The 230,686-nt window shown below is 36.2% G+C and carries 251 protein-coding genes, 1 other RNA gene, 3 pseudogenes and 3 riboswitches (1 of these 258 cut by a window edge); of the genes and pseudogenes, 81 read left to right on the plus strand and 174 right to left on the minus strand.

Features of this window, described 5'->3' with window-relative positions; genetic code table 11:
• From BC6307_RS18195 to BC6307_RS18210, 4 genes are all read left to right on the plus strand, one after another.
• Window positions 1-185: the 3' end of an ImmA/IrrE family metallo-endopeptidase gene (locus tag BC6307_RS18195; protein ID WP_066412349.1), read on the plus strand. It extends 397 nt beyond the left edge of the window; only the last 185 of its 582 coding nucleotides appear in the window; its start codon lies beyond the left edge, outside the window; the stop codon is at window positions 183-185.
• 67 nt (window positions 186-252) lie between these two features.
• On the plus strand, window positions 253-1,251 hold the full coding sequence (locus BC6307_RS18200) for a hypothetical protein (protein WP_066412346.1): 999 nt from the start codon (window positions 253-255) through the stop codon (window positions 1,249-1,251).
• On the plus strand, window positions 1,221-2,093 hold the full coding sequence (locus BC6307_RS18205) for a DUF3037 domain-containing protein (protein ID WP_066412344.1): 873 nt from the start codon (window positions 1,221-1,223) through the stop codon (window positions 2,091-2,093). The genes BC6307_RS18200 and BC6307_RS18205 overlap by 31 nt, the downstream gene beginning before the upstream one ends.
• A 113-nt stretch (window positions 2,094-2,206) precedes the next feature.
• Window positions 2,207-3,403, plus strand: coding sequence for a tyrosine-type recombinase/integrase (locus BC6307_RS18210; protein ID WP_066412342.1), 1,197 nt, complete (start codon window positions 2,207-2,209; stop codon window positions 3,401-3,403).
• Window positions 3,404-3,659: 256 nt separating this feature from the next.
• Here the strand turns inward: BC6307_RS18210 and BC6307_RS18215 are convergent, their stop codons facing one another.
• Entirely contained in the window at window positions 3,660-5,435 is a 1,776-nt protein-coding gene (locus tag BC6307_RS18215; protein WP_066412340.1) for an extracellular catalytic domain type 1 short-chain-length polyhydroxyalkanoate depolymerase, read from the minus strand.
• A gap of 84 nt (window positions 5,436-5,519) precedes the next feature.
• Entirely contained in the window at window positions 5,520-6,824 is a 1,305-nt protein-coding gene (locus BC6307_RS18220; RefSeq protein ID WP_066412338.1) for an MFS transporter, read from the minus strand.
• A 184-nt stretch (window positions 6,825-7,008) separates the two neighbouring features.
• Here BC6307_RS18220 and BC6307_RS18225 point away from each other — a divergent pair, with 184 nt between their 5' ends.
• The 6 genes from BC6307_RS18225 to BC6307_RS18250 are packed head-to-tail and all read left to right on the plus strand — an operon-like array spanning window position 7,009 to window position 11,876.
• The gene (locus BC6307_RS18225; protein ID WP_066412336.1) at window positions 7,009-8,097 is read left to right on the plus strand and encodes a hypothetical protein; all 1,089 of its coding nucleotides are present in this window, start codon (window positions 7,009-7,011) and stop codon (window positions 8,095-8,097) included.
• 1 nt (window position 8,098) lies between these two features.
• The gene (fdhF, locus tag BC6307_RS18230; protein ID WP_084380182.1) at window positions 8,099-10,258 is read left to right on the plus strand and encodes a formate dehydrogenase subunit alpha; all 2,160 of its coding nucleotides are present in this window, start codon (window positions 8,099-8,101) and stop codon (window positions 10,256-10,258) included.
• On the plus strand, window positions 10,251-10,823 hold the full coding sequence (locus tag BC6307_RS18235; protein WP_066412334.1) for a 4Fe-4S dicluster domain-containing protein: 573 nt from the start codon (window positions 10,251-10,253) through the stop codon (window positions 10,821-10,823). Before fdhF ends, BC6307_RS18235 begins: the two co-directional genes overlap by 8 nt.
• Window positions 10,820-11,329, plus strand: coding sequence for a QcrA and Rieske domain-containing protein (locus BC6307_RS18240; RefSeq protein WP_066412326.1), 510 nt, complete (start codon window positions 10,820-10,822; stop codon window positions 11,327-11,329). Before BC6307_RS18235 ends, BC6307_RS18240 begins: the two co-directional genes overlap by 4 nt.
• A 13-nt stretch (window positions 11,330-11,342) precedes the next feature.
• Complete coding sequence (locus BC6307_RS18245; protein WP_066412322.1) at window positions 11,343-11,534, plus strand: hypothetical protein; 192 nt, start codon at window positions 11,343-11,345, stop codon at window positions 11,532-11,534.
• 24 nt (window positions 11,535-11,558) lie between these two features.
• Window positions 11,559-11,876 carry a globin family protein gene (locus BC6307_RS18250; RefSeq protein WP_066412321.1) on the plus strand — a complete coding sequence of 106 codons (318 nt, stop codon included), beginning with the start codon at window positions 11,559-11,561 and terminating at the stop codon, window positions 11,874-11,876.
• Window positions 11,877-11,973: 97 nt separating this feature from the next.
• Here the strand turns inward: BC6307_RS18250 and BC6307_RS18255 are convergent, their stop codons facing one another.
• The 3 genes from BC6307_RS18255 to BC6307_RS18265 form a co-directional block, all read right to left on the minus strand.
• A complete protein-coding gene (locus BC6307_RS18255) occupies window positions 11,974-12,711 on the minus strand; it encodes an Mrp/NBP35 family ATP-binding protein (RefSeq protein ID WP_066412319.1) in 738 nt (245 codons plus the stop codon).
• A 15-nt stretch (window positions 12,712-12,726) separates the two neighbouring features.
• A complete protein-coding gene (locus BC6307_RS18260) occupies window positions 12,727-13,089 on the minus strand; it encodes a hypothetical protein (protein WP_066412316.1) in 363 nt (120 codons plus the stop codon).
• 122 nt (window positions 13,090-13,211) lie between these two features.
• Window positions 13,212-14,039 (minus strand): STAS domain-containing protein, encoded by an 828-nt coding sequence (locus BC6307_RS18265; protein WP_066412314.1) that lies wholly within the window; start codon window positions 14,037-14,039, stop codon window positions 13,212-13,214.
• 322 nt (window positions 14,040-14,361) lie between these two features.
• On the opposite strand from BC6307_RS18265, the gene BC6307_RS18270 reads away from it, so the two are divergent.
• Together BC6307_RS18270 and BC6307_RS18275 are read left to right on the plus strand one after the other, a co-directional pair.
• Window positions 14,362-14,877: a DUF6241 domain-containing protein gene (locus BC6307_RS18270; RefSeq protein ID WP_066412304.1), complete on the plus strand. Its 516-nt coding sequence runs from the start codon at window positions 14,362-14,364 to the stop codon at window positions 14,875-14,877.
• 71 nt (window positions 14,878-14,948) lie between these two features.
• The gene (locus BC6307_RS18275; protein ID WP_066412302.1) at window positions 14,949-15,203 is read left to right on the plus strand and encodes a hypothetical protein; all 255 of its coding nucleotides are present in this window, start codon (window positions 14,949-14,951) and stop codon (window positions 15,201-15,203) included.
• 88 nt (window positions 15,204-15,291) lie between these two features.
• On the opposite strand, the gene BC6307_RS18280 is transcribed toward BC6307_RS18275, so the two are convergent.
• A complete protein-coding gene (locus tag BC6307_RS18280; protein WP_066412298.1) occupies window positions 15,292-15,924 on the minus strand; it encodes a LysE family transporter in 633 nt (210 codons plus the stop codon).
• 171 nt (window positions 15,925-16,095) lie between these two features.
• Here BC6307_RS18280 and BC6307_RS18285 point away from each other — a divergent pair, with 171 nt between their 5' ends.
• Together BC6307_RS18285 and BC6307_RS18290 are read left to right on the plus strand one after the other, a co-directional pair.
• Window positions 16,096-16,380 carry a hypothetical protein gene (locus BC6307_RS18285; RefSeq protein ID WP_066412295.1) on the plus strand — a complete coding sequence of 95 codons (285 nt, stop codon included), beginning with the start codon at window positions 16,096-16,098 and terminating at the stop codon, window positions 16,378-16,380.
• Between the two features lie 110 nt (window positions 16,381-16,490).
• Window positions 16,491-16,862, plus strand: coding sequence for a hypothetical protein (locus tag BC6307_RS18290; protein ID WP_066412292.1), 372 nt, complete (start codon window positions 16,491-16,493; stop codon window positions 16,860-16,862).
• A 61-nt stretch (window positions 16,863-16,923) separates the two neighbouring features.
• On the opposite strand, the gene BC6307_RS18295 is transcribed toward BC6307_RS18290, so the two are convergent.
• The gene (locus tag BC6307_RS18295; protein ID WP_235858053.1) at window positions 16,924-18,315 is read right to left on the minus strand and encodes an amino acid permease; all 1,392 of its coding nucleotides are present in this window, start codon (window positions 18,313-18,315) and stop codon (window positions 16,924-16,926) included.
• Window positions 18,316-18,518: 203 nt separating this feature from the next.
• On the opposite strand from BC6307_RS18295, the gene BC6307_RS18300 reads away from it, so the two are divergent.
• Window positions 18,519-19,148 carry a LysE family transporter gene (locus BC6307_RS18300; RefSeq protein WP_066412288.1) on the plus strand — a complete coding sequence of 210 codons (630 nt, stop codon included), beginning with the start codon at window positions 18,519-18,521 and terminating at the stop codon, window positions 19,146-19,148.
• A gap of 38 nt (window positions 19,149-19,186) precedes the next feature.
• Here BC6307_RS18300 and BC6307_RS18305 read toward each other — a convergent pair whose 3' ends face one another.
• Window positions 19,187-19,456, minus strand: coding sequence for a DUF1292 domain-containing protein (locus BC6307_RS18305; protein ID WP_066412285.1), 270 nt, complete (start codon window positions 19,454-19,456; stop codon window positions 19,187-19,189).
• 164 nt (window positions 19,457-19,620) lie between these two features.
• Here BC6307_RS18305 and BC6307_RS18310 point away from each other — a divergent pair, with 164 nt between their 5' ends.
• Both BC6307_RS18310 and BC6307_RS18315 read left to right on the plus strand, forming a co-directional pair.
• Window positions 19,621-21,006 carry a YjiH family protein gene (locus BC6307_RS18310; RefSeq protein ID WP_066412282.1) on the plus strand — a complete coding sequence of 462 codons (1,386 nt, stop codon included), beginning with the start codon at window positions 19,621-19,623 and terminating at the stop codon, window positions 21,004-21,006.
• Window positions 21,007-21,025: 19 nt separating this feature from the next.
• A complete protein-coding gene (locus BC6307_RS18315) occupies window positions 21,026-22,333 on the plus strand; it encodes an aspartate aminotransferase family protein (protein ID WP_066412279.1) in 1,308 nt (435 codons plus the stop codon).
• Window positions 22,334-22,401: 68 nt separating this feature from the next.
• On the opposite strand, the gene BC6307_RS18320 is transcribed toward BC6307_RS18315, so the two are convergent.
• The 4 genes from BC6307_RS18320 to BC6307_RS18335 all read right to left on the minus strand — a co-directional run bounded on the left by BC6307_RS18320 (window position 22,402) and on the right by BC6307_RS18335 (window position 27,264).
• On the minus strand, window positions 22,402-23,658 hold the full coding sequence (locus BC6307_RS18320) for a glutamate-5-semialdehyde dehydrogenase (protein WP_066412277.1): 1,257 nt from the start codon (window positions 23,656-23,658) through the stop codon (window positions 22,402-22,404).
• A gap of 18 nt (window positions 23,659-23,676) precedes the next feature.
• A complete protein-coding gene (gene proB, locus BC6307_RS18325; RefSeq protein WP_066412273.1) occupies window positions 23,677-24,804 on the minus strand; it encodes a glutamate 5-kinase in 1,128 nt (375 codons plus the stop codon).
• A 31-nt stretch (window positions 24,805-24,835) separates the two neighbouring features.
• On the minus strand, window positions 24,836-25,687 hold the full coding sequence (proC, locus tag BC6307_RS18330) for a pyrroline-5-carboxylate reductase (RefSeq protein WP_084380180.1): 852 nt from the start codon (window positions 25,685-25,687) through the stop codon (window positions 24,836-24,838).
• A 389-nt stretch (window positions 25,688-26,076) separates the two neighbouring features.
• A complete protein-coding gene (locus BC6307_RS18335) occupies window positions 26,077-27,264 on the minus strand; it encodes a LysM peptidoglycan-binding domain-containing protein (RefSeq protein ID WP_084380178.1) in 1,188 nt (395 codons plus the stop codon).
• Window positions 27,265-27,506: 242 nt separating this feature from the next.
• On the opposite strand from BC6307_RS18335, the gene BC6307_RS18340 reads away from it, so the two are divergent.
• Window positions 27,507-28,667, plus strand: coding sequence for a dicarboxylate/amino acid:cation symporter (locus BC6307_RS18340; RefSeq protein ID WP_066412266.1), 1,161 nt, complete (start codon window positions 27,507-27,509; stop codon window positions 28,665-28,667).
• A gap of 101 nt (window positions 28,668-28,768) precedes the next feature.
• Window positions 28,769-29,755, plus strand: a complete 987-nt coding sequence (locus BC6307_RS18345; protein ID WP_066412264.1) for a Gfo/Idh/MocA family protein — start codon at window positions 28,769-28,771, stop codon at window positions 29,753-29,755.
• A 184-nt stretch (window positions 29,756-29,939) separates the two neighbouring features.
• Here BC6307_RS18345 and BC6307_RS18350 read toward each other — a convergent pair whose 3' ends face one another.
• The 4 genes from BC6307_RS18350 to BC6307_RS18365 form a co-directional block, all read right to left on the minus strand.
• Window positions 29,940-30,959: an alpha/beta fold hydrolase gene (locus BC6307_RS18350; protein ID WP_066412256.1), complete on the minus strand. Its 1,020-nt coding sequence runs from the start codon at window positions 30,957-30,959 to the stop codon at window positions 29,940-29,942.
• Window positions 30,959-31,423: a hypothetical protein gene (locus BC6307_RS18355; protein ID WP_066412253.1), complete on the minus strand. Its 465-nt coding sequence runs from the start codon at window positions 31,421-31,423 to the stop codon at window positions 30,959-30,961. The genes BC6307_RS18350 and BC6307_RS18355 overlap by 1 nt, the downstream gene beginning before the upstream one ends.
• A 48-nt stretch (window positions 31,424-31,471) precedes the next feature.
• Entirely contained in the window at window positions 31,472-32,251 is a 780-nt protein-coding gene (locus tag BC6307_RS18360) for an SDR family oxidoreductase (RefSeq protein ID WP_066412252.1), read from the minus strand.
• Between the two features lie 635 nt (window positions 32,252-32,886).
• Entirely contained in the window at window positions 32,887-33,069 is a 183-nt protein-coding gene (locus tag BC6307_RS18365; protein WP_066420826.1) for an H-type small acid-soluble spore protein, read from the minus strand.
• Window positions 33,070-33,188: 119 nt separating this feature from the next.
• Here BC6307_RS18365 and BC6307_RS18370 point away from each other — a divergent pair, with 119 nt between their 5' ends.
• Window positions 33,189-33,431 (plus strand): atypical membrane-integrating protein (Mistic protein), encoded by a 243-nt coding sequence (locus BC6307_RS18370; protein WP_066420827.1) that lies wholly within the window; start codon window positions 33,189-33,191, stop codon window positions 33,429-33,431.
• A gap of 5 nt (window positions 33,432-33,436) precedes the next feature.
• Complete coding sequence (locus tag BC6307_RS18375; RefSeq protein ID WP_066420828.1) at window positions 33,437-34,447, plus strand: potassium channel family protein; 1,011 nt, start codon at window positions 33,437-33,439, stop codon at window positions 34,445-34,447.
• 2 nt (window positions 34,448-34,449) lie between these two features.
• Here BC6307_RS18375 and BC6307_RS18380 read toward each other — a convergent pair whose 3' ends face one another.
• The 3 genes from BC6307_RS18380 to BC6307_RS18390 form a co-directional block, all read right to left on the minus strand.
• Entirely contained in the window at window positions 34,450-34,863 is a 414-nt protein-coding gene (locus BC6307_RS18380) for a YugN-like family protein (protein ID WP_066420830.1), read from the minus strand.
• A gap of 155 nt (window positions 34,864-35,018) precedes the next feature.
• Window positions 35,019-36,368, minus strand: a complete 1,350-nt coding sequence (locus BC6307_RS18385) for a glucose-6-phosphate isomerase (RefSeq protein WP_066420831.1) — start codon at window positions 36,366-36,368, stop codon at window positions 35,019-35,021.
• A 315-nt stretch (window positions 36,369-36,683) separates the two neighbouring features.
• Entirely contained in the window at window positions 36,684-36,932 is a 249-nt protein-coding gene (locus tag BC6307_RS18390; RefSeq protein ID WP_066420833.1) for a hypothetical protein, read from the minus strand.
• Window positions 36,933-37,190: 258 nt separating this feature from the next.
• Between BC6307_RS18390 and BC6307_RS18395 the strand changes: the two genes are divergently transcribed.
• Genes BC6307_RS18395 through mnhG form a run of 7 tightly spaced genes read left to right on the plus strand, consistent with a single transcriptional unit; the run spans window position 37,191 to window position 42,964 of the window.
• Complete coding sequence (locus BC6307_RS18395) at window positions 37,191-39,605, plus strand: Na+/H+ antiporter subunit A (protein ID WP_066420834.1); 2,415 nt, start codon at window positions 37,191-37,193, stop codon at window positions 39,603-39,605.
• Window positions 39,592-40,014: a Na(+)/H(+) antiporter subunit B gene (locus BC6307_RS18400; RefSeq protein WP_066420836.1), complete on the plus strand. Its 423-nt coding sequence runs from the start codon at window positions 39,592-39,594 to the stop codon at window positions 40,012-40,014. Before BC6307_RS18395 ends, BC6307_RS18400 begins: the two co-directional genes overlap by 14 nt.
• Complete coding sequence (locus BC6307_RS18405; RefSeq protein ID WP_066420838.1) at window positions 40,014-40,352, plus strand: Na(+)/H(+) antiporter subunit C; 339 nt, start codon at window positions 40,014-40,016, stop codon at window positions 40,350-40,352. Before BC6307_RS18400 ends, BC6307_RS18405 begins: the two co-directional genes overlap by 1 nt.
• Window positions 40,345-41,826, plus strand: coding sequence for a Na+/H+ antiporter subunit D (locus BC6307_RS18410; protein WP_066420839.1), 1,482 nt, complete (start codon window positions 40,345-40,347; stop codon window positions 41,824-41,826). Before BC6307_RS18405 ends, BC6307_RS18410 begins: the two co-directional genes overlap by 8 nt.
• 5 nt (window positions 41,827-41,831) lie before the next feature.
• Window positions 41,832-42,308 (plus strand): Na+/H+ antiporter subunit E, encoded by a 477-nt coding sequence (locus BC6307_RS18415; RefSeq protein ID WP_066420841.1) that lies wholly within the window; start codon window positions 41,832-41,834, stop codon window positions 42,306-42,308.
• 1 nt (window position 42,309) lies between these two features.
• On the plus strand, window positions 42,310-42,606 hold the full coding sequence (locus BC6307_RS18420; protein WP_066420843.1) for a Na(+)/H(+) antiporter subunit F1: 297 nt from the start codon (window positions 42,310-42,312) through the stop codon (window positions 42,604-42,606).
• A complete protein-coding gene (mnhG, locus tag BC6307_RS18425; RefSeq protein WP_066420844.1) occupies window positions 42,590-42,964 on the plus strand; it encodes a monovalent cation/H(+) antiporter subunit G in 375 nt (124 codons plus the stop codon). Before BC6307_RS18420 ends, mnhG begins: the two co-directional genes overlap by 17 nt.
• A 44-nt stretch (window positions 42,965-43,008) precedes the next feature.
• Here the strand turns inward: mnhG and BC6307_RS18430 are convergent, their stop codons facing one another.
• On the minus strand, window positions 43,009-44,172 hold the full coding sequence (locus BC6307_RS18430) for an iron-containing alcohol dehydrogenase (RefSeq protein ID WP_066420846.1): 1,164 nt from the start codon (window positions 44,170-44,172) through the stop codon (window positions 43,009-43,011).
• Between the two features lie 160 nt (window positions 44,173-44,332).
• Between BC6307_RS18430 and BC6307_RS18435 the strand changes: the two genes are divergently transcribed.
• Window positions 44,333-44,566: a DUF378 domain-containing protein gene (locus tag BC6307_RS18435; protein ID WP_066420847.1), complete on the plus strand. Its 234-nt coding sequence runs from the start codon at window positions 44,333-44,335 to the stop codon at window positions 44,564-44,566.
• A 154-nt stretch (window positions 44,567-44,720) separates the two neighbouring features.
• Here the strand turns inward: BC6307_RS18435 and yugI are convergent, their stop codons facing one another.
• Window positions 44,721-45,125, minus strand: a complete 405-nt coding sequence (gene yugI, locus BC6307_RS18440) for a S1 domain-containing post-transcriptional regulator GSP13 (protein WP_066420848.1) — start codon at window positions 45,123-45,125, stop codon at window positions 44,721-44,723.
• A 765-nt stretch (window positions 45,126-45,890) separates the two neighbouring features.
• Between yugI and BC6307_RS18445 the strand changes: the two genes are divergently transcribed.
• Complete coding sequence (locus BC6307_RS18445) at window positions 45,891-46,724, plus strand: alpha/beta fold hydrolase (RefSeq protein ID WP_066422051.1); 834 nt, start codon at window positions 45,891-45,893, stop codon at window positions 46,722-46,724.
• 75 nt (window positions 46,725-46,799) lie between these two features.
• Here the strand turns inward: BC6307_RS18445 and BC6307_RS18450 are convergent, their stop codons facing one another.
• Window positions 46,800-47,060, minus strand: coding sequence for a DUF1871 family protein (locus BC6307_RS18450; protein ID WP_270064881.1), 261 nt, complete (start codon window positions 47,058-47,060; stop codon window positions 46,800-46,802).
• A gap of 346 nt (window positions 47,061-47,406) precedes the next feature.
• A complete protein-coding gene (locus tag BC6307_RS18455) occupies window positions 47,407-48,840 on the minus strand; it encodes a DDE-type integrase/transposase/recombinase (RefSeq protein ID WP_094366019.1) in 1,434 nt (477 codons plus the stop codon).
• A 164-nt stretch (window positions 48,841-49,004) separates the two neighbouring features.
• Between BC6307_RS18455 and BC6307_RS18460 the strand changes: the two genes are divergently transcribed.
• The gene (locus tag BC6307_RS18460; protein ID WP_066418980.1) at window positions 49,005-50,171 is read left to right on the plus strand and encodes a MalY/PatB family protein; all 1,167 of its coding nucleotides are present in this window, start codon (window positions 49,005-49,007) and stop codon (window positions 50,169-50,171) included.
• A gap of 45 nt (window positions 50,172-50,216) precedes the next feature.
• Here the strand turns inward: BC6307_RS18460 and BC6307_RS18465 are convergent, their stop codons facing one another.
• The 4 genes from BC6307_RS18465 to BC6307_RS18480 form a co-directional block, all read right to left on the minus strand.
• Entirely contained in the window at window positions 50,217-50,822 is a 606-nt protein-coding gene (locus BC6307_RS18465) for a histidine phosphatase family protein (RefSeq protein WP_066418916.1), read from the minus strand.
• Window positions 50,823-51,135: 313 nt separating this feature from the next.
• Window positions 51,136-51,711: a superoxide dismutase family protein gene (locus tag BC6307_RS18470; protein ID WP_066418919.1), complete on the minus strand. Its 576-nt coding sequence runs from the start codon at window positions 51,709-51,711 to the stop codon at window positions 51,136-51,138.
• Between the two features lie 199 nt (window positions 51,712-51,910).
• A complete protein-coding gene (locus tag BC6307_RS18475; RefSeq protein WP_066418922.1) occupies window positions 51,911-52,114 on the minus strand; it encodes a hypothetical protein in 204 nt (67 codons plus the stop codon).
• A gap of 92 nt (window positions 52,115-52,206) precedes the next feature.
• On the minus strand, window positions 52,207-52,974 hold the full coding sequence (locus tag BC6307_RS18480) for a peptidylprolyl isomerase (protein WP_066418925.1): 768 nt from the start codon (window positions 52,972-52,974) through the stop codon (window positions 52,207-52,209).
• Window positions 52,975-53,062: 88 nt separating this feature from the next.
• Here BC6307_RS18480 and kapB point away from each other — a divergent pair, with 88 nt between their 5' ends.
• Complete coding sequence (gene kapB / locus BC6307_RS18485) at window positions 53,063-53,440, plus strand: kinase-associated lipoprotein KapB (protein ID WP_066418930.1); 378 nt, start codon at window positions 53,063-53,065, stop codon at window positions 53,438-53,440.
• A gap of 72 nt (window positions 53,441-53,512) precedes the next feature.
• Here the strand turns inward: kapB and kapD are convergent, their stop codons facing one another.
• On the minus strand, window positions 53,513-54,136 hold the full coding sequence (gene kapD, locus BC6307_RS18490; RefSeq protein ID WP_084380580.1) for a 3'-5' exonuclease KapD: 624 nt from the start codon (window positions 54,134-54,136) through the stop codon (window positions 53,513-53,515).
• 234 nt (window positions 54,137-54,370) lie between these two features.
• On the opposite strand from kapD, the gene BC6307_RS18495 reads away from it, so the two are divergent.
• Both BC6307_RS18495 and BC6307_RS18500 read left to right on the plus strand, forming a co-directional pair.
• Window positions 54,371-55,552: an MFS transporter gene (locus tag BC6307_RS18495; protein ID WP_084380590.1), complete on the plus strand. Its 1,182-nt coding sequence runs from the start codon at window positions 54,371-54,373 to the stop codon at window positions 55,550-55,552.
• Between the two features lie 80 nt (window positions 55,553-55,632).
• The gene (locus tag BC6307_RS18500) at window positions 55,633-56,334 is read left to right on the plus strand and encodes a DNA alkylation repair protein (RefSeq protein WP_066418936.1); all 702 of its coding nucleotides are present in this window, start codon (window positions 55,633-55,635) and stop codon (window positions 56,332-56,334) included.
• Between the two features lie 126 nt (window positions 56,335-56,460).
• Here the strand turns inward: BC6307_RS18500 and BC6307_RS18505 are convergent, their stop codons facing one another.
• Both BC6307_RS18505 and BC6307_RS18510 read right to left on the minus strand, forming a co-directional pair.
• Window positions 56,461-56,841, minus strand: a complete 381-nt coding sequence (locus BC6307_RS18505; RefSeq protein ID WP_066418987.1) for a hotdog fold thioesterase — start codon at window positions 56,839-56,841, stop codon at window positions 56,461-56,463.
• Between the two features lie 198 nt (window positions 56,842-57,039).
• On the minus strand, window positions 57,040-57,663 hold the full coding sequence (locus BC6307_RS18510; protein ID WP_066418938.1) for an SIMPL domain-containing protein: 624 nt from the start codon (window positions 57,661-57,663) through the stop codon (window positions 57,040-57,042).
• A 139-nt stretch (window positions 57,664-57,802) separates the two neighbouring features.
• On the opposite strand from BC6307_RS18510, the gene BC6307_RS18515 reads away from it, so the two are divergent.
• From BC6307_RS18515 to rodA, 8 genes are all read left to right on the plus strand, one after another.
• Window positions 57,803-58,180, plus strand: coding sequence for a YuzC family spore coat inner layer protein (locus tag BC6307_RS18515; RefSeq protein ID WP_084380584.1), 378 nt, complete (start codon window positions 57,803-57,805; stop codon window positions 58,178-58,180).
• Between the two features lie 127 nt (window positions 58,181-58,307).
• Complete coding sequence (locus BC6307_RS18520; protein ID WP_066418940.1) at window positions 58,308-59,177, plus strand: ABC transporter ATP-binding protein; 870 nt, start codon at window positions 58,308-58,310, stop codon at window positions 59,175-59,177.
• On the plus strand, window positions 59,170-61,422 hold the full coding sequence (locus tag BC6307_RS18525) for a M1 aminopeptidase family protein (RefSeq protein ID WP_066418942.1): 2,253 nt from the start codon (window positions 59,170-59,172) through the stop codon (window positions 61,420-61,422). Before BC6307_RS18520 ends, BC6307_RS18525 begins: the two co-directional genes overlap by 8 nt.
• A complete protein-coding gene (locus BC6307_RS18530) occupies window positions 61,409-62,002 on the plus strand; it encodes an RNA polymerase sigma factor (RefSeq protein WP_066418944.1) in 594 nt (197 codons plus the stop codon). Before BC6307_RS18525 ends, BC6307_RS18530 begins: the two co-directional genes overlap by 14 nt.
• Window positions 61,962-62,762 (plus strand): hypothetical protein, encoded by an 801-nt coding sequence (locus BC6307_RS18535; RefSeq protein ID WP_066418947.1) that lies wholly within the window; start codon window positions 61,962-61,964, stop codon window positions 62,760-62,762. The genes BC6307_RS18530 and BC6307_RS18535 overlap by 41 nt, the downstream gene beginning before the upstream one ends.
• 19 nt (window positions 62,763-62,781) lie before the next feature.
• Window positions 62,782-63,648 carry an ABC transporter ATP-binding protein gene (locus tag BC6307_RS18540; RefSeq protein WP_066418948.1) on the plus strand — a complete coding sequence of 289 codons (867 nt, stop codon included), beginning with the start codon at window positions 62,782-62,784 and terminating at the stop codon, window positions 63,646-63,648.
• 303 nt (window positions 63,649-63,951) lie between these two features.
• Entirely contained in the window at window positions 63,952-65,106 is a 1,155-nt protein-coding gene (gene ftsW / locus BC6307_RS18545) for a putative lipid II flippase FtsW (protein WP_066418949.1), read from the plus strand.
• Complete coding sequence (rodA, locus tag BC6307_RS18550) at window positions 65,082-66,248, plus strand: rod shape-determining protein RodA (RefSeq protein WP_066418953.1); 1,167 nt, start codon at window positions 65,082-65,084, stop codon at window positions 66,246-66,248. Before ftsW ends, rodA begins: the two co-directional genes overlap by 25 nt.
• 50 nt (window positions 66,249-66,298) lie before the next feature.
• Here the strand turns inward: rodA and BC6307_RS18555 are convergent, their stop codons facing one another.
• Complete coding sequence (locus BC6307_RS18555; protein WP_066418956.1) at window positions 66,299-66,538, minus strand: YueH family protein; 240 nt, start codon at window positions 66,536-66,538, stop codon at window positions 66,299-66,301.
• Between the two features lie 159 nt (window positions 66,539-66,697).
• Between BC6307_RS18555 and BC6307_RS18560 the strand changes: the two genes are divergently transcribed.
• Entirely contained in the window at window positions 66,698-67,294 is a 597-nt protein-coding gene (locus BC6307_RS18560; protein WP_066418958.1) for a biotin transporter BioY, read from the plus strand.
• A 77-nt stretch (window positions 67,295-67,371) separates the two neighbouring features.
• Here BC6307_RS18560 and BC6307_RS18565 read toward each other — a convergent pair whose 3' ends face one another.
• From BC6307_RS18565 to BC6307_RS18590, 7 genes are all read right to left on the minus strand, one after another.
• Window positions 67,372-68,703, minus strand: coding sequence for a Na+/H+ antiporter family protein (locus BC6307_RS18565; protein WP_066418961.1), 1,332 nt, complete (start codon window positions 68,701-68,703; stop codon window positions 67,372-67,374).
• A gap of 267 nt (window positions 68,704-68,970) precedes the next feature.
• Complete coding sequence (locus tag BC6307_RS24875; protein WP_157076681.1) at window positions 68,971-69,129, minus strand: hypothetical protein; 159 nt, start codon at window positions 69,127-69,129, stop codon at window positions 68,971-68,973.
• A gap of 2 nt (window positions 69,130-69,131) precedes the next feature.
• Window positions 69,132-70,358 (minus strand): Ger(x)C family spore germination protein, encoded by a 1,227-nt coding sequence (locus BC6307_RS18570; protein ID WP_066418963.1) that lies wholly within the window; start codon window positions 70,356-70,358, stop codon window positions 69,132-69,134.
• The gene (locus tag BC6307_RS18575; RefSeq protein ID WP_066418965.1) at window positions 70,355-71,455 is read right to left on the minus strand and encodes a GerAB/ArcD/ProY family transporter; all 1,101 of its coding nucleotides are present in this window, start codon (window positions 71,453-71,455) and stop codon (window positions 70,355-70,357) included. Before BC6307_RS18575 ends, BC6307_RS18570 begins: the two co-directional genes overlap by 4 nt.
• On the minus strand, window positions 71,452-72,939 hold the full coding sequence (locus BC6307_RS18580; protein WP_084380588.1) for a spore germination protein: 1,488 nt from the start codon (window positions 72,937-72,939) through the stop codon (window positions 71,452-71,454). The genes BC6307_RS18575 and BC6307_RS18580 overlap by 4 nt, the downstream gene beginning before the upstream one ends.
• 112 nt (window positions 72,940-73,051) lie before the next feature.
• The gene (locus BC6307_RS18585) at window positions 73,052-74,551 is read right to left on the minus strand and encodes a leucyl aminopeptidase (protein WP_066418971.1); all 1,500 of its coding nucleotides are present in this window, start codon (window positions 74,549-74,551) and stop codon (window positions 73,052-73,054) included.
• Window positions 74,552-74,616: 65 nt separating this feature from the next.
• On the minus strand, window positions 74,617-74,997 hold the full coding sequence (locus tag BC6307_RS18590) for a DUF309 domain-containing protein (RefSeq protein WP_066418973.1): 381 nt from the start codon (window positions 74,995-74,997) through the stop codon (window positions 74,617-74,619).
• Window positions 74,998-75,152: 155 nt separating this feature from the next.
• On the opposite strand from BC6307_RS18590, the gene BC6307_RS18595 reads away from it, so the two are divergent.
• Together BC6307_RS18595 and BC6307_RS18600 are read left to right on the plus strand one after the other, a co-directional pair.
• On the plus strand, window positions 75,153-75,635 hold the full coding sequence (locus tag BC6307_RS18595) for a divergent PAP2 family protein (protein ID WP_066418975.1): 483 nt from the start codon (window positions 75,153-75,155) through the stop codon (window positions 75,633-75,635).
• A 12-nt stretch (window positions 75,636-75,647) separates the two neighbouring features.
• Entirely contained in the window at window positions 75,648-76,472 is an 825-nt protein-coding gene (locus BC6307_RS18600) for a cobalamin-binding protein (RefSeq protein WP_066418977.1), read from the plus strand.
• 36 nt (window positions 76,473-76,508) lie between these two features.
• Here BC6307_RS18600 and BC6307_RS18605 read toward each other — a convergent pair whose 3' ends face one another.
• The 5 genes from BC6307_RS18605 to BC6307_RS18620 all read right to left on the minus strand — a co-directional run bounded on the left by BC6307_RS18605 (window position 76,509) and on the right by BC6307_RS18620 (window position 80,314).
• Window positions 76,509-77,222 (minus strand): 3D domain-containing protein, encoded by a 714-nt coding sequence (locus tag BC6307_RS18605; protein ID WP_066418978.1) that lies wholly within the window; start codon window positions 77,220-77,222, stop codon window positions 76,509-76,511.
• Window positions 77,223-77,771: 549 nt separating this feature from the next.
• Complete coding sequence (locus tag BC6307_RS18610) at window positions 77,772-78,095, minus strand: YuiB family protein (RefSeq protein ID WP_066421220.1); 324 nt, start codon at window positions 78,093-78,095, stop codon at window positions 77,772-77,774.
• Between the two features lie 117 nt (window positions 78,096-78,212).
• On the minus strand, window positions 78,213-78,335 hold the full coding sequence (locus BC6307_RS25125) for a YuiA family protein (protein ID WP_169714891.1): 123 nt from the start codon (window positions 78,333-78,335) through the stop codon (window positions 78,213-78,215).
• 170 nt (window positions 78,336-78,505) lie between these two features.
• A complete protein-coding gene (locus BC6307_RS18615) occupies window positions 78,506-78,982 on the minus strand; it encodes an NUDIX domain-containing protein (protein ID WP_066421223.1) in 477 nt (158 codons plus the stop codon).
• A gap of 114 nt (window positions 78,983-79,096) precedes the next feature.
• On the minus strand, window positions 79,097-80,314 hold the full coding sequence (locus BC6307_RS18620; protein WP_066421226.1) for an NAD(P)/FAD-dependent oxidoreductase: 1,218 nt from the start codon (window positions 80,312-80,314) through the stop codon (window positions 79,097-79,099).
• Between the two features lie 362 nt (window positions 80,315-80,676).
• Here BC6307_RS18620 and BC6307_RS18625 point away from each other — a divergent pair, with 362 nt between their 5' ends.
• Both BC6307_RS18625 and BC6307_RS18630 read left to right on the plus strand, forming a co-directional pair.
• Window positions 80,677-81,669 carry an NAD(P)/FAD-dependent oxidoreductase gene (locus BC6307_RS18625; protein WP_066421229.1) on the plus strand — a complete coding sequence of 331 codons (993 nt, stop codon included), beginning with the start codon at window positions 80,677-80,679 and terminating at the stop codon, window positions 81,667-81,669.
• A gap of 167 nt (window positions 81,670-81,836) precedes the next feature.
• Complete coding sequence (locus BC6307_RS18630; protein WP_066421239.1) at window positions 81,837-82,364, plus strand: hypothetical protein; 528 nt, start codon at window positions 81,837-81,839, stop codon at window positions 82,362-82,364.
• A gap of 50 nt (window positions 82,365-82,414) precedes the next feature.
• On the opposite strand, the gene BC6307_RS18635 is transcribed toward BC6307_RS18630, so the two are convergent.
• The 4 genes from BC6307_RS18635 to BC6307_RS18650 form a co-directional block, all read right to left on the minus strand.
• Entirely contained in the window at window positions 82,415-82,777 is a 363-nt protein-coding gene (locus BC6307_RS18635; protein WP_066421241.1) for a HesB/IscA family protein, read from the minus strand.
• Between the two features lie 221 nt (window positions 82,778-82,998).
• Window positions 82,999-83,862, minus strand: a complete 864-nt coding sequence (gene dapF, locus BC6307_RS18640; RefSeq protein ID WP_066421243.1) for a diaminopimelate epimerase — start codon at window positions 83,860-83,862, stop codon at window positions 82,999-83,001.
• Between the two features lie 164 nt (window positions 83,863-84,026).
• The gene (locus BC6307_RS18645) at window positions 84,027-85,259 is read right to left on the minus strand and encodes a NupC/NupG family nucleoside CNT transporter (protein WP_066421245.1); all 1,233 of its coding nucleotides are present in this window, start codon (window positions 85,257-85,259) and stop codon (window positions 84,027-84,029) included.
• A 401-nt stretch (window positions 85,260-85,660) separates the two neighbouring features.
• Window positions 85,661-85,897, minus strand: coding sequence for a YuzB family protein (locus BC6307_RS18650; protein WP_066421247.1), 237 nt, complete (start codon window positions 85,895-85,897; stop codon window positions 85,661-85,663).
• Between the two features lie 265 nt (window positions 85,898-86,162).
• Here BC6307_RS18650 and BC6307_RS18655 point away from each other — a divergent pair, with 265 nt between their 5' ends.
• Window positions 86,163-87,233: an NAD(P)/FAD-dependent oxidoreductase gene (locus BC6307_RS18655; protein ID WP_066421249.1), complete on the plus strand. Its 1,071-nt coding sequence runs from the start codon at window positions 86,163-86,165 to the stop codon at window positions 87,231-87,233.
• Between the two features lie 279 nt (window positions 87,234-87,512).
• Here the strand turns inward: BC6307_RS18655 and BC6307_RS18660 are convergent, their stop codons facing one another.
• On the minus strand, window positions 87,513-87,833 hold the full coding sequence (locus BC6307_RS18660; protein ID WP_066420952.1) for a YuzD family protein: 321 nt from the start codon (window positions 87,831-87,833) through the stop codon (window positions 87,513-87,515).
• A gap of 163 nt (window positions 87,834-87,996) precedes the next feature.
• Here BC6307_RS18660 and BC6307_RS18665 point away from each other — a divergent pair, with 163 nt between their 5' ends.
• A complete protein-coding gene (locus BC6307_RS18665; RefSeq protein WP_412766307.1) occupies window positions 87,997-88,299 on the plus strand; it encodes a NifU family protein in 303 nt (100 codons plus the stop codon).
• Window positions 88,300-88,349: 50 nt separating this feature from the next.
• Here the strand turns inward: BC6307_RS18665 and BC6307_RS18670 are convergent, their stop codons facing one another.
• The gene (locus tag BC6307_RS18670; RefSeq protein WP_066420948.1) at window positions 88,350-89,318 is read right to left on the minus strand and encodes a 2-hydroxyacid dehydrogenase; all 969 of its coding nucleotides are present in this window, start codon (window positions 89,316-89,318) and stop codon (window positions 88,350-88,352) included.
• Between the two features lie 201 nt (window positions 89,319-89,519).
• Entirely contained in the window at window positions 89,520-90,524 is a 1,005-nt protein-coding gene (yutH, locus tag BC6307_RS18675) for a spore coat putative kinase YutH (protein ID WP_066420947.1), read from the minus strand.
• Between the two features lie 231 nt (window positions 90,525-90,755).
• On the opposite strand from yutH, the gene BC6307_RS18680 reads away from it, so the two are divergent.
• Window positions 90,756-91,238 carry a phosphatidylglycerophosphatase A family protein gene (locus BC6307_RS18680; RefSeq protein WP_066420955.1) on the plus strand — a complete coding sequence of 161 codons (483 nt, stop codon included), beginning with the start codon at window positions 90,756-90,758 and terminating at the stop codon, window positions 91,236-91,238.
• A 54-nt stretch (window positions 91,239-91,292) separates the two neighbouring features.
• Here the strand turns inward: BC6307_RS18680 and BC6307_RS18685 are convergent, their stop codons facing one another.
• Window positions 91,293-92,063 carry a TIGR01457 family HAD-type hydrolase gene (locus BC6307_RS18685; RefSeq protein WP_066420945.1) on the minus strand — a complete coding sequence of 257 codons (771 nt, stop codon included), beginning with the start codon at window positions 92,061-92,063 and terminating at the stop codon, window positions 91,293-91,295.
• A gap of 138 nt (window positions 92,064-92,201) precedes the next feature.
• On the minus strand, window positions 92,202-92,639 hold the full coding sequence (locus BC6307_RS18690; RefSeq protein ID WP_066420943.1) for a DUF86 domain-containing protein: 438 nt from the start codon (window positions 92,637-92,639) through the stop codon (window positions 92,202-92,204).
• 183 nt (window positions 92,640-92,822) lie between these two features.
• On the opposite strand from BC6307_RS18690, the gene BC6307_RS18695 reads away from it, so the two are divergent.
• Both BC6307_RS18695 and BC6307_RS18700 read left to right on the plus strand, forming a co-directional pair.
• Window positions 92,823-93,089, plus strand: a complete 267-nt coding sequence (locus tag BC6307_RS18695; RefSeq protein WP_066420941.1) for a DUF3055 domain-containing protein — start codon at window positions 92,823-92,825, stop codon at window positions 93,087-93,089.
• Window positions 93,090-93,165: 76 nt separating this feature from the next.
• The gene (locus tag BC6307_RS18700; protein ID WP_066420940.1) at window positions 93,166-93,453 is read left to right on the plus strand and encodes a cytosolic protein; all 288 of its coding nucleotides are present in this window, start codon (window positions 93,166-93,168) and stop codon (window positions 93,451-93,453) included.
• Window positions 93,454-93,501: 48 nt separating this feature from the next.
• Here the strand turns inward: BC6307_RS18700 and BC6307_RS18705 are convergent, their stop codons facing one another.
• Entirely contained in the window at window positions 93,502-93,783 is a 282-nt protein-coding gene (locus tag BC6307_RS18705; RefSeq protein WP_066420938.1) for a YutD family protein, read from the minus strand.
• A 120-nt stretch (window positions 93,784-93,903) separates the two neighbouring features.
• On the opposite strand from BC6307_RS18705, the gene BC6307_RS18710 reads away from it, so the two are divergent.
• The 3 genes from BC6307_RS18710 to BC6307_RS18720 all read left to right on the plus strand — a co-directional run bounded on the left by BC6307_RS18710 (window position 93,904) and on the right by BC6307_RS18720 (window position 97,036).
• Window positions 93,904-94,575, plus strand: coding sequence for a YhcN/YlaJ family sporulation lipoprotein (locus BC6307_RS18710; RefSeq protein ID WP_235858307.1), 672 nt, complete (start codon window positions 93,904-93,906; stop codon window positions 94,573-94,575).
• A 108-nt stretch (window positions 94,576-94,683) separates the two neighbouring features.
• Window positions 94,684-95,466, plus strand: coding sequence for an HAD family hydrolase (locus BC6307_RS18715; protein ID WP_066420934.1), 783 nt, complete (start codon window positions 94,684-94,686; stop codon window positions 95,464-95,466).
• Window positions 95,467-95,668: 202 nt separating this feature from the next.
• Complete coding sequence (locus BC6307_RS18720) at window positions 95,669-97,036, plus strand: aspartate kinase (RefSeq protein ID WP_066420932.1); 1,368 nt, start codon at window positions 95,669-95,671, stop codon at window positions 97,034-97,036.
• A 57-nt stretch (window positions 97,037-97,093) separates the two neighbouring features.
• Here BC6307_RS18720 and lipA read toward each other — a convergent pair whose 3' ends face one another.
• Window positions 97,094-97,990, minus strand: coding sequence for a lipoyl synthase (gene lipA, locus BC6307_RS18725; protein WP_066420931.1), 897 nt, complete (start codon window positions 97,988-97,990; stop codon window positions 97,094-97,096).
• A gap of 243 nt (window positions 97,991-98,233) precedes the next feature.
• On the opposite strand from lipA, the gene BC6307_RS18730 reads away from it, so the two are divergent.
• Entirely contained in the window at window positions 98,234-99,190 is a 957-nt protein-coding gene (locus BC6307_RS18730; RefSeq protein WP_066420954.1) for a M23 family metallopeptidase, read from the plus strand.
• Between the two features lie 871 nt (window positions 99,191-100,061).
• Here the strand turns inward: BC6307_RS18730 and BC6307_RS18735 are convergent.
• The 24 genes from BC6307_RS18735 to BC6307_RS18850 form a co-directional block, all read right to left on the minus strand.
• Window positions 100,062-100,175, minus strand: coding sequence for a methionine/alanine import family NSS transporter small subunit (locus tag BC6307_RS18735; protein ID WP_084380619.1), 114 nt, complete (start codon window positions 100,173-100,175; stop codon window positions 100,062-100,064).
• Entirely contained in the window at window positions 100,175-101,710 is a 1,536-nt protein-coding gene (locus BC6307_RS18740; RefSeq protein WP_066419595.1) for a sodium-dependent transporter, read from the minus strand. Before BC6307_RS18740 ends, BC6307_RS18735 begins: the two co-directional genes overlap by 1 nt.
• 368 nt (window positions 101,711-102,078) lie before the next feature.
• Window positions 102,079-103,614, minus strand: coding sequence for a Na+/H+ antiporter NhaC family protein (locus BC6307_RS18745; RefSeq protein WP_066419593.1), 1,536 nt, complete (start codon window positions 103,612-103,614; stop codon window positions 102,079-102,081).
• A 128-nt stretch (window positions 103,615-103,742) separates the two neighbouring features.
• A riboswitch (Lysine riboswitch) is annotated at window positions 103,743-103,932 on the minus strand.
• A gap of 69 nt (window positions 103,933-104,001) precedes the next feature.
• A complete protein-coding gene (yunB, locus tag BC6307_RS18750; protein ID WP_066419591.1) occupies window positions 104,002-104,772 on the minus strand; it encodes a sporulation protein YunB in 771 nt (256 codons plus the stop codon).
• Between the two features lie 68 nt (window positions 104,773-104,840).
• Window positions 104,841-105,944: an HD-GYP domain-containing protein gene (locus tag BC6307_RS18755; RefSeq protein WP_066419590.1), complete on the minus strand. Its 1,104-nt coding sequence runs from the start codon at window positions 105,942-105,944 to the stop codon at window positions 104,841-104,843.
• A 249-nt stretch (window positions 105,945-106,193) separates the two neighbouring features.
• Complete coding sequence (locus BC6307_RS18760; protein ID WP_066419589.1) at window positions 106,194-106,496, minus strand: YunC family protein; 303 nt, start codon at window positions 106,494-106,496, stop codon at window positions 106,194-106,196.
• A 58-nt stretch (window positions 106,497-106,554) separates the two neighbouring features.
• On the minus strand, window positions 106,555-107,919 hold the full coding sequence (locus BC6307_RS18765) for a bifunctional metallophosphatase/5'-nucleotidase (RefSeq protein WP_066419588.1): 1,365 nt from the start codon (window positions 107,917-107,919) through the stop codon (window positions 106,555-106,557).
• A 15-nt stretch (window positions 107,920-107,934) separates the two neighbouring features.
• On the minus strand, window positions 107,935-108,753 hold the full coding sequence (locus BC6307_RS18770) for a sulfite exporter TauE/SafE family protein (RefSeq protein ID WP_066419580.1): 819 nt from the start codon (window positions 108,751-108,753) through the stop codon (window positions 107,935-107,937).
• An 11-nt stretch (window positions 108,754-108,764) separates the two neighbouring features.
• Window positions 108,765-109,619, minus strand: coding sequence for a DUF72 domain-containing protein (locus tag BC6307_RS18775; protein ID WP_066419578.1), 855 nt, complete (start codon window positions 109,617-109,619; stop codon window positions 108,765-108,767).
• Between the two features lie 1,200 nt (window positions 109,620-110,819).
• Window positions 110,820-111,098: a hypothetical protein gene (locus tag BC6307_RS18785; protein WP_066419574.1), complete on the minus strand. Its 279-nt coding sequence runs from the start codon at window positions 111,096-111,098 to the stop codon at window positions 110,820-110,822.
• 392 nt (window positions 111,099-111,490) lie between these two features.
• Window positions 111,491-112,888 carry a Fe-S cluster assembly protein SufB gene (gene sufB / locus BC6307_RS18790; RefSeq protein WP_066419570.1) on the minus strand — a complete coding sequence of 466 codons (1,398 nt, stop codon included), beginning with the start codon at window positions 112,886-112,888 and terminating at the stop codon, window positions 111,491-111,493.
• A 73-nt stretch (window positions 112,889-112,961) separates the two neighbouring features.
• On the minus strand, window positions 112,962-113,399 hold the full coding sequence (gene sufU, locus BC6307_RS18795) for a Fe-S cluster assembly sulfur transfer protein SufU (protein ID WP_066419565.1): 438 nt from the start codon (window positions 113,397-113,399) through the stop codon (window positions 112,962-112,964).
• Window positions 113,389-114,609, minus strand: coding sequence for a cysteine desulfurase (locus tag BC6307_RS18800; RefSeq protein WP_066419563.1), 1,221 nt, complete (start codon window positions 114,607-114,609; stop codon window positions 113,389-113,391). Before BC6307_RS18800 ends, sufU begins: the two co-directional genes overlap by 11 nt.
• Window positions 114,609-115,913, minus strand: a complete 1,305-nt coding sequence (sufD, locus tag BC6307_RS18805; protein ID WP_066419561.1) for a Fe-S cluster assembly protein SufD — start codon at window positions 115,911-115,913, stop codon at window positions 114,609-114,611. Before sufD ends, BC6307_RS18800 begins: the two co-directional genes overlap by 1 nt.
• Window positions 115,914-115,928: 15 nt before the next feature.
• Window positions 115,929-116,711: a Fe-S cluster assembly ATPase SufC gene (sufC, locus tag BC6307_RS18810; protein WP_066419560.1), complete on the minus strand. Its 783-nt coding sequence runs from the start codon at window positions 116,709-116,711 to the stop codon at window positions 115,929-115,931.
• Between the two features lie 346 nt (window positions 116,712-117,057).
• Window positions 117,058-117,210, minus strand: coding sequence for a YuzK family famiily protein (locus BC6307_RS24880; RefSeq protein ID WP_157076692.1), 153 nt, complete (start codon window positions 117,208-117,210; stop codon window positions 117,058-117,060).
• A gap of 268 nt (window positions 117,211-117,478) precedes the next feature.
• The gene (locus BC6307_RS18815; protein ID WP_066419559.1) at window positions 117,479-117,838 is read right to left on the minus strand and encodes a carboxymuconolactone decarboxylase family protein; all 360 of its coding nucleotides are present in this window, start codon (window positions 117,836-117,838) and stop codon (window positions 117,479-117,481) included.
• Window positions 117,839-117,961: 123 nt separating this feature from the next.
• On the minus strand, window positions 117,962-118,810 hold the full coding sequence (locus BC6307_RS18820; protein WP_066419558.1) for a MetQ/NlpA family ABC transporter substrate-binding protein: 849 nt from the start codon (window positions 118,808-118,810) through the stop codon (window positions 117,962-117,964).
• A gap of 13 nt (window positions 118,811-118,823) precedes the next feature.
• Window positions 118,824-119,480: a methionine ABC transporter permease gene (locus tag BC6307_RS18825; RefSeq protein ID WP_066419556.1), complete on the minus strand. Its 657-nt coding sequence runs from the start codon at window positions 119,478-119,480 to the stop codon at window positions 118,824-118,826.
• Window positions 119,473-120,498, minus strand: a complete 1,026-nt coding sequence (locus BC6307_RS18830; RefSeq protein ID WP_066419553.1) for a methionine ABC transporter ATP-binding protein — start codon at window positions 120,496-120,498, stop codon at window positions 119,473-119,475. Before BC6307_RS18830 ends, BC6307_RS18825 begins: the two co-directional genes overlap by 8 nt.
• Before the next feature lie 146 nt (window positions 120,499-120,644).
• Window positions 120,645-120,753, minus strand: a riboswitch (SAM riboswitch).
• A 119-nt stretch (window positions 120,754-120,872) separates the two neighbouring features.
• Complete coding sequence (locus BC6307_RS18835) at window positions 120,873-121,220, minus strand: hypothetical protein (RefSeq protein WP_066419551.1); 348 nt, start codon at window positions 121,218-121,220, stop codon at window positions 120,873-120,875.
• A gap of 132 nt (window positions 121,221-121,352) precedes the next feature.
• The gene (locus BC6307_RS18840; RefSeq protein ID WP_066419550.1) at window positions 121,353-122,624 is read right to left on the minus strand and encodes an MFS transporter; all 1,272 of its coding nucleotides are present in this window, start codon (window positions 122,622-122,624) and stop codon (window positions 121,353-121,355) included.
• Window positions 122,625-122,830: 206 nt separating this feature from the next.
• Window positions 122,831-123,154 (minus strand): thioredoxin family protein, encoded by a 324-nt coding sequence (locus BC6307_RS18845; RefSeq protein ID WP_066419548.1) that lies wholly within the window; start codon window positions 123,152-123,154, stop codon window positions 122,831-122,833.
• An 18-nt stretch (window positions 123,155-123,172) separates the two neighbouring features.
• On the minus strand, window positions 123,173-123,523 hold the full coding sequence (locus tag BC6307_RS18850) for a toprim domain-containing protein (protein WP_066419547.1): 351 nt from the start codon (window positions 123,521-123,523) through the stop codon (window positions 123,173-123,175).
• Window positions 123,524-123,860: 337 nt separating this feature from the next.
• On the opposite strand from BC6307_RS18850, the gene BC6307_RS25130 reads away from it, so the two are divergent.
• On the plus strand, window positions 123,861-124,304 hold the full coding sequence (locus BC6307_RS25130; protein WP_169714892.1) for a hypothetical protein: 444 nt from the start codon (window positions 123,861-123,863) through the stop codon (window positions 124,302-124,304).
• 24 nt (window positions 124,305-124,328) lie between these two features.
• Window positions 124,329-125,009: a hypothetical protein gene (locus tag BC6307_RS25135; protein WP_169714893.1), complete on the plus strand. Its 681-nt coding sequence runs from the start codon at window positions 124,329-124,331 to the stop codon at window positions 125,007-125,009.
• Here BC6307_RS25135 and BC6307_RS18865 read toward each other — a convergent pair.
• From BC6307_RS18865 to BC6307_RS18890, 6 genes are all read right to left on the minus strand, one after another.
• Window positions 125,006-125,251 (minus strand): YusG family protein, encoded by a 246-nt coding sequence (locus BC6307_RS18865; RefSeq protein WP_066420640.1) that lies wholly within the window; start codon window positions 125,249-125,251, stop codon window positions 125,006-125,008. The two genes, BC6307_RS25135 and BC6307_RS18865, sit on opposite strands and share 4 nt — an antisense overlap.
• Window positions 125,252-125,332: 81 nt before the next feature.
• Window positions 125,333-125,716 (minus strand): glycine cleavage system protein GcvH, encoded by a 384-nt coding sequence (gcvH, locus tag BC6307_RS18870; RefSeq protein WP_066420639.1) that lies wholly within the window; start codon window positions 125,714-125,716, stop codon window positions 125,333-125,335.
• A gap of 78 nt (window positions 125,717-125,794) precedes the next feature.
• On the minus strand, window positions 125,795-126,151 hold the full coding sequence (locus tag BC6307_RS18875; RefSeq protein ID WP_066420638.1) for an arsenate reductase family protein: 357 nt from the start codon (window positions 126,149-126,151) through the stop codon (window positions 125,795-125,797).
• Window positions 126,152-126,493: 342 nt separating this feature from the next.
• Entirely contained in the window at window positions 126,494-128,278 is a 1,785-nt protein-coding gene (locus BC6307_RS18880; protein ID WP_066420637.1) for an acyl-CoA dehydrogenase FadE, read from the minus strand.
• A 53-nt stretch (window positions 128,279-128,331) separates the two neighbouring features.
• Window positions 128,332-129,510 (minus strand): acetyl-CoA C-acetyltransferase, encoded by a 1,179-nt coding sequence (locus BC6307_RS18885; RefSeq protein ID WP_066420642.1) that lies wholly within the window; start codon window positions 129,508-129,510, stop codon window positions 128,332-128,334.
• A gap of 48 nt (window positions 129,511-129,558) precedes the next feature.
• Complete coding sequence (locus BC6307_RS18890; protein ID WP_066420636.1) at window positions 129,559-131,943, minus strand: 3-hydroxyacyl-CoA dehydrogenase/enoyl-CoA hydratase family protein; 2,385 nt, start codon at window positions 131,941-131,943, stop codon at window positions 129,559-129,561.
• Window positions 131,944-132,310: 367 nt separating this feature from the next.
• Here BC6307_RS18890 and BC6307_RS18895 point away from each other — a divergent pair, with 367 nt between their 5' ends.
• Window positions 132,311-132,448: a YuzL family protein gene (locus tag BC6307_RS18895; protein ID WP_084380700.1), complete on the plus strand. Its 138-nt coding sequence runs from the start codon at window positions 132,311-132,313 to the stop codon at window positions 132,446-132,448.
• A 386-nt stretch (window positions 132,449-132,834) separates the two neighbouring features.
• Here the strand turns inward: BC6307_RS18895 and BC6307_RS18900 are convergent, their stop codons facing one another.
• Window positions 132,835-133,752, minus strand: a complete 918-nt coding sequence (locus BC6307_RS18900) for a proline dehydrogenase family protein (protein ID WP_066420634.1) — start codon at window positions 133,750-133,752, stop codon at window positions 132,835-132,837.
• 252 nt (window positions 133,753-134,004) lie between these two features.
• Here BC6307_RS18900 and BC6307_RS18905 point away from each other — a divergent pair, with 252 nt between their 5' ends.
• Window positions 134,005-134,271, plus strand: a complete 267-nt coding sequence (locus BC6307_RS18905) for a hypothetical protein (RefSeq protein WP_066420633.1) — start codon at window positions 134,005-134,007, stop codon at window positions 134,269-134,271.
• A gap of 11 nt (window positions 134,272-134,282) precedes the next feature.
• Window positions 134,283-134,615, plus strand: coding sequence for a spore coat protein (locus tag BC6307_RS18910; protein WP_066420631.1), 333 nt, complete (start codon window positions 134,283-134,285; stop codon window positions 134,613-134,615).
• A 97-nt stretch (window positions 134,616-134,712) separates the two neighbouring features.
• Here the strand turns inward: BC6307_RS18910 and BC6307_RS18915 are convergent, their stop codons facing one another.
• The 5 genes from BC6307_RS18915 to BC6307_RS18935 are packed head-to-tail and all read right to left on the minus strand — an operon-like array spanning window position 134,713 to window position 138,592.
• Complete coding sequence (locus BC6307_RS18915) at window positions 134,713-134,964, minus strand: YusU family protein (RefSeq protein WP_066420630.1); 252 nt, start codon at window positions 134,962-134,964, stop codon at window positions 134,713-134,715.
• Between the two features lie 15 nt (window positions 134,965-134,979).
• On the minus strand, window positions 134,980-135,714 hold the full coding sequence (locus BC6307_RS18920; RefSeq protein ID WP_066420628.1) for an IucA/IucC family C-terminal-domain containing protein: 735 nt from the start codon (window positions 135,712-135,714) through the stop codon (window positions 134,980-134,982).
• Window positions 135,711-136,520, minus strand: a complete 810-nt coding sequence (locus tag BC6307_RS18925) for an ABC transporter ATP-binding protein (RefSeq protein ID WP_066420626.1) — start codon at window positions 136,518-136,520, stop codon at window positions 135,711-135,713. The genes BC6307_RS18920 and BC6307_RS18925 overlap by 4 nt, the downstream gene beginning before the upstream one ends.
• Before the next feature lie 18 nt (window positions 136,521-136,538).
• The gene (locus BC6307_RS18930) at window positions 136,539-137,591 is read right to left on the minus strand and encodes a FecCD family ABC transporter permease (protein WP_066420624.1); all 1,053 of its coding nucleotides are present in this window, start codon (window positions 137,589-137,591) and stop codon (window positions 136,539-136,541) included.
• Window positions 137,588-138,592 carry a FecCD family ABC transporter permease gene (locus BC6307_RS18935; RefSeq protein ID WP_066420623.1) on the minus strand — a complete coding sequence of 335 codons (1,005 nt, stop codon included), beginning with the start codon at window positions 138,590-138,592 and terminating at the stop codon, window positions 137,588-137,590. The genes BC6307_RS18930 and BC6307_RS18935 overlap by 4 nt, the downstream gene beginning before the upstream one ends.
• 165 nt (window positions 138,593-138,757) lie before the next feature.
• Here BC6307_RS18935 and BC6307_RS18940 point away from each other — a divergent pair, with 165 nt between their 5' ends.
• Window positions 138,758-139,717 carry an ABC transporter substrate-binding protein gene (locus BC6307_RS18940; protein ID WP_066420622.1) on the plus strand — a complete coding sequence of 320 codons (960 nt, stop codon included), beginning with the start codon at window positions 138,758-138,760 and terminating at the stop codon, window positions 139,715-139,717.
• Between the two features lie 640 nt (window positions 139,718-140,357).
• Window positions 140,358-141,302 carry a glycerophosphodiester phosphodiesterase family protein gene (locus BC6307_RS18945; protein ID WP_084380775.1) on the plus strand — a complete coding sequence of 315 codons (945 nt, stop codon included), beginning with the start codon at window positions 140,358-140,360 and terminating at the stop codon, window positions 141,300-141,302.
• Window positions 141,303-141,343: 41 nt separating this feature from the next.
• Here the strand turns inward: BC6307_RS18945 and BC6307_RS18950 are convergent, their stop codons facing one another.
• Window positions 141,344-144,724, minus strand: a complete 3,381-nt coding sequence (locus BC6307_RS18950; protein ID WP_066421875.1) for a 5'-nucleotidase C-terminal domain-containing protein — start codon at window positions 144,722-144,724, stop codon at window positions 141,344-141,346.
• Between the two features lie 248 nt (window positions 144,725-144,972).
• Here BC6307_RS18950 and BC6307_RS18955 point away from each other — a divergent pair, with 248 nt between their 5' ends.
• Complete coding sequence (locus BC6307_RS18955; protein WP_066421872.1) at window positions 144,973-145,170, plus strand: hypothetical protein; 198 nt, start codon at window positions 144,973-144,975, stop codon at window positions 145,168-145,170.
• A gap of 248 nt (window positions 145,171-145,418) precedes the next feature.
• Here the strand turns inward: BC6307_RS18955 and BC6307_RS18960 are convergent, their stop codons facing one another.
• The 16 genes from BC6307_RS18960 to BC6307_RS19035 all read right to left on the minus strand — a co-directional run bounded on the left by BC6307_RS18960 (window position 145,419) and on the right by BC6307_RS19035 (window position 158,112).
• Window positions 145,419-146,174, minus strand: a complete 756-nt coding sequence (locus BC6307_RS18960; protein ID WP_066417822.1) for a (S)-benzoin forming benzil reductase — start codon at window positions 146,172-146,174, stop codon at window positions 145,419-145,421.
• The gene (locus BC6307_RS18965) at window positions 146,171-146,647 is read right to left on the minus strand and encodes a site-2 protease family protein (protein WP_066417825.1); all 477 of its coding nucleotides are present in this window, start codon (window positions 146,645-146,647) and stop codon (window positions 146,171-146,173) included. Before BC6307_RS18965 ends, BC6307_RS18960 begins: the two co-directional genes overlap by 4 nt.
• A gap of 400 nt (window positions 146,648-147,047) precedes the next feature.
• Window positions 147,048-148,331 carry a DEAD/DEAH box helicase gene (locus tag BC6307_RS18970; protein ID WP_425319477.1) on the minus strand — a complete coding sequence of 428 codons (1,284 nt, stop codon included), beginning with the start codon at window positions 148,329-148,331 and terminating at the stop codon, window positions 147,048-147,050.
• A gap of 114 nt (window positions 148,332-148,445) precedes the next feature.
• A complete protein-coding gene (locus BC6307_RS18975; RefSeq protein WP_066417832.1) occupies window positions 148,446-149,156 on the minus strand; it encodes a YfjL-like protein in 711 nt (236 codons plus the stop codon).
• A gap of 7 nt (window positions 149,157-149,163) precedes the next feature.
• Window positions 149,164-149,736, minus strand: coding sequence for a hypothetical protein (locus BC6307_RS18980; protein ID WP_066417835.1), 573 nt, complete (start codon window positions 149,734-149,736; stop codon window positions 149,164-149,166).
• On the minus strand, window positions 149,726-150,220 hold the full coding sequence (locus BC6307_RS18985; protein ID WP_066417838.1) for an RNA polymerase sigma factor: 495 nt from the start codon (window positions 150,218-150,220) through the stop codon (window positions 149,726-149,728). Before BC6307_RS18985 ends, BC6307_RS18980 begins: the two co-directional genes overlap by 11 nt.
• 130 nt (window positions 150,221-150,350) lie before the next feature.
• On the minus strand, window positions 150,351-150,902 hold the full coding sequence (locus BC6307_RS18990; protein WP_066417841.1) for a sulfurtransferase TusA family protein: 552 nt from the start codon (window positions 150,900-150,902) through the stop codon (window positions 150,351-150,353).
• Between the two features lie 18 nt (window positions 150,903-150,920).
• Window positions 150,921-151,256 (minus strand): rhodanese-like domain-containing protein, encoded by a 336-nt coding sequence (locus BC6307_RS18995; RefSeq protein ID WP_425319502.1) that lies wholly within the window; start codon window positions 151,254-151,256, stop codon window positions 150,921-150,923.
• Window positions 151,257-151,299: 43 nt separating this feature from the next.
• Window positions 151,300-151,779 (minus strand): DsrE/DsrF/DrsH-like family protein, encoded by a 480-nt coding sequence (locus BC6307_RS19000; protein WP_066417845.1) that lies wholly within the window; start codon window positions 151,777-151,779, stop codon window positions 151,300-151,302.
• 16 nt (window positions 151,780-151,795) lie between these two features.
• Complete coding sequence (locus BC6307_RS19005) at window positions 151,796-152,023, minus strand: sulfurtransferase TusA family protein (RefSeq protein ID WP_066417848.1); 228 nt, start codon at window positions 152,021-152,023, stop codon at window positions 151,796-151,798.
• Window positions 152,024-152,146: 123 nt separating this feature from the next.
• A complete protein-coding gene (locus tag BC6307_RS19010) occupies window positions 152,147-152,407 on the minus strand; it encodes a metal-sensitive transcriptional regulator (RefSeq protein ID WP_066417849.1) in 261 nt (86 codons plus the stop codon).
• A 137-nt stretch (window positions 152,408-152,544) separates the two neighbouring features.
• Window positions 152,545-153,336: a polysaccharide deacetylase family protein gene (locus BC6307_RS19015; protein WP_157729288.1), complete on the minus strand. Its 792-nt coding sequence runs from the start codon at window positions 153,334-153,336 to the stop codon at window positions 152,545-152,547.
• A gap of 210 nt (window positions 153,337-153,546) precedes the next feature.
• The gene (locus tag BC6307_RS19020; protein WP_084380512.1) at window positions 153,547-154,716 is read right to left on the minus strand and encodes an MGDG synthase family glycosyltransferase; all 1,170 of its coding nucleotides are present in this window, start codon (window positions 154,714-154,716) and stop codon (window positions 153,547-153,549) included.
• A gap of 126 nt (window positions 154,717-154,842) precedes the next feature.
• Window positions 154,843-155,670, minus strand: a complete 828-nt coding sequence (lgt, locus tag BC6307_RS19025) for a prolipoprotein diacylglyceryl transferase (protein WP_066417851.1) — start codon at window positions 155,668-155,670, stop codon at window positions 154,843-154,845.
• A gap of 31 nt (window positions 155,671-155,701) precedes the next feature.
• Window positions 155,702-156,793, minus strand: coding sequence for a class II aldolase/adducin family protein (locus tag BC6307_RS19030; RefSeq protein ID WP_066417852.1), 1,092 nt, complete (start codon window positions 156,791-156,793; stop codon window positions 155,702-155,704).
• Window positions 156,794-156,867: 74 nt separating this feature from the next.
• The gene (locus BC6307_RS19035; protein ID WP_066417855.1) at window positions 156,868-158,112 is read right to left on the minus strand and encodes a zinc-dependent alcohol dehydrogenase; all 1,245 of its coding nucleotides are present in this window, start codon (window positions 158,110-158,112) and stop codon (window positions 156,868-156,870) included.
• Between the two features lie 229 nt (window positions 158,113-158,341).
• Here BC6307_RS19035 and BC6307_RS19040 point away from each other — a divergent pair, with 229 nt between their 5' ends.
• Together BC6307_RS19040 and BC6307_RS19045 are read left to right on the plus strand one after the other, a co-directional pair.
• A complete protein-coding gene (locus BC6307_RS19040) occupies window positions 158,342-159,232 on the plus strand; it encodes a diacylglycerol/lipid kinase family protein (protein ID WP_066417857.1) in 891 nt (296 codons plus the stop codon).
• 360 nt (window positions 159,233-159,592) lie between these two features.
• Window positions 159,593-159,958 carry a PilZ domain-containing protein gene (locus BC6307_RS19045; protein ID WP_066417859.1) on the plus strand — a complete coding sequence of 122 codons (366 nt, stop codon included), beginning with the start codon at window positions 159,593-159,595 and terminating at the stop codon, window positions 159,956-159,958.
• 49 nt (window positions 159,959-160,007) lie between these two features.
• Here the strand turns inward: BC6307_RS19045 and BC6307_RS19050 are convergent, their stop codons facing one another.
• Window positions 160,008-160,757 (minus strand): GTP cyclohydrolase II, encoded by a 750-nt coding sequence (locus BC6307_RS19050; protein WP_066417861.1) that lies wholly within the window; start codon window positions 160,755-160,757, stop codon window positions 160,008-160,010.
• A 97-nt stretch (window positions 160,758-160,854) separates the two neighbouring features.
• Entirely contained in the window at window positions 160,855-161,457 is a 603-nt protein-coding gene (locus BC6307_RS19055) for a TetR/AcrR family transcriptional regulator (RefSeq protein WP_066417863.1), read from the minus strand.
• Window positions 161,458-161,644: 187 nt separating this feature from the next.
• Here BC6307_RS19055 and BC6307_RS19060 point away from each other — a divergent pair, with 187 nt between their 5' ends.
• The gene (locus tag BC6307_RS19060) at window positions 161,645-162,382 is read left to right on the plus strand and encodes an SDR family NAD(P)-dependent oxidoreductase (RefSeq protein ID WP_066417866.1); all 738 of its coding nucleotides are present in this window, start codon (window positions 161,645-161,647) and stop codon (window positions 162,380-162,382) included.
• Between the two features lie 697 nt (window positions 162,383-163,079).
• Here the strand turns inward: BC6307_RS19060 and BC6307_RS19065 are convergent.
• From BC6307_RS19065 to ltrA, 4 genes are all read right to left on the minus strand, one after another.
• Entirely contained in the window at window positions 163,080-163,466 is a 387-nt protein-coding gene (locus BC6307_RS19065) for a hypothetical protein (RefSeq protein ID WP_235858177.1), read from the minus strand.
• Between the two features lie 150 nt (window positions 163,467-163,616).
• Entirely contained in the window at window positions 163,617-164,165 is a 549-nt protein-coding gene (locus BC6307_RS19070) for a helicase (RefSeq protein WP_066417869.1), read from the minus strand.
• A gap of 130 nt (window positions 164,166-164,295) precedes the next feature.
• Window positions 164,296-166,020: a hypothetical protein gene (locus BC6307_RS19075; RefSeq protein WP_244905120.1), complete on the minus strand. Its 1,725-nt coding sequence runs from the start codon at window positions 166,018-166,020 to the stop codon at window positions 164,296-164,298.
• A 479-nt stretch (window positions 166,021-166,499) separates the two neighbouring features.
• Window positions 166,500-168,296, minus strand: coding sequence for a group II intron reverse transcriptase/maturase (gene ltrA / locus BC6307_RS19080; protein ID WP_174522379.1), 1,797 nt, complete (start codon window positions 168,294-168,296; stop codon window positions 166,500-166,502).
• Window positions 168,297-169,316: 1,020 nt separating this feature from the next.
• On the opposite strand from ltrA, the gene BC6307_RS19085 reads away from it, so the two are divergent.
• Window positions 169,317-170,165, plus strand: coding sequence for an MBL fold metallo-hydrolase (locus BC6307_RS19085; protein WP_066417874.1), 849 nt, complete (start codon window positions 169,317-169,319; stop codon window positions 170,163-170,165).
• A 330-nt stretch (window positions 170,166-170,495) separates the two neighbouring features.
• Here BC6307_RS19085 and BC6307_RS19090 read toward each other — a convergent pair whose 3' ends face one another.
• The 3 genes and pseudogenes from BC6307_RS19090 to BC6307_RS19100 form a co-directional block, all read right to left on the minus strand.
• Window positions 170,496-170,819, minus strand: a complete 324-nt coding sequence (locus tag BC6307_RS19090) for a UvrD-helicase domain-containing protein (protein ID WP_066417876.1) — start codon at window positions 170,817-170,819, stop codon at window positions 170,496-170,498.
• 64 nt (window positions 170,820-170,883) lie between these two features.
• Window positions 170,884-171,664, minus strand: a pseudogene (istB, locus tag BC6307_RS19095) (IS21-like element helper ATPase IstB).
• On the minus strand, window positions 171,664-172,005 hold the full coding sequence (locus BC6307_RS19100) for a hypothetical protein (protein ID WP_066417878.1): 342 nt from the start codon (window positions 172,003-172,005) through the stop codon (window positions 171,664-171,666). The pseudogene istB (BC6307_RS19095) and the gene BC6307_RS19100 overlap by 1 nt, the downstream one beginning before the upstream one ends.
• A gap of 170 nt (window positions 172,006-172,175) precedes the next feature.
• Here BC6307_RS19100 and BC6307_RS24885 point away from each other — a divergent pair, with 170 nt between their 5' ends.
• Genes BC6307_RS24885 through BC6307_RS19115 form a run of 4 tightly spaced genes read left to right on the plus strand, consistent with a single transcriptional unit; the run spans window position 172,176 to window position 174,695 of the window.
• Window positions 172,176-172,349, plus strand: a complete 174-nt coding sequence (locus tag BC6307_RS24885) for a hypothetical protein (protein ID WP_157729289.1) — start codon at window positions 172,176-172,178, stop codon at window positions 172,347-172,349.
• Window positions 172,327-173,616 (plus strand): IS21 family transposase, encoded by a 1,290-nt coding sequence (gene istA / locus BC6307_RS19105; RefSeq protein WP_066417881.1) that lies wholly within the window; start codon window positions 172,327-172,329, stop codon window positions 173,614-173,616. The genes BC6307_RS24885 and istA (BC6307_RS19105) overlap by 23 nt, the downstream gene beginning before the upstream one ends.
• Window positions 173,609-174,376 (plus strand): IS21-like element helper ATPase IstB, encoded by a 768-nt coding sequence (gene istB, locus BC6307_RS19110; protein WP_066417888.1) that lies wholly within the window; start codon window positions 173,609-173,611, stop codon window positions 174,374-174,376. Before istA (BC6307_RS19105) ends, istB (BC6307_RS19110) begins: the two co-directional genes overlap by 8 nt.
• A gap of 1 nt (window position 174,377) precedes the next feature.
• Window positions 174,378-174,695 (plus strand): hypothetical protein, encoded by a 318-nt coding sequence (locus BC6307_RS19115; protein WP_066417896.1) that lies wholly within the window; start codon window positions 174,378-174,380, stop codon window positions 174,693-174,695.
• Here the strand turns inward: BC6307_RS19115 and istA (BC6307_RS19120) are convergent.
• The 10 genes and pseudogenes from istA (BC6307_RS19120) to BC6307_RS19165 all read right to left on the minus strand — a co-directional run bounded on the left by istA (BC6307_RS19120) (window position 174,622) and on the right by BC6307_RS19165 (window position 184,361).
• Window positions 174,622-175,773: an IS21 family transposase gene (gene istA, locus BC6307_RS19120; RefSeq protein WP_235858180.1), complete on the minus strand. Its 1,152-nt coding sequence runs from the start codon at window positions 175,771-175,773 to the stop codon at window positions 174,622-174,624. The genes BC6307_RS19115 and istA (BC6307_RS19120) overlap by 74 nt on opposite strands.
• A 469-nt stretch (window positions 175,774-176,242) precedes the next feature.
• The gene (locus tag BC6307_RS19125; RefSeq protein WP_066417899.1) at window positions 176,243-176,470 is read right to left on the minus strand and encodes a hypothetical protein; all 228 of its coding nucleotides are present in this window, start codon (window positions 176,468-176,470) and stop codon (window positions 176,243-176,245) included.
• Between the two features lie 1,013 nt (window positions 176,471-177,483).
• Window positions 177,484-177,762: a hypothetical protein gene (locus tag BC6307_RS19130; protein ID WP_094366177.1), complete on the minus strand. Its 279-nt coding sequence runs from the start codon at window positions 177,760-177,762 to the stop codon at window positions 177,484-177,486.
• A 186-nt stretch (window positions 177,763-177,948) separates the two neighbouring features.
• On the minus strand, window positions 177,949-178,227 hold the full coding sequence (locus tag BC6307_RS19135; protein ID WP_094366179.1) for a hypothetical protein: 279 nt from the start codon (window positions 178,225-178,227) through the stop codon (window positions 177,949-177,951).
• A gap of 357 nt (window positions 178,228-178,584) precedes the next feature.
• The gene (locus BC6307_RS25650; protein WP_342351671.1) at window positions 178,585-178,689 is read right to left on the minus strand and encodes a hypothetical protein; all 105 of its coding nucleotides are present in this window, start codon (window positions 178,687-178,689) and stop codon (window positions 178,585-178,587) included.
• Between the two features lie 227 nt (window positions 178,690-178,916).
• Window positions 178,917-179,099, minus strand: a pseudogene (locus BC6307_RS19145) (IS1595 family transposase); the annotation flags it as partial.
• Window positions 179,100-179,587: 488 nt separating this feature from the next.
• Window positions 179,588-180,025 carry a hypothetical protein gene (locus BC6307_RS19150; protein WP_157076672.1) on the minus strand — a complete coding sequence of 146 codons (438 nt, stop codon included), beginning with the start codon at window positions 180,023-180,025 and terminating at the stop codon, window positions 179,588-179,590.
• Window positions 180,026-180,291: 266 nt separating this feature from the next.
• A complete protein-coding gene (locus BC6307_RS19155) occupies window positions 180,292-182,841 on the minus strand; it encodes an ABC-2 transporter permease (protein ID WP_066418058.1) in 2,550 nt (849 codons plus the stop codon).
• Entirely contained in the window at window positions 182,822-183,724 is a 903-nt protein-coding gene (locus BC6307_RS19160) for an ABC transporter ATP-binding protein (RefSeq protein WP_066418061.1), read from the minus strand. Before BC6307_RS19160 ends, BC6307_RS19155 begins: the two co-directional genes overlap by 20 nt.
• A gap of 331 nt (window positions 183,725-184,055) precedes the next feature.
• Complete coding sequence (locus BC6307_RS19165; protein WP_066418063.1) at window positions 184,056-184,361, minus strand: hypothetical protein; 306 nt, start codon at window positions 184,359-184,361, stop codon at window positions 184,056-184,058.
• A 774-nt stretch (window positions 184,362-185,135) separates the two neighbouring features.
• Between BC6307_RS19165 and BC6307_RS25750 the strand changes: the two are divergent.
• Together BC6307_RS25750 and BC6307_RS19175 are read left to right on the plus strand one after the other, a co-directional pair.
• Window positions 185,136-185,303 (plus strand): annotated as a pseudogene (locus BC6307_RS25750) (PD-(D/E)XK nuclease family transposase); the annotation flags it as partial.
• 57 nt (window positions 185,304-185,360) lie between these two features.
• Entirely contained in the window at window positions 185,361-185,621 is a 261-nt protein-coding gene (locus BC6307_RS19175) for a beta/alpha barrel domain-containing protein (RefSeq protein ID WP_066418065.1), read from the plus strand.
• 363 nt (window positions 185,622-185,984) lie between these two features.
• On the opposite strand, the gene BC6307_RS19180 is transcribed toward BC6307_RS19175, so the two are convergent.
• From BC6307_RS19180 to BC6307_RS19240, 13 genes are all read right to left on the minus strand, one after another.
• Window positions 185,985-186,626, minus strand: a complete 642-nt coding sequence (locus tag BC6307_RS19180) for an HD domain-containing protein (RefSeq protein WP_066418066.1) — start codon at window positions 186,624-186,626, stop codon at window positions 185,985-185,987.
• 88 nt (window positions 186,627-186,714) lie between these two features.
• Entirely contained in the window at window positions 186,715-187,476 is a 762-nt protein-coding gene (locus BC6307_RS19185; RefSeq protein WP_066418067.1) for a hypothetical protein, read from the minus strand.
• A gap of 114 nt (window positions 187,477-187,590) precedes the next feature.
• A complete protein-coding gene (locus BC6307_RS19190; protein WP_066418068.1) occupies window positions 187,591-187,818 on the minus strand; it encodes a hypothetical protein in 228 nt (75 codons plus the stop codon).
• Between the two features lie 381 nt (window positions 187,819-188,199).
• Window positions 188,200-188,679 carry a hypothetical protein gene (locus BC6307_RS19195; protein ID WP_066418070.1) on the minus strand — a complete coding sequence of 160 codons (480 nt, stop codon included), beginning with the start codon at window positions 188,677-188,679 and terminating at the stop codon, window positions 188,200-188,202.
• Complete coding sequence (locus tag BC6307_RS19200) at window positions 188,672-191,305, minus strand: Mu transposase C-terminal domain-containing protein (RefSeq protein WP_066418078.1); 2,634 nt, start codon at window positions 191,303-191,305, stop codon at window positions 188,672-188,674. Before BC6307_RS19200 ends, BC6307_RS19195 begins: the two co-directional genes overlap by 8 nt.
• A gap of 191 nt (window positions 191,306-191,496) precedes the next feature.
• A complete protein-coding gene (locus BC6307_RS25755) occupies window positions 191,497-191,586 on the minus strand; it encodes a Mu transposase C-terminal domain-containing protein (RefSeq protein WP_084380536.1) in 90 nt (29 codons plus the stop codon).
• Between the two features lie 352 nt (window positions 191,587-191,938).
• On the minus strand, window positions 191,939-193,264 hold the full coding sequence (locus BC6307_RS19210; protein ID WP_066418080.1) for a TniQ family protein: 1,326 nt from the start codon (window positions 193,262-193,264) through the stop codon (window positions 191,939-191,941).
• Between the two features lie 545 nt (window positions 193,265-193,809).
• Window positions 193,810-195,579, minus strand: a complete 1,770-nt coding sequence (locus BC6307_RS19215; RefSeq protein ID WP_066418081.1) for a UvrD-helicase domain-containing protein — start codon at window positions 195,577-195,579, stop codon at window positions 193,810-193,812.
• Window positions 195,572-197,299: an ATP-dependent nuclease gene (locus tag BC6307_RS19220; RefSeq protein WP_066418083.1), complete on the minus strand. Its 1,728-nt coding sequence runs from the start codon at window positions 197,297-197,299 to the stop codon at window positions 195,572-195,574. The genes BC6307_RS19215 and BC6307_RS19220 overlap by 8 nt, the downstream gene beginning before the upstream one ends.
• Before the next feature lie 1,369 nt (window positions 197,300-198,668).
• Window positions 198,669-199,011: a transfer-messenger RNA gene (gene ssrA / locus BC6307_RS19225) on the minus strand.
• A 192-nt stretch (window positions 199,012-199,203) separates the two neighbouring features.
• Window positions 199,204-199,671, minus strand: a complete 468-nt coding sequence (smpB, locus tag BC6307_RS19230; RefSeq protein WP_066418092.1) for an SsrA-binding protein SmpB — start codon at window positions 199,669-199,671, stop codon at window positions 199,204-199,206.
• A 449-nt stretch (window positions 199,672-200,120) separates the two neighbouring features.
• A complete protein-coding gene (rnr, locus tag BC6307_RS19235) occupies window positions 200,121-202,487 on the minus strand; it encodes a ribonuclease R (protein ID WP_066418094.1) in 2,367 nt (788 codons plus the stop codon).
• A 33-nt stretch (window positions 202,488-202,520) separates the two neighbouring features.
• Window positions 202,521-203,255, minus strand: coding sequence for an alpha/beta hydrolase (locus BC6307_RS19240; protein WP_066418097.1), 735 nt, complete (start codon window positions 203,253-203,255; stop codon window positions 202,521-202,523).
• Between the two features lie 406 nt (window positions 203,256-203,661).
• A riboswitch (cyclic di-GMP riboswitch) is annotated at window positions 203,662-203,769 on the plus strand.
• Between the two features lie 31 nt (window positions 203,770-203,800).
• Between BC6307_RS19240 and BC6307_RS19245 the strand changes: the two genes are divergently transcribed.
• The gene (locus BC6307_RS19245; protein WP_084380532.1) at window positions 203,801-203,938 is read left to right on the plus strand and encodes an anti-repressor SinI family protein; all 138 of its coding nucleotides are present in this window, start codon (window positions 203,801-203,803) and stop codon (window positions 203,936-203,938) included.
• Between the two features lie 95 nt (window positions 203,939-204,033).
• Window positions 204,034-204,354 (plus strand): helix-turn-helix domain-containing protein, encoded by a 321-nt coding sequence (locus BC6307_RS19250; protein ID WP_066418107.1) that lies wholly within the window; start codon window positions 204,034-204,036, stop codon window positions 204,352-204,354.
• Window positions 204,355-204,625: 271 nt separating this feature from the next.
• On the opposite strand, the gene BC6307_RS19255 is transcribed toward BC6307_RS19250, so the two are convergent.
• From BC6307_RS19255 to BC6307_RS19270, 4 genes are all read right to left on the minus strand, one after another.
• On the minus strand, window positions 204,626-205,240 hold the full coding sequence (locus BC6307_RS19255; protein WP_066418109.1) for an LPXTG cell wall anchor domain-containing protein: 615 nt from the start codon (window positions 205,238-205,240) through the stop codon (window positions 204,626-204,628).
• Window positions 205,241-205,269: 29 nt separating this feature from the next.
• Window positions 205,270-205,893 carry a signal peptidase I SipW gene (gene sipW, locus BC6307_RS19260; protein WP_066418113.1) on the minus strand — a complete coding sequence of 208 codons (624 nt, stop codon included), beginning with the start codon at window positions 205,891-205,893 and terminating at the stop codon, window positions 205,270-205,272.
• Complete coding sequence (tapA, locus tag BC6307_RS19265) at window positions 205,874-206,713, minus strand: amyloid fiber anchoring/assembly protein TapA (RefSeq protein WP_066418118.1); 840 nt, start codon at window positions 206,711-206,713, stop codon at window positions 205,874-205,876. Before tapA ends, sipW begins: the two co-directional genes overlap by 20 nt.
• A 130-nt stretch (window positions 206,714-206,843) precedes the next feature.
• Window positions 206,844-207,485, minus strand: a complete 642-nt coding sequence (locus BC6307_RS19270) for a TasA family protein (RefSeq protein ID WP_066418120.1) — start codon at window positions 207,483-207,485, stop codon at window positions 206,844-206,846.
• Window positions 207,486-207,733: 248 nt separating this feature from the next.
• On the opposite strand from BC6307_RS19270, the gene BC6307_RS19275 reads away from it, so the two are divergent.
• The 3 genes from BC6307_RS19275 to BC6307_RS19280 all read left to right on the plus strand — a co-directional run bounded on the left by BC6307_RS19275 (window position 207,734) and on the right by BC6307_RS19280 (window position 209,530).
• A complete protein-coding gene (locus BC6307_RS19275) occupies window positions 207,734-208,087 on the plus strand; it encodes a helix-turn-helix domain-containing protein (RefSeq protein WP_066418122.1) in 354 nt (117 codons plus the stop codon).
• A 2-nt stretch (window positions 208,088-208,089) separates the two neighbouring features.
• Window positions 208,090-208,212, plus strand: coding sequence for a DNA-binding anti-repressor SinI (sinI, locus tag BC6307_RS24890; RefSeq protein WP_235858189.1), 123 nt, complete (start codon window positions 208,090-208,092; stop codon window positions 208,210-208,212).
• A gap of 97 nt (window positions 208,213-208,309) precedes the next feature.
• Window positions 208,310-209,530, plus strand: coding sequence for an ATP-binding protein (locus BC6307_RS19280; protein ID WP_066418124.1), 1,221 nt, complete (start codon window positions 208,310-208,312; stop codon window positions 209,528-209,530).
• A 23-nt stretch (window positions 209,531-209,553) separates the two neighbouring features.
• Here the strand turns inward: BC6307_RS19280 and secG are convergent, their stop codons facing one another.
• From secG to BC6307_RS19415, 29 genes are all read right to left on the minus strand, one after another.
• Entirely contained in the window at window positions 209,554-209,784 is a 231-nt protein-coding gene (gene secG / locus BC6307_RS19285; protein WP_066418127.1) for a preprotein translocase subunit SecG, read from the minus strand.
• Between the two features lie 199 nt (window positions 209,785-209,983).
• Window positions 209,984-210,355: a hypothetical protein gene (locus BC6307_RS19290; protein WP_157729290.1), complete on the minus strand. Its 372-nt coding sequence runs from the start codon at window positions 210,353-210,355 to the stop codon at window positions 209,984-209,986.
• A 52-nt stretch (window positions 210,356-210,407) separates the two neighbouring features.
• Window positions 210,408-211,703: a phosphopyruvate hydratase gene (gene eno, locus BC6307_RS19295; protein ID WP_066419546.1), complete on the minus strand. Its 1,296-nt coding sequence runs from the start codon at window positions 211,701-211,703 to the stop codon at window positions 210,408-210,410.
• 200 nt (window positions 211,704-211,903) lie between these two features.
• Window positions 211,904-213,439: a 2,3-bisphosphoglycerate-independent phosphoglycerate mutase gene (gpmI, locus tag BC6307_RS19300; RefSeq protein ID WP_066419544.1), complete on the minus strand. Its 1,536-nt coding sequence runs from the start codon at window positions 213,437-213,439 to the stop codon at window positions 211,904-211,906.
• Window positions 213,432-214,193, minus strand: a complete 762-nt coding sequence (gene tpiA, locus BC6307_RS19305) for a triose-phosphate isomerase (protein WP_066419543.1) — start codon at window positions 214,191-214,193, stop codon at window positions 213,432-213,434. Before tpiA ends, gpmI begins: the two co-directional genes overlap by 8 nt.
• Before the next feature lie 154 nt (window positions 214,194-214,347).
• Entirely contained in the window at window positions 214,348-215,535 is a 1,188-nt protein-coding gene (locus BC6307_RS19310) for a phosphoglycerate kinase (RefSeq protein ID WP_066419541.1), read from the minus strand.
• 141 nt (window positions 215,536-215,676) lie between these two features.
• The gene (gene gap / locus BC6307_RS19315) at window positions 215,677-216,684 is read right to left on the minus strand and encodes a type I glyceraldehyde-3-phosphate dehydrogenase (RefSeq protein WP_066419539.1); all 1,008 of its coding nucleotides are present in this window, start codon (window positions 216,682-216,684) and stop codon (window positions 215,677-215,679) included.
• 91 nt (window positions 216,685-216,775) lie between these two features.
• A complete protein-coding gene (locus tag BC6307_RS19320) occupies window positions 216,776-217,804 on the minus strand; it encodes a sugar-binding transcriptional regulator (RefSeq protein WP_066419537.1) in 1,029 nt (342 codons plus the stop codon).
• 145 nt (window positions 217,805-217,949) lie between these two features.
• Complete coding sequence (locus tag BC6307_RS19325; protein ID WP_066419532.1) at window positions 217,950-218,192, minus strand: glutaredoxin family protein; 243 nt, start codon at window positions 218,190-218,192, stop codon at window positions 217,950-217,952.
• 15 nt (window positions 218,193-218,207) lie between these two features.
• Window positions 218,208-219,512: an RNA polymerase factor sigma-54 gene (gene rpoN / locus BC6307_RS19330; RefSeq protein ID WP_066419530.1), complete on the minus strand. Its 1,305-nt coding sequence runs from the start codon at window positions 219,510-219,512 to the stop codon at window positions 218,208-218,210.
• Window positions 219,513-219,948: 436 nt separating this feature from the next.
• The gene (locus BC6307_RS19335) at window positions 219,949-220,404 is read right to left on the minus strand and encodes a phBC6A51 family helix-turn-helix protein (RefSeq protein WP_066419528.1); all 456 of its coding nucleotides are present in this window, start codon (window positions 220,402-220,404) and stop codon (window positions 219,949-219,951) included.
• Complete coding sequence (locus tag BC6307_RS19340) at window positions 220,388-221,068, minus strand: hypothetical protein (protein WP_066419527.1); 681 nt, start codon at window positions 221,066-221,068, stop codon at window positions 220,388-220,390. Before BC6307_RS19340 ends, BC6307_RS19335 begins: the two co-directional genes overlap by 17 nt.
• Before the next feature lie 14 nt (window positions 221,069-221,082).
• The gene (locus BC6307_RS19345; RefSeq protein ID WP_066419525.1) at window positions 221,083-221,637 is read right to left on the minus strand and encodes an Ntn hydrolase family protein; all 555 of its coding nucleotides are present in this window, start codon (window positions 221,635-221,637) and stop codon (window positions 221,083-221,085) included.
• Window positions 221,637-222,395 carry a hypothetical protein gene (locus BC6307_RS19350; RefSeq protein ID WP_066419523.1) on the minus strand — a complete coding sequence of 253 codons (759 nt, stop codon included), beginning with the start codon at window positions 222,393-222,395 and terminating at the stop codon, window positions 221,637-221,639. Before BC6307_RS19350 ends, BC6307_RS19345 begins: the two co-directional genes overlap by 1 nt.
• 45 nt (window positions 222,396-222,440) lie before the next feature.
• Complete coding sequence (locus BC6307_RS19355; protein ID WP_066419521.1) at window positions 222,441-222,710, minus strand: hypothetical protein; 270 nt, start codon at window positions 222,708-222,710, stop codon at window positions 222,441-222,443.
• 14 nt (window positions 222,711-222,724) lie between these two features.
• The gene (locus BC6307_RS19360; RefSeq protein WP_066419518.1) at window positions 222,725-222,913 is read right to left on the minus strand and encodes a hypothetical protein; all 189 of its coding nucleotides are present in this window, start codon (window positions 222,911-222,913) and stop codon (window positions 222,725-222,727) included.
• Entirely contained in the window at window positions 222,913-223,641 is a 729-nt protein-coding gene (locus BC6307_RS19365; protein ID WP_066419513.1) for a hypothetical protein, read from the minus strand. The genes BC6307_RS19360 and BC6307_RS19365 overlap by 1 nt, the downstream gene beginning before the upstream one ends.
• 1 nt (window position 223,642) lies before the next feature.
• Window positions 223,643-224,368 (minus strand): hypothetical protein, encoded by a 726-nt coding sequence (locus tag BC6307_RS19370; RefSeq protein ID WP_066419512.1) that lies wholly within the window; start codon window positions 224,366-224,368, stop codon window positions 223,643-223,645.
• Window positions 224,369-224,390: 22 nt separating this feature from the next.
• Window positions 224,391-224,702 carry a hypothetical protein gene (locus tag BC6307_RS19375; protein ID WP_157076691.1) on the minus strand — a complete coding sequence of 104 codons (312 nt, stop codon included), beginning with the start codon at window positions 224,700-224,702 and terminating at the stop codon, window positions 224,391-224,393.
• A gap of 411 nt (window positions 224,703-225,113) precedes the next feature.
• Window positions 225,114-225,266 (minus strand): hypothetical protein, encoded by a 153-nt coding sequence (locus tag BC6307_RS24895; protein WP_157076690.1) that lies wholly within the window; start codon window positions 225,264-225,266, stop codon window positions 225,114-225,116.
• Between the two features lie 113 nt (window positions 225,267-225,379).
• Window positions 225,380-225,613 (minus strand): hypothetical protein, encoded by a 234-nt coding sequence (locus BC6307_RS19380; RefSeq protein WP_235858235.1) that lies wholly within the window; start codon window positions 225,611-225,613, stop codon window positions 225,380-225,382.
• A 47-nt stretch (window positions 225,614-225,660) separates the two neighbouring features.
• Window positions 225,661-225,876, minus strand: coding sequence for a helix-turn-helix domain-containing protein (locus BC6307_RS19385; RefSeq protein WP_066419509.1), 216 nt, complete (start codon window positions 225,874-225,876; stop codon window positions 225,661-225,663).
• Between the two features lie 83 nt (window positions 225,877-225,959).
• Window positions 225,960-226,646 (minus strand): hypothetical protein, encoded by a 687-nt coding sequence (locus BC6307_RS19390; RefSeq protein ID WP_066419507.1) that lies wholly within the window; start codon window positions 226,644-226,646, stop codon window positions 225,960-225,962.
• A 252-nt stretch (window positions 226,647-226,898) separates the two neighbouring features.
• On the minus strand, window positions 226,899-227,345 hold the full coding sequence (locus BC6307_RS19395; RefSeq protein WP_066419504.1) for a helix-turn-helix domain-containing protein: 447 nt from the start codon (window positions 227,343-227,345) through the stop codon (window positions 226,899-226,901).
• A gap of 14 nt (window positions 227,346-227,359) precedes the next feature.
• The gene (locus BC6307_RS19400; protein ID WP_157729291.1) at window positions 227,360-227,566 is read right to left on the minus strand and encodes a helix-turn-helix domain-containing protein; all 207 of its coding nucleotides are present in this window, start codon (window positions 227,564-227,566) and stop codon (window positions 227,360-227,362) included.
• A gap of 388 nt (window positions 227,567-227,954) precedes the next feature.
• Complete coding sequence (locus tag BC6307_RS19405) at window positions 227,955-228,248, minus strand: hypothetical protein (RefSeq protein ID WP_066419500.1); 294 nt, start codon at window positions 228,246-228,248, stop codon at window positions 227,955-227,957.
• 211 nt (window positions 228,249-228,459) lie between these two features.
• Window positions 228,460-228,939, minus strand: a complete 480-nt coding sequence (locus tag BC6307_RS19410; protein ID WP_066419498.1) for a hypothetical protein — start codon at window positions 228,937-228,939, stop codon at window positions 228,460-228,462.
• A 1-nt stretch (window position 228,940) separates the two neighbouring features.
• Complete coding sequence (locus tag BC6307_RS24900; protein WP_157076687.1) at window positions 228,941-229,084, minus strand: hypothetical protein; 144 nt, start codon at window positions 229,082-229,084, stop codon at window positions 228,941-228,943.
• A 12-nt stretch (window positions 229,085-229,096) separates the two neighbouring features.
• Window positions 229,097-229,288 (minus strand): hypothetical protein, encoded by a 192-nt coding sequence (locus BC6307_RS19415; protein ID WP_066419496.1) that lies wholly within the window; start codon window positions 229,286-229,288, stop codon window positions 229,097-229,099.
• Between the two features lie 145 nt (window positions 229,289-229,433).
• On the opposite strand from BC6307_RS19415, the gene BC6307_RS19420 reads away from it, so the two are divergent.
• Entirely contained in the window at window positions 229,434-229,649 is a 216-nt protein-coding gene (locus BC6307_RS19420; protein WP_066419494.1) for a helix-turn-helix domain-containing protein, read from the plus strand.
• Between the two features lie 169 nt (window positions 229,650-229,818).
• Here BC6307_RS19420 and BC6307_RS19425 read toward each other — a convergent pair whose 3' ends face one another.
• Window positions 229,819-230,184 carry a hypothetical protein gene (locus BC6307_RS19425; protein ID WP_157076686.1) on the minus strand — a complete coding sequence of 122 codons (366 nt, stop codon included), beginning with the start codon at window positions 230,182-230,184 and terminating at the stop codon, window positions 229,819-229,821.
• Entirely contained in the window at window positions 230,159-230,287 is a 129-nt protein-coding gene (locus BC6307_RS25590) for a hypothetical protein (RefSeq protein WP_268874285.1), read from the minus strand. Before BC6307_RS25590 ends, BC6307_RS19425 begins: the two co-directional genes overlap by 26 nt.
• A 169-nt stretch (window positions 230,288-230,456) precedes the next feature.
• Here BC6307_RS25590 and BC6307_RS25760 point away from each other — a divergent pair, with 169 nt between their 5' ends.
• Window positions 230,457-230,657, plus strand: coding sequence for a helix-turn-helix transcriptional regulator (locus tag BC6307_RS25760; RefSeq protein WP_066419492.1), 201 nt, complete (start codon window positions 230,457-230,459; stop codon window positions 230,655-230,657).
• Window positions 230,658-230,686: the final 29 nt, after the last annotated feature.

Below are 230,686 nucleotides of genomic sequence, written 5' to 3' on the forward strand. Positions count from 1 at the left end.
TTAAGTTTCTAAAGAACGTTTTTGTTGCAGCAGCAGATGAGGCTATAATGATTTCTGATATTGCAGACTATTTTATCGTTACGGAAGAGTTTGCAAGATACCGCTTGGAACTTATATATAACCGTCGTGTTGATGGGTTTGGGGCAACTGTTAATGGTAAGTTAGGGAGTATTGAGTGGATTTAGTAAAGGCTTTGAAATGAAAGGTTTTATATAAGAAAACAAAAGGCTTACGTAAAGGGGTGGGAGAGTATTGGTGAACATTATAGAAATAGATGCATTTCTAAAGGAACTTGGTGACGATAAGCCAGGGATGAGTAAACCAATCCAAGTAATCGGGAGCGACGGTAATACATATATTCTAAAGAACCAAAATGTATATGACCCTAGAATTCAAAAATGGGTGTTTTGGGATAGTATGTTTATTCAAGAAGTATTAGTTTATAATATTTGTAAATACCTTGATATAAAGGTCCCTAACTGTGTTATTGCAAACATTGATCAAGCATTTATTGAAAATGCCCCAGCATTAAAGTTTGAACATAGGTATTCGGTAGGGTTCCATTTTGCAAGTGGGTTTATCGAAAATATTGAAGACAATATTTTGAATGGGTATAGAATGTTAATACAAATGGGTAAACCTTATATTAAGACTCCGTGGAAAAAATTTTTCCAAAGAATCCATAATACAGACGATATAGCAAAAATAATCGCACTAGATTTATTAACTGCTAACTTTGATAGATTCGGAAATGAAGGTAATCTAATGATTGCAAAAGAAAATGGAAAAAGATATGTTTACGCAATAGATCATGGACATTGCTTTAACGGTCCTAGTTGGGATATAAATAAAAGACAAGAACTATTAAACATGGCCAATCCAAAAAGCTATGTTCAAAAAGTTTTATCGGATCTTCATACTTATTCTGGCGCACCATTATCTGGACTAGGTGTTATGTTTAAAGCATTAGACCAACACATTGATGTTTCAAATCCATCTGATCATTCATTTATGGATGTAGTAAAGAAAATTGAAAATATAAATACTTCAATTATAGATGGATGGTTTAATAATATACCTGGTGAATGGTATGTAGATAAAATTAACCAAATATCCTTTTATAAACAATATATACTAAAGAAAAAAGAATTTATTAGGGTATTGATTAACCAATTAGCAATGAATAGGGCTTTTGAAAGTTACACAGGAGGTGAATTAGAGTGGAGAGAAAGCCGTACTGGTACTCTGTAATTCAATATTATCCTAACTCAGTAAAAGGTGAAGTATTAAATGTTGGAGTCATTATTCATCAACCTGATTCAGGTTCTGTAAGACACTTCATACTTGATACGGGAAATATTAAATTAAGAGGTATTTTAAGTAACCAAGTTAATTTTGATTCGTATAAAATTCAAAAGGAATATTTTGAATACTATTTAGAAAAATTACCAAATAGTAATGATCTACTAATCCCTAACGTATTCACACATACTTTTTTATTAGAATTAGCCAAAGAATTCCCACCGGATTTTAAAGCTTCAGAACCTACGTTTGCTTTAACTAACAATTTAGATACATTATTTAATCAATTATTATCTGCTTATATTGGTAGCGATTTTATTAACCGTGATGATTACCAACAAATTACTACCAAAAAATATGTGAGGAATTATTTCGATGAAAGAAAACTTATTGATCGAAAAGTAAAGCCTAACGTTAAATTCACTCCGATTAAAAACGTTGAGAGCATGCACTTTTTGATAGACTTTGTATACAAAAATGGCGTATTAAATTTTATGCAGGCTGTTCCATCTAATAAAGATCATTTTACAAATTGGTTTACAAAAATAAACACTATTACAAATGTAATGCAAGATGATTTAGGATTTCACTTATTATACGATAGTACAGATAAATTAAATGAGGACAAGACAGTAAAACAAACACTTTCATACCTTCAATCAAAAGATCAACGGATAAACATCATAGATATTCATACCGGTGATTTCGAGATGTTCTGTAGAAAGATCGAAAGTGACGGAAAAGATGTTGAAGATTATGAAAGTGAATTAATACTTTTACAAGGAGCTTAATATTTCCTCTTTCACCATAGGTGTCTATTGCATCTGCAATATGGATACCTATTTTTTCACACAAAAACCGAACATAAGTTCCTATAAACAACCTATATGAAAGGATGAAAAAAATGGCAAGTTTCCAACAGCGTGGCAAAAATTCATTCTTATTAACTGTTGAAGCAGGATATAATTCAAAGGGAAAACGTTTAAGGCGCACTAGAACAATTAAAATAGAAGATGAATCACTTCTAAAAACGAAAAAGAAACTAAAAGATTACCTAAATGATGAATTGTTAAAGTTCAAAATGGAAGTAGAAGCTGGTGCCTATATTGCTCCAGAAAAAATGACTTTGGAGAAATTTATAACTGAGTGGGAAAAGAAGTATGCAGATAAAGAGCTTTCCGAAACTACTCTCTCAAGCTATTTATCTCAAATTAAAAACCATATCATACCAAATATCGGTCACTTACGAATCGATAAGATTACTCCAATTCATATAATTCATTTATTAGATAATATGGAGAGGGTAGATGGAAAAAATGAACCCATTTCTGTTAGATCTAAACAGGGGACTTATTTGGCAATCAGAAACATTCTTCAACGCGCTGTAGAGTGGAAAATCATCAAGAATAATCCCGTTGCAGATGTAAAAAAGCCAAAAGAAAATAATATGGTAGATAAAGAAATTAATGTCTATGATGAAGATGAAGTTGAAGCTTTATTCAAAGCAGCACAAAATCAACCATTTCATTGGAGGATCTTCCTAACATTAGCACTTGCAGCTGGATTAAGAAGAAGTGAGTTATTAGGGCTTGAATGGTCAAAAATTGATTTTAACAATAATTCTATTAATATTACACAGGTTGTAGTTAAGGGTAGGATCGGTGCAACTATCAAAAGTCCAAAGTCTCGAAAATCCAAACGTGTAGTTTCTTTACCTCCTTCCGTAATGGAAGAACTAAAAGCATATCACCTTCATTGGAAGAAAGAAAAACTACAACTAGGAGAAATTTGGACTGAGAAAGAACATGAGTGGCTATTTTGTAACCAAAATGGTACTCATTTTTATCCAACTACTCCTACTACCTGGTGGAGACGCTTTATAAGTAATGCAGGTGTACGTTTTATTCGTCTGCATGATCTTAGACACACGTCTGCAACGTTATTAATTAATCAAGGGGTTCATGCTAAAATAATTTCTGAAAGACTTGGTCATGCCGATATTCGTATTACTATGGATACCTATGGTCATGCTCTACAGAAAGCAGATCAAGAGGCTGCAAATAAATTAGATAGTATTTTTATGAAACGAGAAGCAAAATAAAAGGTTGTTGACGGATTGTTGACTAAATCCGTCAACAACTATCCAAAATCATCATAATTAAACTAGAAGCAAACGGACTGAAACCTTGTAGCAACAGGGATTCTCCTAGTTATTACTTACTTTTCATATTTAATACTTTAGACTGGCAGCCAAAAGGTCAGCGGTTCGATCCCGCTATGCTCCATCTATATATTTCTATAAAAAAAGAACACCACCTCTCATAATGTTAGAGGTGGTGTTTTACTATATGATTTTCCTAATCTATATCATTTACAATAAGCTTCGGTGTAAACTGTACATGCTCCCCTCCATAAAACTCGATAACATTAGAAGGAAATCCTGGAACTGTAACAGCCTTTAACCGAAATTGTGTTTTACCATTTTTATTAATAGAAGTTAAAGAACTTGTTGGCAGCATTATTTCAACATATTCAGTTTGAGTTGGTTGAAAACTAGTTACATTTGCTATTGTTGCTACAGCACTATAGTCTCCTTGTTCTATTGAAGACGTACTGCCAAAATAACCATTTTTCATATCTATATTTATAGAGGAAACTGATCCTTGCTGACTTTTAATATATATTCTTAATTTTACTGAGGAAATTGTTTCGGAAGATAGCATACTTGTGTCAAATGAGAGAATGCCTCTATATGTGTCCGTATTATACATTCCCTTATCTCCGACTTTAATATCCCCACTTCCTCTTCCATCAGCAGAAAACTGGCCTACAAAGCCATCTTCACTCCAAATAGACGGTATATGAATAGCCTCATTAGGCGGAGGGTCTACCCTATCCTCATCTATCACATATATTTCTTCTTTTATTTCTTCCGTATTTCCATCACTATCGACAGAAAAGTATTTTATCGTAGTATTTTGTGTAACCGTTATTGGAGAAGTGTATACATCAGAATTAGTTGTTGGTGTCGTTCCATCCGTACTATAAAAAGTTGTGGCAGGTTTATTTGTATGAAGTTCTACTGTAATCGGAGCTGAGTATATTCCTCCAGGTGGGGTTGCATTAGTAATTAGAGCATCTTCGTCTTCATCATTGCTAAATGTTTCAAAGAAATCCCACATCATTCTACTTGCATTTGGTCCTTGAGGGTCTGTATAACTTCCTTGGGAGCTGCCTCCTGACCAGGCATGGCCCATGTTTTGAACGACAACCTTTTTCATGAATACTTTTCCGTCTCGAGTCTCATAGTCACTAACTGTATAATTTCTTCCTCCAGGTACCGATAAATTCGTAATAGCTTCAGGTTGATCATCAATCCAACCGTCTTCTAGTCCGTTTTGTGCCAGATCATTCGTTACAGCCCATTGACTAATAACCTGGTCTGCGTTTATAGGGGCAACAGTGTAATCAGAAGTACCATGAATAACGATAACCGGGATGGGGTTTGCATATTGTCCCATCGCATCGTACGCAATTCTTCCTTGATTTTGAGGGTTTGGTCCACCATTTGACATCGCAGTAAATGCATTAATCATTGAAGTAGCAGCTTTGTACTCAAGACCAGCTCCAACTCCTATACCAGAAAATATATCCGGATACGTAACCCCCATAATAACGCTCATAGCACCTCCAGCTGATAATCCAGAAACATACACTTTTTCACCATTAATAGAGTAGTTATTTTTTACTTGATTGACCATACCTGCAATAACACTTGGTTCACCACTACCACGCGATTGGTGAGCTATTTCGAACCAATTCCAACACTTATTGGAGTTTGCAGATGATGTTTGTTCTGGGTATAGTACTAGAAATTCTTCCTCATCCGCGAGAAGGTTCATTTGTGTCCCAGTAGCAAATTGATTGGCATCTTGTGTACACCCATGAAGCATGACATATAAAGGATAAGACTTACTTGAATCATATTGATCAGGTACATATAATTTATACGGTTTCCCTCCAAAAGAGCCAGATAGAAACTGGCCTGTAGCACTAGCGGGAATCGGATACACCATGAATGCACACAACAACATCATCGAAACAAGTACAAACAACCCTTTTTTTACTGTCATAAAATACAACCAACCCCTTTCATATCATGAAAATTTATTATAATGAAAAGGGGTTACAAATGGGTTACAGTACGAGCTTTTGATCTAACATTTTAATTCCGCTCCCGGCCTCGCGTAGTAAATCCACAATATGATGGCACATAAAAGATAGTAAGAAATGAAAACGTAAAGAGCAAATTGAGAACCACCAAACCATTCAAATGACCAGCCAAATAATTTTGGTATAAAAAATCCACCAAACGCGCCAATTGCGGCACTAAAACCAATTGCTGCGGGTGTTTCTTTCGGTCCAAATATAATAGGTATCATACGAAAAATAGATCCATTTGCAATTCCACCAGCTAAAAAGAGAATCATGAACATAAGGTAAAATCCTAAAAAACTACTTGTATTTTCCCCTACAAAGTAAACAACACCACCCGTTCCAAACACCATGATAATAACTGCAATGAAAGTAACAATTGCCCCTCCAAATTTGTCAGCAAAATACCCTCCTACCGTGCGAAAGCTTGCGCCTAATAAAGGTCCTAAAAAAGCAAATTGAAGCGCATTTACTTCAGGAAATTGTTTTGTTATTAATAGAGGAAAAGCTGCTGAGTAACCAATAAACGAACCAAATGACATAATATATAGAATTGTAATTAAATACATATGTTTTCCTTTAAAGACTTGAGCTTGTTCTAATAGTGAGACTTTAGGCGCTGGTAGGTTGTTCATACCAAAAAAAGCAAAGATAGAAATAACTACTAAAGGTATAACCCAAATAAATGCACCATTTTGTAACCAAATTGATTCGGTACCATTTTCAGACATCATCTTTTGAGGCCCACCTAACAACATTCCAAATAACGGAATCCCTACTACAGCGGGAGCTACAAATTGCACAACACTTACTCCAAGATTTCCTATCCCACCGTTAATTCCTAAAGCTGTTCCTTGCTTGTCTTTCGGGAAAAATGGACCAATATTCGCCATAGAAGATGCAAAATTAGCCCCTCCTACCCCACAAAGAGCAGAAAGAATCGCCATCGTAAAGAACGGAGTATTTGGGTTCTGTATCGCTAGTCCTATTCCTATTGCTGGAATTATTAAAACAATCGTGCTAATAACCGTCCAATTACGTCCACCTAAATACGTAATCGCTATAGAATAAAAAAGGCGAAGTACAGCTCCAACTAACGCTGGTATTGCAGTTAGTGTAAACATTTGATCTGTAGTATAAGTAAAACCTACACTCGCTAAATTTATAGTCATTACAGACCACATTTGCCAAATACAAAATGCTAAATGAAGTGCTAAAGTTGAAATGATAAGATTTCGATAGGCTATTTTCTTCCCTATCCTCTCCCAAAATATTGGATCACTTGGATTCCATTCTGTTAGTCTCATGTTAAATGCCCCTTATCCATTATTAGCGGTTTACTGCTTATTTCAAGAAAAATTAATAAGTTTAGTTTTTATTAAAAGTCGTTAACTATTCATTAGAATCAATTAAACCTATTAAAATATCGTATTTTAAAAGAAGAAATTGGAATAATAACAGCAAACATAGATAAGAAGAAGGGGCATCGTTATGAATTACTATCCGTATGAAGAATCCTTTTTGTTTACAAAAAAGGCTGCGCGAAATTCATTTATCGTTTTAGTACTTGTATTCTTTTCTGTTTATTTCGGTTCTGAAAGATTAGGATATGTTGACTTAGCACTATATGGATACTTGTGGGCAACAATTGTTTGTTTTGTTTTATTAACAATTCGGATTACATCTTGGACTTTACGACCACCAACTCGAAGACTTTGGAAGCAAGGAATAAAAATGATGTTAAGTCCAAAAGGCTTAAAGTTTGTTTTGCAGACTTTGTATTCGAACATAGGGGAGCAAAAATTTATTCGAAGCCGCTCTTATTATCGTTGGATACAACATATGTTCATTTCCTGGGGGGTACTTATATCGTTTGGTATTACTTTTGCCCTCGTTTTAAACTGGCTTCATTTTGAATTAGAAGGAACGAAAACATATGTAGCCGTATTTTTCGGTATACCACTTTTTCGCATGCCAGCAGATTCTATTATCGCTATCATTATTTATCACGGACTAAACTGGGCTGGCATTGCAGTCATTATTGGTTGTGGGATGGCTATGTATCGACGTGTAACGGACCAAAAGAAATTGGTGGAGCAATCAAAAGAGTACGACTTCTTTCCATTAATTTTACTCATTGCTATTTCAATAACTGGTTCTCTACTAACTGTTTCAGCCATTTGGATGGAAGGTTTCTTTTACATGGGGATGGCAATTATTCATCAAGTTACTGTCATTGTTTTTTTACTTTACTTTCCTTTCAGTAAATTTTGGCATCTACCGCTTAGATTTTTAGCAGTCGTAGTACCAATGTATCATGCAATGGAGGAACAAAAGCCTTGTGTCAAATGTGGGCGAGAATATGCGACAAAAACCCAAATTAGTGACGTACAATTAACTCTGCAAAAGCGACATTTACCACTACCTATTGATAATACTGAACATCATTTTTCTGATATGTGCGCTGAATGTAGAAGGGTTAGTCACCGACTCGGTGGATATAATGCAAAAATCAAGCTAGAACATAGTAATTTAGTTTTAGAGAGTAACGGAAGAAACGGCTTACAGAAAGGAGATTAATATGTCTCATATACAAAACGAAAACTACTCACAACGAAATTATGAGCCTATCACTCGTGATGGTGAGGAACTAATTTCGACCCATTGCTGTTTTTGTGGTATGCAATGTGGGATGAATATCCGTGTTAAAACTGTGGATCAATCGGTCGTAGGTGTTGAGCCGCGCTATGATTTCCCTATGAACGGTGGACGTCTTTGTCCGAAAGGTGTTGCTGCATACAGACAGGCTGAACATCGTGAAAGAATTTTACATCCGCTTATTCGTAAAAATGGGCAACTCGTGAAAGCGACTTGGGATGAAGCATTAGATTTAGTCACTTCGAAAATTCAAGACATTCAAGGGAAATACGGAAAAGATGCTTTCGGTCTCTATAGTGGCTCATCTATGACAAACGAAAAGTGTTACATAATGGGGAAATTTGCGCGAATAGGCTTAGGTACGAAAAATATAGATTATAACGGAAGATACTGTATGTCTTCAGCCTCTTACGGATTTAATCAAAGTGTAGGGATTGATCGTGGCTCTACTAATCCTTGGTCTGATATAAAAGAGGCGGATGTTCTTGTATTAGCAGGCTCTAACACAGCTGAATGTCATCCATTATCTATGCCTTATATTTGGGGTGCTCGTGATAAGGGTGCAAAGATCATTGTTATTGATCCAAGAGAAACAAAGACTGCGTTAGTAGCAGATGTACATTTAGATATTCGGCCTGGAACTGATGTGGCTATCGGAAATGGCCTATTGCACGTCATGATTGCCGATGGTCTAGTAGATGAACAATTTATCGAACAGCATACGACTGGGTATGAAAGATTAAAAGAAGTTGTTGCATCCTATACTCCACAAAGAGTAGCAGAAATTACTGGAGTTGCTCCAGAAAAAATTATTACAGCAGCACGACTATATGGACAAGCAAAAGAAGGTATGGTCATGTTCGCTCGTGGTGTTGAACAACATGCAACTGGTACTGATGCTGTTTCCACATATGTAAACTTGTCCCTAGTGTCTGGAAAAATTGGAAAAAAAGGTTCTGGATTTGCGACCTTTACAGGTCAAGGAAATGGACAAGGTGGTCGAGAACACGGTCAGAAAACGGATCAACTCCCAGGATTCCGTAAAATTACCGATCCAAAAGCCCGTGAATACATTGCAAGTGTATGGGGTGTAGAGGAATCAGAAATCCCTGGTCCTGGTCTTAGTGCATTTGAAATTCTTCAACAGTTAGGAAAAGAAATAAAAGGACTTTTATTAGTTTGTAGCAATCCCATCGTTTCTTCGCCTTCTATTGGTGATGTTGGTGAATATTTAAAGGGCCTAGATTTTTTCGTAGCAATTGATATGTTTATGTCCGAATCCGCTGAACTTGCAGATGTTGTACTTCCCTCAACTGTTTGGATTGAAGATAACGGAACAACAACAAATGTAGAAGGTAGAGTCGTACGTTTAAAAGGGATAAATCGAAGACCCGGTGAAGTGAAAGCAGACTGGGAAATCATTTCCGAAATTGCCGACCGTTTAGGACGAGGAAAATACTTTAAGTATAATTCTCCAGAGGAAATTTTTAATGAATTGCGTGTTGCTAGTAAAGGGGGTATTGCCGATTATTACGGAATCACATATGAAAAGCTTGAAAAAATGCAAGGAGTATTTTGGCCTTGTCCAACTGAAGATGATGAAGGAATGCCAAGACTTTTTGAAGATAAAAAGTTTAATTTCCCTGATGGAAAAGCAAAAATTTTAGCTTTTGAGCATAAAGGACCTAACGAACAAGTAAGTGAAGAATTCCCACTAATTTTATCTACTGGGCGAGTTGTATATCATTATTTAAGTGGTAATCAAACGAGAAGAATTGAAGCACTAACTAATTTTTGTCCTGACCCATATGTAGAAATACATCCAAATACAGCAAGACAATATAATATCGGAAACGGTGAACTTGTAAAAATATCAAGTCCACGAGGACATATTAAAGTAGTAGCAAAAATAACAAAGATTATTAGAGAAGATATGATTTTCGTTCCTTATCATTGGGGAAAGCAACTCGCCATTAATCATTTAACGAACCCTGCTCTAGAACCAAAGTCTAAAATACCAGAGTTTAAGGTTTGTGCAGCAAAACTAGAAAAAATAGAAACTTTAGGTGAAAAACATGGGTAATAGAGTTCTTTATATTGATTATGAACGTTGTATCGGATGTCGTGCTTGTATTATTGGTTGTGAGGAATGTAGTGGACATGATCATTTATCTAGAATGTTTGTAGATGAATTAAATCCTGGAGAAACTGTCGCTACATCCCCTACCCCTTGTATGCATTGTGAAACACCAGCTTGTGCTGAATCATGCCCAGTTCAAGCAATTTCAGTTACAGATGATGGCTTTGTATTATCTGCTTCTTTAGAAAAATGCATCGGGTGTAAAAACTGTACGTACGCTTGCCCTTTTGGAATTCCAAGAGTAGATGACCAAAAGAAAGTAATGTATAAATGCGATATGTGCTATGACAGAACACAACAAGGAAGGCCACCTATGTGTGCTAGCGTATGTCCAACGGATACTATTCAGTTTTTAGATGAAGAAGAATTAAAAAATTCCCCTGCAAAACCAGTTCAATACAAATGGGACTTTGGAGGTACTGTTATAGAAACGAAAACTGTTATCGGCCTTCCCGATACAAAAAACAATCGTTTTGGATTTTGGGATAACGAAGAGGTGTCATCATGAATAAATTTGAAGAGTTTCTTCGAAAAATAACGTTTAACATTAAACGAGGTAATGAGTTAGAACTTAATCGTAGGGGCTTTATCGCCTCTACTTTATCCTTAATGGGAGTGTTCTTCTTAAGCTCTACTCCACTATTAGCAGTAGCGAAGTGGAAAGAAAATCAAGCGGAAGCTAATTTAGAGCACTTTATTGTAAATGAAGGAGACTTAGCGGTAGGAGATAGTTTTACATTTCATTTTCCTAATGAAAATGATCCAGCTCTTTTAATTCGAATTTCTGAGGATGAATATCGCGCTTATAACATTAAATGTACTCACCTAATGTGCCCTGTTTATTTTGAAAAGGAAACAACGGAGCTAATTTGTCCTTGCCATCACGGGTTTTTCAATGTAGAAGATGGTTCTGTAATAGCCGGTCCTCCCCCAAGAGGGCTGCCTATCGTTGAATTGACTTTTAAAAATAACGGCATATACGCAGTAGGTGTGACCCAGACGGAACACCATTAGGAGGTGAAAATCAATGAAAATGGCTTGGTGGGTGTTTATGAGCTTATTAACTGTTCAAATAGTACTTGTGCAGTTTATGGCAGAAGAATTTTTAGCCGGTCATTATGATGATTTGCATTATTACTTTTGGTCACTTGGATTTATGTTCCTCGTAACAATCATAACATATATATTTTTTAGAAAAGCAGACAAAGTACTTAATTAACTGATTAAAAAAGGAGTGTCATATATGGAATCATCTAATACAAATGGAGTTGAAGAAAAGTTTTTTGAAAAAATTAAACAAGATCCTAACCTTCAAGATTTATTTAACAACATTGACTTTGATCGTTACAAGCATCATCCAGAAACATTTTACTCGCATGCCTTTGAGGAAGGTACATATTCAGAAGAAGATATCGCAAATGCTCATCTACACCTCTCGTTAGAAGGAAAACATTTTGATTCTATGATTGACCACTTCATTTCTTCGCTCGATTCCAATAGTGATACTTATGAAAAAGCAAAACAAGCTCTAGAACGATATAGAAATATTGTTATTAAATAAACTCGCAAATCGCAAGTCCTTGTGACAAAGCGATTAGCGAGTTTTTCTACGAATTAAACAAGTAAACCATTAGAAATAGTTATGTCCGAGTCTCTTTTTAAGCTATTGAGGAATCTAGCCTGTCAGCTAGTTCCATATATTTATCATGCAGCAAATTTCCTTTTTTATAAATGGAAGGTTCAAAATCCTTCTCATTAGGAGCAATAATTGGTAGCCTCGCAATAAGCTCTGTCCCTAGTTTAGACGCTAATTGCTCTGAACCACCTTTTCCAAAAATATAGTATTTTTGATTATGGTCGGGTGGTTGGAAGTAGGACATATTCTCTACGATTCCAACAAATTTATGGTTATTATTATGTGCCATCTTTCCTGCTCTCTCAGCTACATGAGAGGATGTTGGGTGTGGAGTTGTTACTAAAATTTGTTGTGAATTTGGTATTAAGCGATTTACATCCATCGCGACATCCCCTGTACCAGGTGGCATATCAATAATGACGTAATCTAAGTCTCCCCAAATGACATCATTTATAAATTGATTAATAACTTTACCAAGCATAGGTCCTCTCCAAACAACAGGGTCGTTATTTTTCACAATAAATCCCATCGACATCACTTTTACACCATGCGATTCGACGGGAATTATTCTATTGTTCATTGATTTCGGTCCGTGACTAATATTCATCATACTGGGAATACTGCTTCCATAAATATCAAAATCTATAAGAGCTACTTCTTTCCCCATTTTGCTTAAGGAAACAGCAAGATTAGCAGAAACAGTTGATTTACCCACACCGCCTTTTCCTGAGATAACAGAAATAACATTACCAGACAACAACTTTTAACTCCTCCTTTATTGACAATTTTTCATGGATTCATGAACATATCCAATCCATTTACTCCAATTCCGAATAATATAAGCTCGTTCACCTAACTCTGTATATCCTAAAAAACTATTGGAATCATCAATCGTTCCTTTTACGTCTAATTGGATAGATTTTATTACTTCATGTAATAAAATGTATTCCTTTAGTTCAAGATCCTCCAAAAAGGAAATTTCAATCAAATTATCGTTAACTTTTACATCCGCTATCTGTTTATCCAGTTTTTCCGGGAAAACTTTATAATAGTTATGTTCATATTTTTTTATGTATGGGGATGAAAAATCTGTAAAAGTATTATTTACAGAAGAGTATGTAATTTTTGTCACTAACATTAAGTTGTCAACCTCCTATTAATTAGTATGGACAAAACATTAGTAACATCATACTCCATTATTTTTCCCCATAAAAGAGAGTTTGCCAATATAATTAGCAAACTCAAAAGTTAAATTCTTTTTCATTTAAATAAGACTTCGTTTAATGCCTGTTGTAATGTCCCTTTAAAATCTGCATGGTGATTGAAATTAATACCTGTTAATACAACACCTCTTACAATTTCGGGGCGTAAACCAGTTAAAATAGTTCTACAACCCATCATCGATGCTCCTTCTATTATTTTCATGAAGTCATTTGTGATTTCTTCATCGATGTGAGCTATACCTGATAGATCTATTATTAACGTTTGAATATGCTTTTCCTTAATTTCAAATAAAACTTTTTCTTGGATAGTCATACTTCTTTGGCTATTTATTGTTCCAATTAGAGGGAGAACGCATATTTCTTTATTAATTGGTATAATAGGTACAGATAAGTTTTCCACTAATTTTCGATGATCTTCAAGTAATTCATCTTTATACTTCGAATAATTAATAAAAAAGTTAGAAAAAAATTGATCAATATATTCATTGTAGTTTTTTTCTTTTTCATAGAACGCTTCAAGACTTAAGGTTTCCCCTCTTAACTTGTCGTAATGGTAAAGAAAATTCCAAAGTGTCCTTCTTAATGCTTGAATCCATTCTAATTTAAAAGCTAACGTTAATTGATATTTAGCCCAAACAATCCCTTCTGCTTTAGCAAAAGCAATTAATTCTTCTTTTCTTTCTTCAATTACAAAAAGTACGATATTATTAGCATTTTTTAATAGATTAATATTACCAATTGCACGGATTTCCTCAATTTTATCTTTTACATTTATTGCTTCATTTAATAATTTCCCCTCGAAATATTGCTGATTTTCTAATATAAATTCTTTCAATGAAAAGTTGTTTTTAAAAGAAAGTTCCATTTTATCCTCCATTTATTATGATAAGTAAAATTATGTATATAGTCTATTTTACTAAATTAAGAGTGGATTTGAAATATATTCCCTTAATATTATGAATAATTATACGAACTTACAACTAATGTATTTAAAATTTATCCCTTGTATTTAGTATAGCTTAGATTCGATTGTTTTTTTTTCATCTAGACGCTTTTTACCTTAAATTGTTGCTTTTGTACTATATAGTACATGATGGAGTTTTTTCCTTAAAAAATAAAAAGGTATTTTCGCTTACTTTATAGAAGTAGATAACTGGATAATCTTTACACCTTAGGAGGTATCGATCATGAAAGGCTATTTAAAATGGCTAGCCGTTATTTCTTTACCTATCATCCTTATCGTAATTTCTTTATTATTTCTAACTGACATTTTTACTCCAAAATCAGAAGTACAACTTACAGTCGAGGAATCTGAGCAAGGAGCTATTTTTCTTATAGAAGAGGAAAAAGAAGTTGTTGAAGGGGAATTTACACTAGATATGTCGGAAGCTTCTATACAAAGAGCGATTCATTTAATGTCTCATCAAAAAGTGAAAGCAGATCAAAAATGGGGGGCTATCCCATTATCACCTGAAAGAGTGGAAAGACTACTCGAAATAGTGCAACTAAATCGAGATGATTACGCACATGCAGATGTATATGAAAGCATATTAATCCGATGGTCTAAACAAGATTTTTCTAGAGCTGATCATGACCATAACGCAATATGGAAATTACAAAACGGTACGGTAGGTAAGGCAACAGGTTTATTAACAGCAGAAGAGGAAGAAGCTTTTATTCGAAAGCATTTTAAATCACGTTAAGGTAGTCAGGAATAATTCCTTCCGTTTGTCAAACTATATACAAAAAAGACTACTTAACGGAGGGATTAATATTGGATTATCATGAACCGATTCATGAAATTCGTAAAGCAGTGGAAGAAGCTTGGGAGGCTGTCTACCATACGCAAACAAATAACAATTCTCGTAATTATCAACAATCGATTCAGTTAATTGCTTACGCAAAAGAGCTTTTACATAGCTTTCACGGTAAAGAGCTTAGCCAAGAGGACGAAACAAATCTTTTACGAGCAAAAGAATTATTGCGCCAAGTGGAAGAAACACAGGAAGCACTTACTCTCCGGTACTAACCTACATTTATTTGATGTAGGTTTTTATTTTTCATGTAAAGCTAGGAGAATTCAAGTACAGAATTTATTCACCAGATTTCCCTCTTTATTAGAAAAAAAGAGCTTTAATTCCTTGAAAACCGAAGTATAGCCCAAAAGCGATTAATGATAATCCTGAAACAATAGAAATATTAATAAGACTTTTATATGTTAAAAACTTACGAAATCCAGAAGTAAGACCAGCAATAAATATGTCCCAAAGTGTAAGTCCAATAAATATCATTGTACTATATACAAGAAGATGTGTTGTTCCGTATGAAGTAGCAGTTTTAGCTAATATGGAGCCATAAATACCAAGCCAAAATAAAATAGAAAGCGGACTCGTAATGGACATAATAAACCCTGTTAAAAAGCATTTCCATAATGAATCTTTTTTTCGATTAGCATCAAAGGAAATGTTACTAGCTTTTAATATCCCTTCCACCCCTGAATATATAAGCACAAAACCTCCGAATAACCATAGGAAGATTTGAACAATCGGAATTTCAATAAAATGTACAAGCCCTAAAAAGATTAATATCATGAAAATCGCATCAGCAATCATCGATCCTACACCAACGCTCCACGCATGCCAAAAACCGTTTTTAATCCCTTTATCTAAACGGGCAGAATTAACTGGCCCGATTGGTGCTGCTAATGTAAGACCTAATAATACGTAACTTAATAACACACTAACGCTCAAACTTTCATCACTCCCAAATACAGACTTGTACATTGTATGAGAGAGGTCGTCCAAGTAGGACAACTTTTCAATGATTTTTGGATGGAAATATAACACATATCGTGCAAAGGAAAGGAAATACTAACTAAAGTAACTATATTAACTACATAAGTACATCATGGAGGATAGATAATGGAAATTTACTTTTCACCTGAATTAAGTAAAGAAGAAGCTCAAGTATTAAACATAGTAAATCAACAAGATAAAGCGGTAGGATATTTATCGTATATCATGAAAGAAAAGAAAATATATGTATTTGGACATCTTGAAGTGGAAGGGGTAGAAGAAGATTTTAAAGATTTAGTAAAGCCTTACTTAAAAGGAATCGAAAAATTAACGGAAGAAGCAGAAGTATTTTCACACCTATCAGTAGGCGGGAAAACATTGAATCTTGATGAAGAGGAAGAAGAAAAGTAAAGTAAATTATCTTCATGTTGTTGGCTTAAGTTTACAGGGGTTTATTGTTGGTGTTAGTAAAACCTATGGGAGGGGAAACCCACTAAATAAACATATGGAGGTAAACCCTTATGCATACTACACAACATGGTACACAGCAAATAAACCAAACCCGTCAACTTGCGCAGCAACTTATCAATCAAACACAACAAGGTAGTCAACAATACAGAGCGATGCTACAGCAAGAACAACAAAACATCCAAATGCTCGAACAAATACTACAACGAGAAAAACAAGCTGCACAATATATTGAGCAAAGTTTACTCAACCACGAGTTAGCCATTCAACGTTGTCAAGAAATCGTAAACATGTGCAATCAAATGCAACATGAGCTAAGTGGAATACATCCTAATCAAGGGTTTACAAGCAATGCACCATATCAAAATCAACATCTTTATCAAAACCAAGCACAATATCGCATTCCAGCTTTTACAAATAATTAAAACTGCCCACGCATAATATCATAAATAAAAAGCCAGTATCGCTATAGATACTGGCTTTTCTTTAAGTAGATTGTTCTTCTTTCTTCCACTTTCTACTCAATATTAATGTGCAAATCCCGATAACCCCCACGAAAGCAAAACTTACATAAAATCCAAAACGGCTAGTTTTTTCTACTACTGTACCACTAACTGCTGCAATAATGAAAAGGATACCTAGAAAAGCGAGGATTTTATCCCACATTTTATTATCTAAGTTTTTCAATGCTGATACTATAATAAACATCCAATTATATAAGAGTAAGATTCCTGCTGCAGTAGTAATATACTCAAATATTTTTCCCGGTAATAGTAAGGCAGCTATAACAGACGAAAGGAGGCCAACTACGGCTAATGATAAAGATGCTAATGGTAACTCTCTAAACTTTAATTTCTTTTCAAATAATTTTGGTGCATCTCCACTTTTAGCCATTGTTACTAGTAAAGTTGTAACCCCAAACAAAGCAGCTGTCATAGTTGAAAATCCAGCGATAATAATTGCTGCATTGAACACATGCGGAAAAAACGTAAGGTCATAATTCGCTAATGCTGTTACGAACGGACTCTCTTTTTCAGTAATTTTCGTGTAAGAGACTAATGTAACAACAAGTGTTAAAGAAATTAAATAAATAATAGCAAGTAAAGTTAACATTACTTTACCAGCTTTAGGCGCATCTTCCCTATGCTTTAACTCCATCGCCATTAAACCTATTACCTCTACTCCGCCATAAGCATAAAAAGCAAAAATGAGGGAACCCCAAAATCCTTTCAATCCCTCAGGGAAAAATTCGGTATACGAAGTTGGGACTCCAGGTCTCCCCTCTGCACTTCCGTCGATTATCCCTATAAATACTAAAGCACCTATAATAATAAACATAAGAATTGCGGACGTTTTAATTATCGCTAGTACATCTTCTACTTTTCCAAAACCTTTCGCTCCCAATAACACAACAAGAATGGACAGTGCTGCATATATCGCAGCAAAAATCCAGAGCGGAACATGAGGGAACCAAAATTTTGAAAGCAAGCCTAATGCCGTTAACTGACTTCCTATAATTAAAATATTTGCGCTCCAAAAATTCCATCCACAACTAAAACCTGCCCATCTACCATACGCTTTATTTGCGTAATAACAGAAGGAGCCATCTTGCGGATCCTCTGCAGTCATTTTCGCTAACAAATTGTATACAATATACGTTCCGAGAGCGGCAATAAGGAATGATATCACGATTGAAGGACCAGTTGACTTAATGCCTAATCCTGACCCTAAAAAGTATCCAATTCCGATTGTACAACCTACTCCAATAAGAGATAGGTGCCACCAAGAAATACCTTCCTTATTTTCTCCCCCTCCACTTCCTCCACTTTGGCTAGAATATTTTTGAAACACACTACTCATATTTTGTTTATCAACCATAGTTTTCTCCTTTATTAGCATATAGAAAAAGATTAATACTTGTATGTAACTAACTACATAAGAACGGTATGTCTTTTATATATTTTGTTATAGTATTTGAAAATTGTACGTTATTATTTGTCCAAAAATTTATTTCTTTTTTAGTCGTACAAGCATCCTTCTCTGAATAAGTATGGAAAAGATACTTTATTGGAGGTTTTTTGATGAACTCAATTTTCACATATGTTTTACTTGGGGTTTCATTAGCAGCACCTGTCGGGCCAGTTAATGCTGCTCAATTAGATAAAGGAATTAAATTTGGTTTTTTTCATGCGTGGGTATTTGGAGTTGGCGCATTAATTGCAGATGTCATATACATGCTATTAGTTTATTTAGGAGTAATACATTTTATTGAAACACCTTTTATGCAAACATTCCTATGGTTATTTGGTTTTTTCGTTCTTACGTACACAGGGATTGAAAGCTTGTTAGCCTCTGTAAAAATAAATAGGAGCGCAAAAGAAGAAGGAAAGGAAAGATTAAGAAGCTCCTTTTCTACTGGTTTTATTATGTCTATTTCAAACCCACTAACGATACTTTTTTGGCTTGGCATATATGGGTCTGTTTTAGCTAAAAATGCAACAACCCTTTCAAGTAACCTTTTAATCGTTTACAGTTTAGCGATAATAGCCGGTATATTACTTTGGGATTTTACGATGGCAACAGTATCTAGCGTTGCAAGAAGGTTACTTCATTCCAACTTACTTAGATTTATTTCCATTGCTTCTTCATTATCAATGATCGGCTTTGGCTTATATTTTGGATATGAAGCAGTGAAAATTTTATTTTTATAACAAAAATAGGCCTGGTCCTTCCTTGCAGGCCTATTTTTCTAAAAAATTTCTTGATTATCTAACATGGCTGCTTCCATCGCTATTTCATACGCATCTAGTATTGCCTCTTTTTCTTCTGTACTATATATTCCTACTAAATATTGTTCTCCTCTATCTTCTTCAACCTGCATGACAACAGTGGCCTTTCCATCAGATAAAAGGGCATATGATTTTCCTTCCATCTCAAACAAAGCTTCTACCGTACATTCCATTTCTTCTCCGTCTATATTTTTTATTACAATTGTATCTCTAAAGTCATCTAATTCCATCGGTATCACCTCCTTTTACATATCTTGGTATAGTTTGTCCTTTAAATAGATTTATATGTCCGTTTGTTTATTATTTCCTTCAAAAAAGGGTTGTATTTTTATGCACATTCGTGTATTTTATAAATATTCATTAAAAGTTATATTTATAAAAAGGGGATACCACTATGGAAATCGGTTCAGCTAAGACAGAAACAACGGAAATAACACAATCTAAATACTCATCAAAACAGTTAATAAAATTCCTCATTCCTTCCTTAATTGGTGTTTTATTATTTTTAATACCGATAAAAATTAACGGAAAAGTAACGATTGGCCTTGGGGTTATGGCAGATTGGTTACAAGGTGCAATTGGGGCACATATACCAACGTTTATGACTGTTGTTTTATGTGTATCCGCTATTGGTAGTTTACTAGTTAAGATTGCTCCTGCTTCGGTAAAGAAAAATAGTTTTATAAATACTTTATTTAACATAAGTCCTTTTTGGTTAATACTTAGAATAATCGGTGCATTATTCGCAGTTTTTACATTATTAGGATTTGGTCCTTCTGCCATTAACTCCGCATATACAGGTGGAGTAGTTTTATACGATCTTATTCCTGTGTTAATGGTGTGGTTTTTATTTGCAAGTTTATTTATGCCACTACTGCTTGAGTTCGGCTTAATGGACTTTATTGGTACAATAGTTAGAAAAGTAATGCAACCACTATTTAAATTACCTGGTCGCTCTTCTATCGATGCAATGGCATCTTGGATGGGAAGCGGAACGGTAGGTGTTCTATTAACAACACAGCAATATGAGTCTGGTTATTATACAAAAAGAGAAGCATCAGTTGTAGCAACAAACTTTTCGATTGCCTCCATCGCGTTTAGTCTCGTTATAGCGAAGTTTTTAAATATTGACCATATGTTTGTACAGTTTTACTTTACAGTTATCGTAACGGGAATAGTTGCTGCTGTTATTTGTCCAAGAATTCCTCCTTTGTCACGTAAGAAAGATACGTATTATGAGCCAGTAGGGCAAAAAATTCATGAGTCTGTTCCAAGCGGAATGTCTACGTTCCAATGGGGAGTAAAACAAGCAGTTGAAAAAGCAGATCAAGTGAAAAGTGCGAGACAAGTAGTACAAAAAGCTGTCTTTAATGTAGTTGATATTTGGATTGGACTAATTCCTTTAGTAATGGCAATTGGAACGGTGGCACTAATTATTGCAGAGTTCACCCCAATTTTTAATTACTTATCTTATCCATTCGTGCCTTTATTAAATTTATTGCAAATCCCTGAAGCAAGTGCGGCTGCTCCAGCGATGATTGTAGGGTTTGCGGATATGTTTTTACCGGCAGTAATCGGTAGTGGCATTGAATCTGAATTAACGAGATTTGTTATTGCAGTTATGTCTTTAACGCAATTAATTTATATGTCCGAGATTGGTGTATTACTTATTAAATCTAAAATACCTTTATCTCTTTTAGAGTTGTTTATTATTTTCTTACAACGTACTATTATTACATTACCAGTTGCAGCTTTAATGGCACATTTACTATTTTTCTAACATCTAGGAGGTTAAACACATGAATCAAGATTGGGGTCATTTAGTACACAACATGTCGAAGCGGTTAGCACCGAGCATGGCAAAAGATCATCCTAATTTACCGGTAATAAAAGAAGAAGGGTGCTATTACTATGGATTAGATGGTAAAACATATTTAGACTTCACTTCAGGAATTGCAACGACTAATGTAGGTCATCGCCACCCAAAAGTGGTAGAAGCAATTAAAAAAGGTGCTGACGAATTAGCGCACGGGCCTTCTGGAGTCATTATCTATGAATCTATATTAACGTTAGCAGACCGTCTAGCTGAAAAATTACCTGGGGAACTAGATTGCTTCTTTTTCGCCAATAGCGGTACAGAGGCCATTGAAGGTGCTATAAAACTAGCAAAACATGTGACAAAACGCCCCTATATTGTTTCCTTTATCGGTTGTTTTCACGGGCGTTCAATGGGAGCTTTAAGTGTCACAACTTCGAAAAGTAAATATCGAAAATTCCAACAGCCTCACGGGTCTTATCAAGTACCGTACGCTAACACCGCAGAGGCACCTAATGGAATCGACCCTGAAACTTATGTAGTGGAACAATTAGAAAAAGATTTTAAACGTTTGTTTAATCACCAAGTTACACCTGAAGAGGTTGCTGCTGTTATTGTAGAACCTGTTTTAGGGGAAGGTGGTTATATAATCCCTCCTAAAGCTTGGCTAAAAAAAGTTCGAGAAATTTGTGATCAACATAATATATTACTTATTTTTGATGAAGTACAAACTGGTTTCGGGAGAACTGGGGAAATGTTCGCCGCTCAAACATTTGAAGTAACGCCTGATATTATGGCAATTGCAAAAGGAATTGCCAATGGTTTACCGTTGAGTGCAACGGTAGCATCTCATGAACTTATGCAGCAATGGCCGTTAGGAAGTCATGGAACGACATTTGGGGGAAATCCTATCGCTTGCCATGCAGCTCTAGCTGTTTTAGACGTGATAGAGGAAGAAAACATTTTACAAAATACAAAAGAAGTTGGAGCATACGCTGTTGAGCAACTTCAAAAATTAAAAGCAAAACATTCCGTAATTGGGGAAATACGTGCGGTCGGATTAATGATTGGCATTGAAATTGTTCATCCTACTTCAGGTGAACCAAATGGTGAAGCTTTATTTGAAATACTTGATTTAGCCTTAGAAAAAGGTGTTCTATTTTACTTCTGTGGAAATAACAGTGAAGTTATTCGAATGATTCCACCATTGACTGTTACAAAAGAGCAAATTGATGATGGATTAAAAATGTTAGATGAGGCTATTTCTATATATGAAGAAAAAACTCTTTAATAGGAAAAAGGATGAACTAGAAACAGATTGTTCCTAGTTCATCCTTTTTTACCTATCATGATTAACTCTTAGCGGATTTGTCCGTTACCAGTCATTTGATATTTTACCGTAGTTAAGGCTGGTAATCCCATTGGTCCTCTTGCATGTAATTTCTGTGTAGAAATCCCTATCTCTGCTCCGAATCCTAACGCTCCGCCATCTGTAAATCTAGTGGAGGCATTATGATAGATTGCAGCTGCATCGACTAATTTCATAAAAGTTGCAGCTGTTTCTTTGTTTTCAGTAATAATAGCTTCTGAATGCTTCGTACCATACTGATCTATATGAACAATTGCTTCATCCACGTTTTTCACCGTTTTTATTGCAATACTTAAACTTAAGTATTCATTTTTCCAGTCGTCTTCCCCAGCTAATTTAGCATTCGGAATGACTGATACGACTTGCTCATCACCAAAAACAGAAATATCATGTTCAGATAAGGTAGCAATTAGTGCTTCTTTATGGAGCTTTAACCAGTCTTCCTGAACAATTAACGTTTCTGCTGCATTACAGACTGCGGGGCGGTCTGTCTTCGCGTTAACTAAGATGGATAATGCTTTTTCTACATCCGCATCACGATCGATATATAGATGGCAGTTACCAACACCTGTTTCCAGTACTGGAACAGTAGCATTCTCAACGACTGCGTTGATTAGAGATGCTCCTCCACGAGGAATTAGTACATCAATATGCTCTTTCATCGTAAACAATTGCTGTGTTGTCTCTCTATCAGTACTAGCAATAAATTGTACTACCTCTCTACTAACGACCGTTTCGTCTAACGCTTCGTGCATTACTTCCACAATTGCTTTATTAGAATTAATAGCAGAAGAGCCACCTTTTAATACAATAGCATTACTAGATTTTAATGCTAAACCAGTTGCATCTACTGTAACGTTAGGGCGTGCTTCGTAAATCATTCCAATTACACCTAATGGTACCCTTACTTTCTCCACTAAAAGACCATTTTCTAACTTCCAGCTTGATAAAATGTCTCCCGTAGGATCATCCAGCTCTGCAACTTCTCTTAAGCCATTAGCAAAGTCAGTAATACGTTCCTTAGATAGTGCTAATCGATCTAAATATGCTTCGTTGTAGCCTTTTTCACGTCCGTTTGATAAGTCTAAATCGTTTGCTTTCAAAATTGTTTCTGCCCTATTTTCAAGATAATCGGCTAATTTATATAGGACTTCGTTTTTCTGTTCTGTCGTTAATAAGCTCAGTGCCCTTGCAGCTTTCTTTGCTTTTATTGCTTGACTTTCCACACTTACCGTTGTTACTGTCATCCAATCCCTCCATTATTTTTATACACTAACAGGTATGCTTTTTTCAATATGACAAACTAAATCTTCGTTATAAACTACTTCTTTTGGGTATTCTTCCATTGTAAGTTCTTCTTTTTTCCATTGTACTAACTCCGTTGATGAATAATTGACTACACCAAGTCCAACTGGCTTTTGTTCATAATCTAAAATTTTTATGACGGAACCGACCTTAAATGTCCCGATAACTCTGTCAATTTTAGATGGTAATAGGCTTTTCTTTCCTAGCTGTGATAAATCAGCGTCTTTTTTTAAAATAACCTCTCCTTCTGGCCCGGAGTTAAACAAAATCCATTGTCTTTTTTGATCTAAGTTCAGCTTCGTCTTCGAGTCAAAATAAGTACCTTTCGCCTTTCGTTTTACCGCATCAACTAAAATATTGGGGACACCCGCTTTTCCAAGAAATGTTGGTACTCCAGAAGCCATCGCAATTTTAACCGCGTCAATTTTAGACTTCATGCCACCCGTACCAACACTGCTACCAGAATCTCCGGCAGCTTTCTCAATACTCGGGGTAATTTCCTCCACTTTTTCTAGTAATTTTGCATCTTTGTTCTCTCGTGGATCTGAGTCATATAAACCATCAATATCAGAGAGTATAATTAACATGTCTGCACAAATAAGCCCTGCTACTTTTGCTGATAATGTATCATTGTCACCAAACTTTAATCGGTTTACTGTTACCGTATCGTTTTCATTTACAATCGGAACAATTCCGCGTTCTAACAAAACATTTGCTGTGTTTCGTGCATTGTTATATCTAATTTCATCTGAAAAATCGCTTCGAGTAATTAATATTTGTGAAGCTACGTACCCATGAGACAAAAATAGTTCTGAGTATGCTTCCATTAACAAGCCTTGGCCAATTGAAGCAGCAGCTTGTTTTTCAGGCAGCGTTGTTGGGCGCTCCAAACACCCAAGTTTACGATATCCTGCAGCTACTGCTCCCGATGAGACGAGAAGTACTTCATATCCGTTATCCTTTAATTCTGCTACTTCATCTACTAACCTTTCTAATTTCCTTCTACTAATCTCACCATGCAAACTTGTTAATGAACTACTACCTATTTTTATCACGATTCTCTTTCTATTTTTATCGGCCGTGGCCATCTAATCACTCCTGTTTTTCATCATCCGTTTTTTAATTTATTACTAAGTTATTATTTTCATCTAACATTTGCATACTTATTTCTTCCGAACGTTTAGCTGCCCCTTTAATCGCTTCTGATATAGCTTTTCCTCCACCATATGAACGAAGTGCCTCTATACCTGCTGCTGTTGTACCATTTGGTGAAGTTACTCTTTTTCGTAGCGAAGCTGGTTCTTCATCGTTTTGTAGCATCATTTTCGCTGCGCCTAATATCGTTTGGGCAACTGCGTCTCGACAAACAGCATGATCTAACCCGGCCTCTTTAGCGGTTCTTTCCATATGCTCCATCAAGTAATAAAAATAAGCAGGACCACTACCGGCTACACCTGTAAAAACATCCATATGCTCTTCTGCGATAATGTATACTTTACCAATCGTACATAATAGTTTTTGGGAGATTTTAGTTTGTTCTTCTGTAACATAGGTACCAAGGGAAAGGGCAGTTGCTGATTCGCCTATCATACTAGAAGTATTAGGCATTACACGGATAACAGGTTGGTTGCTTCTTAATTTTTCTTCAATGTAAGTTGTGGAGATCCCTGCAATGACTGATAACACTAGTTGATGAGGTTGTAATTGTTGTTGGAGGCTTTCTAATGCGACATCTATATCTTTAGGCTTCATTGCTAAGACGATAATATCTAATTCGTTAATTGCAAGCTGGTCTTTCGTTAATCCTTTTATTCCATAACAAGTCTCTAATTCACTTAATCTTTTTACATTACTACGGTTACTCGCAATTATTTGATGGCTAGGCACTAAGTCTGAGGAAACTATTCCTGAAATCATCGCCTCTGCCATGGAACCTGCACCAATAAAACCAATTGTTTTATTTTTTAACATCCTATCGCTCCATTTCATACAATTCTTGTTAATGAGTTTTATAGTAACATGATTAAAAACAGAATCAAGGGGATTTAAGGAAGTCGGCAGTATTATGCTCAGATAGTTAGTGAAAGCGTTAACATACAAAGTTTATACGTTTGTGAGGACGTTTAACGAGAGTATATCGTGAATATTCGCTTATTTTAAGGGTTGGATAAATTTGGAGAGGCTTGTCCGTATTACATAACAGTAAAAAAACGGAAATAGGTTATGTGTAAAATATCTAATTCAAACGATTGCCTAAAAAGAATGAATAGTTCAGAAGTATTACTAAACTATCACTCTTTTTTAGGCTATAGTATAGTGTTGTTGTTTTTGAGTAACTTTTTACTAAATAGATCCTTTTATTAATAAGTTGGTCTATTAGTGATGGTGCTAGCTGTTGAATTTGATGCAAAAATATTTACTCTTCCAAAATTAGCGGTTTGAATTGTATATACATTGCTCATCGGGTTCCCTAATATTTCATAAGATAACCCACCAAATTTTTGTGGATTTAAAAACCCTATTTCATTCCCTCGAACTGCTGCTCGGTTAAGTGGATAAACACGCCATGCATTTATTGATGGCTTTAAATTAAGGTATCTCCTTCCTGCATTCGTTCTTTTAGTTACATATTTACCTCCTACATTGGAAACCCACTGCCCATTTCCAATATTTAACCATCCATTACTTTCTTCATAAACGTCGACAACATCTCCATTATTTAGAGCACGGACTATTGGAAAATTAACCGACGGACCTTTTCTTACATTTAGTCCTGGCGACGTCACAGTGCCACTCCATTTCACTGTTGCTCTTGTAGGTGGAGTTGTTGGTGCACTTGTTGTAGGAGGTCTAAAGGTCAACTTTTGTCCTACTCGTAAGTTTCTAGGGTTTTCAATATTGTTCCACCTCATCAAGTCTTCTACTGTAAAGCGATCGTCGTTATTGGCAAGACTCCATAGTGTATCTCCTTGTTGAACAGTGTACGTGTCCGGTAAATCAGCTTCAATTACTGGGGAATGAGGCGATGTGCTTAATGCCTTTCGATAATCAAAAACACAACAAACCTTCCAAGCATATCCAGGCATTTCATGGTGTGATTTATCATTTCGCCCAATATTATCTTGGATAAGGGCACGGTGCAAATCTACCATTGAAGCAATCGTTGCTGCATCGAGGTCATCATAACGATAATCACCAGCTACACATATTCCTAACGATGAATCATTACTCGTACCAACATGATAAGACCGATCGGTAATATTGTTTGCATATACTATTCTAGCGCGTCTTCCATTCGGAGTATCAACAATATTCATCGGCTCAATAACAAACGTATAGCCAATTCTTTCCCATCCTAATGAGTGAACGTGGTAATTTGCAAACCCTCTCGCATTCGAACCTCCTAAATGTTTCCTAGTTAAACTATGGTGCCATACTCGTACAAGCTTTCGTAACGCTGTATTTCTTTTTGCTAAGTTTCCACGGTTTGGTAACTCTGACCTTTTGTCTGAAAGCTGGGGCAATGATAAAAATTTATAACTCATCATTTTTACCTCCTATAATGCTCCATCCCTATCTCCTAAAATCATCATATGATACATATCCCTATTTCGTTTTACATTATTAAAATAATAATACTTTGGTAAAAAGTAGCATCATTATTACATTTTTATTATGAATTACTACTAAAATGAATATTGGAAAAATAATTCTTTCAATTTTGTTCATATTTTTGTATGATGAAAACGTTGTCATACGGTATGATGGTTTATTAAAAGGGGGAGACATTATGAAAAGAATAGGTCTTTTACCAAGAATAATAATTGCTATTCTTCTTGGAATTTTAATTGGAGCATTTATGCCAAACTGGTTTATCAGAATATTTACTACTCTCAATGAAGTATTTGGTAACTTTTTAGGCTTTGCAATTCCGCTCATTATTATTGCATTCATCGCACCCGGTATTGGTGAAATTGGGAAAGGTGCTGGTAAATTTTTAGGATTAACAGCCGGACTTGCCTATTTATCTACTATTGTTGCTGGAATTTTAGCTTATATTGCTGCTTCTTCACTCTTTCCAGTACTACTAGGAAATACTGTTAAATCTGGTGCATATGATAATCCTGGAGAAACTACCCTAGCACCATTTTTTGAATTGGAAATCCCAGCCGTTATGGGAGTTATGTCTGCACTAGTATTAGCTTTCACCCTAGGTTTAGGTATGGCTGCTATAAAAGGAAATTCACTTAAAAATATTATGATTGATTTTAGAAGTATTATAGAACTAGTTATATCGAAAGTAATAATCCCATTATTACCACTACACATTTTGGGGATATTTGCGAACATGACTCAAGGTGGACAAGTGCAAACGATTATGACTGTTTTCGGTAAAGTTTTTGTTTTAATTATTGCGTTACATTTAACAATGCTTGTTATTCAATATACAGTAAGTGGGGCCATTTCTAGGAAAAATCCTTTTGCTATGTTAAAAGGAATGCTTCCGGCTTATTTTACGGCTCTCGGTACTCAATCCTCGGCTTCAACCATTCCCGTTACTCTAGAGAGAGCAAAAAGAATTGGTGTACGAGAAAAAGTAGCTGACTTTTCAGTACCATTATTAGCAACTATCCACCTTTCTGGTAGTACTATTACGTTAGTTTCTTGTGCGATGGCTGTTATGTACATGAATAGTTTAGAACTTTCTTTCGGCCTCATACTTCAATTTATTTTAATGCTTGGTGTTACAATGATTGCAGCACCAGGTGTACCAGGTGGCGCCGTAATGGCAGCTTTAGGCCTTTTAGATACTATGTTAGGTTTCGATGGAACAATGTTAGCATTAATGATGGCTTTATATTTAGCACAAGATAGCTTTGGAACGGCATGTAACGTTACAGGTGACGGAGCTATTGCAAACGCAGTAGATAAATTAACTGCAAATAAATAGGATTAGAAGAAAAGCTGCACTACTTAAAGTGTAGCTTTTCTTTTGTTTTCTGTAATTGTGTACTATTATGGAGGAATACATAAACAATGAGGTGATAGGTTTTGATACGTTTTGCTGTAATAGGAACAAACTGGATTACAGATAGCTTTATAGAAGCTGCAAGCCTACATAAAGATTTTCAATTAGTCGCCGTTTACTCTCGGGACAAGGAGCGAGCAAATCAGTTCGCTAGTAAGTATAATGTTGATACTACTTTTACAGACTTACATGAGCTTGGTAAAAGTACGCTCGTAGATGCCGTTTATATAGCAAGCCCTAATTCCTTCCATGCTGAGCAAGCTTGTCTTCTAATGGGATACGGTAAACACATTCTTTGCGAGAAGCCATTAGCTTCCAATGTAAGAGAAGTCAGCATGATGGTAGAAATGGCAAAAAAACAAAATGTTTTATTAATGGAAGCTTTAAAAACGACATTACTTCCAAATTTCAAAGTAATTCGTGACAACTTGCATAAAATTGGGAAGATCAGACGATATGTCGCATCGTATTGCCAATATTCTTCACGATACGATGCTTTTAAAGAAGGAAACATACATAATGCATTTGATCCAACTTTTTCAAATGGATCCATAATGGACATTGGTATTTACTGTATATATCCTTGTATCGTTTTATTTGGCGAACCAGAAAATATACTAGCTAGTGGTTATAAGCTTTCTACTGGAGTAGATGGAGAAGGAACATTATTGTTAACATATAAGGAGATGGAAGGAGTAGCAATGCATTCCAAAATTTCAAACTCCTATTTCCCATCCGAAATTCAAGGAGAAAAAGGGAGCATCATTATTGATAAAATCCATACTCCAGAACATGTTCAAATTCGATATCGTGATGGTTCGATCGAAGACATTACGGTTCCACAACGACAACAATCTATGTACTATGAAGTAGAAGAGTTCCTTCACCTTCTAAAAACAGGGAGAAAAGAATCAACAATTAATTCGTATGAACATTCCTTATTAACAGCTAAAGTTATAGAAAGAGCAAGAAAGCAAATTGGTATTGTATATAAAGCTGTTAAGCAATAAGTATGTATAGGGATGGACTGAGGTTATCACAGCCATCCCTTTTTATTACATATCTTTCATATACGCATAAAATTGTTTATACACTACTGCTCCTATACCTAAATATTCTACATAAGGGTCCATTTTCTTTTCCCATTTCGTATATAAGAAATACACGATTGTTACCTCCCACTAGTTATATAGTTTATACTTCCTCTCCTATTAATGTTGATCTTTCAGGAAGCCAGTTTTGCAAATAATTTGGTAATGCTCCTTTTTTAGCAGTCATTGTCGTATGACCACCGTCCACTAATTGGAATTGCTTATCATTGCTAGAAACGAGGTTCATAATAGGTTCAGATAAACTTGGTGGAACTAACTCATCATTTTTCGCTGCAACTACTAATAAATTCATATCTATGTTCTTTAACAGCACATTTTTTCCTTTTATCTTTATTTCTCCATTAACTAACTTGTTATCTCGAACATAATCATTAACAAACTGTTTTAACGCTTGACCTACAAAAGGGATATGTCCTTTTGTCCAATCATTAAACCGTTTCCAGCGTTCCACGTATTCTTTATTATTTGAGTTTTGTAGTAGAGCTAAATATTGGGTGTAATAGACAGGTACTGTAATCGAACGAATACCTGCTTCAATTAGAGGTGCAGGTAAAACACCGTACGCATCAAATAAATGATCAAAACTGATATTCTCGTCCCTAAGAGCTGTAAGCCATCTATTAAATGAAGGTAGCTCACTAAAATCAATTGGTGTAACAACTAATATCAAATTTTTTATTGACTCTGTGGCGATAGCCGCATACAACGTGGCAAATACCCCTCCAAGACAATAGCCGATAAGTGTTATTTCATCTGCTTTAGCATGTCGTAAAGTACGTTGAACTCCTTTTTGTATATAATCTACAATATAATGATCAATTGTAATGTGACTATCTTCGTATCCTGGTATGCCGAAGTCTAACAAGTATACGTCATAACCGTTTTGAACAAATGATTCAATCATACTTGCTCCAGGATATAAATCTAAAATGAATGGTTGATTAACTAGAGAATAAATGAGGAAAAGTGGTTCTTTATACGTTTTTTGGGCTGAAGGATAATACCAAAGAGTTGCTTTATTTTTTTTCCATATTGCCTTACGAGCTGTAGGACCTCCAATTGATGGCGATTTTCTCCAATTAGAAGGTATTGAATCTCTCATTAGATTGAATCCCCTTCTTCTGTTCGCCTTACTTTTTGTTCCTTCCCAAGAGTACGGGATAAAATAAGTCTTTTACTTGTATCCTTTATTTCCACTGTTTCCTTTGGCTTTTTTTCCATAATGAAATTCATCGTCGGTAACTCACTTGCATTTTTTTTCATTTCTTCAATATAGTCTTTCAAATCTAGTAATTGCTCTTCTAAACGATCAATTTTTTCTTCTACTTGAATAACTAATCTTGCTGTGTTAGCAATATCATTTTTCGTTGGTAAATTAAAATGAATGGACAATAGCTCCATATATTGCTGTAGTTGATTTAATACTGTTCCATATATTTCACTACTTATCGCTGTTTGTTGAACAAGATCCTCACGGTTTAATAGCTTTTGAATACTGTCGTTTATTTTTTTTTCAATTTGTATCGCTTTTTTTCGAATCTCTTTATTTTTATCTAGGTTTGACATTTCCTGCACTCCTTTATTTTTAAAGAAATATACTCCTACATACTTCCATTAAACTAAAGCTGTAATACCGCCATCTATTACGATTACTTGACCGATGCAATAATCTGAAGCTTTTGAAGCAAGAAAAAGTGTTGCACCTTTTAGATCGTCACTATTTCCAAATCGACCAGCTGGTATATGTTTCACTACTTGCGCATTAACATCTTTTAACACTTTTTCTGTTATTTTTGTTGGAAAAAACCCTGGAGCAATGGCATTAACTTGGATATTAAATCTTGCTAGTTTAACTGCTAAATCTTTTGTAAAAGTGAGAATCGCCCCTTTACTAGTATTGTAGGCAATAGTATCTAGTAATTCTGGAAACGTTCCTCCCATTCCCGTAACGGATGCTATATTAATGATTTTTCCTTTACGCTGCTTCATCATTACTTTTGCAACCGCTTGACTGAAGAGGAAGGTACCTTTTACATTAACATCCATGACTTTGTCCCATTTTTCTTCGGGAAAATCAATGAATGGAGAAATCCAAGAGGTACCGCTATTATTAATTAAAATGTCTATTTGTCCGAACTTTTCCATTGTTGCTTGAATGACGGCTTCAATTTCTTCACCTTTAGTCACATCACAAGAAATGGCTAACGTTTGTACTCCTGCTTCTTCTTCCAATTGTTTACACGTTTGTTTGCAAATTTCTTCATTTCTTGAGCAAATGACAATATTCGCACCTGCTCTCGCAAGTACATTAGCCATTTGTGCACCAAGCCCTTTTCCTCCACCTGTTATAATAGCTGTTTTACCCTTTAACTGAAAAAGGTCATTTGGATGCATTTAGTTAAACCTCCTATCATAGCAAACAGTAAAGGTTTTCCCCCTACTAATTTTTGATTAAACAAATCGATGAAGTACCTCCTATACTCTAACCGTTACTTCTTTTTCAATAGAGTATTTCGGATGCTTTCACCCGTTTAAATCCAATTTTCTTTCATTAACCGTTCTCTACATTATAGTTACCATTCCATCAACCCGTGAGAAAATTGATATAACCGCCCCCGCATATTTTAATAGGGTTAGTAGAAAAGCGGAGGCGGCTCGTTTAGGTCCAATCAAACTGGAGCTTTTCCGCAGGAGATATAGGAAACACGACGAACGAGAGTGAGTCGATGTTGACTTATCGTACGGAGGAAAAGTGAAGTTTGAGCCGGACCTAGCCGCCGGAGCTAGACAAAGAAAAGCGGAGATGGCTCGTTTAGGTCCAATCAAACTGGAGCTTTTCCGCAGGAGATATAGGAAACACGACGAACGAGAGTGAGTCCATGTTGACTTATCGTACGGAGGAAAAGTGAAGTTTGAGCAGGACCTAGCCACCGGAGCTAGACAATGAAAAGCGGAGGCGTAACGGCAAACTGACTCCAAAAAAAGAAAAGTCCACCATTGGACTTTTCTTGACAACCTTTATATAAAATTTACTCTTCTTCGACTAACTCAGACACGTCAACAGTTGTTCGTTCTTCTCCTGGACCTCTTAAATGCACTGTTGCAGTTTTACCATCTTCACTTAATCCATCAATCCATACAGAAGTGCCATGATACTTTACATCAATCTCTGCAGGGGATGATAAAATTTGGCGAACACGTCTCGTATCCATTGCTCTTACCTCCTACAATCATCTTTTCTAAATTATTGTTCCTTCACAAGTAATTTTTATACCGACACCGTTTACTCTCTACCCTTTTCTGTCAACAATAGTACTTGAGGTGAAATAAGTTGAAATTAAACGATATCGAAAAAACCACATTAAGTAACGCGATAGATCAAATGAATGAAAGTCTAGATAAGTTTATCGAGCTTTACAATGAAGCTGAAGAAGATAAAGAAATTATTACTTTTGACGAAGAAGTTGTGAAATTAATACAAACAGGTATGGATACATATGGAGAAGAAGCAATTACGAAAAAAATTAATACGATTGTAAAAGAAGTACTATCGCTTATTACAGAACAGGAGTAATACCATTGGCAAAAAAGCAATATCGTGTTCCTATATATTTCCAATGGATAAAGTCACCTATAGTACTACGCATTTTATTTCTCATTATTATATTAAACATTTCGTTTGGGACGGTCATTCATTTTGTAGAGCCCGAGGAATTCCCGTTAATCTTTGATGGTGTTTGGTGGGCAATTGTAACTACAGCTACACTTGGTTATGGAGATTTTGTTCCAGTAAGTATTACTGGCCGTATTATTGCGATTGTGCTCATATTAATTGGAACTGGTTTTGTCACTACTTATTTCGTTATGTTAGCTACAAATACTGTAAAAATACAAAACGCGATTTTGGAGGGTAAGGTGAAATATCAAGGTCAAGATCATATCGTTATTATTGGTTGGAATGAGAGAGTTCGTGAAACACTTGAGCAATTAAAAGAAATTGTCAACAAGCCTATGTCTATCGTATTAATTGATGAAAGTTTAAAGGAATTACCTATTCAAGACATTCCTATTCATTTTATTAAAGGTAATTCTACATTTGATCATGTACTACTGGAAGCTAATATTCCGAAAGCTAAAATTGTTATTATTACAGCAGATCAAAGTAAAGAGGAAGCACAAGCTGATATGAACACGATAATTACTCTGTTAAGTGTGAAAGGATTAAACCCAAACGTATACACAATTGTTGAAATTTTAACTTCTGCTCAACTCAAAAATGCAGATCGAGCTGGAGCTGACGAAATCATCCAAACAAATATGCTTTCTAGCTACGTCATAATAAATAGTGTTATGTCAAACGGAATGTCTAATACGTTATTAAAGCTGTTAGATCAATTAAAAGGAAGCAAGCTTACATTTGTTGATGTAAAGGAAGAGTACTTGTATAAAACTTATCAAGAATTACTTAATGAATTATTGGTACAAAATCAATTAGTTATTGGAATTAAAAGAAGAGGAGAAACGATAGTAAATCCTCCTCTTTTAACAGAAATTAAAGAACATGATCGTTTACTTATTATTAAGAGCTAGAGTTAAGAAGGAATTAATACTGCTTCTAATTCTTGAACAAGAGCTTTCCCAAGGTCAACGTACTTTTGAGGAAACTGTGCATCGGGATCTTGTGGTTCTTGGAACTGGTTGAATGATGCTGAGAAATTCCCTATATTTGAATCGTGATCATCATCGACTCCTATTTGATATTTATGAGAGAGTAAAAACGGACGTCCTAATTTCACTTTTGTTCCATGTGAGTCCAGTTGTCCATCTACAGCCTGGAAAGGAACACGGAGAAATTGGTAGCCTACTTCGTCATCAATTTTATAATCAAAATAGCCGTGATCGTAATCCCAATTTCCGCCAATAACATAATTCAATTCTTTTAACTGTAGCTCAAATTGATAAAGTTCATTTTCTAACCCCTCAATTTTAGAAGGAATTGGAATCATGACAACACCTCCCTTTATTAAGTAGGTTGCCCTTTAAAAAAATAGTCATGCAGCAGGTACAAGAGTGTTTATAAAAAAAGCTACGACTAAATAAAATAGTCGTAGCTTTTGTTTATCTAGCTCCAGCGCTTAGGGCTGGCTCTGCTAAAATGTTCTTATTTCAAACGTTTTTCTAGCTCAGCTTTTACTTCTTCAAACCCTGGTTTACCTAGTAGCGCAAACATATTCACTTTATATGCTTCCACTCCAGGTTGATCAAATGGATTTACTCCAAGTAAATAACCACTCATTGCACAAGCTTTTTCAAAGAAATAAACAAGATATCCAAAAGTGTATGCATCCATAGATGGGATGTTTACTACTAGGTTTGGAACTCCTCCATCTGTATGAGCAAGCATCGTTCCTTCGAAAGCTTTTGTATTAACAAAATCAACTGTTTGGCCAGCTAAATAATTGAGCCCATCCAAATCAGCTGCTTCTTCTTCAATCGTTAATTCATGACGTGGTTTTTCAACTTTTATAATTGTTTCAAAAAGATCACGACGTCCTTCTTGTACGTATTGACCTAATGAGTGAAGGTCTGTGGAAAAATTAGCAGATGAAGGAAAGATTCCTTTTTGGTCTTTCCCTTCACTTTCTCCAAACAATTGCTTCCACCATTCAGAGAAATATTGCAGACCTGGCTCATAGTTAATTAACATTTCAATTGTTTTACCTTTGTTATATAAAACATTACGAACTACCGCATATTGATATGCTGCGTTTTCTTCAAGCTCTGATTTACCATATTCTTCGCTAGCATCTGCAGCACCTTTCATCATTGCTTCAATATCTACACCAGTTACTGCAATTGGCAATAAACCTACTGCTGTTAAAACAGAATAACGTCCTCCAACATCATCTGGAATGATGAAACTTTCATAACCCTCTTCTGTTGCTAACGTTTTTAGTGCCCCACGCGCCTTATCAGTAGTCGCGTAAATTCGGTGTTTCGCTTCTTCTTTTCCGTACTTCTCTTCTAATAGCTTACGGAAAATACGGAACGCTATTGCCGGCTCCGTTGTTGTACCTGATTTTGAAATAACGTTAATAGAGAAATCTCTTCCATCTAATAAATCCATTAAGTCTTTCATATAAGTAGAGCTAATATTATTTCCGACAAAAACTACTTGTGGAGTTTTACGTTGCTCTTTCGCTAAAGCATTGTAAAAAGAATGGTTTAACATTTCAATTGCAGCGCGTGCGCCTAAATAAGATCCACCAATTCCAATTACAAGAAGTATGTCAGAGTCTTCTTTTATTTTTTCCGCACTTTTTACGATTCGAGAAAATTCCTCTTTATCATAATTAGTAGGAAGGTCAATCCAGCCTAAATAGTCATTACCTGTTCCTGTTTTTTCATGTAAAGAATGGTGAGCAACTTTTACCGCATCTCTTAAGTATGTAATTTCATGTTCACCGAAAAATGATAAAGCTTTACTGTAATCAAAGCTAATATGTGCCATTTATTTGCCTCCTAAAAACATATTGACCATACCAATTTTCACTTTACAGAAAGAAAGTGAATAATTCAAGAACTCACCTCTAGTTGAAAACGTATACATAGAAAATGTTTTATGTTTGTTCAAAAAGGTATTGAAAAAGTGCAAATATAGTAATAATTTCAAAAAAATTCAACGAAAGAAAACACCAACATTATATTTAAATAATTTCTCTTACGTATTACCTTAAAAAACGGCTATACTAATGTATAACCGCAATTTTGAAAAAATTTAAACAAAACGAATAAATTTGACGGCTATACTTTTTGTATAACCGCCTTATGTTGGTTCTACTTCTTCTTGCTCTTCTTTTTTGTTTTTTGCAACAACACGAATATACTCCCGGGGTTTAAACGGCTGTATCTGATTATACGTATCTTGATTATTCCCCACTAATACTACTGATGGGTCATAGCTTTGGTACATCTGATTAGTATAATCTTTTTTCGTGTCTACATGGAGCCACCATGCGCCTGCAAATAATGAAGAAAAGATGGATAGAGCAACAGCAGCTTTTCTTTTTACCATAAACCTACCACCACCCTAGTAATAGCGTGGCTAAAATTGTCGTTTTTTATTCAAAAAAAAATTTTTTTCGTGATTTTTTCCTAGTTTCTATTTATTTAATATAGTTTGGAAAAGTTGCTAATACTAGTAGGCAGTTAGGATGCACACTAATTTATTTTAGTATATAATCTTAATAGTAATCATTCTTAAATAAAAATAACCTTCTTTATAATTTATAAAGAAGGTTAAATATTATACAGAATAGAGGAGGTTAACATCTTGTCACTGATTCACTTAGTGATTCTTTCCCCATTAATATTGGCGATATTTGTACCCTTTTTACACAAGTACTTCCGCCAAATACATACAGGATGGTTTGTATTAATATTACCTATCCTACTTTTTATTTACTTCATAGGCTTTATTCGAAGCTCGATGAACGGGGAAACATACATTAGTACGATGAATTGGATTCCTTCACTTGGAATCAATTTCACTGTATACCTGGATGGTTTAGGACTTTTATTTGCCCTACTGATTACAGGTATCGGTGCACTAGTAGTGCTTTATTCAATTTATTACCTATCGAAAGAAAAAGAAGCACTTAATACGTTTTACGTATATTTATTAATGTTTATGGGCGCAATGCTCGGGGTTGTCTTATCAGATAACTTGATTGTTTTATACTCGTTCTGGGAATTAACAAGCTTTTCTTCTTTCTTGTTAATTAGCTATTGGTATCAACGAGAAAAATCAAGATATGGTGCTCAAAAATCGATGCTAATTACTGTCTTCGGTGGTCTAGCTATGTTAGCTGGTTTTGTGCTCCTATACATCATGACTGGCACATTTAGCATTAGAGAAATTATTGCTAATGTAGATATTGTTACTGCGGATGCACTGTTTATCCCAGCATTAATTTTAATATTGCTAGGCGCATTTACTAAATCTGCACAATTTCCATTCCATATTTGGTTACCGGATGCAATGGAAGCTCCAACACCTGTTAGTGCTTATTTACACTCCGCAACGATGGTTAAAGCTGGTATTTATTTAGTAGCAAGAATGAGCCCGATTTTTGCAGGTGCTCCTGAATGGTTCTGGCTCGTATCAGTTTTTGGCCTTATCACCCTTTTCTGGGGTTCCTTCTCCGCGGTGAAGCAAACAGATTTAAAAGGTATATTAGCCTTCTCAACGATAAGTCAATTAGGGTTAATTATGTCGTTGTTAGGTATCGGTAGTGCTGCTGTTTATTACGACTATTTAGATGACAACATTTATACCGTTGCAACGATGGCTGCAGTGTTCCATTTAATTAACCATGCGACCTTTAAAGGTAGCTTGTTTATGGTTGTTGGTATTGTTGATCATGAAACAGGAACACGTGACATACGGAAACTTGGCGGGTTAATGAATATCATGCCAATTTCGTTTACGCTTGCCTTAATAGGAAGTTTTGCGATGGCTGGTTTACCACCATTCAACGGTTTCTTGAGTAAGGAAATGTTCTTTACAGGTATGTTACATGCTACACAAATTGATGCTTGGAATATGGACACATTAGGAATTTTATTCCCAGTATTTGCATGGCTAGCAAGTATTTTTACATTTGTTTACAGTATGATCCTTGTATTCAAAACGTTTACTGGTAAATATCAACCAGAAAAGCTTGATGTGAAACCACATGAAGCACCAATTGGAATGTTAATTTCACCTATTATACTTGTTTCATTAGTTGTGATTTTTGGGTTCTTCCCGAACTTACTATCACCAAGTTTAATCGGTCCAGCAGTTTCATCTATTCTTCCAGATTACTTCTTAATTGAAGATATCAATATATATTTCTGGCACGGATGGACACCAGAGTTATTTATGACAATTGGTGTTGTTGCATTTGGAACATTCCTTTACTTAACTGTTGCAAAGTGGGGGAAAATTTACGAATGGTTCCCGCAACGTTTAGCACTAAATAGATTTTATGACGGTGGAATTGTAGCTCTTGAGCGTGGATCAAACAAATTTACGAATTCATATATGACAGGGTTTATGCGTGATTATTTAATTATAATATTCGGTTTTATGGTGCTGTTATTAGGGGCACTAATTGTAAAATTAGATGTATTTACATTTAATACAGCTGATGCTGCGGATGTTGGTTTTTATGAAGTAATTCTTGCCATTGTAATGGTAATAGCTACTCTTACAGTAATAATATCCAAATCTAGACTAACTGCCATTATTTCTTTAGGAGTTGTAGGTTATTCGCAAGCTTTATTTTTCGTATTATTCCGCGCACCAGATTTAGCATTAACACAGTTAGTAGTTGAAACGATTTCGGTTGCACTATACCTTTTAGTGTTCTACCATTTACCAAAATTCAAAGTAGAAATAACAAGATTACGTTTCCGTTTAACAAATTTTATTATATCTGTAGCAGTAGGTTTAATTGTAATCATCATTGGTATATCTGCTAATAGTAGTCGCTTATTCGAATCAATTTCTAGCTATTTCGAAGCGGTTACTTATACAGAAGCAGGTGGAAAAAACATGGTAAACGTCATTTTAGTTGACTTCCGTGGTTTCGATACTTTATTTGAAGGTACGGTACTAGTTATAGCTGCATTTGGAATTTATATGATGATTAAATTACGTCTAGCTGATAAGAAAGGAGGCGTAGAGGGTGAAGGTAAATGATTTGATTCTTCAAACGGTCACTACGATACTGTCGTTTCTTATCATTACTTTCTCTATCTATATTTTCTTTGCTGGTCACTACACACCAGGTGGAGGATTTATTGGAGGACTAATGACTTCCGCTGCGCTTGTTTTATTATTACTAGCGTTTGATATGAAAACAGTAAAAACCGTTTTTCCTATTAATTTTATGACAGTTTCAGCTATTGGGCTGTTAATCTGTGTGTTAACAGGAGTTGGTGCCATGTTCTTTAATGCGCCATTCCTAACGCATACTTTTGGTTATGAAACGTTCCCTATTTTAGGGGAAACTGCTCTTGCGACATCTACAATTTTTGATATTGGGGTATATTTAATTGTGGTTGGTGTTGCAATGACCATTATTCAAACGATTGGAGAGAGCGAATAATGGAAATATTGATGACTATAATTGCTGGTATTTTAGTGGCATCTGCTACGTATTTAATTCTTTCGAAAAGTATTTTACGAATAGTTCTTGGTACTGCCCTATTATCACATGGAGCTCACCTTCTACTTCTTACAATGGGTGGATTAAAAACTGGGGCGGCTCCACTGTTAGGACAAAACGCGGATAGCTATACAGATCCGCTTCCACAAGCTCTTATTTTAACAGCGATTGTTATTAGCTTTGGAGTTACAGCCTTTTTCTTAGTACTTGCTTATAGAGCTTATCAAGAACTGAAAACAGACGATATGGATAAATTAAGGGGAAATGAAAATGAGTAACCTTGTTATATTACCCATACTTATCCCCCTGCTTGCTGGAACGATTTTATTATTTTTCCCGAGGCAGTTACATTTTCAAAAATGGATAAGTGTGATTGCGTTGTCACTTACAACAATTAGTTCGATTGTTCTCGTTCAAACAGTATTTAATAACGGCATTCAAACGTTAGAACTTGGTGGCTGGAAACCTCCGTTTGGAATAGTGCTAGTTGCGGATATGTTCAGTGCACTTTTAGTTTTAACAGGAATTGTTGTTAGTTTTACATGTATATTGTTTGCTTTTAAATCTATTGGAGAAGATCGAGAAAAGCATTATTTCTATGCTTTTGCACAGTTTTTAATTACTGGTGTCATGGGGGCCTTTTTAACAGGTGATTTATTTAACCTTTTTGTATTTTTTGAAGTGTTTTTAATGGCCTCGTATGCGCTAATTGTTATTGGTGGAACAAAAATACAATTACGCGAGACATTAAAATATGTTTTAATTAATGTTATTTCTTCTGCACTATTCGTTATTTCGGTAGCTTACATTTATGCGGTACTTGGAACTCTCAACATGGCTGATTTAGGCGCTAGAGTTGCAGAATATGGGCAAACTCCGTTATTAACTGTTATTGCGATCTTGTTCCTGGTTGTTTTCGGATTAAAAGGTGGTATTTTTCCACTATACTTTTGGTTACCTGGGGCTTATAAAGCACCTCCATATGCTGTAACAGCATTATTTGGGGCTCTGCTAACGAAAGTAGGAGTATACGCTATTTTCCGTATGTTCTCTGTCATTTTCACACATGAGCCACAAATAACACATCAAATAATCGCTGTACTCGCAGGCATTACGATATTAATTGGTGCTATTGGTGCTGTCGCTTATTCGGATGTAAAACAAATAATTATTTACAACATCGTTACCGCTATTGGAGTAATTGTGTTTGGTGTTGTTATCGCAACAGAAATAGGCTATGCAGGAGCTATTTACTACTTAGTTCATGACATGGTCATTAAAGGAGCATTATTCCTGCTAGCTGGTGCAATGTTTACGATTACTGGAACCAATAAAATAAAAGAAATGGGTGGACTAATAAAAAGACATCCACTACTAGGTTGGATGTTCTTCTTAGCTGCTTTAGCGCTTGCAGGTATCCCACCACTAAGCGGTTTCGTAGGGAAAGTTTTACTAACTCAAGCCGGTTTAAGTGAAGGGCATTATTGGTTCGTAGCTGTTATGTTACTCTCTAGCTTACTTGTACTTTACTCCGTTATGAAAATATTCTTAAATTGTTTCTTTAGAGAAGAAGTTCTAACGGAAAAGGAAGAAAAGGGTTCGATCAAAGGTTTAGTGTATCCTTCTGTTATTCTTATTGCCATTTCTGTCTTTTTAGGAGTGGGAGCAGAAGTTGTTACCCCGTATATTATGCAAGCAGCTGAAACATTAGCAGACCCTACTGCTTATATTCAAGCAGTATTAAAGGAGTAGTTTCTATGGCTTTTCAAATATTAATAAATCTAATGATTGCGTTTTTATGGATGTTCCTAAAAATTGATTGGACGTTTCCTACCTTTTTCGTCGGTTATTTTTGGGGAATAATGATTCTTTTAGCGATGAGAAGATTTTTACCTGGTAGATTATACGTAGAAAGAGTTTGGGCAGCATTTAAGCTTCTACTAATCTTTTTCCGTGAGCTAATTTTATCTAACATTCAAGTTATTCGAGATATTTTACGTCCTAAATTAAACATACAGCCAGGTATTTTTGCTATGCCAACTGACTTGAATTCAAGATGGGAGATAACATTACTATCACTTCTCATAAGTCTAACTCCAGGTACGTTAGTAATGGATATTTCCGATGATAATAAAATACTATATATACATGCGATGAATATTCCTGATGCTGATGCAACGATTAAAGATATTAAAAATAATTTTGAACGAGTAATTAAGGAGGTGACTAGATAAAATGTTTGATACACCATTAGACATCATGTTAACAATTGGGCTCGTCATTTTATCTATCTCTACTTTAGGGCTCGTATACAGGGTGATAAAAGGTCCTTCTGTTCCTGACAGAGTAATGGGGCTTGACTCTATCGGTATTAATTTAATTGGGATTACAGCAATTACATCTATTATTTTAAGGACAGATGCTTTTTTAGAAGTTATCTTATTAATTGGGATAATTGCCTTTGTTGGAACAGTAGCATTCTCGAAGTTTTTACAGAAAGGGGAGATTTTTGACCGTGACAGAAGCAACTAGTTATATTATTGGTGGGTTGGTCATATTAGGATCTCTTCTGAGCCTTGCTGCAGCTGTTGGAGTTATTCGTTTGCCAGATGTTTACTGTCGAAATCATGCTGCATCCAAAAGCTCAACCTTAGGTGTACTTTTTGTACTTATTGCTGCTATGCTTTTCTTCTGGTGGGATAGTCAATACTTTAGTGCTCGACTTTTACTAGGTATTATTTTCGTATTCATAACAGCTCCAGTTGGTGCTCACCTAATGACGAGAGCAGCGTATTATACGAACGTTAAGCTTTCAAACACATCAATCCAAGATGATTTACGTGATAAAAAAGAACAAGAAGAAGCACAGCTAAAACGCGTCAGAGGTTAAATGAAGAAGGAGTAGCGATTCATAAGACGCTACTCCTTTATTTTTTATAGACATGCTTTTAATATAGAAGTTACATCTTCTTCATGCAGCGGTTTAAAATTACCGATAGGACCATTTGCAAGGATATGTCTGGTCATTTGTTCAAATTGGGAATCATCAATGTTATAGTCCGCTAAACGAGAAGGAGCCCCTAATGAGTTCCAAAATTGACGTAAACGTTCTATTCCTTCTAACGCCACTTCGCGATCGTCCTTATCCGTGTCATCTACTTCAAATACTCGAACCGCTAATTGTTTAAATTTCGCAACATTCCTATCTAGAACGTGCTTCATCCAGTTAGGGAATATAATAGCTAATCCTCCAGCATGAGGTATATCGTAAATTGCTGAAATCGCATGTTCGATTCCATGAGAAGCCCAATCTCCACGGTACCCCATTTGCAACATACCATTTAACGCAATCGTTCCACTATAAAGTATTGTTTCTCGATGTTTATAGCTTGTTAAATCCTCTAATAATTTCGGAGCTGTTTCCATTACGGTTTTTAACACACTTTCACACATTCTATCTTGAAGTGGTGTATGTGTTGCATTGTTGAAGTACTGTTCAAAAACGTGCGACATCATATCAACGATTCCATATACAGTATGATTTTTTGGAACTGTTACAGTGTTTTGTGGATCTAATATAGAAAACTGCGGGAAAGTAAAAGGACTACCCCAGCCATGCTTTTCTTTCGTTTCCCAGTTCGTAATAACCGATCCAGAATTCATTTCAGAACCAGTTGCAGCTAATGTTAACACAGTACCGAACGGTAAAGCTTCATGAACTGGAGCTTTTTTTATGACAATATCCCATACATCGCCATCATATTTTGCACCAGCGGCAATTGCTTTCGTACAATCGATAACACTTCCACCACCAACGGCTAATAAGAAATCAATTTGATGTTCTTTACATAATGCAACACCTTTTCGTACTGTTTCTACCCTAGGGTTAGGTTCAACCCCTGCTAATTCCGTTACGTTAGCATTTGCCTTTTGAAGTTGCTGAATTACTTGGTCATACAAACCACTTTTCTTTATACTTCCCCCACCGTAAACAAGAAGGATATTTTTCCCGTACGTTTGCAAATGATTAGCAAGATTTTCTACCTCATCTTTGCCAAATATTAATCTAGTCGGATTATAAAAAGTAAAATTATTCATATGTAAAAAACCTCCTTTTTTATTGATTATGAACTATCCTTTCCTACGATGTAAAGAAAACGGCATTTTTATACATGAATATTTTTTTAAGCGTGAATAATATTTTAAAATTCAACAAAACATAGGGAAGAAGCACTTATATTCTCAAGGAGGGAATGTGATGAGCACAATACAACGTATTGCGTTAGCTCTTACGATCATCGGAGCTATTAACTGGGGCCTAATCGGATTTTTCGGATTTGACCTCGTAGCAGCGATATTTGGAGGGCAAAATGCAGCTCTATCTCGTATCATTTATGGTCTAGTTGGTATTGCTGGATTAATTAATCTCGGCTTATTGTTTAGACCATCAGAAGCTTACGAAACAGAAGCTGAACCTAGAACTACTCGATAAACACGTGACAACTTAGTTAATACAACTGTAATTGAAAATATCCTCTTCCTATATTTAGGTAGAGGATATTTTTTGTTCATACAAAAAGTCCCCTAATACACTTTCTATTAGGGGAGCGTTCTTCCACTATTTACTTACGTACAGTCGTGGAAGTTTATTTTTTAATTAAATCTTCACGCTTAGATTGTTCAATCCATTCTTCTAGTTTATCTTTTAACGTGTTGAAACCTTGTGAGTTATCATCTGTTTTAATTGCTGTAGCTGTAGCTTGACGCTTTTTTGGCTTTTTAGGAGCTGCAGGTGCCTGCTTCGGTGCTTCTTCTGTAGCTTTAATAGATAAGCTAATTTTCCCGTTCCCCTCGTCTACAGAGAGAACCTTTACAGAAACCTCTTCTCCTTTTGTTAAATGCTCATTAATATCTTTCACATAACCATGTGTAATTTCTGAAATGTGAACTAACCCTTGCGTCTCTTCATTAATTGCTACAAAAACTCCATAAGGCTGAATTCCAGTTACCTTCCCTTTTAAAACCGTACCTACTTCAATTTTATCTGACATATAAACACTCCTATATTTTTATTATTTTACAAGTTATACGCAATAAAACATTATACCATAAAATTTGCTTACATACAAAAAGAACTCACTATACTGTTAGATTGTCTCATAATTAGCTATTCCATTACCTTGAATACATTATTTATCAGAAAAACTTCAAACTTTTTTCCTTAACAACTCCAGACGTGCAAACATCACTAAGATTTTCCACCGTATTAGATATACCCGCTTCTGAATTCTCACAAGTAAATATGGAAAGTGTTCAAAACCAGTTAGAATTGGACGAAGAATTGTTATCTTTAATTAAAAAAATTGGTATTCCAAAAACGAAAGAAATATTGCATTTTGAGTTAAAGTAAAGAAATTTCGTAAAATAATGTTTAAAAACTAAAATGGTGGGAATTACTATAATATGAAGACTTTCTAGTATTCCCCCTTTGTTATAAGGCAAAATCCTTTATGGATTTTGCCCTTTTTTTCGTTTAGGAAATTATACAAGTGGAAAGTTATGGATAACTACTACCTTGTGTGTACTACCTTGTGTTGCTACGTCCAGCTCCGGCGACTTGGCCCTCGAGACATAAGTCAGTCACTTCCGGTGGACAAAGAGCGTCCACCTGCAGCGCCGCACCTTTCTTGTCGGGCCAGAACGAGCCGCCTCCGCTTTTGTTCATTCCAGCACATTAATCTGTCCCAGCATTTTTATGTTATTCATTTCTTCCTTTTGGGAAAAATATTTATAAATACATGTTGGAGTGTTGTCAAATGGTTGGAAAAGGAAAAGCATTTACTAAAAATCTATTAGGGGTGGACGTATATTACGAACTTTATCCTAACAAGGATGCAACCAATAAACCGGTAATGGTATTAATACATGGTTTTTTGTCCTCTTCCTTTAGTTATAGAAGATTATTCCCTTTATTAAAAAAGGATTATACAGTTTTGACCGTTGATTTACCGCCTTTCGGTAAAAGTGGAAAGCAGACAACCTTTGTATACTCATATGAAAACATGGCAAAACTCGTGCTCCAATTACTTCAATCGTTATCATTTCATCGAGCAATCGTAGTTGGCCATTCTATGGGAGGACAAATTGCACTAAATATGAGTAAACTAAAGCCCGATATAGTGGAAAAATGTATTCTGTTATGTAGCTCTGGCTATCAAAAAAGAATGTCAAGCTCCCTAATAGTTAGTTCACGTATACCGTTTTTTCATATGTGGGTAAAATATTGGTTAGGTCGAAAAGGTATTTTAGGAAATTTATATAACGTAGTATACGATCGCTCATTAGTTGACGATGAAATGGTCAGTGGATATTTACAGCCGTTTACGAATGACGATATTTTTCGAGCGCTGACAAGAATGATTCGTGACCGAGAAGGGGATTTAGGAGCTGAAGAATTAAAAGGAATTGAAACTCCCAACTTACTCATTTGGGGCGAAGAAGATCGAGTGGTTCCACTTCCAATTGGTGTACGATTAAGCAATGATTTACCGAATTCAAAGCTTATAACGTACAAAAAAACTGGTCATTTACTTCCGGAAGAAAAACCAGACTACGTTACAGAAAATATATTAGAATTTGCACAATCCTAAAAACGATCGTAGCAAATAGTAGGTCTGATAACGATTTGCGAAATAAAAATGAGGAGAACATAACTCTCCTCATTTTTATATGGAACAGGAAGAATCACTATTTTTAATTAACAGTAATTCGTTCGCTATATTTACACATTTTTGTAACGGAACTATTTCCTCAAAGGAAAACTCAATTATGGCTTGAATTTTTTTCGCTAAAGGCATGATATCTTCGAGTTCGTGCACAGCTTGAATAATATCAACCCGTTCTGTTTCGTATGCGTCCTCACCGTATTGTAGAGGGTCCCAATTCATTAAAACGTCCATTAATTGGAGGTGTATATTTGCATTCAAAATAGGTCACCTAACTTTCTATACTAAAGCTTATCAGTTTAATTATAAACAACATACCAGATATAATAGTAATAGAATACACGAAAGTGGTAAGGAGGGTAGTGTCAAAAGTTCTATGAAAAACTAGCACGGGTTCATACTACCTACCATTTATTAGGTGGAAATGCCACGCTATCGCTCTTGACAAACACACCAATGGTTTATTCAGAGGTCAATCAAGGGCGAAGGGAACAAAAGAAGGCATGCTAAATAAACCCTTGACTTTTTCCATTTTAAACCATTGGTAAGTTCGGTTTGTCAAGAGTTCGCTTCGCCGATAGCTGAATAGGGCTCAGCTAAACAAAAGTTAGGCTGACTGTTGTTGAATCCAGTCTTGAGCTAATCCAATAAGGGCTGTCCATCTCGCTGGCATGGTTGGTAGCTTTTCTAATTCTGGAAGTGTTACTGGCACTTTACCTTCAAGTGAAGAATGTGGGCGCAAGAAGTTAAAGTAAGCCACAAACAATGTCACAAAAGAAACAGATCCTTGTTCAGAACCAAAGCCGTGCGTCGATCGATAATTCCCTTTAAACGTGCGATTTAGTCTCTCGATGATTTGCTTGAGAGGTCGATACTCTCTAGAGACATCGTCTTCATTTGTTAGCCCGATGACCTGTTTTACGTCAAACGATATGTGGTTCTCTGCGAAGAAATGCTGTGCCAACAAGTAAATAGGGTTACCATCTACTACAAATTGTAGGTTTTCTGGTATTACTTTCAGTTTCACTAGTACTTCATCAATCGCTCGTATCGCTGTTGCGGTGTCGCGATTTGGTGATACTGGATACGAAAGAATGACTTTCTTGACCGCATCAAAAAAGAAAAACAGATAATGCCAACGACCGTTGACCCGGATGTACGTTTCATCCCCACAGAATTGATCCGACAGCTCATACGGAAAGTAGTCAATATAAGGCTTGAGCCATAATGCGACGCTGTTTTCGTAGTTTAGGATACTTTGATGGGAGACAGACACGCCGTGAATATCCTTCATGATCGCTGCCGTTTTACGGGCCGATAATCCGTAATTGACATGGTACGTCAAGATGAGCCCAAGTGTATGCGGTGAAACATACAATCTTGATAAATCGACTTTTGGCTGCTTTGGTGATTGTTTGGATAACGGTTGATAGTCGATGTGGAACTTCCGGTAAATGTAGCGAACTTTCAGCGATTGTGGATCTTCTTTAAACTGTTTTTTCTCTTTTTTAGTCATGGCGCTCAAGTTTTTTTGATAATAGGTACACATATCATTTTTGCACTTAAACACGTGAAAATCTTTTCGTTCTTTAATTTTTTCAAGCGTTTTAAGGCAGTGAGGACACTTAAGAATGGCCTCTTTCTGATAATGACTTTTTTTATTGAAAACACACGCACACACCTTACACTGATATTGTCCTTTTCCTCCGTTGTTTGCGTACAAATACGCAGAAGGAGCACCACACTTAGGACAACATAAGGTAGACGGTACGGGCGTAGAATTCGCTCGACGCTGTACTGGTTTTAACGGTTTCCCTTTGGATTGAAGGTGTTCCGCTAATAAAAGCTGATAATCGAGCCTTTCTAGTTTTTCAATAATAGGTAAATCATCAATTTGAAGCTTTCGATAAGGCTGATTAACAGGAGCTTCTTTTGGTTTATCGAACATGCTTTTTCCAATCAATAGAGTAAGCAAAGTTCGAATAATTTGTTCTTGATAGTTTATAAAAGTTAATAAATAGGTTATAATTTGAGGGTACAAATTGTCACTTCCTTTTCTGGAATTGGGTGTTGTGGTAACCTCAATTATCTACAGAATTCAGGGGGTGGCAATTTTTTTGCTTATAAAGCCCTCTAACATAGGATTTAATAACCTATTTTTATATAAAGTTTTGACAATACGGTAAGGAGCAAAAGGGGGATTGTATGGAAAACTTTAAAGAAGTTAATCGTAAAAATACTGCAAGTGTAAAATGGGATTATACGAAAGAAGTTTTTGGCGTAGATGATTGTTTACCGATGTGGGTGGCAGATATGGATTTCCCTGCACCTAGAGCTGTTACAGATGCGATTATAAAAAGAGCAGAACACGGCGTCTACGGATACACTTCTGTGCCTTCTACTGTGACGGAGACTATCCAAAGTTGGTATAGTACTAACTATCAATGGCATTTCAACTCTAATACCGTTACGTATCTTTCAGGGGTCGTCCCAGGGCTTAGTGCGATCATTCAATCGTTATCGGAAAAGAATGATAAAGTTTTAACCTTTTCACCTGTTTATTACCCTTTTTTTAATATGATTCAATTGAATAATCGCCAATTAGTTACGAGTCCCCTTCTCTTTGAAAACGGACGTTACTATTTAGATTTTGAAGATTTAGAGAAGAAACTTAAAGATTCTGTGAAGTTACTTTTACTTTGCAATCCACACAATCCTGGTGGGACTGTTTGGTCAAAAGAAGAACTAAATAAAATCGGTGAATTATGCGTAAAATATGATGTAATCGTCGTTTCAGATGAAATCCACGGAGACTTAGCCCTTTTTGGTAACATTTACACACCGTTTGCTTCCATTTCTGAGGAATTTACAAATCAATCCGTTATTTGTATCGCTCCTACAAAAACGTTCAACATTGCAGGGTTACAAGCAGCTGCTATCATTACACACGATGATACAAAGAAAAGAAAGATTGATGCATTCCTTGAACGGCAAGGGCATTTTACAATAAACACGTTTGGTATGATAGGTATGGAAGCAGCGTATAGTAAAGGTGCCTTATGGCTTTCTCACGTTAAAAAATTGATAGAAGATAATGTAGAGACGGCTGTATCTTTTATTAAAGAACAAGTTCCGAACGTCACTGCTTTTAAGCCAGAAGGAACTTATTTAATATGGATTGACTGTCGGAAACTTCAACTAAATGAGGAACAATTAAAAGATGCATTACTAAATAGAGGAAAACTTGCATTAGATTTCGGAAAAAAGTTTGGGCCCGAAGCAGAAGGCTTTGTTCGTATGAACGTTGCCTGTTCGAAAGAAACGTTAAATGAGGGACTAAAAAGATTAAAGTTGGCCCTAACAAACGAATAGAAAAACGAGCATAAAAGCTTGAAAAGACTATTATTTTTCAAGCTTTTACGTCCGTTGCAAATGTTCTAAATAATTCAACTTCTTTACAGCTACTTTATCTCCTTCAATTTTCACTAAATGCACTCCGGTATCACCTGTATGAAAAGAAACGTGAGATTTGACAGGAAGTTGAAGTATGCTTTTCAAAATGTTTGATATCGTTCCACCATGTGATACAATCGCAATTCTAGCTACTGCATAACTTTCCGTTAATATTTTTGAAAGTACTTGTTCACACCGCATTCTAAATTCAATTTCTGATTCTCCACCCTCAATTCTTTCATGAGGCTTCCTTCCACTAGGTGGTATTGGGTAGCGGGTTGCAGCAACTTCACGAGGTAAACCTGCTAATACACCGTTATGAAACTCCATTAAGTTTTTTTCATATTTCATCATACAACTTACTTCTGTTGCGATAATTTGTGCCGTTTCTGAAGCTCTTTTTAACGTACTAGACCATATTAAGTCAGGAGGACAGTACTCATTTAAATACTGACCTAATTTCTTAGCCTGTTCTCTTCCTAGATCAGTTAAGGGATAATCAGCCCTACCTTCATGAACATTCAATACGTCAGCTTCAGATTGCCCATGACGAATTATTAGTATTTCCATGATGATCCCCCTCTTATTATCTGTAAATTTAAAATTATCCCAAAACACATAAATATGTCAATAGTATTACAAAAATATTTCTAAAATATTTCTTTTGGTCTGAACCGAAAGGAGGATACATTTTCGTAATAAAGCGCTTACAAAAAAAGAATAGTGTAGTTGTACTTATGTAGGTAGCAATCATTATATTCATGTATTGGTATGTATTTGTTAACTTTCCATTTTACGTGCTGCATAGAAATTGAATAATTTTATGACAGGCATTTTAAGGAACAAAAAAACCGTAAAAGATAACCCTTTTACGGTTTTGATATTATTCTTGTTCTTCTTCGTCAACTGGTTCTTCTACTTTTTCACCTTTTTTTGCAACTTCTTTTGTTATAACACCACAAGCAATTCTTGCACCAGAGTCACCCGTTGGTTGTGTCATTCCATCGTCACGGTTTTCGGTAATGATTATGCTAGTCCCTTCTTTTCCGAAAATAGATGTTTTACCGTCTTTAAATGTCAGTTCAGGAGCCATTAATTCTGCAACTACTGTACCATCATCCTCCACTATAATGTTCGGCAAATCTCCAGCATGAGCTCCTTCTGGATGCATTAAACCATGTTCTTTATCATCTGGATTAAAATGGTTTCCAGCTGTTTGATAATCTGGCGGGTCACATTTTCCTACTTCGTGTATATGTATACCATGCTCTCCGGGCGGTAGCCCTTCTAAATTCAGTTCAATTTTCACTCCATCAGGTTGTTCAGTAAGTTTCGCTACACCAAGACTGTCTCCATTTTCGTTAAATATTTCGACATCCATACTTGTAATATTTTCTTCTAAACATCCTGTTAATAGAAAACAAACACACAAAACTATTCCTATGACTTTTTTACCCATAGACGCCTCCAAAATATTTTACTTCTAGACTCTGTTAACGTTTTTGCTCGTTTAACAATTGCCCTTTATAAAATTAAGTACCATTCATCTTATATGTAGTTTTTCCATCTTTAAGAGAAACATTCGAATATAGACATTAATAATCAATGAAAATAAAAAGGGTCCAAAAAGTCAGTATGTACTGACCTTTTGGACATCCCTAGTCTTTTATAATATTCTTTTTACGTAATTCTGCTTCTAGCTCTTTTGCTTTTTCCGATTCTTTATGTGATATTTTCTTAATAAACAAGAAAGTTAATACACAAAAAACCATAAATATAGCCATCGTAATGGCAGCTGGAATATATTCTGACTTATCTTGAGGGAAGTATAAAAATAGGTTAAATATAAACGATGTAAACATTTAGTCACACCTTTCTAAACATCGAAGGTTTCTGTCCCATTATAACAAATGAACGTTCAACCAACCACTTAAGTTGCTCAAGAAAAGTATGGCTATTTTGTTACATTTACCTTTTCGATCACAATATCCTCAACTGGTTTATCGTTTGCCCCTGTTTCAACTTGAGCAATTTCATCGACGATATCCATACCTTCCAGAACATGTCCGAAAACTGTATGACGGTGATCTAACCACGGCGTCCCACCATTTTCCATATAAAATTCAACTGCTTTTTCTGGATAACCTGCCTTTTTCAACTGTTCCTCATACGCATCGTCTAATGGACCTGCTTGGACAATAAAAAATTGACTTCCATTCATATGTGGTTGTCCAGGGTTCGCCATCGAAAGGGCACCACGGAAATTCAGTAACTCTAATGCAAACTCATCTTCAAACGGTTCTCCCCAAATACTTTCCCCACCTGCACCAGTGCCATTTGGGTCTCCACCTTGAATCATAAATTCTTCAATAACACGATGGAAAATAACTCCATCATAATATCCATTTTCAGCGTGTGTAATAAAGTTTTCTACCGCCTTTGGTGCGTGTTCAGGGAATAGTTTTACAACAATCGTCCCTTTGTTCGTTACAATTTCCACTACTCTTTCATTTTCCGCAACTTCAGTAGACATTTGTGGAAATACTAAGTTTTCAAGGTCCACCGGCTCTTCTTGGTCATCTCCTGCAGCATTATTCGTATCATTGTTCGCCGTTGTTTCATTTGATCCTTGTCCAGTTTGTTCTTCATTGTTATCACTTGTCCCACATCCTGCAATAATAAGAACAAGGATTAAGCTAACTAAAACCAATAATTTTTTCAAAAGTGTCACACTCCTATTTAGAAATACGTTACAATGATGATACCTTAAAATAGACATCAATAACAACAATTTAAGGAGGGAAATTGTAATGGAAATAAAGATTGGGGATAAGGTCACAGGAATTTATAAAACAGGGAAGTACATAGGAGAAATTACCGATATCCGCCCACAACATTATTTAATGAAAGTAAAAGCTGTTCTTAAACATCCGCGTCAAGGTGATTTGCATTCCCCAAAAGATGTTGAAGTTCCGTTTTTTCATGAACGACGTGCTCTCGCCTATCATGAACAAACGAACATTCCTAAAAATATGGTAAAGTTGTATGAAGACGATATACCAGCTTATATCGACTCATTAAAAGCGTCATTAGACACGATGAAAAAAGAATTGTTAGAAGAAAACAGCACATGGGCGAAACGAAGCCTAGAAAACATAATGATATTAGAAAAAGACTATAAACTGTAAAATGTGGATCATTTCTACTCGTAATGAGTTAAACGAAAATAAAGCCAAATCAACTTAAAAGTGATTTGGCTTCTATAATGCATATTTGTTTGTAATTTTAGACAAATCAATTCGGTCCCCTATCGTTGTTGGTTTTGGCTTAGCTAAATATCGTTTATCTTTCTCTACAAGTTTAAAAATATTGTAAGTAGTATAAGCATCATCTAAGGCACGGTGATGTTTTCCTGTACCTTCTTTGCCATACTCTTGAACAGCCTTCCATAAACCTGTTTGATTTTGGTCTCCAAAAAATCGTTTGTACTCCATTGAAAGGTCAACGAACGTACCTTTAAACGGGAATTCAATGCTATGAAAATCACAGTTTCTTCTTAGAACTTTCATATCCATATTACCCCAAGTTATAATCGTAGTTTCGTTCTCTTCATGAAATTTTGTTAATACATTGATTAGATCGAAAAAGCTAATACCACTATCTACTTCCTTTTGTGATATATTTAAAAATTTTCTACATCGGTCAGTAAGTACCGGAAATGCTTTTGGTCTTACATACGAAGAGTAGTCATATAATATTTTTTCATTTTTCACTACTACTAATCCAACTTCGATGATTTCAGGGAAAAAATATTTGGGAGTATGACGGTTTTCTGGCATCGTAAACTCAAAATCTATGAACAAATGTAATTTTGACGAATTCACAGTTCTCCTCCTCTCTTTACTTATTATTTTCTGAATTTTATTACTTTATTATATCATGCTTGACAAGAAAATAAGTGTAGAAAAATATAATTTTCTAAATTTTTCATGAATATTGAGTGTATCACTTGCATTTCTTTCTATTTCATTTATTATTTAGTTATACGAAATATTTAATTACCGAAATAATTAAGAAGGTGAGTAAAAATTAATTCTCCAAAAAAGAACTTGTTCATTATGTGGTTTGCTAATTTTTTCGTAGCCGCAAGTGCAACGATGGTTCTTCCTTTTTTATCTTTATTCATTGATACACTAGGAAATTACTCAGATGCGTTTGTTCAGCGATCTTCTGGTATTGTTTTTGGTGTTACATTCTTGTCTGCGTTTTTCATGTCGCCTATTTGGGGACGGATAGGGGACCGCTACGGTTATAAACCGATCCTGCTTTTGACTGGTACTGGGATTGCAACAAGTATATTACTTATGAGTTTTGTAACGTCCGTAGGTCAACTATTTTTCTTACGTTTATTTATGGGAATTGTTACTGGTTTTATCCCTACTTCCATTGCACTAATTTCTGCTCAAACCGATAAAAAGATTGCAGGAAGAACGCTTGGAACTCTCCAAACTGGGACAGTTTCTGGCGGACTGTTAGGACCTCTTATGGGGGGATTGTTAGCTGATGCTTTCGGATTTACTTATACTTTTTTCATAACAGCAGCCGTCATATATTTTGCAGTATTTCTTGTTGCAGTTGGAATCCATGAAAAGAAAAAATCGAAATCAGAAAAAGAAAAGACATATACACGGAAAGAAGTATTGCATTTTATTTTTCATAACCCGATGCTTCTAACTGTTATGTTCTTATCTGTTTTTACACAAGCAGCACTCTTTAGTGTTCAACCACTATTAGCCCTATATGTAGAACAACTTACCCGAGCCGAAAATGTTGCCCTCTTAGCTGGTCTAGCTTTTTCAGCAACAGGCTTTGGCAACCTGTTAGCTTCTCGTAACTGGGGAAAGCTTGGGGATAAAATCGGATATGAAAAGGTAATGACTATTTTGATGTTACTTTGTGCGATTTTGTTTATCCCACAAGCTTTAGTTACTGAACTTTGGCAGTTAGTTTTATTTCGCTTTTTATTTGGAATGGCCGTTGGTGGGATGATTCCATGTATGACAGCTTACATCCGCTCGATTGCTCCACAGTCCATGCAAGGTGAAGTACTCGGTTATAATGTTAGCTTCCGCTTTTTAGGTAATGTCGCTGGGCCGTTAATGGGAGGAGTTATTGCTGGATTTTACGGTATTTCCGCGGTATTTTATGTTACTAGTTTTATTTTCCTTATTTGTGGGCTCGTTATGTTTTATAGTGTCAAACATTCAAATGAAAATGCAAAAGAAAGCTCCGCAGCTTAGACTAAACTCGTCACATTGGCGAGTTTTATTTTTGTCTTGATTTTGCTAATATTAATGAAAAGGAATTTAGGAGGTAAAATGTGGAATTACTTCAATATAAACGAGAACTTGTTCAATTTTTTAAGAAAAATAGAAATATAGAACAGCAACAGCCGATGGAAGCATATATGAGAAACCAGTTTCCCTTTTTAGGAATCAAAACACCGGAGAGAAAACTGCTTTTAAAACAACTTTTTGAAATGAAAGGAAAACCTCCTTTAGAATGGTTACATCCGCTAACTCTTTCGCTTTGGGAAGAGGAAGAAAGAGAATTTCAATACATCGCTCTACAATTTTTCGGAATGTATCAAAAAAAACTTCAAGTAAACGACCTTTCTCACATAGAGCAATTAGTAGTATTTAAGTCTTGGTGGGACACAGTTGACGGATTAGCACCACTTGCTGGAACTATACTTCAACATTTTCCTTCAGCCATTGAAAATTATCCAGACCGTTGGATCCATTCGGAAAACTTTTGGTTAAATCGGACTGCTATACTGTATCAGTTAAAATATAAAGAAAAAACGGATGAAGAACGGCTTTTTCATTACATTTCTATTCATAAACAATCAAAAGAATTTTTCATCCAAAAAGCAATTGGTTGGGCGTTAAGGGAGTATTCCAAAACGGCTCCCGAAGTAGTGGAAGCTTTTATTTCCTCGGCTAATTTAGCACCTTTAAGCGTTAGAGAAGGAATGAAGATAATAAAGAAGAGGGATGTACTAAAAGTCAGTAGTGACTGACTTTTAGTACCTATTTAGTTATTATTTTATTGATGCACGGATATACACGCAAGAAAGGAATATAAACTAGAAAAAGGGAAGAACGTTGCGTTTTTCCCTTTGTTTTAAGACTTATTGGACCGCTCCTTATTTTCTCTTCGGTAGAATTGCCATTGTGCAACGGGAAACGCAAACAAGCTGCTCTTTTTCATCGGTAATTTTTATATCCCAAACCATCGTTGTTTTTCCTTTGTGTAAAGGGGTACCGACAGCCTTCACTACCCCTTCTTTCACCCCACGAACGTGATTTGCGTTTATTTCAAGGCCTACACATATTTCATTTTCTTGGTCTATTAAATGATACGTACCCATACTTGCTACCGTTTCAGCAAGTGCAACCGAAGCTCCACCATGCAACAATCCGAATGGCTGATGAGTACGATGGTCAACTGGCATCGTTGCAATTACTCTCTCTTGTGAAAGCTCGACAATTTCTATTCCGAGCTGACCCATTAACGTTTTTGACATATCCACTTTTTTCTCCACCCTTTTCCCTTACTTTTTCCTTAATAATACCACTATAAAACTTAAAAAAACAAAAAAGAATAAAAGAATTGGAAGTAGTGCTGACATTGAAATCATAATGTTCCGCCTCCTTTTACGTTTAATAAAGAAAGCATCTGTTTGGGTGTAGTTGATTTGGAGAGTAAGGTAATGAATGGAGTTTTAATAAGTAAACTCAACTTGAACGTTTGCAACGATTTCAATATTTCTAGGTTCAATCGGAGTAGGTGTTGCAGATTCTTGCAGTGAAAATGTAGTTGCTCCGTAAAAGATTGTTTCTTTTATCTCCTCTACCTTTAACGGAATTGGGTTTAGCGGAACTCCTATTACTTTCGAAATAGCTGTTGCTTTTTGGTAGGCATCCTGGACAGCAAATTGTAAGACTCGTCTGTATAGAGCCTCTTCATTTGAAACTTTAAAAACAATGGCTTCTGAAATATTTGCTCCATTTTGAAAAGCAACATCGTAAATAATACCTGCCTTTTCTATATCTCTTACCGTAATTTGGAACATATGACGTACTTCATAGGTAGAAATTAAAGCTCCTTCGGGATGATCGGTATAACGGGGAAATACAGTATAAGAAGTAGTTTCGATGTCATTCCTTGCTATACCAGCTTCTACAAGTGCTGTTATCATTTGATTCGCTCTAATTCGATTTTCTTCTTGAGCTTGTGTCGCATTTTCGTTGGAAGTTAAAATGCCGATGTTTAGTAAAGCGATATCTGCTCTTGCTTTCATTACATTTGTGCCGCGAACAATTATTTTCCTTGCATGTTTTATCATTAGGAACATCACCAACCTTTCTTAAAATGTATGTGTTTCTTATACAATTTAGACTACTGAACGAAAAGGGACTGACAACTTTCTTTTTTCTTCTTCTCACATATGTTACTTATGAGAATATGAAGAAGGAGTCGTTTTCATGTATTATGTGAGACACCCTTATTTACCTCCGCCCTATTATAGAAACATACAGAATACGTATAATTATTTTCCTCGACAATATTCTAGTGTAGATCCTACCTTTTTTACTAAATCTGCAAGTGAGATGCAAACATTGATGAGTGATGCAAGTATCATTTTAGGAAGGCTATCACAATCTAAACAATTTGCATCACAAGTAATGACAGCTGCACAACAGTCCGACCAAGCAAAAGTAAACGCATTATTAAAATCGACCGGTATTCAATCAATCGTACAAGCTGAATACAATCCTGACAGACTATTATTAAAGCTTTCTTCTGCTGTAAACGAAGTAGATTGTTGCATATTAACTATTTCGTTACGTTGGAGAAATTAATGCTCCCCCGCTATTCACCGTTTAGCGGTTTTTTTTATTTAATACAATAAATTTCCATTCAACCTTTTTCTTCTTTAAATCGTTTATAATAATGACAACGAAATTTTAATGTCAGGAAGAAGATAAAATGATTCAAATTGAAAATGTATCAAAGAAGATAAATAATAAGCTATTACTTAATAATATTGAATTTTCCATTTCAGAGGGTATTTTTGGGTTACTTGGACATAACGGTGCCGGCAAAACAACTCTAATGAGAATAATGGCAACACTTTTGCCAGCAACCAATGGAGATATTCGTATTAACGGAATTTCCGTTTCACGTAACCCTGAAAAGGTGAGACAGTTTATTGGATACCTACCACAACATTTTCATGCTCATCCACAGTTAACAGGCATTGAGCTATTAGATTACGTAGCGGTGATGAAAGGTATAACGAATAAAAAAGCAAGGCGAGCTGAAATTACTAAGCGCTTAGACGAAGTAAATTTATCAAACAAAGGGTTCGAAAAGATTAAAACATATTCTCACGGTATGAAGCAGAGACTTGGAATTGCCCAGGCTTTTATCGGTAATCCTTCAGTTGTACTACTAGATGAACCAACCGTTGGATTAGATCCAGAAGAAAGATTACGTTTTCGAAGGTTGATTGCTAAAGAAAGTAAAACGAAAAGTATCATATTATCTACCCATGTGATAACAGATGTTGAAGCTTGTTGTTACGACTTAGCCTTATTAAATAAAGGCTCCTTACTACTTAATGGAACCGTAGAAAGTATTAATGAACTTGCTTGCGGTAAAGTATGGGAGGCCATCATTCCGATTAATCAAAAGAAATTACTTAATGAGTATCAAACGTTATTTGTGAAAGAAATTGGTTATGAACTTCACGTACGTCTCATTGCAGAAGAAAAACCGTTTCAAGTAGCAAAAGCAGTAGCACCAACATTAGAAGATGGACTATTTTACGTGCAAGGAGGTGCCCTTCATGCATAAATGGTGGAAGCAATTTCAATTAGAAAATAAATTTATTTTTAAAAATTGGTTTTTCCTAATCAGTCCTATTCTTTATTTTATTGTCGCCTATATTTGGCTTTCTAATGAAAATTACACAGTTTATCATACGCCGACTGAGTTTTTGAGTGTTGGGCATACGATGTCACTCGGAGTTATTTTTTTAGCATGTGTATTAGCTGTTAGACGTGACCGACATACGAGACTACTTGAATGGACGGACACACTTTCCTTTATGTATGTCTCAAAACAAAGTGCTATCTTTTTTTCGATTTTTTTTTATAGCCTTATCTATACTGTTCTGTTTTTTATCGCGTTTTTAATGACAAGTCCTATTTATACAGGTTTGTGGACGATTGGGGTATCTTTTTCTATACAAAGTCAAGTGTCTTACGCCGTTACCATTGCTCTAGGCATGCTTTTAGCGACAGCTATTCCTAACCGAATTGTGTATATTATTACTTTTTGTGCCTGGATGTTTGGAACATTTTTTATAGAAATTTTTATTATTAATCGATTTAACCTTTTTTATTTAAAAACATTTCATCTTAATCAATTTTTCATTGATAATAGTACCCCAATTGGTTGGGCTAGAAATTTAGTAGAAACGGAACTGATAATATCTCAACTTTTCGTACTAATGTTTACACTCCTATTGTTTACCATTACGGTAATGATTCAAATGTCACGTCGTCATTTTTCTAATAAGATCCTTCCGGTTATTAGTTTAGTGATTGTGGGGATTATCACTTGTGTAAGTTTTTTTCCATACGGAAGCTTGTGGAAGGATAGATTAGAAAAGAAAGCAACCATCTTAGAAGAGTCACTAAAAAACGAAGAATATACATTAACTACCTATCCTGTTGACCATTACTTGTTGGATGTTGAGTTAGTTGGTAAAAAAGAACTAAAGGTAGAGGCAACGCTTACTTTCTCAACTACTATTTCGGAAGCTTTATCTTTTACGTTATATCCGTTTTTTACAATAGAAAATGTAGAACTAAACGGTGAAAAGGTGGAATACGAGAAGGATTTTCATTTAATTACAATTAAAAATGGAATCTTACAATCTGATGAAAACACAATACATGTTCAATATTCTGGGAAAATAGACGAGTGGAATACACAATACGGTCAAGAAGTTCATTACGCATTCGTAAAAAATGAAGAAATATTTTTACCCTCCTACATTGGGTGGTATCCAATCTTAGGAGATAAACCGCTATATTCGGTTGTTAATAATATTGATTATCCAGTTCTTCTTTTACCGAGAGAATATCATCCAAAACAAATGTATCATTCTACTAACCAAAACTTCACTTTAAATCTTCACGGATTTTCAAAAGATATACTTGGTACATTCGAAGAAAAACACCGAGTGAACGACGATACAACCCAATTAGTTAGTACGAACAGTACAGGAATGACTATATTCACGAATACTAACTTAACGGAAAAAGAATTGGACGACTCTTTAACGATCATAGCCTTACCGTGGGAAATAGAAGGTTTTGAAAACAGTTATGAACAAATGAAAGGTGTTAAACACTATATAGAAGACTGGTTGCCTGTTCAACCTAATAAATCGAAAATAATTTTAATGCCTTCTTTACGTAATGTTGGGATAACCTATTACGATACGGTTATGTTAGACAATAATACTATCTTACATGACTATAGTTATCGAACAATTTCTTTTCAAAATAACGAAAGAACGGACTTGACCTATCAACAGTTAATTACACAAAATATTGGCCATTTTATTTATGGGAAAAATTTCGAACAAATTGCAAATCATTATTCATGGGTGGAAAACCCGCTCCTTCCCTATATTTATCAGTCTACTTTACTCGTCATATATAAAGATTATTATGAGTATGCATGGACTGAATTACCTGATATATACAATGGTAATTTAAGTACACTTTATAGCTTAGGTAGTTATTTAGGTAATTGGTGGGACTATAATCAAGGAAATTTGACGATCGAAGAAAAGATTTACTCTTTATTAAATGAAGAAGTACAATTTAGTGATAATAACTATGACAAAATCGTCTACATGGTAGCGCTCGCTATCGAAAATGGACAAATAGATCAAGTAAAAGAATTACTTCGTACCATTCATCTAAAACTGGCGCAATCAGATTCGTATCACTATACGTACGAACAATGGTTACAAGATTGGAATGAAGTGATTGGGGAGGTTGAACCATTTGATAACCGATGAACAGTTGTTAACACAAATGGCCAAAGGCGACCAAGCAGCCTTTGAAGCGTTTGTACATCGATATCATGCACCAATTCATCAATATATCGAAAGGCTCGTAAAAGATTCTAAAAAAGCAGAGGATCTCGTTCAAGAAACGTTTATTCGGTTAATTAAACAATTACAGAGTAAACAAATACCACAATATCCGAAAGCTTGGTTATATCGTGTCGCATCAAACTTATGTAAAGATTATTGGAGAAGTGCTTACTATCGTTCTGAAACGACGCCAAAAGAGGAACTTCCCATTAGCGAGGATGAAGGTCCATCTGTAGTCGAAATTTTTGAAAGGCAAGAAACACGACAAGAAGTGTTAACGTCGTTAAAACAATTGCCCGATATACAGCAACAAATCGTAATTTTACGATTTTACCAAGATTTAAAACTGAAAGAAATCGCAGACATATTAGACATACCACTTGGTACTGTTAAATCAAGTTTGTTTCACGCATTAAAGAAACTAAAAGACTTGTTAGTACAACAAAAGGAGGTCGAGTACGATGAAGGAACACGATCAAGAGTTATATCAACTAGAAGATGACCTAAGAGACATTTTATCGCCTTACGTCGTAAAAACGCCATCTAATGAGGATACGAAGCAATTGCTTTCCTCTTTACAATATGAATTTTCTAAACTTCAGCAAGAGGAAGAAGACGAAGAATTTGTTGCGGAACGTCCAAATTTACTAACGCAATTTCGTTCCCAGCTTTCCTTTTATCGCTGGTATTTTTGGATAGCTAGTATCGGTATATTTACCATGCTGACACTCTTTACAACGAGTATGAATTCAGGTAGTGCAGAAACAGTCTTTTTATTTACCATTCCACTTTCTATTATTTTAGGTACTTTTTATACGTACCAGAGCTGGAATAAAGAAATGCGAATTGTTGAAAGTGTTACACCGTTTCCACCCGCACTTCTTTTCTTAACAAGGTTATTAATTATTTTAGCAATGAATGTTTTATTAGGATTAGTAAGTAGTATTTTTGTTGGTGTTTCCTTGCATGAGGTAACGATGGGATCCTTTTTACTCTACTGGCTTGCTCCTACATTTATCGTTTTCGGAGTGTTTGCTTTCATTTTCTTAATGAAAGGAATGAAGCTAGCTTTTGGTACTGCCACATCTGTTTGGCTAGCTCTTTTTATCGGAGAGTTATACGTTCGAAATGAATTGCAATATATTTATCCAAGTATTATGGATTATGTACTATTACTTCAATTTGGATTGTTTGCTGTTGGGGTGTTTTTAATTATTCTCTCTGTAAAAAGAAGCTATAGAGTACAAATCGTTCAAAGTTAAGCTAGAAAGGGTTAGTACAGTGATTACAGTTCAAAATTTACGTTGGCGCTATAAATCATTTCAGTTGCAAATAGAGGAATTAGAACTTAGAAAAGGTATAACTCTTCTAGTAGGAAATAACGGTGCTGGAAAAACAACTTTCCTGCACCTTTTAGCTACTGCAAAACGACCATTAGCTGGCCAAATTTATTATGACAAGAAAACAATTGAAAAAGATCTTCCTACGATCAGGGGGAAAATCGGTTTCGTTCCAACAGGTTTAGAATTATATCAAGACTATACTGTTAAAAAGTTGCTGCTATACTTGGCGCAATTAAAAGGATTATCTAAGCCATTTGCCGAAAAACAAATAAGCAATCTGTTAAAAACTTTTCATTTATTTGACGTGGCTGATAGTAAAATAAAAAAGCTATCACAAGGAATGCAACAACGTATCGCCTTAATTCAAGCTTTTCTAGGAAGACCAAAATATATCATTCTTGATGAACCATTAAATTTTTTAGATATACATGAACGAAAAACTTTAATCCAATATTTACATTCCATTTCACAGTCTACTGCTATTATTGTCGCAACCCATGAATTAAATGAATGGGAGCATGTTTGTGATGCTGTGCTTTGGATTTACAATGGCGGCGTTGCGTTTTACGGTAGTGCAATTCAGTGGAAGTACACCAATTCTTCCTTACTATGGATAGGTACCGTGCCAGAAGAAGACATGGAAAAGTATTTTAGTAGCTTTCATACTTTAAGTGCTAAAAGAATCGGACGGGATAAGATGGAACTTAAATGCTTAAGTGACCATTGCCCATCTCCGCTATTTCAACAAGCTTACCCTACGATGGAAGATGCACTTTTTGTAAGAAAAGCAAACATAGAAGGTTAGATCTTTGCAGCGATGTAGTTTGACGTACTTTTACAAGCGTTGCAAAAAAGTTTTCCATTTCTTTTTAGCTAATAGAAGAGAATTTTTTACAAATACTATATAATAAAAAATAGATTCGTATACGGTTAAAAGAACGCGTATCACTTTCGAACTGTTTAATGTTTGCTACTAAGAGGCTTTTAAAGCCTTTTTCTATTTCGAGGACTCTTCTATTCCTTTTTTCACATATTCCCAATATATTGTCATGGACTATTATTGTATAATTACGGTATGATATTTGCGATTCTGTTAGGGGTAATAACAATGATTACACATTTTAGAAAATTAGATTGGATCTTAATAACTGCTATCGTCCTTCTATGCATTTATGGGTTAGTGATGGTTTATAGTGCAGGAATGATTACTAGTTTAAGAGATGGTTATAGTTATGATTATTATTTTCAAAGGCAATTAACTTGGCTTTATTTAGGCATTCCTGTTTTTATTGCTGCCACTATTATTCCCTATAAACTATATGATCGATTTACACCTTTAATGGTATTTGGGATTTTAATCGCTCTAATTTTAGTTACAATTCCCGGTGTCGGTGTAGATAGAGGTGGAGCGCAACGTTGGTTCCAGATTGGTAGTATTTTAGTACAACCATCAGAAATTGCAAAAATCGTTATGGTTATTTATTTTGCGAGGGTTTATGCGAAAAAACAGCCTTATATACAAGAATTTAAAAGAGGCGTATTACCTCCTCTTGCTGTATTAGTAATTGTTTTCGCACTAATTATGCGACAGCCTGACTTAGGGACAGCAACGGCTATTCTTTTAGCGTGTGGTGCTGTATTAATTTGTTCAGGGGCTCGGTTAATTCATATAGTTAGTTTAGGAGCTGTTTCATTAGCTGGTATAGTATATTTAGCTACTTCTGCCGATTATCGAATGAAACGATTAACAGCCTTTCGAGATCCATTCGCGGACGCTCAAGATACGGGCCATCAGTTAGTAAACTCTTACATTGCCATCGGAGAAGGTGGCTTATTAGGTCGCGGCTTAGGGCAAGGAATTCAAAAGCTAGGCTTCTTACCTGAGGCCCACACAGATTTTATTTTGGCCGTTATATCGGAAGAACTCGGCATTTTTGGTGTGCTATTTTTATTCCTCCTTTATTTCATCATTTTAATAAGAGGAGTTCGTACAGGTATTTTAATTAAAAACCCGTTTGGAAAACTACTTGCATTTGGAATAACGTTTCAAATAAGTACACAAGTTTTATTCAATGCAGGAGCAGTTAGTGGAATGTTACCTATTACAGGGATTACATTACCGTTTATTAGTTACGGAGGGTCTTCGTTACTACTAACCATTTTTGCAGCAGGAATACTTGTGCATTTGTCCAAACATGCAAATATTGCAAGCGAAACAAGAGAGGAGACACAACCATCATGGGAACAGAAGAGAACAAGTTAGTGTCGAATCGGATTGATTATACACTGTTATTTCTACTGTTTTTACTATTTATAATAAGTTTATTTGCCGTCTACAGTGCGTCAGGTCAATATTTTGTAAATGACCCTTATTATTTCCTTAAAAGGCAAATTGTATGGTATGTAATTGGTACGGCTGTTATGTTTGCAATTATGTTTTTTGACTATGAACTTTTGGAAAACTTAGCAATACCTTTTTATGCAATTGGGCTTTTATTATTGTTAGTAGTTTATTTCTTTGGCCATGAAAAAAATGGTTCACAAAGATGGATTAAATTACCTGGATTTGATTTACAACCATCTGAGTTTGTCAAAATATTCCTTGTTATTTTACTCTCATCCGTCATATACAAATGGGTGAAAAATAAATCGCAAGTAGAACAAACAACACCATTATGGATATTAGTAAAAATAGTCTTATATACATTACCCCCATTTTTATTAATTTTAAAACAGCCCGATTTAGGAACTGCCCTTGTTATCGGTGCAATTATGGTGACAATGGTGTTTATCAGTGGTGCATCATGGAAAATACTCACTTCCATCTTTGGCGTAATTTTAGCTGGCCTATCGACATTAGTTTATTTACACAATAAGCATTTTGATATATTTGCAAAAATAATTGAACCACATCAGTTAGAACGTATATATGGATGGTTAAACCGGAGCGAATACGCTTCTTCGTATGGCTATCAGCTGACAGAAGCGTTAAAAGGTATCGGTTCAGGGCAAGTAACAGGGCGTGGATATTTAGATGGTGTTCAAGCACAAAGTGGACGAATACCAGAAGTTCAAACCGATTTTATTTTCGCTTTAGTTGGAGAAGAGTTTGGCTTTATCGGTGCTACCCTTCTCATTTCTATTTACTTTATTATGATTTATCGATTAATTATAATAGCAATAAGCTGCGATAACCCTTTTGGAACGTATTTAGTAACGGGAATAATTGGACTATTAGTCTTCCAAATATTCCAGAACATTGGGATGACTCTCGGTCTTATGCCTATTACAGGTTTAGCTTTACCATTTTTAAGTTACGGAGGTAGCGCACTACTGACGAACTTCATTGCAATGGGAATTGTATTAAACGTTAAATATCGAACAAAGTCATTTATGTTTAAATAATTGTAAGAGAAAAAAGCGGGCAGATTCGTAGTGAACTGTCCGCTTTCTTTTTACATTTCTGTTACCCACTGTACAATTTTTAATGATAAATGCTCTGGTGCCTCTTCTGTTAATTTTTGTTTAAAATCGTTTTTTAACCTTTTTTCTATATTACCTTTGTCTTCTTCATACGTAATAATGGTTGACCAACTTAAAGTTGGGATTGCTACTAACGTATGCTCTTCTTTTTTATTTTCATGAATATAAACAGGGTAAATTTCTGTTCCTATGTACGCTTTTCTAATTTTCACTTTACTCTTCCTTTCATCTCAATCCTCTCCAATATAGTTTATCTCGGACAAGAAGCGTATTCAAGTTTATTAATGTCAACCTAAATAAATATATTGTTGACAAAAGCTCATTTAATAGATTACTATTTTGTTAACTAATAATACAAAGGGGTTAACAGAATGAAAAAGAGAATTACTGCTTTAGACATTACATACGCATCTATGTTTGTTGCACTAATGGCAATCGGAGCAAACATTACGTCATGGTTACCGTTTCTACAAGTAGCAGGTGTACCTTTATCAATGGCTCCATTCTTTTGCGTTTTAGCAGGTTTATTGTTAGGACGAAGACTTGCCGCCATATCGATGTTTGTATATATGGTACTAGGAATTGCGGGGGCGCCAATTTTTTCAGCGTTTAAAGCTGGTTTTGGCGTAATCATCGGAAATACTGGTGGATTTATCATCTCGTACATTTTTGCAGCTTGGGTTGCTGGACTCATTATGGAAAAAAGCAAAAAGACTTCTTTATTCACTTATATTTTAGCCGCAAATGCAGGTACTATCGTAATTTATTTTATCGGTACAAACTATATGTATCTATCTTTAAACGTTTGGTTAGGTGTCGAAATGGCCTACAGCGCCGCCTGGATAACGATGGCAGCATTCGCGTTAAAGGATTTCATTTTCACCCTTGTTTGTGCCGTCTTAGCACCTAAAATGTACAAAGCACTTTGGAAAAATAGAACCTTACCATCTGCAGGGAAAGTTGCTTAATTTCTTGAATAAAATAATAATCAAAAAAGACGTTTGCCTTTAAATTAGCAAACGTCTTTTTTGAAAACCTGTTTGTATTAAAGAATAACCGCTGCAATACTCCCAAAAATAATAAGCGGAATGTTGTAGTGTAAAAATGTAGGAACACAAGAATCCCAAATGTGATTATGCTGGCCATCTGCATTTAAACCAGAAGTTGGCCCTAACGTACTATCCGACGCCGGTGAACCTGCATCCCCTAAAGCTGCAGCCGTTCCAATAATCGCTAACGTTGCCATCGGACTAAATCCCATTTCGATACATAGTGGTACAAAAATCGCAGCTATAATAGGGATAGTCGAAAACGAAGAACCTATTCCCATCGTAATAAATAATCCTACTATTAACATGACAAAAGCGGCAACCATTTGATTCGTGCCAAACCATTGAGCTGAAGTTGCAACAAGTGTCTCAATATGACCTGTTGCTCGTAACACTTGCGCAAATCCAGAAGCTGAAATCATTACAAACCCGATGAATGCCATCATTCTCATTCCATTTGTTAAAATAGTATCAGATTCGTTTAACTTCATAGATCCACTCAAATATAAAATAATAATTCCTGCTAAAGATCCATAAATCATTCCTTGAACACCAACAACTTCTGATAGGTATAACTGAGCAACTAATGATACAACAACCGCAACAATTGCAAAACTAATGCTTTTTTTCGAGTATGTTGCTTTTTCCACTCCAATTAATTCTTTTTGCTCATAAGTACGAGGCTTTCGATAGGAAAAGAAGACGGCGATTAAAAGTCCTACTACCATTCCTCCTACAGGTAATAGCATCGCTAACGGAATATCTGATAATGATACTGTTAGTCCACTTTCCGCCATGTTCGTTTGCAAAATATCGTGGAAAATTGCCCCAAAACCTACAGGTAATAATATATAAGGAGCTGTTAATCCAAATGTTAAAACAGTAGCTGTTACCCTTCTATCAATCTGTAATTCATTTAATACTTTTAATAGTGGCGGAATTAATATCGGGATAAACGCTATATGAACTGGTATTGCGTTCTGTGACATAATGGAAACCGATAATATGACTAACAATAAAAGCACTTTTGATAATGTCTTCTTCTTCGATTCTCCATTTCTACCTAGTAGTTTAATAGCTGTATCTACTAACGCATCAGGAAGACCAGTTTTGGAAAGACCTACTGCAAAAGCACCTAATAATGCATAACTTAATGCAACTGCTGCATTTCCTCCTAATCCATCTACAAACGTATTAATGGTCCCTTCCAATCCAAGACCACCTGTTATTCCTCCTATAAAAGCACCTATTACTAGTGCGATCACAACGTTTATTCGTAACAAACTTAGTATTAACATAATTAAAATTGCTATAATGACTGCATTCATGGTGTAACTCCTTCCAAATACACTTTATCTCGCTAAACAATTAGAGTATTAAAATATGTTAATTACTTTATCACACTAAAACATATATCGTCAACTAGCAATTTTATAAGATAACAAAAAGAAGAGGTTAGGACATGACTAAAACAAACATAATAAAAACGAACAAAATATATTCGAGGAAAACTCGCTCCGGAAGTATACTTCGCTAATACTACGATAGTCCGTTTTTTATCATGATCAATCTAGTTTTGTCTCAGCCTCTCCCCTTTACCTGATATGAAGGAAGATTGGAAGGAAAACTAAACTTCCTCCTAAAAAAACAATTAAAAATGCTCCTGTATACTTTTTCTCATCTTTCCAAACTGCTCTTGAAAATGCAATCAAATAATATAAACATATTAAGGCTACTACATACATCCAAAACATCGTTATAACCTCTTTTCCCTTTCCGAGTAGAGATATTTCCCATACCTATCAATTGTCACATCGTATTTTATGTTAACTTTCGAATTTGAAAAATAATCGCTCCAGTCAAATTTTTCATACTCGGTCCATGTCCAGAAGTTTCCTCTAGCAATACTTGACCATAAAAAAGGCTCTGCTTTAAAAATACGTTGTGACTTTCTTATTAGTGATTTACTTTCATTTTTTAATTGTTGTTCAATCGACTTTTTTAATGTTGCTTGGTGTTGGATGTTTTCTGTATAATTTGTTTCTCCTGGGATATGTAGTACTTGAATAATCACAGGGATTACAACGGAAATGGTGCCCTTTTCCTTTTCCATATTAATATTAACTTTTGGGCTTTCATTTTTTAACATCCGAACCGTTATCGCTTTTGCTGGATCGTTCGGATCTTTAAAATTAGTTTGTATCGTATTTACCTTCGCATATGGTCGTAGAAGTAGGGAATGTCTAGTTTCTTCTCCGCTCATTACACCGACCATTCTTCCATCTTTAAAAACAGCTGAACCAATCATTTGAGTTGGGTTGCCTCCTGATAAGTCCACTTCTCCTGCGATATAGTCCTCATCTTCCTTCACTTCCGGTTCTTTAATAGTGGAAGTGGCATAAATAGATAAAAATAATCCATCTTTTCCATCTATCTCCTTAAAATATTGATTTAACGTTGCTTCAGGCATTAACCCTGTTTGTTCCCATCTTTCCAACATAAACGCAAAAAACTTATGTGGTCTTTCTTCTAACTGTGGATTGTTATTTCGAATAAAATCAGATGCTTTTTCACGTGATATAACGACGTTAATATCTCTGCGAAATTGTCGATCTCGAAGGGTTGCTTCCATAATGGATGGAAATTCACGCGAACGAGCTAAATTTTCACTTATGACTATATTTTTCACATGGGAATATCGGATATCTTTCGTTACTGAAATGTTAGCCATCTCTCGAGCTGATAATAAATCTGGAGCACTTATCGTAATAATTTCAGACGGTTCCGTTCCACTTGATGCTTCCATTTTAGGTGCAACACCTCGCGCATTTGCAATTTGCATCGTTATTTCTAATAACCCATCTTCTCCTTCGTCTAGACCAAGTACAACAGGAAAGGCAAATTGTGTAATCTCTCCCCTATCCCAACAGCCTGACAAAGGGAATAAAAGTAAGCATACTACGATGAATTTCAACCATCTCATACATACCTGCCTCCTTTTTTTACTTGATCTACAATCCACAAAATAAACGGTAAAACTAAAATAAAATACCAGCTAAATTGGTAATAAGTACTTTCCCCCAATATAAGTAAACTTTCTATATTTGATTCAGGTAATAATGCTAAAAAGAATACTACTCCGGCTAATGGCAAAAATAAAGGCTCAAACTCTTTCAAACGTAAGCTTGAAGCTAGCAAAGCGCCTGTCACAAACAGATAAATTGCTAGCCTTGTAATGCTTGCAATTGCCCAAAAACCTATGAAAAACGATTCTATATTTCCTAGCACTGGACCGAGATCCACAATTCTCGTCAATTGATGAAACGTAAATGGTATACTCTCAACTGCCGGGAAATCATATATCATGATATATACAATAAAAAACAACATTAATTCAATAACAACAAAACCAAAACCAATAAAGCTCGCTAGACGAAAGTTCTCGTAACTCCTTACGAAAGGAAACAAAATAGAGAAAAAGAGTAACTCTCCAAATAAATAGCTTGTTTTAGTACTCTCAATCAAGAGAATTGACAAGCCAGGTCCCGCTATTGGATAAATATTTCTCCACTGAAGGGATCCTATAAGTAATACTAAAATAATGATAAATGCTATTTTTAAGTAGGGGACTGTAAGCCATGACGTTCTTCCGATCGCTTCGATACCTCGATTTGCGATAAAAAAGCTAACGAAAAGAAACAAAAATACAATAACTGGTGTTGGAGTATTCGGAAAGTACATTATCCCCATCGTATCTGCATGATTGCGGACATAAAGCACAGTAGTCCCTAGCATAAATAAAAATAGAACAACTCCTATAATAAAACCAAAAACTTTTCCTGTAATGATAAATGTAATGTCAACAATATTTTTATTTTGATAGAGCTTTAAAAGCGCCAACAATACTAAAAAAGACAAAAGTACAATGACTCCTGATAACAGTGGCATTATCCACGTAGCAGTTGTTCCTAAGGGGAACAGTATGGACGCAGTCATATCAGTTTGTTTCAATCCAATAGTTAACAAAATGAGCGCTAAAAATTCTCTCGTCCCAATCTTTCCATCTGATTTTTTTATCATCTATTCTTCCCTCCTTCTGGCTTGTCACCTTTAACCCGGTTTAATGGGTATACATGCAAAGGTCTAAGCCACATTTTCCATAAAGGCGGGCGAGTTAATAAGTCTTTAGAAGAACGATAATGTGGAGCCATTGGTGAAATAAAAGGAACATCAAATGATTTGACCGTTGTTAAGTAAGCAATACATGCTTGAACTCCAATAGCTATTCCGAAAAAGCCCATAAGTGCAGCAAGTGTAATGAAACCGAAACGGGCAATTCGAACTGCGTATACAAAACTGTTTGTTGGAATCGTGAACGATGCAAGACTAGAAAATCCGACTACTGTAATAACAATTGGACTGATTAAGCCTGATTCAATTGCTGCAATACTAATAATTAGTGCAGCCAACATCGCGACGACTGGACCAACCTTAGATGGCATCCGCAAACCTGCTTCTCGAAATACATCAAACGTCAATTCAAGAAGAATTAACTCGAATACCGATGGGAACGGAACTAGTTCACGTGTTGCGATAAACGTAAATAAAAGATCTGTTGGAATGGATTCAATATGATACGTTGTAACAGCAATAAAAACAGCTGGTGCTAACAATGCAGCAAAAAAAGCAAATAACCTAATAATTCGTAGTAAGTTACCAAATGGCCATCTTTGATAATAATCTTCAGCGGTATGAAAAAAAGACCAAAACGTTACTGGCATTACTAAGCAATCCGGAGAACTATCCATCAAAAGAACTACATGCCCCTCTCGTAAAAATGAAGCCGCACGATCCGGCCGCTCAGTTAGCATAACCGTTGGGATAAGTGAATACGATCTTTCTTCAATATGCTGCTCAAGAATAGAGAGATTGGAGATGTTATCCATACTTATTTCAACGATTCTATTTTTCACTTTCTCTACTAGCTCATCATTCGCAATCCCTTTAATGTATATCATGGAAACTGGAGACTGTTCTGTTTCTCCTCCAACATTCAGTTGCTCTGTAATTAGTTGCGGACTACGAAGCTGTTTTCGTATTAACGATATATTGGAATCAATCGATTCAATAAAACTTTCTTTCGGTCCTTTCGTTACTTTCTCTATTTCTGGTTGCTCAATCGCACGTATTTCAAATTTCTTCGTAGTAAAAGGGAGAACAAAGTCTACTCCTTCCATTATTAATACTGCATCACCATTTAATATGAATCGTAATGCACTGTCTTTTTTCCTTACTTCATTTTTTAAGGTAACAGGACTAACTTCAGCAATTTTTTCGGTTGTGTTTTCATCTATCGGTACGTTTCGAAGGATATTTATTAATTCTTTTTCAATAGTTTGCTCATTTGCCATACCGTGCAAATAAATGAGAGCTGCTTTCTTTTCTCCCGCCATCGTAAATTCTTTAATATTGATATCTTTATTTTTCGGAAAGGAAAAAGAATCAGAAAAGAAAGCTATATTTTGTTTGTAATCTGCTGTGAACGTTTTAAGCAGCTCCATCATAATTCACTCCGTTGGCAAGTTTGTGCATTCCTACTGTTATAGTTTTCCTTATTGAATTAAGTTATACGAATAAAAAAACTACCGACCGTAGTCGATAGTTTTTCTTTCATTATTATTTTGTTTCAAATCGCTCAACGAACGTTACTAATGTGCGAACCATCACACCTGTCGCTCCTGCAGGTCCTAAATCATGTGAGGATGAAGTAGTCGCTGTACCTGCTATATCTAAATGAACCCAAGGAGTATCTTCTGCAAACTCTCCTATAAACGCTGCTGCTAAAATGGCATGTCCATCACGACCAGGTGAATTGTTTAAGTCTGCCACTTTACTATTACGTACTCGTTTTACTTCTGATTCAAATAATGGCAATCTCCACATTTGTTCGCCCGCTTCATAGGAGGCTTCTAAAACTTGTTCAAACAATGCTTCGTTATTTGCCATTGCTCCCGTCGTCTTCATACCTAGTGCTACTATGACTCCACCAGTTAACGTTGCGACATCTACTAAATAGTTGGCACCGTGATGTTTCGCGTACGTAATGGCATCTGCTAATACTAATCTACCTTCCGCGTCTGTGTTTAACACTTCAATTGTTTTACCACTCATGGATGTAATAACGTCATCTGGTTTAAATGCTTCACCACTAATCATATTATCGGTCGTTGCAATAACTGCTAACACATTTTGCTCAGGCCTCAATTCGCCGATAACTTCCATCGCGCCTAAAACAGAAGCTGCTCCACCCATATCCGATTTCATGCCAACAATTCCGTCTTTTGGCTTTATCGAATATCCACCTGTATCAAACGTAATACCTTTTCCTACAAGTCCGATTACATCATTCCATTCATCCTTACCTTGGTATTTCATGACAATCATTTTCGGTGGTTCTACAGACCCTTTATTAACCGCTAGTAATGCACCCATTCCTAACTTTTCCATATCTTCTTTTTCAAGAATTTCAATTTCAAATTCATATTTCTTAGCTAACTCGTCAGCATAATTTGCCATATCTGTTGCAGTTAACATATTACCTGGTAAATTTACTAGCGTTCTAGCAGAGTTGGTTCCTACACCATAGTAATAACCTACAGTGACACTTGTTTTTACTTCTTCTAAATCATTTTCCGTTACAAGTGTTACGTCTTCTATTTTTCTTTCAGGCTCGTTTGATTTTTTCTTATAGCCGTCAAATTTATATGTAGCGAGTGGTAACGCTTCCCCAAAAGCATGTGACACGTCCAATACATCTACATTTTCTGTTACAAATGAATCAACTGCCACTACTACATCGGTTAACTTTGCAACTTGAAGCTCTTTACTCACCTTTCCTAACGCTTCCCTTAAACTTGTAAATGTTAGCTCGTCTTCTTTACCTAAACCAACAATAAATAAACGTTTAAAAGAAGTTTGCCCAAATGTATGTATTTTTGCAATCCCCTTAAATTTTGAAGAAATATCCCCTTCTTTTAAAAGCTCCGTTAACTGTCCATTAAGTGACTCATTTAATTCTCCTAGCAGACCTTCTAGCTTTTTATTTTTTTCAAACAAACCAACTACTAATGCTGACTGCTTTTCTGTAAAATCGATCGTATTTTGAACATGAAACATGTTATCCCCTACCTCTCAAAGTATGTATGTCCATTATAGCGAAAGTTTAAAAATATTTCGAGTAGCTAATCTTCTTGTAAATATAAAATAAGTTGGGGAAGCTGTGGTAACGTTGAAATGTCCTCAAATGGAATACGGTCTATATCGTTTGGTATAATGTTTAAACTTTGTTCTATAAACTCATTTACTATTTCTAGGTTTAACCCCCAATGTTTTGGGCGATATTTTTGTATATAAGTGTGTCCTGCTCTCATCATCGATCGTGCACCTTTTACATTTCCATATTCGTAATGGTAAATAGCCACCGTCATTTGAAGCAAGCCCTTTAAAAACAAATTGTCTTTTTCCGTTAACCATATTTCTTCTAATAAATCGTGACAAGTATAATAGTCTCCTTCGTTAAATTTAATAAAAAACTCATAATACTCATCTGGATATAAATGCATACGCCACCCTACTTTCTATCATAAAACTTTCACTATTTTCTAAATTTATTGTAACAAAATTGAAAATATCATTCATCTTTATTAGAAATTGTACTGCTTTACTGTATAATAAAAACAAAAATATATTCACAGCAACGAAAGGGCGATTATGTACAATGGACTTATTTACTAATTTTCCGTTATGGGCTGCATTAGCTGCTATTGGCTTTGCACAATTTGTAAAAGTACCGATTCAATTTATTGCAACGAGGAAAATAGATTGGTCACTCCTTACCTCTACAGGTGGAATGCCTAGCTCACACTCGGCTGCTGTTACCGCTGTTGCTACAGGAGTTGCGTTAGAAACAGGTTTAGGCTCCCCTATTTTTGCAGTTGCTACCGTATTTGCCATTATCGTAATGTTTGATGCAACTGGTATTCGCCGTCACGCAGGAGAACAGGCAACTGTCCTTAATAAGTTAGTCATTGATTTCAACAGGTTTATGGAAGAGGCTAAATCTTGGCAAAAAATGAATGAACAAGAAAAGCAAAAAGAATTGAAAGAGCTTTTAGGTCATCAACCTATTGAAGTGTTCTTTGGAGGAATTACTGGGATTTTATTAACGCTATTATTGCATTACATATTCCACGTACTGTAAGGGGGAGCGTACATGAGAATCATTTCTCTTTGCCCTAGTAACACAGAACTCGTTCACTACTTAGGATTAACAAAATACTTAGTTGGGGTAGATGATTTTTCAGACTGGCCAAAAAGTATAAAGGCTTTACCTAAGCTTGGGCCAGACTTAAATATTAATATCGACCTCGTTGAAAGTCTTAAGCCTGACTTAGTACTTGCTTCTTTAAGTGTACCAGGCATGGAAAAAAACATTGAACAATTAGAAAAGCGACATTTACCATTTGTTACATATAACCCTCAATCCCTTCAAGATATTAAAGAGGATTTAATTCATCTAGGAACGGAAACAGGACATGAAGAAAAAGCACATGAACTAGCTGAAATATTCAACAACATCATAAACTCATATAAGGAAATTTCAAGCTCTATTGAAAATAAACCGGGCATCTATTGGGAATGGTGGCCAAAACCAGTGTTTACTCCCGGTAGAGTGAATTGGCTAACAGAAATTAGTGAGCTAGCTGGGGGAAGGAATATCTTTGCCGATCAAAACGTCGCAAACTACCAAACTGATTGGGTGGACGTAAAAAATCGTAATCCAGACCATATTTGTCTAATTTGGGTTGGGGTTAAAGAAAGTAAAATGAATAAGAAGGCAATTCAAAAACGCCCAGGTTGGAATGATTTGAGTGCCTTAAAAGAAAACAACGTACACATATTAGAAGAAAGCTTGTTTTGTCGTCCATCCCCTCGACTTTTAATAGGACTTCAAAAACTAGCAGCTTTATTGCATTCTTCCAAGTATCCAATATACTCAGAAGCGAGCGACCCTTTACTACAACCTAAAAAGTCCTAAAAGGTCAGTCTCTACTGACTTTTAGGACTTTATTTATTATGAACCTTTTTTCTCGTTAAACTGCTGTCTAAATACTTGCATTGATTCGTCTTCATTTAAGAGACGTAAATCTTCTTCTGTAAGTTTACCATTTCCTTTTTTAACGACATATACGTCGGTTCTTTTTTTACCCCACTCTTGGAATACTTCTTCAACAGTATCATAGTATAAGTCAATTTTACCGCCTTTTATTGCTCCACCAGTATCTGCAACAACACCATAGCCATATCCAGGAATATACAAAATTGTTCCGATTGGATACACTCTCGGATCTGCTGCTATCGTAGAATATAAATCACGTCTAACTTTTACACCAGAAAACGTTATTCCATATTGAGGGTGATCTGGTTTTTTACCCGTTGATTCATAGCCTGCTGTATATCCTGTTGCTAATACATTATGTTTTTCATATTGATTCCAATCTATCGCTTCTTCTAAAGTTAATGGTGCTTCTACCGCTTCCTCTGAACTCACAAACGTTTCAATTGCCGAAAATAAATTTAAATTTTTCCATTCTAAACTAACCTTCTTAAAGAAGTTATCTTCAGATGTTGTCTTTTTCTCTTGTTTCCCATACCATTCTTTTTCGACCACCCATTCATGAAGTGTTTTAGCCTCTACTCCAGAAACAGATTGGAAGGTTACTAATAAAGCTGTAAAGAACAAAATACAAGTAATTATCCTTCGGCCAACTATTTTTGCCGTTTTCATAGTATTTTCTTCACTCCTCTCACATCACTATTCCTTTCCAATTTGGACAAGAAATATTCGAAAAAAGAGAAGAAAATTAGTAATTTCATATAAAAGCCTAAAAAAATTGCCAATATTTACTTGTAATCTACTAATAAATTAGAAATAATTACCATGAATTCGACTAACTAAATACAAAAATAATGGAAAAGTGTCAGTAGCGTAAGTATAAAAGAATAACATAAACAACCAATTTATTTTCAAGGTAAACACCAATGCAAGTCATAGGTTAGCATCATGGACAATATGAAAGTGTATTTCCAGTTTTGAACGGTTATAAGGATTGTGCTTATACTTTTGAACCGTGAGTGGATTGGAGCCGGAGGGAACTTGACTCCTGCGGGAGTAGCGTGAGCCTTGAGACCCCGCACGAGCGTAGCGAGGAGGAGGCTCAAGCCACGCCCGCGGAAGGCAAGTTCCCGTAGCGAAGAGGAACGGACTAGCACATTACAACCATTCTACTTTCAAGGTTAGACAAAAAAATAAACGCCTAATAAATAGGCGTCTCCATTAAAACATTTGATATCCATTTTTACGAAGCATGCGAATAACAACTCCAGAAAGAATAGCACCAAATAGTCCAGATAATAATATAATAATCTCAGCGAATGGTAAAATCGCTAACTTCCCACCTAAAATTTGTAAGGAGGAAATTGGTGATAAAAAGTAATCAGACAATGTAACTTGCGGGTTTCCAATAATCCATATACATACAAATGGATATATAATTGCCATAATCCATGACATTCTTAATAACATATTTAGAAGGAAGCCTATCCCGAAAAACAATACAAAGAAAAGTAGCATAGAAATAAGTAATATAGGTATGTTCATATTTATGTTCCACCTCCTGTACACATCATTCTTAGTGTACTGAAACGATAAATATGAGTCAATTACTTTTCCATGCTACATAATTGGTCAAATTTAAAATGTTCACGTAAAAGACAATTATTTCTTTCCACTTCCGCCACAGCAGGCACATGTTTCGGATCCGCCTAGTAATAATTGATGATATCCTTTTCCTGAACAATAGGTACATTCTTTCTTCTCTACACTAAGTTGAACTGTCATTCCCATCCCTCCGGATTAGTTATTTACTTAATTTTCTGATAATATACCATCCCTTGGCCTCTTTTGAAAAGTCGGAAAATAACAGTAGAGCATCCATGTAAGCGAATACATCAATGCGACTCTTTCTCACACTTTAATTTTCTTAATATTAAAACATTTGAATAAATAATTTAGAAAAACAATCGATATGAAGTATAGCCAAATTGTTTTCCAGGATCTTTCGTTTCATCCATATGCAGTGAGTAATTTATTCGGTTATCAATAAAATGATGAATAAGTAAAGAAGTTGCGGGATCGTTTTTTAAAGCTTCTACAGTCAGAAATGAAGCGTCCATTAATTCTTTTTCTTCAACTGTTACGTTAGTATGTAGTGGCTTACAGTTAAAAATAATCATATTATCACTAATTTCATCCTTTATGACGCCTGAACGTATCCCTATGACTCCATCTACTTCACATTCAATTCCTGTTTCTTCTAAAACCTCACGTTTTACAGCCTCATCTATAGTCTCTGTAGGGTCGACAAATCCAGCAGGTAAGGACCATTTCCCTTTTAACCCGCCATATTGTTTTTTTACAACAAGTATTCTTCCCTCTTCATCCACTACGAGCGCTGCCACTCCTAACCAAACATTTCCTCTCTTCATCTTACTTCACCTCTCTTGTAAATATAGTATCGCTATTAAGAGAAAATTCAAGTTTGAATAACATCTGTCAAAAAGAAAAAACCACTCTAAAAAGAGTGGCTTTTTAAATCTATATTATAGGATGTTGAATTTACCTTTTTTCATTACTAGTCCAGGTCCACCAATCATGAATAGAGCACGGTTATCAACCATTTTCTTCATGAAAGAAGCTTTCGATCCCCATACTTTGCGACCGAATACAACACCAATTGCATCGTCTTCACCTAGAGAACATACGGAACCTTTTAAGTCAGGAGTAAATGCTTCTAATTCACCTTGACCACGTACTAGAACAGCTAAGTTTTTCGCACAAATTTCTCCTTGTTGCATCGCAATTTGTGCAGTTGGAGGGTATGGACGATTAATTTCTTCATTAATGATTAACGAGCAATCACCAACGATGAATACATCATCATGCCCTGGTGCACGTAAGTAAGGATCTACTTTTACACGACCGCGCATGTTTTCAAAGCCAGAGTCTTCTACTAAATGGTTTCCACGAACACCAGCAGCCCATACTACAGTACCAGCTTTAATTTCTTCCACTTGGTCATCTTTAGCAACGATAATTCCTTCTTCTGTTGCTTCTTTAATAGCCGTACCAATTTTGAACTCTACACCTTTTTTCTCTAATTGGTTTACAGCGTACTCTACTAGCTCTGGATCAAATCCTGGAAGAACAGTTGGTGCCGCTTCTACACAGATGATACGAACCTTTTCTTGAGGTACATCAAACTCTTGACATAGCTCAGGTGCACGATTAGCTAATTCACCTAAAAATTCAATACCAGTAAAACCAGCTCCACCAACTACAATCGTTAAACGATCATCACGGCGATCTTTTTCAGTATTATACGTAGCAAATTGATATTCAATATGCTCACGAATTTGACGCGCTGCGTTTAAGTTAGCAATAGAGAATGCATGTTCTTTTAATCCTTTAATACCGAACGTTTCAGCTTCGTAACCTAGTGAGACTACTAAATAGTCGTAGTTTAATTCTCCACCTTTAGATAGTGCTACTGTTTTTTCTTCACGATTAATTGAAGTAACTGTATCTACAAGGAAATGTACTTTACTCTTGTCAATTACATCTGTTACTTTGTAACGTGTACGATCTGCAGGTAACGTACCAGCAGACGCTTCATGAAGCCATGTAGACTCATAATGGTAGTTGTTTTTGTTTACTAACGTAATATCTGCTTCATTAACGCCAAGCTGTTTTTGAAGTCGAACAGTTGTCATTAATCCACCGTAACCGGCACCTAAAATAACGATTTTTGGCTTTCTCAACGTAATACATCCACCTTTTCTACGAAAGTTTAATAAATATATGATGACACTGACAAATTTCTATATTCATACTATCTACTAAAAATGTATATTTTATTTAAGGGATCATATTGTGAAACCCTTCACGAATAAGTACATGATAATGTACGAAATTTGTCATAATAAAGTTTATACCATATACATCATATGCTTTTTCCACTGTTTTTTCAAGCAAATTTAACAAGTTTGTAACATTTAGAATATTCGTCTGAAATATTTGTAAGACTATTTTTTCTTCATTTTGCTACATAATAAAAAAGATATTGTTAAAAAATTATGCTATTATAGGTAGTGGTAGTTACATTATAAGGGGGGTTGACACAATGAAAGAAGATCAAAAAGTGTATGACATTACGATTATTGGTGGTGGACCAGTCGGACTCTTTACTGCTTTTTACGGCGGTATGCGTCAGGCAACAGTTAAGATAATTGAAAGTTTACCACAACTAGGAGGACAGCTTTCTGCTTTATATCCTGAAAAATACATATATGATATTGCTGGTTTTCCGAAAGTGCGTGCACAAGAGTTAATTGATAACTTAAAGGAACAAATGTCTAAGTTTGAACCGACAGTAGCATTGGAACAATCTGTTCAATCAATTGAAAAAATGGGTGATGGTACATTTAAATTAACTACTAATGCCGAAACTCATTACTCTAAAGCAATTATCATTACTGCTGGTAACGGTGCTTTTCAACCGCGTCGCTTAGAGCTTGACGAAGTTAGAAAATACGAAGGGAAAAACCTTCATTACTTTGTCGATGATATGAATAAATTTGCAGGGAAAAAAGTTGTTGTATTTGGTGGAGGAGACTCAGCTGTTGACTGGGCTTTAATGCTAGAGCCGATTGCTGAAAAAGTAACATTAGTTCACCGTCGTGATAAGTTCCGTGCACATGAGCATAGTGTCGAAAATTTAATGAATTCTAAAGTTGAAGTAAAAACACCTTATGTACCTTCCGAAGTTATTGGAGATGACAACGGAATTCAACAAGTTGTCCTTGAGAAAGTAAAAGAAGAAAGTAAAGAAGTTTTAGATGTTGATGCTGTCATTGTCAATTACGGATTTGTTTCATCTCTTGGTCCTATTAAAGATTGGGGACTAACGATTGAGAAGAACTCTATCGTCGTTAACTCAAAAATGGAGACGAACATTCCTGGTATATACGCAGCAGGTGACATTTGCACATACGATGGGAAAGTTAAATTAATTGCTTCTGGTTTTGGAGAAGCTCCAACTGCCGTTAATAATGCAAAAGCATATATTGACCCGAAAGCGAAAGTTCAGCCTTTACACAGTACTAGTTTATTTTAATCTATACACAACAGGAAGAGCTCTTTCTCCCTAATGATACAAGCACGGTTTCATTTTTATGAAGCCGTGCTTTTTTATTTATAAAACAGGAACAACTACCTGTAACCTTCTTTTTTTTACTACGTCTAGTTATGTAACAAAACTTTTATAAGGTGGTTAGTTACAATATGAAATTCATAAAAATTGTAATAGCGACATGTTTACTTGCCGTAAGTTTATTGTCTTTAGCTCCATCTACTTTTGCTTGTTCTTGTTTACCTCCAGGTACTCCTTCAGAGGAACTTGCTAGTCATGATGCTGTTTTTGCTGGTAAAGTCTTAAATATTAAAGAAAAAGGTGAGGAAATAGAAGTTACTATTGAGGTAAGTGAAGCTTGGAAAGGAATGACCAATAAAGAGACGACTTTTTACACACCGTCTAATTCAGCAGCGTGTGGTGTGAATTTTGAGACGAATATAGAATATATCATTTATGCAAATAACGATAACGGGGAGTTACACACAAACTTATGTTCAAGAACTGCTGAACTTGCCTTTGCGCAAGAGGATGTGGCGGAATTTGGTGAAGGTACTCCACTAAATAGTCTCTCTGCTAAAGATAATGAAGGTAATTTCACTACTAACTTTGGGATTTCTATGTTAGTGTTAATCGGTTTAGGTTCGTTCTGGTTTGTTTCAAAGAGGAAGAAGAAGTAGTGATGAAGAAAGAAAGCACCTAACTATAACAGGAGTTAGGTGCTTTCTTATTAACATTCTTCTGGTGTTCCCTCTACTGTTGCCGTTCGGAACGATGATCCACATCCACATGATGCAATGGCGTTTGGATTATCGATTGTAAAGCCGCCGCCCATCATCGATTGTTTATAATCAATTTTTACATCGCGTAAAATTGGCGCACTTTCTTCGTCTATTAATATTCTCACTCCATGTTGTTGGAGTTCCATATCTTTGTCTGTTTTTTCTTCATCAAAGCCCATCCCGTATGATAAACCACTACAGCCACCACCGTTAACTTTTACACGTAAATAAACATCATCACTACCGTATTCTTTCATCATGTCTTTTACTTGAAAAGCAGCAGCCTCTGTTAAAGTTAATACTTCGCTCACTCGAAACACCTCCTTCTACATACCTCTTATATTATATTATACCGTTTCACTCAAAAGTTCTCAAAGCATCTGATTTACTTTATAAGATGGCTATTCTATCACTAAAAAGAGCACGTTAATTAAAAAAGTGTCCGTGTTTCATTGATATCGGTTTTTTTCGTGGATATCGAGATAGCTTGTATGGGAAAGGACTGCCCTAATAACGAGCAGTCCTTTTCAGATTACGAACGGTAAAAAAAAGTACCTGTACAAATAGTTTCTGCTGGTCCTGTCATTAGTACGTTTCCTTCTTCTGTCCACGTAATGAATAGGTCACCACCTGCAAGGTGTACGGTTGTTTCTATCCCTCTTTTTGTTTTACCGTTTAAAACGGAGGCTACGACTGCGGCACACGCTCCTGTTCCGCATGCTTGTGTAATTCCGGAACCACGCTCCCATACTCTAAAGTGAAGCTCTGATTCAGACACTACTTCCACAAATTCAACGTTTACACTTTCGGGAAAACGTTCATCTTTTTCTACTCTAGGCCCTAACGTAGTGAGTGGGGCAGCTTCAATATTTTCTACATAAAAAATACCGTGAGGATTCCCCATGGAAACAGTCGTAATGTGATAAACTTCCCCATCAACAGGAAAAGGTTCATTAATCACTTCGGATTTTTCACTGCCCTGCATTGGTATTTGGTCACGACTTAACCGCGGAACTCCCATATCTACCGTTACTATGTTAACTTCCCCAGTTTCTGATTCTTGTACGGTTGCTTCTACTAAACCGGAAAGAGTTTCAATTTTAAATGTCTTATCATGAACGAGCTTTTTTTCATACGCGTATTTAGCAACACATCTTAAACCATTGCCACAATTTTTTCCTTCTGAGCCATCATTATTAAAAATACGCATTTTAACTGGAGCCACATCAGATGGACAAATTAAAATCATTCCGTCTGATCCAATTCCTGTATAAATAGAAGAAACGGCGATCGCAATATCACTCAATTCTTCTTCCTTTAAATTTTCTTTAAACATATCAACGTATATATAGTTGTTTCCTAATCCGTGCATTTTAGTAAATGGAATTGCTTGCATATGGACCTCCATACATTTAAACATTTTTTCTAATATTAGCATAAAAATTCGCTCTTTTGTAAATTAGTATGAATAAAATTAGAAAAGATGGAGCATACTAAGAACATCCCCCGTTTTTAAAATAAATAAAAGCTCCTTTCCTGTTTGGAAGGGAGCTTTTATTATTATGAGAATATAATCATGCCGGCAATTGCTGCACTTAAAAGGTTTGCTAAAGTACCTGCAATAATTGCTTTCATTCCTAATTTTGCGATGTCAGGACGACGGTTTGGTGCTAAACTTCCAAGTCCGCCTAATAAAATCGCTAAGGAAGAAAGGTTTGCGAATCCACAAAGTGCAAAAGAAATGATAGCAACGGATTTCTCACTAAATAAGTCTAATTGAGTGGAGAAAGTGGAGTAAGCGACAAATTCGTTTAATACAAGCTTTTGTCCAATTAAGTTACCCGCCGCTACTGCTTCACTCCACGGAATACCTATTACAAATGCTAATGGTGAGAATAGGTAACCTAAAATAAAGTCTAGAGAGAAGTTTGTTGCGCCAAATAAACCTCCAATCCACCCTAAGAAACCATTAACTAGAGCGATTAATGCGATAAAAGCTAATAACATTGCACCAACGTTTAACGCTAGCTTTAATCCATCTGATGCTCCACGTGCCGCTGCATCTACTAAGTTCGTTGCCTTATCTTCTTCAGCTTCCTCAATTTCTTTGCCAACTTGGTCAACGGGCTTTTCCGTTTCTGGAAGCATAATTTTTGCCATAATTAACCCACCTGGTGCTGCCATAAAGCTTGCAGCTAGCAAGTATTCCAGTGGAACTCCTAACATTGCATATCCGAATAATACAGAACCAGCAACCGATGCAAGTCCACCTGTCATTACAGCAAATAGTTCTGATCTAGTTAGTCCACCAATGTAAGGACGAATTACTAACGGAGCTTCCGTTTGTCCGACGAAAATGTTTGCGGAAGCAGATAAAGACTCAGTTCTACTAGTACCTAAAAGTTTTGATAATGCCCCACCTAATAGACGGATAATCCATTGCATAATTCCTAAGTAATATAAAACAGAAATTAATGATGAAAAGAATATGATAATAGTTAATACTTGGAACGCAAAAACGAAACCTGTTGGAGAACCAGCGTCTCCTAAAGCACCAAATAAAAAGCCTACCCCTTCAAACGCATAGTCAATAATATGTTGGACTCCGTTTGAAAGCTTTAAAAATGCTTGTCTACCTAATTCCCATTTTAGTACGATAAATGCGAAAATTAGCTGTATTGCTAATCCCCCTATAATTGTACGTAACTTTATGGAACGTTTATGTTCAGATAGTAAAAATGCTATCGCGAAAACAACTACGATTCCTAATAATCCCCATAAGATGTTAGTCATGGTTGATGCCACCTCGTTTATTTTTTGAAAATTTTGTATGTTGTTGGTCGTCAGACATCTAACCAACACTCTTATACTTTACTACAAGTTGAAAGCGTTTTAAAGTACTTTTTTATATGTAATTTCATTCCTGTTCTCGTAATTTTCCCCTTAACTTCGTTTTTATTCATCATCATTACTTGATATTACCTACGTACAAGTGCATGAAACTAGGAAGATTCTCGATTATTGAGTTATACCTCACTATATAGTTGTGTTATATACCTTTATATTTGCGATACCTACCCTCTTAATTGCTAAACTTCTTGTTTTTCGCCCTCCCCGCTCTTCTACCAACCGTAATGCATGTAAATAAAGCAAAATAAAAAAACACAGCATCGTTGGCTGTGTTAATTTTTATATTAAAATAGCGGGTTTTCATCTATATATTTATATATATTTTCAATTAATTGGTCAGCTGTGTCTCCTTTTACAACATCTCCATTCACTAATGCAAACATTGACTGGAAACATTTCCCACAATAACCTAGACATCCATATTCCACTATATCTAAATTTGGATCTTTTTCTAGCTGTTCGCGTGCCTTTTGAGCTCCACTAGCCAAATTACTTACACAAAACTCTACGATTGGCTTCATACCATTATTCACCTCACCATCAAACTTCTGAATTATTTTTTTATTTATAAGTAAGAGCTTCACTATCATTTATAAGTATTTTAGCAAACTATGTTGTTATTTTGTCATAATTTCGATATACTTTTAGTGGTATTTTCGATAAACGTGTTATACGTTTTTAAAAATGAAAGCGCATTTTGTGCATTAATTGTTCAGTTCTTCACATATTATTTTTTTAATAGATTATTTATATGATATTTTTTAAAAGTAAAAGGGGATTGCTACTATGAAAAAACTTGTTGTTCTAGGAGGCGGTTATGGGGGAATGCGTCTTCTCCAACGCCTATTACCAAATCAATTGCCTGACGATATAGAAATAACTTTAGTTGATCGAGCACCATATCATAGTTTAAAAACGGAATTTTATGCGCTCGCTGCAGGAACGATATCAGATCACCATGTACGTGTTAACTTTCCTGAACATGCACGACTGTCTGTTAAATATGGAGAAGTTTCTAAAGTAGATATAGAGCATGAACAGGTTCTTTTTAATGACGGATCCGTTCTTCCTTATAATTATATCGTTATCGGTTTAGGTTGCGAAGATAAATATCATGGTGTACCAGGTGCGGATGAGTTTACTTACAGTATTCAATCCATTAATAAATCTCGTAAAACGTATCAGGCATTAAACGATTTAGGGCCAAATAAAGTCGTGGCAATTGTCGGAGCTGGATTAAGCGGGGTTGAATTAGCTAGTGAACTTCATGAAAGTCGTCCAGACTTACAAGTAAAATTATTTGATCGTGGGAACGTTGTATTATCTGCATTTCCAGCAAAACTAAGCAATTACGTACAAAATTGGTTTGAAACAAATGGGGTAGAAGTAATTAATTCTTCTAATATAACTCGTGTAGAACCGAATACACTATTTAATCACGATGAACCTATTCATTGTGACGTTATTGTGTGGACTGCTGGGATCCAACCGAATAAAGTAGTACGGGATTTAGACGTTGAAAAAGATAGCCAAGGACGAGTGGTGTTAACGAAGCAGCATAATGTACCTAATTACGAAAATGTTTACGTTGTTGGAGATTGTGCTAGTCTTCCGCACGCACCGAGCGCACAGTTAGCGGAAGGACAAGCGGAACAAATCGTTCAAGTGTTAGTTAAAAGATGGGCTGGTCAAGAGCCACCGAGTGAGTTCCCACCGATAAAATTAAAAGGGATCCTCGGTTCACTCGGGAAAAAGCATGGTTTTGGACTAGTTGCTGAACGTCCATTAACTGGTAGAATGGCTCGACTTTTAAAGTCTGGTGTTTTATGGATGTATAAATACCATAATGGAAACTAATGTAGTTATTTTGTTTATTCGCTAGAAGGATAATAAAGAAAGAGAAGCTAATTAGCTTCTCTTTTTTCATCGTTTAGCGTACTATAAACTTTTATATTTTGTGGATAACTACTAACATTACTTACGTTACGTCTAGCTCCGGCGCTTAGGCCCTATCAAACTTCCCTTATCCGAAGTACGATAAGTCAACATCGGCTCCTTCGTCGCCGTGTTTCCTTTATTCCAACCGTAACAGTCCAGTTTGTACGGGCCTGAACGAAGCGCCTGCGCTTTTGTTCTTTACGCTGGTGTATAACCGTACTTTTCCATTTCAGCATATACTGCCTTTAATTTCGGATTACCTTCGCCTACAATTTCTCCATTAATTACAACGACAGGATAAAACAAATCCTCTTCTACTACTTTTTCGGCAAATTGTTTCTTCTCTTCTTCTGTCGGAGGGTTATAAATATCTATATACGAGATCGTAAACGGTTGTTTCGGAAATTTCCTTTCTACTGCTGCTTGTAACCATTCATACGTTTCTTTTGAGGAAGGTAAATTGACACAACTTGGACATAACACTTCTGCACCATAAACTTCAATTTCTATTTGCTTCATCCCACTCACCCCAACAATATTTATATATTTCTATTGTACCGTTTTTGTAATTAAAAGCATATACTAATGTTTAGGCAGCGTTGTTACCATACATTTAACTAGCCAAAAAACATATACAATGCCTAAAAAATTGCCCATTTCCAAAAACAGCTAGTGCTGTCCGATAGATTTTTTTCGTAATACCTTATATAATAAGAGTAAGAACGGGAAAGGAGCGATATATATGTCTACAGAAACGCAAGATATTATTCCTCAAGTACAAGAAGTGCTTGATAAATTACGTCCATTCCTTCTTCGTGACGGAGGAGATTGTGAATTAGTTGATGTGGAAGACGGCATCGTAAAACTACGTCTACTAGGTGCTTGCGGTAGCTGCCCAAGTTCAACAATCACATTAAAAGCTGGTATTGAACGTGCACTATTAGAAGAAGTACCTGGAGTAGTAGAAGTAGAGCAAGTATTCTAATTTACACCTACAATACGAAAAACCGAGGATTTCTCCTCGGTTTTTTATTATTAGTTCGGCAAAATACTTTTTACTTCTTTACCTGTTAATTTATCTTTTATATTTTTGCAACACAATTCCATCATTTCGGTTCTCGTTTCTACAGATGCACTTCCGATATGCGGGATAGCAACTACTTGCGGAAGTTCGAGTAGTGGGTGAGAATTGGAAATTGGCTCTTGATAAAAAACATCTAAACCTGCCCCAGTGATATCACCATTTTTTAAAGCTTCCACTAAATCTTCCTCTACTACTACTTGACCGCGGCCGACATTTATAAAAATTGCGGAATTTTTCATCATTTTAAATTGTTCTTTTCCAAATAAGTGTTTCGTTTCCTCTGTTAATGGTGTTAAACATACAATGTAATCAGACTTCTTCAGAAGCTCTTCTAACGATTGATAAACAGCTCCTAATTCGGTTTCCGCTTCAGTATTTCTTGAACGGTTATGATATAAAATTTCCATATCAAACCCACTAGCTCGTTTTGCTACGGCTTGTCCTATTTTCCCCATTCCAACAATACCAATAGTTTTATGATGAACATCTGTACCTGCTAGTAGGAAAGGGCTCCAGCTATTCCATTTCCCTTCTTTTATGTACTGAGCTCCTTCAACTATGCGTCTTGCTGTTGCAAGTAATAAGGAAAATGCTAAATCAGCCGTAGTGTCTGTTAAAACGTCAGGTGTATTTGTTACGACAACCCCATTATTTGCTGCTGTATAAATATCGATATTGTCATATCCTACAGCTAAGTTAGCGACTATTTTTAAATTTGGAGCATTACTTAACAATTGTTCATCTACTTTATCCGATAACATTGTTAATAACGCATCTGCTTTTGCCGCTTCCTCTAATAGTACTTCTCTCGGTACTTGTACTTCTTCACTATCCCACATCTTTACTTCTGCAACATCCTCTAATGCCTGTACGATTTGAGTTGGTAATTTTCTCGTTATAAATACGTATGGTTTCTTCATGAAGACGCCTACCCCTTTCATTATGTGAAAATAATTAATGTGAAACTAAATCGAAGTGTTAGCGTACGTTAGCTCCCACCCCAACATTATTTTCACTTGGATAGTTAGGATGGGAATTTACGGACAATTACACTAATATAATATTAAACACCTAATCTAATAGTATCACATACTGTATAGAAAGTAGACGCTTTCTGCTTGTTAAATCCAATCCAAAACTGGAATTTTTAAAGCTCTAGTTGGAACTTTTGATATATCAAAAAAGGAATGAAGAAAATGTTCATAATAATCCGAACGATTGAGCACTTCCTTTAAATGGTCTTCATGAGCTCGTTTATTTCCTGTATGGCCAACAGTGTAATAATTTTCGATGCATTCTAAATAGTGGATTGGAAAAATTAGCCGTGCATACAATAAGCGCCATGAAAAACTAGATAGTCTTGCTACACTTTCATATTCCCGAATAAAATGTTGAACGGTATTTGGTATAGAGCGTGTACTCGTCATACATTCTGTTCGTATCCATTCCGCTAAATCACGGCTAGCATGATCCATCACCCAATCAATCGGCAATTTTGCATATTGTTGTTGTTGCCACGAATTTGTAGAAAATCGTTGATGACAAATTGCAGCAGCGTCAATCGGTTGTGGACGATCATCCATTTCAGCATCAACTAAATATTGAATGGCATTTTCCGCTAACCCTAAATAGTAAGGAAAAGATTCTACAAATAATTGATCAAACAAATCTGTTGGATTACTACGTACTTTTTGATAATAATAGCTTTCCATTTGGTCTATCCGCTTTTCCCATAAGCTCTTCCACTGACCAATTCGATTAATAGCCGTAACTTTCGCCGGATAGCTTCGACTACGTGTATGAAACGTCGCAAGGTCACTCCCTAACGGAAGGTTGCGTGTCGCCTCATTTTGATACGGTATTCGGAAGATCGCAATATTTTTCCCCTCTATTTCACAGCAAAATTCGTTCTGTTTATTTTTCACAAATGAGCTTACGTAAATGTCCTTCTGACGGTGTATCATAAATTCGCTTAATGCTTGTAATTCTTTCAGTTCATCTTGTTCCAAATGACTTACAGGAGTGACTACGTATAATACACGATTTGCCCAAAAGGCATCGTAATATCGAAAGGAAATTTTTCGCTCCATTCTAATTCCATATTGATCATATATAGCATGTTTCATCCTATTCCCTCCCCCTAACCTTATTTATATGTGTGAAAAATGTTAGAAATGAACTTCTTTAGGGAAAAGGTAAGAAGATAACTCTTCATAAATGAAAGAAGGAAAAAAGGAATACAAAGTTGAATAAACTAAAGGAATGGGGAAATTATGAATAGAGAACTATTTATAGAGTACCTAGCAACTGATATATAAAAAGAGAGATAGGTGATTCGTTTGAAACCGCTAGAAAAAATGGATGAGGTTGAGAAAAAGGCTAGACAACTATTAGAAGAACGTGGTGTTACGTTAAACGATATTGCAGAGCTAGTACATTATCTTCAATCTGCTTATCATGATGATTTACGCATGTCAGACTGTTTAGAAAATGTGGATCGCGTATTATCGAAAAGAGAAGTTCAAAACACGGTTATTACTGGGATTGAACTAGACATTTTAGCAGAGCAAGGAAAACTTCAAGAGCCTCTTCAATCTATTTTAAAATCTGATGAAGGACTTTACGGTGTTGATGAAGTGCTAGCTCTTTCTATCGTTAACGTTTATGGATCCATCGGATTTACGAACTATGGGTATATCGATAAGAAAAAACCTGGTATTTTAAAAAGTTTAAATGATAAAGATGGTGAAAAGTGTCATACGTTTTTAGACGACATTGTCGGTGCTATCGCTGCTGCAGCGTCTAGTCGCCTTGCCCATCGAGCAGCAAATACGGAGTGAATTTTTATTAATAGAAAAAAGTTGGCTTCCAAAAGTGCGCCAACTTTTTTCTTATTATATTTTTTCCACCCACTCTTCTAACGAGGTAATTGTATAAGTAGGTTGCTCCTTATATGTTTCTAAATGGGCTTTCGTCGTAACACCTGTATGTACTAATAAAGTATCGATTCCAGCATTCATTCCTGCTTTAATATCGGTATTGTAATTATCACCAATCATAAGCACATCTTCTCTGTTTATCCCTAATACTTTTAATGCTTGTTCCATAATGATCTTTTCAGGCTTTCCGACAAATGTTGGCTTTGTTTCTGTTGAAACCGTTAGAACGGATGTTAAAGAACCATTTCCAGGTAACAATCCCCTTTCGGTAGGTATAGCAATATCACTATTCGTTGAAATAAAGCGAGCTCCATTTCGAATGTTTAACGCCCCTAGCGCAAGCTTATCATACGTAATCGTTCGGTCGATACCACATACGACAGCATCTGCATCAGTTTCAACGATTTCAAATCCTTTCTCCATAAGTGCGGTTCGAATTCCTTCCTCCCCAATCACGTAAATTTTAGCGTTAGGGTTCCAATCATAAAGGTAATTTGCTGTTGCATTACTAGTAGTAAATACTTGTTCATCCGTTGTAGGAATATCAAAATTTCTCAGTTTTTCTGCGACTTGTTGAGGTGTCCTTGACGAATTATTCGTTACAAATAAGTAAGGTATATTTTCTTCCTTTAAACGTATGACGAAATCCTTCGCTTCATCTATTCGCTCTTTTCCACGGTACATTGTTCCATCTAAATCAATTAAGTACCCAGCGTATTTTTTCATTTTTCCACTCTCCATTATTTTGAATCATTCCTTATTGTAGCCAAAACAAATAACTTCCAACATTATTTAATAACAGTAAAAATATAAGAACAAAAAAGAAAACGCCTTCATCTAGGAAGGCAAATTCGATCAATCATATTAATTTTTAAATGCAGTAACTGGCCCTAACTCTTTCACTAAATAAGTTCTCGTGGAGTGACAAAAGCTTAATATTGTATCTTTATATGTTGTTAAAGTCGATAGCACCGTTGTATCATTAATTTCTAAATAATCTTGTACTAACATTTTACGCAAACGAATGATTTCTTTTAAGTTATTAGCTTCTTGTGTGACTACTACTTTTTCATCCTCTAAAATATCAATAATATCTTCGTAGCTCCCAGGGTCACGCATAATAAAACCATCAATCATTGCATTACCTGTATCTAAAATTCCTTCTATACACGAAACGGCAATTCGTTCTAACGCTTTCTTTTCTATTTCCGTTTCCCATGAAGATTGATTTGAAAAGATCTCCATATTTTTTTCAATATATTGTAACGTTCTTTCAATTTTTTGGCGATCAACAAAGTACATAAACAGTACTCCTTTCTTTCCAAATAATATATGTAATAATAACTCCTTTTAGCTTATCACAAATTATAAAAGCTTTAAACAAGCTGTATTTTTTTTGGTTGAATCTATACTTTAATCTTTTTTGCAAATTACACACAAGCATTTATGCTATACTATGGGAGAATGAAGAGGAGGGAATTTATAATGAGTGAACGTTTCTTTTTATATGACGATACAGTAAAAACAGATACCCGTTTTGTTAGCTTTATGGGCGAGAACACAAGGTTTGATTTAGCAATAGTAAAATCTGACCGTTATTACGGAAAGTCGCTAGTTTTAAACATACAAGGAAATAAATTTGCCATTATTGGTCATGATGATTTAGACGAGCCTGGTTACATAGAACATGCTTTTAACTTAAGTGAAGAAGATGCCGAGGAATTAAAATCTTTTCTATATGAAGTTGTTTAAGCCTACTTTTGTAGGTTTTTTTTCATTCATTCGGAAATAATAAAGGAAAGTGCTTTGTAAAAGGAAGTGGAACGTAATGAGTGATAAAGAAAAATATACCGACTTTTCTAATGTGGAAACGATGAAAAATTATTTAGCACCGGAAACGTTACCTGAAGGTCCATACGGGTCTCCTCGGGGAAAAGATACTCCAGTAGAAAATAAAAGTACGCCTTGGAAAGAAGGACAACGTTATTATAGTGCGTTTAATTATGAAAATAAAACATTACACCAAGGCTTACCACGCCAAGACGTGTTAGCCCATCCGCCTCATGACGATCCGAATGAAAATGAACAGCCACCTTACGAAAGTATTGATGACTGAAATATGAAAACCCTATTCCACTTTTTGCTTATGGAATAGGGTTTACTGTTACACCTGTTTCTTTGTCCTTTTTGCAACAAAATATGGACAACCGAAGTTGCAATACTCATATAGATAGTCAGAAAGCGTACTTATTTTCGTATCGTGTGTTGCTTTCGGGTTAGAGTCTTCGAAAAATCCCTTCAGTCTTAATTGGTTATATCCCCAATCACCTACGATATAATCGTACTTATTTAATAATTCAACGTATCTATTTTTAAAGGCCTCTTCATTAAAACCGTTGCGAAATTCTTCGATGACCTCATAACAATAATTACCAATACATATCATAAAGCCTTCCTCCATTTCTTTCCTTACCTACATTATAGACGATTCTCCATGAATTACTATGATAAAAACAAAAGTTTAATGGTGAAACTTATATATAAGGGGGTGTTTGCATTGCGAAAAATGTTAACAGTGCTAAGTTTATGTGGAATCACAGCTTTTTCAACTGCATGTCAAGCTGATCTATCACCGAATGAGCGAGCTGGAATGTTCCACGGTAATAACGGCGGAACAACGTTAAATGTGTATGATCGAAACGATTTAAACAACAATGCAACAAACGTGAACAATCAAAACAACGGTCGTCAGTTTGGGTATGTTCGTGAACAAAGAAATCCTAACGGTAATGTTAATGAGCAACTAGAAGGAATGCCGACAATGGATTACGAACAAACCGCTAACGCTATTAGTAAAATGCTAACTACTTTACCAAATATTTTAGACGTTGCTACTGTAGTAACGGATGAAGAAGTGTTAATTGCATACCAAACAGATAGTAATGACCGAAAGGACACTGCTGATATGGTTAGTAAATCAGCCCTTTCCGTCGTTCCAAGATATTATCACGTGTACGTTTCCGATAACCCACGAATGATACGCGAAATAGAACGATTTGGACTTTTAACAACCGATAGTCCAAACGTTGATGCGGTCCTTGAATATACGATTAAAGAGATGCTCGAATCTCCCCAAGGATATCAGTTGAACAAAGGTGAAAATGCAAATGGTGAATTCATCGGAGGAAACAACGATGAATTAGATGAAAACTACAACCAAGATAATAATAATCGATAGTAAAACTAGACGGTACTTAACTTTTCGTGTTAGTGCCGTCTTTTTTTCAAAAAAATTCTCTTCCTCATCTATCTTCATTACGTTAAAGTAAAGATAGGAGGGATAGAGATGAAAAAAGCTGTTTTCTTTGATTTAGACGATACTCTGCTATGGGATATTCGAAGTGTTCAAACCGCATTTTTAAAAACATGCGAATACGCAGCCGAACAAGTAATTGTGAATGTTGAAGAATTAGAAAAAGCTGTGCGTGTTGAGGCAACGAAACTATACGACAGTTACGAAACAAGACCATTTACGTTACTAATTGGGATCAATCCATTTGAAGGGCTATGGGGGACTTTTGATGACGGTACTTTTTCCTTTCCAGCACTAAACAAAATAATCCGTGAGTACCAGCATCAAGCTTGGTATAACGGACTTCAAAAAGTTGGAGTGGATGATAGTAGGCTCGCTAAAAATTTAGCTAACCGATTTATAAAAGAACGAATAAAACATCCTTTTGTTTATGAAGACACATTTCCTGTATTAGATGCTTTAAAAAATACATATTCTCTAGTTCTAATTACAAACGGTGCTCCTAGTTTACAAAATATGAAGCTTTCATTAACTCCTCAACTCCGCCCTTACTTCGATCATATTATAATTTCAGGAGAATTTGGGGAAGGAAAACCGAATAGCCTCGTTTTTCAGACAGCATTACAACGTACTGGACTATCACCAACAGAAGTATGGATGGTTGGCGACAACTTAAAAACAGACATACTTGGTGCAAATGAAATCGGAATTGATACAATTTGGATTAACCATCATAATATGGAGGCACCTGAACATATCACTCCGACTTACACAGTAAAAGGACTAAATGGGATTTTACCAATAATAAATGAGTAAATGGATACTTTCATAGCAATTACCCTCTACCAGTTGTTGGCGGAGGCTTTTTTTATATGAGGAACAGATCGTTATTCAGTATGAAAATTGTTTTTTAGGGAAGCAAAAAGAATGTATTGACGATTTACGCAAAAATATGTACACTGTAAACAATCATTTGTATTTATAGGAAATACAACTCAAACAAAAAGGGGATACTTACATGAAAGTAAGCAAATTTGGTGGCACTTCTGTTGCAAGTGCAGAACAAATTAATAAAATTGCATCCATCGTAAAAGCTGACCCTTCTAGAAAAATCATCGTAGTCTCAGCACCAGGAAAAAGGTCTAATGAAGATATTAAAATAACAGATTTACTTATTAACCTCGCTGAACAAGCTTTAGAACAAAAAGATACTATTGCGCTACAGAATCAAATCATCGCTCGCTATAAAATGATTGCAGAAGAACTATTTGTAGGAAGAGAAATAGTGGAATCCATTTCAAATGATTTAAGTCGTCGATTGGAAGATACTCATCTTACTAAAGATCAATTTATTGACCAATTAAAGGCCGCTGGAGAAGATAATAACGCCAAGCTAATCGCAGCATACTTTAACAACATCGGACTACCAGCACAATATATGAACCCTAAAGAGGCTGGACTTATCGTTACTGATTTCCCTCAACCTACGCAAGCAACAGAAGAAGCTTATAACAAATTAAGTGAGTTACAGCATTCAGAAAAAATTATCGTCTTCCCCGGTTTTTTCGGTTTTACAAAGAGTGGTTTGTTACGTACTTTTAATCGTGGTGGATCTGATATTACTGGCTCGATTTTAGCAGCTGCAGTGAATGCTTCCGTGTATGAAAACTTTACGGATGTTGACTGCGTTTTTTCTGCAAATCCTAAAGTAGTGAATAGCCCGATGGAAATAGAAGAAATTACATATCGGGAAATGCGCGAACTTTCTTATGCTGGCTTTTCTGTTTTTCATGATGAAGCCCTTATGCCGGTATATAAAGAACAAATTCCTGTTAATATAAAAAACACAAATAACCCACTAGCAGCTGGTACTTTTATTGTAGCGGAGAGGAAGAAAAATAAAGGACCCATCACAGGAATAACAGCTGATAGCGGATTCTCCACATTGTATGTTAGTAAGTATTTAATGAACCGTGAACTTGGTTTCGGAAGAAAACTTCTACAAATATTAGAAGAAGAATACATTTCTTACGAGCATACCCCTTCTGGCCTAGATGATATTTCCATCATTATTAGAAGTCATCAATTAAACAAAGAAAAAGAGGAAAGAATTGTACAAAGAATTGTAAACGAACTTGAGGCGGAGGAAGCTTATTTTCGTCACGGATTTTCCATGATTGTTTTAGTAGGGGAAGGAATGAACAACTCAACTGGGCTTGCCGCAAGAGCAGCTACGGCTATTTCTCGTACTGGAGCAAATATCGAAATGATTAACCAAGGGTCTTCCGAGGTGAGCATCGTTTTTGGTGTATTACAAGAAAAAGAACATGTGATTCTTCGCGAATTATATGATGAATTCTTCTCTAAAGTGAACGTTTATTCTTAAAAAAATAATAAAGGCTGCCTGTGAGGTCAAGATGACTTTACAGACAGCCTTTTTCGTTTAAGCGTTCGCTTGTCTAGCTTTTGCCGCTTCGTTTACTTGTTCATCTGCATGATAAGAAGAACGAACTAAAGGTCCTGCCTCTACGTGGCTAAATCCTTTGGACATTGCAATTTCACGTAGTTCGGCAAACTCGTCTGGATGGTAGTACTTTTGCACTTTTAAATGCTTTTTAGATGGCTGTAAATATTGGCCGATTGTCATAATATCTACATCGTTTGCACGAAGATCATCCATTGTTTCAATGATTTCCTCTTTTGTTTCACCTAAACCAATCATTAAACTTGACTTCGTCGGAATATCTGGCTGCATTTCTTTAGCTCTTTTTAAAAACTGCAAGGAGCGGTCATACGTTGCACGAGCTCGAACTCGCGGAGTTAATGAACGAACAGTTTCAATGTTATGGTTTAAAATGTCTGGTCGTGCGTCCATTAACATTTTTAAATTATCATATACACCACCCATATCTGATGGTAAAACTTCAATTGTTGTAAATGGATTTTCACGACGAACTGCGCGAACTGTTTCAGCAAATACAGCAGCTCCACCGTCCTTTAAGTCATCACGGGCAACTGCAGTAATTACAGCATGCTTTAAGTTCATAAGCCTTACCGACTCAGCTACTCTTTCTGGCTCTTGTAAGTCAAGCTCATTTGGTAAACCAGTCTTTACAGCACAAAAACGACAAGCTCGTGTGCAAACTGCTCCAAGAATCATAAACGTTGCAGTCCGACGAACTGCCCAGCATTCATGAATGTTCGGACATTTAGCTTCTTCACATACAGTATGTAGGTTACGCTCACGCATTAACTTTTTTAAGCCTGTATAATTTTCATTCGTATTTAATTTAATTTTTAACCATTCCGGCTTTCGTATGTATTCTTCTTTTTTAGCCATTTTCTCAACTCCAATATTTATTTCCATTATTAGACCGATTAATCTAGCTTAACTAATGTCACTTTATCAAACAAACTCATGAGAAACAAGTAAAATTAATCCTCCAAAACAACTTCCAACAATTAGTATTTATTAAATTAGAAAAGCACCACAAACTAAACATAGTAAAGAGGAAAAAATAAGTGTCTTCAGAAAGGAGAAGCAAAATTGAAACGACTTATTCCAATCTTGCTCTTATTATTAATGCTCCCCCTTTCTCCTTCCTTCGCTCAAGAAACGTTAAGTGAAGATGAAATGTATCAAAAACGATTTGAATTGTATGCAAAGATGGAAGCTGTTACACAGATTCCATGGTACTATTTTGCGGGAGTAGACCAATATGAACGAAACGTTAGAAGAGTTAGAAAAGACATACCGAAACAAACGTCCATTATCGGCATTTATATTAAACCTGAAATATGGGCAGGTCCTTTAAATCCAAATAGCGAGGATATTCACCCTGCTACGATTCAATTTTTTAATGGTATAGGTCAGGATGGGAACGGAGACGGAAAAGCAGATCTTAATGATGATGAAGACTTACTATATTCGTTTGCTAATTACCTTCAATCATACGGAACCGATGAGGAAAATTTAAAGATTGCTTTATGGGATTATTACAAACGTGATAAAACAGTAGCTCTCATTATGGGACATGCTAAGTTATTTAAAGTGTTCGATTCGATTAAACTTGATAAACATGTTTTCCCGCTTCCTCTGCACGCGAACTATAGTTATCGAAATACGTGGGGAGACGCTAGAGGCTGGGGCGGTAGAAGAATGCATGAAGGAACAGATATTTTTGCAAACTACGGTGTTCCTGTTCGTTCAACATGTTACGGAGTTATAGAAATGAAAGGTTGGAACAAATTTGGTGGATGGCGAATCGGAATCCGAGATGTGAACAATACTTATCATTATTTCGCTCACTTAAATGGCTTTGCAAAAGATTTAGAAATCGGACAAGTTGTAGAGCCTGGGCAAATGATTGGGTCTGTTGGTAGCTCTGGATACGGCCCTCCAGGAACTTCTGGCAAATTCCCTCCACACTTACATTATGGCATGTATAAAGACAACGGATATAACGAATGGTCATTTGACCCATTTCCACATCTAAAATCGTGGGAAAGAACAGAAAGAGCCGAAAAAAGAAAAAGGTGATTAGAAAAGCGGAGGCGCTTTGAACAGGCCCGTACAAACTGGACTGTTCCGGTAGGAGATAAAGGAAACACAGTGAGCGTTAGCGAGCTGATGTTGACTTATCGTACGGACGGAACGGGAAGTTTGATAGGGCCTAAGCGCCGGAGCTAGACATAGAAAAGCGGAGGCGGCTCGTTCAGGTCCAATCAAACTGGAGCTTTTCCGCAGGAGATAAAGGAATCACGGCGAGCTATCTTCGAGTCGATGATGACTTATCGTACGGAGGAAAAGTGAAGTTTGAGCCGGACCTAGCCGCCGGAGCTAGACAATCAGAAAAGCGGAGGCGGCTCGTTTAGGTCCAAACAAACTGGAGCTTTTCCGCAGGAGATAAAGGAATCACGGCGAACGACAGTGAGTCGATGATGACTTATCGTACGGAGGAAAAGTGAAGTTTGAGCCGGACCTAGCCGCCGGAGCTAGACAATCAGAAAAGCGGAGGCGGCTCGTTTAGGTCCAAACAAACTGGAGCTTTTCCGCAGGAGATAAAGGAATCACGGCGAGCGATAGCGAGTCGATGATGACTTATCGTACGGAGGAAAAGTGAAGTTTGAGCCGGACCTAGCCGCCGAAGCTAGACAATCAGAAAAGCGGAGGCGGCTCGTTCAGGTCCAATCAAACTGGAGCTTTTCCGCAGGAGATAAAGGAATCACGGCGAGCTATCTTCGAGTCGATGATGACTTATCGTACGGAGGAAAAGTGAAGTTTGAGCCGGACCTAGCCGCCGGAGCTAGACAATCAGAAAAGCGGAGGCGGCTTGCGTACCAAAACAAAATTCCGCTAAACAATAAAAAAACGAGAGAAATAGCTTCCACTACTTCTCTCGTTCGTTCTTTTATCCTTCGTTACTCTCTTTTGCCTTTTTTACGGCCCAAGTAATACTAAATGCCAGACCTCCCCAAATAATTGCTATTCCTAATAACATCATCACAACTGAGCTTGCACCCATTATTTAGAGACCTCCTTTGATGAAGATTGCGGAACTTCTACCGTGTCTTTTTTCCATTTGACAAGCGTTAGTAAGAATCCTAGTACAATGACACCAATAGCAACAGCCCATCCATATTGAACCGTAAACGCTCTTGAGATCCCATCACCAGCACCGTAAACTTCGCTAATATTTGTTCTAATATTATCAATCATCATGTATCCAAGAACAGCTGGTGTGATAAATGCTAAAGAAATCTTCCACCATCCACCAAGTAAACCAGTTAGTTTAATATCGGAAACAGAGTTTGCATGTGCTTGTAGTGATTTAAGCTCTTTCGCAAACCATACAACAACGATAACTTGCACAAGCCCCGCAAGAGCTACACCGAAGCTGTTAATGAAGTAGTCCATTACGTCTAAGAACCATAGACCACCTCTTGTTGCAAACATTAAGGAAACAATTGCTGCAAATCCTCCCCCGAAAATAACTGCTTTAGAACGGGAAATTTTAAACTTATCTTGTAAACCAGCTATATACGTTTCGATAATCGAGATTAAGGATGATAAGCCGGCTAACACTAATGATCCGAAGAATAAGAAACCGAATAGCCCATTTAATGCAGGTAGCTCGTTAATTACAGCTGGGAAAACAACGAATGCAAGCCCAACACCTGCACTAACTACATCTGAAACTGCCTCACCTTGTTGCATAGCCATAAATCCTAAAATACTGAAAACTCCAATACCGGCTAATAACTCAAAACTGGAGTTAGCAAAACCAGTAATAAAGGCATTGTTTGTAATATCAGATTTTTTAGGTAAATAACTGGAATAAGTGATCATAATAGCAAAGGCAATCGATAAACTAAAGAAAATTTGCCCATAGGCGGCTACCCAAACTTTACCGCTTGAAATAGCTGACCAATCAGGTTTAAAGAATGCATTTAAACCGTCCACAGCACCTTCTAGCGTAAGCGCACGGACGACGATAATTAAAAACAAAACTAATAAGGCTGGAATAAATATTTTATTCGCAAGCTCAATACCACGTTTAACTCCTCTATATAGAACCCCTAGTGCAATAACCCAAACTAAAATTAACGGAAGTAGTACGCCAGGAACAAACCCGTCAAACTTACCTGGATCCGTTATGTTTAAATAGTCTCCGAATAAGAAACCAGCAGTGTCGTTCCCCCAATTTAAATTAAACGAGAAAACAGAGTAGGACATTGCCCATGCGATAATAGCCCCGTAGTAAATCGAAATAATAAAGGAAATTCCGACTTGCCACCAACCAATCCATTCTGTTTTCTTATTCATTCTTGCAAAAGATAACGGAGCAGATCCTCTATATTTATGCCCCATCGTAAACTCTAAAATTAAAAGAGGAATACCAGCTGTTAATAGAGCAAATAAGTACGGTAAAAAGAATGCTCCTCCTCCATTTTCATATGCGACTGCAGGAAAACGCCAAATATTACCTAGACCAATCGCTGATCCAGCAGCAGCCAAAATAAACCCGGCTCTTGTCCCCCATTGCGGACGATTTTCCATGTAAATTACCTCCCCATTGTTATTACATGTATAATTTCTATTAATGCGCTTAGTCGGAATTAAGAATGTTTTCTGTTTTCTGACTATTTAATATAATTTATACATAGTATAACTAGACTTTATGACTATGTCAAAACAATATTTTTAATTTTGCAAAACTTTCTATGAATACGTTTACAATTTCACCCTAGCTTTTCTTCTATTTTTAAAATCGCACAAAAAACATTATATTAAAATAATGTTTTTATTTAAATAAGAATCATAATTTTTACATTCCAAACCTTGTTGAAATATACATTTTAAGTAAAACTATAGTAAAAAAAGCGTTAGAATTTTACATTCTAACGCTTCATTTTTATATTTATATATTAAGCCTTAACAGCTTTAAAACTAAATCCAATAATAATGAATGCAACTAGCACAACAGCTAATCCTAGTAGAGTGCTACCTGTTAGTCCTAATACAATGTACCCAACAGCTGCAACTGCTGCACTAATTAACGCATACGGTAATTGTGTAAGAACATGATCAATATGGTTACTATTCGCACCAGTAGATGAAAGAATAGTTGTATCGGATATTGGTGAACAGTGGTCTCCGAACACAGCTCCTGCTAGTACTGCTGCTAGTGCTGGTAATAGTAACTCTATATCCGTAACTACTGCAATTTGTGCTGCAATCGGTAATAGAAGTCCGAACGTTCCCCAAGAAGTCCCTGTTGCGAATGCTGTAAAACCTGCTACTAAGAAAATAATGATTGGTAACCAAGCAATATTCATATTAGATTCTTGAATTCTATCAGCCAAATACGTTCCTGTTTCTAGATCAGAAATTAATCCTGTAATAGACCAAGCTAACAATAGAATATACACTGCAGGTAACATTGCTTTTACTCCTGCTACTACTACTTTACCGAATAAGTTCCCTTGAACTTCACCTTTAGATGATTGTAGGGCAAATAACACAAACGTTACAATTAGAGCAAATATACCACCATAAAATAGTGCTGCTGATGGATCTGTGTTTTCAAATATTGCTAAAATAGAAGTGTCACCTTCTGAAGCTGTATATCCTGTCCAGAACATCGCTGCTACTACTCCAACCATTAAAGCAATAATTGGCCATAAAAGGCTACCTACTTTACCTTTTTCACTTACAGGTAAATCTTCTGTGAATTCACCTGGTACTGTTTTTGTTGAGTCAACTAGTTCTCCTGTTTCCATCGCACGAGTTTCGTGAGTTTTCATTGCACCGATATTAACGTTAAAGTACGCAACTAAAAATACCATTAGAAGAGCAGAAAAAACATATAAGTTCATCGGAATCATTTGCATAAATGCGCTCAACCCAGTGTACTCTGTTACGTTCAACGTTATGAAAATACCACCTAATGTTGCGATAATATAAGCACCCCAGCTAGAAATGGGAGCAATAACACAAATAGGAGCAGAAGTGGAATCAATTAAATAAGCTAATTTCGCACGAGATACTTTATAACGATCAGTAATTGGACGACTAATTTGACCAACTGCTAAACTATTAAAATAATCATCAATAAAAATAACAATTCCTAAAATAACCGTTAAAAACTTAGAGCCTCTACGTGATTTAATTCTTTTCGCAGCCCACTCACCAAATGCAACGCTACCGCCAGAAACAGATATAAACGCAGTTATAATTCCTAAAAAGATAATGAATACTAAAATATAAACATACCAAAGATCGGTGAAAACGGCTAAAAAGGACTGCAAGATTCTTTCAACTGTCCCAATCGGATGAAATCCAGCCAAAAGCAAAGCGGACGCTAGAATACCAACACCAAGCGAAATCAAAACTCTTCTAGTTAATATAACCATTAGTATCGCAAGGACAGGTGGTATTAATGAGTAAATAGTACCTTCCATAATAAAAAACCTCCTAAAATTGTTGTAATTTGTCGAAACAAACGGCACAAATTTAGAAGGCTTTTGAACATAAAAAAGTAACGATAGAAAATAACTATCATTACTTTGTAATGTATGTTATCCTCCATCCGATCAGTAGCCCTCCATTATGTTTTCCGTTCGCTCCGGACATAATGACAGTGTTATCCTTTTTCAAGATAACCCCAGCAAAATAGTTTGACAGACTATTTCACTTCGGCAAAGCATCCTTTCAACAACTATCAACGGGAGTCACCCTCCAGTAGTTTACTCTTATGCTATGCAACCTCTACCTCATCGTATGATAAGGGCGTATAAAATTTTCTATCTATTACTCTAACATATGTTACTATATTAAACAATAGAAATTTATTCCTTCTTGTCTTCTACTTCTTCCACCTCTTCTATCGGCACAGAAACTGGTGGCATCATCCCCCCACCATGCTGATAAAAGTTTGGAACTTTTCCTTTTTCATAGTGCATAATAATTGGAACATCTTGTTGCACAGTCGTTATTCCAGTAGAAAACGGAATAATAACTTGTACGTGGACTTCAATATGGATAGAAACTTCTATCCAAGCATTGTTAATTCCCATATCAATAACATTGGTTTTTACGTTTGCACTTACATCACCAATTGGTAAAAAGCGCACTGGAATTTTCGGTCCTAAGTTACCTAATAGGGCATTGTTTGTTGCTGCTCCTAAAGGAATATGAAAAACGATACCCGGAGAATTCTCATTTGTTTCTATTTCTATATCAGACGGTAATTCCAACGTTTCCAATTCTCCGTTTCCAATGTCTCGTAAGTAACGTTCAATTACGTTTACTGTTTCCGCCTGAACCCGTAATACTTGTTCTGGGCTAAAGGAAATACGATCTCCATCATGAGTAACAGAAAAATTTGATTCTTGGTTTAAACTATTGACTATCTTTTTATTTATAGCATTGTTAATTACCATTGTACTAATTCGTCTCGTTTGTGATTCTGCATAGGTGATTAATGCAGGCTCGATTCCTTTATTGACGATGTATAGTCCAGCTACTGTTGAAAATATAAAAAATACGAATGAAAGTAAAAATACGTAGCGAAATGGTAATGGCCCTCTACGTGGTCGCATTCTACGAAACTTAGCCACACTCTTCCCCCCTTACAAGCTATATGTATGCAAGCTTGGGTTAAGATAGGCTATCTTTCTAAATTTTTTTAGCTTACTGCTTCTTGTTGATCTTCTAAATCGCAATTTATAATCGTGATGCTCAATATATTTTTTAAGTTCACATCAAAAGGAGTGTCTAATAGAACACCGTCTTTTTCTATTATTCGTACAATCGGACGTTCTGTCATATCTTTGTTTTGACCAACGACAATACCTTTACTACCGTCACTTAGTTCTAGCGTTAATCCATTCGGATAAATCGCTACAGACTTTCTAAACGCTTCTATTATTTCTTTATCAAAAAGACTACCGGATCCCGAATATAGTATTTCTAACCCTTCATGCGGCAACATTGCATTTCGATACACTCTATGAGATGTACATGCGTCAAACACATCTGCTACAGCTAATATTTTCCCGAACAAATGAATATCGTCCTTCTTTAATCCTCTTGGATAGCCACTGCCGTTTAACCTTTCATGATGTTGGAACGCACAATGAGCAACTAACATCGGAATTGTATGCATATTACGTAATAAGTCATACCCTTTCGTCGTATGGCTTTTCATCATTTTAAACTCTTCGCTCGTTAACTTTCCTGGTTTATGTAAAATTTCTTTCGGAATTAGCATTTTCCCAATATCATGCATAATGCCTCCGAGTCCTAACGTTTCTAATTCTTTTGAAGATAGACCTAATTTTAAGCCAATAGAAAGTGCATAAACCGTTACATTTAAAGAATGAGTGAATACGTAATTATCATGTATATAAATATCGGTTAATAGTGATGCTACTTCTTCATTATTTTTCATATCGGTAATAATATTTTGAATAAGCTCTCTAAACTTTTTGGAAGATTGATCTAACATAAATTTTTTACTTAATGTTAAATCTTTCATCTCATTAAAGGTGGAAACAATCGTCTCCATTGCTTCTTTTCTTACAGGTTCTGAAATCATGCTAGGTGTGTGAATATCACTAGTCCTAGAATCTTCTATGTATACGTATGTTACGTGAAGAGTTTCTAGCGTCGAGATCATTCTTTTTGTAATCGGGATACCACTACTTAATAGTATCCTCCCTTTGTCGTTATAAATCGACTTTGCCAGTTTCATTCCTGGCTTAATTGACTTCGTAGGTAATAATCTCATGATTTCTCCTATCTAGTTCGACAAAATTTTTATTTCTACTACCATTATATATAATTCTAGAAAATTTACATTGTTATTTAAAAATTTTCTCCAATTATTCTTAAAAATTTTTCAAAATACTTTGTACATTTTTTAAGGATAGTGTTAAGTTAGGGAATCATATTTAATTGTATGAGAGCAGACTTTTACTTTCATGCAAAAAAAGGAAGGGAATAAAGATCCCTTCCTCCGTTAGAGTAGTCGATATTTTTATACCATTTTCAGTAGTGCGTCTTTGCCTGCCATTCCTACAGTGATTCCTCTATTTTCTGCCTCTAATGTCACTGATTCTAACGGTGCTTCAAGCAGTTGCTCAATCGTTCTTACACCAACTGCCCTCGCTGCAATAATACCACGATCTTTTAGTTTTTCGTTTAATAGGGCTACATCTAATGCTCCACACATAATATATCCTTTATCCGAAGTAACAGCCATAAAGTTCGTTTTTGGTAATTTAACCGTTATCGCAGTGAAAGGTGTTCCGTTTATATAGATTGGACTCATTTCTACCATGGTATTTAATAACACTCCCTTCTCTCTACAATTTATGAAGAGAAGGGATAATCTGTGTTTACATATTACTGGATTGCAGTTTCCAAGTTATGACGTCTCGTAACAATTCTGGTAAATAATACGTTTTATTTGTTGCTTTCCGTAATATTGGAAACAAATAGCCGAACGTAAACATATCTAACGTTCCTATCCGATATTGTTTATGTGCTTCTAGTAAAGTACCGTTTATAAAAATTTGATCAATATGCCTCGTACCCGCTCGATCTGTTTTGAACGTATAATGTAAACCGCTATACACCATACAGCCCATTTTTTTACCTCTGAAGCCAAGCCCTTTTATTGGAAACTGCTCCATTTCTTCTGTTGCAGCATGTAGAACGAGTTCTTTTAGCTCTTCTCCACGTACTGTAATGAGGCAAGGGTTAATTGGATGAGGGCAAATTTTATGTATCATTCCTCTTGTAACTTCTCCTGAAGATAAGTCACCTAGAATAACGCCTGCATTCACCATTCCAACGTCCGCTTCACACCATTGTTTCAAAGCATCTGCAAGAAGATTCGTTAGCTCTGTCGGCTGTATCCAACTGTTTATAATTGGCTCTGTTAATGTATGAACTACTTCTTGCATATCCCTATTTGCCTTTTGCTCCATTTCATCTATCATTTCTTCTATGTACAAGGAAGGTGAAAACTCCTTTAACGCATGCAATTCACACCACTTTTTAATCCCTTTGTCTTCAAACTGTAGATGAACTTCACCAATATAATTACCGTGCTTGCCCGCACCACAAATTAAAGTGTTCCCGATTACTTTTCCAGTTGGCAATACGTGATGAGTGTGCCCACCTAATATAACGTCTATATCAGGAAATCTCCTCGCCAACTCTTCATCGTCAGTAATTCCTAAATGGGACATGACGATTATTGCATCTACTTCCCCTCTTATTTGTTGTATCGAATTTTCTAAGCTAATGTATGGATCTTCCATCTTCCATCCAAGTTGCTCATAAAACATTTCATAAAACACCGTTATCCCGATAAATCCAATTTTTACTCCATCGATCTCGTGTATAGAGTGAGGCATTACCCATGACGGTCTTTGTCCATCTTTCTCATATAAATTCCCGATTAAAACAGGAAAAGTAGCTTTAGAATATAAATTAGAAAGTGCATCATAATTCATTGTGATGCCTTCATTATTTCCAATTGTAGCGTAATCATATTGCAATACATTCAACATCGTTGTGTTAGCCTTCCCTAGTGTTGCCTCGGTAATTGGATGAAATCGATCCATATTATCTCCAATATCAACCGTAATGGACGGACTACCTTCTCTATAATCCTTTAAGAAGGTTGCGATTTTTGGATACGCTTCAAAATGGCTATGTATATCATTTGTATGAAAAATTCGAATCGTTTTCATCTAATCACCCCCTCGTTAAAATAAACCCTCTATTAATAAACGAACTCCAACTACTAATAACATGATTCTTAATCCTACTACGACCATTTTACTCGTTAAACGTTGGTTTAACCAAGCTCCTAATTTTGCACCAATCCATGCACCAGGAATTAATAAGGCCGCAAATAACCAGTGAACATTGCCTAATGAAATATGAGTAAAAGACCCCATAACCGATGATAAAGTTATAATGAACATAGAAGTAGCAACCGCTACATGTGGTGGAAACATAAAGAGCATAATCATCGCAGGTACCATTAAAGCTCCACCTCCTACGCCAAACAAGCCTGAAGTAAATCCTACAAAGAACGAAATAAGAAGTCCTACTACTGGTGAAAAACTATAATGATGCATAGTCCCATTTTGATCCTCATAAGATCTTCTCCAACTTTTTTCTTTTACAGTAGTTGGTCGTTTCATTGTGTCTTTCCAAAATAAAATAAATGAAATAAAAAGGATAAACAGGCCGTAAAAGAAAAGAAAGCTATCTGCATGTAAATAGTTATTCACCCATGCACCAATGACGGTACCTGGCCCACTTCCTAGAAATAATAAGAGTCCACTTTTATAATCTACTGTTTTATATTTCAAATACGATATAGTGGATGAAAGCCCGGTAAAAAAGATGACAACTAAAGAAGTTCCGACTGCTAGCTGCGGTGTTATGCTATGAAATGTAGTAGAGATACTACCTAAAAATAATAGGCACGGGACGATAATTATTCCCCCACCAAGTCCAACTAGACTACCAACTACTCCGGCTAAAAAACCTACCATTAATAATAGGAATATCATGTACTCTTCTCCTAATCATTAAATAAATCAAGCTGCTTCGGTGCTAAACCTGTGTATTCTACACCTAGCATCTCAATAAACATTTTGGCGTTGTCCGCTGCATCGCCACCTGAATTATTATTAAATAATATATAAATATCTTTTGATTGTTTTTCTAGTTGTCTTATATGAGGGATCCAATCTTGGAGTTCTTGTTTATTATACCTGTATAAATACCTTATATCGCGCCATTCTTGTCCTTTTACCGGCTTAGTCCAAGCATGTACATTTCTTCCATGAAAGCGAACAAGCGTCTTTTCGCTATCTGTTGCATTTACTATTGTTGGGACCGACTTTTCTCCTGCCTGCGGTTCATCACAAACACTATGTATCCACTTTTCCGAACGCATAAACTGTAACGTTTTTTCTTTCATTTCACCTTTAAACCATGATTGATGACGGAATTCTAACGCAACTGGAATGTCCCCCATTTGTGCTCGACACCATCTTAAATAATCGACGTTTTCTTTACGGCACTCAAACCAAGGTGGAAACTGAAATAACACCATACTTAATTTGTTCGTTTCCTGCAATGGTTGTAATGAATCCATATACGCTTTAAACATATCTTCTTTCGTTTCAAATGGGATTTCACCACGCTGATGCCCTGTCATTCCTTGATAAGCTTTTGGAATGAATGTAAAGGTTTCCGGAGTTTCTTGTACCCATTTTTCCACATTCCTTTTCGGTTGGATTGCGTAAAAGTATGAATCAATTTCAACGATAGGAAAATGAGCCGCATATTCTTTTAACTTATCACGTGAGGAAACACCCGACGCATAAAGACTATCATGGTCTCCCCAACCAGTTACACCTATATATATCAACTGTTTCACCTCATTTTGTTTATTTTATCATATTTCTAATAACTTCTAACAGATTGGAGTCTAGTAGATGAGAAGTTGTGTAGCTGTTGAGTTATGGAGGTAAAAAAAGTCGGTACTATAAGCTGTAGGGGTTTCCTTTTTGTAAGGGTACTATACGAAGAGCGAAAGAAGCCCCAAGCAAATAGCTTTACTTGGGACGTGGAAAGAAGTGCCTTAGCGATTTTGTTCTTTTTTACACAAATTTACTTAAGTTAGTCATACCAGTGCAATACTTTTCCACTTAATGTTTCTTCCTTGTCTATATGAAGTGTTAGCGAGGATGTTTTGTTTTGCATCGATAGGTCGTTTATCACCCGAGCTAGGGCTTCTAACCTACCTTGATGTGAATACTAGGATTATTTTTAATAAATCATTAATTACACCGTACCTCTTTTGTTCTTGGAAACCCAGACAAAATAGATTAGTAACCCAATATAAAAATAGATGGGTATTATTAAAGGTTGTAGTAAATTACCTACAGGTAGAAATCTGAAAGTTGAAAGAAAAATACTTAAAACCAGAATTCCAAAATAGAAGAATATATTCAATCCTAAAAATATTTTTAGAATTTTTTTATCTTTTCTTTCCATGAATAAACAATAAATGCTAACAGCAAGAAACAAAAATAGAAAAATTAATTCTATACTAGTTATCATTGAACCAAAGAAGGAAATTCTTTCAATCTCTGCTGGTATTATTGTAGATTTTACTTGATATTTTTCAGCCAAATTAATTCTATAATTCTCTAAAAAAATGTAACCCAAATATAAAATCGTCATAAAAAAGAAGTACAAGGAAAATAAAAGCTTATATTTCTTTGTTTTTATATGTTTTCTCACTCTTCAACCTCATTTCAACTAAATTCAGCTAGATTATTGTAAAGGGTGATTCGAAAAGTTATGAGAATGACTTCCGAAGTTTAGAGTGAATCCTAATGGTAAATCTCCTATCGATACTCCCAATGTTGCCATCATAGTATAACTTGTTCTAAAGGTTGCAGTACTTCCAGAATGTGAACTAGATGTTGTGATGCTTTGTAAGTATGGAGAAAAAGCTGCTCCGAAATTAGCAGTAGTCAGTCTTAGAACTGGTGAATTTGTGTGAGTTACCCTGTATGTACTTGAATCATAAGAATAACTTCCCGATAATGTAACTACCCATTCATTCTTTTGTAAATTTATCTTTAGTATCAGTTGCCAGCTTATAAAAACTCTCAGAGACATTTTTAGACCTAATATTCATTGTTGTAGAGTCAGTTGTTAAGAAATCACTTTCTCCATCTTGACCACTTATTACATCAATATCTGTAATAACCGTATAAGAAATAGATAAGTCATTTTCGTAAATATAGCTTTGTATATTTTTATAATCTCCTTCTAAATATAACTCGTGAGCAAAATCGATAAATTGTTGAGTGATATCTTCTTCAGCTGAATTCACTACTGTTACTTGATTTAAATCCTTAAAAAAATCGTTGATAAAATCATAAAAAACTTCACTAACTTCTAACCCATCTCAACTTGCTGATACCACCTGTTGACTGAAAATGAAAAATAAGACTAAAACAAAAGCGCCTAAAAACTTCTTCAAAATTTAACACCCCTTGATATTAGATTAATATAATTATAAAACATATTTTTTCAGAATTTCAAGTTTATTCTAAAAAAACACTCACTTATTACAGATAATGTTCGTTCTTTTGAAACGTTTCGTTGCTTCTTTAATAAGCATGAAAACGGATATACTTTTCCAAAATCGCAGAGTTAACACCTTTCTGAGGTGAAAAAAAAAAAAAAAAAATCGCCAAAGACAATGGCGATTTTTCTATAAGATTATCCGATAGAGCCTTCCATCTCGAACTTGATAAGACGGTTCATCTCTACTGCATATTCCATTGGAAGTTCTTTCGTGAATGGCTCGATAAAGCCCATTACGATCATTTCTGTTGCTTCTTCTTCTGATAAGCCACGGCTCATTAGGTAGAATAGCTGCTCTTCTGATACTTTCGAAACTTTTGCTTCGTGCTCTAAAGAGATGTTATCTGTGAATACTTCATTGTATGGAATTGTATCAGAAGTAGACTGATTATCCATAATTAGCGTATCACACTCAATGTTAGAACGAGAACCAGCTGCACGTTTACCGAAGTGAACGATACCACGATAAGTTACTTTTCCACCTTGTTTAGAGATAGATTTAGAAACAATCGTAGAAGAAGTATTTGGTGCTAAGTGAATCATCTTCGCACCTGCATCTTGGTGCTGACCTTTACCAGCTAGTGCGATAGAAAGTGTCATTCCACGAGCGCCTTCTCCTTTAAGGATAACTGCTGGATATTTCATTGTTAGCTTTGAACCGATGTTACCATCAATCCATTCCATCGTTGCATTTTCTTCACAAACTGCACGTTTTGTAACAAGGTTGTAAACGTTGTTCGCCCAGTTTTGAATAGTCGTGTAACGGCAGTAAGCGTCTTTTTTAATGATAATTTCTACTACTGCACTATGAAGTGAGTTCGTTGTGTAAACAGGAGCTGTACATCCTTCAACGTAATGAACATGTGCACCTTCGTCTACAATGATTAACGTACGCTCGAATTGACCCATGTTTTCAGAGTTAATACGGAAATACGCTTGTAATGGAGTATCTACTTTTACTCCCTTTGGTACGTAGATGAATGATCCACCAGACCATACAGCAGAGTTTAAAGCAGAAAACTTGTTATCTGTTGGTGGGATAACTTTTGCCCAGTGCTCACGGAAAATATCTTCATTTTCTTTTAATGCTGTATCTGTGTCTTTAAAAACAACACCTAGATCTTCTAAGTCTTCTTGCATGTTGTGGTAAACTACTTCAGATTCATACTGTGCAGATACACCAGCAAGATATTTTTGTTCCGCTTCTGGAATACCTAATTTGTCAAACGTTTGTTTGATTTCTTCAGGTACTTCATCCCAAGAACGTTCAGACTTCTCCGAAGGTTTTACGTAGTACGTAATTTCGTCAAAGTTTAAGCTGTTTAAGTCTCCGCCCCATTGTGGCATTGGCATGTTATAGAAATGCTCTAGCGACTTTAAGCGGAAATCCAACATCCATTGCGGCTCATTTTTCATACGAGAGATTTCTTCAACGATTTCTTTCGTTAAACCACGGCCAGAACGGAAAATGGATACGTCTTTATCTTTAAAACCATATTTATAATCACCGATTTCAGGCATTTTTTTTGCCATCGTTTCGTTCCCTCCATTCTAAGAGGTGAGCAGTTTTTACGATGAAGTAAAACCTGCTCCCTGTTCAGACATTCTATTCTTCAGCTTGACAACCTTTTTCCATTGCCTTCCATGCTAATGTTGCGCATTTAATACGCGCTGGAAATTTTGCCACACCTTGCAGTGCTTCGATGTCGCCTAAGTCAAGTTCATCTTCGTCGTAATCCTTCCCTAACATCATATCATAGAAAATATGTGAAAGCTTAATCGCTTTTTCGACTTCGAGTCCTTTCACAGCTTGTGTCATCATTGATGCAGAAGCCATGGAAATAGAACAACCCTCTCCATCGAATTTTGCGTTTACTACTTTTCCATCTTCTATTTTCATTGTTAGGTGAATGCGATCACCACAAGTAGGATTGTTCATATCTACAGTGATACTATCTTCCTCAATCGCACCTTTATTACGTGGGTTTTTATAGTGATCCATAATCACTTGTCGGTACAGTGTGTCTAAATTATTAAAAGACATTGCTAAAGTACTCCTTTGTCTTCACTAATGCTGCTACTAGCTTATCAATTTCTTCTTCTGTGTTATACAGGTAAAAACTAGCACGTGCAGTCGCAGAGACATTTAACCATTTCATTAAAGGCTGTGCACAGTGGTGACCAGCACGAACAGCAATACCTTCTGCATCTAACACAGTAGCAACATCATGTGGGTGTACATCATCTATATTGAACGTTACTAGTCCAGCTCTTTCCTTTGGACCAAAAATAGTTAAGCCTTCCACTGTAGACATTTTTTCCATCGCATATTTAGCAAGTTTATGCTCATGCTCCAGTATATTGTCTAAGCCAACTTCCTGTAGAAAATCGATAGCTGCCCCTAGTCCTATTGCACCAGCAATAATTGGTGTACCGCCTTCAAATTTCCAAGGAAGCTCCTTCCAAGTCGACTCTTGAAGACCAACAAAATCAATCATTTCTCCACCGAATTCAATTGGCTCCATATTTTCTAGTAAAGCTTTTTTACCGTAAAGAGCTCCAATTCCAGTCGGACCACCCATTTTATGACCTGAGAATGCAAAGAAATCACAATCTAAGTCTTGAACGTCCACTTTCATGTGTGGAGCACTTTGAGCTCCATCTACTACCATAATCGCTCCTTTACGGTGAGCAATACTAGCTATTTCTTTAATAGGGTTCATCGTACCTAAGACGTTAGAAACTTGCATAATAGAAACAATTTTCGTGTTTTCTGTAATAGTGTCTTCCGCATCCTTTAAAGAAATAGTTCCATCTTCTTGAAGTGGAATGTATTTTAATGTTGCTCCAGTTGCTTTTGCAACCTGTTGCCATGGAATGATATTACTATGGTGTTCCATATACGTAATAACAATTTCATCGCCTTCTTTAACGTTTGTACGTGCATAACTGGAAGCAACTAAGTTTAGTGCTGTAGTAGTTCCTCGTGTAAAGATAATTTCTTCCCTAGCTTTCGCATTAATGAAGTTTTTAACTTTATCACGAGCTCCTTCATAACCATCTGTCGCTCTTGTACCTAGTGTATGCACTCCACGATGAACATTTGAGTTATATTCACGATAATATTGATCTAACGCTTCAATAACTTTTAAAGGTTTTTGTGAAGTAGCAGCACTGTCAAGATAAACTAGTGGATGACCGTTAACCTCTTGATGAAGTATCGGAAATTGTTCACGAATATCTTGGATATTCATTACTTAACTTTCCTTTCTATTACTTGAACTAATAGGTCTTTCACCTTTTCAATTGGTAACTCTTTTACTACAGGAGCTAAGAATCCATGAATTACTAGACGCTCTGCTTCACTTTTAGAGATACCACGGCTCATTAAGTAGTATAGTTGCATTGGATCTACACGACCTGCAGATGCTGCGTGTCCAGCCGTTACATCATCTTCATCAATTAAAAGAATTGGGTTCGCATCTCCACGAGCTTTTTCACTTAACATGAGTACTCGAGATTCTTGCTCAGCGTTTGATTTAGTAGCACCGTGCTCAATTTTACCGATTCCGTTAAATACAGAGCTTGCGCTATCTTTCATAACACCGTGTTTTAAAATTTGTCCATCTGTATGTTTTCCATGGTGGATAACACTAGTAGTGAAGTTTTGTTTTTGCTCTCCACGGCCAACTACAACCGTTTTTGTATCTCCAACAGAACCGTCACCGATTAAATGAGTAATGTTTTCAGAAATAGTATCTCCGTCGTTCATTAATCCTAGTGCCCATTCAATTCTTGCATCGCGACCAGCAACTCCACGGCGGTTAACATATGTTGTAACACCTTTACCTAGTGTATCAACTGCACCGTATTGGACAGTAGCATTAGATCCTGCAATTACTTCTGTAACGATATTGAAGATAGATCCTTCTCCATCATTTGTAGAAATATAGTTTTCTACGTAAGTAACGGCACTGTTGTCATCTGCTACGATTAATACGTGGTTAAACATCGCTTCTGCTTGATCATGTACGTAGATTGCTTGGAATGGCTCTTCCACTGTTACGTTTTTTGGTACGTATAGGAATGCTCCACCATTTAATAATGCAGCGTGTAATGCAGCTAATTTATGCTCATCAACTTTTACTCCATCTTTCATGAAGTATTTTTCAACTAACTCGCTATGATTTTTAGCTGCTGTAAAAATATCAGTGAAAATAACACCTTTAGAAGTTAACTCTTCACTTAGGGAAGTATATAGAGCTGTGTTGTCTACTTGTACATATACATTTCCAGCATTCTCAACATCTAATAAAGTTTTTATGCCCTCTGGTAATACATCTAAAGAAGTAAGAGAATTGTTTGCAACTGTATGTTTACTAAACTGTGTAAAGTTCCAGTTCGTAATCTTCGTTTTATCTGGCTTTGGTAAAGGTAGGTCTTCTACCTTCGCAAGAGCTTGTAAGCGAAGATCTAACAGCCACTGAGGTTCTCCTAACTGCTTAGAATAATTGCTGAGGTACTCTTGATCGAACGGTAATTTCGTTTCTAACGTCATGATTATCCCCCTTGCTTACGCTTCTTGCCCTACTGTTTCGTCTTCAATTCCTAGTTCAGCTTTAATCCAGTCATAACCTTCTGCTTCTAAACGTTGAGCAAGCTCAGGCCCACCAGATTTAACAATACGACCTTGCATCATTACGTGAACGTAGTCAGGTGTAATGTAGTTTAATAAACGTTGATAGTGAGTGATGATTAAGCAACCGAAATCATCGCTACGCATTTCGTTAATACCTTTAGATACTACTTTTAATGCGTCAATATCTAAACCAGAGTCAATTTCATCAAGGATTGCAATTTTAGGCTCGATCATCATTAATTGAAGGATTTCGTTACGTTTCTTCTCTCCACCAGAGAAACCTTCATTTAAGTAACGTTGTGCCATTGCTGGATCCATTTCTAAATATTCCATATTTTTGTCCATTTTACGGATAAACTTCATTAAAGAAATTTCATCGCCTTCTTCACGACGTGCATTAATTGCAGAACGTAAGAAGTCAGCGTTTGTTACACCAGAAATTTCACTTGGATATTGCATTGCAAGGAAAAGACCTGCTTTCGCACGCTCGTCTACTTCCATTTCTAACACGTCTTCACCATCAAAAGAAACGCTACCACTAGTCACTTCATATTTAGGGTGTCCCATAATAGCAGACGAAAGTGTAGATTTACCAGTACCGTTTGGTCCCATGATTGCGTGGATTTCTCCACCTTTTACTTCAAGATTTACACCTTTTAAGATTTCTTTATCTTCAATAGATACATGTAAATCTTTAATAGTTAATGTTGAACCCATATTTCTTACCTCCAATGATCTCGTGTTCTATGTGAAAACACATATTATGTTAATTCTCACTTTATTCTCATTACAATCTTATAACAAATTAAAAGTGTTAGCAACCTTTTAAAACTTAAAGTAATTTCCGTTTATCGAATAGGAGAATATAATGAATATCATTATAGTTTTCACTTTTTACCTATGAAAAAAACGTTAATATTTATTTTTAATTTTTTCAACAAAAATGGTAATAACTACTATATCAGTATAATCGAAATCGGTTTCAAAAGTAAAAAAAGCTGATCGATTCTCATTAAAGGGAGAAACGATACAGCTTTATTAACAGTATTATAATTTATTGTATTTAAGTATGGCATCGTCTTTCTATTTCAGAAACTATTTTCAAGCTTTGCTCGTATTCTTTTTCTCGATTACGCTCAACTTCTATTCTTTTACTCAATTTTTGACTATATTCCTCATATCCGATGCCGTGTGCTTGATACATCGCTTTTTCCATTTCTCCAGTGTACTTCATTTGTACGTGTTGGATAATAAACCAATCCTTTCCTATTTAAAAGTGTTTTTTATTTCTCTTAGTTGAGAATGTTTAACACAGTATTAATGATAACAAGAGAGGATGTTTTTCCCAACCCGCATATATCTTTATAGGAGCGCTGTAGGAACTCTGAGGCCATTTCTCATTGTTGACTACTGTTCTATCGCAGTATTCTTCCTATTTCCTTTAGAATAGTGCTATTACCAAAAAGGAGAAAGGCTATTTAATGTTACTGTGACTCGGAGAAGTCAGTGATGCATTCTTGGACGAGCGTTACCGCCTGGCTCATTGCTGCTCCTCCACCGAAAGCCGCCGTTACTCCACAAGCTTCTAAAATCTCTTCTTCTGAACAGCCATGATCTAGACAGCCTTTTGTATGATATACGATACAATATTCATCTTGAGAATAAATGCTTATCCCTAATGCAATTAACTGCTTTTGTTTTTGATCTAATTTTCCATCCTTAAAACATACTTCTGTAAATTGGTTATAATGACGTGCTATTTCTGGCATTTTTTCAGAAAACACACCAATTCCGTGTTTATACTCTTGTAGTACTGTTTCTGCAAAATTTTGTTCTTTTTCCATGCGCGTTATCACACTCCATCATAATTTCAATGTTAGTATGCTTAATGAAAAATTATCTATGCGCGCATAATTTAATGGTTCAATAGAAAAAGCTACGGTTTTAATCGTAGCTTTTTCGGTAAATTATTTATTTGCAGGGATAACAGAACCTTCGTATTTCTCTGTAATGAAGTTTTGAATATGTTCTGATGTTAATACTTCAATTAACGCTGTAATACGCTCATCGTTCTCATCTTCAGCACGAGCTGCAATGACGTTTACATAAGGGTTGTTCTCTGGAGACTCTAGTGCGATTGCCTCTTCAGCTGGGTTAATATCTGCACCTAAAGCATAGTTACTATTAATTAATACCGCATCTCCATCACCGTTTAAATAGGCAGTTGGTAAGAAAGCCGCTTCAAAGTTGTAATTGAATTTTAAGTTTTTAGGATTGTCTTCAATATCTTCAAGTTGAGCATTCGTAAATTCTACACCTTCTTTAAGGGTAATTAACCCTTTTTCAGCTAATAGAGATAAAATACGACCATGGTCAGGAAGAGAGCTACTTAATAAAATTTCTGCTCCGTCTGGAAGTTCTTCTAAACTATTGTATTTTGAAGAGTATATTCCGATTGGTTCAATATGAACGCCACCAACATTGACAAAGTCATAACCATTTTCTTCGATTTGTGCTTCTAAGTATGGGATATGTTGGAAATAGTTAGCGTCAAGATCACCATCACGTAATGTTTGGTTCGGTAATACATAATCTTGGAACACGTTAATTTCTAGTTCAATTCCTTTTTCCGCTAATAACGGTTTTGCCTCTTCTAATATTTCAGCATGAGGAACGTTAGATGCTCCTACAACTAATTTTTTTGTTTCTTCTTCTGAACCTGTACCTGCCCCGTTATCAGAGTCTGTACCTGTACCACAAGCTGCTAATACGAAAAGAAATAATGATGCTAGTGTGATTGCTAATACTTTTTTCATTTTTGCCTCTCTCCTATCTTTTGTCTAATTTATTTGTTAATAAATCCCCAATAAATTGGATGATAAATACGATAATTAAAATAACGACAGTACTAATAAATGTAACTTGCCAGTTATTACGTTGGAAGCCATCTAAGAAAGCTAGATTTCCAAGTCCACCAGCTCCTACAAAGCCCGCCATCGCTGTATAACTAACAATCGCTATAGCTGTAACTGTAATACCAGATACGATTGCCGGCATAGATTCTGGAATAAGCACTTTCCAAATAATTGTTGTCGTTCTTGCACCCATTGATTTGGCAGCCTCAATAACACCTTTATCAATTTCACGCAAACCAATTTCAACCATTCTGGCATAAAAAGGTGCTGCACCTACTACTAATGCGGGTAGGGCTGCGTTTGCGCCGATAATAGAACCTAACATAGCTCTTGTTACCGGTATTAATAGAACAATTAATATAATAAACGGAATAGACCTGAAAATATTTACAATGGCTGCAATAATGCTATTAAAAAATTTATTTTGCAGTAAGTTTCCTTTAGAGGTGAGAAAGAGTAATAACCCTAAAATAATACCTAAGACGAATGTAATCGCAACAGAAATGGTTGTCATATACACCGTTTCTTGCGTTGCTTCCCAAACTCTATCCCAATTCACACGATCAAACATTCGTCATCACCTCCAGTTCCACTTGTTGCTCTCGGATGTATTGAAGTGCTGAATCTATTTGTGCTTCCGCTCCATCGACGTGAATGAACAATGTACCATACGGACCGTCCTGCGTATAAGATACCTTCCCCTGCAGAATATTGACGTCAACATCGAACCTTTTAATTAAGTGAGTAATAATCGGTTGTTCTGCTGAATCTCCTACGAATGTTAGTTGTACTATTTTTCCACTCTCGTACGTTTCTAGCAAATGTTCAATCGAGTCTTTCGCTTCTTCTGGCTCTGAAACTTGCTTAACAAATTTTTGCGTAATGAGCTGCTTCGGCTTACGGAAGACATCTAATACGTTACCTTCCTCTACAACAGATCCATTTTCCATCACAGATACACGATGACAAATTTTACGGATAACGTGCATTTCATGCGTAATTAATACAATGGTTAAGCCAAGTCTTTTATTTATATCAACGAGTAGCTCTAATATAGAATCTGTCGTTTGTGGATCTAACGCGGAAGTTGCTTCATCACATAACAACACTTTTGGGTTGTTCGCTAACGCTCTCGCTATACCGACACGTTGTTTCTGCCCACCACTTAATTGGGATGGATAAGCATTTTCTCTACCTGTTAATCCGACAAGCTCGATTAGTTCATCCACACGTTTCATACGCTCTTTTTTATTTACTCCAGCAATCTCTAATGGGAAAGCAATATTTTCACGAACCGTTCGTGACCATAGCAGATTAAAGTGCTGAAAAATCATACTAATTTCTTGGCGGGCTTTACGTAGTTCACGACCTTTAATTTTAGAAATATTACGACCAGCAACTGAAACCTCACCAGAAGAAGGCTTTTCCAATCCGTTCAACATACGAATTAATGTACTTTTCCCGGCTCCGCTGTAACCAATAATTCCATAAATTTCTCCTTTGTGAATCGTTAAATTCACATCGTCCACAGCCGTTACTACCCCGCTTTTAGCTTGAAAGATTTTCTTTACATTTTGCAAACTTATCATGATGTCCACCTTCTTTCGCTTCACCTATTTTATTTATTCTTAAACAAACGTTTATTTGCTATTCTAGTAAAGATTAGTGTCAACCTTTTTAAAAAATAAAAGAGCCTTTCTGCGACATGACAGAAAGGCTCATTAAAAAATCCTTTCTCTCATCTCTCAAAGCAACTACGCTTTGTGTGAATTGGCACCATTTCAACTAAGTTGACGGTTGCCGGGCTTCAACGGGCACATTCCCTCCACCACTCTTGATAAGAGTTTTAGACATATTTATTTTTACGTTAAGTAGCTAACACTTTAAAACGTTTAAGTATCGGAATTACGAATGTAATCGTATCACGGTACAAAATAGCTGTCAATATATTTTTTACAAAGAATTATGAAACGATGTTTATATTTGTAGATTTATGTTTTGCCATTACAAAAATAGATTCCAGTAATAAAAAGTGCCGATATGTTCCTTTAAATTTGATGTTAGGATCACTCAAAGGTATTACACCCTTCAACAAATCTGTTATATTTTCTTCTTCTCCTGCTATCAGTACATCTCCATTGACATTTGCTTCCACGATAGAAATACCTTCTTTTGCAAACTGCAATTTCACGTCCACTTGATTAAAGGTTTTTATCGTACATATAATTGGATAGGTAGGCAGAATTGGTGTAATAAATGATTTCTCATTAACTCGTTCAACAAAATCTTGTATCATTTCGTCCATTTGCATTGACATTATCCTCCGTGATTTCCGTATTGTTATACAATTACGATAAAAATGGAGAATATCCTTTCCTTTTTTCAAAACAAATATCGTCAATTTCCGAAAGTGATGTTCTATTTCCCAAGAAATATGTCTTATTTACGAAATATTTGCTACCTGTTGATGTACCACTTTTTTGCTATTTCGAGTAAATACGATATAAAAGAAGATAGAGCTACATATATAAAGGCAAGCTGTAATACAAAATACAACTGCATATCCCCAATAACTACCTAAATAAAAGACAATCCCCATCGAAACAGGTCCCATACTCGCCCAACCTATGTTAAACACCATTTGGTTAATGGAATTTGCCAATCCTTTCATCGAGTCGGCAACCTTTTCCATCATTAATGATGTTATGATCGGATTTGCTGCATTCATTAGAGCTTGGCGAAATAAAAATCCTAACGCCGCGAACCAAAAACTATACGTAAAAGCAGTAAGAAGCATAAAAGGAATCGACAATAATTGTAATAAAACAATTGCTTTAACTTCCCCAACTCTTTTTACGAGGGCTGGTCCAATAATCATGGCAACAGCTGTAACCGCTTGACCTAATGAGAGAATAAATCCAATAGAAGTGTTACTTGTTTCAAATCTGTCGGCAAAATAAAGGTTTAAATACGGGATTACTAATCCAGATCCAAAGCCGATTAGCAGTTGTGCAAATGCAAAAAAGCCAATTAATTTTAACTGAGTTTTATTTAAACGAAAACTTTGTAATAAAGATGTTTTTTCTTTTTTTATTTCTCGCTTCTTTTCCATCATTTTTACAATTGGTAACAGTCCCAATAAACAAAAGACTGTTCCGATAATCAATGTTCCTCTAACACTCCAAACGGGAGATAACTGGAAGAGATGCAGAAAGACGTCCGTTAATGTGCCACCTAATAAATTTCCTATTACGTTTGAACCTGTCATAACGGCAAAATGCAAACTAAATAGTCGCACTCTTTCTGCTTGACTAGAGTTTTCTGCTAACCATGGGACTGCAGAAACTTGTAAAAAAGCAAGTGTTAAACCAAATAAAAAGGCGGTTAGTAACAATAAACCTTCCGCTTCAAATGTACTTCTCAATAACATAAAAGAGGAAGTTAAAATTACGCCCGTTACCATCATTTTCTTACGACCGAATTTATCACTTAATAACCCAGCCGGAATTAAAATTATTGCAGCAGCTAACGAAGACATCGCAATCATACTACCATTTACCTGCTCAGCGAAACCTAATTCTCTTATGTAAAAGTTATACATCACCATAAAAATGCCTAGTCCAATTTGGATGAAAATGTTAGCTATAAAAAAGAGACGAATGTTTTTATTATAATGAACGAACGGTTGTAACGCTTTATTGTAGAGACCTTTCATTATACCCTCCATGAGAAAAAATATTTCGCTTCCCTAAGTAATAGTAGTGTGTTTTTTCTGAAAAGTAAAGAAGATTTAATAAATAAAATTATAAAAAAATGTGAGTGGGTTGTTTAGGGGCAATAAGGCACTTTTCCTAATTATAAGTGCAGTTAAACACCGCCCTTATAGTAGGCCAAAAAGAAAAACACCTTTTAGAAGGTGTTTCAATTTATCTTACTTTGAAGTTCATTAAACCAATGATATAAATGTTCCACTGATTGTAAGGCGTATTTCTTCTCTAATAGTTTTCCTTTATAAAACACAATTACACACGGTACACTTTCAATTTCCCATTTTAATGCAAGCTCTCTTGCATAATTAACATCTATTTGGCCGAAAACTAAGTTTGGAAACAATTCTTTCGTGATGTTTAACATTTTACTAGCTAGTCCGCATGTGCCACACATCGGTGTATAAAAGTATACGACCGATAACGTTTCCTCCCCTTCTATTTCCTCTAAAAGTTTCTCTCTCGTCCACTCGTTCATTTTGTAGTTCATCCTTTTTCATTGCAAATATTGTGTATTTACATCTATATTAGCACTAAGTAACACAGATGCAACATGATGATATGGTGCTGTTGCTACTTCTCGATATGCACGATCAATATATAAATGTTCCGCTTCAGGAAATTCTTTTTTAAACAACTTTCTTAATTTTTCTCCTGCAAGATCACTATCGACTAATATATAGACTTCTTTATCAAAAAGCTCTTCCACAAGATCATCTAACTTAGCAAGGCTGATTGTGCCATTTGTACATATGATATTTACTCGTTCTTTTAGTACTTGTTCTACTCTCTTTTTATCTGTTTTACCTTCTACTATGATCACTTTTTCCCCATCGAAGATTTCCATACTTATCACCTTTATCTTTTAATAGTTAGGCTGACAAAATATGCAGTCTATCTTGTTAAGCGACGGTGTGTATTTTAATTATTGATTTTGCTGGAGAGAGAGTTATCTTAAGAACAGATTGAATGATTTTCCTTGTCGTCGCTTGACAATATTCCCCTTACATAAACATATTCGCTTTAGCGTTATTGTTCCCCTTCTTTTTGTTAAAATGGGGTTTTATTATTTTCGAGTATAAGGTGAATGTTGTGAGTGGAGTTAATATTTGGGTTTAAGTAAGAGTAAGTCCTAATATCTTCTTAGTATTAGCTGGGTTAGTCGAAAAAGGTTCGCAGCTGGTGTGAAAGTGAGGCCGGTTGGCCGAATAGTGGCTGTTGGTGGCGTGAATGTGTGGCCGCTTGGCCGAATAGTGATTGCGGTTGGCGTGAATGTGAGCCCGGTTGGCCGAATAGTGGCTGTTGGTGGCGTGAATGTGGCTCCGGTTGGCCGAATAGTGATTGCGGTTGGCGTGAATGTGAGCCCGGTTGGCCGAATAGTGGCTGCTGGTGGCGTGAATGTGTGGCCGCTTGGCCGAATAGTGATTGCGGTTGGCGTGAATGTGAGGCCAGTTGGCCGAATAGTGACTGCTGGTGGCGTGAGTGTGTGGCCAGTTGGCCGAATAGTGGCTGCAATTGGCGTGAATGCGAGGTCAGTTGGCCGAATAGTGACTTCAGGTGGCGTGAATGCGAGGCCAGTTGGCCGAATAGTGGCTGTTGGTGGCGTGAATGTGTGGCCGCTTGGCTGAATAGTGACTGCTGGTGGCGTGAATGTGGCTCCGGTTAGCCGAATAGTGACTGCTGTTGGCGTGAATGTGTGGCCGCTTGGCCGAATAGTGATTGCGGTTGGCGTGAATGTGAGCCCGGTTGGCCGAATAGTGGCTGCTGGTGGCGTGAATGTGAGGCCAGTTGGCCGAATAGTGGCTGCAATTGGCGTGAATGCGAGGTCAGTTGGCCGAATAGTGGCTGCAATTGGCGTGAATGCGAGGTCAGTTGGCCGAATAGTGACTTCAGGTGGCGTGAATGCGAGGCCAGTTGGCCGAATAGTGGCTGCAATTGGCGTGAATGTGTGGCCGCTTGGCCGAATAGTGATTGCGGTTGGCGTGAATGTGAGCCCGGTTGGCCGAATAGTGACTGCTGGTGGCGTGAATGTGTGGCCAGTTGGCCGAATAGTGGCTGCAATTGGCGTGAATGCGAGGTCAGTTGGCCGAATAGTGACTTCAGGTGGCGTGAATGCGAGGCCAGTTGGCCGAATAGTGGCTGTTGGTGGCGTGAATGTGTGGCCGCTTGGCCGAATAGTGATTGCGGTTGGCGTGAATGTGAGCCCGGTTGGCCGAATAGTGACTGCTGTTGGATTGAGTGTGAGGCCGCTCCGTTCCACGGTCTCCACGTTTTATCCATTTCTTAATGGAACACAGAAAAAACGGAGCAGTTATTTGCTCCGTTTTTCTTAGCACCAACCGTTTTCGTCGTCACAGTCGACGTATTTCATGTCAGGCTTTGTTGGGACGTGTACTTGTTGGTATATTTTTGAACCGTTTTGTTCGAAGCCAGATTTAAGCTCGAATTCGTTACCGTTTGGTGTGAATGTGACTTGTCCAATTGGATCATTTTCTAAATACAATTGAAAGCCGGTATCACACAGTTTTCCTGTAACACGGTCAGTTATATCTAAACGTTGTTGTTGAAGTGTCATTTTCTCCACCCTTTTATTTGCTTATAAGCAGGTTGAATTCTGCTTTATATCAGTTAGAGTGTCCAAAATGAAATAACGTTATTAGTCTTCTTTTACTAACTCTTCGTATTGCTCTGCAGTCATTAAATTATCTACTTCACTGCTATCAGAAAGTTCTACAACAATCATCCATGCTTTTTCGTAAGGAGACTCATTTACGAATTCTGGGTTATCGTTTAAATCTTCATTTACTTCTACTACTTTTCCACTAACAGGTGAATAAAGCTCAGAAACAGTTTTAACTGATTCTACACTTCCGAATGAATCGTCAACCGTTACTTCATCTCCTACTTCTGGAAGCTCAACGAATACGATATCTCCAAGCTCAGATTGTGCAAAGTCCGTAATACCGATACGCACTTTACCTCCTTCTTCTTTTACCCACTCATGCTCTTTAGAATAACGTAATTCTTTTGGTGTGTTCATAAAAAAATCCTCCTTAAAGATAGTATAAATTTATGTAAAGCTTCCCTTTTTTAAAGTAGATAGCTTTCTAAAATGGTTTTATTTCCATGTTTCTTCAAAGTGCTTTTCGTTAAATCCAACAGTCACTTTCGTACCATCTGTCGTAATTGGACGTTTAATTAACATACCATCTGATGCTAAAAGCTCTAACATCTCTTCTTCTGTAGCCGTTTTTAGTTTATCTTTTAACCCAAGTTCACGATATTTCATACCGCTAGTATTAAAGAACTTTTTTAGTTCTAATCCACTTTTTTTATATAGTTCATGAAGTTCATCACGACTTGGTGGATTTTCAACAATATGTATTTCGTTGACTTCGATTTCATTTTGAGTTAACCATTTTTTTGCATTTCTACAAGTGCCGCATTTTGGATACCAATAAAACGTTACGCTCACTAATATCAACCACCTTACTTTGTTATTTACTCCATATTGTAGCACAATCATACACTATAGTTCTAATAACAAAATGCAGTCTTCCCAACATATTCGACGTTTTCTGCAAAAAACCTCTTTTCTTTTATACTTTCTTAAATTTATGTAATTACAGCTGTTCGTTCCTCTGCAAATTTTCATATTTTACGGGTTAGTCCGAAGCCCTTTGCCTATGACGACAGCGAAAGCTATAGTGGTTCCCATTAAGAAAATCAATGTTCTACAAAAATAAAAGGACGACATTTTACATGCCGTCCTTTCTTTTTATAGAATCATTTTTAAAGGGGTTAAAAATGGACCTAATTAAACAGTATATTTTTCAGCTTCTAAAACTGCTGCAGCGATTTCACGTTTTTTCTCGATTACATTGATTGGATTATGACGAGTAAATTTACGTAATGCTGAAATCATCATGCGTAAAGTGTCTCCACTCTCTGCTGCAACTAACGTTTCTTTTGCATCTGCTTCAATAGCATTGAATGCTTCTTGACAGAATACTTCTGTGTATAATACTTTTTGTTTATTTTTCTCTAAGCCGCTTTTTTGGATTGCTTTTTCTGTACGTAGAATAGCAGATTCCATCGCATAGACGTTAGAGATGATATCAGAAATGTTAACTAATAGCTCTTGTTCTTTTTCTAATGCTTTACCGTATTTTTGCGCGACTAAACCTGTCATTAAGATCGCAATTTTTTTTGCGTTCTTTAATAAATATTTCTCTTGGTCTAAAACGCCATCGCCAACTTCTTCAGGCATAAGCATCATTAATTCTTCTTGAAGTTGCATTGCTTTTTGAATTAATGGAAGTTCACCTTTTAATGCTTTACGTAAGAACGTACCAGGCACTAAAAGACGGTTAATTTCGTTTGTACCTTCGAAAATACGGTTAATACGAGAGTCACGGTACATTCTTTCTACTTCGTACTCAGCCATGAATCCGTACCCACCATGGATTTGGACAGCTTCGTCTACTACGTAGTCTAGTGTTTCGGAAGCGAATACTTTATTTAAAGAACACTCAATTGCGTATTCTGCAACTGCTGCTGCAACTGCTTTTGGATCTTTTTCTTGCTCAAGAGTCAATGCACCTTGGTTGTTCTCATATAAACCTACTGTGCGGTATACAGAGCTTTCTGCCGCATATGTTTTTGTTGCCATGTTCGCGATTTTTTCTTGAATTAAAGAGAATTTTGCGATAGGCGTTTTGAACTGTTGACGTTGGTTTGCATATTGAGCAGCTAATTCTACTCCACGCTTGGAACCACCAACAGTACCAACTGCTAATTTGTAACGACCGATATTTAATATATTGAACGCGATTACGTGTCCGCGACCAATTTCACCTAATAAGTTTTCTTTCGGTACAACTGCATCTTCTAATACTAACGTTCGAGTAGATGATCCTTTAATACCCATTTTCTTTTCTTCTGGACCTGTAGAAACTCCTGAGAATTCGCGCTCAACGATGAATGCGGAGAAGTGCTCGCCGTCTACTTTAGCGTACACTACGAATACATCAGCAAAACCAGCGTTTGTGATCCATTGTTTTTCACCGTTTAGAACGTAGTGAGTGCCTTCTTCGTTTAATTTTGCAGTAGTTTTTGCACCTAAAGCGTCTGAACCTGAACCTGGCTCCGTTAACGCGTAAGCAGCAATTTTTTCACCTGTTGCTAAGAAAGGTAAGTATTGTTTCTTTTGCTCGTCATTACCGAATAATACGATTGGTAAAGATCCAATCCCTACATGTGCGCCGTAAGATAAAGAGAATCCACCAGCTCTAGAGAATTTTTCTGTAATTAAAGAAGAACTGATTTTGTCTAAACCGAATCCGCCGTACTCTTCAGGTACATCTGCACCTAATAATCCAAGCTCGCCAGCTTCTTTTAGTAACTTTACAGAAACATCAAAGTTATGATGTTCAATTTCTTCAATGTTAGGTACAACCTCGTTTACTACGAAGTCTTCCGTTGTTTTCGCAATCAGTTTATGCTCATCGTTTAGATCTTCTGGAGTGAAAATTTTATCAGCTGTTAAGTCTTCAATTAAAAAGCTTCCGCCTTTTACAACGTTTTCAACTGTATTTGACATGGTAAATCCCCCTTATTGTATGATTGGCCCCCGTATGAGAGGGCCTTACAAAATTATGCTAATAGTTCGAATACACCAGCGGCACCCATTCCGCCACCGATACACATACTTACTAATCCGAACTGTTCGTTTCGACGTTTCATTTCGTTAAGTAAAGTTAACGTTAGTTTTGATCCAGTACATCCTAGTGGATGGCCAAGAGCGATTGCTCCACCGTTAACGTTTACTTTGTCTTCATATAAGTTAAGCTCGCGCATTACTTGGATTGCTTGAGATGCAAATGCTTCGTTTAGCTCGATTAAACCGATATCAGAAAGCTCTAATCCAGCAAGCTTTAATGCTTTCGGAATTGCAACTACTGGACCAATTCCCATTACTTCCGGCGGAACTCCACCTACTGCAAAGGAACGGAATTTAGCGATTGGTTTTAAACCTAGTGCTTCTGCTTTTTCTCTTTCCATTACTAGTACAGATGCAGCACCATCACTCGTTTGTGAAGAGTTACCAGCAGTTACAGATCCTTGGACGTTAAATGCTGGTCTTAATTTCGCTAATATTTCCATCGTTGTGTTTTCACGAACACCTTCATCTTGAGAGAACGTAAATGTTTTTTCTTTTAATTTATTGTCTGGTCCTACATTTCTTACCGTTACATCGACTCCAACGATTTCATCAACAAATTTACCTTCTTTAATAGCTGCTGCTGCTCTTTGGTGACTACGTACAGCGAATGCATCTTGATCTTCACGACTTACTCCGTACTTTTGCGCCACTTGCTCTGCAGTATGACCCATGCCCATGTAATATTCAGGAGCAGTTTCCACTAGGCGTGCGTTCGGTCGAACAGTGTGACCAACCATCGGAACCATACTCATTGATTCCGCTCCACCAGCGATGATCGATTCCGCATGACCTAACATAATTCTTTCAGCAGCGTATGCGATAGTTTGTAGCCCCGATGAGCAGTAACGATTAATTGTAATAGCTGGTACACTATTCGGAAGCCCTGCTAATCCTCCAATATTACGAGCCATATTTAACCCTTGTTCTGCCTCAGGCATGGCACAACCGAAAATTAAATCATCGATTGGCCCGTCGTAGTTACTAGCTCTTCTTAACGTTTCTTTTACTACTAATGCACCTAAATCATCAGGACGAACGTTCGCTAATGAACCTTTTCTTGATTTACCGACAGGTGTTCTCGCACCCGCTACGATGACAGCTTCTTTCAACATGCTCCCCCACCTTCACATTGTTTTTTCTATAAATATAGGTATCTATTAATTACGTAATGGTTTGCCTTTTACTAACATGTGTTGCATTCTTTGTTGTGTTTTCAGTTCACCTAGTAAGCTTAAGAATGCCTCACGCTCGATATCTAATAAGTACTGCTCATCTACTAGAGTTCCGTATGCAACTTTTCCACCAGCAATAACGTTTGCTAACTTTTTCGCAATGTTTAGATCATGGTCAGAAATATAACCGGAATAGTGCATGTTGTGCGCGCCTAGTAGCATCGTTGCGTATCCAGTTTCTCCAGTTACCGGGATTTTTTGACGAACTGGTGCTGTATAGCCAGCTTCAAAAAGGTTTAATGCTGATTGCTTTGCATCATGGATTAAGTGATCTCCATTGAAGCTCACACTATCTTTTTCATTTAAGAAATGTAGGTCACGAGCTTCGTGTGCAGAGGTAGATACTTTTGCCGTCGCAATCGTTTCAAACACTTTGTTCGCAACTTTTTGCAAGTCAAAATCTAGCCCTTTCGGCATGGAGTTTAAGTGCTTTAAGTAAAGCTCTTTATTTCCTCCGCCACCAGGGATTAAACCTACTCCCACTTCTACTAATCCCATGTATGTTTCACTAGAAGCTTGAATTTTGGCTGCTGGTAAGCTTACTTCCGTTCCTCCACCAAGTGTCATACCGAACGGAGCTGCTACAACTGGCTTGTTGCTATATTTAATATTCATCATCGCTTGTTGGAACATGCGAACGACCATATCTAGCTCATAGAAGTTGTCGTCTTGTGCTTCCATTAAAATCATCGCAAGGTTTGCACCTACACAGAAGTTTTTCCCTTGGTTACCGATCACAAGCCCTTTGTAGTTTTTATCTACTTCTTCCACTGCGTAATTGATCATTTGAAGGATATCTAGACCAATAGCGTTGTTCGGTGATCTGAATTCTAATAACGCAACGTCATCACCGATATCGATTAAGTTTGCACCACTATTTTTCTTAATAACACCTTTTGTTTCAGAAATAGTTTTAAGATGAATAACTTTTTTGTTTACTTCTTTCGCTTTGTACTCACCGTTATGATAGAAGGAAGTAACCCCGTTATCTTTTTGATAGAAAGAACGGTAGCCTTTTTCTAACATTTCATCAATCCAAGCTGGAACAGTAATGCCATCTTGTTTCATTTTTAATACAGAATCTTCTATGCCAATTGCATCCCACGTTTCAAATGGGCCGTACTCCCAACCGAAGCCCCATTTCATTGCTTCGTCAATTGCTACGATATCGTCTGCAATTTCACCTAGTAGCTCTGCAGAATAGCTTAATGCAGGAGCTAAAATATTCCATAGTAAGTTACCTGCGCGGTCATCTGCGTATACAAGCGCTTTCAATTTATTGCCGTAACCTTTAGCTTGCTTACTCATTTCTACTGCTGCAGTTTTTAATTTTTTACGTGGACCGTACTCTAACGTTTCAGGGTCCAGTTCTAAAATTTCTTTTCCTTGTTTTAAGTAGAAACCTTGCCCACTCTTACTTCCTAACCAACCATTTTGTTGCATAGTTTGCATAAAGCTTGGGATGTTGAAAACTTCTTTTTCTGCACCCTCCACTTTGTCATACACGTTTTTTGCAACGTGAATAAATGTATCTAATCCGACAACGTCTAACGTACGGAATGTTGCACTTTTCGGACGACCAATTAATGGACCTGTCACGGAATCAACTTCTCCGACACTATATCCGCCTTCTAACATTTCTTTCACTGTTACTAATAATCCGTAAGTACCGATACGGTTAGCGATAAAGTTTGGCGTATCTTTCGCGAGTACAATTCCTTTACCAAGAACGTTTTCACCGAACTCTTTAATGAAAGAAACGACAGCTGGATCTGTATTTTTCGTAGGAATTACTTCTAATAATTTTAAGTATCTTGGTGGGTTGAAGAAGTGAGTTCCTAAGAAGTTCTTTTGAAAATCTTCCGAACGACCTTCTGACATCGCTTCTACAGAAATACCAGAAGTGTTGGAGCTTACGATACTTCCTGGCTTTCTATGTTGATCTACTTTTTCAAATAATGACTTTTTGACCTCTAAGTTTTCAACGATAACTTCGATAATCCAATCGCAGTCTTTTAACTTTTCTATATCATCTTCTAAATTTCCAGCTTCGATTAATTGTAAATTACTCTTTGTTGTTAATGGTGCTGGCTTTTGCTTTAAAAGCTTTTGTAAGGAAGATTGTACAATACGGTTGCGAACTACTTTATCCGATAGTGTTAAACCTTTTTTCTCTTCATCATCTGTCAATTTGTTCGGAACAATGTCTAACAGAAGTGTCGGTATACCAACATTTGCAAGATGTGCCGCAATACCTGATCCCATAACTCCTGAACCGATAACAGCAGCCTTTTTAATACTTTGTTTCATTCTTCCTCCCCCTATTTAATTCAAATATTAGAGCTTCTTATTAAGGAAACTAAATGATTTTAGTTGGAATTTACATACGGAATACATCATATACATTTATTACGCTTCCGCACTTCGTAAAATTCCAAAGTGAGTTTCTTTACTATAATTATTTTTGAATGAATACTCATTCATTTTTACCGTGAAAAAAATAACTCCTCAGTAAGAAGTCCTTTGAATATTACTATAAACGATATTTAAAATTTTCGCAATATATATACAAAGAGATTTCTTAAATATTTTTACGGTCATTATAACATACCTTCTTTTACATGTTTCATACTTAATTTGGGGATGATAGAGGTGCGGAGGTGAGTCATAAGTGAAGATGAAAAAACAACCATCTCAAAGAGCTAAAAGTGCTGCAAGTGTCAAAGGTAACGCTGGCCCAAACAACGAATACGACATGGGCGGCAAAAAAACGAGCGGCAACCAACAGTATAAAAAGAATAATATGGAACATTGATAGAAAAGCGGAGGCGGCTCGCCCTAATCCGTTAACTAAAAGTGAATCGAGGTGCTTTGGTACCTCGTTTTTTGTTTTAATCTGTGATAATCATCTTTTAATTTGCGGTAACTACTCTTTTATTTGCGATTGCTCTCTTTTATTTGCGATAACCATCCTCTTATTTGCGGTAGCTCTCTTTTATTTGCGATAACCAACTTCTTATTTGCGGTAGCTCTCTTTTATTTGCGATAACCACCCTCTTATTTGCGATAGCTCTCTTTTATTTGCGGTAACCATCCTCTTATTTGCGATACCATCCTCTTATTTGCAATCGGAGTTTACAGCACCTGGTCTTCATTTACAACAAAATAAAAAAGCAACCCAACAAGGTTGCTTTTTTATTACTACTTGCCAAACGTTCCTTTTAATACGAATGCTACGTTCGCTGGTCTTTCTGCAAGGCGGCGCATGAAGTAACCGTACCAGTCTGTTCCATAAGGTACGTATACGCGCATTTTGTAGCCTTCTTTTACTAATTCCAGTTGGCGTTCTTCACGAATACCGTAGAGCATTTGGAATTCAAATTGATCTCTTGGGATATTATGTTCTTCTACTAAGTGCTTTGTATATTCAATCATTGCATCATCATGAGAGGCAACTGCTGTATAGTTTCCATTTAATAGATGCATTTTAATAATTTTCTTTAAGTTTTCGTCCACATCTTTCTTATCTGGATACGCAACTTCTGGTGATTCTTTGTATGCACCTTTTACGAGACGTAAATTAGGACTGTACTGATTTAAATCTTCAATATCTGATACTGTTCTATATAAATATGATTGAATAACAGTACCTACGTTATCATATTCTGAACGAAGCTTCTTAAATATTTCTAACGTTTTACCACAGCGCTCATAATCTTCCATGTCTATTGTAACGAATACATCATTTTCTTTTGCCACGTCTAATATTCGTCTCATATTATTCAATACTAGTTCATCAGAAATATCTAGGCCCATTGAAGTCATCTTAAGGGATAATTGAGAATCAAGCGCTTGGCTTCCAATGGCACGAATTGCTTCTATTGAATTATCCGCCATCTCATTCGCTTCTGCTTCCGTATCAATAAATTCTCCTAAATAATCAATTGTGACAGATAAACCTTTTTTATTGAGATCTTTAATAACACTTACTGCCTGTTGAATCGTTTCTCCAGCAACAAATCGGCCTGCGCCAAAGCGAAGTCCGTATTTTCTTGCTAGCTTCGTAAGTGTTTTACTTTTTGATAAATATAGGAAGAAATTTCTCATTAATTGTTCCATATTCCTTCAACCTCCTGGATACCTCATGATGTCTCTTGTAATCTAGTAAATAACGAAATCGGTTACATTCAAAATATTTCAAAATACAAAATCATTCTATCATTTTTTTTTTCATTTGAATACATAATTTTGTCGGTTCCATGTATATTTTGTCTAATGTTTAGTTGAGGAGCGTTTACACTTAATAACTGTATATTACAGATTGGCATTGGAGATGATACAAATGATTTTATTATAGGAGGTTAACTATTCATGCAACAACAACAAAACATGGGCGGGCAGCAACAACCAATTTACCCTCAACCACCAAATATCGTCACTACTAAAGACTCTTTATACTTAGCAGATATGATGTCTTGGAACTTACTTGCTATGAAAAAAGCACATCATTTTGCGCAACAATGTCAAGATCAAGAGGTAAAACAACTAATCGAAAAGGCTGGGCAAATGCATCAACGTCACTATGAAAAAATACTTAGTCAAACTCAAAGTACACAACAACAGCAGCCATTACAATAAGGAGGGATAATATGAACCAGCAAAAAGTACAAAACCCTGAAACGCAAGTACCTAAAACACCACAAATGAATGACCGTGATTTTATTAACGACATTTTAGCAACTGAAAAATATATGACAAGTGCTTATTCTACTGCATTAAATGAAGCAAGTAATCAACAGTTATACACGGATTTACTTGCTATTAGTAACGAAACACAAAATTGTCAAAGAGAGCTATATAATCTTATGTTTCAAAAAGGATGGTACAGTTTAGAACCAGCTGACCCGCAAAAATTACAACAAACACATCAGCAGTTCCAAGGGTATTCTAACCAATTCCCATACGGCAACATGATGCAGTAGTAATTTTTGTAACTTTCCTCGGGTGTAAAGCATTCGGGGGATTTTCCAATAAAAATATATTCAAAAAAGCGGCCGATTTATATATCGACCACTTTTTTTATTTCCCTGAGGAAGCGCGATGCTGTTCATTTAATGTTTTAATTTCAGAAATAAGTTCCTTCATTCCATCTTTCGCATCGGGATATTGCTCATTCCAATGTTTCACTAACGGGGGCATTGATTTTGCAATATATGAATATACAACCCACGCCTCTACCTTCTCTTTTAATTCAGGAGAACTTTCTCCTAGTAAAAGCTCTGTATATTTTTCTAGTAACCCATCTAATTGGTCTTTTAGTTTTGCATCCATTCGGATTCCTCCTTTTTAAGAGTTTCGACATGCAAGAGGACAAGTTTTGCATCTAGATTTTTCCTCGTTTGTTTCATAATAGAAGCAACAAGTCTTTCGAGATCGTATTGCTTTCTCTGCAACGGTACCTTTTACACTATAAAAATATTTCACTGGATTTTTATTTAATCCAAACCATTGAGATGGCGCATATTGCAAAGCTTCAAAGTCACCAGCTATGTCCTCTTTCCCAATCGAAGGTAGCAACGTTTCATAAAGCCAATAAATATAAATCATCACATTTTCCCATAGTGTAAACCGTGATACATTTGCCACTTTGGATAACCGTTCAATAATAGGAGTATAAATGTCAAAAAACAGTATTTTAAACAGCTGGTCTCTTGCTTCCTCTCGAGCTCCTACTTCCTCTACAATCTCTTTCATATGTAGTGGCTCAAATCTTATTTTAGGTAACCATAGTTCCTTCTCTATATAATCATCTATATGAATCGTCTCTAGTTTAAGCTCCATTATTTTATTGTAAGCCGAGAAGGAAAGCAGAACGTTCACACTTAAAAATGCTAATCTTTTCATCAATAGGGAGGCAGTCACATAATCTTTATCAGACCCTATATATGGTTGAATTTGTTTCAAAAATTGTAAACTGCCCTCTTCCATTAAATCTTTTACACTAACCGAAGATTTACTCTTCTTAGTTGTAAGACGACATTTCTCTTCTAAAAATTGCAACTCCGCATTTGTTAAATTCATGTGCTAACTTGCGGAACGATGCAACGCCCTCTCCCATGTGGAATACATAACGGTGTTCCAAACAAAGGATCCGTTGTCACTTGGCAATTCATATCGAAAACGTTTCTTACTAAGTCACAACTTATAACGTCTTCAGGTTTACCTTGTGCGTATATTTTTTTATCCCGAATTGCTACAATATGATGAGCATAGCGACAAGCTAAATTGAGATCATGAAGAACCATGACAATTGTTCTTTGTTCTTTTTCATTTAGTTCAAATAGTAAATCTAAAATTTCTATTTGATGTGTTAAGTCTAAATAAGTTGTCGGTTCATCTAATAAAATAATGTCTGTTTCTTGCGCTAATGTCATTGCAATCCAAGCACGTTGGCGCTGTCCTCCTGATAAGGAATCTACTGGTCGTTCAGCAAACTGTTCCATTCCCGTGGCACGTAATGCATCCCACACAATTTGCTCGTCTTGCTCTGACCACTGCTTTAGCCACGTTTGGTAAGGGTATCTCCCCTGCTTGACGAGTTGTAAAACAGAAAGGCCTTCCGGAGCAACAGGACCTTGTGGAAGAATTGCAAGTTGGCGAGCAATTTCTTTTGTTGATTGTTTCGATATTGCTTCACCTTCTAACAGTACACTTCCATCTTTCGGCTTTAATAAACGGGCTAAAGAACGTAATAACGTAGACTTTCCACAGCCGTTTCCACCGATAAAGACCGTTATTTCCCCTTTCGGTATTTGCAGGTCCAACTCTTCAATAATAATACTTTCGCCGTATGCTAATGTTAAAGATTTGGTTTCCATTGCATCCATTTCATTTTCCACCTCTCGTTAAGCATTTCTCGTTTTATATAGTAAGTAAATAAAATATGGCGCCCCGATAGATGCGGTAAACACACCAGCAGGAATCTCTAATGGGGAAAACAACGTTCTGCCAATTAAGTCAGCTAACATAACAAGAAACGCACCTATTAATGCTGATGTTGGTAATAGTACACCAAAGGATGAGCCTACTAACCGACGGGCAATGTGCGGAGCCATTAGTCCAACGAAGCCAATTCCGCCACCGAACGCTACAGCTCCTCCAGTTAATGCTGTACTTAAGAAAAGTAAGCCAACTCGCTGTTTTTGAACCGAGCTACCTACACTTGTTGCTAGTTCGTCTCCGAGTTCTTGTATATTAATATGACGTACTAACATTAAACTTATGATGAAAAGTATAATCGTCCACGGAATCATTAATTTTACTTGATCCCAATTCGTCCCGTACACTGTTCCGGTAATCCAAATATTTGCCTGACTCGCTCGATAAATTGGACCTAAAATCATTAACATTGTTGTAACAGCTTGCATGAGAGCAGAAATACCAATTCCAATTAAGACTAATCGAATAGGTGACAACCCATTTTTCCAAGCTAAAATATAAACTAGAATCGCAACAACCGTTGCACCGATAAACGCGCTCAACGGTAGCCACTGAATGCTCACGATTAAAGAATTGTTGCTATCACTAAATAATGCTAGGAACAATACAACTGCAGCAGAGGCACCGCCTGTTAATCCAATGATATCCGGAGAAGCTAGTGGGTTACGAATAATTCCTTGTAGAATGGCTCCTGCCACTGCCAAGGATATCCCTACTAAAAGAGCCATAATGATTCTAGGTAAACGAAACGATTGTACAACGAGCGTTTCCATCGATTCACCATACCCAAAAATAATCTTTACAACGTTCCACGGAGCTATTTTCATTTCTCCTGTACCAGTACTAATAATAAATAATCCTACTACTGCTAATAATAGAGAAAAGATTACCCAAATAGACTTATTATCTACAAAGTAAGAAAAGAGATTTCGATACCGAAATGTCCGATATTTTCTCATTTGGCTCCGAACCCCCTTCTAGCAATGTAAATAAAAAACGGAGTTCCGACGATAGCTGTCATGACACCAACCGGTATTTCTTGAGGCATTAGTACATATCGTGCTGCGATATCTGCACTTAGTAGTAGAATTCCTCCAAGTACCGTACAGTATGGCACTAGCCAGCGGTGATCTGTTCCAACAAAGAAACGGGCAACATGTGGAATAACAATACCTATGAAGCCAATCGGTCCTGCGATTGCTACAGCTCCACCAGATAAAAAAATAATAATAATTGCAGCATATATTTTTAGCATCCCAGTTTTAACACCTAATCCTGTTGCAACATCTTCTCCCATTGCGAACAAGTTCATCTTTTTCCCAATGAAGAAGGACCAAATAAAAGCAATCGTAATGTAAGGAAGAACTGCTTCCACTGTTTCTAGCTTTCTACCTTGAATGCTTCCAGCTAGCCAAAAAAGAACTTGTTCCAGTGCCGTTTCATTTACAACTAATAAACCTTGTGTTAAAGAAGAAAACATTGCTGCAATCGCTGCTCCTGCTAGAGTTAGTTTCATCGGTGTTAGTCCTTCTCTACCTACTGAGCCGATAAAATATACCGCTAGCGCTGCAACAGCTGCTCCTGCAAAAGCAATCCAAGTGTACGCTTGTAAGGAATGAACAGAGAAAAAGGTAACTCCTAATACGACGAAAAAACCTGCACCTGCATTTATACCGAAAATGCTAGGAGATGCTAACGGATTTTTAGTCAACGCTTGCATCCATAATCCTGCAATCGCTAAACATGCACCAACGATTACAGCAATAATAGCTCTCGGTAACCGAACAGTTTGAATAATAATATGTTCATTACTACCATCAAATCGGAAAAAAGAGTCCAACACCATTGGTATATTCGTTTTCGTATATCCTAAAACAATACTTGCAACAAAAAAGATACAAAGTAGTATGATTCCTAAAATTAATCCAAGTATTTTATGAGAATTTTTTCTTAACAACATACAAAAACCTACAATCTATATATTCTACTTTCAGTTTAGGGAATACATAGAGCTCTGTCAACGACTTTGAAAATCATTCTCAAAGAAGTTATTGACAATTACGCTATAGCAAAGTAATATTCTAATTGAAAATGATTATCAACCAAAAATTTGGAGGTACATACGATGAAAAAGTCATTTCTTTTATTTTCTATGTTTATATTTGCATTGGTATTAGCTGCATGTGGTGGCGGAACAAATAATAATGAGGCATCTAATGATGATACGGGTGCAAATGATGAAGCGTATACGGTAGAACATGCGATGGAAACAACTACTATTCCTAGCACACCAGAAAGAGTTGTTATTTTAACAAATGAAGGTACAGAAGCATTACTTGCGTTAGGAGTGAAACCAGTAGGAGCTGTTCAATCGTGGCTGGGGGATCCTTGGTATGATCATATTGCTGCAGAAATGGAAGATGTTCAAGTAGTTGGAACAGAAAGTGCTGTTAACCTGGAAGCAATTGCTGCTTTACAGCCAGACTTAATTATCGGAAACAAATTACGTCAAGAAGAAGTGTACGAGCAATTAAAAAGTATCGCACCAACTGTTTTTGCAGAAACAATTAAAGGTGACTGGAAAGAAAACTTCCAACTTTACGCGAAAGCATTAAACAGAGAAGAAGTTGGCAATGATGTGTTAACCTCTTTCGATGACCGAGTAGAACAAATTAGTACAGATTTAGGTGATCAGTTACAACAAGAAGTTTCAATCGTCCGCTTTTTAGCTGGGGATGTACGTATTTATCATAAAGACTCTTTTTCAGGGATTATTTTAGAACAGCTTGGGTTTGCTCGTCCAGCAGAGCAAGATGTAGATGATTTTGCAGAAATGAACGTAACGAAAGAACGTATCCACGCTATGGAAGGTGACATACTTTTTTACTTCACATACGAAACAGGTGAAGGTGATGCAACGGGCGTTCAAAACGAATGGTTAGAAGACCCATTATTCCAAAACTTAGAAGTAGTAAAAAACGGCCGTGTACATGAAGTAAGTGATGCCATTTGGAATACTGCTGGTGGCGTAATAGCCGCAAACAAAATGCTAGACGATATCGAAGAAGTTTTCTTAAACGAATAAACATTACTACCCGCCAGTTGTAACTGGTGGGTTTTTCATTGTTTTTTTAGATAGTCCCGGAAGAAAACAATTGCATTATGAAATACGACTTCTGTTCTGAACTTCTATAAGATTTTTTCCTTTCACAGTTTGGAACCGTGAGTGGATCGTAGCGGAGGGAACTTGACTCCTGCGGGATGAAGAGGGAAGGTCGAGACCCCACAGGCGCAGCCGAGGAGGCTCGACTCCACGAAAAGCGGAAGCGCATCGATCTGGCCCGTACAAACTGGAGCAGTCCGGTAGGAGATAAAGGAAACACAACGAAACGTTAGTTGAGTTGATGTTGACTTATCGTACGGACGGACTGGGAAGTTTGATAGGGCCAATGCGCTGGAGCTAGACATCTCCCCGCGGAAAGCAAGTTCCCGTAGCGAAGAGGAACGAACTAATAATTAATAACTGTCTATTTTTCAAGGTGAACAACTAAACTATCTGTCTATTTTTGTTAGGAATAATGTTTAACTTTTGACGTAAATATTAGCTTACAGGATTGGATTTTTTCGAGTCCAACGTTCTATTATTAATCACCACTAATTAAAGTTCCCTTTAATGTTAGAATATTCTATAATAATTAAAAAGGTTATTAGAAAGGGTTGTTCCGATGATACAATCACCAATTAGAGTTCATCACAACTATAAAAAAAGGAAGAAGAAAAAAGTATTTTTTATCATTCCTATTATAGCAATCATTTACTTTGCTCTGTTTCATTTCGTTTCCATTCACTCTACCGATAACAAACCGTTTTTTACAAATGATCGACCGTTAGTCATTGCTCATCAAGGTGGGGAACATTTAGCACCTTCCAACACAATTGAAGCCTTTGCGAATGCAGTACAATTAGGAGTGGACGTATTAGAAACAGATATACATATTACGAAAGATGGCCATTTAGTTGCGATACACGATTCTACCGTTGACCGAACGACAGATGGGCTTGGTTTTGTGGAAGACTTTACGTTAGAGGAGCTTCAACAATTAGATGCTGGATTTTATTTTCAAGATTTGTCTGGGGAATATAGCTTTCGAGACCAAGGAGTATACATTCCTACTCTAGATGAGCTGTTTGGACTTTTTCCAGATATAAGATGGGAAATAGAAATTAAAGATGATAACCCTCCCGAGCGGATTAATGAAATTATTACAAAATTGTGGGAGCTTATTCAAAAATATGGATTACAAGATCGGGTGTTAGTTGCATCATTCGATCATAACATCATTAAAGCTTTCCAAAAAGAAACGGACGGCGAAGTAGCTGTCGCAGGTGGTAGAAGTGAAATTAAGCGTTTCGTCATTTTGCATAAACTATTCGCTAGAAATTTATTTTTCTCCTCTGTAGATGCTTTTCAAATCCCAACTGAAAATAGTGGCCTAGATTTAACGAAAGAACGACTCATAAAGGATGCAGGCCATGTAGGGGTGGAGCTTCACTATTGGACGATTAATGATAAGCAAGAAATGAGGATGCTTCTAGAACGAGGAGCAAGTGGAATTATTACGGACCGACCTGATTTATTGTTAGAAGTATTAGAAGAAATGGGATATTAAATGCAAACAAAAGAGGAAGCATATTGCTCCCTCTTTTTCTATTATTTTATAACAGATTGAGTAAGTTGTTCTCCTTGCTCATTTTCAACTGTTACTGTTAATGTATAGCGTTGGCCAACATGATTCGCTGGAACTTGTAAAGAAGTGCTATATACAACGAGCGATTGCTCGGCCACCACTACTTCTTCTTGGGTCGAATGTTTCACTCTTCCATGCTTATCAACTAACTGAACGGCTACGTTTACTGTTTGCTCGACACGTACATTATTTTCAAGATTTACTTGCACATCTACATCTGTTTTTCTCTGTAATGCCACTACCTCTTCTCCGTTATTATTAACGAAATGAACGGAAGCTTCTACAGGAACAACTGGCTGAACTAGTACAATGTCCTCTGCGTGACGAGGCTTCAATTGAGGTGTGCCTCTAAATTGACTGGAAACACCAGTAACGGTAACAATATCACCTTCATTAAAGGCGAAATCATCATAGTGAAGCCCTGTACGATTATCAACACGAACTAAAATAGACTCCCCATCTTTCGTTGCAGTAAATTCTGTTGTACCGAAATTATCTGCTTTTTTAATATTGGAGATTGTAACTTCTTCGATTTTTACTAACTGGCCTTCATTGTCCGCATTAATCGTTGCTGGTGAAATTACGATTGCTTCTGGAATGTCATTTCCTTCACTCATAATTTGTAGATTAGTAGGATTGGAAACTTGTAATTCGCCATTAAAGTTTCCTAACGTACCAGTAAGCGTCACTTCGTCGCCAGCCTTCACATCAATGTCAAACTGGTAAACGTAAATTCCAGCTGTTTCATCTTGAATGTAAAAGCCCTTTGCTCCCCAAGCACCAGCATTTGTTGTAGCAATCCCTTTTACAGTAACTGTTGTTCCTTGTGCTAGTTCGCGAGCTTCTTGAATGGTTAGCTCTTCTTCTTCCTCTTGAACGAATTCATATGCGTTAGCACTTCTCAGACCAGGTACTGAAAAATACGGATTTAGTGTTCCTGTAATTCTCACTAGCTGTCCTAAATTATTTGGATTGTCGACTAAATTCAGTACAGTACGAATATTAGTATTCGGAAGCTGTACTGGAATAGCTTTACTCATATCCGTTTCGTTTGGATTGTCAGCAAGTAAAATGTTCGTTGCAATAGTAAATGGAGCAGTTAAATCTCCGTTACCTACAGAACCAGTTGTGCCTGTTGTTCCAATAATATACCCTTGCACTGTCTTCGTTCCACTGTTATTTGCAATTGCTTCTGCAACTGTAATAACTCCGTCTGGAAGTCCAGGTGTTGGTGGTGTTGTTTCACCAGAAATCGTAATACGAGATCCTTCTACATAATCGATTGGCCCGTCATGATTTCTAACATAATCAATAACAGATTCCCAAACTGGTCCACCATTTTCAATGATTACTTCGTTACCTACATTATAAAAAGCACGTCCGTGCATATAATCGTTATACGCAACTGTATATTCTCTCGTCGTATCAAGCGGCTGACCTTCTTCATCTGTCATAATAACATCAACAAATTTTCCATTTTCTTTTACTAGCTCATAATGGAAACCTGATACTTGAACGTCTACTCCGTTATGATACGTAGATTGTTCTAGTATTATTTCTTTTAGTCGATCAACCGTTGTTTTTGCAACAACGATTACATTTCCAAACTGATCAAGAAATTCAATTTGGCGGTCTGTAATTGGACCAGCTGGAATTGTTCCTATTACGGATGAGCTGTTTAACATCCCAAGCTCTGCATCTGTTGCCGCTCTTACAGCATCTGTATATAAATTACCTAATCCAGAGTCACCTAAAGAATTGTTAGCAGATGATAATCCTCTTTCTGTACTACCAATTACTTCTCCATCAATCGGAGCTTCATTCGAAACGCGGATAAAAATACGTTCGTTATTCGTGTAGTTAATTTTTTGTCCTTCTTCAGTTAAATGTTCTGCATAGTTAATCATCGCTTCTGTCATAAAACCTGATTTTGCTTCTAACACATTTCCGACAAAATTATAACCTGAGCCACCTGTACCAATATAGTCGCCAACTGCCACAATATATGTCTCATCATCTTCAATCGGCTGACCGTTTAATAGTAACTCTGCTGTTATATATCTACCAGTATTATTCGTTACGATTGTGTACGATAAACCTGAAGACTGTAGATCAATTCGATTGCGGTCTTGACGAGTATACGAATATTCGATTACATCTTTAATCGCAGCACCTGTCATTTCAATTTTCATAATTTCGTTCGCGAAAGGCTCGATTGTGTAAATATCTTCGACCGTAATATCACCAGCAGCGATATTCGCACGGATTCCACCGCCATTTGTAAAAGCAATGTCAGAACTAGTAAAGTGTCGCATCGCGTCAGTCCAGAAATTTCCTAATGAAGTATCGCCGTTACCACTTCTATTCAAGCCTGTTTCTGTAGAACCGATTACTCTACCTAATAGCCCATCCATTTCCGAATTGTAAGCATCTACTTTTGCTTGGATTGCTTCGTCTATCTCTGTTAATTCAGAAACTCTTTGTAAATGACCATTAACTTCAACAACACTCTTCGTTTCTGGATCAATAGAAAGTGTTAAATTACCAACATTCTCTGCGTTCCCACCTGTTTGTACGATTGGTGTCCCATTTACTACTCTCGGACTAGATAATACTGTATGAGAGTGTCCACCGATAATAACATCTAAAAAGTCTACTTGTTCTGCTAGTCTAATATCTTCAGAGTAGCCATGATGTGTTAATCCTATTAATACGTCTACTTCCTCTTTTAAGTATCTATATTCTTTAATTGTCTCGATAGGGTCATTAAATTCTATTCCTACAACGTTAGCAGGAGCTGTCGATGGAGGTGTTTCTGTTACTGCTAATACTCCTACCGTAATTCCATTTACATCAAAAATGTGAAACGGTTCTGGTTGAGGAAAGTCTTCTACCGGTGTATCATTAACTACTGTATTGGCACTTAACCAATGAAAATTAGATTGTGCTATTCTATTAACCGTCTCTTCTTGTCCGTAATCAAAATCATGATTCCCGATTGCCATTGCTTGAAGACCCATATCATTCAATAAGTCTACGATTGGAACCCCGTATTGTAAGTCTACTACTGGATTTCCGCTAAAAATGTCACCAGCATCTAAGTAAAGAGAATGAGTTGCATTTTCTCTTTCACTGTTTATGTAAGCGGCAATTTTACCAAAATCATTAATCTTTGCATGTAAATCATTCGTATGAAGTACTTTTAATTGTACTGTTTCCTCATTATTCACTTCCTCAGCAGATGCTAAGTTCACACCGATGGAACTGAGTAAGGAAGAGAAAAGCATTAAGAATACGAGAGTAATAGTTAGCAGCTTTCTACTTCTTTTCAAGACAAGATTCATTTTGTACCTCCATTATTTTATATTTCGACATACATTCACATTTTATTGAAATTGTGTTGACTTTTCATTATATTCTCGTTAAATATTTGTAAAAATATGAAAGATGAATCGAAGTGACTAGTTGTCTAACTTCAGACGATAATGACTATTGACTTAAAAGTGATAGAAATACTAACTTACTATTATTAGAGTGATACAATAGTAGTATGAACTTTTAAACTATACTTTTTTTTGAAAGAGGGAGTTATGTGAAAATAACTGTGAATGATCAGCCCGTTGAACTGTTCAAAGGTGCAACTCTAAAACATGCCCTATTAAAAGTAGACGAACAGCTTTATAAAGAAGTGATGGGGGAAAAAGCAGTAATAAAGGATCAAGATGGAAATGTAACAGATATAAACGGTGCAGTTGGGGATGGCTTTTCCTATTATGTAAGGGCAAAATAAAGAGGCTAGGACAACACTAAAATGGTCATGATAAAAAACGAACAAAAGATATTCGGTGAAAACTCGCTCCGGAAATATACTTCGCTTTCCGCGGGCGGCTGGTGAGCCTCCTCGTGCTGCGCACTGCGGGGTCTCACCTATGCCTTTTCCTCCCGCTGGAGTCTACGTATATTTCCTCCGCTAATCCTGCGATAGTTCGTTTTTTACTTTGATAGAAATAGTTATGTCCTATCCTCTATTTTTACGTTCTATATTAATTCTTTAATATCATACACTCTACCATTTTCAAGTTTTTGGTTGTAAATTAATTCTACCATCTTCTCGGCGACAAATTCCGGTGAACGTAATGCTCCTTTTTCATGGTACTCTTTAAACGTATTAATATCTGCAAAGTCTTCTTCATTGGAACTACGAATAACTGCTTGCATTTCTGTATCCATTATCCCTGGTGAAAAAGCAATAACCGTTACCGGGTTCGATGTCAATTGTTGCTCAAGTCCGACTGCATTTGTATACATATTTAAGCCTGCTTTCGTTGTACAGTATGTATTCCAACCATAAATAGGACGAGTACCTGCACCTGAGCTTACGTGAACGATTACCTTTTTACATGAAAGTGTAGAAGTGAGTTCAATAAATTTGTTTGTCATTAACATCGGCGTTAATAAGTTTAAATGAACAGCATTTGTCACCACATCGCTTGGTGCGTTACCAGCTGTTTTAATCGGATCTACCATTCCGGCATTTTGAATGAGGTAAATTTCTTCTACTTTGTCAGGCGTTAGTTCAGCTAACACTCCTTCTAACAATGTTTCTACATTGGAATGGTCTGTTAAGTCTGCTTCTACAAACGAAACGATTGCCCCGTTCTTTTGCGCCTCTTTCACTATTTCTTCATTTTGGGTACGAGCTATACAAACGATACGATTTCCTTTTTGTGCTACTTTTTTCACTGTTGCTGCACCGAGACCACGTGAAGCACCGGTTACGATAAAATATTTCATTGTTGCTTCCTCCTTTTCCACCAATTTTGGAATTCTTCTTTTATACAACTCACGATAATCCAACCGTCTGAGCACTTATGGCCGATTTTAAAAGGGATTAAATTTGTAATTCCTATCCATCCGTTAAAAAAGATAAAGGCTGTCATCATGTTTACGTTGGAAGCGGTGATGAATGGGATCGAGCATATGACTGCTAGCACATTAAAAAGTGGACCGCCTAGTGAAATAAGTGCTTGTTTCCATGGCGAAAGGCTTCCATTTTGCTCGTTTGTTGAATAGCCACCAACCATATAGTAGGTGTTCCACTGTATTTTTGTTCCGAGGATCGTAAATTGAAACCATTTGGGACCGGCTCCTAAGACAATTTTCGTATGTTGGACACGAAATAATCTTGCAAAGATTATGTGACCGAGTTCGTGTAAAAGGTGAATGAATGGTAATAAAATAAAAATAAATAAGAAAAGATCCAGCATGTACAGACTACCTTTAATTTTATTTGCTGCAACTCTCACAACATTCTGTTTTTATTATAGTACATGTTGGACTTTTGGTGTGCTTAGTTTTTTGTTTTTCTGTGCTTCGACACTGTGAAATAGAATGGTTTGAGGAAAACATTCTATACAACATTGATTATGTAATTCGTATTAAGCTAGTCCGTTTCACTTCGCTTCAGGTGTTCGCTTTCCGCGGGGAGGGAGCTGAGCCTCCTCGGGCTTTGCCCTGTGGGGTCTCAGCCTTCCCTCTACTCCCGCAGGAGTCTCACACCTTCCGCTACGTTACACTCTCGGTTCTAATCCTCAGTTGGAAACCTTATGGCCATTTCGATATTCAAGTCCATTTTTTCAGTCCTCAGTGTACAAAATGGTCATTAGCTTACCGTTTCCGTGATGGTTTTCTTTTTTCGTTTCGGCTTGTGAAGGTTGTTCTTTGTTTTCGTTCTTTGTTATTGGCGATGTTTTGTTCGCGTCTGTCTTTTTTTGATTCGGTTGGTGCTTTTTTCTTTTGTTGGTTGGCTTCTGGGCTTTTGTCGGCTACTTCTACTACTTTACGCTCGATTGTGCGTTGTAACCCTTTTTCGATTTCGTCCCATTGTTGACGGTCCTTTGGGGCAACGAAAGTGATGGCCATTCCGTCTTCCCCAGCTCGACCAGTTCGACCAATTCGATGAATATAGCTTTCTACATCTTCCGGAATATCGTAGTTAAATACGTGAGTAACTCCTTCTACATCGAGCCCTCTCGCTGCCACATCGGTAGCAATTAATAAATGAATTTTTGCTTCTCGGAATAGTTTCATCACTCTTTCTCGCTTTGCTTGCGAAAGGTCACCGTGTAATTCTTCCGTATTATATCCTTTTGATTTCAACTCATATTGCAACTTACTGACTCTACGTTTCGTACGGCAAAAGACGATAGCTAAAAACGGCTGGTATTCTTTAATCGTTTTATGTAATGCTTGTTGCTTTTGGCGGTCTGTCGTCTCTACGACTAGCTGTTGTATTTGCTCCACCGTTTTTTCTTTATTTTGCACCTGTATATGATTCGCATTTTTTAAATATCGCTTCGCTAGTTTACGTACTTCTTTTGAAATAGTTGCAGAAAATAACGCCGTTTGTCTTGTGGATGGTGTTTCTTCTATAATTGCTTCTACTTCTGGAAGGAAGCCGATATGTAACATTTGGTCTGCTTCATCTAAGACAAGCATTGATACTTTCGATAAGTCAATCGTTTCTCTTCGTACATGATCTAGTAATCGACCTGGAGTTGCCACGACAATATGGACATGACGATTTAATTGTTTAATTTGTTTATCCACATCTTGTCCACCGTAAACCGGTAATACATGTATATCACTTTCCTGTTTAGGAACTAATTTTTCTAATTCTGCTGTAATTTGAATGGCTAGCTCTCTTGTAGGCGTTACGATTAAACCTTGTACGTGATCTTTTTCCACATCTATTTTTTGAAGCATCGGTAAAATAAATGCTAACGTTTTTCCTGTTCCTGTCTTTGCTTGTGCAATTACGTCTTGATCTTCTAATAAAACAGGAATTGTTTTTTCTTGTATCGGTGTTGGTTTATCAATATTTTGTGCTGTGATTTTTTCTATTAATGAATCTGATATTCCTAACGTTGTAAAATTGTCCAATGAATTCACCTCTATCCTATTATACCCATTAAAGGATACTTGACTAGCACAAGCATATCTCTACATGGACAAATTCAAAAGGGGATGCCAGTCACTAAGACATTTTGGACACCCCCGAATATTTTACTCCAATTCTTTAACATCTTTTAGTTTTAATTTCGTTTGCTGTTCAAATGAAACGCTATATTTCACATATCCGTTCTCTAAGTCTTTTATTATCTTTGGGTCATCGATAATGTTTCCATTTACAGTAACGGAGTCATAATTGTATTGTTCACGAGCTAATATTTTCTGTATTTCTTCCGTATCGTTTAACACTTCTTCTTTTGATAAGTTTGTTGCATCGATAACGATATGAATGTAAATCGGTTTTTCTAGCGGGAAATCTTTATGCCATTTTACCTCTTTACTCCCTTGTAAAACTTCTAATTGGACGTCTACCGCTCGTATAGAATCTATTTCATTTTTTAATAAAAAGTATATTTCTTCTGCTGCTTCTTTATTTAGTCGCTCCATCAAAGGGATATCTAAACTAGCAAATCGTATCCCATCTCCTGTAACCTCTGGCTGTAAAAAGCCGCGAACTTGGAAATCGTATTGTTCGCCACTTCCTATTTGTACTACTGGAAAGATGTACTCATTAAATTTGAAGTCATACATTCCATCTTTCACTCGAAACTCGTTATCTGGATAAGTTGTTAATAAGTGATTTTCTAACACCCTTTTCGAGATGTGCTTACTAATGGGATTTCCATTAAAGGCGTTATATAAAAATAAAATGATGCTTACTAGTAAAACGAGTAGTATCCAGTACATTACTTTTTTCCTGTTCATTTCCCATTCACTCCTTCACTTTCAAAATAAGCCAACCGATGATATTCCCAACTAGAGCAAATACATAATGAATAATAGAGAGAAACGCACTGCCCACTAATGATAGAAAGAAATGAGAGAGAAACTTAACATCGTCACCTAAGTTTCCTTTCATGTAATCAAAAAGATTTTCTCCTAGTGACCAAAGAAATATAGGGAAAAAGGAGATAATAAAAGCTATTTTTAGATCCCTATAAAAAAGGAATGTAACTACTCCTAAAACGGTATACGATAAAATGAAGCCGAAGCTTTCATTTAAGATCGATGTACCTAATGCTAATAAAAATGATAAACCGACAAAAATGATTTGAAAGTACGCTAGCTTCCGATTAATTTTTTGAAAGAGTTTTTCTTCGTCTACATCCGAAACTACCTCTTCTATCTCTATCGGAACTTTAGAATACTCCACTAATTCTTCATATTCTTTATTGTTATGAATCTCCTCATCCATCCATTCTTTCGTTTCTTCACTTAACAAATCCTCATTATAAAGAGGCAATAAATCTTCTATAATAGAACGAACAGGTATGTTATTCGACATAATAACCCTCCAATTCTTTTTGCAGTTTTAGTTTTGCACGATGAAATGTTACTCTTGCGACGTTTTCACTTATTCCTAGTAAACTGCCAATTTCTTTGAACGATAGTTCTCCATACATTCGTAGGATCACTACTTCTTTTGGTTCCTCATCTAGCTTTTCTATTTTTTCAAGTAATTGAAACTTCGATTCTTTCGCTAATAAATCTTGTTCAGGGGAAGCTTGCAAAGGTTGACCTCGTGGAATCTTCTTTAAAAGGTTCCATTTGTATTTGTTAGAACGGTAATACTTTTTTAGCCGATTTTTTGCAATAGCGAAAAGCCACGTTTGAATGGAAGATTCACCTGAAAATTTCACTCCTCCTTTTATTGCTTCAAAGAATACTTCTTGCGTTAAATCTTCCGCTGCTTCTTTATTGGAAGTTTTAATATAGAAGAAAGCATAGATTTTGGGCTGCATCTCTTTATATAGAGAATTAATATCCATCTCGCCCCTCCCTTGATCATTGGGGTTTCATTATTTTCGATTCATATAATTAGTACCATGAACATTGTATTCGTTACATTGTTTTTTCATTTTTTGAAAACATTTTTTTGAACAATAAAAAAAAGGACCGTTATTGCTTCGGTCCTTCCCATTTAGACATACCTGGGATTACGTTGAAAACTTGTTGAAATCCTTTTTCTGTTAATTTTTGTGCAGCAAGGTCACTACGTGTTCCTGTTCGGCAAACAACGTATGTGGTCGCTTCTTTATTTAGATTGGAAACTAACTGATCAAGTTCACCTAGTGGGACAGATATCGCTCCTGGGATATGTCCAAATGCATATTCTGCTGGTTCACGAACGTCCACTACTACAATTTCTTCACCTAGTTTTGCTTCCAACTCTTCGTTCGTCACCGTATGAGGGTAACTCGCTTCTGCTTTTTCTTCCGCTGTTGTTGCCTTGCGAATATAATGTTTTAAAACACTGTCCTCTTCAATTGTACCTAAATAGTGATGACCAATTTTTTCGGACCATGCTTTTATATCGGCTGTAGAACCTTTATCCGTAGCTAACACTTCTAACACTTCTCCAGCATGTAACGCATCCACTGCTTTTTTTGTACGTACAATTGGCATCGGACAAGCTAACCCTTTCGCATCAATCGTTTCATTTACTTTCATCTCAATTCCCCCTAACTTTTATGACCAAGCATTCATTCCGCCCTTTACGTTTGTTACGTTCGAAAAACCAAGCTTTTTCAACTGTTTCACTGCTGCATTACTTCTCATACCACTTTGGCAAATAACTATTACTTCTTTTTCTTTTGAAAGGTTTTTCGCCTCTGCTTTTAATGCGTTTAATGGAATATTTTTAAATTGTTTAATATGATTACCTTTAAACTCCATCGGTGTACGTACATCAACAAACTGTTTATCCTTACTCTTTAATTCCGTTTTCAACTGTGCTGTTGTTATTTGACGCACACCTTTCGTTGGTATAAATTTTCGTACTAAAAATAAGATAACTAAGGCCATTAAAATATATTGAATAATTTCCACTGAGAGACCCAACCTTTCTTTAAATAAATAAGTTTACGTTTCCTTCCGATGCGTCTGCTAAATATGCACCTACACCGGCATATTCAATTCCTTCTAACATTTCTTCTTCCTTTAAACCTAATAAATCTACGCTCATTTGACATGCTACAATTTTTACATCTTGTTCTCTCGCCATTTCGATCAAGCTTGGTAGAGACTGAACGTTATGCTTTTTCATAATTCCTTTAATCATTTGCGGTCCAATTCCAGCCATATTCATTTTCGATAATGCTAGACGATTCGCGCCACGAGGCATCATTTTTGCAAACATTTTTTCAATGAAGTTTTTGGAAACAGGAACTAGCTCTTCTTTCCGCAATACATTTAATCCCCAAAACGTGTGGAAAATGGTTACTTCATGGTCATATGCAGCTGCACCGTTTGCAATAATGTAAGCCGCTAAAGCTTTATCATAGTCACCACTAAACAAAATAATCGTTGTCTTTTTTCTTTCTGTCATCGCTATCGTCCCCCTATTATCCTTTTTTTATATAAAACGTAAATACGTTGTTTTCTTCTTTCATATCTACCATTTCATTTCCTGTCGACTTTGCCCAAGCAGTTAAATCTGCCTTTGCTCCTTTATCAGTTGCGATTACTTCTAATACTTCACCTGATTGAAGCTCGTTTAAAGCCTTTTTTGTTTTTACTAATGGCATTGGGCAGTTTAACCCTTTCACATCTAACACTTTATTATTGTTCATTTACAGTTCCTCCTAATGTTTTATACTTATACCTGTAAGGGTATATTATTTTCTAAAAAAAAGAGAGAGGTATTTCTAATATACCTACAAGGGTATAATAACAACCTACTCACCTATTGTCAACTACCTACTTCTAATTAACAATTCAACTGCTTCTTTCACTGTATCGCTCGTATCTTCCCCTTTTAATACTTGTTCACGAACACAGTGTTCTAAGTTTGTACTTACGATCACTCCGATTGCACGATCAATGGCTGTTTGTGCTGCAGTTAATTGAGAAATAACATCGCGGCAATCTTTCCCTTGTTCCATCATGTGAAGAACACCACGAATTTGACCTTCCGCTCGTTTTAAGCGGTTTTTAATTTTATCATTGTATTCCATTTAACTCACCGACCTTTCTTTGTTCCATTATAAAACAATCTATGAAAATATGCAGTGTATAGGCTCATTTATTCAAAACGTTATGCACTTATAATATACCCCATTAGGTATAAAGTCAATATAACACACAAGTTAATTTATTCCAGTTTGTAAGCATCGATATTTAAAAGGGTGGCTAAGTCAACTAGTTCAAACCCACTAACTTTAAGCTCTTCGATTAAAATCGGTAATGCTTTACTATTTTCACCATGAATAGAAGCGGAATGCATTAGAATGATGTCACCATTTCTTACGTTTTCCACCACATTTTTTACTGTCTTATTTGCATCATTATGGGACCAGTCTAACGTATCAATAGACCATAGAACGATTGTATGACCAGCTTCTGAAGCTACTTTAACAACTCTTTCATCAGTGTCGCCATATGGTGTACGTAATATGCTCGGCTTTTTCCCTATTATTGCTTCAATAGCTTTGTCTGTTGTTTCTATTTCTTTCGCCATCTCCTCTTCCGTTAGTTTTGTCATTTCGTTATGATGGTAGCTATGATTTAAAACTAAATGTCCGGAAGCATCTGTTTTTTGGACAATTTCACGATTTTTTTCTATTTCGGATCCGATGAAAAAGAAACTCCCTTTTACCCCAAAGTCGTTTAAAATATCGACGATTTGTGGTGTTACAACATCATCGGGACCGTCATCAAACGTAAGAGCGACCATTTTTTTATTTGGGCCATTTAAATATACCGTTTCATGCTCCGCGGTAAAATGATACATATCCTCGCGCCATTGTTGCATACTATCCCAAGCTTTTTTGGACAGTTTAGGAGATTCCCCTTTAATTTTCAACCTATACTCTTCTTCGTTTTCCTTCGGAGGTGCAGTGACTTCTTTTTCATCTGAAGGGGTAGTCTTTTCTTTTTCATCCACTATTGCCTCCTCCTTTCCCTCTACAGGCAGTTGTTCTTCAACCGTTACTTTACATGCAGTTAATAATAGTATACTTATTAAAAATAGGAACATTCTTTTCTTGAGAGTTTTCCCCTTCCCATTTCTCACCCGATTATTATAAGACAAAACAATTAGTGAGGGATCGAGACCCCTCACTGTTTAGTATACTTTATTTTCCACCATGTTAAATTAGTATTCATTCGATAACGTATAACTAATTGGCTTTTTGTACGTTGAGATTTTTTTACGATAAAGAAGGTCGATTACTAACTCCGCACTTGCTAAAGGCTCAATTGTCCCTTGATAAGCCTTCAATTTCGTCTGTAACATTTCTAATTCAGCCGGAGCATACAACAGCTTTTCTATTAGTTCGTCAATTGTGTAACTTTCATCTAATTTTTCTGCTAAACAGTTTTTCACTAAAATCTCGCAGTTACTTTCTTCATGACCGGGAATAGGTTTGTAAATGTACATAGGAAGTCCTTTAGATAACGCTTCAAAGCAAGTGACACCGCCAGCTTTTGTAATAAGTAAATCCGCTGCTTCCATCCATTCGTCTATATCGTTACGAAAACCTAGTATACGAATATTAGGGTGCTCGTACTGCTCCTGGCTCAGTAAAACTTTTCTTAATTTTTCGTTTCTCCCTGTACAAATAATAATTTGAATGTTGTCCTTCCATTTCGTTAACTGCTCTGATAATTCTTTCATCCCACCGAGACCAAGACCGCCTCCCATTACCATAACGGAAGGAATATGTTTTAATTGGAGCTTCTCTCTCACTTCTTCTTTGTCCTTCTTATCCCAAAAACTTGAATTGGTAGGAATTCCCGTTACGACTAATTGACTACGGGGAATGTCCATTTCTAAAAGTTGCTCGACAACGTCTTCACTTGAAACGAGATAATAATCAATATATTTATGTACCCAAGCTCCATGCACGTGGAAATCTGTAATGAGTGTACAAAGTGTAAATGGATATCCCTTATTTTTCAAAGATGAAAGAGTGGCGCTCGTAAAAGGGTGGGTGCAAATAATCATGTCTGGCTTTTCTCTTATGATTAACTGTTCAATCCGCCGATGAAAAAGCAAGTAGATGACAACCTTTTTCCACTGAGAGAGTGGTTTTTCTTGTTTATGACGGTATATTTTTCTCCAAAGATTAGGAAAAAGGATAATCAAATTTATATAAAAGTTAACAAATAATTTAGACGAAAAAGGATTTAACGTTTGTCCCACTTCGATAATTTGCGTTTCGACAGATGGATTTAAATGAGCAATTCCTTGTTGCAATGCTTCGGCCGCTTTCGTATGACCATTTCCAACTGCTTCCGAAAGAATTAATACCTTTTTACTCATGAGAAACTCCCTTACTAAGTAATTATGTCTTAGTATTTACTACAAAAAAGTAAACAATCCTTTTGAAGCACTATTTTAAGAAGTGACAACTGCAGTGGGTAAAATCGTAAAAGGTTGATTAGAAATTTAATCAACCTTTACACCGTTATCTAAATATCGCATGTTTGCGTATCCTTTTTTGCGACGAAACCAAATGACCGCTAGCGCTAATAGTATTAATACAATCGACATTACTTGTGCCATTCGTATATATTCGCCAAGCATAAGGCTGTCCGTTCTCATTCCTTCAATAAAGAAGCGACCAACGGAATAATAAATGAGATACGTTAAAAATAACTCTCCACGCCTTAAATTTACTTTCCGCAATGACATTAATAATAGAAACCCGATAAAGTTCCAAACTGATTCATACAAAAATGTTGGATGATAATAGGTTCCATTAATATACATTTGATTAATGATAAACTCCGGTAAGTGTAAGCTTTCTAAAAATCCTCTCGTAACCGGTCCTCCGTGAGCTTCTTGATTCATAAAATTGCCCCAACGACCAATTGCTTGAGCTAGTATTAAACTTGGGGCCAAAATATCAGTAAGCTTCCAAAACGATAGGTTGCGTACTTTTGCAAACACTATAATTGTCAGCACAGCGCCGATTAATACACCGTGCATCGCTAGTCCACCTTCCCACACTGCTAGTATTTCTTTCGGATGAGCAGAGTAATAATCCCATTGGAAAGTTACATAGTATAATCGTGCGACAAGAACAGATATTGGTAGCCCCCATACTACTAAATCGACAAACGTATCTTTCGGTAAGTTTCTTCGTTCACTTTCACGAACAGCTATCCATAGACCGATAATAGCCCCTGTCATAATGAGAACACCGTACCAATATAACTGAATGGGGCCAATGCTAATAGCTACTCGATTTAACGGTTCAATTACTGGGTCCATACTTATCTCCTTTTAGTTTGTTCGTAATGTACTAAAAGCCCATTGGCACTTGTGGTATAACATGTCCTTCAATACGCTCGAAAATGTCGTCTAAACTCCGACCAGTAATCGTTAAGCCATGATTTTTCAAGCCAATTACCGCTCTTGAAGGATCTTCCGCTTTTCTTACTAAGTCTGCAACCGTTTCAGCAAGTTGAATCGTTCCGCACGGGTAATTAATTTCTGTTGCTTTCACATCATCCATCCAAGCATGAATATGAACGATTGCCCCTACTTGTGGATGTTCTTTATAAATCATCCAATGTTCAATCGCATCAACAGAAGCTCTTCGTGGGCTTACGGTTGGTGGGATGCTTACTTCCATCGATCGCTTCTCATCGTTATAGCCTTTTATATATAAAATATCTTGTCCGATTACTTTCATGTTCGCTTTATTCACACCACTGGCGCTCATCCAAAATCCTTTATCATCGTTGCGACTACTTAAATTCCCGTAACTTAAGCCCCCAATTCCGTACAATTTTCTTAACTGTCTCATATCGCGATCTGTTAAATATTTATGTAGTGGAAACGGAGCCGGAAGTAAATTCATCTCATCTAATTTCTTCCCTGACAAATACATCTTCTTTGTCTTTTCATTTCCATTCCATAGCCGCTCATCTAAGTCTGCTAGAAAATCATTATCAATAATTAATTGGGCAGAAGCGACCGGCTCTAATCTTTCGTAGATTTGCTCGAAGAAATCAGTTGCATTCTCGCCGTCGTAACGTATTTGGTAAAAGCCTTGTTCTGGTGTAACGAATGAAACGATTGTTCCTTCGTTCGTATGCACAATGTAAACGAAATGGTTCGATAAGGAGCGAACTAGATTAGGGTATGCTGCTTCGAAATGATTATCTCTGTCCTGACTGCTTTCCATAATCGACACAACAAAAGTTGCTTGCGCCTTGCGTCGAAAAGGTCGAGGTCGCTCTTCATTTACAACATTGAATACAAGCTGTAAATCGTCATTAGGGTCTTCTGTATATCGGTATCCTTTGGAGCTAAACACTTCCTTTAGTTCTGAAGTAAACCATGTGAGAAAAGCACTTTGCTCGGCTCCTGTTACTGTAAACTGCTTCATTTCTATTCCTCCTATTATCTTGTTGTTAATTGAAATATCGCTGGTAACAGACAAGTTCTATATACAAATCCCTTTTAAGAGGTGAGTGAATCAACGTTCGGTTCAAATACTACTTTAAAGGCTGAGCGATTTTTCTTATTAGACGCGGTGTCAATCGCATCTCGATATTTTTCAAGCGGAAATCGATGCGTAACCATTGGTGCCAAGTCTACTTTTCCATTTCGTATTAAATCAATTGCAATTTCAAACGTTCTCACTCTATTTCCTTTATACTCTTCTGTACTATAAGCAAAGCTGCCGCTAACATCTAATTCGTTCAGCCAGACGGTTGTCCAATCAATTCCATCCATTATGCCAGCTAAGCCTAGCAAAATAACTTTTCCACCGTTTCTAGCAAAACGTAACGAATCGTTAATACTTTGCTTTCTGCCGACACATTCATAAATCATGTCTGCACCACCTTCTATTACTTCTGGTCCAAACACAGGTTTTAACACTTTCCCTCCAATGGAGCTAGCAAGTTCCTCAATATAACTTTGCCTTCGCAACATAATAATGTCATCTGCTCCGTAATCCGAAGCTAATTGTGCTTGAAATTCGTGTTTTACAAGGGCCACAACTTTACACGGCAGCTCTAAAGCACGAATAGCAGCAATTACACTAATACCAATGACACCACCACCAATAACTAGAACCGTATCGCCTTCACTCGGAGGATTTCGCAACACACTATGTAATGCACAGCTAAACGGCTCGATCATAACGCCATTCAGATCATTCACTTCTTCTGGGAGCTTGAAAATTTGGCTCTTATGCGCAACGATATGAGAGCCCCATCCACCTCCAGTATCCCGACAAGTTCCTATTAAAAGCCCTGGTGAGAGGTCTCCTTCTGTTTTATATTGACAGAGGCTATAATTTCCTTTTTGACAAGCGGAACAGGCTGGTTCAATCCCTCTTACGGAGCAAGATAATATCGGATCAATTGCCACTCTATCGCCAGGTTGAAAACCCGTCACGTTCTCGCCAACAGTTTCGATTTCTCCTACGATTTCATGACCAATCGTAAAGGGAAATGAGACAAATGGAGATGTTGCAGGACTATCATTTAAAAATAGTAGATTTAAATCACTCCCACAAATGCCACCATATTTCACTTTTATTTTCACCCAATTACTATTCGGAAGCTCAGGTTCAGACTGATCATGGTATCGTAAACAAGATAACCGTGAATTCCAATAAATCGATGGAATAAGCCTTCCTGTCACTTTACTAAATACGTATTGAGGTATGTTGAAATCAAATTGGACTGCCTTCACATTTATCACCCACTCTTTTTGAGCGCTAGTTAGAAAGACGAAGCAAATATCATAATATTTCGCTTGTCCGATTAACCGCAAGTTATTCTAATGAAATTAATGATATTTTTACCAATTCCTTTACAAATATTCATTATTTTACTATAAATTGGTAAACAACTACTTTTTGTATAGATTCGTTCTTATTAGGTTATAATTTTCCTAAAAATTACATATTAGGTGGATGCGAATGTATTACTTTATCGTTAATAAAGTATCTGGAAGCGGAAGAGCGTATCGAATATGGAATCAAATAGAAAAGAGATTAAATAAAGAATGTATTCCATATTCTGTTTTTTTTACAGAGAGACAGAAGCATGCAACGGAGTTAGTAAAAGAGATTACCAAGAAGGATAATGTATCAGCTATTGTCGCTATCGGCGGAGATGGGACTGTCCATGAAGTAATTAACGGCATTATTGGCACTACAACACCGTTAGGAATTATTCCTGCTGGATCTGGTAATGATTTTTCACGCGGTCTTGGCATTCCATTAGATTACAATCTAGCATTAAATCGACTATTAAATGGCGAACCGAAAATCATCGATATCGGAAACGTCAACTCTACCTATTTTGGAACGGTTGCTGGAATTGGTTTTGATGGAAAAGTAGCGGATACGACGAATCGATCGAAACATAAGAAACTATTTAGTTCCGTCCGACTAGGGAAAATCTCTTATATTATTAGTGCATTAAATGTATTACTTCGTTATAAGCCACAAGATATAACGTTGAAAATTGATAATGAATTGCACCATCTCCCTGGCGTGTGGTTAGTTGCTGTTGCAAATTTACCTTTTTACGGTGGCGGCCTCGTTATTTGTCCGAAAGCAGTAAGCAACGATGGACTGTTTGAAATTTGTATTGCGCAAAACATGACGAAGTTGCAATTTTTACGATTGTTACCGACTGTTTTTAAAGGAAATCATACACATTCTCCTTCCATCACTATTTTAAAAGGAAAAGAACTAGAGATTATTTGTTCCGACCCGCTCCTCATTCACGGTGATGGTGAAATAATTGGACAAACACCTACAAAAATTAGAATTGAGCATAGCGCTTTACATGTGATGTCGTGAACAAAAGCGAAGGCGACTCTAGCACTAATAAAGACCAACTCGGGGAAGTTGGTCTTTTTCTACGTTTTTTATTTTCTTTCCATTTCTTTTATTTCTTCTTCATAATTAAACTCTACTAATGCAACAAACATTTTCTTGAAGTTTTCCAAAAAACTGCTCACTAGCTTAATCATGATGTTCCTCCTTTAAATATTCAACATTAATGTAAAATTAATTTTTACAAGTTTTGTTTATTTTATGTAAAGCAAATGTAAAAACACTATTGTTTATTCACGATATATCCATATTTATATATAGGTTACTTACCCTTTATCTAGAATAATAAAAGTAAGTAGTATATTTCACTTAGGGGTGAACAGGATGAAATTCAAACGAAACGAAGCATTTCGCTACGAGTTTGGAGTTCCATTGCCACTGTCATTTATCATTCAAAAAATTAACGGGACAGAAGTACGTTCATCATCTGGACATGCTCAGTTACTTGATATTAGCCCAGGTGGTATGAAAATTGAGAGCGACCTTGTGTTACCGAAGAAACATGATATAGAGCTTTTATTTACTGTAACGATAGGAGAAAAGGAAATAAAGGTAAGAGGAAAAGCTGTTTGGCAAAAACAGTTTGGAAAGTTATTTCAGTATGGAATTTTGCTGTTAGATGAAGAGATGGAAGACAGCATTATTGATGCGTTAAAAGAATTACAACGAGAAGTTCGCAAAAGGAAGTAAAAAGAATGGTCCCAAAAGGTATTCTCTGCTAACTTTTGGGACACCCCTCCTAGTCGTTACAACATTCCTCTCTCATATGACCAGAGCGGTTTATTTTTGTTTCTAAGTACTTTTCATTATACTCAGAAACGTCTCCCCATAACGGTTCTCTTCCCGAAACAGGCAACCCTGATTTTTTTAGCGCCTCTAATTTTTTGGGGTTATTCGTTATAAGCGTAACCGGCTTGCTACGTAATGCTTTTAAAACATGTATGGCATCGTTATAGTTTCGTGAGTCATCAACAAAGCCGAGCGCTTGATTCGCTTCTACAGTATCGTAGCCGTTTTCTTGAAGAATGTATGCCATTGCCTTACTAAATAACCCAATGCCTCTTCCTTCGTGATTAGCTAAGTAAAAAATTGCCCCATTTCCATGTTCGACAACCTTTTTCATTGATTGCTTTAATTGATATCCACAATCACATCTTTTACTACCGAAAATGTCGCCAGTATGGCAGATCGAATGCATACGAATAATCGCATCTTCACTATAGGCAAAATCACCATACGCTAATACACTTGACTGTTGAAATTCTGCCAAATTAATAGAAGATAACTTATGAATGATACTTTCAAAATTCTCCGTTACTTCATCACAGTTTAACCAGCAATACCATTGAAAAACTACCGTCTCATCGTATAAATTAACGGGAAGTTGAATTGGACCAACTAAGTAAATAGCACCCTTTTCTGTTTTAATTAACTGAATTTTATCTTCTAAAATTGATATTGTTTTTGAGTCAAATTTCGTTTGAGTCATGGCAGTGGCATCCCCTTTTTTAGTTAGTATTTGTTTTGTAAGGAGAAATTATCTATAAAGCAAGATGACAAAAAGGACGGTGACTAACCCCGTCCCTTTATACTCCTGTATATTTGAATGAATAAATATGAGTTTTTGTTAGCTCCATAACTTCTTGGATAAATTCTTCTTGGGACTCGTGAAAATCACTTGTAATCCAATTTTGGATAAGCCCGTAAAAGCCATAAGCTGTGTATCGTTTAAAATAGTCCATATTAACCGGAATGTTATTAATCGTTTCGAAGATGAACTTTTCTTGATAAATCTTTAAAATTGTTTGAGGAAGAGTTGTATGTAATCCCGGTAACGTATCATCATATTTTATCAATTCAAAGAAATTTCGATGCTTATAAATATAAGATACTATGTTAAACGACTGTTTATTGATCTTCGTTGTATATACTTTCTGCCCTGGTGTATGTGGTTGTCCAACAGAATCCCATAACCCTGTCATCATGCACTCTAGCAAGCTTTCAGCTAAATCAATTTTGTCATGATAATGAACATAAAATGTGCTGCGATTATAAGCTGCCTGATTTACAATATCTTTTACTGAAATAGCATGATATCCCTTTTCTTTTATTAGCTCCATGAGGGCGAGTTTTAAATGTTCTTTTGTCCGGTTTTGTCGATTTGATAAAACTTCCACTCCATCGTGCATTAAAAAACCTCCCTAAAAAGACAGTTTTATCGAAAATGTCTAACAGTTAGACATTTACAATTTCTTTGATGATTGTTAATCGTTCACAAAATAGTAAAATATAATTGTGACCAAATGGTGACAAAACTTATGGGTCATTGTACTCAACAATATTATATCAATATTATTTATTAAGGGGGATTATATAATGGGAAAATTACAAGATAAAGTAGCAGTCATTACAGGTGGAGCTTCAGGAATAGGGGCAGAAACAGCTCGTTTATTCGTTCAAGAAGGAGCAAAAGTTGTACTAGTTGACCTTAATGAGGAAAAAGGAAAAGCTTTTGAAGCAGAATTGAAAGCGCTAAACGCGGAAGCACTATTTGTAAAAGCAAACATTACAAGTGAAGAAGACGTAGCAAATATTTATAAACAAACAATTGAAGCATTCGGTAAAGTCGATGTTGTGTTCAATAATGCAGGTATCGGTCGAGTTCAACCTTCACACGAATTAGAGTACTCTGAGTGGAGAAATACTGTAAACGTTGACTTAGATGGCGTTTTCTTAGTAGCACGTGAAGCTATTCGTGAATTTCTAAAAGCTGGTGGCGGTGTAATCGTTAACACGGCATCTATGTACGGTTGGGTTGGATCACCAGGTTCAGCAGCTTATAACGCAGCGAAAGGCGGAGTTGTTAACTTAACTCGCTCCCTCGGACTTGAATATGCAGAACAAAACATTCGTGTAAATGCACTTTGCCCTGGATTCATTGATACACCAATTATTCCAGAAGAAAGTAAAGAAGTATTACGTAGTATGACTCCGATGAAGCGTCTTGGACAAGCAGAAGAAATGGCGAAAGCTGTCCTATTCCTAGCTAGTGACGATTCTACATTCATGACTGGTAATAGTTTAATTGTTGACGGTGGATATACTGCTCAATAAATAATATTTGCCCATCACCTTTTTTGGTGGTGGGTTTTATCTTTATTTGGTACGTTTATTAAACAAGTAAAAAGACTGTGACGTAAATCATAAGTCTTCCTAATAATAAAGCATAATGCTTCCAGCCTTTGATACTAAAGGGTTTCATATGCAATTAATGGAGTGTTTTGTTCAAAAAAATGTAGTGATTAAAATATCACTACATTTCTTTGTATTAATTATATGGCTTTTGGAAAGCTTATCGTTTATTTTTTTATTTTTGGAAAACTTATCGTTTATTCTGCTTTTGACCAAGAATATCAACTTTGTTCAGCTTACACATTGAAAATTCTCCGTCTTACTATCATTGATTTACAGCCACAAGAATGTATAACAATTCCATACTTTTACACCGATTGTCAGTAAACACCACATGCTGTCAATGTGATGACCAATAGGATAACCTCAGAGTTTTTGAAGTTAAAAAATCTAATCCTCCTTATTTATACCGAGGAATTAGGGTAGGATTTGACCTTTTGCATCACACAAGTTTGGAAAAACATTTTCTATTAAGTAGTATCTTTGTACTTCGCAGCAAATAGAACTATTGTTTTCTCACCTTACTTATTCAACAAATGCGCCCTATTGTTGAAGATCTTCAGTTAATACTTAATTAGAGAAATGCTCCCAGATTGTTTAAGATTAATTATAATTGCTTTTAGGTTATTCTTCTTGCTAGATCTTCACACCTTTTAATCCATAACTCGTTATATCTTTCCTTGGGTAAAACTCGGGTTTCCAAATCACCAATATAATTTATCTTTTTTTCCCTACACCATTCCAAACACACACTATATAAATTCATATCAAGAACATCTTCATCCCAATATACAGGAATTTCCTTCATTCCAGCTTTGAAGTATAGTAATGCCCTTGTATGTCCATCAGTAAAGAATACATCTTTTCCAAATTGTTTGATTGGTAGAGGATGATTATTAGTATCCTCTAAAGGATTATAGTTTTCTCTTAAATCTTCTAGTTTTGCTTGATTAATATATAATTGACTTGGCTTTATATTTTTTAGATCCATGTATAATTTTCGCAAATCCTCACCTTACCTCTCTTGTTCCACTATTCTGCCCGTGCTATTTATCATTTTGACCCATATAAAACGAGCGCTGATCCTTGTTCCTGGATCGCGCCCGATCGCTGAAGATCGATATTTATTTTGGAGGCTCTAATAAGTTCTCACTTGTTAAAGCTTTTTTGTTAGACAAAAGACAAAATGGTCATTAGGATTCCAAATGTGCAAATCATCAGCAATGTAGCCCCGAAGCCACAACTCGTCGTTAATTCGTCTAAGGTAAAAGCCTTTCGGAAAATTATCGTCTTCAGTTAGTATCTCCGTTGCTATTGTCATGGATCCTGTTGGAGCTTGATGTTGCTGTAAAGAAGTTCCCGAATCACCTTCAGGCTGATCCAGATACTCTAGTCTTAGATAAGGTCCCAACTCAAGTGGACACAATTCCAAACCGAGTTCGCTCGCTTTTTTATAGATTTGAGGAGTTGTAGCACCCTCAGGGAAGCCAAGGTAAGCAACAGTTAGTTCAATCGTCCGCAAGCTATACTTTGTTTCAGAAGTCATAAATTTTTCATCGGTTAATAGCCTCTCTCCATACTCATTCAACAGGATAGAGTATTCCTGCAATCTCCGTATAAGCTGCTGTTTCGTAAGTCCACCAAGCTCTACCGTTCTCGTAATAATTGGACAATCAGGGTATGTTTCTTCATTTCCTATACGCATTCGTATTCACTCCCTTACAAATTGATAAAAAGCTATTAAAAATCGTTGTGAAAGACTTTACAATTTTGTATTAGTAACTGTTTATTAAATATCAACCTATTCCGTATTTGTAAAGAAAATAGACTGTAAATTACTGTTTATCTATAAATTCCTGGCAACTTTCACAAAATCCATCTTCTGTACCGTCTAAAGGTTCCTCACATTTCATGCACTCGCCTACCTGATTTGTATGACCACAGATAAAGCAGTGTCCTACTGTATATTCATTTTCCTTTGATATATTAACCGCAAATCCCTGGCATTCTTCACAAGGAAATGAAGCCATATCCTCCCCTATTTCGGGCATTTTCTCTTCCAATAAGTTATGGACAAGAGTTTCCAGTTCCTCTAAAGCCGAAACATCCAACTCGTCTAGTATACTCGGCATAAAACAACCTTGTTCTTCATTAAATTCTGCTTCGCCGTTCGTATAGCTAATTTCGAAACTTTCCTGATATTCACCGTTGTAATATACTAAAAATTTCACATTGCTTGTTCCGGCTGCTTCTGCATTAATGAAAGGTTCTACATCAACTGTTATACTATTATTAATAGCATTGTGAACAATCATAAACACATTTTCATCGTTATCTTTTAACAAAGGCTCACTATAGGTAATTTCAAGTTCACTTCTGTAGTAAATGTCTTGCTTAATTTCTTCAAAAGCTGTATTAATGTGTTCTTGTAGTAATTCGATGATGTCATCCTCATCTCGAATTTCCACTCCACTTTCCTCTGCCATTAATTCTCTCAGATCAGCTTCTCTTTGACGGTATTCGCTCTCTTCCATCTCTTCCAATTCTTCCAGGAAGTTGTTCATTTCTTGTTCTAAATGTTCGGAGAATTTATCCTCTGCCTCCGTAATTAGCGTCAGCAGATCACCCATGCTTTTCTTAAACTTTTGATACAACTTATTATCAATTAGTTTGTTATGAGCCACATGGTTTCGGTCCGTGCTAAAATTTTCCCATTTTCCTTGGAATTCCCTTAGGTTACAAGAAAACCACGGCGCGAAGTAGTCTTCCCAAAAATCTTTGTCCACTTCCATTTGCTCTTGCAAAATTTTGGTTAAACCTTTCTGAAGTCCTTCAATCGATTTTTCGTCATTCATTAAATTATTCATAATGTATTGAAAGCGATGAAGGTCTTTCCGCCGCTCAATATTATTTTCCGGTTCGGCAAAACCAAATATAAATGAATCATCTTTACTAAAAATATTCGTTCCTTTCACTCGGTAGGTTTTAAACGAGATGATAGTAACTAAATCCCCGGTATCAATAGACAATAAATTTGTATGGATGTTTTTAAAGCTAGGCGCCCGGTCTCTGTATGGGTCATTCCTTTGGTTGTATTTTTTAGTCAAGTGAGTGGGCATATATTTTTCCCACCAATCGCCGCCTAGATTATAAAATAAGATTGTGTTGATTAAACGGCGCAGGGAATTTTCTACGGAATGAACGTCCTTATATAAATCTTCCGCTAATTCCTCTGATTGTCGATCCTCCAGCCACACACACTGTTCCCACTCATCTATTATTAAATCTTTTATCTTAATCTTTAAATCATGCAACTCTTTATCATCTTTCGATTCCACTTCCCTTGAAATGTCCGCCTTCAATTGAGAAGTCCCATGCGTCATAATAAAAGTAAACTGAACAAAATACTGCTTGTCCTTTAAAACAAGAGTACATTTTCGCATTCGATCTTTATTTGTATAAAACTCTAAATCTTTTGCTGCTAATTCGATTTCAACCTTTTCCATTAGCTCTGTTGTATATTCTTTAAAGTCAAAGCTTTCCTGTTTACTGTTAATCATTACAAACCTAATCATGCTTTTCATGCCTTTATCCTCCTGAACGTCCTACGTATCTATTATTCATACCAATACATCATACGTTGGCGCACACTTTCTCTAGTCGAACAAAATAATGTATTTACCATTATCATGTTGTAAATTGGAACATTATTCAAGCATTTCTTCGTTTTTTTGGCATTTTTCATTCAAGGGATAAGGAATGCTTTGATATTTTTAACCACTATGCTTTTATTGAATCCATCCTTCCAGCCACTCGCCTTTATATTGTATGAAAAAATCCCAATACCAAAAATCACTTTCAGATTTGTTAAGATTCTGTTGTGTTTATTGAACTAACCGTTAGCAATAGGTAAGCGTTTGAAGTTATCTCCGGCTTTTCCCCTGCTCCACACGGAACGTGCCAGTTTCCTAGCATTCCGCGTTCCATCTAACGATGGTTTTGTTAATTATAAGTTTCAAGTTACTCTTGTTGTTTTGGGTTATTTGATTTGTTCTAATTCACATGCTTCCCGATATTTATTAATTTTCTGTAGCACCGGTTCTGTGATACCCAATTTTTTCATGAGTAGGTTCATCTTAATTATATCTGTCATATGGATAAGTTTATGTACATCTTTATGAAGGATGCGTAGGTTATGAAACTTGTCGCTTCCACCGAGTTGTATAGGAATAAAGTGATGGCAGTGCAAATCATGTGCTTGAAGAAATAATCCTGTGATTTCACATTTTCCATTTTTCATACTATATCGGCTTATTCGATTATCCATATATTCGACACTGCGTGTCGGGATTTTCGACTCCATTAAAAGAGCTATTTCTTGCTTGATATTCTTGTGCAAGTTCTTATGAATCTGCGCTCGACCTTTCACCGTGAATGGTGTTAGACTTTGTGTAAAACTAATCACGTTTTTTGTCTGAACATTCGCGATAGGGAAAAGGTGAATACCTGCAATTTTAAAAGTCTTGAATCCTAAACTATAAAATTTCTTGTAGGTTGGTGGTGGATTCGTTGGATGTGCGTATTTCCCGATAGGCTTAAGACGATTGTACATCATTGCACGTATTTCATAGGCAAGACGTGAGAACGCTAAATTGACATGTGTTGCTCTATTAAAGTAATTATGTAGACCTAAGACAAAACTATTAAAGCGTAAAGCATTTTGAACTGTTGGTGAGGAACGCAGTATTTCGATTCGTTTCCTCGCTTCAGCCTTTATTTTCTGTATTTTCTCGTTGCGAACGAAAGTGTGAGCCACTCGTTTTTTACCTTTACGATTTGCACGTATAGTGAACCCAAGAAAAGCAGATTCTTGTTTACGCAAATTAATAATCTTCGATTTTTCCGGTGAAATATCAAGTTTTAGCCGTTCTTTTAGAAATAGCTTTACTGCGTGATACCATTTTTCGGCTGTTTTCCAATCTCTACAAAGTATTTTGAAGTCATCTGCATAGCGTACCATATAACCCTCTTTTAAGTGAGTACGCTTTTTTGCGAGGAGTTCACCTTCCCTAGTCTTAAAGGATTTGTGAAGAGGGAAGAGTTCCCATTGATTCGCTACCCATTGGTCTAATTCATTCAAAACAATGTTCGATAATAGTGGTGATAGTAACCCACCTTGCGGAGATCCTTTAGTAGGAATACCCTCTCCATCAACCTCGGCTTTTAACATTTTAGCTATGCAAACGAGGACTTGTCTGTCTCGAATACCTAGATTCCACAGTTGTTTAATTAACAATGTATGATTGATATTGTCAAAGAAACCTTTAATATCAATATCTACAACATAATGAAGTTTTGAATGGTTCACAAGAAATTGAACTCTTGCCATTGCATGATGAGTAGACCGTAAAGGTCTGAACCCGTAACTATGGTTGTAGAAATGAGCTTCCGCAATTGGCTCTAGCACTTGTTTAAAGCACTGTTGAATGATTCTATCAAGGATACATGGAATGCCTAGAGGTCGCATTTTGCCATTATCTTTTTCTATTAGTTTACGTCTTACCTTCTTCGGTCGATAATTCTTGAGCTGTCTCTGTATTTCTTCTATTAATTCGTTCTCGGGTCGTTTCTCAATATCTAAGATGGTTTTCCCATCTGTACCTGGGGTCTTCGACCCTTTGTTTGACTTAATTGTTCGATACGCTAATAAAATATTATTCCTTGACGTGATAATGTCGTATAGACACTGGAATGTTTCTTTATTTTTAGCTCGTTGATGTAAGTCTGTAAAGGTGTCGGTCATACCATAATAATCCCAATATCGTAGAGCTTGCACTGTGGCATCATTCCTTTATGAATTGATGTTCCCACATTCTTACCCGACCGGTGCAATGCACGTTTGAAAAATAATTATTAACTATCGTCAGACTTGGGGCTATTCCTCCACCTTCATTACAAAGCTTTCATCAGTCATACCCCTACCCTCATAAGGACAAATGCATTTCACAGTAACACTTATAGCAACCGTTTCGGGTGACAGCCCTTGAATCAACGTTCCTTACTTTCCAAGTCCCTCATAACCTAGCTATCCGTTCTAAACTTAGGTGCTTCCTGTAAGCCTGTGAGCTGGATACCGCCATTGTTCAGTATAATGTGTTTCATAGAAGCAATTTTTACTCCACATCACTCACCCCATCGTGAGATGGGACAATAGTTTCCTATTGTTCGTAACTTTAGACCCGTACGTTCGGAAGTTTGTCTGTTCTTTTCCACAAGAAAATTCTCACCATATATAGTTTTTCAGCCATCCGGCATATCCATTGGCATACCTTTTCCTTAAGGAACGGCTTCAGCCTTTGTTCTGCCGACTTCACCTGTGCTCCAGACCCCATAGTCTGTCAACTATGGCGCATGCAGGAATATTAATGGGGTAGTTTCAAAATACGTGGTTTTATCATTCCTACCCTCGGTTATAAAGTTAGGATTTCCGTAGAAATCCCTTGTCGTTTCACACATTAGCGCTTATGACAAAACTTGTCGCGCTACCCCGTTACTTCAACAAGAGAAAGGCGATAACCTTTATTAAGCTATCGCACCCGTTTAGTTGAACAAGCACTTTCTCTTCTATTACAGTAATTTTCGAACTTCTAACTATATAAGTACAATATTAGTATTTTGAAATTTCTTAATGTTTAGTTTGGATTATGTTATACTTTTCCTTAGTGAAACAAGGAGGTACAAGTCCAATGGTAAAAAAATAATATGAGAAAATCTTAAATTATTTTAATAACATTAGAGTAAAACATGTAGATTTTCTCTTTCATAGAATGAATATATAGAAGAGAGGAAAAATAACATGTTAAATAAATTAAGTGATACTATTTATTATTTATCCAATCAAGATGATAGAGAACGACCAACATTAGGACTGGTATGTGGTGACCGATATAGTCTAATAATAGATTCTGGTAATTCTCCTCAGCATGCTCAGGACTTTTTACTAGAAATTGAGAACCTAAATGTATCACCAGTTAAATATGTCGTTATTACCCATGCACATTGGGACCATTTTTTAGGTATGAATGAATTTGATGCAACAGTTATAGTTAATAGTCAAACAAACGAATCGATAAAAGAATGGAAAAATTTGTCCTATGACGATAGTTCACTACAAAAGTATGTAAATACTAATCAGATGAGTGCTATGTGTATGAAGATTATACAAACTGATATGCCAAACAGAGACTGTTTTAAGTTGAAATCTCCAGATGTAATCTTTAAAAATAAATTAACTATTGATTTAGGTAATAAAATTTGCATTCTCGAAAGAATTAAGAGTACTCATACAGATGACTCTACTATCATATATATTCCTGATGAAAAAGTAATTTTTTTAGGTGATTGTGCATATGGTACAACCACAAATTCTTTATTTCATTACAAGCAATCATTGTTATTACCTATGATTAAAGACATTCAAAAATATGATGCGGAAATGTTCCTACTTGGTCATGAATCTATCTGTGATTTAAATGAAATAAACATATATTGGGAAGAGTTAACAACAGCCAGTCAAGTTGTAAAGTCCACCTCACTGGAAAATGCGATAGAGTTCTTTAAGGCAGAAAATAAAAGGGACCCTAATGATAATGAATTATTTTTCATAAAAGCATTTGTTAATGACCTTATTATTCAGTCACAATAATTCTATAGAATACATTTATCAAATATAAACAGTAGCCATCTCATTAAAAATTGAATTGAGGTGGCTTTTAATTAGTCGATAATGATAAGCGTTTCTTAATAGAATTGCTTCGTTTTATTGTTCAAATGGGTATACAAATTCACCTTCTCTTGTTCAACTAAACTGATCCGTTAGTACAATAACACTTCTACAAAAAGCGCTAATCCCTTCTTGGATCAACACACCCTTTACTTTAATAAGTATATTACTTTTTAATTTTATAGATTAAAAATAATCCCAGTATCAACGTTATTATTCCAATTGATAAATACCATCCTTTTCCGTCATAAGCTAAATAAATAAGTAACTCCCAAAGATTTTTCGGTCCTGATATCGTGGGGTCACTACTTGGAAATGCATTGGTTGATTATATGTAATCGTCTGATATGGATCACCAATTTTTTGAAAAATATTAATCTCTGTTCCAAAAATATCTTCTAGTAATATAGTGCCTGCTGGTGTTGTATCTTGAAATTCATCCAGAAAAACATATTTAAACCGGTTCCTAAGCATTTCCTTAAAACGGTTTTCCAGTAAAAAGATACTTGAAAATAAAAACGTATCATCGTGTGTTAGAAACCCCTGTATCTTTCTAGAAACCTTTGCTTCTATCATTTGCTGTAACCGTCAAGTAGAATTAAACAGTTTTTCACAATTAATTTTAAACAGTTTCCCACAATTAAGATTCAACAGTTTGATTTTTCCCTTCGAATATTGTTTTTCTGTATTTCATCCTAATACTGTCCCCATCACTATTAAATGCTACAACTTCACTACGATGTAAGAGACGATCCTAAAATTGCATTTGTTAAAGTAGGGTCTCCTAAAAACTTACCCCACTCACCTGGCCCCTTATTGGATGTTAAAATAAATGCTGTTTTATCATATAAATCATAAATAAACTGGAAGAAAAGGTTTGCCTCTACCGTTTCATAAGTCATGTACATAACATCATCTATAATGATTAAATCTGAATTTATAATTCTCTTATAACGTGTTTTAGATTTATTAATATACTCCCTAGATTTCAGAACATATATTAACTGACTCATTGAAATGAAGGAAACCTGATAGCCTTTTTCAACAGCGTGTATTCCTAAAGCTATAGATAAATGAGTTTTGCCTACTCCCGTCGGCCCCATCATAATTAATGTAAAACATTCCTCAATCCAATTGAGTTCTTTTAATACATTTAATTGTTTTTCTCCAATGGCAGTCTGTTCTTCAAGATTATAACTTTCAAATGTTAGATTCTCGGGAAATTCAGCCCATTTCATCAATCTTTCATTATTCTTTTTTTCCCTACAGCCCATTTCATAACTCAATACTTCGTGTATAAACTCGTGGTAAGTCCAGTTTTTAGATTCAGCTTGTCTAAGTATATTTGGTAATTCTTTTGCCGTCTCTGCGAGACGCAGAGTACGGCATTTATCCTGTAATATTTCATAAGGTTGATTCATCATTTAGTACCTCCAGCCAATACTTTTAAATGAATATCTTCAGTACGTTCTGGTGCTGTTATGTCTTTATATTTTTCATTAGGCAGCCCCGCTATATCAGGTTTCTTTTGGCTCTGTATGGAAAGTGAATACGCAATATCTCTAAAGTCATTTGCACTAGTCATGTTTAATTTTTTCATCTCCAATAAAGCCTGTTCGCTAAAGCTAGGGTACTTTTTGATGGAACCTTGAATTACGTTTAACTGATCAACTAAATGACGCGGGTACCGTTCTTTTAATTTAAGAATCAACCATTCTATTCTTTCTTTGTCATCAAACACATCTTTTATTTGTCTTATCAAAGTCTCTCTTTTATTAATACTAAATTCACGATGAGATGGATCTGATATGATTAATCCTTTTCCTGAAGAAACTCGATGCTTCGCTATTGTTCCTCCAGTTTGTTTTAGTTTTATTACTAAATTTTCCCCTTCTAAGAAAACGTATGCGATATTGGGAGAGTCAGGTCTATATGTACCATTTGGTACACTATAACGATTACCTTCGTAGCGAATTACATTGTCCTTGTATAAATGCTAACTTAAGAATGTACAAAAATGATTATTTAAAAATGTACAGCTTTGATAAGTTAATGGATAATATTCTAGAGGTGAAAGAATATTATGCATATGCAAATCAGTGTTAATACAGATATTGAAATTAAGAGTTTAGCAGACTTACCAAAATTAAAATTATTAATGGAGAGCTTAAAGATGAAAATCAATAAGAGTAAATTGGCCCGGGATATGGGTGTAGATCGGAGGACGATTGACAAATATCTAAAGGGATATAAGCCGAAAAGCACTCGTAAAAGAACATCAAAAGTGGATGAATACTATGAGGTCATAAAGTTGCTTCTGTCAGAAGGATCCATTCAAAAATTTTATTACAAGAGAGTTCTATGGCAATACTTGAAAGATAATCATGGCTTAGATTGTGGACAATCAACTTTTAGAAAATACATATCCAGTAAATCGGAATTCCAAAGTTATCTTAAATCAGAGAAGCGTAAGAGTACAGTTAGTGAAGTGGTCCGTTTTGAAACACCACCAGCAGAACAAGCGCAATTAGATTGGAAAGAAAATATTCGCTATATTACAAAAGACGGGGAAATCCTATATGTGAATGTATATGTATTATTACTTTCCTATTCAAGGTTTCGTACATACAACCTATCAATCTCTAAGTCTCAAAGTATATTATTGTCATTCCTTACGGAAAGTTTTGAGGCATTTGGAGGAGTGCCGAAAACCATTCTGACAGACAACATGAAAACGATTATGGACGAACCTCGAACAGAATATCAAAAAGGAAAAGTAAACGAGAAATTTTTTCAATTTTCTAAGGATATGGGATTTGAAGTAAAGCCCTGTATCGCTGGGAGACCGAGGACAAAAGGAAAAGTAGAATCACCAATGAAACTACTTGATGAAATTCACGCATATCAAGGAAAGTTTGATTATGAAGAGCTTTATCAATTTGTCCAAAAGTTATGTGATCGTATTAACAATAGCTATCATCAAGGAACAGGAAAAATCCCAATACTAGCAATAAATAAAGAAAGAAATCTCCTATCCCCATTACCACATGAACGAATAAGAGATTCCTATAGAATTGATCATACACCTGTAAAAGTAAATCCGTCTAATATGGTTACTTACAAATCCAATCAGTATTCAGTCCCACCTGGATACATCGGAAAAACGGTTCGTTTACAAGTATATGACAACCATATCTTTGTTTATTATAACACGGATTTAATTGTCCAACACCCTATTCGCCAGTCAAAAATTAATTACAAGCCGGAGCATTACGCTGATACATTAGCAAGAGGACTACCGTCCTCTACGAATATAGAAGAACTGGCAATGAAAAACTTAGAGGCAATTAATGAGGTGTATAAAAATGAATAGCAGCTATAACAAACTTGTAAAAAATTTAGAGTATTTAAAGTTAAAACAAATGGTCCTGCATCTCGATGAAACCATTGATTTTATGACCAAGAATGAATTGTCGTTTACAGACACTATGATCAAACTGACGGACTATGAAATTGACATGAAGGAAGTAAACATGGTGAGGTCAATGGTAAAAGTCGGTGCATTTCCGCATTTTAAGGAAATAAAAGACTTTGATTTTGACTTTCAACCATCGATTAATAAACAACAAATCTTAGACTTTACTACCTTACGGTTTATTGAACAGAAAGAAAATATCGTTTTTTTGGGAACAAGTGGAGTAGGGAAAACTCATTTAGCAACAGCGATTGGAATCGCAGCTGCCAAGAAAAGAACGAGCACCTATTTTATTAAATGTAATGATTTAATTCTAAATCTAAAAAAGGCGAAACTTGAAAATCGTTTAGAAACCAGGCTGAAACATTATGCGAAATACAAGCTACTGATTATTGATGAAATTGGCTACCTTCCAATTGACGCAGAAGATGCCAAGTTATTTTTCCAGTTAATCGATATGAGATATGAACAGAAGAGCACTATTTTGACAACAAATGCCAGCTTCAAAACATGGGGTGAAATATTTCAAGACCCTAAAATAGCCAATGCCATTTTAGACCGTGTTCTTCATCACGCCACAGTGGTTAATATTATCGGCGACTCATATCGGTTAAAAGATCATTTTAACAGGGAAAACAAAGTACAAGGAGATAAATAATATGAGTGAAATGGTATTAGAGGCGATAAAATTCTTTCGGTCGTACGGAGTAAAATGTGACGATGATGACAAATGGGTTCAGGAATGGTTGAATAGTGATCCAAGTAGAAAGGTTTCAAAAGAAGCCTTCTGTGAAGAAGACCTTTACGATTTTAATGAATGGTGTAGATGGAAAGGCTCAGTATATGAAAAAGGAATAGATGATCAAACAAAGATTGAAAGATTATTAGAAGAAATAAATGAACTTAAGAGTGAAATAATCGTTCTAAGGAAGCAAAATAATGAGTTAGAAGCTCGATTAAGGATGAATACTTTTTAACAACAGCTTCCCCCAATCTAACAAGGTTGGGGGAAAGAAAAAGTGTAAAAGTAACAAAAGTGTACATTCTAAAGTGAGCAAAAATGTACATTTTAACCTTGACATTTATATCCTTGTGTATAGTTCTTGTTATACTTGATATAAGAACATCTTTAAAGATGTAAGTACCAAAGACTTTCTTTAAGTGTTGCTTTTCCAGGGCGTGCACTTCGGAAGGTCTTTTTTTTGTATTATGATGTACTTTAAAGTTACCAGTTCTTCTAAGCCATGCGTGGCTTGCACTATTCCAATCTGTAATGTTGTCAAAGATTCTATTTTTACTAAAGTTGTTTTTTACAAATTTAACAACTTGTTCAATCTTTCCTTTGGATTCAGGATCACTCTTTCTACAGAGATAAATATTAAATTGCCGCGACTTCTGATAGTTTGTAAATTCAGCAGTTAAAATTAAGTCTCCTGCATTCTCGCTAACTGATATTAAAGCATCCTGATCATATACTATTTCTTCTGGCATCCCCTCAAAAAAATCAAAAGCATTTTCTTGCATCCTAATAACATCGGATGTTCTAAAAGGACGATCTAGCCACTCAACATATTTATATCGTGAATGAGATAGTATAAAAGCAATAAAATATAATCTCTTACTTTCTCCATAGGTATTCTTTACTTTGGTCTGACCAAAATCTACCTGTGCTTGTTTTCCCATTGGAAGTTCCGGAACTGCTGAATAGGTTCTTGGTACACTTACTTTAGGTATATGATAGAATTCCCTAAGATCATTAACATAGTTTCTAACAGTATTTTCCGCCACATCTTTAACTAATAACTTTTCTTCTAGCCAATCATATGCTTGAGCACCGGTTAGATCAGGGTGTTCTCTCAACCATTCAAGCAACTTATCCCGAAAGGGATCTAATTTCTTTTCTCGAGATTTTAAAGTGTTTGAGAAATCTTCAAAGTCATCAGGTGACATTTTAAGATAATCTATAACTCTATTTCTTGATATTTTCAATTTCCTAGAGATTGCACTCTTTGAGAACCCCTCCTTATAAAGTCGATGGATGTCTAAGTAATTCATGTAACGGTTCACTCCTAATTCCTCACTTTCAATGTACTACTCTCAGTATATTGAAAATGTTTAAGTATTTGGTGAACTGTTTATTCTTATTTGTGGAAATCTGTTTGTTTTTAGTTGGGGAAAACTGTTGATTCTAGTTTAGCGTTTACATTTGCACTTTATAGCTCTCAAATTTGTCCCAATCAGTAGTGAATTCTTTTTAAAATTCAGTTCAAACCATATGGGATTAAAAGCCAGAAGTGGAAATTACGGAAAGCAAAAATATGCTTGAAACGAATAATCAATGCATATTTTATCTCCTTTTTATGCTTATATTGTTGAACTAACGGACGTTACTTTAAATGGGATATTTCACAAAGTTAGAGTAGGTTGATATCTTTGTTGGGCAGTATGGTTGTACTGCTCAGCTTGCTTGAAGGATATGTCATTTAACTTCATGATACTAGCTAGATAGGAAAACTTAAAAAGGCTAATAGAACTCTAATAATTCTTGCAATGAAGCGTACAAGCCAAATATCTCTAACTTTTCCTTCAATTTTTCATAAAGTGCTTTAAGCAAATCATCCTTTAATTTATTATCAGTAAGATGTATAGCCCTATGGCAATTAGGCCAAAGTGATACTATGTTCCCTCGAACATCTAAACTAAATTCAAACTCTTTTTGTTTACTTATCGGAATTAAATGATGGGCCTCCATAATATTTTCACCTGTATTTAACGCAATAAAAGTTATATGCTCCCGATTAACTCACATACAAAGTTTGCGTTTTGTAATGCTTTATATGCTATTCTTGGATCTCTTTTTATTATATTCGCATTCCTTTTATTGTACATTTTGGGAACAACCAGAGGGGTTTCAGGTGTTCTTTAGCCTTTTAACTCTTTATCATTTAACAAGGTTTGATACTTTGCATCGTCCTGTGTTTCTTCTATCTGTTGCAAAGTTTTCTTTTCCCTCTGCTTCTATTAACTTTATTTAATTTAACAATCCATATGAAGGTAGGTCCATTGTCCCGCACTAAATTAAGTTCTAGCTCTTCATCATCAATATTCTGTTTTAGTAAGTTTAAAAGTTCTTCAACCCATTCTAATATGTACGCCCGCTTTGATTTGTGTTTCACTCTAGGAAAATCGAAAGTTGAAAATGAAATGGATCTCGCAGGTTAATTTCAGAAAATATGTGGCACAGGGGTATTAATCTAGCCCTCCTAAATATCAAAAAAAGTGAAATCGACGGCGCGATTTCACTTTTTACATGGTTTAAGCTAGTTCTGATCCAGCCTCTTGTCTTTTTACCACTTAGAGACATTTAGTTAACTAATAGGGCTTGAATATTGTAAATCTGATCGGTATAGATAGCCATTATAAGTGCAAGTTCCGGCTATACAAGAACCAGAAACTCGTTGTAGATAACCTCTATTGGGACATGAATAGAGTAGAATACGTATTGACCTATCTTGTTGTATCGTGCCAAATAGTATTAGGAACTGAGGCGCTTACACCTGTTAAAAATAATGTTACTATTATTAGCATGAATGAAAAATAAGAGAACATGATTTTTTTCTAATAGTAATCACCCACCTAATTATCCTAATTACTGCATTCAAGTAACCGCCGTCAAGCAGAATTAGTTTTTCACAATTAATAATTTCAAACAGGTCTTGTCCATCCTCTATTATATGAGATAAAAGTTCTACAACATTATGCTTCTTATTCTATGACCTTATGTGAATATGGTGATGGGACTGGTTGATCCGATCGGTAAATGTATCCATAATATTTGCATACAAAATCAGCACAATAATCTTTTGTTAACCATCCTCTATAAAGGAGTCCATATCTGTATTCTGAGTAATATGCATGTTGTGTACTCTCCGGTAATGCAGGACTTACATAAATTCTCAAAGGAGGTGAAGCACTTACGCTTGAGGCAAATAATGAAACGATTATTGAGAATGCAAAAAATGAACCAAGTATTTTCTTTTTCATAGTATCCCCTCTCTTTTTTCTGAATATTAATAACATACTAAATATTACATTATTAACCATTTGCTTTAAATAGGAACAATTTACTATTTTTGGGTTTTCGGTGTATCCCAATTTACCATTGTTAACAACAACAGGTCTTGTCCATCCTCTATTATATGAGATAAAAGCTCTACAACATTATGCTTCTTACTCTATGACCTTATGTGAATATGGTGATGGGACTGGTTGATCCGATCGGTAAATGTATCCATAATAATTGCATACAAAATCAGCACAATAATCTATTGTTAACCATCCTCTATAAAGAAGTCCATATCTGTATTCTGAGTAATATGCATGTTTTGTAAACTCCGGTAATGCAGTATATACATACATTCTCGTAGGAGGTGAAGCACTTACGCTTGAGGCAAATAATGAAACGATTATTGAGAATGCAAAAAATGAACCAAGTATTTTCTTTTTCATAGTATCCTCTCCCTTTTTTCTGAATATTAATAACATATTAAATATTACATTATTAACCATTTGCTTTAAATAGGAACAATTTACCATTTTTAGGTTTTCGGTGTATCCCCAATTTACCGTTGTTAACAACATTTCCGTCTTTAGAAAATTCTAACTACTATTCACTGTAAATGTGTTGAAAATTAAAAACACAATTTATTATGACTAGATAAATAGAACAATAGATATATTGTTATTGTTATTCGGGGCTATTTTACATAGTCAAATATTTTAATATCAACTTCGTCAATACAGCCGATATTCTCTTTTAGATCCCATAATTGTATTTCTGACGTTCCAGAGTATGGTTTTAACTTGTCAAGAACTAAAAATAAACTTTATCGATAGTTTTTTCATTTTTAGTAATCCCTCGAAGTACATCTCATTTACGGTTTGTCCTGTTTCTTCATAAAGTTCTCTAATCGCACATTCCTTTGGTGTTTCTTTTTCTTCCCTTTGTCCTGCTGGTAATTCCCATTGTGTTCTCTAAGTGTTATAGCACATAAAGATATTTCCCTGAACAATTAAGAACTGTGAAGGAGACTGCAATAGGTTTGTAGGATGTATCTCTTCTTCATTTGCACTAATGAACTCATAAAAGTTATTTTTTGCAAAGTACAAATGATTTCACCAACAAGTTTCAATATTCTTTATTGAACATTAACTCTTGATAAACGTAATCTATCATAAGTGTCTATCATTTCAAATATTAATGATGTTAATAATAACTCTTTTATATTGTGTTTTGTACTTTCATTACTTCTGCTATCGATGAACAAAAAATAAGCAAGGTAGTTGTCCAAATTTTTTGTAGCTACACCTTTAAAACGGTCACCGAGTTCTATAATTAACTGTATTTGTAGAACTCGATGAAGGTCTTTCTACAAGCCTTGCACCGATAACGTTGGCTACGTCCTTTAACAATTCGATAAACGCTCTGCTTAACCTAAAAACCTCCTGAATATTTGTTCTTATTCATTCTCTGAAATACTAGATAGATGCACCCTCGATAAAGAATTTGAAGAATGTCATATATTTCTTTCTGTTCCTGAAATCGAGAAAAGTTCGTAGCCACGATTATTATTGAGTTTTGAGAGAAGTCACTTCAAATGATGCCAAAAAACTGATGCATTCATTAGGTGAGATTCTGTTTTTAAGTCGAACATATCTGTAATTACCAATTTTTAAATTGCACCATCTTTTGGCTCCAATTGTTGTTGTAAGAGATTGTAAATAGGTATATTACATAATCTAAACCTATCTTAATGACTATATAATAATTTCTTATATAAATTATTAATTTTTTGTACAAAAAGTATATTCATTCTTTTCTTGTAAATGAAAATCCATAAGTATTTTTAATATGTTGAATCATAGGTGTTAGTTTTAGAACATCACTCTTATTAGTAATAACAAACGTTTCTTTATCTTTATAATGAAACTCTATGCTCTGTTCATTTGTTTCATCATCAATGATTAAATAGACTTTCTCGACATCTTCCCAACTGTATTTAATTTCTTCATCAAAAGGAGAATCATGAAAGATAAATCCAGCAGAGTTTAGGACTGTTACTGGTTTTATTCCAATATACATAATGCCAACCGCAATAATTAAGCATCCCATAACTATGAGAATTTTAAACTTGTAGAAGAAATAAGATGCTACTGAACCTATTAATAAAAATAGCCAAGCTATCATAAAAAATCGATAAGTAATTTTAGGAGTCTCAATCATCCATGCTGTTTCAGTTGCACTCATATCAAATAGAACCCTTTGAAGAAGATAAGGAAACAACCAAATAATTAAGGGCGAAAAAACAACTAGAAGAATTGCACTTACAACAAAATAGTGCTTTCTTTCATAATTTTTTACCATCATTACATTCCCCCTGTTCAGTAGTACGTACTATTTCAAATTAATTTCAAACTCGAAAAAATAATCTGAAAATAATTATTAAACAATAAAGAGTTCCTTTAAACAAAGCTATTTTACATTTAAAATAGCTTTGTTTCGACCCTGGCTCCTTACATTCTCTCTTCATAATTCTTATTATTAGTTACGATGTTTGACTCTTTACCTTTTTTATTATTTAATCGTAGGATAATTGATCCTATAAACATAAATACAAACGATAGAACAAGTAACACAAGGCTACCAGTTAAGTATTGAATATTTGGATTATCTAACACAATGGAAAGTTCTCCATTTAACACTTTAGGAACGTTAAAGAATGTAAACGGGATTAAATGTGCAAAATCAGGTATTAATTTGCTTGCTACATAATATCCTCCCGCATTCAATAAAATAGATAGTACAAAAACCGTTAACGTATTTCTTAAAAATGTCGACAAAAACATAGTGAAGGTAATCAAGAAGGTTAAACATAAAACAATTAATACAATACTATAAATGAGATACTCCCCTAATGGTAAAAAGTGAAAACCGTAACCATTGGAGATCATCCCAGTATAGTTGCTTGATGCCACTATACTTTCATGATTGTAATGTAATATTGGATAATTCCAATCTCCAAATCGATTAAAGACCGTCCCCATCAGTATGATAATAACCATTAACCCAATACTGCTTAAGATAGATAAAAGAATTGAGATAAATAACTTACTAACGTAAAGATTATTTACTAAAATTGGTTGAATCTTAAGCCAATTAATAGTTGGTTTTTTTCCCCTTTCAAGTGATAAACCACCTCCAAAAAGAAATAAGCACAACAGGATTGGGATGAAATAGAGATAATAGGTAGTAAACAAATACGAGGAGTATAGTCCACTACTATCTAATTTTCTGTTTTCTTCCTCAAAAGCCCTCTTATTTTCTACATCAGAAAACTGATGATGATAGATAGTTGGGCTATATTCTCCCTTGAAGATTGGCTGGATATTATTTTCCATCAACCATTCCTTTTCCTTAATACTTACTTCAATTGTAAATTTACCAATATCATCCACTCTAGTACCAATAAAGTAACCACCTGTATCAATTTCTCCAGCAGCCACCTGATTTTCCAAGAGCTGATATAAATAAAGCGCTGACCAGTTTTTTCGTTCAAATTGATTCACTGCTTCTTTACTTTTGTCCGCTCTCTCCTTAAAATACTCTACGGTTCGATCAACACCTGCAATCAAATCATCATAAACACTTTCTCCTGTTTGTTCTCTTAGCTCATTATATATTAACTTTGATTTTTCTCCTTCTGTAATCATAAAATCTAATATAGTTGTATCTTGTAGTTTTTCTAGGTATTCATTCTCCTGTTTATTGGATTGTTGAAAAAGAATAAAATAACCAATGGTTACAAACAACAATAAAAGTATATTAATTTGCATATATAATTTTTTTCTGCGAACTTTTCTCCATTCAAACACAAATATATTTTTTATGGTTCTATTTTTTCCATTGTTGTCTTTAAATGGTGGAAAATAAGTTATATTCAATAAGGTATGGCTTCTTATTTCAGGCATAAAATAGGAAGACATAAGAAGCAAGATGCTCCACACCAATGCAGCTAAGGGATATACCCAATCACCTGCTGTTGGTATCGAGTTTGCTAAAGCTGAAATCCGTATGAGTTGGAAAGGGTTCCAGACGACCTGTAAATAACTATTAATTTCAGTTAAACTAAAACCAATCATTGTTATAAAAGAAGTTAGCATAACCGTAATAAAGGTGTTCTTCAGTATGCTACTAAAGAACGTGACTATTCCAAACAATACCATTGCTGCACAGAAAAATATGATAACTACTCTAATAATGTAATGAATAGCAGGGAGGATGAAATACATTTCTCCTTCCTTTATTAAAAGTGGATATTGTAAACTCAATGTGTAATCAGCAAAAATGCTAGAAATGCTAAATCCAAAAAATATAAATAATAACATAAAAACAAAAGTGGAAAATAATAAACTTATATATTTTGAAACTAACAGATTCCATTTATTTATTGGTTGTGTTTGAATTGTTAACCATGTATGTTGTTCCTTCTCGACTGTAAAGGTATTCCCGAATAACAGTAACAAAAGGAATAAACCTAATAAACTAAAGGCTAAGGTACTTACTTCCTTGACTATTAAATGAGGTGAGACAGGATATTCTTCATCTTCATAGATAATATCATGCTCGATATACCACTCTGTCATTTCTTTTTCTATTAATAATTCTTGCCCTGTAAGTGAGGGAAATAGTTCACCATATTCTTCATACTGATTTACTAATTCTAGAAAAGTGAGTTTTAACGGGTAAAAGTTCGCCCATTCTTCTCCTTCAATCGCTCTATTCCACGTTATAAGTGACAAACTCATTTGTCTAATAACTTCGTGTTGATTTTTCTGTATTTCAGTAAGTTCTTGCTTTCTTTGTAATTCTCCCAATTCCCTTTGCAACCCATTAACTCCAAGTTGATAGGTTTCCAACCTTTGAAATGCTCTTTCTTTTTTCCCTTCTTGTTCTGATGCGTTAAATTGAAAAATAGCGAGTGTACAAAGAAGAGTGAGGAGAAATAGCCATAGTATCTTCTTTTGCCGCCAGACTTTTTTTAGTTCAAACAGAAACATCTTCATGAAAATCACCTTTAGTTCCAAAAATGGTTTGGTATCGTTCCTCTGAGCCAAAGACCACTTTCTCTATTTCATATATTTCTGTATTATTTTGTAGCAATAGTGTCAAAGGTTGATTTAACGAGGATTCCTTTAGATACAATGAAAGTTTATTTTCAGGAATAATTTGTACCTCATAGTTAGCTAGGCATAAAGTTTGATAGGCTGATTTTACGTTATTGACAGTAAGTTGGTAGCAAGTTATTTCAAATTTGGAGATATCCTCTTTTATTAATGTTCCTTTTTTTAAGAATAAAATTTCAGAAGTAATTCGGTCAATCTCTGATAGATTATGGGAAGATAACAGAATAGTTGTCTCTTCCCTCAATAATTCCAATAAAAGATTTCTCACTTTAATCGCACTAGTAGGGTCTAGACCATTTAGAGGTTCGTCTAATATTAATAACTTTGGTTTATTTACGATTGCCATTGCTAAAAGTAAATGTTGCTTCATTCCTAGTGAATAGTTACCTACTTTCTTGTTCAGGTAGTCTGTGATGCCTATACGTTCAGCCGTTTCAACGATTTGACTCTTTGGCAAAGATTGCACATCTGCTATAAATTGAAGATGGTCATATCCTGTTAAATAATCATACAAAACGGTATTATCTTGCATAAACGATATCTCTTTGAATATGCTTACATCCTTATTGCTTTTTCCCAGAATTTGAACCGTTCCTTTATCAGGACGTAATAAATTTGTAATAATACTTAATAACGTTGACTTCCCAGAACCGTTTGGACCGACTAACGCGATAATAGTGGGCTTCGTAATTTCAAATGATACATTCTTCAACACACTATCTTTTCCAAATGTTTTATTTACTTGGTCAACTTTTAGTATCATGTTAATAACCTCCTTTTATACTTATTGAATATTTACAAAAGTTCTTATAATTATATAATAACAAATATTATAAGCAGTTAGGGGGGATTTTCTTGTAGAAAACCTATATAAGGGAAATTCTGCCGCTATTTCAATAACGCACCATTTAGTTGAAAAAGTGGAACAAATGCAATATTTCTATCATGACTATCATGATTTGGCAAATACATTATTATAATTATGAGTTTGTAAGGATTCCGCTTTTGGTTAATATCACAATAAAGCAGTAAAAAAAGATGCTAAATCAAATCGAGTTTGCATCCAGATTTTTGATGAGATAAAGAGCTTGTTATTAATTAATTACCTTACTTTCATCTTTTTTACTTTTAGTAGTATAATCATATATTTTTTTTGCGCCGATAACAGTAGCAGTCCCAACTGCTGCAAATAAGAGAATATTTAAAGCATTAAATTTCTGTTCTTCTGTTGTACTAAAAGCATCAGTTAAATGTTTAAATGCTTCTAACTTTTCTGGGGAATCAACATTCTTAATTGATTGGTAGGCAGCAACATAAACATCTTTACTATTTTCATTAACACTGTCAATAAAGCCTTTAAATGGTGCTAATTTTTCTAAATCTAAAACTACTCCAAACATAAAATCCTCCTCCTTTTTTACATATACGGACAAACTGATAAAAGGTTTCGTAATAATTATTATATTACTTTTTTAGGATCTAAGTTTCGAAATTCCTACTACTACAGTGACTATTGCACCCTTTCTCTTTAAGCTTTATTTATCAAACGCTTTTGGGACATTTTTTGTTAATTTGACTTGGCCATTAGATTAACAGCTTACATGTGGTATGTTTACCTAAAAAGTATATGTTTTCCCTAGTTACCAAATTATAAAGTTACTGCACAGTATAATGTCTACTATGAAAAGACGAACACATTAAAGGCAATCGTCTCTAACAGTCACTTCTGCTTTTAACGTTTCCGGTGGAGCAACAACGAGCCATTGTATTAAACTTACATCATGTCTTGATCAGACCCGTTTTGCTTTGGTTTGTCCATTACCAGTCACCAGAAAACAGGTAAAGACAACGGAAATTTCTTTCCGTTCGTATTTGAAAGTGAAATATATACGTTTTACAGGCCTCTAAAACGGTGTTAAATTGGATGTTTGTTCCCATTCCTTACTAAGTTTGAGCGAGTGGATTTAATCAATTTGTTTCTCAAGGGTGGCTTTAATAGAACCAATTTAATTATCGACTATAAAATTCGTGGATGTTTTTATATACTAATTGAAACGAAGTTATATTTAAAGATTGCTCAGGTGATTAGAAAATAAGTTATATATTATAAAAAGGAGAGTTTGAATGAGAGTATTTGAACAATTTGAACGTGAACGGGACGAACGAATAAGAAAAGAAACTTTCGTATAAAAGCTAAAACAAAATCAGGTGAAAAATTTAACATTGAAGTTCAATTGTTAAATCAAAAGAAGATGATACCAAGAACCCTCTTCTATTGGGCAAAGCTTTTTGTGGAAGACTTTGAACAGGTAATCCTTATTCATCACTTCAAAAAACCATGACCATCAATATTCTTAAAAGAAGATATTACTGAAAATAAGTTGAGGGAGGTTATCAGTATGGGTGTAAATCTTAATAAAGCTGAACAAAAATTATTAAAATTAAGTGCTGATCCTGATACAAGAAAAGAGTATGAGCGAAGAGTAAAGGCTCTTTCGGATGAAAGAAGCAGATTAGAGGATGCTGAAAATGCCGGGATTTTAAAAGTAGCCAAAAGCCTACTTGATAACGGTATGCCGCTATATGAAGTGGCCAAGAATACACCTTATAATGCCGATGAATTAGAACGATTGCTTAAAAGATATAATTATATACAATGATCTTCCACAAGTAATCTGGTGGTTTTTTGTTATTAACCATTATTTCAGGCTTTTATTTACTAATATTTATGTAAATGGAATTTTTGTGTTTTCGAATAAAACCCGTATTACTATAGGGTTTTACATTTACCAACTTTAATGTAAATATTATGTTGAGAAATCCCAGATTGAGCGTTTGCCAACCATATTTTCAACAGTATCTTTTATCTCTCGATAAAAAGGAGATTTTTTTAAAGTTTCTATGATTTTCATCCTCCAAAATCTTTCTTTTACTGTACTATCTGCTTCGTTAACATAATAACCAAAAATAAGCGATAATCCTTCTTGAATTACCGCACCCTATAGTTGAAGAATAACGTTTAGTTAATATTCAATATTTGTATATATTGATTTTTCAACTTCAGGGAGGAGTTTGTATATGCTCTTATCAATTAATGTTTCTAACTCGCTCTTAATATTATAGAACCCCTTCCAATGTAAGGACGTGTGGGAGTTTGTTCCGTGACGTAAACCAACAGAAACCAATCTTTTTTCGAGAGTAGTAAAACCTTTTGCGTCAGCAAGTGCATCACAAAGGGTAATTACTTTATTGTACAAATCATAGTCACTATGTTCATTTAGTGTTTCAACTAACTGACTTTTCATGTGTACTGGAACAATACTCCAATCTGCTGCTATCTCTATATGTTCATTTTTGCAAGGAAATGAATGCGTAACACAAATCACCGCGTTTCCCATATATCCTAAATCATTCATATAAGTATAACCATCATAGGAGTGGATAACAGATTTTGTAAAACCTTTATATCTACCTATATCGTGTAAAAGGGCAGCATTGTATGCTAAATTAATATCAAGTTCGTACCCTTTTTTTATAAGTTCTGAGACAATACTTTCAGTAGCTTTGGCAACATTAATAGAATGATTGTACCAAGGTCCTGGGTTTTGTTCAAATGCCCACTCTAATAAATCATTTGCAAATGCCCTCTCCAATATATATCTAATAAAAAGTCCTCCTTTCTTTTAAACGACTAATATCATAGATTTTATTCTTGAATTATCGCCCCCGTTACTTAAAGTAGATTGTTAATGTTTATTTTTGAAATTCTAATAGTGAAGTAAATCCAGCACGAGACCAAAGCCATAATGGAGTATGGACATCAATTGGTGCTAATCCTGTTCCTTTAAGTACAGTCTCCCAAGCGTTTGCTACAACTTTTCTATCAGCTGCTCCACCATTTAATACTTCTTCTGAACATAAACCTAATTTAACCGTAGCCTTCAAGATGTGAGTATCTGGTGCTATTGTGATAAGTTCACGAGAACTCCAAGAAATATTGGTGTAACTTTCCAAGACATAAAGCCAGTAATTAAAAATTTTAGGTCCAGATAAATAAGGGAAATCTGCTTTTCGAGTACCTTGCATAAATTCTTTTAAAGGAAAAATATCAAATTGAACAGATTCAATAAGACCTTGAACGTCCCCTTTTTCTGAAGAATTCATGATTCCTCTTGCTACTCGTTGCCAAATTTCCGGATGCCGGTTAGGTTGTAATCCTACACGATGCAGAAGTAATGCCTCTCGTAAAATATCTATATCACAATTAGCTACAACCTTCGTGTTGAAAATCCACTTTGTTTCGTCATCTTGATATGCATTTAAAACTGCTTCCCACAATTTATAAGAATTTCTTTGATAGTTTAAAGCCATAGCCAATGTTAAAACATCCATTATATCATCTTCATTAACAACACCAATTAGAACATCTTCTGGCATTACTTCTCCTCCAAGCAATCCCTCAGAGTGCATTTTTATCAATGATTTTATATTATTTAAAAACTCATCTTTAATCATAAATTTCCCCCAATGTGTATCTTACACTTATTAAACTATACTGCCACGTTACTTGAAGAAGGAAAAGCTATCCTTTACTATTGAAGCAGCACACTTGTTAGTAAGAAAAATATATCAATGTCTATTATTTGTCTTTAAAAAATTTATTGAAATCAATCCACCTATAAAGGCAGTAAATACGATAATAGGTGCCATAAAATACATTTTATATTGGTTCCAAGGTGTTATATTGGCGACAATGATTGTAACAAATAGAACAATAGCACATGTAAATAATTGTTGTTTTAAATTCAACTTTTTACCAGTAAATAAGATTTGTTTTATTTTTAACTTCTTACCCAAAATTAAAATCACCTTCTCCCAAGATTCAGCGAAAATCATAATCTTATGTAAGTATCCTGCTCCGTTAGGCGAAGTATAATTCCATAATATTACAAATACCCCTACTAGAATCATACCAGATGATAACGAATTATTGTTCATATTTTTATAATTTTAAAAATAGTTGCTGCGCAATATGTAGTCTACTACGTAATAAAATAGTTCCTCCGCAATCTGGCCCTTATGTTGAATAAGCGCAACTTTAGTGTTTATACAGTTTGGTTTTGGGAAATCATTCAAAAATATTTATAAGCATACTGCCATAACATACATTAATTTAATGCCAGAAACAGCTTTACCGCTTTTTAACCAAATCATAACCCAAACCAATTGCAGTGGTTTTTAAAAAACTCTCTCTAGAGATTGTCTCAGTTCTGGTGAAGTGTTACTGTCAAAAGGACTAATTCTTTTGGATTTTTTTTTGTTCATCAAATCATTAAGGTTAACTTTGTGATCCACCATCTCTTCGCTCATTGCTAATAATACTCTTTTATAAAAGTCCTTCCAGTTAAATTTTCTACTATCAGGATTAGGTAACTCCATCCCAGAAACAGGAATAATGGATTGGTTTTGAGACATTTCTTTATGCATTTCTTCATTTATCTCATCTATTATCTCAAGTAGCATTCTTGATTTGCCAATTCTTGATGGACCGATCACCATTATAATGTTATAATTTTGCTCTTTTATTTCTTTTATCACCTCATTTTTCACTTTCATGAAATTGGGATGCGCTAAGGTATACTCTTGAAAAAATTTTAATTTTTCATCATTAGAAGCATATAACAATTCTAAATCGAACAGTCTTTCATCTTTACTCATCTCCAACCCTCCCAAAGAGTAACAAATCTGTATCGTCAGTTTCATCCCTTTCAAATTCTAGTTCTAATTCATTTCCATTGGTTTCAACAGACGGCTTAACTTCTTCTAAATGAGACTCTAGAACCTTAGCCCTATTGCTTATTTTTTCTTCCCACAGCGATTTTTCGATTTCTTCTGTTTCGAAGATGAAATCTGCAATCATTTTATCCGTAACTTGGTTGCCTTTTTCATGTTGTTTTCTCTTCTCAAGTAACTCTTCAGTTATTTGCTTAAGCTCCTTCTCTGTTTTACCTTTTATAAACGCATAATAGCTCGAGTAGCACTTCAACCAACGCTTATTCACAAAAGCATAAGCAACACCTATATTAAATGGGTCGTAACGAACTTCGACCTTTTTATTTTCAACTCTTGGGTCCTTTAATTCTTCACAAAAATAATAGAAATAGTTTAACTTAAACCCTTTTCCAGGATACACCTTTCTTTCTGGTCTATCAGGATTAGGAAGTGTCATAAGAACAAAATCCTCATTATAAGGAATATATGTATCTGGCCGTTTTCCAGTCTTAGCAAGCGACTCATTAAATATATTTTTTGGTGTATCAAATAGCGCTGGATGCTCTTTATTGTCATAGATCTCATCAATCCATTTTTCTAATCGCTCTACTAGCAATTCCATTGTCCAAACTGCATAGTATTCTGGATTAACAGCTTTTGTAACTTGACGAACATTTTTCATTATCTGTGTATTTCCCTGTAGGTTATGAAAGAAGAGTTTATTTGCAATCCCAAACAAACGCTCTATCACGCTCCCATATCGTGCTTTAGCAGCAGGTCTTACCTTCTTGATAACTTCATATCTCATTAAGAGAGAATCAAAATAAATACTTTGGAAATCTTTCCCCCCATCGACTACTACCAACTGTGGCAACCTTTTATGTTTCCTAACACATTCTCTGATAATCATCATTTCGTTTTTTTTACTAGGTGAATCAAACGACAAGTAGAAAGCCAGTATTCTTCTTGAAAATGCATCAATAAGAAAAGTGCACCACGGCTTTTTTGTTTTTCCATTTCCTATATCAAGCCTTAGATCAACTTGAGTATGGTCAATATGAGCTATTTCTAATGCTCTATCCCCATGCTTTGGTGTGGTCTCATCTATAACCCAATGGAACTCTTCGTACTCATATGCTGCTCTACTTCCCTCTCTCTTCTTTTTGCGTTCATAGAGGCTTCGACGATTAATTTCCTTGCAAAAAGTTTGGTATGTTGCTGGGGTTCTAATACCATTCTCTTTGCAACGATTTTTATATTCTTGATGTACAATTTTTGCCGTTTTTAATTTTATTGTTTCATAACTTTCATCAATTACTTTATTCATTAGTTCGATTGAATTATCTGGGATTTTCCTTTTATGATTTCCTCTACCTTTGTTATTGGGTATTAACCCCAAAAATCCGTTTCCATAGAGTTCTTTGGCTAGGTTAAAATCCCGTTTCCAGTTTCGAATAGTTCTATCCGTTTCTTTAAGGTCTTTTATGTTTTCCCCACGTTCTAGCTTTTTAAGAATTTCATACCTTCTGTTGGCTATTTCATAATCTTCTTCAGTCGCAGTTTCAATTATCTCTTTAACTTTTGGTTCATCCATTGTATTTATATTGTCTATTCCAACTATGTACCCTTCAGATATATAAGTTTCAAAAACATCACGAGGAATAGAGTTATGCTCGCCTAGTTCAGAGGCTAAGAAGATTGTTTTATGATCATGATTAATTATTTTCCAGAGTGTTTCTCCCCACATTATCATCGATCCGTTTGATACCGTAATCTTTTGTGTTTTCTTTTGCTTTGCTTGTTCCCTAATATTGATATAGCTTTTATTTTGCTCTTTTGATAAATAAACCTTAACAGTCTCTAGTTCAATCAATAACGAATCAAATAGGTCAACATATATTAGGCCGATTGCAATTAAGGTATTGACATGATCTATTGTAAACTCATTACCAGCCAAATCATTTAGTGCCTGCAAGGTAATTCCAGGACATGACATAATTGTCTGTCTAATTTCTGTCACACATAATAGGTCTGGTTCCTTACCTTTTAGGTAATCCTTCAGATAGACTAAGTTTCTTTGAAGTCTCGGATTTAAATCTTTGGAAGATACCACAAAAAAGCTTAAGCCTAATTTTCCGCAATATTCTTCACCTGGCGTATAATGCCATGTTCTTTCTTTATCCATATAATACTTGGGGTTCTGTTTCTGTGAGAGCTTTATTAGCTCCTCCTCTGTCTTGCATTCGATCCAATAAGCCTTATCCTTTTCAATAACAAAATAATCCGGAGTCCTCCATCCCACCTTGTTTAATTTTAAGCTTGGTGGTTGATCATAAAATTCCAACACATTTTCATCAAACTCTAACATATAAACTGTTGGTAATTCGACGTGAGAGCTTTCATATTGAATTGAAACTCCCATTTTTTTGCTTGGAAAAATACCAGAAGAATTTTTTGCTCCACCCCCGACGCGTCTAGAGGGATCGGAACTTCTTATTATTTGAATCTCTTCTATAGCTTCCTTTGACAAATTCAATTTTTCAGCCCACTGTTTAAATTCCTCAGATTTCATAGACAAATCTATCCCCTTTCTTTAACTGTATATTCCCTTTCTATAAAGCTAATCAGCTCCTTCATTAGCACACATTTGTTCATGTAAATTAAGTACTTCCTATTTATTCCGCACACAAATGATAGATTTTTTTGACATCCTTACAAACCTATTAGCTTTACTCACTTATTTTCAATGTATATATAAGCGATTCATATATCTTCGGGATCATATTTTACAGGTACTTGTTGCTTTACCAGAGTTTCAAGTTGTTCTGACCAGTAATATTTACCAACATAAATTTTTTTTCATCAGCGCAAAATATTTCATTTTTATCATCTAAAGCATTGATTTCCCCTTTAAAATCAACGAATTTCTTCATTTTGTATAAAATGAAATTTATTTCATGAAATTTTCACAAAAGAAAACTCCCCCTTATTTATAAGGAGGAGTTTAAAAAGCGATATGTAATTGATGAATTAGATTAACAATACATTTTCATCACCACTGTATATTTTTTTATTTTCACATAATTCAATCCACTTTATATAACCAAAATTTTTTTATATGTATACTCCGCAAATTCAAAATGGAGTTTTAAAAATTATATACTAAATATTTTAAAAAATCAACTTTTTTTACTGAAAGTAGTAATTAAGTAACCTTATGTTTCATTAATAAATTCTGCCAATGTTTTTGCAAAACCCTTTCTTTCAATACACCTGGCTTGTTCATGTGAAACTCCATTTTTCCGCCGCTTGGATAAATTCCATGCTGATGCAAATTTATAAAAGTTTCCTCCAACAGTTCTTTTAATTTGACTATTCTTTGATGTTTTTTCTCCTCAATGTATTGCTTATATTGTTTAGATATTTGAATACAAAGACCACGAAAGTTTCTATAGAGTGTTCTTTTATTAACCCCAACTTTCTTTGCCGCTGCGGCCATTGAAATTGGCTCTTTATTTTTTATTATTTCTTTTAATTTGAATTCAATTATTTGTTTATTTATATTGCTTCTCTCAGTTTTCTCTTGTTGTTTATTTTTTATTATTTGAGATTTAATTACTTTAATATTGTTAATATCTTTTAAACCGAATAATAACTCTTCTAAATCAATGTTTAAACGATAAGATATGTAAATTTGATTGATTAATGTTGGTGTTTTGTCTCCTTTTAACCACCCGCATACCGTACTTTTACCATACTTGAATGTTTTACTAAACTTATTTTGGTTCCCTTCAAACACTTCTTGATTAATAAGATTTAGGTTTCTCACTAGCTTTAGGCTTTCACTTGAAAGCCCTCTTTCTCTATAGGTTAACAATGAGCTAATGCACTTTGTTACATAGTTTTGCCATTCTATGTTCTCATTTTCACATTCCAGTGATACAGAACAATCATCCAATTCCTCAAAACAATTTTGACACAAACCTACTATTGATTGTCTTCTAAGAATGTCTTGAGTATTATCACAAGCAGAACAGGTTTTAGAAAGGTAACAACTATGAACAAGACATATTTTTATAGGCTCAAGGTACCAAATTAAAGGATAGTAAATTGACTTTCCATTCTCCTTCCATTCTCTTATACAGTGTGGGCACCATGATAATGTATTTTTAAATAAACCCCTTAAAGGAATAATCCCCCTACAGTTTAATAGTGTAAGACTCGCTAAATCACTTCTACTTGTTAATTTTTCAATAACGCTAACTACATCTGAAGAGTTTTCCATATAACCGTTTAATGTTTTTGCTCCTTCATAAAAACGATTACCACCATAGTTACTACTTAAATGGAGATACTCTTTATCTAAGTTGGGAATTACTAATTTATTCACGATTTGTCCAACTGAGTTATTATGTTCTGCTGCTATTCTAGTTAGATAGCTCGTCAAGCTTTCTATCATCTCAGTCCCTAACCCTAGTGGTGTTAAGTTGTATAAGATACTTCTTTGATTGTAGGTTAATTTGTTGTGCATTGGAACTCACCTCGTGGTGAATATTGTTCCGCATACCTTGAAAATTATACTAAGTTAACAGAAAAAAGCTCACATTTATTCCATGATAAGGGTAAATGCGAGTGCTTTTTACTTGTGTAAAATTAACTTATCTAATACTCTATTTTTTTACTAATAACTGCTCAAATGGCATTATTCGACCTTAATCAATTAAAAGTTGTTAATTTACGAATGGAACATTTGAATAATTCAAAATCTCTTGTGATTTCAAATTACATTTTTGGATTCCTGTATTATACAATAGCTTCGGACTCAAACAAGCTATCTAAAGCATGGTTATCCAATACTCCCTTTTTAATAATTGCATCATATATTGGTGTATACTCAGGAATGTGCTCCTCAAAAACTAATCCGAATTTTTTTATTTTCCATTCTTAAAAATACTTGTAAGTCTATCTCTTAGTGCTCGATCCTCGATTTGCTTAATTAGATCATTTATTGCAGCCATTCCTAGCCTCCTAGTTACTTATGAAACTTGTTTAAAAAGATTAAATGATGGTAGAACTTTATAGTTTATTTAATGACAAGTTTGGCAGTGATAACATACAACTTGACTTTTTTGTATATCCAAAACGGTTAAAGTCGACGTTGGAAAATAAATACACATCTTTTTTTGCTCTTGTGATTCCAACATAAAATAAGCTGATTTCTTCTACAAATCTACTTTTCAATCCACTTAAGAAATTAAACTTACAGGCATCTGGATAAACAGTTCTACCTTCTCGTCTACCGCACTCTGTACATATACTTCTGCTTGAAGGAAAAGTGTAGGCTGTAATTTCTGGCATATATACATAATCCCATTCAAGTCCCTTTGAACCATGTAAAGTAGTAACAATTATACTTTCTTCAACTTCATTCATAATGTGTTTCAAACTATTACTTCCTAGAACAAACACTACTTTTTTGTATTGTTCACTTCTACTTAATCTTTTATTTTTTATACTTTTTAAAAAAAGAGTTAGCAATCTAAATAGTGAATCAAAAATATAAATATCATCTGAGTCTATCATTATTTCATCTCGTTTATTTACTATGCCTGAAAGAACCTTTTCAATAACACTATTTGAAACCGACTTACTATTACCACTCTCTTCTTGAAAAATTTCTGATGCTGTTTCATGAAACCTCACGTATTCAGGGTTTTGCTCACTAAATAATCCATTAAAATAAGGTATTCCTTGGTATTCTAATTCAACAATAACGTGATTGGCTGCGTACCCTGCTCTTACTAATACCGCCACTTTCGACTCATTCTCTGTAACCTTTTGAGTTAAGTGATTCACTATAAAGCTTGCTTCATCAGCCTGACTATCCGAAATTTTCACTTTAACATCGGCACTTTCCTCATAACTATCAATTTCATCATAATTTTTAATAATTCCCCTGATATAATTATCTAATTTCTTCATTTCTATGTTATTTGCGAACCGATAATTTGTTTTAAATTCCATTTCTTTCATACCGTATTCTAGAGATACTTTGGAAAATAAACCAGGTATCGCACCAAGAAACCCATAGATTTTTTGAATATCATCTCCCATAAGAATTATCTTATTTTCACCAAATAAATTCGTAATTAATTTATATGATAAGTAATTTGTATCCTGAAATTCATCAACGATAACCATACAATAATATTTCTGATAAAAACTTCTTATAGTTTTATTCTCAAAGATTTTATTAGCAATTAATAATAGACCATTAAAGGTAATTAATTTATTTGGGATAACTTTATCAATTAGTATCCTATAATATTCTTCCTCTAATTTTTCTAGTTCTTTTTCTTTTACATCTTTCAAATAGGAGTCATATTCATTTAATATACCGTATTCTTTTGATGTTAAATATTCCATTAGAACTCTAGAATTTTCGGGAATAATAGAGAATGAATGAATATGCAATAGTTCTTCTTTTAAAAGATAACCATGCTTTTGTATCAACTTAAATGCAAAATTATGATAATTAGAGACATCAAGCTTGTTATTTACATTTATTTCTTTTCTTCCTAATAACACAGGGAGCATTTCATTAATGTCTTCTTTAATTTTTGTAGCAGCATTTACACTAAAAGTTAGTGCCAATATTTTTTTAAAATTCATAGTTTTATTTGCTAATATCTCATATGCAATCTTACTGATCATACTTTTCGTCTTACCACATCCAGCGGGAGCAGTAACAATTATTTTTTGTTGTTCACTAAACACAAAGTCTAACTGTTCTTGGTCACTTTCGTGAATTTTTATTATTTTTTCTACAAGATCTTCTTTATTCAAAACTTTCCTCCTCACTTAAAGCACATTTTATTACTTTCTCAAATGAATTAGGAATTTTGTTAACATGCTGTGCAATCATCGCTCCATTAATAGAATTTTTATTATCCCTTAGTCTTTTTAATTCAAGAACCTCATTATCTGTCATAATTCTCTTTCTATCTTCCAATGGAATTTTATAGGCAACCGGATTTGTTATAAATTCTTTAGCATTAAACTCCTCACATTGTCTTTTTAAATAACGAATAAAACTTTGAGATTGATTTATTTGTATGAGATATCTTAAGTAATTGGTATATTTGTAATTAGAATAAGCTTCAGCTTCAAAGTCTTCTTCATCGGTAAAGATTATGTTATCTTCTTCTCTATAACTTTCTTCTTTATCCTTATCTATAATTGCTACTGATTTAATGCCAAAAGCATTATATAATTCCATACACCTCAGTACGCTATCTGCTCCGTCTAGTTTTATTACCCCTATTCCTTTCTCATCCATATCAAATCCCATACGGTCAATGAACACCGGAATAGCACCATACTCGGTATCTCCCTCAACTAGTATTAAACTTTTGCTGAACATTGCCTCTTTAATATAAACAAAACTTCTCATTAAATGTTTATGCACTTTTTCATCGAAATCTATATCTTGTCCACACATAACCCTTACTGTTTCATCATCTTCTTTATAGAGTCTAATAATTTGTTTGTAGTCATTTAACAATATATTTGGAGAATGAGTTACTGTAAACACCTGACCGATAAAACCGTCTATTCCAAACAATTCCTTTATAACTTTTTGAAATTCTTTGTTTTCATTATGAATTATTCTATTAATGCTTTTTATCAATGCTCTTTGACGATAAGGGTGTTGGTGTATTTCTGGTTCATCTAATCCAATTGTTAGCGGTAATAATTTTTTCCCATTATCAAAAATTATTAATAGATTCTCAAAATCTTCTTCTTTTTTTGTAGTTTTCAAATGTACCAGTAAATCTAAAATATGCAAATATATATTAAAAGAATATTGCAATCCATCACCAAGTCTACTTATATTTTTCTGATTCACATCACCAAGTTCTAATATTCTATTAATTAGACTCTGTTTATCGTCACTAACATAAGCTTGAATGTTTTCTTCTGGTAATCCGTTTATACGTTTTATTTGTATATTCAATTCATCAACAATACTCTTTATACCATCTAGATCAATGAGCTCCATTTCGTCTATTGTTCCCCTATTAATACAACTTTTTATCAAGTAATTTAATACTTTTCCTGTCCCAATATTTCTTGTGAAATTCAACTCCTTATTCGGAGACCTTAATGCTGAATAATATACAAAATTCATCATTCTAATGGTTTTAGGGTTAATATAAGAGTTTATTGTTGAAGAATGACAATACTCAATTCTTGAATCAACATTTTCCTGAATGGCTGTGATAGAAATCTTTAATTCGTCATCAGCGTCAAAATTATTTTCAAAAAAACCTATTTCATCTTCACTATATTCAATCGTAAAGGAAATTTTAATTGGTTCTTGTATATTATAAAAATCGGTCTCGTTAAATTTACCTATGCTAACCAAAGAGTTTAGCAAATCTAATACATTAGTCTTTCCTGTATTATTTTCCCCTACTATAAAGTTTAATTTTTTGTCAAATGAGAACTGAGCACTTGATAAATTCCTGTAATTCTCAATATATTTAATTTTACTTATAAACAAAATATCTTCCCCCAGTATTAGCATTAATATGTTCTTTCTGTAGATTTACATAGGTATGTCATAAAAGTAATTTTCCACCAAATTGTTTCCTTATAAAACATTTTACGACAAAAATTGTAAAAATCCTATAAAACAAACAAAAAGATACCAAAATTAAATTTTGAGTATTTTAAAATCTCAAAAATGAATAAATGAAGTTGCTATGAACTTTCTCCAGTGAACCTTAGAAATTATTAATGAATGGCTTATGATAATAATCTAAATATCCTCATCTTCGAATTGAAAGAATCACTTGGATATTCTAGGACTCAATCTAATTTTTTCTTAATCAACATTACCGCCATAATTAACTTTTGTGAAATTCGTTTATAAAAGCTACCACTGTTAAATTCTTAAATAGCAAATTTGCGTTGTACTTTAATTAAAAATAATTCCAAGAATATTTTATATCAAATCACTCATTTAACGTTTAATTTTTACATAATTTTGATTTTTTATTTTTTTAGTAGGGAATAACCAATTGTTGTCGAAATAAAGACAGAGGGGGGAACAGAGATGTTTTCCAGAGTAAAAAAACAGCGTTTGTTCCATTAGAAATAAGTGTTGATATTAACAGAATAGATGGGATAGAAGTCTTTGTTACTGGGAAAGGATTTGAAGTAACCCATCTTAAAGGTACTAACGATGAAGAGCACACATCAATGGAAGCTATAAAAAAATTTGAAGAAGTAAACAACTTAAAAGTGGATAGTTAAAAATAATCTTTTCAAAGTTATCGTATTAATATTTTACGTGTATTTTAATATTTTCAAAAACGGATTTACAAACTGAAGTTTTATTACTACTAAATCGCAAAAAACAGGGGTTATGGTTTTATGGAAAATACATGTTATACCCCAGCATGCATTATAACAATCGCAGATTCTAAGTATCAATATAAAGCAATTTAAATCGTACCTTATTCACAATAAACCATAAAATTTCCTAAAAAAAAATAAAGCATAAAGTTTCCAAACGGAAACTTTATGCTTTACGTCACAAAGACCTGCATAAATGCTGGTCTTTGTCTTTTAAGTATGGAGACGGTGGGACGTGTATTTCCATGCTTTCGTCATGGCACTGACTATATCTTAGACCTTTTTAATAAGGCCTTCTGGCGTATTATGCGAAATATAATTTTTACCGTACTCGGTAGCATTTCGCATCCTAGTATTACCACTGCGAGTGGCAACCTATAAGTCGATACACGGCTGTTGGATTACTCCACATACCGCTCGGCATTGCCTTATCACTACTTTTAAAGCGACTTAGGTTTCACCGATAAAGCCAGATTTTCACTTATGTGTTACCACATAAGGCGACTAATAATTAATCGAACCCACGTCCAGAAACATCGCCACTTGAATATCTACGAGTGTAGTCAATATATTAGTAATTCACTAACCCTTCGGCCTATTGACTGGCTTCCTGGCAGCTAGTCTGATTGTTCTCTTCCTTTGACCTCAGACGGCGATCTCCGGCGTAGCCCACTAAGAGTGAGTCCCTGATCCTACCACATGGGCGATGGAGGGAGGAACCGCATTAGACTGTTATTAAGCAGCTAAAGCGAAGTTGTTGTTTTCTTTGCCAGTTATTATTGGCGTTGACGTTGATGACGAGGACGATCCCCCCGACTCGCAACCCAAGCTCGAACTATCCCTGTCGAATCCGTAACGTCCCCTCGATAATAAAGATAAGCATCGTTTATTCAACTTTGCCATCGTATTAAAGCGGGAAAACACGGAGTGATATTTCAAGCTAACGTTACATTAGCTATTCAATTATCAAAGTGCCGCTTAACTTAGCGACAAATTTATTATAACATACTTACATAACTTTTCAATTGTAAGTTTTTGTAAAACACATTACATCTTTTGACGCTCGCGAAATGCACGTTCAATATCACGTTTTGCTTCTTTACGTTTTAAGTCTTCACGTTTGTCATATTTCTTTTTCCCTTTACCTAAACCTAAAAGTAGTTTGGCAAATCCATTTTTCAAGTACACTTTAAGTGGTACGAGTGTGTATCCTTCTTCTTTCGTCATCCCAATAAGTTTGCTAATCTCTTTACGATGAAGAAGTAGTTTTCGTGTCCGTAATGGCTCGTGATTGTAACGGTTACCTTGCTCATAAGGGCTAACATGCATGTTGTGCAAGAACACTTCACCGTTTTGAACACGTGCAAAAGAATCTTTTAAATTCACACGGCCAGCACGAATTGATTTAATTTCTGTACCTTGCAATACCATTCCTGTTTCATATGTCTCTTCAATGAAATAATCATGATATGCTTTTTTGTTTTGGCTTAACGTCTTTCCATGTCCTTTTGGCATCGCGTTTCCCCTTCCTTTTGTAATGAACATTTTACCAAAAATGAGGGGTGGATACAAGGAGTAAGGTAGTTTTGTAGTTATTGTATAGCGGGTGGTGCGTTTTTTATATGAAAGGGGTGTTTTAATTAATACTGTAGGCATTTTATTTAGTGTTGGGCTCTGGTTTAGTTATCATCTGTTGTTTTATTTATCATGGAGCTGAGTTTATTTATCACCGGGCTCGGTTTATTTATCACCAACGCTGATTTATTTATCACCTAACCCGTTTTATTTATCACCAACGCTAATTTATTTATCACTGAACACAGCTTATTTATCACCCACGCTAATTTATTTATCACCCACGCCGGTTTATTTATCACCGCGCCCCAGTTATTTATCACCACGCACCGTTATTACCCCCTAAAATCGATAAAAGCCCACCATTAACGGCGGGCTGCAATATTCCATTATCGCTTCTTTTTCTTTTTACGTTTTGCTTTTGGGGCATTTTCGTAATGTTTTTTCTCAGTTTTCTTCTTTTTATTCGGTGATTGGGTAGACCATCCTATTTCAAAGGTGTAGTCATCAACGTCTTTATCACGTTTTCGTTTTTGGCTACGTCCTTTCGGTGGTTTACCTGCATCACTTTTTATAACGCGAGGTGCGTCTTTACTTAATGTTCGGCGAGTTCCTTTCATGCCAACTACTTCAAAATCAATGGAGCGTTCATCTTTATCGACATTAACGACGCGAATCGTAATCTCATCACCGATTCGATATACTTTCCCTGTACGCTCCCCGATCATTGCATAATGACGTTCGTCGTACGAATAGTAATCGTCTGTTAAGTAGCTTACGTGAACGAGCCCTTCAATTGTATTTGGCAGTTCCACGAACATACCGAAGTTTGTAACAGAGCTAATAATACCGTCGTATTCTTCGCCGATCTTATCTAACATATACTCCGCTTTCTTCAGCTCATCTGTTTCTCTTTCCGCATCTACTGCTCGACGTTCGCGGTTAGACGTATGCTCGGCAATTTCCGGTAACTTTTCTTTCCACTTCGCTTGCGTATCTTCGTCTATTTTTCCTTCAATTAAATAAGTGCGGATTAAACGATGCACGATTAAATCTGGATAACGACGAATTGGTGAAGTGAAATGAGTGTAATACTCTGTTGATAGCCCAAAGTGGCCTAAGCTTTCTTCGTCATATTTCGCTTGCTTCATGGAACGAAGCATGACAGTTGAAACAACCATTTCTTCTGGCTTTCCTTGAACCGCTTCGATAATTTCTTGAAGTGCTCGTGGATGTACAGAGTTACCTTTTCCTTTTACGACATATCCAAAATTCGTAATAAACTCGAAGAAACGTTGTAGCTTTTCTTCTTTCGGATCTTCATGGACACGGTAAATGAATGGGACGTTTAACCAATGGAAATGCTCAGCAATCGTTTCGTTCGCTGCTAGCATGAACTCCTCAATTAAACGCTCCGCAACTGAACGCTCACGGAGCACGACATCAGTTGGGTTTCCTTCCTTATCGACTAGAACTTTCGCTTCTTTAAAGTCAAAATCGATTGCACCACGTGTCATCCGTTTAGTACGAAGAATTTCAGCTAGTCTTTCCATTTCTTCAAACATCGGCACTAAACTTTCGTAACGAGAACGTGTTTCTTCGTCTTTATCAACGAGAATTTTGTTCACATCTGTATACGTCATTCGTTCCGTTGTTTTTATCACACTTTGGAAAATTTCATGCTTAACTACTTCACCTGAAGGGTTTATTTCCATTTCACATGATAACGTTAAGCGATTTACTTTTGGATTTAAAGAACAAATACCATTGGATAAGCGATGCGGTATCATCGGAATAACTCGGTCTACTAAATAAACACTTGTACCACGGTCTAACGCTTCTTTATCAATAGGGGAATCTTCTGTTACGTAATAAGAAACATCGGCAATGTGTACACCTAATTTATAATTTCCGTTATCTAATTGCATTACCGTTACAGCATCATCTAAATCTTTCGCATCAGCACCGTCAATCGTAACGATCACTTCGTCACGAAGATCGCGGCGGCCTTTCATATCTTCTTCGCTAATTTCGTCTGGTACAGCAATCGCTTGGTCCAGCGCTTCTTTCGGAAAATCACCAGGTAATCCGTGCTTATGAATAACGGAGAGAATATCAACACCAGGATCATTTTTATGCCCAAGTATTTCAACTACTTCTCCTTCCGCACTTAAACGTCCTTCTGGATACGTTGTAATTTTCACGACAACTTTATGACCTTCTACCGCTCCACCTGTTGCTTCCTTCGGTATAAAAATATCACTCGTTACCTTTTTATCATCAGGAATAACGAAACCGAAATTTTTGCTTTCTGTATATGTACCGACTATTTGCTTCACACTACGTTCTACAATCCGAATAACGGTTCCTTCTTGTCGAGAACCACCTTCTGCACGCTTGTTCACTCGTACGAGAACGATATCTCCGTGCATCGCATTATTTAGCTCTGTCGGTGGAATAAACACATCCTCTAAATCAGCTTCTTCCGGTACAACGAAAGCGAACCCTTTTGAATGGCCAACTACTTTACCACGAACAAGGTTCATTTTTTCTGGTAACCCGTAACGATTACTTCTCGTACGAACAACTAACCCCTGTTCTTCCATTTGCACTAACGCTTTGACAAACGTTTTAAATTCCTCTGAATCTTCTATTCCGAATGCACTTTCTAACTCACCCGTAGTTAACGGCTTATAGGCCTCTTCTTTCATATAGGAAAGAAGCCGCTCTATATGTTCTTGAATCATTTCTTCCATTTCCCATCCCTCCTTTTAATTGTCTAATACACCTTACCAATCTAATGACTCTAAAAATTCATAAACATCTTCATGTAGTTGTTCACGCTCTTTATCTAGCGTAATGACATGACCTGATTCTTCATACCATTTTATTTTCTTATTGTCTGCCTCCACTGCATTGTAAATAATGTTCGCACTGTCTGTATTAATCATTTTATCGTGGCGTGCTTGAACTACAAATGTTGGCGAGTAAATCATATCGACATTGTCACGAACGTCAGCGATTAATGCTTGTAGCTCTTTTAACGTATTCATCGGAGCAAAAGCCTTCATTTCTTGTTCAATCTGTTCTGGTGTTTTTCCTTCTCTTCGCTTCCATTCACGAGCATACGCTAAAACACCTTCATACATTACTTCTTCACTTTTTATATACATTGGTGCGCACATTGGGACAATACCCTTAATAGGTACAGTGTAACCTAATTTAAGAGAAAATACGCCTCCAAGAGACAAACCAACAGCTGCAATTTGCTCATGACCCTTATCTTTTAAAAACTGATAAGCTTCCATTACATCTTGCCACCAATCTTCCGGGCCTGTATGAACAAGTTCTTCTGGCGGAACACCATGTCCTTTATATTGTGGTGCATGACATGTATAACCTCTTGTTTCTAAAAATCGGCCTAACATGCGAACATCGGCTGAATTTCCTGTAAATCCGTGTAATAGTAAAACCGCTCGTTCCCCGCCTTCAAACGTGAACGGTTCTGGTAACTTCACTTTCATTGGGACATCCCTCACTCTTTATTATTATGTATAGTATGCTCAACCATTTATAAGTAAAAATTTATCCTATCCAAAAAGAATATATTACCATAAAACGTTTTGTTACGCATGAAATATGGTGCTAAACGAATTACTAGTAAAAAAGTAACAGCTTCGCAATCCTATTTATTTTTATGTGGGTAACAATTTGCCTAACTTTAAGTTTCAGACTATTTCGACAAAAGTGGATAAAATTATTTTTCTCCTTTTTAGTAAAAAATTAACATTTAATTCCTCTAATCGTTATCATATCAAGCTTTAGAGAGATTTATCACTTTTTTACTACTTCGACATGTATCTTCAACATCTTTAATATGGTTGTTTTATAATAACTTTGGACATATAGAAAAAGTAGTGCGACTATTGATTCAGTCAAAGGCAAACTTATTGAAAAATAAGGACGCAAAGTCAACAGGTCTACGGGAGATAAACAAAGAAAGAGAAAAAAATCTGCTATGATGGCTGGACTGCCTGGGATACTGATTGTATTTTAGGAGGGAAAAAGTATGGGGAATGGGGTACTAGAAATGACTGAGAATCTAGATAAAGAGTGGATTGAACTAATATCATCTGCGTTAGAATTCGGCATTAGCGTGGAAGAAATTAGAGAGTTTTTACATAACTATCCGAACACCTCTCTTTAGTTCGTATAGTTTTATTTTTGTTTGAAATATCAAACAACACCTTCGATATATGATATAATAGAAAAAGTTAGAGATAGAGAAAGAAGGTGACTACTGTGATCGGCGAGCGCATCAAAAAAATTCGTGAAGAAAAGAAATTATCCATGTCAGAACTAGCAGAGCGTGCAGGGGTTGCTAAATCTTATTTAAGTTCCATCGAACGTAACTTACAATCGAACCCATCTGTACAGTTTTTAGAAAAGGTTTCAGCAGTTTTAGGCGTATCCGTCAACAGCCTTCTACATGAAGAAGTAGACGAAGGAGCCATCGATTCAGAGTGGGCTAACCTAGTAAAAGAAGCTATGAATTCAGGTGTATCAAAAGATGAATTCAAAGAATGGCTAGAATTTAATAAATGGAAAGCAAGCCAAAAATAAAAGCGTCGATAGCAAAATGCATCGGCGCTTTATTATATGACTCGGTCGATTTTATAGCTCTTTACATAAAGAGTAAGCTGTTTCTTTCTTTCGTATTTAGTTGGTTGATGACATAATGCTACGTATTCCTTTTGAGAAGTTAAGTCTGTTGAACAAGTTGGACAGATCCATCGGGAGAATTCTGAGCTGGAGTAGGATGGTTTCGTGCAGGTTGGGCAGGTTTTGGTGTACACCTTAATTTCTCTCCTTTAAAAGAAATAACTTTAAAAATTTATTTATATTGCATTTTTCGTTTTTTTCTATTACTTATTATTAATATAAATGTACCTATAGTTAAAATAATGACACCAATTAAAATAATATCTAAAATGTTTGTAGCTGTTTTAGGTAACTTTACACCATCCACAGGGCTAACTCCTCCAAGTGTACCTTCTGCATAAAACTTAAATTCTACTATAGATGCTAAACCTTGATACTCATTTCCCTTTTCATATGGAAACTCCACTTTAAATAACAATTCATCCTTTCCACCTGATACAATTTCTCTTGGATTTAACGCTTTAAAATCTTCAAGACTACCATTAAAAATCTGTCCACTTTTATCTGAAATAGATAAAATAAGAGCATTATAAAATTTTTCAGAACCTGAAACTAAACTTGCGGACGAAAGATATTTAAAATCTTTCGTACCGCTATTTGTTACTACTAAACTTCTTTCTGCCCAATCTCCTGGTTTCATGTTATCTAATTCAAAAAGTATTTTTTCGGGTGAAGTCCTTATATCTATTTCATTTTCATTAGAGTCAGCAAGAACAGAAGAAGTAGCCGATTGTATTATTAGTATTAGTAAAGCACTATACATGATAAGTTTTACTATAGCATTCATACCGTTTCTCCCTTCCCTTAAGGGCTTAACTAAACTTTTGGCGGTGTATCCTCAATTGGAACAGTTAGTTGTTTACTATTTTTCTCGATCTCATTTATTGCACTCTTAATTGTTAAACCAGCATAAAGTACGAGTAATATACCTGGAAGGACCATTAAAAGTAAGCTTCCATTTTTAGAATTCGCAAAGTTGATAAAATAACCAGCATATGGGATAGTGAAGCCGGTATACTGTGCAACTACATTTTCAGACAAAACAGGCGCGGAATCTTCTGCATTATTACTATCGCCTTTAGTTCGATACATTACATGTTCTCCACTAGTAACAACTTCTGTAATTCTATGAGTAATTAATTTCTCTGTATCTGCTTTAAATGTAATAATATCCCCTTTTTCAAAGCCTTTCATATCTACATCAGGCTTTACCGCAATAACGGATCCTGTTTTTATTTCTGGCTCCATTGAACCAGATAAAACAGTTTTTAATTGATAGCCTAAAACTTGTGGTTCTCCTCCAGCAGCTTTGGAGGATATTACGAGAACAGCCATTAAAATTAAAGTTGCAAATAAAGTAAATGTCACTAAACTACTAAACCATTTTTTTATATTTTTTAGACTAAATAGGCTTTTAAGCTTATCCTTCACTTGATTCATCTCCTTCATGTTCCTTTTCTTCATCTATACTCTGATTCTTAGGTTGATCTGAAGATATCTCTTCTTCAGTTTTTTCATCGTCACTTTCTTCTGGAGGTATTTCTTCACTTTTTTCTTCTTTTTCTGGCTCTGGTTCTAATTCTTCATCCATTTTTTCTTCTTTATTTTCTTCCTCTTCATTTTTTATGTCTTCATTCGGTTGTTCTTCTACTATTTCTTCCTTTTCCTCTAATGACTTATCTATTTCATTCTCTTCTTCTTCAGCTGCTCCCTTAATATCTTTCTGTTTTTTACACTGGACTTTCACTTTTTCACTCCACACTTCTTTTCTATTAATATAGTCCTTTTCAAATCCAGGTCTTTGTAGAGCTTTGAAAACGTACCATCCTTCACTTTCAGCTTGATAAGTTAAGAGGACAGTCCCCCCTTTAGGGATCGGTTCAATCCAACCTGAAAAAATTCTATCACCATGTTTTAGTGGATTCCCATTTTCATATAATTCAGTGTAATAAATCTCATACTCTGTCGCTTTAGACATATCTAATCCATCATTTTTAACTACCACACCGATTTCTTCAGGAGGACAACTATGTACAACTTGAGTACCTCTATTAGGAAAAATAAGATCACTTCCGTCGTACCAATCTGAAGCAGTAGTGATCCTAGTGTTTGTTTGTGAAGTGTCACTGTAATAGGCTAGTGTTCCATTTGTTAAATATGATAGTGAAATAATTGATACATAATAAATAGCAGCTAATTGTAAAATGATTAGAAACCCTTTGTTCTTTTTACCAAACTTCCTTAATCTAGAGCTCCTCATTTCAATGTTAGAACCTCCTTTAATGCTTTTACTTTCTATCATGAATATACAATTAGATTTATATATTTATGATAAAAAATAAATGGTGAAAGGTGAGCTAACCCCACCCTTCCCCAATCTATCTAGTTTCTTATTTTATAGTTCCAGCTGTTTGGTGAGCTTCGAAGTTCCAGAAGAGAGTCAACTCAGCATCTTGGAATGTATTTTGATCTTCAGTATTATCTACAAATTCAAACACAACAATTAAGTCATCTGAATCCCCAGCTGCAAGGCCGCCCCTTTCTCCATTTACTTCACCTAGCCACGGTAAATTTACGTATAGATCATTTGCTACTGCATCAGGAAGACCATCTGCAGCTTTTAGTTCTGCTAAAGTAGTAGTAGTTATAACATTGTTTGGCCCTACAACGATATTACCTAGACCATTCTTATCTACGTTTGTCATGAAATGTACGAGAATATGCTCACCTAAGTCTCCTCCTGTATACTTGTCGCCATATTCAACAGTGTAATCTGTATGAATATCAACTCTAGAGATATCTAAAGTACCGTCATTTGAAAGTTCAAAAGCTCTTGGCATAATATCTCCTGGTTTAATGTTTTCAGCACGAATTACATACTCTGGATTAATGGATAAATCTAATGTACCCGATGCAAATGTGTTAGTTGTTGCTACTGTGTCACTAAAGTACGCATATGTACCTCCACCAATTAGTGCTAAACCTAGTGCTGCTGAAGCTACCCCTAAACCTAATTTCTTTTTTAAACTCATTCTTTTTCCTCCTATACCCCTAAGGTAAAATTTTTAAGTTCGTTGTTCTCTTTAACGAACCTTACAATACGAAGTATAAAACACTTTGTTCGTTATGAAAAACGCCAAATTAGTTCGTTTTTTCGCAATTGAGAACATTTTTAGGACTTTTTCATTAGTTTTCTCTCATTTACTTAGTTTTTTGTTTTTTATAATGAATTAACTGTACGATATAATGAACAAAAAGATATATAGTTAGGACGATGTGTATGATTGGTGACGAGATAAAGAAACTTCGTAATAATAATGGACTTAGTTTAAGTGAATTAGCGGAAAAATCAGGTGTTTCAAAGTCTTACTTGAGTCAATTAGAACGAAATTTGCAAGTAAACCCTTCTCTTCAATTGTTAAGTAAAATTGCGACATCATTAGATACCGATATAGAAGAATTACTTAATAAAAAGAAAAAGGTAAGTGGGCCAAAAATTACGCTAGATGCTGAATGGCGACGGCTTTTATACAAAGCGATTTCTGAGGGGATGACAAAAGAAGATTTTGTACAGTTTCGTGATTACCTTCATTTTAAGAAATGGCAAGAAACGAAAAGAATTAAGGGGGAATAACTGTGGACCTAGAATATGAATTAGATTGTGACTGGATTCAAATGATTCTTGAAGCCAAAGAAATGGGGATGACGATGGAAGAAATAAGTGAGGCATTTAAGGAGCTTAGTAAGAATGTTGAATAGGAAAATTAGGGGGCCAAAGCGGTCTCTCTTTTTTTTACATTTTCTTTCCAACTATAATCTAGTAAAATGGAGATATTACAAATATTGAGGTATTAACATGAAGAATCAAACCCATTTACCAAATAAAAAAATATATTGGATTATTGCGATTGCTAGTATCGTCTTAATGACGTTAGGTTCGTTCATTGAACTGTGGGAAAATGGGCCAACAGCCACATTTATTACGCACCTATTAATTGTAGTAGTCATTTCCATACTATTAATTATTTATCCTAAAAAGAAAAATATCTTCACTAAATATGCATTGAACATTGCAATGCCCATTTATTTTTACGCAATGTTCATTTTCTATCCATTCACTTTATCACCACTCCTTATCATTTGCTTTATTCCAGGGATAGCGATATTGTTCTACAATCAAAGGCTATTTTATTTTTCGTTAATTAGTAATGTTGTAATAGTACTTTCTTTTATGCTTTATGTCTTTTTAGTAGATCAAGGAGCTGGTTTTCCTATATTTTATAAAGACTTACACGGTTATGCGATCAATTTTTTAGCATGCCAAGTTATGCTTTATTTTATTTTTGCACTCATTAAGAAAAAAATTGAAGAGCAAAAGCAGTATTATCAGCAAATCCAAGAGGATGAACGATTAAAGACAACAGGACAATTGGCTGCAGCAGTTGCACATGAAATTCGCAATCCGATTACAGTAGTGAAAGGATTTATCCAATTACATGAAACAGATAAGCAATTACCTGACCATATAAAGAAGCATTATAAATTAATGATGGACGAGCTGTATACAGCTGAAACGGTTATTTCAGACTTTTTATCTCTCGCAAAGCCTGAGGTTAGTGAAGTTGAAACAGTTGAAGTTAAACCAGCTCTTTATAATGTAATGGATTTGCTAAATACGTACGCTCACATTGATACAATCCAAATAGAATTAGACATTGAAGATTATTATTCGATTCAATGTACTTTAATGGAATTTAAGCAGCTATTCGTCAATTTATTGAAAAACGCGGTGGAAGCTTCCAAGCATGGGGGAACAGTGCGAGTAAAGGTTAGAAAAGTTAATGATAGGGTTCAAATTGACATTGTCGATCAAGGGGTTGGGATGACGAAGGAACAATTAAAAAGAATCGGCACTCCCTTCTATTCTTTAAAGGCAAAAGGGACTGGACTTGGGTTAATGATTTGCTTTAATATTGTCCAGAAATATAATGGAACGATTAACTTTTTTAGCGAGGAAGGAAAAGGGACTAACGTTACGGTCGCATTTCCGTTAATTAAAAAAACCACTTCTCGGTAATGGGAAGTGGTTTTACTGTTGTTTTATGCAAAATAAGCGATTGCTAAAGTTAGTAAGAAAAATAGTACAGCTAATACGATCGTTGCACGATGTAAAACTAAATCAAGACCGCGCGCTTTTTGTTTACCAAATAATGTTTCTGCTCCACCAGCGATTGCACCAGATAGACCAGCACTTTTTCCTGATTGAAGTAAAACAACGACTACAAGTGCTAAAGAAGTAATAATAAGTAAAATAGTTAAGAAAATTTGCATGTGACTACGACACCTCCATCGAACGTTCATAAGTAAACTTACAATAAATGTACCACAAAATGTTAGTGTGGACAAGAGGGAGAAAATGCGAAAAGGTCAGGAATTTCTTCATTTGGAATAGTGCACTTTGCGTTTACTGTTAGTTTTTTGTGCTAGTCGTGAGCCTTATTAAGTAATTTGAATCATTTTTTTGGCCAAGCTAACTCGCTTTTGTGCCAACTGAACTCACTTTTCGGCCAACCGAACTCACTTTTGCGCCAACCGAACTCACTTTTGCGCCAACTGGACTCACTTTTCGGCCAACCGGACTCACTTTTCGGCCAACCGAACTCACTTTTCGGCCAACTGAGCTTCTTTTTACGCCAACTAGAAACACTTTTCGGCCAACTGAGCTTCTTTTTACGCCAACCGGTAACACTTTTCGGCCAACTGAGCTTCTTTTTACGCCAACCGGTAACACTTTTCGGCCAATTGAGCATCTTTTTACGCCAACCGGTAACACTTTTCGGCCAATTGAGCATCTTTTTACGCCAACCGGTAACACTTTTCGGCCAGCAGGCCCATTGTTCACGCCACCCAATATAAAAGGGCCTGACCCCTAATAGGTCAGACCCTCATTCACTTTATTTCTTTAAGTTATAGAAAGAACGTAAGCCGTCGTAGCGAGCTGTGTCACCAAGTTGGTCTTCGATGCGAAGTAATTGGTTGTATTTAGCTACACGGTCTGTACGAGATGGTGCACCAGTTTTGATTTGGCCAGCGTTTGTTGCAACTGCGATGTCAGCAATTGTGCTGTCTTCTGTTTCACCAGAACGGTGAGAGATTACAGCTGTGTAACCAGCGCGTTTTGCCATTTCGATTGCTTCGAATGTTTCAGTTAGTGTACCGATTTGGTTTACTTTGATTAGGATAGAGTTACCGATTTTACGCTCGATACCTTCTGCTAATTTTTTCGTGTTTGTTACGAATAGGTCGTCTCCAACTAATTGAACTTTACCGCCGATGCGCTCCGTTAATAGTTTGAAACCTTCCCAGTCGTTTTCATCTAAGCCGTCTTCGATCGAGATGATTGGGTATTTCTCCGCCATTTTCGCGTAGAATTCAACCATTTCTTCAGAAGTGTAAACAACACCTTCACCTTTAAGGTGGTATTTACCGTCTTCTTTGTTGTAGAACTCAGAAGCTGCAGCGTCCATAGCAAGCATTACTTGCTCACCTGGTTTGTAACCAGCTTTTTCGATTGCTTCGATGATTGTTTGAAGAGCTTCTTCGTTAGATCCTAAGTTTGGAGCGAATCCACCTTCGTCACCAACAGCTGTGTTTAAACCTTTTGCACTTAAAACTGCTTTAAGAGCGTGGAAAATTTCAGCACCCATACGAAGTGCTTCTTTGAAGTTTTCAGCTCCAACAGGCATTACCATGAATTCTTGGATGTCTACGTTGTTGTCAGCATGCTCTCCACCGTTGATGATGTTCATCATTGGTACTGGAAGAGTTTTTGCACTGAATCCGCCTAAGTATTGGTATAAAGGAATTTGTAGGAAGTCAGCTGCTGCACGAGCTACTGCCATAGAAACACCAAGAATAGCGTTTGCTCCTAATTTTCCTTTGTTTTCTGTACCGTCAAGCTCCATTAATGCTTGGTCGATAGCTACTTGCTCCATTACGTCGTAAAGACCGATAAGTTCAGGAGCGATTTGCTCGTTTACGTTTTCAACTGCGTTTTGAACACCTTTACCTAAGTAACGAGATTTGTCACCGTCACGTAGTTCTACTGCTTCGTATTCACCTGTAGATGCACCACTTGGTACTAGTGCGCGACCGAATGCGCCTGATTCTGTGTAAACTTCTACTTCAATTGTTGGGTTACCGCGAGAGTCTAATACTTCGCGTGCGTAAATATCAGAGATAATTGGCATGTTTGTAAGTCTCCTTTTTATTTTAAAATATTTTTTACAATAGTTGATTTCCGCTACAGGTACTTGCTTTCCTGCGGGGAGAGAGTCGAGCCTCCTCGGCTTCGCCTGTGGGGTCTCGACCTTCTCTCTTCTCCCGCGGGAGTCAAGTACCTTCCGCTCCAATCAAAAAGTAATGCACTTCTCAGCGCTATACTCTTATATTATTTTTTAATTAACGTATTTCCTGTCATTTCTTCTGGTTTGTCAACGCCTAGTAAGTCAAGTACTGTTGGCGCCAAGTCTCCTAAAATACCGTCGTTACGAAGTTCTAGACCTTCGCGTGTTACGATAACAGGAACTGGGTTTGTTGTATGTGCTGTCATCGGGTTGCCTTCTAACGTAATGACTTCATCAGCGTTCCCGTGGTCAGCTGTAATAATAGCAGTTCCGCCTTTAGCATTAATTGCTTCGACAACTTTTCCTAAACATTCGTCGACTACTTCAATTGCTTTCACAGTTGGCTCAAGCATTCCGGAGTGCCCTACCATATCTGGGTTCGCAAAGTTTAAAATAATCGTATCATGTTTATCTGCTTCGATTTCTTTTAATAGTGCTTCTGTTACTTCATATGCACTCATTTCTGGCTTTAAGTCATACGTTGCTACTTTCGGTGAATCAATTAATATTCTCTCTTCACCTGGGAAAGGCTCCTCACGTCCACCGCTCATGAAGAACGTAACGTGTGGATATTTTTCCGTTTCAGCAATTCGTAGTTGCTTTAACCCTTGTTGAGCTAATACTTCACCAAGGGTATTATCCATTCCAACTGGTTGAAATGCAACATATCCGTCTACTGACTCACTGAAATGTGTTAAACATACGAACATTAAGTTTTCAGGGTGCTTTTCTCCACGGTCAAACGAACGGAAGTCTTTGTTCGTGAACGTGTTTGAAATTTGGATCGCACGGTCTGGACGGAAGTTATAGAAAATAACAGCGTCATCGTTTTGGATTGTTGCTACTGGGCTTCCGTCTTCTTTCGTAATGACAGATGGTAATACGAATTCATCGTAGATACCATTTGCATAAGAGTCTTCAACAACTTCTAATGCATTACGGTAAGATGGCCCTTCGCCGTATACCATGGATCGATACGACTTTTCTACACGATCCCAACGCTTGTCGCGGTCCATCGAGTAATAACGACCAGAAATAGTTGCGATTTCTCCAACACCTGTTTGTTCAATGTGTGCATTTAATTGCTCAATAAATTGTTTCGCACTTTGAGGTGCTACATCACGACCATCAAGGAAACCGTGAATGTAAACTCTCTCCACACCTTCTTTTTTCGCTAGTTCTAATAGAGCGAAAAGGTGGTTAATATGACTATGTACACCACCGTCTGAAAGTAGACCGAAAATGTGTAAGTTAGAGTTTTTTTCTTTTGCATGGTTCATTGCGCGAAGGAATGTTTCGTTTTCTGCGAAATGTCCTTCACGGATAGCAACGTTCACTCGAGTCAAACTTTGATAAACGATACGGCCAGCACCAATATTTAAGTGCCCAACTTCAGAATTCCCCATTTGTCCTTCAGGTAATCCTACCGCTTCTCCACTAGCAGTTAATTGCGCATGTGGATAGTTGTTCCAGTAACGGTCAAAGTTTGGTTTCTTTGCATGAACAACGGCGTTCCCTTTTTCTTCATTACGAAGAGCGAAGCCGTCTAAAATAATAAGTGCTACTGGTTTTTTACTCATTCTTACCTGCCTCCAAAAGCTGTAAGAAAGATTGAGCTTCTAGGCTTGCTCCGCCAACTAAAGCTCCATCGATATCTGGTTGTGCCATATATTCAGCGATGTTACCTGGTTTTACACTTCCGCCGTATTGAATACGAACTGCATCTGCAGCATCTTGACCGAATTCAGTCCCTACAACTTGACGAATATGTGCACATACTTCGTTCGCATCTTCTGCAGTTGAAGATTTTCCAGTTCCGATTGCCCAAATAGGTTCGTAAGCAATGACTGTTGTTTTTACTTGATCAGCAGTTAGGCCCGTTAGCGCTTTTTTCACTTGGTCTCCTACTAGATCATTTGTTTTTCCAGCTTCACGCTCTTCTAACGTTTCGCCACAGCAAACGATAGGAGTTAATCCGTGTTGGAAAGATGATAATACTTTTTTGTTTACAGTTTCGTCTGTTTCTGCAAACATTTCACGACGCTCAGAGTGACCCAAAACTACGTAAGTTACTCCTAAGTCTTTTAAGGCTACAGGGCTAATTTCACCTGTGAACGCTCCACTTTCTTCCCAGTGCATGTTTTGAGCGCCAACTTTAAGTTCGCTACCTTCTACATTTTGTACTAGACGGTCTAAAAATAGGGCAGGTGAACAAACAACTGCATCCACTTTGTCAGCTGAAGGAATTAATCCCTTCACTTCTTCTACAAAGCTTACTGCTTCAGAAGCAGTTTTGTGCATTTTCCAGTTTCCTGCAATAATTGGTTTACGCATGGAATTTCATTCCTTTCAATGCTTATTATTTTCACCCTGTCATTATTAGCGTGTCACTCGTTTGTATGTATATCCCGAACGCCGCTTTGCCATGGACCCGTTCCACTCACAAAAACGAAGTAACTTCACTTCATAACATTAAAGGGTAAGAATCTTACTTATCGTTTAAAGCTACTACTCCTGGTAGGGCTTTACCTTCCATAAATTCTAAGGAAGCTCCTCCACCTGTAGAGATGTGGCTCATTTTATCTGCAAGATTGAACTTTTCTACTGCAGCTGCGGAGTCTCCTCCACCGATTACAGAGTATGTATCTTGAGATTGTGCTAGTGCTTCTGCTACTGATTTTGTTCCGTTTGCGAAAGTATCTAATTCGAATACTCCCATCGGTCCGTTCCAAATAACTAGTTTAGAGTTTTTAATAACTTCTGCATAAATCTCGCTAGATTTTGGACCACAGTCTAAACCTTCCCAATCGCTAGGAATTTGATCAATTGGAACAATTTTTGTATTAGCATCGTTAGAGAAATCATCAGCTACTAAAACGTCAACTGGCATGTAGAAGTTTACGTCGTTTTTCTTCGCTTTTTCCATGAACGATTTTGCTAAATCTATTTTATCTTCTTCTAGAAGAGATTTCCCAACATCGTGTCCTTGCGCTTTAATGAAAGTGTAAGCAAGTCCTCCACCGATAATTAGGTTATCTACTTTATCCAGTAGGTTATCAATAACACCGATTTTGTCTTTAACTTTTGCACCACCGATAATTGCAGTGAATGGACGGTCAGGATGTGATAAAGCTTTACCTAGTACGTCTAATTCTTTTTCCATTAATAGACCGGAAACTGCAACAGGTACGTGATGTGCAATACCTTCTGTAGAAGCATGAGCACGGTGAGCTGCACCAAATGCATCATTTACGTAAACATCTGCAAGCTCTGCAAATTGTTTTGCTAGTTCTGAATCGTTTTTCTCTTCACCAGGGTAGAAGCGTACATTTTCTAATACAAGTACGTCACCTTCCGCTAGAGCGTCTACTTGTGCTTTCACAGCTTCTCCATACGCTTCGTTAGCTACTGCTACGTCACGACCTAAAAGCTCTTGAAGACGGCGGGCTACTGGTGCTAAGCGAAGTTCTTCTACAACTTCCCCTTTTGGACGTCCTAGATGACTTGCTAAAATAACTTTTGCACCATTTTCAACTAAATGTTGAATCGTCGGGATTGCTGCACGAATACGAGTCTCGTCGCCAACTACACCATCTTTCATCGGTACGTTAAAGTCTACACGACAAAAGACTCTTTTACCTTTTACATCAATATCGCGAATACTTTTCTTGTTCATGAAAAAGGCCTCCTTTTATTGAAAATACAACGTCTATCCATCACTACATGGAAAAAAGGGGGAGGGATATATTCCCTTCCCCCTTAACCACTCTTAATTATATATAAAGTGTATAGCAAATCACAATTGAATTGTGAAATATTATAGACCTTTAGAAGCGATGTAAGTAGCTAAATCGATTACTCGGTGAGAGTATCCGCTCTCGTTGTCATACCAAGAGATAACTTTAACCATGCTACCTTCCATAACCATTGTAGATAATGCATCGATTGTAGAAGAAGCTGGGTTACCATTGTAGTCACCAGATACTAGTGGCTCATCAGAGTAATCAAGGATTCCTTTTAAGTCACCTTCAGAAGCTGCTTTTAATGCTGCATTTACTTCTTCAGCAGTTACGTCTTTATCTAACTCCGCTACTAAGTCAACTAGTGATACGTTTGGAGTTGGAACACGCATTGCACCACCGTTTAGTTTACCTTTTAATTCAGGTAATACTAGAGATACCGCTTTAGCTGCACCAGTAGAAGTTGGGATAATGTTCTCTGCTGCTGCACGAGCACGACGGTAGTCTTTATGTGGTAAATCTAAAATTTGTTGGTCATTTGTGTAAGAGTGAACAGTTGTCATCATTCCACGTTTAATACCAAAGTTGTCGTTTAATACTTTTGCAAATGGAGCTAAACAGTTTGTAGTACAAGACGCATTAGAAATTACGTCATGGCTAGCTGCATCATATTTGTCATGGTTAACACCCATAACAATTGTAATATCTTCGTCAGTAGCAGGTGCAGAAATAATTACTTTTTTCGCTCCAGCTTCTAAATGTTTTGCAGCGTCTGCACGCTTAGTGAAGAAACCAGTAGATTCAACAACGATGTCTACTCCCATTTCTCCCCAAGTTAATTTTGCAGGGTCACGCTCAGCAGTAACTTTTACAGCTACTCCATCAACTACTAGGCTATCGCCATCTACTTTAACGTCCGCATCAAGTCTACCGTGTACGGAATCATATTTTAAAAGATGAGCAAGCATGTTAGCGTCTGTTAAATCGTTAACTGCTACTACTTCTACCTCAGAATTTTTTAAAGCTGCGCGGAATACGTTACGTCCGATACGACCAAATCCGTTAATACCAATTTTTACTGCCATGATTTTTCCTCCTTAGAATACTAAGAATTTTTTTATATAGTAGGTCTGTTTCAATATTTGTTAGTTGGACAAATACTAAAACGTTCCCTAATTAAGGGAGAGTCTCCCTAATTAGCTCTTTTGCTGCACCTTCATCTGTAATAAGGATGGTATGTGGTGCTTGTTTTAAATAAGCTCGAATGGCATTCGCTTTCGAAGCTCCTCCAGCGACCGCAATAACAGTTTCTATTTTTTCCAAATCTGCTAATTGCATTCCTACTGTTTGTACTCGATGGACTACTTCTCCATCACTATTGAAATAATAACCGAATGCTTCTGCAACAGCCTTGCATTGTTCGATCTTTTTCATATTTTCAGGAGCTGTTTTTCGGCGCATCGCCATCATTTTAGCGTCCCCAATACTATGAACAACCATACTACTATTTTTAATGAGTGCAAGCACTTCTTTAATAGATGGTTCCGCAATCATTGACTGATAAGCATCGTTACTTAATTCATCTGGTGTGTGAAGTAATCGGTACTGGCCTTTCGTTTTTTCGGCCATTGCTGCACAAATCGTATTAGCTTGATTTTGTACATTTTCGCCTAGCCCACCACGAGCTGGAACGAATAAAAGGTTTCGGTTTTTAGATTCAGGCGCCATCATTTCTGCAACTGCAGAAATCGTCGTACCTCCAGTTACCGCGATAATATTTTCTTCTTTTAAATAACGGTTCATACTGGCTACACACGCTCGACCCATCTCGTTTTTTACCCACGGGGAAGTATCACTATTTCCGGGTACGATGACAACTTGTCGAAGTTGTAGTTGGTTTTTAATTCCCTCTTCTAACACCTTTAAACCAGATACTTCTTTCATAAATTCTTCTAACTGCCTCATTAATATGGTACCTTCTTGCGTAAGTGTCATACCTGAAGTGCTTATGTTGAGTAAATCTTGTTTTTTCAAAAAATCTACTTCACTACGCAAAACACGCTCACTTAGTCCAAGGTTTGTAGAAAGTGATCTTCTACCAATGGGCTGCATTAATCGTATGTACCGAAGAATTTCGTATCTTTTCTGCATAACAGATAGAAGATCCGGTAATAATTTTTGTTGAATCTCTACAATATTTCTCATCAATAGCTTCCCCTTTTAGGTGTCGTTTTCCAATAGGGACTCATTTCGTCCCTGTGTGACATATTATGTCCCACCAGTTGTAAAAAAAAACACCTCGGCTACAATTTCTATTCTAACAGAGGTTAAAAGCTTATTCAACTAGGCATTAGCTGATTTTTTCAAGTAAGCGGTTTCTTATGTCAACTTTGTTAAAAATACCATATCCCAGCATATCGCCATCTACTTCCGCAACCGGAATCATAATTTGATATTTTTCTAGTAGCATGTCGTCTTTGTAAATATCTACTTCCTCAATCGAGAATTTTATTTCTTCTTGTAACTCTTCTAATATTTTTTTACCTTTATCGCATAGAGAACAATTTTCTTTCGAATAAAGTGTTACTTTCATTACGCTGTCACCTTTCTAATCGTATCTTTTTCGTTGTGAAGAAGATGGAATATGGAGCTGCTCTCGATATTTTGCCACCGTTCTTCTTGAGATATCTATACTATACTCTTTTTTTAGTAAGGTTGTCAGCTTTTGGTCGGAATATGGTTTTTGCTTATTCTCTTTTTCTATAATTGACTGCAGTACTTCCTTTACTTGCCGCGATGACTTTTCTTCATCAAGTGTCGTAACATACCCTTGTGAGAAAAAATACTTTAATTCGAACAATCCATACGGCGTTTGAACATATTTTTCTTTCGTTGCACGACTTACTGTAGACTCATGAACATCAAGTCGCTCGGCAATCACTCGTAATGTTAGCGGTTTCAAAAAAGACGGACCATTTACGAAAAAGGAATGTTGCAGGCGGACGATTTCTTCCATCACCCGGATTAATGTTTGTTTTCGATAGTCTAAGCTTCTAATTAACCAGTGACAGTGTTGGATTTTCTCTTGAATGTAACGTCCATCATCTCCGTTTAAATGATTAGCGTAAATTTCATTAATTTCAATTTGAGGAATTAATTCGTCGTTCAGCGAAACAATCCACTCATGATTAATTTCTGTCACATATAAATCAGGGATAATGTATTTCGCATGATCATTGGATCCATAACGTATACCTGGTTTAGGTTCAAGCGTCACAATTAAGTCGGAAACCTCTTGTATCTCTTTTAAAGAATACCCTGTTTGCTTAGACAATGTTTTCCACGCCTTTTCAGCAAATAGGTGAAAGTGTTCCTCGATAATTTCTTCTGCTACACGACTACGTTTCGGAAGTCTTTTTAGTTGAAGTAAAATGCATTCTTGTAAGTTTCGAGCTCCTACTCCAGCAGGTTCTAATCCTTGGACTAGTTGTATTAACGTATCCACTGTATGTTCATTTACCTTTATTTGTTGCGCTATAAAGGAAGTTGATTCTGTAAAATAACCGTTATCATCGAGATACGGTAATATTTTTTCAACATAATTCCGCTCTGTTTTCGTAATCGTTTTATCTAATAGTATTTGTGCCTCGATATAATCTCGTATTGACTCTTTATCATATCCTACATTTTCAATCGTAAACTCGGAATCTGAATTTCCTTTTCTTTGCTGATAAGATGAAGCATATGTTTCTTGAGTTTTTAATTCTAGCAGGGGGTTTTCTAACGCTTGCTCTTGCAGAAAAGGAATTAAATCCAAGGTAGAGTATTGCAGTAATGATATCGCTTGTCTTAACTCTTGTGTCATCGTTAATTTTAATGTTTGCGTTTGCACTAGTTGTAAATCATGTCTCATCTAACAGCCCTCCTCCCTACTATTCTATTTTACATGAGATTCGTCCGTTTTTGAATGTAAATTAATGGCGACTTCATTTTGTTCGATCCGTACCTACCGCTTTTATCGCTTCGATTATTATCAAATATACGTTTATGTAGAGTTACTATGCCTGTATAACAAAAAAAATCCCTATTTCCTAAAAGAAATAGAGATTTACGTTAGCGCGCTCGAAGGGATTCGAACCCCCGACAGACGTGGTACCGGAATGCCCTTGCGCGATTATCACTCGTTCACCTATACGAAAACCTATCGTAAACCTAACGCTAGCCACGGTCCGTTATTTACGCGGAACCGAACTCCTAAACGTTACTATCCGTTATTATAACCGAGTAATTTCGACAAAGTCAATATGTACGCCGCCCTCGCAATTGAAGGCGGCTTTGTTGCATTACTTCTATCTTAACATGTCGCTTAACTTTTGGATTTCGCTCGCTAACTCATTGCGAGTCATTTTCGGACTACTAGACGGCGCATTGCCCGAAATTACTTCTTGGCGTTCAATTAGCGCGCCAGTTAGCTTGTAATATAACTCGACACCCTTAACGGAAGGAATACCGTTATTACCTCCCGCAATCAACTTCATTAGTTGCGCATCAACAAACGATCGTTGCGAGTCTAATGTGACGGTTGATAGCGCCTTTAAATACTCGATAAATGCGATATTGCTCGTTTTCCAGTTATGCAACGTTTGCCTAGTCACGCCAACTTCTTCCGCAATTTCTTCTAGCGTTTTCTTGTCGCCTTTGCCCGCAAACTCGTTCGCAACCATTAACTGCGCTGCGTGTGCTTGACGCGGTTCCAGGCGTTCTTGCAACTCTTCAATTACTACGTTATTAGTTTCGTTTTTCATCGTTAGTTCCTCCGTTTCTATATTCTTCTAATATTTGGCGTTCCTTGCGTACAATTTCCGCCTTTTCGCGAGCCTCCGCAAGTAGTTCGTCGAGATACTCGTCGGTTATTTGCGCTACTTGTTCGTTTAAAATACGGCTAACCTCGTAGTGTTCTTTACTACCGCAATTACAAGGCTCATCGTCGCGCCCTTCCAAGTCGCAAAGGCAAGGCGCCCAAAACTGAGTATAAGCCCCGTATTCATCGCGCAACATTTTCGTTGCCATGTATAACGCGCGCGCTAGTTCCTCGGCAGTTCGGTAATTATCGTATTTCTCGAAAACGCTAACCGCAGCACTTAAACGGAAACTACTAAACTTACCACCGTCTTTCCAACGCAATAACTCGTAATACGGCACCATATCGAGGACTTCTTTCGGATTTATTGGCGGCACTTCGTTACTTTCCAACGTCAGTTTCGCGAGGCTTACGACATAAGCGTATAACCGTTTAATGTCCGTATTGTCGTATATATACTTAATAACTGCGGCCGGAACAAAGCCTGAAGGTGAGACAGGTGGTAAACCAGCCGCAATCCGTTCGGCTTTCGCTTCCTCTGCGCGCTTTTTTAGTTCTTGAAGCTCCTTATCCAATCTGCGCCAATCCTCACTCTTTAGATATGACATTTCGTTCACCTCCTTTACGTTATATAAATCACGTCACACTTACGCGACACTCTTGCGTCAGTCTCCGCAACTTCCTCGTTAACCTTACGCGCCAACGCCGACACACTAGCGCAAGTAACCTCATTAAGTTCCTCATACTCGCGTTCTATCAACTCGCCAGGCTCGACGAACGAATAAGCGTAAAGCCATTTAATTTCGCCAGGCTTAATCGTTTGAAAACGCGCTTTGAAGTTCGTTTCATGCGATAGTTGCGCAAACTTCATGCGTCCTTTGTTGTCTTTGCCCGCAAGTATTATCGAGCAATATGCGTCGGTCGGCGCTGTTGCCAACGCCTTTTCCAAAACTCGAACGACTGCGTTAATCTTTGCGTTTTTGTTTACGTTTAATGACGTACGCAATTCGATAGACATGCGCAGGTCACCCGTAATGCCGATTAGAACATGATCGGTTATGTGAAAGGCTTTCGGCGTGTCATCGTAAAACTCGCTTTCATTGCCAACATTAACGCGCCTATAATCGCCCGACATGACCGCAAACTCCGCCGTTGCAATCGCAATAGTAAGCGACATTAGTAGTCACCGCCGCCGCGTGATTGAATAAAGAATTGATTCGTTATTTGCGCCGTAATTCTGCCGAGGTTATTAGGCGTTATCTCAACCGTATGCCACTCGCCACGACGTATCTTCCCATTGCTGTCTCTTGACAAATACGGCACTAGGTCGAGGCTAGTTGCGCTAGTCTGCGTATAAGGAATAACTTGACCGTCGACCTTAATCGTAACTGCGGTTGGCTTTTCAGATAATTTAAATATACCGTGCTCAATTTCGTGTGTGTGGTCCGGTATATCTATGTCATGAGTGTGATTCGGAATTGCGACTGTGTGTTGGTGATTTTCAATGGTTACATTATGGGTATGTGATGGCGTACTGAAACTATGAGAGTGTGCCGGTAGTGTGATACTATGCGTATGATTACCGCTACTAGAATAAGTTGCGACCGAACCCGGAGTATCTGACGGTAATGACATTGTTGAATATGTGCCGATTCCAGTATATACGTCGAACAACCTCCATGAAGTAGGCGCCGGCACGGTCATCCCTGTATCAGTAAACAACGTATGTCTATGGTCGCCGCCACCGCTAGACGTTTGAGTTGTTCCTCCGCCGGATTGCGTGGACGTACTAACTCCGCCACCGCTTGAACTCGTCGCAGTAGTACCGCCACCACTCGAACTAGTTGCCGTTGTTCCTCCGCCCGAACTCGTTGATTTTAAAACTGCGCCACCGCCTTTTGTTGCGCGACTGTATAAGAAAAATATTGTTGTCATTTGATTCACTCCTTTATAAAAATAAGCAGCCCCGAAGGACTGCCGTCAGATATTACCGAAATGAGCACGTATATTACGTACTAAAAACGGAGTATCGATTTCATTGTTTAATAGCGCTGTTTTCTTTTCTGCCAAATATCTCGTGACATAGTTATTTGATTCTAACCTCATATTTTTAAGCCATATCGCTACCGGCTTGTTAGGCTTGGTTGATAATAGTTCTTTTTTCTCTTGTTGCTTCTGCATTAAATAACCGTCGATTAATTCAATCGCTTCATCGTTAGTTAGTTTTTCGGTTAATCTTTCTAATAACATTCGTTATCCCTCCATTAAGCGCTATATTTAACTAATAATCTTCCTTCTTCTAATTCGTCTACTTCGTGCACTAGCTCATAATCTCCACGCTTCAACCACGCAATATAATCGCCATGCTTATCGAACACGGCGATTTTTACTCTCGGGCGATTGTCGTAACCGCGATAGCTACTTTTATTTACGCTTCTAACAACTACGCTCATTAAATCGACCCCTTATTGTACATGTTATTCGGATAAAACTTATACGATGGATGCGTAATACGTAAGCGACGATACGCACCGTCAACGCCTGTCGGCAAAGCCTTCGCAACATTCATCGCAAAATATTCGCCCGACCTTACGTCGTTTAATGCGCGATATAAGCCGCGAATCTGATTAGTTAACGCCTTTTCGTCATGTCGACCTTTCACGGCTTCCGTTAGCTTTCCGACTTCTTGCAACAACGCGAGCTTGCGTCCTTCGTTCATATGCGGCACTAACTCGATAAGCGAATCAATTTCCGACGTACCTCCGCCGAACTTGATAGAGGTTACCGCGTTAGAAATAATGTCGCTCGCCATTTTACGATCAATGTCGTTAATCAAGCGAACACGATTAGCTATATCGTTCATTGCAGCGTCGCGCATTCCGTTAGCAAACGTTTCGTATTGCGCTTGAATGTCCGCAACTTCTTTCTCGAGTTCCGCTTGCGCTTCTTTGGTGAAAAACTCTTGCGCACCTTCGACTTTATATTGCGGATGGTCGCTTGTTTTAATTTCTTCGCAACGTTTGCGATACTTTGCGACCGCTGAATCCACTCGGTTTTCTAGCGCGTCCATTTGCGTTAGCTCAACTACTCGACCTTTGCCCGCGTCCTGGTATTTGTGCGCCTCTACAGCGTCCATTTTAGTAAGTGTTTGTTTTACGAAATCATATACGTTTGTTAACATATTAGTTTTCCTCCTTCTTTTCTACGAATCTTTCGGGCTTGTTTACATACTTAGCAATCTCCGCACCATACAAGTCTTGTACCGTTTCTATTTCGATACCTCTGCGGAATAAATCGCGATTAAACTCTGCGTCCATACTTTCGAATACTTGTTCAGCCTCACGTTGTTCCGGTGTAATTGCGACTTTCTTTGTGTTTTCTAGCGCTTTAGTTAACTCGACTTTGTACTTTGCAACGTCGGACCCAGCAACGCTTAACACTGTTGAAACTAATTCCGGATATGAGTCTATTATTTGTTGCGCAAAATACGGCTCTGTTTGTTCACTTATGAATTTATTCAAGCTATCCATTGCATAATTAGCTCGCGTTTCAAGCAACAGTTTCATTTTTAAGTCATTAAATTTGCGTTCAAACGTATTTAATTTAGTGCTGGAATCGTTGTAACCTGGCTTTTGGTTTAGTAAACCCTCTGCAGCAGTCTTTGCCTTGATTACACCTTTTTGATAGTCCTCTTTTAATTCTTTCGCAATCTTTAAAAACTCCTTGCCTGCCTCTTTCTTTAACTCCTCTACCTTTTTTGCTCGACCAGTTACGGATAAATCTTCGTCTTTTTCTACCGCGGATATTAATTCACGCAATACCCTACCTGACGATGCCAATGTTTCTGGAATACTTTCTCTAATTCTTCTAATCTGAAATAACCCTTGTTTCATCCCGTCATAACTCATATAAAATCTCTCCTTTTGGTTTTTATATATTAGCGATACAATCGGCTTGGCGCTTAATTGCGTCGTCAGCCAACAATAGCGCAATATGTTGCTTGCGAACCTTCTGAAAATATAACGTCTTACCGTCAGCAATAACCTCGAATCGTTCTCGAAGTTTTGTCCGCTTAATAAATTGGCGATGGCTAGACCGAAATAATACCGAATCAACTTCGTTCGGCAATTCTTCTAACACACGCGCAATAGCTAAATAGATTGCTTGATTACCGCTTTCTGCCGTCACGTAGAGGCTTGCGACTTTGACTAGTTCCCCCGCTACGAAAATCTCGGCGCCCATTGCATACTTGTTCTCCGCCGTGACGTCGACTAGCATTTCGAGTTTTATTGTTGCGCGCATTCCGCTTCACCTTCCATCCCGCGATTGGCTTGCGTTGTACTAAGTGGGAAAAGTCCTCATTTTCCGCAATAAACTTCCTTAGCCAATGCGTGTAATAGTCGTCTAAAACGCTAAGCTCCTTGACTTGATAGCCGTGCTTGTTAATTCTGCGGTGCTTTTTGTTTCCGTCCTTACGAGGCACATAATCGCCTTCTTTCGTTGAAATTTTCGTCTGCGACTAGGCGCGGAATTTGTTCCATAATCAATTTACGCGAACAGTTGCGCCCGAATTTGAATGTGTGCGTTTTAATGCCGTTGTTCACCTTCGCAATTATGAAATTATCTAACCGCGTTAGCAGCACTTGGAGCCTATCAACTTCGATCACCTTTTTTCACCCTTCCCATTACGCTAGGTAAAACGCGCTTTATTTGTCGTTCAGTTACATGCGGTCCAAACAAATACACTTTGCCGTCGACCGTTACTTCTTGCGGACGATTGCCGTTTTTCTTTATCGTTAGTTCCAACGCAATGCCTCCTTAAAATGTGTGTAACGAACAGATTTCCGTTGTATTTCGCTTGTTTATACGTGCCTTTTGAAGTTCCGAATAGTAAGTTAAGGGCTACGTATTCAAACGCCTTAAATAGCGTTTTCCGCTTGATTTTCCGTCACTCCAAACATTCTTTCTGCCACTCGTTTTTGTTCAATCGGTATCTTAAATTGAACGCCAATAAGCCGACCATTTTTAAAATAGTCAGCCATAATAACCCAGCCCGCGTCATGCTTGTAACGTTTGATACGACGAATTAAATCGCGGTCCTCAGTATAAGCGCCGAGCCAGCCGGTTTCTAATTTCCAAATGTCGTTTTTCAAAACACGTTGACACTCCTTTTTCATTGACTTATAATTAAATTGGATAACTATGCGGTGTTTCTAAACTTCTCGTAAAAAATATAAAAGTCATCAGGCAACTCCGCCTCAATACGAATTAACTTTGCGCGAACATAATCGGTAATATCACGATGGCCGTGTTCTATATCCGAAATTGTTGACGCATTTACGCCGATTCTTTTGGCAAATTTCCGCATTGAATCTCCTAAATAATGACGAATGGCCCTCGCCTTCATTCCATCCATTTTAAAACCTCCTTTTTGTTCTATTTGTTCCGATTTGTTCTGTTTTAGACATTAAAATTACCGGGCTGTCGCCCTTATCTCACCTATACCTTTTTGTCGCCACTTAAATACTTAGCGCGCTTTGCTTCTAGTGCCAACTTTTCCTCCCCATACTTTTCGAGTAAATATTTGCGCGGATCACTCATTACAAAGTGACTAACTTTACCTGGCTTCGTATCAGTTATAGGTAACTTCACATTTATTACATGGGACTTAATTACGCCCTCTTCATTCTCACCACTATACGGTATTTGAATTTTCGGCTTTACTCGTCCACCCATTTTATAAGAACGTTCCTTCGCTCCTTCAATCCTCGATAACTTGTTTGGCGCACATGGCACTTCGTATTTCCATCCGATTTTTATCATAGAATACTCGTTAATCCAAAACGGATATTCTAGCCACCAAATATAATCGTCCATTAACGTTCTTTTGCGCGGTTTCGGGTTTAATAGTTCTTTGTCCGCGCGTTGCTGACGTCTTTGCATAGTTTTTAAGCTACGTTTACAATCTTCGCAACAAGTGCGCTTTGTATTACGTAAACTATCATCGCGCCAGTAATAGCCGCAATAATCACATCGCTTAATACGACGATCTGTTGCGTCGTGTAATTCGCCTCTTAATAGTTGCGCAATGATCGGCGCAGACTGCTCGAGCGTTAGTCCTTCCGTAAATTGTTTAGCGTATTCGATTGCGCCCGTTCCTGGCTCCTTGTATTTTAATCTCCCCATGTTATTGCCCCCATGTTTTTATTAGTCGTCCACATTTTGTTACACGGTTATTTAGGTGAACGCTTAATATCTTGTTATTCTTTGAATAAATTCTTTTTCGCAATAAGATATATAATAATAAGCGTAGCGACGTCTTTTATTTATAAAAGCGGCGCAATCTTTTTAAATCTCGTTATATAAGTCTAGTTACTTAAATCTAGTTAACACCTAAATGACACGTAAGTTACACCTAGCAGTTAGGTGAACGTACACCTAATTATCCGCGTAACCCTTTTCTTGCCTCCACTTGCGCATTCTTTCTGCTGCATCCGCGCGCCTTTTATTACAACGCGATAGAGCCTTGCGGTAATTCTCATTTGCGCCAGGATACTCGGTGTAGAATTCGTCCTCACTTAATGGCGTAAGCGGAACGTAGTGGCCCTTTTCCGGAAAGTCGATTAAGCCGACCGCCTTTAAGTCGTCAAGGTGTCTACTAGTCGTGTCGGGCGATTTACCGTACCTAACCGCCAATTTTTCGATACTTGGAAACGCGAAACCTTCTTCAACGTTGTAGTAATCGATAATCAGCCCGTATAATAATAATTTTTCTGCAGAAATACGATCGTGGTGTACGTAATGTAATGCGTTGCTTGGTAACGGAATAAACGTAGCTTTGTTTTCTGATGGCGATTTCTTATTAAATACTTTTCTTTCCCCCATGTTTTTGCCCCCTTTTAATTTTGTTCTAAGAACGCCCGACACTTCTCGACGTATTCATTGCCGAACGTTTCTCTAAATTTCTTATTTACGTTGTGACTGATGTTCTTTTTACCGCGTTCAATCATACAGACTAATCCTTCACTAATTCCCAAACGTTGCCCTAGTTCCTTTTGCGTTAACCCTTGCGACTGTCTTATAAAACGAAATACAGTTGGATTCATAGCATTTTCCCCTCTTTGTTTAATTTTCTTAACCCCCATGTAAAAATAAAGAGAACGAAGTCATGGGGAACTCCGCCTCACCTATACCTTTTTGTCGCCACTTAAAAAAGTTGTACATTCTATAATACGCCTCAGAAAGCTAAACTTCGCACTCTATATAAATATATAGTCCCGAAAACGCAAAACGGCGCAAATTTAGTTCTAAAGTCCCATGGAATAACGCCGACCAACGAAGCCCAACAAAGCGAAGCTAGTTGCCGCTAGAGATTCGGTTTGCTGGACGCCGTTCAACCGTTAATCGAATGCTCTTGCGCGAGTCTATAGCGTGAGCCAATCGAATACTTATGGACGCTCGAGCAGTGTGCCAGCACCGCCCAAGTTTGTCCGATTAAACTTCGACTTGAAATCGTTCCATTAACAGCAATAAGTCTGCTGCGCTCATGTTCGGATTTGTAATAAGTTCGCGCACATCATCGTTCATTTTTAGCGCAAATAATTCGTTGAGTATTTCAAGACAATTCTCGTTATCATTGCTCGGCATTAATGTTGCGATAACTGCAACGCCGTCAATTTCTACGAGATAATAACCTTGTTCGCTAATGCGGTAGCCTTTAAAAAATTCCGGCTTATTTGTTTCTACTTCCATAATTACGCAGACTACTTTTTTATTTTCGTTTGTCATGTTATAATCGACTCCAATCGTATTTTTAATGGGGCGCCCGAGTATTGCCGTACTCGAGCGTTTTTTTTATTTGCATTTCTTTTCCGCCTCAATTATTGCGTGCATAGCCGCCTTGTATGCGAGTAATCGTTTGGCTCGCGTTGACTTGCGCTTTTGCCACGGCGTGTCGCAAACTTCTTGTTTTACTTTCCGCGTGTAGTAACTAATGCGATCAATTGCCGTTTTCATGTTCGCCAGCCTCTTCATCGTTAATAAGGTCAAACTTCGCGCAACAATGCGGACACTTTGCAAATATGGATTCCGCCGTCTTGCCCGTCACTACTAAGTCCGTTTGCATTTTACATTCGTTGCACCAGTCGTTTTTTATTACTTCGCTTTCGGCAGACAAATCTTTCAAATATAGTAGGAGGTCAATCGCAGACATATTCGCAATTAGCTCGTAGTCCACTATTGCGTTCTTCCTTCCGTTCCACGGTAGTCCGAAAACAACTTCGCTATCCGCGCCAATTTTCGGCTGCTCTCCTACATTTACTCGTTCGACCATAATGTGCATATCATCAATTCTCAAAAACAAATCCTCCGCAATCATTAAACCTTCTCGTTCTTCCTCGAAATCTTCGCCAACATATATTGCGGTTGTAGTGTGCGGTATAAAACCGACATCTTCTTGCGTCAATACTTTAAATTTCATCTTATTGCCCTCCTAATTTTAAATGTAACTTGTAGGACACCTCTAGCTGTCGTTCTAGTTCCTGGACGTCTAGCGTCAATTCCTCGACTTTCTTCATTAGCTCGCGTTCTAACTCGGTGTATGTTTCCGTTGTTGTGTGAGCCATTTTCGCGCCCTCCTATTCTTCTTCGTCGATAACGATTGAAAACGTGAAGCGGCGATCAGCTAGGCGTTTGTGAAATTGATTTAATACTGCGATACTGTCTGCGTCATTTATTGCGTCTAATTCTTCTAATTCTTCTCGAACCCACTTCATGATGTAATCTAACTCGTGCATTCTTGCCGATAATGTTTGCGGATTCTCTAACACTTAAAGCCCTCCTAAATGTGTATTTTGCACACTGCAATGTGCCTTTAACTACATAATATACACCATACTGTGCATTGTCAACATTTAAATTGATTTTTTATTTACTTTACGTTATATTTATTTTAGAAAGAAGGTGCGGCGAATAATGATTAAAGTACATTTATCGCGATTAATGGGAGAGAGAAAATTAAAAATAAGTGACTTATCTAAAATGACCGGCTTACATAGAAATGGTCTTACGCAGTTATATAACGAGGAAACAAACGGTATTAAATTTGATACACTAGAAAAAATTTGCAACGCCTTAGAATGTAGTATAGAGGATTTGTTAGAGATCATAGACGAAGAAAGCGCCGACTAATGTCAGCGCCTTTTTTATTGGTTACATAACGAGCCGAAACAGAATAACGCCCGCAATAATGTAAAGTATGATGCGTTCGGCTTCAGTAAACCATCTCTCTTTTACGATGTACGTTCCGTATGTGCCTTTCTCGTACACCAACTTAATCGGCCGTTCGCGTTCGTAGTCGTCAGAGCGTGAGTTTAATTTCACCGGCGTTTTTAATTCGTATCGGTTGCCCGTCGTGAACCTTCCGCGACTGTCCCGATTTCGATATGTCGATAACCTTCTCGGCTGCATTGACGTCACCTCCCCTACCGTCGTCAGCTACCGGTTTACCGCGCCAATAGTGGTGGTCGAATACATTCCAAGTGGGGAAGGGAAGCGCGACGTCTACCCGTTTATGTGCGTTGAGTTGCGCAAGAAATAACTTACTATACGGCGCACTATACAACGCAAGGCGCATTATCTGATTGCGGTCGAGCGTCGTCGCCTTGAACAATTCTTCGACGTAAGACTGAAACGCTTCATCATACCGCACTGTTGGCCGCCACATGCTCGTTATCCTCCTTAATAATTGTCGCGATAAACTGACGTCCTTCCTCCGTTAAATAAACGCCTTCCTTATTGATTAACTCTAACGCCAATTCTTTTGTCATTGCGAATCACTCCCGTTTAAGAGTCGGCGCCTACCTTGACCGGGGTTACACGCCGCTTAATTCATATATACGCGGTGACGTCAGTAATATGACGGTATACCGTATAAAAAATTACGCAAAGGAAATACATGCCGCCGCATAGAATTTATATAATAACGGAGGTGATCGCGTGCAATTGGAAAGTAATTTGCGGGCAATACTAACGCAAAGAGGCGTAAAGCAATCGTGGCTGGCTGCGCGGGTTGGAGTTCGGCAGGGAACGATTAGCGACCTCGTTAATAATAAGACGGTGCCGTCGCTGTTGCTTGCGCTTGCTATTGCGGATGTGCTCGAGGTGAAGGTCGAGGAAATATGGAAGATATTGCGTTGACGTCAGCCGTTGGACTGGCGTATTCTCTA

This window comes from Sutcliffiella cohnii (genome assembly GCF_002250055.1).
GTDB classification, from domain to species: Bacteria; Bacillota; Bacilli; order Bacillales; family Bacillaceae_I; genus Sutcliffiella; species Sutcliffiella cohnii.

What these genes read in the sequence shown, in the direction of transcription:
- BC6307_RS18210 (WP_066412342.1), top strand. Translation starts at nt 2,207, where the DNA reads ATGGCAAGTTTCCAACAGCGTGGCAAAAATTCATTCTTATTAACTGTT.
- BC6307_RS18215 (WP_066412340.1), bottom strand. Translation starts at nt 5,435, where the DNA reads ATGACAGTAAAAAAAGGGTTGTTTGTACTTGTTTCGATGATGTTGTTG.
- BC6307_RS18220 (WP_066412338.1), bottom strand. Translation starts at nt 6,824, where the DNA reads ATGAGACTAACAGAATGGAATCCAAGTGATCCAATATTTTGGGAGAGG.
- BC6307_RS18225 (WP_066412336.1), top strand. Translation starts at nt 7,009, where the DNA reads ATGAATTACTATCCGTATGAAGAATCCTTTTTGTTTACAAAAAAGGCT.
- fdhF (WP_084380182.1), top strand. Translation starts at nt 8,099, where the DNA reads ATGTCTCATATACAAAACGAAAACTACTCACAACGAAATTATGAGCCT.
- BC6307_RS18235 (WP_066412334.1), top strand. Translation starts at nt 10,251, where the DNA reads ATGGGTAATAGAGTTCTTTATATTGATTATGAACGTTGTATCGGATGT.
- BC6307_RS18240 (WP_066412326.1), top strand. Translation starts at nt 10,820, where the DNA reads ATGAATAAATTTGAAGAGTTTCTTCGAAAAATAACGTTTAACATTAAA.
- BC6307_RS18245 (WP_066412322.1), top strand. Translation starts at nt 11,343, where the DNA reads ATGAAAATGGCTTGGTGGGTGTTTATGAGCTTATTAACTGTTCAAATA.
- BC6307_RS18250 (WP_066412321.1), top strand. Translation starts at nt 11,559, where the DNA reads ATGGAATCATCTAATACAAATGGAGTTGAAGAAAAGTTTTTTGAAAAA.
- BC6307_RS18260 (WP_066412316.1), bottom strand. Translation starts at nt 13,089, where the DNA reads ATGTTAGTGACAAAAATTACATACTCTTCTGTAAATAATACTTTTACA.
- BC6307_RS18265 (WP_066412314.1), bottom strand. Translation starts at nt 14,039, where the DNA reads ATGGAACTTTCTTTTAAAAACAACTTTTCATTGAAAGAATTTATATTA.
- BC6307_RS18270 (WP_066412304.1), top strand. Translation starts at nt 14,362, where the DNA reads ATGAAAGGCTATTTAAAATGGCTAGCCGTTATTTCTTTACCTATCATC.
- BC6307_RS18285 (WP_066412295.1), top strand. Translation starts at nt 16,096, where the DNA reads ATGGAAATTTACTTTTCACCTGAATTAAGTAAAGAAGAAGCTCAAGTA.
- BC6307_RS18290 (WP_066412292.1), top strand. Translation starts at nt 16,491, where the DNA reads ATGCATACTACACAACATGGTACACAGCAAATAAACCAAACCCGTCAA.
- BC6307_RS18295 (WP_235858053.1), bottom strand. Translation starts at nt 18,315, where the DNA reads ATGGTTGATAAACAAAATATGAGTAGTGTGTTTCAAAAATATTCTAGC.
- BC6307_RS18300 (WP_066412288.1), top strand. Translation starts at nt 18,519, where the DNA reads ATGAACTCAATTTTCACATATGTTTTACTTGGGGTTTCATTAGCAGCA.
- BC6307_RS18305 (WP_066412285.1), bottom strand. Translation starts at nt 19,456, where the DNA reads ATGGAATTAGATGACTTTAGAGATACAATTGTAATAAAAAATATAGAC.
- BC6307_RS18310 (WP_066412282.1), top strand. Translation starts at nt 19,621, where the DNA reads ATGGAAATCGGTTCAGCTAAGACAGAAACAACGGAAATAACACAATCT.
- BC6307_RS18315 (WP_066412279.1), top strand. Translation starts at nt 21,026, where the DNA reads ATGAATCAAGATTGGGGTCATTTAGTACACAACATGTCGAAGCGGTTA.
- BC6307_RS18320 (WP_066412277.1), bottom strand. Translation starts at nt 23,658, where the DNA reads ATGACAGTAACAACGGTAAGTGTGGAAAGTCAAGCAATAAAAGCAAAG.
- proB (WP_066412273.1), bottom strand. Translation starts at nt 24,804, where the DNA reads ATGGCCACGGCCGATAAAAATAGAAAGAGAATCGTGATAAAAATAGGT.
- proC (WP_084380180.1), bottom strand. Translation starts at nt 25,687, where the DNA reads ATGTTAAAAAATAAAACAATTGGTTTTATTGGTGCAGGTTCCATGGCA.
- BC6307_RS18335 (WP_084380178.1), bottom strand. Translation starts at nt 27,264, where the DNA reads ATGATGAGTTATAAATTTTTATCATTGCCCCAGCTTTCAGACAAAAGG.
- BC6307_RS18340 (WP_066412266.1), top strand. Translation starts at nt 27,507, where the DNA reads ATGAAAAGAATAGGTCTTTTACCAAGAATAATAATTGCTATTCTTCTT.
- BC6307_RS18350 (WP_066412256.1), bottom strand. Translation starts at nt 30,959, where the DNA reads ATGAGAGATTCAATACCTTCTAATTGGAGAAAATCGCCATCAATTGGA.
- BC6307_RS18355 (WP_066412253.1), bottom strand. Translation starts at nt 31,423, where the DNA reads ATGTCAAACCTAGATAAAAATAAAGAGATTCGAAAAAAAGCGATACAA.
- BC6307_RS18360 (WP_066412252.1), bottom strand. Translation starts at nt 32,251, where the DNA reads ATGCATCCAAATGACCTTTTTCAGTTAAAGGGTAAAACAGCTATTATA.
- BC6307_RS18365 (WP_066420826.1), bottom strand. Translation starts at nt 33,069, where the DNA reads ATGGATACGAGACGTGTTCGCCAAATTTTATCATCCCCTGCAGAGATT.
- BC6307_RS18380 (WP_066420830.1), bottom strand. Translation starts at nt 34,863, where the DNA reads ATGATTCCAATTCCTTCTAAAATTGAGGGGTTAGAAAATGAACTTTAT.
- BC6307_RS18385 (WP_066420831.1), bottom strand. Translation starts at nt 36,368, where the DNA reads ATGGCACATATTAGCTTTGATTACAGTAAAGCTTTATCATTTTTCGGT.
- BC6307_RS18390 (WP_066420833.1), bottom strand. Translation starts at nt 36,932, where the DNA reads ATGGTAAAAAGAAAAGCTGCTGTTGCTCTATCCATCTTTTCTTCATTA.
- BC6307_RS18405 (WP_066420838.1), top strand. Translation starts at nt 40,014, where the DNA reads ATGGAAATATTGATGACTATAATTGCTGGTATTTTAGTGGCATCTGCT.
- BC6307_RS18410 (WP_066420839.1), top strand. Translation starts at nt 40,345, where the DNA reads ATGAGTAACCTTGTTATATTACCCATACTTATCCCCCTGCTTGCTGGA.
- BC6307_RS18415 (WP_066420841.1), top strand. Translation starts at nt 41,832, where the DNA reads ATGGCTTTTCAAATATTAATAAATCTAATGATTGCGTTTTTATGGATG.
- BC6307_RS18420 (WP_066420843.1), top strand. Translation starts at nt 42,310, where the DNA reads ATGTTTGATACACCATTAGACATCATGTTAACAATTGGGCTCGTCATT.
- BC6307_RS18430 (WP_066420846.1), bottom strand. Translation starts at nt 44,172, where the DNA reads ATGAATAATTTTACTTTTTATAATCCGACTAGATTAATATTTGGCAAA.
- BC6307_RS18435 (WP_066420847.1), top strand. Translation starts at nt 44,333, where the DNA reads ATGAGCACAATACAACGTATTGCGTTAGCTCTTACGATCATCGGAGCT.
- yugI (WP_066420848.1), bottom strand. Translation starts at nt 45,125, where the DNA reads ATGTCAGATAAAATTGAAGTAGGTACGGTTTTAAAAGGGAAGGTAACT.
- BC6307_RS18445 (WP_066422051.1), top strand. Translation starts at nt 45,891, where the DNA reads ATGGTTGGAAAAGGAAAAGCATTTACTAAAAATCTATTAGGGGTGGAC.
- BC6307_RS18460 (WP_066418980.1), top strand. Translation starts at nt 49,005, where the DNA reads ATGGAAAACTTTAAAGAAGTTAATCGTAAAAATACTGCAAGTGTAAAA.
- BC6307_RS18465 (WP_066418916.1), bottom strand. Translation starts at nt 50,822, where the DNA reads ATGGAAATACTAATAATTCGTCATGGGCAATCTGAAGCTGACGTATTG.
- BC6307_RS18470 (WP_066418919.1), bottom strand. Translation starts at nt 51,711, where the DNA reads ATGGGTAAAAAAGTCATAGGAATAGTTTTGTGTGTTTGTTTTCTATTA.
- BC6307_RS18475 (WP_066418922.1), bottom strand. Translation starts at nt 52,114, where the DNA reads ATGTTTACATCGTTTATATTTAACCTATTTTTATACTTCCCTCAAGAT.
- kapB (WP_066418930.1), top strand. Translation starts at nt 53,063, where the DNA reads ATGGAAATAAAGATTGGGGATAAGGTCACAGGAATTTATAAAACAGGG.
- BC6307_RS18495 (WP_084380590.1), top strand. Translation starts at nt 54,371, where the DNA reads ATGTGGTTTGCTAATTTTTTCGTAGCCGCAAGTGCAACGATGGTTCTT.
- BC6307_RS18505 (WP_066418987.1), bottom strand. Translation starts at nt 56,841, where the DNA reads ATGTCAAAAACGTTAATGGGTCAGCTCGGAATAGAAATTGTCGAGCTT.
- BC6307_RS18510 (WP_066418938.1), bottom strand. Translation starts at nt 57,663, where the DNA reads ATGATAAAACATGCAAGGAAAATAATTGTTCGCGGCACAAATGTAATG.
- BC6307_RS18515 (WP_084380584.1), top strand. Translation starts at nt 57,803, where the DNA reads ATGTATTATGTGAGACACCCTTATTTACCTCCGCCCTATTATAGAAAC.
- BC6307_RS18520 (WP_066418940.1), top strand. Translation starts at nt 58,308, where the DNA reads ATGATTCAAATTGAAAATGTATCAAAGAAGATAAATAATAAGCTATTA.
- BC6307_RS18525 (WP_066418942.1), top strand. Translation starts at nt 59,170, where the DNA reads ATGCATAAATGGTGGAAGCAATTTCAATTAGAAAATAAATTTATTTTT.
- BC6307_RS18535 (WP_066418947.1), top strand. Translation starts at nt 61,962, where the DNA reads ATGAAGGAACACGATCAAGAGTTATATCAACTAGAAGATGACCTAAGA.
- ftsW (WP_066418949.1), top strand. Translation starts at nt 63,952, where the DNA reads ATGATTACACATTTTAGAAAATTAGATTGGATCTTAATAACTGCTATC.
- rodA (WP_066418953.1), top strand. Translation starts at nt 65,082, where the DNA reads ATGGGAACAGAAGAGAACAAGTTAGTGTCGAATCGGATTGATTATACA.
- BC6307_RS18560 (WP_066418958.1), top strand. Translation starts at nt 66,698, where the DNA reads ATGAAAAAGAGAATTACTGCTTTAGACATTACATACGCATCTATGTTT.
- BC6307_RS18565 (WP_066418961.1), bottom strand. Translation starts at nt 68,703, where the DNA reads ATGAATGCAGTCATTATAGCAATTTTAATTATGTTAATACTAAGTTTG.
- BC6307_RS24875 (WP_157076681.1), bottom strand. Translation starts at nt 69,129, where the DNA reads ATGTTTTGGATGTATGTAGTAGCCTTAATATGTTTATATTATTTGATT.
- BC6307_RS18570 (WP_066418963.1), bottom strand. Translation starts at nt 70,358, where the DNA reads ATGAGATGGTTGAAATTCATCGTAGTATGCTTACTTTTATTCCCTTTG.
- BC6307_RS18575 (WP_066418965.1), bottom strand. Translation starts at nt 71,455, where the DNA reads ATGATAAAAAAATCAGATGGAAAGATTGGGACGAGAGAATTTTTAGCG.
- BC6307_RS18580 (WP_084380588.1), bottom strand. Translation starts at nt 72,939, where the DNA reads ATGATGGAGCTGCTTAAAACGTTCACAGCAGATTACAAACAAAATATA.
- BC6307_RS18585 (WP_066418971.1), bottom strand. Translation starts at nt 74,551, where the DNA reads ATGTTTCATGTTCAAAATACGATCGATTTTACAGAAAAGCAGTCAGCA.
- BC6307_RS18590 (WP_066418973.1), bottom strand. Translation starts at nt 74,997, where the DNA reads ATGCATTTATATCCAGATGAGTATTATGAGTTTTTTATTAAATTTAAC.
- BC6307_RS18595 (WP_066418975.1), top strand. Translation starts at nt 75,153, where the DNA reads ATGGACTTATTTACTAATTTTCCGTTATGGGCTGCATTAGCTGCTATT.
- BC6307_RS18600 (WP_066418977.1), top strand. Translation starts at nt 75,648, where the DNA reads ATGAGAATCATTTCTCTTTGCCCTAGTAACACAGAACTCGTTCACTAC.
- BC6307_RS18605 (WP_066418978.1), bottom strand. Translation starts at nt 77,222, where the DNA reads ATGAAAACGGCAAAAATAGTTGGCCGAAGGATAATTACTTGTATTTTG.
- BC6307_RS18610 (WP_066421220.1), bottom strand. Translation starts at nt 78,095, where the DNA reads ATGAACATACCTATATTACTTATTTCTATGCTACTTTTCTTTGTATTG.
- BC6307_RS25125 (WP_169714891.1), bottom strand. Translation starts at nt 78,335, where the DNA reads ATGACAGTTCAACTTAGTGTAGAGAAGAAAGAATGTACCTATTGTTCA.
- BC6307_RS18615 (WP_066421223.1), bottom strand. Translation starts at nt 78,982, where the DNA reads ATGAAGAGAGGAAATGTTTGGTTAGGAGTGGCAGCGCTCGTAGTGGAT.
- BC6307_RS18625 (WP_066421229.1), top strand. Translation starts at nt 80,677, where the DNA reads ATGAAAGAAGATCAAAAAGTGTATGACATTACGATTATTGGTGGTGGA.
- BC6307_RS18630 (WP_066421239.1), top strand. Translation starts at nt 81,837, where the DNA reads ATGAAATTCATAAAAATTGTAATAGCGACATGTTTACTTGCCGTAAGT.
- dapF (WP_066421243.1), bottom strand. Translation starts at nt 83,862, where the DNA reads ATGCAAGCAATTCCATTTACTAAAATGCACGGATTAGGAAACAACTAT.
- BC6307_RS18645 (WP_066421245.1), bottom strand. Translation starts at nt 85,259, where the DNA reads ATGACTAACATCTTATGGGGATTATTAGGAATCGTAGTTGTTTTCGCG.
- BC6307_RS18650 (WP_066421247.1), bottom strand. Translation starts at nt 85,897, where the DNA reads ATGAAGCCAATCGTAGAGTTTTGTGTAAGTAATTTGGCTAGTGGAGCT.
- BC6307_RS18655 (WP_066421249.1), top strand. Translation starts at nt 86,163, where the DNA reads ATGAAAAAACTTGTTGTTCTAGGAGGCGGTTATGGGGGAATGCGTCTT.
- BC6307_RS18660 (WP_066420952.1), bottom strand. Translation starts at nt 87,833, where the DNA reads ATGAAGCAAATAGAAATTGAAGTTTATGGTGCAGAAGTGTTATGTCCA.
- BC6307_RS18670 (WP_066420948.1), bottom strand. Translation starts at nt 89,318, where the DNA reads ATGAAGAAACCATACGTATTTATAACGAGAAAATTACCAACTCAAATC.
- yutH (WP_066420947.1), bottom strand. Translation starts at nt 90,524, where the DNA reads ATGAAACATGCTATATATGATCAATATGGAATTAGAATGGAGCGAAAA.
- BC6307_RS18680 (WP_066420955.1), top strand. Translation starts at nt 90,756, where the DNA reads ATGGATGAGGTTGAGAAAAAGGCTAGACAACTATTAGAAGAACGTGGT.
- BC6307_RS18685 (WP_066420945.1), bottom strand. Translation starts at nt 92,063, where the DNA reads ATGAAAAAATACGCTGGGTACTTAATTGATTTAGATGGAACAATGTAC.
- BC6307_RS18690 (WP_066420943.1), bottom strand. Translation starts at nt 92,639, where the DNA reads ATGTACTTTGTTGATCGCCAAAAAATTGAAAGAACGTTACAATATATT.
- BC6307_RS18695 (WP_066420941.1), top strand. Translation starts at nt 92,823, where the DNA reads ATGAGTGAACGTTTCTTTTTATATGACGATACAGTAAAAACAGATACC.
- BC6307_RS18700 (WP_066420940.1), top strand. Translation starts at nt 93,166, where the DNA reads ATGAGTGATAAAGAAAAATATACCGACTTTTCTAATGTGGAAACGATG.
- BC6307_RS18705 (WP_066420938.1), bottom strand. Translation starts at nt 93,783, where the DNA reads ATGATATGTATTGGTAATTATTGTTATGAGGTCATCGAAGAATTTCGC.
- BC6307_RS18710 (WP_235858307.1), top strand. Translation starts at nt 93,904, where the DNA reads ATGTTAACAGTGCTAAGTTTATGTGGAATCACAGCTTTTTCAACTGCA.
- BC6307_RS18715 (WP_066420934.1), top strand. Translation starts at nt 94,684, where the DNA reads ATGAAAAAAGCTGTTTTCTTTGATTTAGACGATACTCTGCTATGGGAT.
- BC6307_RS18720 (WP_066420932.1), top strand. Translation starts at nt 95,669, where the DNA reads ATGAAAGTAAGCAAATTTGGTGGCACTTCTGTTGCAAGTGCAGAACAA.
- lipA (WP_066420931.1), bottom strand. Translation starts at nt 97,990, where the DNA reads ATGGCTAAAAAAGAAGAATACATACGAAAGCCGGAATGGTTAAAAATT.
- BC6307_RS18730 (WP_066420954.1), top strand. Translation starts at nt 98,234, where the DNA reads ATGCTCCCCCTTTCTCCTTCCTTCGCTCAAGAAACGTTAAGTGAAGAT.
- BC6307_RS18735 (WP_084380619.1), bottom strand. Translation starts at nt 100,175, where the DNA reads ATGGGTGCAAGCTCAGTTGTGATGATGTTATTAGGAATAGCAATTATT.
- BC6307_RS18740 (WP_066419595.1), bottom strand. Translation starts at nt 101,710, where the DNA reads ATGGAAAATCGTCCGCAATGGGGGACAAGAGCCGGGTTTATTTTGGCT.
- BC6307_RS18745 (WP_066419593.1), bottom strand. Translation starts at nt 103,614, where the DNA reads ATGGAAGGTACTATTTACTCATTAATACCACCTGTCCTTGCGATACTA.
- BC6307_RS18755 (WP_066419590.1), bottom strand. Translation starts at nt 105,944, where the DNA reads ATGAGATTATTACCTACGAAGTCAATTAAGCCAGGAATGAAACTGGCA.
- BC6307_RS18760 (WP_066419589.1), bottom strand. Translation starts at nt 106,496, where the DNA reads ATGGTAGAAATGAGTCCAATCTATATAAACGGAACACCTTTCACTGCG.
- BC6307_RS18765 (WP_066419588.1), bottom strand. Translation starts at nt 107,919, where the DNA reads ATGAAAACGATTCGAATTTTTCATACAAATGATATACATAGCCATTTT.
- BC6307_RS18770 (WP_066419580.1), bottom strand. Translation starts at nt 108,753, where the DNA reads ATGATATTCCTATTATTAATGGTAGGTTTTTTAGCCGGAGTAGTTGGT.
- sufB (WP_066419570.1), bottom strand. Translation starts at nt 112,888, where the DNA reads ATGGCAAAAAAAATGCCTGAAATCGGTGATTATAAATATGGTTTTAAA.
- sufU (WP_066419565.1), bottom strand. Translation starts at nt 113,399, where the DNA reads ATGTCTTTTAATAATTTAGACACACTGTACCGACAAGTGATTATGGAT.
- BC6307_RS18800 (WP_066419563.1), bottom strand. Translation starts at nt 114,609, where the DNA reads ATGAATATCCAAGATATTCGTGAACAATTTCCGATACTTCATCAAGAG.
- sufD (WP_066419561.1), bottom strand. Translation starts at nt 115,913, where the DNA reads ATGACGTTAGAAACGAAATTACCGTTCGATCAAGAGTACCTCAGCAAT.
- sufC (WP_066419560.1), bottom strand. Translation starts at nt 116,711, where the DNA reads ATGGGTTCAACATTAACTATTAAAGATTTACATGTATCTATTGAAGAT.
- BC6307_RS24880 (WP_157076692.1), bottom strand. Translation starts at nt 117,210, where the DNA reads ATGGAAAAAGCGATGTATCAAGCACACGGCATCGGATATGAGGAATAT.
- BC6307_RS18815 (WP_066419559.1), bottom strand. Translation starts at nt 117,838, where the DNA reads ATGGAAAAAGAACAAAATTTTGCAGAAACAGTACTACAAGAGTATAAA.
- BC6307_RS18820 (WP_066419558.1), bottom strand. Translation starts at nt 118,810, where the DNA reads ATGAAAAAAGTATTAGCAATCACACTAGCATCATTATTTCTTTTCGTA.
- BC6307_RS18825 (WP_066419556.1), bottom strand. Translation starts at nt 119,480, where the DNA reads ATGTTTGATCGTGTGAATTGGGATAGAGTTTGGGAAGCAACGCAAGAA.
- BC6307_RS18830 (WP_066419553.1), bottom strand. Translation starts at nt 120,498, where the DNA reads ATGATAAGTTTGCAAAATGTAAAGAAAATCTTTCAAGCTAAAAGCGGG.
- BC6307_RS18835 (WP_066419551.1), bottom strand. Translation starts at nt 121,220, where the DNA reads ATGCAAATGGACGAAATGATACAAGATTTTGTTGAACGAGTTAATGAG.
- BC6307_RS18840 (WP_066419550.1), bottom strand. Translation starts at nt 122,624, where the DNA reads ATGAAAGGTCTCTACAATAAAGCGTTACAACCGTTCGTTCATTATAAT.
- BC6307_RS18845 (WP_066419548.1), bottom strand. Translation starts at nt 123,154, where the DNA reads ATGAACGAGTGGACGAGAGAGAAACTTTTAGAGGAAATAGAAGGGGAG.
- BC6307_RS18850 (WP_066419547.1), bottom strand. Translation starts at nt 123,523, where the DNA reads ATGGAAATCTTCGATGGGGAAAAAGTGATCATAGTAGAAGGTAAAACA.
- BC6307_RS18865 (WP_066420640.1), bottom strand. Translation starts at nt 125,251, where the DNA reads ATGACACTTCAACAACAACGTTTAGATATAACTGACCGTGTTACAGGA.
- gcvH (WP_066420639.1), bottom strand. Translation starts at nt 125,716, where the DNA reads ATGAACACACCAAAAGAATTACGTTATTCTAAAGAGCATGAGTGGGTA.
- BC6307_RS18880 (WP_066420637.1), bottom strand. Translation starts at nt 128,278, where the DNA reads ATGTCAAATACAGTTGAAAACGTTGTAAAAGGCGGAAGCTTTTTAATT.
- BC6307_RS18890 (WP_066420636.1), bottom strand. Translation starts at nt 131,943, where the DNA reads ATGAAACAAAGTATTAAAAAGGCTGCTGTTATCGGTTCAGGAGTTATG.
- BC6307_RS18895 (WP_084380700.1), top strand. Translation starts at nt 132,311, where the DNA reads ATGAAAAAACAACCATCTCAAAGAGCTAAAAGTGCTGCAAGTGTCAAA.
- BC6307_RS18900 (WP_066420634.1), bottom strand. Translation starts at nt 133,752, where the DNA reads ATGGAACAATTAATGAGAAATTTCTTCCTATATTTATCAAAAAGTAAA.
- BC6307_RS18905 (WP_066420633.1), top strand. Translation starts at nt 134,005, where the DNA reads ATGCAACAACAACAAAACATGGGCGGGCAGCAACAACCAATTTACCCT.
- BC6307_RS18910 (WP_066420631.1), top strand. Translation starts at nt 134,283, where the DNA reads ATGAACCAGCAAAAAGTACAAAACCCTGAAACGCAAGTACCTAAAACA.
- BC6307_RS18915 (WP_066420630.1), bottom strand. Translation starts at nt 134,964, where the DNA reads ATGGATGCAAAACTAAAAGACCAATTAGATGGGTTACTAGAAAAATAT.
- BC6307_RS18920 (WP_066420628.1), bottom strand. Translation starts at nt 135,714, where the DNA reads ATGAATTTAACAAATGCGGAGTTGCAATTTTTAGAAGAGAAATGTCGT.
- BC6307_RS18925 (WP_066420626.1), bottom strand. Translation starts at nt 136,520, where the DNA reads ATGGATGCAATGGAAACCAAATCTTTAACATTAGCATACGGCGAAAGT.
- BC6307_RS18930 (WP_066420624.1), bottom strand. Translation starts at nt 137,591, where the DNA reads ATGAGAAAATATCGGACATTTCGGTATCGAAATCTCTTTTCTTACTTT.
- BC6307_RS18935 (WP_066420623.1), bottom strand. Translation starts at nt 138,592, where the DNA reads ATGTTGTTAAGAAAAAATTCTCATAAAATACTTGGATTAATTTTAGGA.
- BC6307_RS18940 (WP_066420622.1), top strand. Translation starts at nt 138,758, where the DNA reads ATGAAAAAGTCATTTCTTTTATTTTCTATGTTTATATTTGCATTGGTA.
- BC6307_RS18945 (WP_084380775.1), top strand. Translation starts at nt 140,358, where the DNA reads ATGATACAATCACCAATTAGAGTTCATCACAACTATAAAAAAAGGAAG.
- BC6307_RS18950 (WP_066421875.1), bottom strand. Translation starts at nt 144,724, where the DNA reads ATGAATCTTGTCTTGAAAAGAAGTAGAAAGCTGCTAACTATTACTCTC.
- BC6307_RS18960 (WP_066417822.1), bottom strand. Translation starts at nt 146,174, where the DNA reads ATGAAATATTTTATCGTAACCGGTGCTTCACGTGGTCTCGGTGCAGCA.
- BC6307_RS18965 (WP_066417825.1), bottom strand. Translation starts at nt 146,647, where the DNA reads ATGCTGGATCTTTTCTTATTTATTTTTATTTTATTACCATTCATTCAC.
- BC6307_RS18975 (WP_066417832.1), bottom strand. Translation starts at nt 149,156, where the DNA reads ATGAACAGGAAAAAAGTAATGTACTGGATACTACTCGTTTTACTAGTA.
- BC6307_RS18980 (WP_066417835.1), bottom strand. Translation starts at nt 149,736, where the DNA reads ATGTCGAATAACATACCTGTTCGTTCTATTATAGAAGATTTATTGCCT.
- BC6307_RS18985 (WP_066417838.1), bottom strand. Translation starts at nt 150,220, where the DNA reads ATGGATATTAATTCTCTATATAAAGAGATGCAGCCCAAAATCTATGCT.
- BC6307_RS18990 (WP_066417841.1), bottom strand. Translation starts at nt 150,902, where the DNA reads ATGAAAGTAAATGAAACGATTGATGCGAAAGGGTTAGCTTGTCCGATG.
- BC6307_RS18995 (WP_425319502.1), bottom strand. Translation starts at nt 151,256, where the DNA reads ATGGCCTTAGTTATCTTATTTTTAGTACGAAAATTTATACCAACGAAA.
- BC6307_RS19000 (WP_066417845.1), bottom strand. Translation starts at nt 151,779, where the DNA reads ATGACAGAAAGAAAAAAGACAACGATTATTTTGTTTAGTGGTGACTAT.
- BC6307_RS19005 (WP_066417848.1), bottom strand. Translation starts at nt 152,023, where the DNA reads ATGAACAATAATAAAGTGTTAGATGTGAAAGGGTTAAACTGCCCAATG.
- BC6307_RS19010 (WP_066417849.1), bottom strand. Translation starts at nt 152,407, where the DNA reads ATGGAATACAATGATAAAATTAAAAACCGCTTAAAACGAGCGGAAGGT.
- BC6307_RS19020 (WP_084380512.1), bottom strand. Translation starts at nt 154,716, where the DNA reads ATGAGTAAAAAGGTATTAATTCTTTCGGAAGCAGTTGGAAATGGTCAT.
- lgt (WP_066417851.1), bottom strand. Translation starts at nt 155,670, where the DNA reads ATGGACCCAGTAATTGAACCGTTAAATCGAGTAGCTATTAGCATTGGC.
- BC6307_RS19030 (WP_066417852.1), bottom strand. Translation starts at nt 156,793, where the DNA reads ATGAAGCAGTTTACAGTAACAGGAGCCGAGCAAAGTGCTTTTCTCACA.
- BC6307_RS19040 (WP_066417857.1), top strand. Translation starts at nt 158,342, where the DNA reads ATGTATTACTTTATCGTTAATAAAGTATCTGGAAGCGGAAGAGCGTAT.
- BC6307_RS19045 (WP_066417859.1), top strand. Translation starts at nt 159,593, where the DNA reads ATGAAATTCAAACGAAACGAAGCATTTCGCTACGAGTTTGGAGTTCCA.
- BC6307_RS19050 (WP_066417861.1), bottom strand. Translation starts at nt 160,757, where the DNA reads ATGACTCAAACGAAATTTGACTCAAAAACAATATCAATTTTAGAAGAT.
- BC6307_RS19055 (WP_066417863.1), bottom strand. Translation starts at nt 161,457, where the DNA reads ATGCACGATGGAGTGGAAGTTTTATCAAATCGACAAAACCGGACAAAA.
- BC6307_RS19060 (WP_066417866.1), top strand. Translation starts at nt 161,645, where the DNA reads ATGGGAAAATTACAAGATAAAGTAGCAGTCATTACAGGTGGAGCTTCA.
- BC6307_RS19070 (WP_066417869.1), bottom strand. Translation starts at nt 164,165, where the DNA reads ATGCGTATAGGAAATGAAGAAACATACCCTGATTGTCCAATTATTACG.
- BC6307_RS19075 (WP_244905120.1), bottom strand. Translation starts at nt 166,020, where the DNA reads ATGATTAACAGTAAACAGGAAAGCTTTGACTTTAAAGAATATACAACA.
- BC6307_RS19085 (WP_066417874.1), top strand. Translation starts at nt 169,317, where the DNA reads ATGTTAAATAAATTAAGTGATACTATTTATTATTTATCCAATCAAGAT.
- BC6307_RS19090 (WP_066417876.1), bottom strand. Translation starts at nt 170,819, where the DNA reads ATGATAGAAGCAAAGGTTTCTAGAAAGATACAGGGGTTTCTAACACAC.
- BC6307_RS24885 (WP_157729289.1), top strand. Translation starts at nt 172,176, where the DNA reads ATGTACCATTTGGTACACTATAACGATTACCTTCGTAGCGAATTACAT.
- istA (WP_066417881.1), top strand. Translation starts at nt 172,327, where the DNA reads ATGCATATGCAAATCAGTGTTAATACAGATATTGAAATTAAGAGTTTA.
- istB (WP_066417888.1), top strand. Translation starts at nt 173,609, where the DNA reads ATGAATAGCAGCTATAACAAACTTGTAAAAAATTTAGAGTATTTAAAG.
- BC6307_RS19115 (WP_066417896.1), top strand. Translation starts at nt 174,378, where the DNA reads ATGAGTGAAATGGTATTAGAGGCGATAAAATTCTTTCGGTCGTACGGA.
- istA (WP_235858180.1), bottom strand. Translation starts at nt 175,773, where the DNA reads ATGAATTACTTAGACATCCATCGACTTTATAAGGAGGGGTTCTCAAAG.
- BC6307_RS19125 (WP_066417899.1), bottom strand. Translation starts at nt 176,470, where the DNA reads ATGGAGGCCCATCATTTAATTCCGATAAGTAAACAAAAAGAGTTTGAA.
- BC6307_RS19130 (WP_094366177.1), bottom strand. Translation starts at nt 177,762, where the DNA reads ATGAAAAAGAAAATACTTGGTTCATTTTTTGCATTCTCAATAATCGTT.
- BC6307_RS19135 (WP_094366179.1), bottom strand. Translation starts at nt 178,227, where the DNA reads ATGAAAAAGAAAATACTTGGTTCATTTTTTGCATTCTCAATAATCGTT.
- BC6307_RS19150 (WP_157076672.1), bottom strand. Translation starts at nt 180,025, where the DNA reads ATGAGTGCAACTGAAACAGCATGGATGATTGAGACTCCTAAAATTACT.
- BC6307_RS19155 (WP_066418058.1), bottom strand. Translation starts at nt 182,841, where the DNA reads ATGAAGATGTTTCTGTTTGAACTAAAAAAAGTCTGGCGGCAAAAGAAG.
- BC6307_RS19160 (WP_066418061.1), bottom strand. Translation starts at nt 183,724, where the DNA reads ATGATACTAAAAGTTGACCAAGTAAATAAAACATTTGGAAAAGATAGT.
- BC6307_RS19165 (WP_066418063.1), bottom strand. Translation starts at nt 184,361, where the DNA reads ATGTTTGGAGTAGTTTTAGATTTAGAAAAATTAGCACCATTTAAAGGC.
- BC6307_RS19175 (WP_066418065.1), top strand. Translation starts at nt 185,361, where the DNA reads ATGGGTGTAAATCTTAATAAAGCTGAACAAAAATTATTAAAATTAAGT.
- BC6307_RS19185 (WP_066418067.1), bottom strand. Translation starts at nt 187,476, where the DNA reads ATGATTAAAGATGAGTTTTTAAATAATATAAAATCATTGATAAAAATG.
- BC6307_RS19195 (WP_066418070.1), bottom strand. Translation starts at nt 188,679, where the DNA reads ATGAGTAAAGATGAAAGACTGTTCGATTTAGAATTGTTATATGCTTCT.
- BC6307_RS19200 (WP_066418078.1), bottom strand. Translation starts at nt 191,305, where the DNA reads ATGAAATCTGAGGAATTTAAACAGTGGGCTGAAAAATTGAATTTGTCA.
- BC6307_RS19210 (WP_066418080.1), bottom strand. Translation starts at nt 193,264, where the DNA reads ATGCACAACAAATTAACCTACAATCAAAGAAGTATCTTATACAACTTA.
- smpB (WP_066418092.1), bottom strand. Translation starts at nt 199,671, where the DNA reads ATGCCAAAAGGACATGGAAAGACGTTAAGCCAAAACAAAAAAGCATAT.
- rnr (WP_066418094.1), bottom strand. Translation starts at nt 202,487, where the DNA reads ATGGAAGAAATGATTCAAGAACATATAGAGCGGCTTCTTTCCTATATG.
- BC6307_RS19240 (WP_066418097.1), bottom strand. Translation starts at nt 203,255, where the DNA reads ATGAAAGTGAAGTTACCAGAACCGTTCACGTTTGAAGGCGGGGAACGA.
- BC6307_RS19245 (WP_084380532.1), top strand. Translation starts at nt 203,801, where the DNA reads ATGGGGAATGGGGTACTAGAAATGACTGAGAATCTAGATAAAGAGTGG.
- BC6307_RS19255 (WP_066418109.1), bottom strand. Translation starts at nt 205,240, where the DNA reads ATGAATGCTATAGTAAAACTTATCATGTATAGTGCTTTACTAATACTA.
- sipW (WP_066418113.1), bottom strand. Translation starts at nt 205,893, where the DNA reads ATGAATCAAGTGAAGGATAAGCTTAAAAGCCTATTTAGTCTAAAAAAT.
- tapA (WP_066418118.1), bottom strand. Translation starts at nt 206,713, where the DNA reads ATGAGGAGCTCTAGATTAAGGAAGTTTGGTAAAAAGAACAAAGGGTTT.
- BC6307_RS19270 (WP_066418120.1), bottom strand. Translation starts at nt 207,485, where the DNA reads ATGAGTTTAAAAAAGAAATTAGGTTTAGGGGTAGCTTCAGCAGCACTA.
- BC6307_RS19275 (WP_066418122.1), top strand. Translation starts at nt 207,734, where the DNA reads ATGATTGGTGACGAGATAAAGAAACTTCGTAATAATAATGGACTTAGT.
- BC6307_RS19280 (WP_066418124.1), top strand. Translation starts at nt 208,310, where the DNA reads ATGAAGAATCAAACCCATTTACCAAATAAAAAAATATATTGGATTATT.
- secG (WP_066418127.1), bottom strand. Translation starts at nt 209,784, where the DNA reads ATGCAAATTTTCTTAACTATTTTACTTATTATTACTTCTTTAGCACTT.
- eno (WP_066419546.1), bottom strand. Translation starts at nt 211,703, where the DNA reads ATGCCAATTATCTCTGATATTTACGCACGCGAAGTATTAGACTCTCGC.
- gpmI (WP_066419544.1), bottom strand. Translation starts at nt 213,439, where the DNA reads ATGAGTAAAAAACCAGTAGCACTTATTATTTTAGACGGCTTCGCTCTT.
- tpiA (WP_066419543.1), bottom strand. Translation starts at nt 214,193, where the DNA reads ATGCGTAAACCAATTATTGCAGGAAACTGGAAAATGCACAAAACTGCT.
- BC6307_RS19310 (WP_066419541.1), bottom strand. Translation starts at nt 215,535, where the DNA reads ATGAACAAGAAAAGTATTCGCGATATTGATGTAAAAGGTAAAAGAGTC.
- gap (WP_066419539.1), bottom strand. Translation starts at nt 216,684, where the DNA reads ATGGCAGTAAAAATTGGTATTAACGGATTTGGTCGTATCGGACGTAAC.
- BC6307_RS19320 (WP_066419537.1), bottom strand. Translation starts at nt 217,804, where the DNA reads ATGAGAAATATTGTAGAGATTCAACAAAAATTATTACCGGATCTTCTA.
- BC6307_RS19325 (WP_066419532.1), bottom strand. Translation starts at nt 218,192, where the DNA reads ATGAAAGTAACACTTTATTCGAAAGAAAATTGTTCTCTATGCGATAAA.
- rpoN (WP_066419530.1), bottom strand. Translation starts at nt 219,512, where the DNA reads ATGAGACATGATTTACAACTAGTGCAAACGCAAACATTAAAATTAACG.
- BC6307_RS19335 (WP_066419528.1), bottom strand. Translation starts at nt 220,404, where the DNA reads ATGAAAAACGAAACTAATAACGTAGTAATTGAAGAGTTGCAAGAACGC.
- BC6307_RS19340 (WP_066419527.1), bottom strand. Translation starts at nt 221,068, where the DNA reads ATGTCATATCTAAAGAGTGAGGATTGGCGCAGATTGGATAAGGAGCTT.
- BC6307_RS19345 (WP_066419525.1), bottom strand. Translation starts at nt 221,637, where the DNA reads ATGTCGCTTACTATTGCGATTGCAACGGCGGAGTTTGCGGTCATGTCG.
- BC6307_RS19350 (WP_066419523.1), bottom strand. Translation starts at nt 222,395, where the DNA reads ATGACAACAATATTTTTCTTATACAGTCGCGCAACAAAAGGCGGTGGC.
- BC6307_RS19355 (WP_066419521.1), bottom strand. Translation starts at nt 222,710, where the DNA reads ATGTTATTAGAAAGATTAACCGAAAAACTAACTAACGATGAAGCGATT.
- BC6307_RS19360 (WP_066419518.1), bottom strand. Translation starts at nt 222,913, where the DNA reads ATGAGCGTAGTTGTTAGAAGCGTAAATAAAAGTAGCTATCGCGGTTAC.
- BC6307_RS19365 (WP_066419513.1), bottom strand. Translation starts at nt 223,641, where the DNA reads ATGTTAACAAACGTATATGATTTCGTAAAACAAACACTTACTAAAATG.
- BC6307_RS19370 (WP_066419512.1), bottom strand. Translation starts at nt 224,368, where the DNA reads ATGAGTTATGACGGGATGAAACAAGGGTTATTTCAGATTAGAAGAATT.
- BC6307_RS19375 (WP_157076691.1), bottom strand. Translation starts at nt 224,702, where the DNA reads ATGGGCGCCGAGATTTTCGTAGCGGGGGAACTAGTCAAAGTCGCAAGC.
- BC6307_RS19385 (WP_066419509.1), bottom strand. Translation starts at nt 225,876, where the DNA reads ATGGATGGAATGAAGGCGAGGGCCATTCGTCATTATTTAGGAGATTCA.
- BC6307_RS19390 (WP_066419507.1), bottom strand. Translation starts at nt 226,646, where the DNA reads ATGGGGAGATTAAAATACAAGGAGCCAGGAACGGGCGCAATCGAATAC.
- BC6307_RS19395 (WP_066419504.1), bottom strand. Translation starts at nt 227,345, where the DNA reads ATGGGGGAAAGAAAAGTATTTAATAAGAAATCGCCATCAGAAAACAAA.
- BC6307_RS19400 (WP_157729291.1), bottom strand. Translation starts at nt 227,566, where the DNA reads ATGAATCCAACTGTATTTCGTTTTATAAGACAGTCGCAAGGGTTAACG.
- BC6307_RS19405 (WP_066419500.1), bottom strand. Translation starts at nt 228,248, where the DNA reads ATGACAAACGAAAATAAAAAAGTAGTCTGCGTAATTATGGAAGTAGAA.
- BC6307_RS19410 (WP_066419498.1), bottom strand. Translation starts at nt 228,939, where the DNA reads ATGAAATTTAAAGTATTGACGCAAGAAGATGTCGGTTTTATACCGCAC.
- BC6307_RS24900 (WP_157076687.1), bottom strand. Translation starts at nt 229,084, where the DNA reads ATGGCTCACACAACAACGGAAACATACACCGAGTTAGAACGCGAGCTA.
- BC6307_RS19420 (WP_066419494.1), top strand. Translation starts at nt 229,434, where the DNA reads ATGATTAAAGTACATTTATCGCGATTAATGGGAGAGAGAAAATTAAAA.
- BC6307_RS19425 (WP_157076686.1), bottom strand. Translation starts at nt 230,184, where the DNA reads ATGTGGCGGCCAACAGTGCGGTATGATGAAGCGTTTCAGTCTTACGTC.
- BC6307_RS25590 (WP_268874285.1), bottom strand. Translation starts at nt 230,287, where the DNA reads ATGACAAAAGAATTGGCGTTAGAGTTAATCAATAAGGAAGGCGTTTAT.